The organism is Solwaraspora sp. WMMD937 (genome assembly GCF_029581175.1).
GTDB lineage: Bacteria > Actinomycetota > Actinomycetes > Mycobacteriales > Micromonosporaceae > Micromonospora_E.
In genome coordinates this window covers 4,776,975-5,007,660 of sequence record NZ_CP120738.1, presented here as the reverse complement: position 1 = coordinate 5,007,660, position 230,686 = coordinate 4,776,975, and the positions used below count along the sequence as shown (strand labels likewise).

General features: G+C 70.7%; 171 protein-coding genes, 1 tRNA gene, 3 pseudogenes and 2 CRISPR repeat arrays (2 of these 177 only partly in view). Of the genes and pseudogenes, 101 read left to right on the top strand and 74 right to left on the bottom strand.

Annotated features, from left to right (window positions below; translation table 11 throughout):
- A protein-coding gene (locus O7621_RS22175) for an AMP-binding protein (protein WP_282231040.1) crosses the window boundary here: on the top strand, positions 1–892 show its 3' portion. It extends 680 nt beyond the left edge of the window; 892 of the gene's 1,572 nt are visible here — the last part of the coding sequence; its start codon lies off the left edge, out of view; it ends in the stop codon at positions 890–892.
- Between the two features lie 3 nt (positions 893–895).
- Here O7621_RS22175 and O7621_RS22170 read toward each other — a convergent pair whose 3' ends face one another.
- The gene (locus O7621_RS22170; RefSeq protein ID WP_282231039.1) at positions 896–1,885 is read right to left on the bottom strand and encodes an MBL fold metallo-hydrolase; all 990 of its coding nucleotides are present in this window, start codon (positions 1,883–1,885) and stop codon (positions 896–898) included.
- Positions 1,886–1,954: 69 nt separating this feature from the next.
- On the opposite strand from O7621_RS22170, the gene O7621_RS22165 reads away from it, so the two are divergent.
- From O7621_RS22165 to O7621_RS22110, 12 genes are all read left to right on the top strand, one after another.
- Entirely contained in the window at positions 1,955–3,505 is a 1,551-nt protein-coding gene (locus tag O7621_RS22165; RefSeq protein ID WP_282231038.1) for an AMP-binding protein, read from the top strand.
- A 39-nt stretch (positions 3,506–3,544) separates the two neighbouring features.
- Entirely contained in the window at positions 3,545–4,696 is a 1,152-nt protein-coding gene (locus tag O7621_RS22160; protein WP_282231037.1) for an acyl-CoA dehydrogenase family protein, read from the top strand.
- 13 nt (positions 4,697–4,709) lie between these two features.
- Positions 4,710–5,771, top strand: a complete 1,062-nt coding sequence (locus O7621_RS22155; protein WP_282231036.1) for an acyl-CoA dehydrogenase family protein — start codon at positions 4,710–4,712, stop codon at positions 5,769–5,771.
- Between the two features lie 80 nt (positions 5,772–5,851).
- Positions 5,852–6,979 (top strand): LLM class flavin-dependent oxidoreductase, encoded by a 1,128-nt coding sequence (locus O7621_RS22150; protein ID WP_282231035.1) that lies wholly within the window; start codon positions 5,852–5,854, stop codon positions 6,977–6,979.
- Positions 6,976–8,007, top strand: a complete 1,032-nt coding sequence (locus O7621_RS22145; protein ID WP_282231034.1) for an LLM class flavin-dependent oxidoreductase — start codon at positions 6,976–6,978, stop codon at positions 8,005–8,007. Before O7621_RS22150 ends, O7621_RS22145 begins: the two co-directional genes overlap by 4 nt.
- Positions 8,004–9,623: an AMP-binding protein gene (locus tag O7621_RS22140; RefSeq protein ID WP_282231033.1), complete on the top strand. Its 1,620-nt coding sequence runs from the start codon at positions 8,004–8,006 to the stop codon at positions 9,621–9,623. Before O7621_RS22145 ends, O7621_RS22140 begins: the two co-directional genes overlap by 4 nt.
- Positions 9,620–10,612: an LLM class flavin-dependent oxidoreductase gene (locus O7621_RS22135; protein WP_282231032.1), complete on the top strand. Its 993-nt coding sequence runs from the start codon at positions 9,620–9,622 to the stop codon at positions 10,610–10,612. The genes O7621_RS22140 and O7621_RS22135 overlap by 4 nt, the downstream gene beginning before the upstream one ends.
- A 15-nt stretch (positions 10,613–10,627) precedes the next feature.
- Positions 10,628–11,599: an enoyl-CoA hydratase/isomerase family protein gene (locus tag O7621_RS22130; RefSeq protein ID WP_282231031.1), complete on the top strand. Its 972-nt coding sequence runs from the start codon at positions 10,628–10,630 to the stop codon at positions 11,597–11,599.
- A gap of 8 nt (positions 11,600–11,607) precedes the next feature.
- Positions 11,608–12,591: an LLM class flavin-dependent oxidoreductase gene (locus O7621_RS22125; RefSeq protein ID WP_282231030.1), complete on the top strand. Its 984-nt coding sequence runs from the start codon at positions 11,608–11,610 to the stop codon at positions 12,589–12,591.
- Entirely contained in the window at positions 12,588–12,923 is a 336-nt protein-coding gene (locus O7621_RS22120; RefSeq protein ID WP_282231029.1) for a VOC family protein, read from the top strand. The genes O7621_RS22125 and O7621_RS22120 overlap by 4 nt, the downstream gene beginning before the upstream one ends.
- A 36-nt stretch (positions 12,924–12,959) precedes the next feature.
- The gene (locus O7621_RS22115; RefSeq protein WP_282231028.1) at positions 12,960–13,895 is read left to right on the top strand and encodes a PaaX family transcriptional regulator C-terminal domain-containing protein; all 936 of its coding nucleotides are present in this window, start codon (positions 12,960–12,962) and stop codon (positions 13,893–13,895) included.
- A 105-nt stretch (positions 13,896–14,000) separates the two neighbouring features.
- Complete coding sequence (locus tag O7621_RS22110) at positions 14,001–15,218, top strand: cellulose binding domain-containing protein (RefSeq protein WP_282231027.1); 1,218 nt, start codon at positions 14,001–14,003, stop codon at positions 15,216–15,218.
- A gap of 70 nt (positions 15,219–15,288) precedes the next feature.
- Here the strand turns inward: O7621_RS22110 and O7621_RS22105 are convergent, their stop codons facing one another.
- From O7621_RS22105 to O7621_RS22085, 5 genes are all read right to left on the bottom strand, one after another.
- On the bottom strand, positions 15,289–16,074 hold the full coding sequence (locus O7621_RS22105; protein WP_282231026.1) for a fused MFS/spermidine synthase: 786 nt from the start codon (positions 16,072–16,074) through the stop codon (positions 15,289–15,291).
- A gap of 20 nt (positions 16,075–16,094) precedes the next feature.
- Positions 16,095–17,513: an RICIN domain-containing protein gene (locus O7621_RS22100; RefSeq protein WP_282234685.1), complete on the bottom strand. Its 1,419-nt coding sequence runs from the start codon at positions 17,511–17,513 to the stop codon at positions 16,095–16,097.
- Positions 17,514–17,885: 372 nt separating this feature from the next.
- On the bottom strand, positions 17,886–19,373 hold the full coding sequence (locus tag O7621_RS22095; protein ID WP_282231025.1) for a condensation domain-containing protein: 1,488 nt from the start codon (positions 19,371–19,373) through the stop codon (positions 17,886–17,888).
- Positions 19,370–28,513 (bottom strand): MupA/Atu3671 family FMN-dependent luciferase-like monooxygenase, encoded by a 9,144-nt coding sequence (locus tag O7621_RS22090; RefSeq protein WP_282231024.1) that lies wholly within the window; start codon positions 28,511–28,513, stop codon positions 19,370–19,372. The genes O7621_RS22095 and O7621_RS22090 overlap by 4 nt, the downstream gene beginning before the upstream one ends.
- Positions 28,510–29,811, bottom strand: coding sequence for an MFS transporter (locus O7621_RS22085; protein ID WP_282231023.1), 1,302 nt, complete (start codon positions 29,809–29,811; stop codon positions 28,510–28,512). The genes O7621_RS22090 and O7621_RS22085 overlap by 4 nt, the downstream gene beginning before the upstream one ends.
- A 395-nt stretch (positions 29,812–30,206) precedes the next feature.
- Between O7621_RS22085 and glyA the strand changes: the two genes are divergently transcribed.
- The 5 genes from glyA (at position 30,207) to O7621_RS22060 (ending at position 35,232) form a co-directional block, all read left to right on the top strand.
- Positions 30,207–31,469 carry a serine hydroxymethyltransferase gene (glyA, locus tag O7621_RS22080; RefSeq protein WP_282231022.1) on the top strand — a complete coding sequence of 421 codons (1,263 nt, stop codon included), beginning with the start codon at positions 30,207–30,209 and terminating at the stop codon, positions 31,467–31,469.
- A gap of 269 nt (positions 31,470–31,738) precedes the next feature.
- Complete coding sequence (locus O7621_RS22075; RefSeq protein ID WP_282231021.1) at positions 31,739–32,179, top strand: acyl carrier protein; 441 nt, start codon at positions 31,739–31,741, stop codon at positions 32,177–32,179.
- Between the two features lie 13 nt (positions 32,180–32,192).
- A complete protein-coding gene (locus O7621_RS22070; protein ID WP_282231020.1) occupies positions 32,193–33,098 on the top strand; it encodes a phytanoyl-CoA dioxygenase family protein in 906 nt (301 codons plus the stop codon).
- A gap of 49 nt (positions 33,099–33,147) precedes the next feature.
- Positions 33,148–34,032: an amidohydrolase family protein gene (locus O7621_RS22065; protein ID WP_282231019.1), complete on the top strand. Its 885-nt coding sequence runs from the start codon at positions 33,148–33,150 to the stop codon at positions 34,030–34,032.
- A 54-nt stretch (positions 34,033–34,086) separates the two neighbouring features.
- On the top strand, positions 34,087–35,232 hold the full coding sequence (locus tag O7621_RS22060) for an acyl-CoA dehydrogenase family protein (RefSeq protein ID WP_282231018.1): 1,146 nt from the start codon (positions 34,087–34,089) through the stop codon (positions 35,230–35,232).
- Positions 35,233–35,237: 5 nt separating this feature from the next.
- Here the strand turns inward: O7621_RS22060 and O7621_RS22055 are convergent, their stop codons facing one another.
- Positions 35,238–36,152 (bottom strand): hypothetical protein, encoded by a 915-nt coding sequence (locus O7621_RS22055; RefSeq protein WP_282231017.1) that lies wholly within the window; start codon positions 36,150–36,152, stop codon positions 35,238–35,240.
- 196 nt (positions 36,153–36,348) lie between these two features.
- Between O7621_RS22055 and O7621_RS22050 the strand changes: the two genes are divergently transcribed.
- Positions 36,349–37,365 (top strand): pyridoxal-phosphate dependent enzyme, encoded by a 1,017-nt coding sequence (locus O7621_RS22050; protein WP_282231016.1) that lies wholly within the window; start codon positions 36,349–36,351, stop codon positions 37,363–37,365.
- An 83-nt stretch (positions 37,366–37,448) separates the two neighbouring features.
- Here O7621_RS22050 and O7621_RS22045 read toward each other — a convergent pair whose 3' ends face one another.
- A complete protein-coding gene (locus tag O7621_RS22045) occupies positions 37,449–38,741 on the bottom strand; it encodes a benzoate/H(+) symporter BenE family transporter (protein WP_282231015.1) in 1,293 nt (430 codons plus the stop codon).
- Positions 38,742–39,148: 407 nt separating this feature from the next.
- On the opposite strand from O7621_RS22045, the gene O7621_RS22040 reads away from it, so the two are divergent.
- The 12 genes from O7621_RS22040 (at position 39,149) to O7621_RS21985 (ending at position 65,781) form a co-directional block, all read left to right on the top strand.
- Positions 39,149–40,843 carry a carbamoyltransferase N-terminal domain-containing protein gene (locus O7621_RS22040; protein ID WP_282231014.1) on the top strand — a complete coding sequence of 565 codons (1,695 nt, stop codon included), beginning with the start codon at positions 39,149–39,151 and terminating at the stop codon, positions 40,841–40,843.
- Positions 40,844–40,869: 26 nt separating this feature from the next.
- Positions 40,870–42,714 carry a non-ribosomal peptide synthetase gene (locus O7621_RS22035; protein ID WP_282231013.1) on the top strand — a complete coding sequence of 615 codons (1,845 nt, stop codon included), beginning with the start codon at positions 40,870–40,872 and terminating at the stop codon, positions 42,712–42,714.
- Between the two features lie 23 nt (positions 42,715–42,737).
- The gene (locus tag O7621_RS22030) at positions 42,738–43,667 is read left to right on the top strand and encodes a chlorinating enzyme (protein WP_282231012.1); all 930 of its coding nucleotides are present in this window, start codon (positions 42,738–42,740) and stop codon (positions 43,665–43,667) included.
- Between the two features lie 2 nt (positions 43,668–43,669).
- Entirely contained in the window at positions 43,670–44,860 is a 1,191-nt protein-coding gene (locus tag O7621_RS22025; RefSeq protein ID WP_282231011.1) for an alpha/beta hydrolase, read from the top strand.
- A complete protein-coding gene (locus O7621_RS22020; protein WP_282231010.1) occupies positions 44,857–46,257 on the top strand; it encodes an FkbM family methyltransferase in 1,401 nt (466 codons plus the stop codon). The genes O7621_RS22025 and O7621_RS22020 overlap by 4 nt, the downstream gene beginning before the upstream one ends.
- Complete coding sequence (locus O7621_RS22015; protein WP_282231009.1) at positions 46,254–47,897, top strand: AMP-binding protein; 1,644 nt, start codon at positions 46,254–46,256, stop codon at positions 47,895–47,897. Before O7621_RS22020 ends, O7621_RS22015 begins: the two co-directional genes overlap by 4 nt.
- Positions 47,890–54,390: a condensation domain-containing protein gene (locus O7621_RS22010; protein ID WP_282231008.1), complete on the top strand. Its 6,501-nt coding sequence runs from the start codon at positions 47,890–47,892 to the stop codon at positions 54,388–54,390. Before O7621_RS22015 ends, O7621_RS22010 begins: the two co-directional genes overlap by 8 nt.
- Positions 54,391–54,399: 9 nt before the next feature.
- Complete coding sequence (locus tag O7621_RS22005) at positions 54,400–61,371, top strand: non-ribosomal peptide synthetase (RefSeq protein ID WP_282231007.1); 6,972 nt, start codon at positions 54,400–54,402, stop codon at positions 61,369–61,371.
- 54 nt (positions 61,372–61,425) lie between these two features.
- Positions 61,426–62,541 carry a thioesterase domain-containing protein gene (locus O7621_RS22000; protein WP_282231006.1) on the top strand — a complete coding sequence of 372 codons (1,116 nt, stop codon included), beginning with the start codon at positions 61,426–61,428 and terminating at the stop codon, positions 62,539–62,541.
- Positions 62,542–62,701: 160 nt separating this feature from the next.
- Entirely contained in the window at positions 62,702–63,412 is a 711-nt protein-coding gene (locus O7621_RS21995) for a ThuA domain-containing protein (RefSeq protein WP_282231005.1), read from the top strand.
- Positions 63,382–64,503 carry a Gfo/Idh/MocA family oxidoreductase gene (locus O7621_RS21990; RefSeq protein WP_282231004.1) on the top strand — a complete coding sequence of 374 codons (1,122 nt, stop codon included), beginning with the start codon at positions 63,382–63,384 and terminating at the stop codon, positions 64,501–64,503. The genes O7621_RS21995 and O7621_RS21990 overlap by 31 nt, the downstream gene beginning before the upstream one ends.
- 45 nt (positions 64,504–64,548) lie before the next feature.
- The gene (locus O7621_RS21985) at positions 64,549–65,781 is read left to right on the top strand and encodes a cation:proton antiporter (protein ID WP_282231003.1); all 1,233 of its coding nucleotides are present in this window, start codon (positions 64,549–64,551) and stop codon (positions 65,779–65,781) included.
- A 23-nt stretch (positions 65,782–65,804) separates the two neighbouring features.
- On the opposite strand, the gene O7621_RS21980 is transcribed toward O7621_RS21985, so the two are convergent.
- From O7621_RS21980 to O7621_RS21970, 3 genes are all read right to left on the bottom strand, one after another.
- Positions 65,805–66,611, bottom strand: a complete 807-nt coding sequence (locus O7621_RS21980) for an alpha/beta hydrolase (protein WP_282234684.1) — start codon at positions 66,609–66,611, stop codon at positions 65,805–65,807.
- A 97-nt stretch (positions 66,612–66,708) separates the two neighbouring features.
- Positions 66,709–67,278, bottom strand: coding sequence for a DJ-1/PfpI family protein (locus tag O7621_RS21975; protein WP_282231002.1), 570 nt, complete (start codon positions 67,276–67,278; stop codon positions 66,709–66,711).
- A 90-nt stretch (positions 67,279–67,368) separates the two neighbouring features.
- Positions 67,369–68,112, bottom strand: a complete 744-nt coding sequence (locus tag O7621_RS21970; RefSeq protein WP_282231001.1) for a GntR family transcriptional regulator — start codon at positions 68,110–68,112, stop codon at positions 67,369–67,371.
- 444 nt (positions 68,113–68,556) lie between these two features.
- On the opposite strand from O7621_RS21970, the gene O7621_RS21965 reads away from it, so the two are divergent.
- The 15 genes and pseudogenes from O7621_RS21965 to O7621_RS21890 all read left to right on the top strand — a co-directional run bounded on the left by O7621_RS21965 (position 68,557) and on the right by O7621_RS21890 (position 84,424).
- Complete coding sequence (locus O7621_RS21965; protein ID WP_282231000.1) at positions 68,557–69,930, top strand: extracellular solute-binding protein; 1,374 nt, start codon at positions 68,557–68,559, stop codon at positions 69,928–69,930.
- On the top strand, positions 69,927–70,877 hold the full coding sequence (locus O7621_RS21960) for a sugar ABC transporter permease (protein ID WP_282230999.1): 951 nt from the start codon (positions 69,927–69,929) through the stop codon (positions 70,875–70,877). The genes O7621_RS21965 and O7621_RS21960 overlap by 4 nt, the downstream gene beginning before the upstream one ends.
- On the top strand, positions 70,877–71,788 hold the full coding sequence (locus O7621_RS21955) for a carbohydrate ABC transporter permease (RefSeq protein ID WP_282230998.1): 912 nt from the start codon (positions 70,877–70,879) through the stop codon (positions 71,786–71,788). The genes O7621_RS21960 and O7621_RS21955 overlap by 1 nt, the downstream gene beginning before the upstream one ends.
- Positions 71,788–72,855 (top strand): ATP-binding cassette domain-containing protein, encoded by a 1,068-nt coding sequence (locus O7621_RS21950; protein ID WP_282230997.1) that lies wholly within the window; start codon positions 71,788–71,790, stop codon positions 72,853–72,855. The genes O7621_RS21955 and O7621_RS21950 overlap by 1 nt, the downstream gene beginning before the upstream one ends.
- Positions 72,855–73,931: an ABC transporter ATP-binding protein gene (locus O7621_RS21945; protein WP_282230996.1), complete on the top strand. Its 1,077-nt coding sequence runs from the start codon at positions 72,855–72,857 to the stop codon at positions 73,929–73,931. The genes O7621_RS21950 and O7621_RS21945 overlap by 1 nt, the downstream gene beginning before the upstream one ends.
- Before the next feature lie 65 nt (positions 73,932–73,996).
- Positions 73,997–75,457 carry an NAD-dependent succinate-semialdehyde dehydrogenase gene (locus O7621_RS21940; protein WP_282234683.1) on the top strand — a complete coding sequence of 487 codons (1,461 nt, stop codon included), beginning with the start codon at positions 73,997–73,999 and terminating at the stop codon, positions 75,455–75,457.
- 159 nt (positions 75,458–75,616) lie between these two features.
- Positions 75,617–76,822 (top strand): iron-containing alcohol dehydrogenase, encoded by a 1,206-nt coding sequence (locus O7621_RS21935; RefSeq protein ID WP_282230995.1) that lies wholly within the window; start codon positions 75,617–75,619, stop codon positions 76,820–76,822.
- Positions 76,823–77,480: 658 nt separating this feature from the next.
- On the top strand, positions 77,481–78,215 hold the full coding sequence (locus tag O7621_RS21930) for a DUF981 family protein (RefSeq protein ID WP_282230994.1): 735 nt from the start codon (positions 77,481–77,483) through the stop codon (positions 78,213–78,215).
- A gap of 542 nt (positions 78,216–78,757) precedes the next feature.
- Positions 78,758–79,393 carry an ABC transporter substrate-binding protein gene (locus O7621_RS21925; protein WP_282230993.1) on the top strand — a complete coding sequence of 212 codons (636 nt, stop codon included), beginning with the start codon at positions 78,758–78,760 and terminating at the stop codon, positions 79,391–79,393.
- Positions 79,374–80,213, top strand: coding sequence for an ABC transporter substrate-binding protein (locus O7621_RS21920; protein ID WP_348775326.1), 840 nt, complete (start codon positions 79,374–79,376; stop codon positions 80,211–80,213). Before O7621_RS21925 ends, O7621_RS21920 begins: the two co-directional genes overlap by 20 nt.
- Positions 80,214–80,645: 432 nt before the next feature.
- On the top strand, positions 80,646–81,188 hold the full coding sequence (locus O7621_RS21915) for a thioesterase domain-containing protein (RefSeq protein ID WP_282230992.1): 543 nt from the start codon (positions 80,646–80,648) through the stop codon (positions 81,186–81,188).
- 54 nt (positions 81,189–81,242) lie between these two features.
- Positions 81,243–81,974, top strand: coding sequence for a class I SAM-dependent methyltransferase (locus tag O7621_RS21910; protein ID WP_282230991.1), 732 nt, complete (start codon positions 81,243–81,245; stop codon positions 81,972–81,974).
- A gap of 209 nt (positions 81,975–82,183) precedes the next feature.
- Positions 82,184–83,413, top strand: a pseudogene (locus O7621_RS29245) (MFS transporter); the annotation flags it as partial.
- A gap of 77 nt (positions 83,414–83,490) precedes the next feature.
- Positions 83,491–83,904 carry a Fur family transcriptional regulator gene (locus tag O7621_RS21895; protein ID WP_282230990.1) on the top strand — a complete coding sequence of 138 codons (414 nt, stop codon included), beginning with the start codon at positions 83,491–83,493 and terminating at the stop codon, positions 83,902–83,904.
- Positions 83,897–84,424 (top strand): flavin reductase family protein, encoded by a 528-nt coding sequence (locus O7621_RS21890; RefSeq protein WP_282230989.1) that lies wholly within the window; start codon positions 83,897–83,899, stop codon positions 84,422–84,424. The genes O7621_RS21895 and O7621_RS21890 overlap by 8 nt, the downstream gene beginning before the upstream one ends.
- A gap of 327 nt (positions 84,425–84,751) precedes the next feature.
- On the opposite strand, the gene O7621_RS21885 is transcribed toward O7621_RS21890, so the two are convergent.
- Positions 84,752–84,835, bottom strand: a tRNA-Leu gene (locus O7621_RS21885).
- A 416-nt stretch (positions 84,836–85,251) separates the two neighbouring features.
- Positions 85,252–86,244, bottom strand: coding sequence for a helix-turn-helix domain-containing protein (locus O7621_RS21880; RefSeq protein ID WP_282230988.1), 993 nt, complete (start codon positions 86,242–86,244; stop codon positions 85,252–85,254).
- Between the two features lie 353 nt (positions 86,245–86,597).
- Here O7621_RS21880 and O7621_RS21875 point away from each other — a divergent pair, with 353 nt between their 5' ends.
- From O7621_RS21875 to O7621_RS21845, 7 genes and pseudogenes are all read left to right on the top strand, one after another.
- The gene (locus O7621_RS21875; RefSeq protein ID WP_282234680.1) at positions 86,598–88,973 is read left to right on the top strand and encodes a phosphoketolase family protein; all 2,376 of its coding nucleotides are present in this window, start codon (positions 86,598–86,600) and stop codon (positions 88,971–88,973) included.
- Between the two features lie 28 nt (positions 88,974–89,001).
- The gene (locus O7621_RS21870; protein WP_282230987.1) at positions 89,002–89,316 is read left to right on the top strand and encodes an antibiotic biosynthesis monooxygenase; all 315 of its coding nucleotides are present in this window, start codon (positions 89,002–89,004) and stop codon (positions 89,314–89,316) included.
- 19 nt (positions 89,317–89,335) lie between these two features.
- Positions 89,336–90,430 carry a potassium channel family protein gene (locus O7621_RS21865; protein WP_282230986.1) on the top strand — a complete coding sequence of 365 codons (1,095 nt, stop codon included), beginning with the start codon at positions 89,336–89,338 and terminating at the stop codon, positions 90,428–90,430.
- Between the two features lie 32 nt (positions 90,431–90,462).
- Positions 90,463–91,617, top strand: a complete 1,155-nt coding sequence (locus tag O7621_RS21860; protein ID WP_282230985.1) for a mechanosensitive ion channel family protein — start codon at positions 90,463–90,465, stop codon at positions 91,615–91,617.
- 13 nt (positions 91,618–91,630) lie between these two features.
- Positions 91,631–92,144, top strand: a pseudogene (locus tag O7621_RS21855) (formylglycine-generating enzyme family protein); the annotation flags it as partial.
- A gap of 755 nt (positions 92,145–92,899) precedes the next feature.
- Positions 92,900–93,175 carry a hypothetical protein gene (locus O7621_RS21850; protein WP_282230984.1) on the top strand — a complete coding sequence of 92 codons (276 nt, stop codon included), beginning with the start codon at positions 92,900–92,902 and terminating at the stop codon, positions 93,173–93,175.
- A 179-nt stretch (positions 93,176–93,354) separates the two neighbouring features.
- Positions 93,355–95,355, top strand: a complete 2,001-nt coding sequence (locus tag O7621_RS21845) for an NB-ARC domain-containing protein (protein WP_282230983.1) — start codon at positions 93,355–93,357, stop codon at positions 95,353–95,355.
- Here O7621_RS21845 and O7621_RS21840 read toward each other — a convergent pair.
- Both O7621_RS21840 and O7621_RS21835 read right to left on the bottom strand, forming a co-directional pair.
- Positions 95,317–95,712 carry a hypothetical protein gene (locus O7621_RS21840; protein ID WP_282230982.1) on the bottom strand — a complete coding sequence of 132 codons (396 nt, stop codon included), beginning with the start codon at positions 95,710–95,712 and terminating at the stop codon, positions 95,317–95,319. The genes O7621_RS21845 and O7621_RS21840 overlap by 39 nt on opposite strands.
- Entirely contained in the window at positions 95,709–96,923 is a 1,215-nt protein-coding gene (locus tag O7621_RS21835; protein WP_282230981.1) for a hypothetical protein, read from the bottom strand. The genes O7621_RS21840 and O7621_RS21835 overlap by 4 nt, the downstream gene beginning before the upstream one ends.
- Positions 96,924–97,130: 207 nt before the next feature.
- On the opposite strand from O7621_RS21835, the gene O7621_RS21830 reads away from it, so the two are divergent.
- The 3 genes from O7621_RS21830 to O7621_RS21820 all read left to right on the top strand — a co-directional run bounded on the left by O7621_RS21830 (position 97,131) and on the right by O7621_RS21820 (position 101,453).
- Entirely contained in the window at positions 97,131–100,046 is a 2,916-nt protein-coding gene (locus O7621_RS21830) for a BTAD domain-containing putative transcriptional regulator (protein ID WP_282230980.1), read from the top strand.
- 175 nt (positions 100,047–100,221) lie between these two features.
- Positions 100,222–100,839 (top strand): hypothetical protein, encoded by a 618-nt coding sequence (locus O7621_RS21825; protein WP_282230979.1) that lies wholly within the window; start codon positions 100,222–100,224, stop codon positions 100,837–100,839.
- A complete protein-coding gene (locus O7621_RS21820; protein ID WP_282230978.1) occupies positions 100,824–101,453 on the top strand; it encodes a copper resistance CopC family protein in 630 nt (209 codons plus the stop codon). The genes O7621_RS21825 and O7621_RS21820 overlap by 16 nt, the downstream gene beginning before the upstream one ends.
- A 58-nt stretch (positions 101,454–101,511) precedes the next feature.
- Here the strand turns inward: O7621_RS21820 and O7621_RS29240 are convergent, their stop codons facing one another.
- The 3 genes from O7621_RS29240 to O7621_RS21805 all read right to left on the bottom strand — a co-directional run bounded on the left by O7621_RS29240 (position 101,512) and on the right by O7621_RS21805 (position 106,156).
- Entirely contained in the window at positions 101,512–102,552 is a 1,041-nt protein-coding gene (locus tag O7621_RS29240) for a hypothetical protein (RefSeq protein ID WP_348775255.1), read from the bottom strand.
- Positions 102,539–102,928: a hypothetical protein gene (locus O7621_RS21810; protein WP_282230977.1), complete on the bottom strand. Its 390-nt coding sequence runs from the start codon at positions 102,926–102,928 to the stop codon at positions 102,539–102,541. The genes O7621_RS29240 and O7621_RS21810 overlap by 14 nt, the downstream gene beginning before the upstream one ends.
- 231 nt (positions 102,929–103,159) lie before the next feature.
- A complete protein-coding gene (locus O7621_RS21805) occupies positions 103,160–106,156 on the bottom strand; it encodes a hypothetical protein (protein ID WP_282230976.1) in 2,997 nt (998 codons plus the stop codon).
- A 427-nt stretch (positions 106,157–106,583) separates the two neighbouring features.
- Between O7621_RS21805 and O7621_RS21800 the strand changes: the two genes are divergently transcribed.
- A complete protein-coding gene (locus O7621_RS21800) occupies positions 106,584–107,735 on the top strand; it encodes an AbfB domain-containing protein (RefSeq protein WP_282230975.1) in 1,152 nt (383 codons plus the stop codon).
- Here the strand turns inward: O7621_RS21800 and O7621_RS21795 are convergent.
- Together O7621_RS21795 and O7621_RS21790 are read right to left on the bottom strand one after the other, a co-directional pair.
- Positions 107,713–108,666, bottom strand: a complete 954-nt coding sequence (locus O7621_RS21795) for a hypothetical protein (protein WP_282230974.1) — start codon at positions 108,664–108,666, stop codon at positions 107,713–107,715. The two genes, O7621_RS21800 and O7621_RS21795, sit on opposite strands and share 23 nt — an antisense overlap.
- Before the next feature lie 11 nt (positions 108,667–108,677).
- Positions 108,678–108,899, bottom strand: a complete 222-nt coding sequence (locus tag O7621_RS21790) for a hypothetical protein (protein ID WP_282230973.1) — start codon at positions 108,897–108,899, stop codon at positions 108,678–108,680.
- A 289-nt stretch (positions 108,900–109,188) separates the two neighbouring features.
- On the opposite strand from O7621_RS21790, the gene O7621_RS21785 reads away from it, so the two are divergent.
- Positions 109,189–110,103, top strand: a complete 915-nt coding sequence (locus tag O7621_RS21785; protein WP_282230972.1) for a helix-turn-helix transcriptional regulator — start codon at positions 109,189–109,191, stop codon at positions 110,101–110,103.
- Entirely contained in the window at positions 110,100–110,288 is a 189-nt protein-coding gene (locus O7621_RS21780) for a DUF397 domain-containing protein (protein ID WP_282230971.1), read from the top strand. Before O7621_RS21785 ends, O7621_RS21780 begins: the two co-directional genes overlap by 4 nt.
- 131 nt (positions 110,289–110,419) lie before the next feature.
- Positions 110,420–114,408: a CRISPR direct-repeat array (repeat unit 28 nt; unit sequence CTGCTCCCCGCGCACGCGGGGATGGTCC).
- Between the two features lie 105 nt (positions 114,409–114,513).
- On the opposite strand, the gene cas3 is transcribed toward O7621_RS21780, so the two are convergent.
- A complete protein-coding gene (cas3, locus tag O7621_RS21775; protein WP_282230970.1) occupies positions 114,514–117,387 on the bottom strand; it encodes a CRISPR-associated helicase Cas3' in 2,874 nt (957 codons plus the stop codon).
- Between the two features lie 305 nt (positions 117,388–117,692).
- Here cas3 and casA point away from each other — a divergent pair, with 305 nt between their 5' ends.
- From casA to fxsT, 10 genes are all read left to right on the top strand, one after another.
- Positions 117,693–119,342, top strand: a complete 1,650-nt coding sequence (gene casA, locus O7621_RS21770) for a type I-E CRISPR-associated protein Cse1/CasA (protein WP_282230969.1) — start codon at positions 117,693–117,695, stop codon at positions 119,340–119,342.
- The gene (gene casB, locus O7621_RS21765) at positions 119,339–120,004 is read left to right on the top strand and encodes a type I-E CRISPR-associated protein Cse2/CasB (protein WP_282230968.1); all 666 of its coding nucleotides are present in this window, start codon (positions 119,339–119,341) and stop codon (positions 120,002–120,004) included. The genes casA and casB overlap by 4 nt, the downstream gene beginning before the upstream one ends.
- Complete coding sequence (gene cas7e, locus O7621_RS21760) at positions 120,001–121,146, top strand: type I-E CRISPR-associated protein Cas7/Cse4/CasC (RefSeq protein ID WP_282230967.1); 1,146 nt, start codon at positions 120,001–120,003, stop codon at positions 121,144–121,146. Before casB ends, cas7e begins: the two co-directional genes overlap by 4 nt.
- The gene (cas5e, locus tag O7621_RS21755) at positions 121,143–121,844 is read left to right on the top strand and encodes a type I-E CRISPR-associated protein Cas5/CasD (protein ID WP_282230966.1); all 702 of its coding nucleotides are present in this window, start codon (positions 121,143–121,145) and stop codon (positions 121,842–121,844) included. Before cas7e ends, cas5e begins: the two co-directional genes overlap by 4 nt.
- A 1-nt stretch (position 121,845) precedes the next feature.
- A complete protein-coding gene (gene cas6e / locus O7621_RS21750; RefSeq protein WP_282230965.1) occupies positions 121,846–122,526 on the top strand; it encodes a type I-E CRISPR-associated protein Cas6/Cse3/CasE in 681 nt (226 codons plus the stop codon).
- Positions 122,523–123,485, top strand: coding sequence for a type I-E CRISPR-associated endonuclease Cas1e (cas1e, locus tag O7621_RS21745; protein ID WP_282230964.1), 963 nt, complete (start codon positions 122,523–122,525; stop codon positions 123,483–123,485). The genes cas6e and cas1e overlap by 4 nt, the downstream gene beginning before the upstream one ends.
- On the top strand, positions 123,485–123,874 hold the full coding sequence (gene cas2e, locus O7621_RS21740) for a type I-E CRISPR-associated endoribonuclease Cas2e (RefSeq protein WP_282230963.1): 390 nt from the start codon (positions 123,485–123,487) through the stop codon (positions 123,872–123,874). The genes cas1e and cas2e overlap by 1 nt, the downstream gene beginning before the upstream one ends.
- 49 nt (positions 123,875–123,923) lie before the next feature.
- Positions 123,924–125,838: a CRISPR direct-repeat array (repeat unit 24 nt; unit sequence CTGCTCCCCGCGCACGCGGGGATG).
- A gap of 500 nt (positions 125,839–126,338) precedes the next feature.
- On the top strand, positions 126,339–126,776 hold the full coding sequence (locus O7621_RS21735) for a hypothetical protein (RefSeq protein ID WP_281555115.1): 438 nt from the start codon (positions 126,339–126,341) through the stop codon (positions 126,774–126,776).
- Positions 126,777–126,818: 42 nt separating this feature from the next.
- Positions 126,819–128,417: a hypothetical protein gene (locus O7621_RS21730; RefSeq protein WP_282230962.1), complete on the top strand. Its 1,599-nt coding sequence runs from the start codon at positions 126,819–126,821 to the stop codon at positions 128,415–128,417.
- A 55-nt stretch (positions 128,418–128,472) separates the two neighbouring features.
- A complete protein-coding gene (gene fxsT, locus O7621_RS21725; protein WP_282230961.1) occupies positions 128,473–132,402 on the top strand; it encodes an FxSxx-COOH system tetratricopeptide repeat protein in 3,930 nt (1,309 codons plus the stop codon).
- 47 nt (positions 132,403–132,449) lie between these two features.
- Here fxsT and O7621_RS21720 read toward each other — a convergent pair whose 3' ends face one another.
- The 4 genes from O7621_RS21720 to O7621_RS21705 all read right to left on the bottom strand — a co-directional run bounded on the left by O7621_RS21720 (position 132,450) and on the right by O7621_RS21705 (position 136,909).
- Complete coding sequence (locus O7621_RS21720) at positions 132,450–134,351, bottom strand: HEXXH motif domain-containing protein (RefSeq protein WP_282230960.1); 1,902 nt, start codon at positions 134,349–134,351, stop codon at positions 132,450–132,452.
- The gene (locus O7621_RS21715; protein ID WP_282230959.1) at positions 134,348–134,608 is read right to left on the bottom strand and encodes a hypothetical protein; all 261 of its coding nucleotides are present in this window, start codon (positions 134,606–134,608) and stop codon (positions 134,348–134,350) included. The genes O7621_RS21720 and O7621_RS21715 overlap by 4 nt, the downstream gene beginning before the upstream one ends.
- Positions 134,609–134,681: 73 nt before the next feature.
- The gene (locus O7621_RS21710; RefSeq protein WP_282230958.1) at positions 134,682–135,803 is read right to left on the bottom strand and encodes a hypothetical protein; all 1,122 of its coding nucleotides are present in this window, start codon (positions 135,801–135,803) and stop codon (positions 134,682–134,684) included.
- Positions 135,800–136,909 carry a PaaX family transcriptional regulator C-terminal domain-containing protein gene (locus O7621_RS21705; RefSeq protein WP_282230957.1) on the bottom strand — a complete coding sequence of 370 codons (1,110 nt, stop codon included), beginning with the start codon at positions 136,907–136,909 and terminating at the stop codon, positions 135,800–135,802. The genes O7621_RS21710 and O7621_RS21705 overlap by 4 nt, the downstream gene beginning before the upstream one ends.
- Before the next feature lie 249 nt (positions 136,910–137,158).
- Here O7621_RS21705 and O7621_RS21700 point away from each other — a divergent pair, with 249 nt between their 5' ends.
- Positions 137,159–138,568, top strand: coding sequence for a PHB depolymerase family esterase (locus tag O7621_RS21700; protein WP_282230956.1), 1,410 nt, complete (start codon positions 137,159–137,161; stop codon positions 138,566–138,568).
- A 320-nt stretch (positions 138,569–138,888) separates the two neighbouring features.
- Here the strand turns inward: O7621_RS21700 and O7621_RS21695 are convergent, their stop codons facing one another.
- Positions 138,889–140,196, bottom strand: coding sequence for a cytochrome P450 (locus O7621_RS21695; RefSeq protein WP_282230955.1), 1,308 nt, complete (start codon positions 140,194–140,196; stop codon positions 138,889–138,891).
- Between the two features lie 290 nt (positions 140,197–140,486).
- Here O7621_RS21695 and O7621_RS21690 point away from each other — a divergent pair, with 290 nt between their 5' ends.
- Positions 140,487–141,062, top strand: a complete 576-nt coding sequence (locus O7621_RS21690) for a hypothetical protein (RefSeq protein WP_282230954.1) — start codon at positions 140,487–140,489, stop codon at positions 141,060–141,062.
- A gap of 77 nt (positions 141,063–141,139) precedes the next feature.
- On the opposite strand, the gene O7621_RS21685 is transcribed toward O7621_RS21690, so the two are convergent.
- The 7 genes from O7621_RS21685 to O7621_RS21655 all read right to left on the bottom strand — a co-directional run bounded on the left by O7621_RS21685 (position 141,140) and on the right by O7621_RS21655 (position 150,579).
- Entirely contained in the window at positions 141,140–142,834 is a 1,695-nt protein-coding gene (locus O7621_RS21685) for a S8 family serine peptidase (RefSeq protein WP_282230953.1), read from the bottom strand.
- A gap of 129 nt (positions 142,835–142,963) precedes the next feature.
- Positions 142,964–143,758, bottom strand: a complete 795-nt coding sequence (locus tag O7621_RS21680; RefSeq protein ID WP_282230952.1) for a siderophore-interacting protein — start codon at positions 143,756–143,758, stop codon at positions 142,964–142,966.
- 231 nt (positions 143,759–143,989) lie between these two features.
- Positions 143,990–145,678: an amidase gene (locus O7621_RS21675; protein ID WP_282230951.1), complete on the bottom strand. Its 1,689-nt coding sequence runs from the start codon at positions 145,676–145,678 to the stop codon at positions 143,990–143,992.
- 14 nt (positions 145,679–145,692) lie between these two features.
- Positions 145,693–145,998, bottom strand: a complete 306-nt coding sequence (locus tag O7621_RS21670) for a hypothetical protein (protein WP_282230950.1) — start codon at positions 145,996–145,998, stop codon at positions 145,693–145,695.
- A 112-nt stretch (positions 145,999–146,110) separates the two neighbouring features.
- Positions 146,111–147,283 (bottom strand): hypothetical protein, encoded by a 1,173-nt coding sequence (locus O7621_RS21665; protein ID WP_282230949.1) that lies wholly within the window; start codon positions 147,281–147,283, stop codon positions 146,111–146,113.
- On the bottom strand, positions 147,276–147,833 hold the full coding sequence (locus O7621_RS21660; RefSeq protein ID WP_281555096.1) for a SigE family RNA polymerase sigma factor: 558 nt from the start codon (positions 147,831–147,833) through the stop codon (positions 147,276–147,278). The genes O7621_RS21665 and O7621_RS21660 overlap by 8 nt, the downstream gene beginning before the upstream one ends.
- 55 nt (positions 147,834–147,888) lie before the next feature.
- Complete coding sequence (locus tag O7621_RS21655; RefSeq protein ID WP_282234679.1) at positions 147,889–150,579, bottom strand: hypothetical protein; 2,691 nt, start codon at positions 150,577–150,579, stop codon at positions 147,889–147,891.
- A 280-nt stretch (positions 150,580–150,859) separates the two neighbouring features.
- On the opposite strand from O7621_RS21655, the gene O7621_RS21650 reads away from it, so the two are divergent.
- From O7621_RS21650 to O7621_RS21640, 3 genes are read left to right on the top strand one after another with little or no spacing between them, the layout of a single operon-like run.
- On the top strand, positions 150,860–151,963 hold the full coding sequence (locus tag O7621_RS21650; protein ID WP_282230948.1) for an LCP family protein: 1,104 nt from the start codon (positions 150,860–150,862) through the stop codon (positions 151,961–151,963).
- Between the two features lie 56 nt (positions 151,964–152,019).
- A complete protein-coding gene (locus tag O7621_RS21645) occupies positions 152,020–153,462 on the top strand; it encodes a sugar transferase (protein ID WP_282230947.1) in 1,443 nt (480 codons plus the stop codon).
- Between the two features lie 45 nt (positions 153,463–153,507).
- Complete coding sequence (locus O7621_RS21640; protein WP_282230946.1) at positions 153,508–154,599, top strand: glycosyltransferase; 1,092 nt, start codon at positions 153,508–153,510, stop codon at positions 154,597–154,599.
- A 19-nt stretch (positions 154,600–154,618) separates the two neighbouring features.
- On the opposite strand, the gene O7621_RS21635 is transcribed toward O7621_RS21640, so the two are convergent.
- The 5 genes from O7621_RS21635 to O7621_RS21615 form a co-directional block, all read right to left on the bottom strand.
- A complete protein-coding gene (locus tag O7621_RS21635) occupies positions 154,619–155,710 on the bottom strand; it encodes a hypothetical protein (protein ID WP_282230945.1) in 1,092 nt (363 codons plus the stop codon).
- Positions 155,711–155,825: 115 nt separating this feature from the next.
- Positions 155,826–156,521 carry a hypothetical protein gene (locus tag O7621_RS21630; protein WP_282230944.1) on the bottom strand — a complete coding sequence of 232 codons (696 nt, stop codon included), beginning with the start codon at positions 156,519–156,521 and terminating at the stop codon, positions 155,826–155,828.
- Positions 156,511–157,614 carry an adenosine deaminase gene (locus O7621_RS21625; RefSeq protein WP_282230943.1) on the bottom strand — a complete coding sequence of 368 codons (1,104 nt, stop codon included), beginning with the start codon at positions 157,612–157,614 and terminating at the stop codon, positions 156,511–156,513. Before O7621_RS21625 ends, O7621_RS21630 begins: the two co-directional genes overlap by 11 nt.
- A 40-nt stretch (positions 157,615–157,654) precedes the next feature.
- Positions 157,655–160,402 (bottom strand): molybdopterin cofactor-binding domain-containing protein, encoded by a 2,748-nt coding sequence (locus O7621_RS21620; protein ID WP_282230942.1) that lies wholly within the window; start codon positions 160,400–160,402, stop codon positions 157,655–157,657.
- A complete protein-coding gene (locus tag O7621_RS21615) occupies positions 160,399–161,235 on the bottom strand; it encodes an FAD binding domain-containing protein (protein WP_282230941.1) in 837 nt (278 codons plus the stop codon). The genes O7621_RS21620 and O7621_RS21615 overlap by 4 nt, the downstream gene beginning before the upstream one ends.
- Before the next feature lie 147 nt (positions 161,236–161,382).
- Between O7621_RS21615 and O7621_RS21610 the strand changes: the two genes are divergently transcribed.
- Both O7621_RS21610 and O7621_RS21605 read left to right on the top strand, forming a co-directional pair.
- Entirely contained in the window at positions 161,383–162,081 is a 699-nt protein-coding gene (locus O7621_RS21610; protein ID WP_348775254.1) for a nucleotidyltransferase family protein, read from the top strand.
- Positions 162,078–163,319: an XdhC/CoxI family protein gene (locus tag O7621_RS21605; protein WP_282230940.1), complete on the top strand. Its 1,242-nt coding sequence runs from the start codon at positions 162,078–162,080 to the stop codon at positions 163,317–163,319. Before O7621_RS21610 ends, O7621_RS21605 begins: the two co-directional genes overlap by 4 nt.
- Here the strand turns inward: O7621_RS21605 and O7621_RS21600 are convergent.
- A pseudogene (locus O7621_RS21600) lies at positions 163,266–164,732 on the bottom strand (PucR family transcriptional regulator ligand-binding domain-containing protein); the annotation flags it as partial. The gene O7621_RS21605 and the pseudogene O7621_RS21600 overlap by 54 nt on opposite strands.
- Positions 164,733–164,887: 155 nt before the next feature.
- Here O7621_RS21600 and uraD point away from each other — a divergent pair.
- Genes uraD through alc form a run of 7 tightly spaced genes read left to right on the top strand, consistent with a single transcriptional unit; the run spans position 164,888 to position 173,314 of the window.
- A complete protein-coding gene (uraD, locus tag O7621_RS21595) occupies positions 164,888–165,769 on the top strand; it encodes a 2-oxo-4-hydroxy-4-carboxy-5-ureidoimidazoline decarboxylase (protein ID WP_282230939.1) in 882 nt (293 codons plus the stop codon).
- A 4-nt stretch (positions 165,770–165,773) separates the two neighbouring features.
- On the top strand, positions 165,774–166,634 hold the full coding sequence (gene pucL, locus O7621_RS21590) for a factor-independent urate hydroxylase (RefSeq protein WP_282230938.1): 861 nt from the start codon (positions 165,774–165,776) through the stop codon (positions 166,632–166,634).
- Positions 166,628–168,031 carry an 8-oxoguanine deaminase gene (locus tag O7621_RS21585; RefSeq protein WP_282230937.1) on the top strand — a complete coding sequence of 468 codons (1,404 nt, stop codon included), beginning with the start codon at positions 166,628–166,630 and terminating at the stop codon, positions 168,029–168,031. The genes pucL and O7621_RS21585 overlap by 7 nt, the downstream gene beginning before the upstream one ends.
- Positions 168,031–169,614 carry a malate synthase A gene (gene aceB / locus O7621_RS21580; protein ID WP_282230936.1) on the top strand — a complete coding sequence of 528 codons (1,584 nt, stop codon included), beginning with the start codon at positions 168,031–168,033 and terminating at the stop codon, positions 169,612–169,614. The genes O7621_RS21585 and aceB overlap by 1 nt, the downstream gene beginning before the upstream one ends.
- Positions 169,614–170,924, top strand: coding sequence for an aldolase/citrate lyase family protein (locus O7621_RS21575; RefSeq protein WP_282230935.1), 1,311 nt, complete (start codon positions 169,614–169,616; stop codon positions 170,922–170,924). The genes aceB and O7621_RS21575 overlap by 1 nt, the downstream gene beginning before the upstream one ends.
- On the top strand, positions 170,914–172,239 hold the full coding sequence (allB, locus tag O7621_RS21570) for an allantoinase AllB (RefSeq protein ID WP_282230934.1): 1,326 nt from the start codon (positions 170,914–170,916) through the stop codon (positions 172,237–172,239). Before O7621_RS21575 ends, allB begins: the two co-directional genes overlap by 11 nt.
- Positions 172,229–173,314, top strand: a complete 1,086-nt coding sequence (alc, locus tag O7621_RS21565) for an allantoicase (protein ID WP_282230933.1) — start codon at positions 172,229–172,231, stop codon at positions 173,312–173,314. The genes allB and alc overlap by 11 nt, the downstream gene beginning before the upstream one ends.
- A 71-nt stretch (positions 173,315–173,385) precedes the next feature.
- On the opposite strand, the gene O7621_RS21560 is transcribed toward alc, so the two are convergent.
- From O7621_RS21560 to O7621_RS21550, 3 genes are all read right to left on the bottom strand, one after another.
- Positions 173,386–173,973 (bottom strand): hypothetical protein, encoded by a 588-nt coding sequence (locus O7621_RS21560; RefSeq protein WP_282234678.1) that lies wholly within the window; start codon positions 173,971–173,973, stop codon positions 173,386–173,388.
- A gap of 333 nt (positions 173,974–174,306) precedes the next feature.
- Positions 174,307–175,299: a glycosyltransferase family 2 protein gene (locus tag O7621_RS21555; RefSeq protein ID WP_348775325.1), complete on the bottom strand. Its 993-nt coding sequence runs from the start codon at positions 175,297–175,299 to the stop codon at positions 174,307–174,309.
- A gap of 55 nt (positions 175,300–175,354) precedes the next feature.
- On the bottom strand, positions 175,355–177,106 hold the full coding sequence (locus O7621_RS21550) for a hypothetical protein (RefSeq protein ID WP_282230931.1): 1,752 nt from the start codon (positions 177,104–177,106) through the stop codon (positions 175,355–175,357).
- Between the two features lie 388 nt (positions 177,107–177,494).
- On the opposite strand from O7621_RS21550, the gene O7621_RS21545 reads away from it, so the two are divergent.
- Positions 177,495–180,863: a S8 family serine peptidase gene (locus tag O7621_RS21545; protein ID WP_282230930.1), complete on the top strand. Its 3,369-nt coding sequence runs from the start codon at positions 177,495–177,497 to the stop codon at positions 180,861–180,863.
- Between the two features lie 109 nt (positions 180,864–180,972).
- Here the strand turns inward: O7621_RS21545 and O7621_RS21540 are convergent, their stop codons facing one another.
- On the bottom strand, positions 180,973–182,421 hold the full coding sequence (locus tag O7621_RS21540) for a PepSY domain-containing protein (RefSeq protein WP_282230929.1): 1,449 nt from the start codon (positions 182,419–182,421) through the stop codon (positions 180,973–180,975).
- A gap of 63 nt (positions 182,422–182,484) precedes the next feature.
- Between O7621_RS21540 and O7621_RS21535 the strand changes: the two genes are divergently transcribed.
- Positions 182,485–183,084 (top strand): DUF5134 domain-containing protein, encoded by a 600-nt coding sequence (locus O7621_RS21535; RefSeq protein ID WP_282230928.1) that lies wholly within the window; start codon positions 182,485–182,487, stop codon positions 183,082–183,084.
- A gap of 112 nt (positions 183,085–183,196) precedes the next feature.
- Here O7621_RS21535 and O7621_RS21530 read toward each other — a convergent pair whose 3' ends face one another.
- Together O7621_RS21530 and O7621_RS21525 are read right to left on the bottom strand one after the other, a co-directional pair.
- Positions 183,197–183,376: a DUF397 domain-containing protein gene (locus O7621_RS21530; RefSeq protein WP_282230927.1), complete on the bottom strand. Its 180-nt coding sequence runs from the start codon at positions 183,374–183,376 to the stop codon at positions 183,197–183,199.
- Positions 183,373–184,158 carry a helix-turn-helix transcriptional regulator gene (locus tag O7621_RS21525; RefSeq protein WP_282230926.1) on the bottom strand — a complete coding sequence of 262 codons (786 nt, stop codon included), beginning with the start codon at positions 184,156–184,158 and terminating at the stop codon, positions 183,373–183,375. Before O7621_RS21525 ends, O7621_RS21530 begins: the two co-directional genes overlap by 4 nt.
- Positions 184,159–184,514: 356 nt before the next feature.
- On the opposite strand from O7621_RS21525, the gene O7621_RS21520 reads away from it, so the two are divergent.
- The 4 genes from O7621_RS21520 to O7621_RS21505 all read left to right on the top strand — a co-directional run bounded on the left by O7621_RS21520 (position 184,515) and on the right by O7621_RS21505 (position 186,265).
- A complete protein-coding gene (locus O7621_RS21520) occupies positions 184,515–184,862 on the top strand; it encodes a hypothetical protein (protein WP_282230925.1) in 348 nt (115 codons plus the stop codon).
- On the top strand, positions 184,855–185,124 hold the full coding sequence (locus O7621_RS21515) for a hypothetical protein (RefSeq protein ID WP_282230924.1): 270 nt from the start codon (positions 184,855–184,857) through the stop codon (positions 185,122–185,124). Before O7621_RS21520 ends, O7621_RS21515 begins: the two co-directional genes overlap by 8 nt.
- A gap of 217 nt (positions 185,125–185,341) precedes the next feature.
- Positions 185,342–185,527 carry a hypothetical protein gene (locus O7621_RS21510; protein ID WP_282230923.1) on the top strand — a complete coding sequence of 62 codons (186 nt, stop codon included), beginning with the start codon at positions 185,342–185,344 and terminating at the stop codon, positions 185,525–185,527.
- Between the two features lie 159 nt (positions 185,528–185,686).
- Positions 185,687–186,265, top strand: a complete 579-nt coding sequence (locus O7621_RS21505) for a hypothetical protein (protein WP_282230922.1) — start codon at positions 185,687–185,689, stop codon at positions 186,263–186,265.
- Between the two features lie 84 nt (positions 186,266–186,349).
- Here O7621_RS21505 and O7621_RS21500 read toward each other — a convergent pair whose 3' ends face one another.
- From O7621_RS21500 to O7621_RS21490, 3 genes are all read right to left on the bottom strand, one after another.
- On the bottom strand, positions 186,350–186,604 hold the full coding sequence (locus O7621_RS21500; RefSeq protein WP_282230921.1) for a hypothetical protein: 255 nt from the start codon (positions 186,602–186,604) through the stop codon (positions 186,350–186,352).
- Between the two features lie 29 nt (positions 186,605–186,633).
- A complete protein-coding gene (locus O7621_RS21495) occupies positions 186,634–187,173 on the bottom strand; it encodes a hypothetical protein (RefSeq protein ID WP_282230920.1) in 540 nt (179 codons plus the stop codon).
- A gap of 64 nt (positions 187,174–187,237) precedes the next feature.
- Positions 187,238–188,617 (bottom strand): helix-turn-helix transcriptional regulator, encoded by a 1,380-nt coding sequence (locus tag O7621_RS21490; RefSeq protein ID WP_282230919.1) that lies wholly within the window; start codon positions 188,615–188,617, stop codon positions 187,238–187,240.
- Between the two features lie 239 nt (positions 188,618–188,856).
- Here O7621_RS21490 and O7621_RS21485 point away from each other — a divergent pair, with 239 nt between their 5' ends.
- Both O7621_RS21485 and O7621_RS21480 read left to right on the top strand, forming a co-directional pair.
- Positions 188,857–188,997: a hypothetical protein gene (locus tag O7621_RS21485; RefSeq protein ID WP_282230918.1), complete on the top strand. Its 141-nt coding sequence runs from the start codon at positions 188,857–188,859 to the stop codon at positions 188,995–188,997.
- Positions 188,998–189,419: 422 nt separating this feature from the next.
- Positions 189,420–189,932: a hypothetical protein gene (locus tag O7621_RS21480; protein ID WP_282230917.1), complete on the top strand. Its 513-nt coding sequence runs from the start codon at positions 189,420–189,422 to the stop codon at positions 189,930–189,932.
- Between the two features lie 17 nt (positions 189,933–189,949).
- Here the strand turns inward: O7621_RS21480 and O7621_RS21475 are convergent, their stop codons facing one another.
- Complete coding sequence (locus O7621_RS21475; RefSeq protein WP_282230916.1) at positions 189,950–191,377, bottom strand: Nramp family divalent metal transporter; 1,428 nt, start codon at positions 191,375–191,377, stop codon at positions 189,950–189,952.
- 264 nt (positions 191,378–191,641) lie between these two features.
- Here O7621_RS21475 and O7621_RS21470 point away from each other — a divergent pair, with 264 nt between their 5' ends.
- Positions 191,642–192,607 (top strand): hypothetical protein, encoded by a 966-nt coding sequence (locus tag O7621_RS21470; protein ID WP_282230915.1) that lies wholly within the window; start codon positions 191,642–191,644, stop codon positions 192,605–192,607.
- Here the strand turns inward: O7621_RS21470 and O7621_RS21465 are convergent.
- The 4 genes from O7621_RS21465 to O7621_RS21450 are packed head-to-tail and all read right to left on the bottom strand — an operon-like array spanning position 192,574 to position 196,703.
- A complete protein-coding gene (locus tag O7621_RS21465; protein WP_282230914.1) occupies positions 192,574–193,863 on the bottom strand; it encodes an adenylosuccinate synthetase in 1,290 nt (429 codons plus the stop codon). The genes O7621_RS21470 and O7621_RS21465 overlap by 34 nt on opposite strands.
- A gap of 17 nt (positions 193,864–193,880) precedes the next feature.
- A complete protein-coding gene (locus tag O7621_RS21460) occupies positions 193,881–194,849 on the bottom strand; it encodes a hypothetical protein (RefSeq protein WP_281555044.1) in 969 nt (322 codons plus the stop codon).
- 28 nt (positions 194,850–194,877) lie between these two features.
- Positions 194,878–195,888 (bottom strand): serine/threonine protein kinase, encoded by a 1,011-nt coding sequence (locus O7621_RS21455; protein ID WP_282230913.1) that lies wholly within the window; start codon positions 195,886–195,888, stop codon positions 194,878–194,880.
- Positions 195,885–196,703 carry an NUDIX domain-containing protein gene (locus tag O7621_RS21450; protein WP_281555042.1) on the bottom strand — a complete coding sequence of 273 codons (819 nt, stop codon included), beginning with the start codon at positions 196,701–196,703 and terminating at the stop codon, positions 195,885–195,887. The genes O7621_RS21455 and O7621_RS21450 overlap by 4 nt, the downstream gene beginning before the upstream one ends.
- Positions 196,704–196,920: 217 nt before the next feature.
- Between O7621_RS21450 and O7621_RS21445 the strand changes: the two genes are divergently transcribed.
- The 5 genes from O7621_RS21445 to O7621_RS21425 all read left to right on the top strand — a co-directional run bounded on the left by O7621_RS21445 (position 196,921) and on the right by O7621_RS21425 (position 205,173).
- The gene (locus tag O7621_RS21445; protein ID WP_282230912.1) at positions 196,921–198,663 is read left to right on the top strand and encodes an ABC transporter ATP-binding protein; all 1,743 of its coding nucleotides are present in this window, start codon (positions 196,921–196,923) and stop codon (positions 198,661–198,663) included.
- On the top strand, positions 198,660–200,459 hold the full coding sequence (locus O7621_RS21440; protein WP_282230911.1) for an ABC transporter ATP-binding protein: 1,800 nt from the start codon (positions 198,660–198,662) through the stop codon (positions 200,457–200,459). Before O7621_RS21445 ends, O7621_RS21440 begins: the two co-directional genes overlap by 4 nt.
- Positions 200,460–200,565: 106 nt before the next feature.
- Entirely contained in the window at positions 200,566–201,930 is a 1,365-nt protein-coding gene (locus O7621_RS21435) for a cellulase family glycosylhydrolase (protein ID WP_282234677.1), read from the top strand.
- Between the two features lie 291 nt (positions 201,931–202,221).
- Positions 202,222–204,183 (top strand): AMP-binding protein, encoded by a 1,962-nt coding sequence (locus tag O7621_RS21430; RefSeq protein WP_282230910.1) that lies wholly within the window; start codon positions 202,222–202,224, stop codon positions 204,181–204,183.
- Between the two features lie 108 nt (positions 204,184–204,291).
- Entirely contained in the window at positions 204,292–205,173 is an 882-nt protein-coding gene (locus O7621_RS21425) for a metallophosphoesterase (protein ID WP_282230909.1), read from the top strand.
- Between the two features lie 37 nt (positions 205,174–205,210).
- Here the strand turns inward: O7621_RS21425 and meaB are convergent, their stop codons facing one another.
- The 10 genes from meaB to O7621_RS21375 form a co-directional block, all read right to left on the bottom strand.
- Entirely contained in the window at positions 205,211–206,245 is a 1,035-nt protein-coding gene (meaB, locus tag O7621_RS21420; protein ID WP_282230908.1) for a methylmalonyl Co-A mutase-associated GTPase MeaB, read from the bottom strand.
- The gene (gene scpA / locus O7621_RS21415) at positions 206,242–208,446 is read right to left on the bottom strand and encodes a methylmalonyl-CoA mutase (RefSeq protein ID WP_282230907.1); all 2,205 of its coding nucleotides are present in this window, start codon (positions 208,444–208,446) and stop codon (positions 206,242–206,244) included. Before scpA ends, meaB begins: the two co-directional genes overlap by 4 nt.
- A complete protein-coding gene (locus O7621_RS21410) occupies positions 208,443–210,335 on the bottom strand; it encodes a methylmalonyl-CoA mutase subunit beta (protein WP_282230906.1) in 1,893 nt (630 codons plus the stop codon). Before O7621_RS21410 ends, scpA begins: the two co-directional genes overlap by 4 nt.
- A gap of 97 nt (positions 210,336–210,432) precedes the next feature.
- Positions 210,433–211,338 carry an oxygenase MpaB family protein gene (locus O7621_RS21405; protein WP_282230905.1) on the bottom strand — a complete coding sequence of 302 codons (906 nt, stop codon included), beginning with the start codon at positions 211,336–211,338 and terminating at the stop codon, positions 210,433–210,435.
- Between the two features lie 11 nt (positions 211,339–211,349).
- Positions 211,350–212,582, bottom strand: coding sequence for an MAB_1171c family putative transporter (locus O7621_RS21400; protein WP_282230904.1), 1,233 nt, complete (start codon positions 212,580–212,582; stop codon positions 211,350–211,352).
- A gap of 6 nt (positions 212,583–212,588) precedes the next feature.
- Entirely contained in the window at positions 212,589–213,143 is a 555-nt protein-coding gene (locus tag O7621_RS21395; RefSeq protein ID WP_282230903.1) for a hypothetical protein, read from the bottom strand.
- 47 nt (positions 213,144–213,190) lie between these two features.
- The gene (locus O7621_RS21390; RefSeq protein WP_278169319.1) at positions 213,191–213,658 is read right to left on the bottom strand and encodes an XRE family transcriptional regulator; all 468 of its coding nucleotides are present in this window, start codon (positions 213,656–213,658) and stop codon (positions 213,191–213,193) included.
- A 499-nt stretch (positions 213,659–214,157) separates the two neighbouring features.
- The gene (locus tag O7621_RS21385) at positions 214,158–214,370 is read right to left on the bottom strand and encodes a hypothetical protein (protein ID WP_282230902.1); all 213 of its coding nucleotides are present in this window, start codon (positions 214,368–214,370) and stop codon (positions 214,158–214,160) included.
- A 336-nt stretch (positions 214,371–214,706) separates the two neighbouring features.
- Positions 214,707–216,350, bottom strand: a complete 1,644-nt coding sequence (locus O7621_RS21380) for a SulP family inorganic anion transporter (RefSeq protein ID WP_282230901.1) — start codon at positions 216,348–216,350, stop codon at positions 214,707–214,709.
- Complete coding sequence (locus O7621_RS21375; protein ID WP_282230900.1) at positions 216,347–216,700, bottom strand: metalloregulator ArsR/SmtB family transcription factor; 354 nt, start codon at positions 216,698–216,700, stop codon at positions 216,347–216,349. Before O7621_RS21375 ends, O7621_RS21380 begins: the two co-directional genes overlap by 4 nt.
- A gap of 221 nt (positions 216,701–216,921) precedes the next feature.
- Here O7621_RS21375 and O7621_RS21370 point away from each other — a divergent pair, with 221 nt between their 5' ends.
- Positions 216,922–217,476, top strand: a complete 555-nt coding sequence (locus O7621_RS21370) for a snapalysin family zinc-dependent metalloprotease (protein WP_282230899.1) — start codon at positions 216,922–216,924, stop codon at positions 217,474–217,476.
- A 55-nt stretch (positions 217,477–217,531) separates the two neighbouring features.
- Here O7621_RS21370 and O7621_RS21365 read toward each other — a convergent pair whose 3' ends face one another.
- From O7621_RS21365 to O7621_RS21320, 10 genes are all read right to left on the bottom strand, one after another.
- Positions 217,532–219,355 carry a metallophosphoesterase gene (locus O7621_RS21365; protein ID WP_282230898.1) on the bottom strand — a complete coding sequence of 608 codons (1,824 nt, stop codon included), beginning with the start codon at positions 219,353–219,355 and terminating at the stop codon, positions 217,532–217,534.
- 138 nt (positions 219,356–219,493) lie between these two features.
- Positions 219,494–220,216, bottom strand: a complete 723-nt coding sequence (locus O7621_RS21360; protein ID WP_282230897.1) for an SDR family oxidoreductase — start codon at positions 220,214–220,216, stop codon at positions 219,494–219,496.
- Between the two features lie 48 nt (positions 220,217–220,264).
- Positions 220,265–221,914: a phosphoenolpyruvate--protein phosphotransferase gene (gene ptsP, locus O7621_RS21355; RefSeq protein ID WP_282230896.1), complete on the bottom strand. Its 1,650-nt coding sequence runs from the start codon at positions 221,912–221,914 to the stop codon at positions 220,265–220,267.
- Positions 221,907–222,218 (bottom strand): HPr family phosphocarrier protein, encoded by a 312-nt coding sequence (locus O7621_RS21350; RefSeq protein WP_123601684.1) that lies wholly within the window; start codon positions 222,216–222,218, stop codon positions 221,907–221,909. The genes ptsP and O7621_RS21350 overlap by 8 nt, the downstream gene beginning before the upstream one ends.
- A gap of 50 nt (positions 222,219–222,268) precedes the next feature.
- Positions 222,269–223,309, bottom strand: coding sequence for a zinc-dependent dehydrogenase (locus O7621_RS21345; RefSeq protein WP_282230895.1), 1,041 nt, complete (start codon positions 223,307–223,309; stop codon positions 222,269–222,271).
- Positions 223,306–223,773: a PTS sugar transporter subunit IIA gene (locus tag O7621_RS21340; RefSeq protein ID WP_282230894.1), complete on the bottom strand. Its 468-nt coding sequence runs from the start codon at positions 223,771–223,773 to the stop codon at positions 223,306–223,308. Before O7621_RS21340 ends, O7621_RS21345 begins: the two co-directional genes overlap by 4 nt.
- Complete coding sequence (locus O7621_RS21335) at positions 223,766–224,074, bottom strand: PTS lactose transporter subunit IIB (RefSeq protein WP_282230893.1); 309 nt, start codon at positions 224,072–224,074, stop codon at positions 223,766–223,768. Before O7621_RS21335 ends, O7621_RS21340 begins: the two co-directional genes overlap by 8 nt.
- 2 nt (positions 224,075–224,076) lie before the next feature.
- A complete protein-coding gene (locus O7621_RS21330; RefSeq protein ID WP_282230892.1) occupies positions 224,077–225,249 on the bottom strand; it encodes a PTS mannitol transporter subunit IICB in 1,173 nt (390 codons plus the stop codon).
- A gap of 68 nt (positions 225,250–225,317) precedes the next feature.
- On the bottom strand, positions 225,318–226,262 hold the full coding sequence (gene pfkB, locus O7621_RS21325) for a 1-phosphofructokinase (protein WP_282230891.1): 945 nt from the start codon (positions 226,260–226,262) through the stop codon (positions 225,318–225,320).
- Entirely contained in the window at positions 226,259–227,020 is a 762-nt protein-coding gene (locus tag O7621_RS21320) for a DeoR/GlpR family DNA-binding transcription regulator (RefSeq protein ID WP_282230890.1), read from the bottom strand. The genes pfkB and O7621_RS21320 overlap by 4 nt, the downstream gene beginning before the upstream one ends.
- Before the next feature lie 749 nt (positions 227,021–227,769).
- On the opposite strand from O7621_RS21320, the gene O7621_RS21315 reads away from it, so the two are divergent.
- Together O7621_RS21315 and O7621_RS21310 are read left to right on the top strand one after the other, a co-directional pair.
- The gene (locus O7621_RS21315; protein WP_282230889.1) at positions 227,770–228,540 is read left to right on the top strand and encodes a sugar transferase; all 771 of its coding nucleotides are present in this window, start codon (positions 227,770–227,772) and stop codon (positions 228,538–228,540) included.
- Entirely contained in the window at positions 228,537–229,445 is a 909-nt protein-coding gene (locus tag O7621_RS21310; RefSeq protein ID WP_282230888.1) for an NAD(P)-dependent oxidoreductase, read from the top strand. Before O7621_RS21315 ends, O7621_RS21310 begins: the two co-directional genes overlap by 4 nt.
- On the opposite strand, the gene O7621_RS21305 is transcribed toward O7621_RS21310, so the two are convergent.
- A complete protein-coding gene (locus O7621_RS21305) occupies positions 229,412–230,176 on the bottom strand; it encodes an alpha/beta fold hydrolase (protein WP_282234676.1) in 765 nt (254 codons plus the stop codon). The two genes, O7621_RS21310 and O7621_RS21305, sit on opposite strands and share 34 nt — an antisense overlap.
- Before the next feature lie 234 nt (positions 230,177–230,410).
- On the opposite strand from O7621_RS21305, the gene O7621_RS21300 reads away from it, so the two are divergent.
- Positions 230,411–230,686: the beginning of a glycogen debranching N-terminal domain-containing protein gene (locus tag O7621_RS21300; protein WP_282230887.1), read on the top strand. 2,208 nt of this gene lie beyond the right edge of the window; 276 of the gene's 2,484 nt are visible here — the first part of the coding sequence; it begins with the start codon at positions 230,411–230,413; the stop codon falls past the right edge of the window.

The following is a 230,686-nucleotide window of genomic DNA, read 5'->3' as shown; positions in this document are numbered from 1 at the left end:
CGGCATCTGGCATGTCGGCGGCACGATGGTGCTGCAACGGCGGTTCGAGCCGGCGGCGGTGCTGCGGGCGATCGAGACCGAGCGGATCACCGGCATGGTGATGGCGGCGACCATGCTGGACATGGTCCGCCGTGCGGCTGATGTCTCCGTCGCCGATCTGACCTCGGTGCGGTGGGTTATCTATTCGCAGGTCACGTCGGCGTTGTTCGCCGTGGCGCGGGAGCTCTTTCCGGACGCCCGGCTGATCGAGGGTTACGGTCTCACCGAGACGTGCAGCGCCCTGACGTACCTGGACGAGGCGCACATGCGGTCCAAGCAGGGGTCGGTCGGCCTGCCCGTGCCGTGGGTCCAGGTACGGGTGGTCGACGCGGACGGCAACGACGTGCTGGTCGGCGACGATGGCGAGGTGATTGCGCGCGGCCCGAAGGTGAGCCCTGGCTATCTCGACGATCCGCAGGCGACCAGGGCGGCGTGGCGCGACGGGTGGTTCCACACCGGCGACGTCGGCCGGTTCGACGCCGACGGCTACCTGTACATCCGCGACCGACTCAAGGACATGATCCGCAGCGGTGGGGAGAACATGTCCAGCGCCGAGATCGAGGACGTACTGGCCGACCACCCGCTGGTGCTGGCCGCGTCGGTGGTGGCGGCGCCGCATCCGGTGTGGCTGGAGGTCCCGGTGGCGTTCGTGATCGGCCGACCCGGCCTGGAACCCGAGTCGCTGATCGCGCACGCCCGGCAGCGCCTCGGTGGTTTCAAGGTCCCGAAGGAGATCTACGTCGTGGACGAGTTTCCGACGAATCCGTCCGGCAAGGTGCTGAAGCGGAGCCTGCGGGAGCTGCGGTCGTCGGCGCGGCCGGACTGGACGTACGACCGGTCGCGACGCGACTGACGACTACCGGTGGACGCCCGCGGTGTGCCGCAGCAGGGCCTGGGCATGGACGAGGGAGAACCGTTGGGTGCCCCGGCCGAGTTCGTCCCAGGGCTTACGCCACCGCATCCGCCGGGCGACGTCCCAGGCGGTGGTTTGCCCGTCGGTCCCGGCCAGTGCGCTGACGGTGGCGACCTCGGCACGGTGGAAGGCAGCCAGCTCGTCGGCGCGGGCCGCGACGTCGCGGTACGGGAACTGGTGGGCCGGGCAGGCGAGCGTCGCGCCGAGGTCGCGGATGCGCTGCAGCGTCCGGAACAGGTCCGCCGCCGGGTCGTCGTCGGCGCGGCTGACGATCGCGAGCTGGGTGGGGCCCTCGGGCATCATCGTGTCGCCGGTGAAGACCGAGCCGCGGGTGTCGAAGTAGACGGTGTGCCCGTAGGTGTGCCCCGGGGCTGGCACGGCGCGGATGGTTACGTCGCCGAACCGGAACTCGGTCTCGTCGGCCACAGCCAGGTCGATCCGCAGGTCCTCGTGGTGCGCGGTGACCGCGACCGCGTCGGCGTACATCGCCTCGACGACGTCGGGCGGGGCGCCGGTCGCCGTGAGGGCGGTGCGCAGTTGGGTGAGGAATCCGCCCCTGCGCCGGTGCATGGTGGCGAAGTCGTCGGCCTGTCCCATGATCAGCCGGGCACCGGATCGCGCCCGGATCCGGGCGGCGAAGCCGATGTGGTCCGGGTGGTTGTGGGTGAGCAGGACGGTGGAGATCGTCTCGATCCGGTGGCCGATCGCGGCGACCGATTCGGTGAACGACTGCCAGCAGCTCGGGTGGTCGTAGCCGGCGTCGATCAGAACGGCACCGTCACCGGTGTCGACCAGGAAGACGGTGACGTAGCGCAGTGCGCTGCCGCGCAGCGGGATCGGGATCGCCCAGACGCCGTCGGTGACCTCGGTCGGAGCCGGTATCTGCCGGGCGTGATAGCTGGCGGCATGCGTGTCGTTCACGGGTCTGGACATCGTCAGACGCCTCCCTTACTGTGGAAACAACAACATACCGGATGGTCGGAATTTAACTCAAGGAGTCCGATGAGCGACGAGCGGACCGGCTTCCGGCTCTGGGCAGCCGCCGAGCCGGACCTGTGCGCGATCGTGACTGCCGACGATCGGCAGATCTCCTACGGCGAGCTGTACGCCGAGGTGAACCGGATCTCGCACGGCCTGCGCACCCGCGCGGGCCTGCGTGCCGGTGACACGGTCGCGGCGGTGATGACCAACAGTGCCGGCATGATCGCGCTCTACCTGGCCGCGATGCAGTCAGGGCTCTACCTGGTGACGCTCAACTACCACCTGACCGAGCCGGAGATCGCCTACATCCTCGCCGACAGCGGCGCCAAGGTGGTCGTCTGTTCCGGGCGGGTGGAGTCGGTCGTCGCAGCAGCGGCCGCCGTCGGCGTGCCCGGGATCCAGATGTATGTCGACGGAGTCCCCACTACCGATCGCGTTCGTCCGTTGTCACAGCTCACCGACGGTATGTCGACGGTCAGCCCGGAGCAGACCCCGGCCGGGTCGCTGATGATGTACACCTCGGGCACCACCGGCCGCCCGAAGGGGGTGAAACGGCCCCTGGCCGGAGTCGACGCCGACACCGGTGCGTCGACCTACCGGTGGTTGTTCCAGGAGTTCGGGATGGAACGTCCCGCGTTCGGGTCCTGGCTCGTCTCGGCCCCGCTGTACCACTCGGCGAACATCACCCCCGCGATGGGCGCCCTGCACGCCGGCGGCACGATGGTGCTGATGGACGGCTGGACGCCGGAGGGTTTCCTGCGTCGGGTCCACGACCGGCGGGTCACCGGGACCAGCATGGTGCCGACCCACTTCTACCGGCTGCTGCAACTGCCCCAGGGCGTCCGCGACAGCTACGACATCTCCTCGCTGCGCTACGTCCTGCACGGTGCCGCGCCGTGCCCGCGCGAGGTCAAGCAGCGCATCCTCGACTGGTTCGGCCCGGTAGTCTACGAGTACTACGGTTCGACCGAGGTCGGCACCACCATCGCCCGCCCGCACGAGTGGCTCGCCCACCCGGGCACGGTCGGTCGCCCGGCCTCCATCTCGACGCTGCGGATCCTCGACGAGCTCGGCAACGAGGTGCCGGTCGGGCAGACCGGCATCGTCTACATGCGTCAGGGCTCCGACCGGGTCGAGTACCACAACGACCCCGGCAAGACTGACGGCGCCCGCCGCGACGGGCTGATGACCGTCTGGGACGTCGGCCACGTCGACGCCGACGGCTTCCTCTACATCACCGGCCGAGCGGCCGAACTGATCCTGGTCGGCGGGGTCAACGTCTACCCGGCCGAGATCGAGGCCGCGTTGCTCGGCCACGACTGGATCGCCGACGCCGGGGTCGTCGGCGTACCCGATCCAGAGTTCGGCGAGGTGCCGCAGGCCCACATCGTGCTGACCGAGAGCGCGCCCGACGCCGAGACGGCGCTCGCGCAGATCCGCACCTACCTCGCCGAACGGCTGGCCAAGCCGAAACGTCCGCATTCGTACGTCGTCCGCGCGGCGTTGCCTCGCGACCCCAACGGCAAGCTCTACAAGGCGCGGCTCACCCGTGCCCCGGAGGTGTCGGCGTGACCACGACGTGTGAGGTGTCCGACGACAGGGGAGCCCGGCGTGGACTTCGATGACAGCGACAGCGACCTCGCGTTCCGGCGCGAGGCCGGCAGTTGGCTCGACCAGGCGCTGCGCGACGTGCCCGATCAGGAGGAGCTGTCCCAGAGCGAGCGTGAGCACTGGTCACGGGTCTGGCAGGAACGACTCTGCGCCGGCAACTGGGCCGGGTTGTCCTGGCCGGTCGAGCACGGCGGTCGGGGAATGGACTCGTTGGCGCAGGCGATCTTCAACGAGGAGGCGGCGGTCCGGGGCGCGCCGTACCCGCTCAACGGTGTCGGCATGATGCTGGCCGGTCCGACGATCATCGCGCACGGCGGCGACGAGCAGCAGGCCCGGTACCTGCCGGGCATCCTGCGCGGCGAGGAGTACTGGTGCCAGGGCTTCAGCGAGCCCGGCTCCGGCTCCGACCTGGCGAGTCTGCGTACCGCCGCGACCCGGGTCGACGGCGGCTGGCTGATCAACGGCACCAAGATCTGGACCTCCAACGCGCACAACGCCTCCCGGTGTCTGCTACTGGCGCGAACCGACCCCGAGGAGCCCCGGCACCGGGGCATCACCTACTTCCTGGCCCCGATGGACCGGTTCACCGTCCGACCACTGGTGATGATCAACGGGGACACCGAGTTCAACGAGATGTTCCTCGACGACGTGTTCGTCCCCGATTCCGACGTGCTCGGCGGGGTCGGCAACGGCTGGAAGGTCGCGCTCACCACGCTCGCCTTCGAACGCGGCAGCATGGCGCTGAACCTGTGGGTGTGGGCCCGACAGGCGGTGGACCGGGTCGTCGATCTGGCGATAGCGCGGGGACTGGCTGACGACAGCGCCGTCGTCGACACGATCGGTGCGCTGCAGTGCGACGCCGAGGCGGTCCGGATCGGGTCGATGCGGATGCTGGCGGAGAGCCGCGCCGGTGGCGTCCCCGGCCCGGAGACGTCGGCGCTGAAGAGTCTGTGGGCCGGCGTGGTGCAGAACGCGAACCGGCTCGCGGTGCAGCTCGACGACGCCGGCGGAGTGCTTCTCGACGGTGCCGGCGCCGCCGCCCGAATGCACCGCTACCTGCGTGCCCGCGCCCACACGATCGAGGGCGGCACGGAGGAAGTCCAGAAGTCGATTCTCGCGGAGCGGGTGCTGAACCTGCCCCGTTCACGTTGAGCGGAGTGGCCGCGTGCACGCGACATTCACCCAGGAACAGCAGGAGATCGGCGGGACCGTCGCGGCCCTCGCCAAGGCGCAGGCCGGCGCGGCGCGGGCCGCGCTGTCAGCCGGTTGGCGGCCCTGCGCCGCCGACGGGCCGCTGCTGCGCGACTTCGGCCTGCTCGGCGTGCCGGAGTCGGCCGGCGGTGTCGGGTCGGCTCTGATCGACCTGCTCGTCGCCGTCGAGGTGCTCGGTGAGCAGCTGGTCCCGACTCGGTTCGCGGCCCACGCGGGCGCCGTACAGCTGCTCTGCGGCGACGACCGACGGTCGGTGCCGCTGCCCGACGAGATTCTCGACGGCCGGCGAGTGCTCACCCCGGCGGTCGACGTGCCGTCCATGGCCGGTTGGCCGGACCGGTCGGTGCCGGATCCGCTGGTGCGGACCCTGGTGCCGTACGCCGCTCAGGCGGACGGGTTCGTCGTCGCCGGTCCCGACGAGGTCTGGATCGCCGACGCTGCCGCACTCGCCGAGCGGGCCGGGGTCACCGAGCGGCGGTCGTTCGACCCGTCGGTGCCGCTGTCGGACGTGTCGCTGTCCACACCGCAGCGGGTCGACCCGGTCGGCACCGGGTTGTGGCGGGCGACGCTGGTGGTCGCCGCCGAGTTGTGCGGCGTCGCGCAGGGCGCGATCGAGTTGGCCGCCGAGCAGGCCCGTACCCGGGTGCAGTTCGGCAGGGTGATCGGGTCGTTCCAGGGGGTCGCGTTCCAGTTGGCCGAGGCCGCCACCGCGCGCAAGGCGGCGTGGGACCTGACGCTCTACGCCGCCTGGGCGGTCGACAACCGCCGCCCGGACGCCGGGATCCAGGTGCACGCGGCGAAGGCGGCGGCGGGCAAGGCCGCGGTCTTCGCCGCTGAGCGGGGGATCCAGGTGCACGGCGGGATGGGCATCACCATGGAAGCGGATCCGCATCTGTTCCTACGTCGGGCGTTGGTGCTCGACGCCCGGCTCGGCCGTGGCCGGTGGCACCGGCACCGGGCCGGCGCGCTACGGATCGAGGCGCGCCTGGCAGGTCCGGGACACCCTACGGACTAAGGCGCTGACCTGCGCAGACCTTGCAGTGCCAGTAACGCAGCGGTAACATACCGGCTGGTCGGAATAAACGAGGAGTGGTCGTGAAGTTCGGAATCATGAACCTGTTCCCGGTGGCCGACGGGGCATCGGACCATCAGGTGCTACGAGAGACTCTCGACGAGATCCAGCTGGCCGACGAACTCGGCTTCGACTCGATCTGGCTGGCCGAGCACCACTTCTCGAAGTACGGCATCCTCGGCAGCCCGGTCAACTTCGGCATGGCCGTCGCCGAGCGGACCAGGCGGATCACGATCGGCACCGCCGTGCTGGTGCTTCCACTGCATCACCCGCTGCGGCTGGCCGAGGACATCGCCGCGCTCGACGTGCTCAGCGGTGGCCGGGTGACCATCGGGGTCGGCCGCGGCTACCAGCCGGCCGAGTTCGCCGGCTTCGGGATCGCTCTGGCCGAGTCGAAGCAGCGCTACCAGGAGACCCTGGACGTGCTGCGGTTGGCGCTGACCCAGGAGAAGTTCTCCTACCACGGCGAGATCTACCACTTCGACGACGTCACGACCTACCCCCGGCCGTTCACCCCCGGTGGTCCGCCGATCCTGCAGGGCACGGTCTCCCCGGACAGCTTCCGGGAGCGCGGCGCGGTCGGCGAGCCGATCATCACCTCACCGAACTTCACGCCGTTGGGCATCATGCAGAAGAACTTCAGCCTCTACCGGCAGAGCATGCAGGCCAACGGATTCGACATCGCCACCTACGAACTGCCCTTCATGCAACAGGTGTGGTGCGGCGACGGCGAGGACGGCCTGCGCGAGGCCGCCCGGGCCGCGATGAACTACTACAAGTCCGTCGGGAAGGTGATCCCGGGTTCGGAGGAGGCGATCGAGCAGGAGCGGTCTTACTACGCGGCGGTCGCCAAGAACATCGAACTGCTGACCCTGGAGCAGACCCTGACCCACGGCGGCAACTTCGGCTCGGCGCAGCGCGTCATCGAAACCATCGAGATGCTGCGTGAGCAGCTCGGCATCAACCACTACATCGGTTGGCTACGGATCCCGTCGCTCGACCGGCGGAGCGCGCTGAAGTCAATGGAGGAGTTCGCTACCAAGGTGATCCCGCACTTCCGCGCGGCGGACCAGGCGGGCGGCCGGAACGACGGCCACGACCGGGCCGATGACGTCTTGACGACCTCCGCCAGCCAGGCGGTCATCGGATGAGGGTCAGCTGTTTCCTCAGTGCCCAGTTCGATCCGTCGACCAGCGCCTCCGACGGTATCGACCAGGTACTGGACCAGGCCGCCGCCGCCGAGGCGGCCGGCTTCCACGCCGTCTACCTCGGCCACCACTTCCTCGCCAAGTCGGCGTTCGTCCAACCGGTGCCGCTGGCCGGCTACCTCGCCCGGGCGACCACCCGGGTACGCATCGGCTTCGGGGTGCTGCTCGCACCGCTGCTGAACCCGGTCGCGCTCGCCGAGGACCTCGCCTCCCTCGACGTGCTCTGCCGGGGACGGTTGACCGTGGGCATCGGCGCCGGCTACCGCAAGCGGGAGACCGCCGCGTTCGGCGTGGAGTGGACCGACCGGCTGCGCCGACTACGCGAGTACGTCCCGATCCTGCGGTCACTGTGGAACGGCGAGAAGATCGACATCGCCGGCAGCTGGGGCGAGGTCCCCGGCGCGTCGCTGGCGCTGCGGCCGGTGCAGCCCGGCGGCCCTCCGCTGTGGATCGGCGCGTTCGCCGAGCCGGCGGTCCGCCGCGCCGCTCGACTGGACGCGCCGTGGCTCATCGGCCCCAAGGGCACCGACGCGGAGCTCGCCCGACTGCTCGGCGTTTACCGTGGCGAACTCGCTGACCGCGGTTTTTCCCTCGACCGTGAGTATCCGATGAGCCGGGAGGCGTTCATCGGCGACAGCTACCCCGCCGCGGTCAAGGCGGTCCGACCGCACCTGCAGCGTCAGTACGCCGGATACCGGTCCTGGGACGATGCCCAGTCCCTGGACATCGACCGGTACCTGGCGCAGGACTGCCTGGTCGGTTCGGCGGACGAAATCGTCGACAAGCTGCGGCGCTGGGAGACCGAACTCGGCATCACCGAGGTCTCGCTGCGGCACCAGTTCGTCGGCGCCAGCCAGGCCGAGGCGATGGAGCAACTCGCCCGCTTCGGCGCGGAGGTCGTCCCCCGACTCGCCGGGTCACGCCCCGCGTCGCCGTCCTCGTCGCCATCCGCGCCGGAGGTCGCCCGATGAGTGCCGACCACGTGAGCACGCCGTCCGACGCCGACAATCTGGCCCGGGTGCTGGAACGCCGCCGCGCCGACCGCGGCGATGTCGTCGGCCTGTACGGCGAGGACGGCCGGTCGTGGACGTTCGACGAAATCGACCTGCTCGCCGGTGGGGTGGCGGTCGCCCTGCGGGACGAAGGCGTGGGCGCCGGCGACCGGGTCGCCTGCTACCTGACCAACGGCCCGGACATCGTCTTCTTCCTCTTCGGCTGCTGGAAGATCGGCGCGGTCCCGGTCACCGTCAGCAGTCTGTACAACGCGGCCGAACTCGCCGAGTCGATGGCCAAGACCAGCCCCCGGCTGCTGCTCGTCGACGGGCGCAGCCCGGATGTGGTCGCCGAACTGGTCGGCACCGACGCTGGCGTCCCGATCCGCCGCGTCGCGTTGGCGCCCGACGCGACCGGTGGTGGCGGGGAACCGGACATCGAACCGTTGTCGTGGCGTCGGCCGGTCCGGCTGCCGGCGGTCGACGTCGACCCGCAGGCCGAGGCCTGCGTGCTGTTCACCGGCGGGACGACCGGCCGGCCGAAGGCGGTCAGCGTCACCCACGGCGGGACCCGTGACTCGCTGATCCGGCTGGCCCGCGTCGCCACCGGCACCGACGCCGAAGGCACCGCCACGGCGGCGGCCAAACCGAACCTCATCGCCCTGCCGCTGTTCCACAGCGGCGGTCAGCACTCGCTGCTGTTCGCGTTCTTCGTCGGGCGTCCGGCGGTGGTCTGGGAGAGGTTCGGCGTCGACCGGCTCGCCGACCTGATGGACTGGTTCCGGTTCGACAATTTCTTCTTCCTGCCCACCATGGTCTACGACATCGTGCACGCCGAACGGGACCTGCCATTCGACGGGGTCAAGTCCGTCCTGGTGGCCGGTCAGGCCATCTCGTGGTCGCTACGCCGCGCCTTCGAGGAGCGGTACCGGGTGCCGATCCTGGTCAACTACGGATCGACCGAGGCCGGGCACATCGCCGGCTGGACCGGCCGGGACATGAAGGCCGGCCGCTGGAAGCCCGGCTCCGCTGGGCGGGTCTACCCGGGGGTGGAGTTGGAGATCCGGGACGAGACCGGTGCCGCACTGCCGGGCGGCCGGCAGGGCGAGGTGGTGGTCCGCTCCAAGCTGACCAGGGGCTACGTCGACGACGACGCCGCCTCCCGCGAGCTGGTCCGGGACGGGTGGGTGCACACCGGTGACATCGGCTACGTCGACGACGACGGGGTGCTGTTCCTGGTCGGCCGGAAACGGGACATGATCAAATGCGGTGGTTTCCAGGTCTGGCCCGAGGAGATCGAGGACGAGCTGCGCAAGCATCCGCTGGTCAGCGACGTGCGCGTGCTCGGGCGGCCGGACGACCGGCTCGGCGAGATTCCGGTCGCGCTCGTGGTGCGCAGGCCGGACGACGCGGTGACCGACGGCGAACTCTCCCAGCGCCTCGTCGCGTACGCCCGGGACCGGCTCGCCCACTTCAAGACGCCCCGACGGATCGAGTTCGTCGCCGCGCTGGAACGCAGCGCCACCGGCAAGATCAGCCGAGCCACGCCGGCCACGACGCCGGCAGGTGCGACGCAGGCAGGTGCGTCCGGATGAAGTTCGGCATCATGGCCTCGCACCAGTATCCGCACGGCGACGACCTCGGCGCGCACCTGGCCGACCTGTTCGGCACCGTCGAACTCGCCGCTGAACTGGGCTACGACTCGGTCTGGACAATCAACCACTTCCAGTCGAACCTGGCCACCCCGCAACCGATCTCCATGCTGGCCAGCCTCATTCCGCGCTCCGGCGACATGCTGCTGGGCACCGGCATTCTGCTGCTGCCGATGTTCCACCCCGTACACATCGCGGAGGAGTTCGCGACCCTCGACCACCTCTCCGGCGGACGGGTGGTCCTCGGCGTCGGTGCCGGCTACCGGGACAATGAGCTCGCCGCCTTCGGGATCGACCCGCAGAGCCGGTTCCGGCGCTTCGACGAGAGCATCCGGCTGATCCGCGCGCTGTGGACCGGACGACCGGTCACCCAAGACGGCGAGTTCTACCCGCAGACCGACGCGACCATCGGCGTCGCGCCGCTGACCCCGGGCGGTCCACCGATCTGGATCGGCGCCGGCGGCCGGAAGGCGGTCCGCCGGGCCGCCCGTCTCGGCGACGCCTGGTACGCGCCGGGCAACTCACCGAGCCGGCGGTTCCTGCCCGAGCATCGGGCCGTCTACGAGGAGGCGCTGGCCGAGTACGGCCGGGACCCGACGACGGTGCAGCGCCCGGTCGGGGTCGAGCTGTACTGCGCGCCGAGCACCGAGCAGGCCGTCGCCGAGGCGCTGCCGCACGCCCGGCGGGAGTACGCCACCTACGCCGAGTACCCGGCGCTGCGCTGGCAGCGGGACCGCTTCGACGAACTGGTCCGAAACACGCTGCTGCTGGGCTCGCCGGAACTGCTCATCGAACGGATCTCCGTGCTGCGGGAGCTGGGGTTCGACCACGTCATCTTCCGCCCCGGGTGGCTCCGCATGCCGACCGGGAAACTGCGCGCCTCGCTGCGGCTGTTCGCCGCCGAGGTGTTCCCCGCCTTCCGTACCAGCTGACCTAAGGAACCCGCCGTGAAGAAGACCGAAGCCGAACTTCTGGAACACCAGTGGGACGTCGAGAACATGGAGGTCGACCCCGAGGTCCTGGCGAAGTACGTCCGGTACGACGTCGACGAGCAGCGGTCGGTCGCCACCATCACCTTCGACCGTCCCGAGCGGCTCAACGCCATTCCGGTGGCCGCCTTCGAACGCGTCGGTGACCTGGTCCGCCAGGCCGAGACCGACGACCGGGTCAAGGTCATTGTCTTCAAGGGCGAAGGCGAACACTTCGGCACCGGCGCGGACGCCGCCGAACTCGGCCACTACATCGGCTACCGGACCGGCACCGACAAGGCGGCGCGGCGGCGGCCGGCGCAGCGGCAACGCATCCTGCCCGACCGAAACGTGCTGAGTTCCGGCTTCACCCGCCCGATCATCGAGTCGCTCAAGGCGACCATCTGCCAGGTGCAGGGGTACTGCTACGGCGGCCACTTCCAGATCGCGCTGTCGGCCGACATCGTCATCGCCAGCACTGACGCCCGGTTCACCCATCCGGCGTTCCGTTACCTCGGTCCCGCCCCACAGGACATGTACCACTGGATCGAGAAGGTCGGCCTGACCACGATGAAGGACGTCATGCTGACCATGCGGGCCATCGGTGCCGAGGAGGGCGAACGCAAGGGCCTGGTCACCAAGGTCGTCGAGCGTGACGAGCTGCAGCGGTGGGTCGACGACTACGCCGACGCGATCGCGGTCATGCCGCTCGACTCACTGATGATGGGCAAGTCGATGATGCAACTGGTGATGGAGGCCCGGGGCAAGGGCCTCGGTGCGATGACCGGCTGGGTCGGGCACGGCTGGGCGACCAACGTGAGCTTCGACGAAGGGGACTGGAACTTCCTCAAGGAACGCCGGCAGAAGGGCGTCGGCCAGGCGCTGGCCGACCGGGACCGGCTGGTCGCACCGTACTTCCGGCTCAGCGACACCCGGTCGCGTGAGAAGTAGGCGCAACCGTGAAGTTCGGCATTCTCCTGGATCACCAGTACGACCTCGGCGACGACCTGCACCGGCGGATCGGTGAGACGGTCGAGTACGTCCAGCACATCCGCGACCTGGGCTACGACTCGGTGTTCGGCATCCACCACTACCTGTCGTCGCTGGCCACACCCCAGCCGATGCCGCTGCTGAGCCGGCTCGTCGAGCACTCCGGCAGCATGCAGATCGGCACCGGCATCCTCATCCTGCCCCTCGGACATCCGGTGCACTGGGCAGAGGAGATCGCCACCATCGACCAGATGTCCGGTGGTCGGTTCGTCCTGGGCATCGGCTCCGGCTACCGCGACGCCGAGTTCGCCTCGTTCGGCATCGACCGGCGTACCCGGGTGTCGCGGATGAACGAGGCGCTGGCGGTGATGCAGCGGTTGTGGACCGGTGAGCCCGTCCACCACGAGGGGCGGCACTTCACCCTCGACGGGGTGCGGTGCAGCGTACTACCGCGGCAACGGCCGCACCCGCCGATCTGGGTCGGTGCCAACGGCCCGACCGGCATCGCCCGGATCGCCCGTCAGGGACTGCCGTGGCTCGCCCCGTCCAACGTGCGGCGCAACTGGGCGATCGGAAACCTGACCGAGTACCGGGAACAGCGCCGGGCGGCTGGGTTCGACGACGAGGACGCAGTGTTCCCGATCCACCGGGACCTGTGCGTCGCGGACTCCGCCGACGCCGCGCACGCGATCGCCGGCGACGCGGTCCGGCGGTCCTACGGCGAGTACGTCCAGTACGGCATGGACTACTTCGAGTCCCAGTGGGAGGCGATCAAGGAGAAGGCGCTCTTTTTCGGCTCTCCCGACGACATCGCCGCGAAGATCTCCGACTTCGCCGCCGCCGGTTTCAACCACTTCGTCTTCCGTGCCCAGTGGCTCGGGTTGCCGATCGAGCGGTCCGTCGAGATTGTCGAACGGTTCGCCCACGAGGTGATGCCGAGGTTCCGGCGATGAGGATCGGCCACCTGATCGTTCCGGCCGGAAGCCTGGCCGCCCAGGTCGACTTCTACACCCGGCTCGGACTGACGGTGCGGTTCCGCGACGGTGACCGGTATGTCGCGCTCACCGACGGGACGGTGACCATCGGCCTGGCCGACGGATCGCAGCAGCCCGTCGCCGGCCGCACCCTGCTCAGCGTCGAAGTCGACGACCTCGACAGCTGCCTCGCCGAGCTGGTTGCGGGCGGTGCGTCGGTCGGGGATCCCGTGCCGGGCCCGCATGAGCGGCGGTCGGTGGTCGTCGACCCGGGCGGCGTCCCGGTCGTCGTCTACGAACGACGGGCCTGACCGGCGAGGCGGCGCCGGCGGGTGCAATCTGGTGGGGTGAACGCCGAGGAACCCGCCGACGACCTTCGAATTCCCCGCGCACAGGTCGGCTCCAGCCCACAGCATCTGCTGGCGACCCTGCTCGGTGAGTATCTCGACTCATCGGACGCCGATCTGCCGTCGGCGGCGGTCATTGCCATCCTGGCCGAGTTCGGGGTCAGCGAGTCCAGCGCCCGTGCAGCGTTGTCCCGGCTGGTCAAGCGGGGACTCATCGCGACCCGGGGGACCGGGCGGCCACCGGTCTACCACCTCACGCCCGCCGCGATCGCCCGGCACCGTTCGCGGATGCGGCACTTCCTGAACTTCGGCGCCGATCCGCCCCAGTGGTCCGGCGAGTGGCTGATGGTGTCCTTCTCGATTCCGAGCCCCGGGCAGGCGCCGCGGCACGCGGTACGCAGAGCGTTGAGCGCGTTGCGTTTCGTGGGCCTGTACGACAGCGTCTGGATCCGGCCGGGATCGGACGCCGAGCCGGTGAAGCGGGCACTGGACGAGGTGCTGCGCGAGGTGACCGGCGCCCGGTGGTCCGTCATGCATGTCCGGTTCGACGAGGAGGCGGGGCCGCACGGTCCGGCCGGCGCGTACGACCTGGCCGGGCTGGCCGCCGCGTACTCGAGCTTCATCGCGCGGTTCGCGCCGTTGCGCACCTCCGTGCGCAACGGGCAGGTCGACGCGGTCAGCGCCCTGGTGGCCCGGACCTCCGCCATGGACTCCTGGCGGAGGTTCCCCGACACCGACCCGGATCTGCCCGCGCATCTGCTGCCGGATCCCTGGCCCCGGCAGCAGGCCAGGGAGATCTTCCTGGACATCCACGCGGCGCTCGGTTCGCTCGCGCAGGCCCGGCTCGTCGAGGTCGTGACGCCGTACTGGCCGGATGCCGCCTCGTGGATCACACACTTCCAGGCGTCGAGGGACTCCGACCGGGCAATCTATTGACACATTTCGTTGCAAGGGTGATAGTAACTGCACAGCTTGCATCGGAATGCTGTGGGACGCGGCCGGGCGGTCCACGCGCCTGTCGCGACACCCGCAGGAGGGGCAATGCGAAGTAGACCCAAGATCGCCGCCGTCCTGGCGACCGTCATCGTCCCGGTCGCCGCCGTGACCGTCGCGCTCGGCGCGACACCGGCCGGTGCCGCGGTCGGCGGCTCGGGCCCCTATCCCGCCGACCACGAAACCGCGGCCAGCCTGGCCAACCACACCATCTTCCGACCCCAGAACCTTCCGGCCGAGCGCCTTCCGATCCTCGTCTGGGGCAACGGCGGCTGCTCGGCCAACGGCCTCTCGCAAGGCAACTTCCTTCGCGAGATCGCCTCCCACGGCTTCCTCGCCATCGCCAACGGCGCCCCGAACGGGTCCGGCTCCACCACCTCCCAGATGCTCACCCAGTCCATCGACTGGGCCGTCGCGGAGAACTCCCGGCCGGGCAGCAAGTACTACGGCAAGCTCGACACGACAAAGGTCGCCGTCGCGGGCTTCTCCTGTGGCGGACTGGAGGCCTACGCCGTCTCCAACGACCAGCGCGTCACCACCACCGGCATCTTCAGCAGCGGTCTGCTGAACGACGCCGACGACTACCAGCTCAGGAGACTGACCAAGCCGATCGCCTACTTCATCGGCGGGCCCAGCGACATCGCGTACCCGAACGCCATCGACGACTGGGGCAAGCTGCCGGCCGGATTGCCCGCCTTCATGGGCAACCTCAACGTCGGGCACGGCGGCACCTACGACCAGCCAAACGGCGGCGAGTTCGGTCGGGTAGCGGTGCTCTACCTCAAGTGGCGGCTCAAGGGCGACACCACCGCCGGCGCCAACTTCGTCGGCGCGAACTGCGGCCTGTGCCGCAGCCAGTGGAGCGTCCAGCAGAAGAACCTGACGCTCGACGGCGACCCGCCACCCACCACTGCGCCGCCGACCGTGACCCCCACCACTGGGCCGCCGACGGTGCCGCCGCCCACCGGCACCCCCGCCTGCACCGCCGTTTACGCGGTGCAGGACCAGTGGAACAGTGGCTTCGTCGCGACCGTCACCGTGACCGCCGCAAGCACCCCGATCACCGGCTGGCGGGTCACTCTCAACCTGCCGGGCGGAGCGTCGGTCAGTTCGATGTGGAACGGCGTCGCCAGTGGCGCCAGCGGCACCGTTACCGTCACCAACCAGAGCTACAACGGCCGGCTGGCCGCCGGCCAGAGTACCAGTTTCGGATTCCAGGGCAGTGGAAACGGCAGCGGCGCCACCGTCAGCTGCGCCGGAGCCTGACTCCACCACCGTGGCCGGATCAACCGGCTCGGCGGGCCGGCACTCAGGTGCCGGCCCACCGAGCCGGAGTTCACCGTTGCGGTTCGTCGGCGCGGGGCCGGGCTCCGGCGACGAACCTGTCCAGCGCCGGTCCGTGCAGCACACCGCCGGGTACCGGGTCGCGCAGCGCCCGTACCACCAGGCGCGCCACCGGCAGGCGGTCCGGCGCCGGTGCCGCAGCGAGTACCACGTTGCCGTACCGTCGGCCGCGCAGCATCCGCCGGTCGGCGACGGCACAGACGTCGGCGAAGACCGCCCGCAGGGTGGCCACCTGCATCCGGGTGCCGGCCAGCGGTGGCAGGTCGGTGACGTTGACCAGGTAGATGCCGTCAGGTCGCAGTACCCGGGCGACCTCGGCGGCGAACCCGACGGTGGCGACATGCGGCGGCATCCGGGCCGCCTGGTAGATGTCGGCGAGCACCAGATCGTACGCGTCGGCGGGCGCGGCGGTGACCGCCTCCCGCGCGTCGGCGACCACGACCTCGACGCCGGCCGGCCGGGGCGGCAGCTCCCGCGCCACCAGCGCGACCACTTCGGGATCCCGCTCGACGACGGTCTGCGCCGAGCCGGGCCGGGTGGCGGCGACGTAGCGGGGCAGCGTCAGCGCGCCGCCGCCGAGGTGCAGCACGTCCAGCGGAGCACCGGCCGGCGCGGCGAGATCGGCCCCGGCGGCCATCCGGCGCACGTACTCGAAGCGCAGGTACGCGGGATCGGCGACATCCACGTACGACTGCTCGACCCCGTCGGCGAGCAGCATGCGCCCGGTCGACCTGGCCGCGTCGACGGCCAGGTCTAGCCGGGCGCCGGGTGCCTGCATGACCAGCAGACTAGCGATCCTCAGACGGGCGTACGCGACCACTGCTGGTTGGTGCCGGTGTGGCACGACCACTGTGTGAGGACGACGCCGTCGGCGGTCGACGCAGCCGGCACGTCCACACATTTCCCGCTGTGCCGCGCCCGCAGCTGGAAGTAGCTGCCGTTGGTGACCATCTGGAACTGCTGGTTGGCGCCGGTGCCGCAGGTGTACTGGATGAGCTCGGCCCCGTCGGCGGTCGACGCGCTCACCACGTCGAGGCACTTTCCGCTGTGCCGGCTGATCAGGCGCCAGTAGCCGCTGCCGGCGTCCTGGAACTGCCACTGCTGCCACGCGTTGCCGTTGTACGCGTACTGGCCGACCCGGGCACCGTTGTCGGTGTTCGGCTGCTGGACGTCCATGGCCTTGCCGCTGTGCCGCGCAGTGACCCGGTAGAACGTCCCCGTCGGCGGCGTCGAGGGGTCGTCGCTGACGGCGTCGCCCCAGCCGTAGCGGATCCGGTCGGCGCCGGACGGGTTGCGGACGGTCAGGTTCAGGCTGGTGCCGCTGCCGCTGAGCGCGAACATCGAGTACCAGTCGTACCCGATGTTGCCGGCCTTGCCGCCGAGGGCCGGCCAGTAGGTGCCGCCCATCTGGTTGTCGCGCATGACCTGAGCCATGGCGCGGATGTGGCGGACGAAGTTGTCGGTGCTGTTCGGGTCGGCGTAGTTGCGACCGTCGTTCATGGGCGCGCCGAACTCGGTGGCGACCGCCCGGGAGGCACAGTTGCCGAGGCGGGTCTGAATGTGGCTGCGGAAGGCGTCGTAGGACATCTCACCGTAGAAGAAGGCGTAGTGGTGGAAGGAGAACAGCGTCGAGTTGAAGCGGCTGTCGTTGCAGATGTCCCGCAGGTCCTGGCTGTATCCGGTGCCGCCGATCAGCACCCGACCGGGCACCGCCGAGTAGTGGTAGCTGAGCCAGTTGGCCGCGACGTCGCGCCACTGCGCCGAGCTGTAGCCGTGCGGCTCGTTCATCGGCTCGAAGTAGATGTTGGGGTTCGACCCGTAGGTGTTGGTGACCGTCGACCACATCGTGTTCCACGCGGCGAGGTTCGTGATCCGGCCGCCGGAGGCGGCACCGTCCTCCCAGTAGGCGAGGATGACCTTGAACCCGCGTTCGGCGGCGGCGTCGATGGCCCCTCGGTAGGCTTCCCACCACGCCGTCCCGACCGTGTGGGTGTTGATCGGCAGCCGGACGGTGTTGACGCCCATGGCGGCAGCCATGTCGTCGTAGACGGCGTTGGCCTTGGCCCGCACCGTCGCGTTGCTGTCGGATGGGTTGAGTCCGTGCACGACGAGCGGACCGGTGCTGAAGTTGTCACCCAGCACGGCCCAGTTCATGCCGCGGAACTGGCTGGTGGCGGCGGTGGCTGGCGACGACGCGACGACTGCGGTGCCGACCATCGCCGTCACCGCGGCCACCACGGTGATCGACAATCGACGCGACGACCGGGTTCTGGACGATGACTCTGACAAGATCTGGCCTCCCTGGGTACGGACATCGGGCCGGACGGCTACCGCCGGCACCGCTGTCTCTCCGGTCAGTCTGACTATGTCTGCGTCAACAGCATGCGCGGCGGTCAGGCGCGTCGGCCGGCAGGGAGCCACGTGTGCGGTACGTTACGTTCGTATTTCGGACAAGTGTTAGCGAGCGCATCTGGAGTGTCAAGGAATCGAACACGATCGTTCAATCCGGGCCCGTCGGTGCGGCCCTCGTCGGACGGCACCCGGCGGCTTGGTGAACGACACCGGCGGCTTGGTCAACCACGCCGGCGGTCAGAGGTCGGCAAGTAGGCGGTTCGGGCCGGCACCCGCCGAGGCGAGCAGGTCGACATACCTCGTCATCCAGCGGCGGACCGTGTCGTCGTCGAGCCGGTCCACCGGGTACTCCAGATAGCCGTCGATCCCGTCCGGGCCGGGCATCAGGACGATCAGCAGCGCCGCCCGCCCGACCCCGGTCGGCACCTCGTGCACCCGTACCGCCAGCTCCGGCAGCTCGATCCGGGTGTCGAACGTACTCTGGAAGGCGAAGCTCACCGTCATCCCAGACGACGCAGCGCCCTTGTCCGGCGCGGGTAGCTGCTGGTAGATCCAGGCCGTGGGTAGCAGATTGTCGATGCCGGCGAACAGGCCGTCGGCGGCCTGGCCGACCAGGTGGGCGAACGTCGCGGCGGCGGCGGTGCGGATCCGTACCGGCAAGGCCGTCGCCAGCACGGTGACGGTGTCCTCGTACGCCCGGGGTGACCGGTTGGCGTACGGCATCGACAGGGTCACGTCGGGCTGCCCGCTGAGCCGGGCGAGCAACAGTGCCAACGCCGCAGCGGCGACCGCGGTCACCGTGGCACCCAGCTCCCGGGCGAGCACCTCGACGGCGAGCCGAACCTGTCCCGGGATCTCGAACCGGCAGGTGGCGGCCTGCCCACTCGGCTGCTGCGGTGCGGGGCGGTCGAACGGCAGATCCAGCGCCAGCGGCCCGTCGCCCAGGTGCTCCGCCCAGTAGGCGAGCCGTCGGCGGCGGATCGGCTCATCCCACTGGCCCTGCTGCCAGCGTGCGTAGTCGGTGCACTGGGCGGCGGGCGGGCCGAAGTCCGGCGTACCTGAATCGCGGGCGGTGCGGTACCCGTCCGCCAACTCGCGCAGCAGTACGGTGACCGCCCGGCCGTCGCAGGCGACGTGATGCAGGACCAGCACCAGCCAGGACTCGTCGGGCGCCAGCCGGATCAGCGTGTACCGCACCGGTGCCTCGCCCGCCAGGGTGAACACCGGCGCCACCATCTCCCGGCTGAGGGCCTCGGCCCGCCGCCGCGCCGCCTCCGGCGCCAGCGCGGCCAGCTCGACGACGGGCAGCGGGACCGGCCGGTGGGCGAGGATCCGCTGGGTCCAGGCGCCACCGTCGCGGATCAGCCGGGCACGCAGCGCATGGTGCCGGGCGACCAGACCGTCGAGCGCGGCGTCGAGCGCGGCGACGTCGAGGTCGCCGACCAGTTCCAGCCGCAGCCCGACGTTCCAGCTGGCGGGGTGCGTGCTGCGCCCGGCGACCTCCACCACCCGCTCCTGCTGGGCCGACAGCGGCGCCCGGGTGATCTCGCGCTCGTGCGCCGGTGCGGCCAGCCAGCGCAACAGTTCACCCTTGTACGACCGCAGCGCGGTGACCAGTTGCGGACCCATCGCGGCGGCTGGGGCGTCGTAGTGCAGGGTGTCGCCGGTGCCGGTGAGCCGTACATCGTGCCCGGCGATGTACTCCAGCAGCTCGTCGAAGGTCACAGCGTGCCCCGCACCCGGCGGGTGGGCCTGTCGTCGGCGGCCGCGGCGGGTCCGCGAAGCCGGCCGACCATTGCCGCGATGGTCGGGGCGCGGAAGAACTCCAACGCCGGATAGTCCGCTCCGGTGGCCTCGCGTACCCGGTTGAGCAGGCGCATCGCGTTGATCGAATGGCCGCCGAGGGCGAAGAAGGACGCGCCGTGGTCGATGCGCTCCGGATCCAGATCGAGTTCGGCGGCCCACAGCGCCCGCACCGTCCCGGCCAGCGCGTCACCGGTTGGGTCGTCGTTCCGGGCCGCAGCTGGGGCCACCGCCTGCGGTGTCGTCGGCGGGGCCGCCGACGGCGCCAGCGGCGGCGCGGGCTCACCGGTACGGATGGTCGGCTCCGGCAGCCCGGCCCGGTCGACCTTGTTGTTGCCGGTCTGCGGCAGCGCCGGCAGCACCGCCCACACCCGGGGGATCAGCACGTCGGGCAGTTCGCGGGCCATCGCGGCGACGACCCGGTCGGCCAGTCCGTCGGGTGCCACGCCCGGCGCGGGTACCGCGTACCCGGCGAGGTACGCCTCGTCGCGCCGGTCCCGGCGGGCCACCACGATGCCGTCGGCGACCAGATCCAGCCCGCGCAGCACCGCAGACGCCTCGCCTGGCTCGACCCGGTTTCCCCGGATCTTGACCTGGTCGTCGGTACGGCCGAGGAACACCAGTACCCCGTCGGCGGTCCACCGCACCAGGTCCCCGGTGCGGTAGCGGCGGGAACCGGCACCGCCGGTCGGGTCGTCGACGAACCGCTGCGCGGTCAGCTCGGGCCGGTTCAGGTAGCCGCGACCCACTCCGGCGCCGCCGATGAACAGTTCCCCGACGGCGCCGACCGGAGCCAGGTTGCCCCACTCGTCGCGGATCTCGACGCGGATGTTGTCCAGCGGCCGGCCGATCGGAATCGGACCGTCGGACCCGGCCGGCGGCGGTGTCACCACCTCGGACGTGGCGATGACCGTCGTCTCGGTCGGTCCGTACACGTTGCGTACGATGTACGGAACTCCGGGCTGTGGCCGTACCCGCAGTTGCTGGCCGCCGACGGTGAGGTGGCGCAGTCGGGGCTGGGCCGAGACAGGCAGCGACAGCAACCCTTCCCCGATCGGCGTGGGCAGCATCGCGACGCTCACCCCGGCGGTACGCATCCAGCGCGCCAGCGCCATCGAGTCCAGCCGTACGGCATCGTCGGCGATCGTCAGGCTCGCACCGACCTGCAGCGGCGGCCAGATCTCCAGCACCGAGGCGTCGAAGCTCTGCCCACACACCACGGCACCCCGGTCATCGGCGGTCAGCTCCAGCTCGTCGCGGTACCACTGGCACAGGTTCAGCACGCTGCGGTGGGTGATGGTCACACCCTTCGGCCGGCCGGTGGAACCGGAGGTGTACATGACGTAGCACGCCGCATCCGGACCGTTCGCCGCGCGGCCGGGGCCGCTGTCCCTGATGGGCGTACGGCCGGGGTCGCCGGACCCGCCGACGGGATCGGCGTCGTCGGTTTCGTCGACGTGCAGCAGGCGGACCCCGTCGGGCAGGTCCAGCGCGGTGTCACCCCCGGTGGCCAGCACCACCCGGGCCGCGCTGTCCGAGACCATGAAACGCACCTGCCGGCCGCCGAGGGACGGATCCAACGGCAGGTACGCGGCTCCGGCGCGTAGCACCGCCAGGGTGGCGACGACGAACTCCGGCGACCGGGGCAGCCACAGCGCCACGATGTCGCCTGCGGCGATCCCTTGCCGAACCAGCCGCTGCGCCAGAGCGGTGGCCTGCTCGTCGAGTTGCCGGTAGGTCAGCACCGTGCCGCCGCCGATCACCGCGACCGCCTGCGGCGTGCGTTGCGCCCACTGCCGCACCGCGTCGGGCACGCGACCGGGCGGCAGGTCGCGCTGGCGTCCGACGCCCCAACGGGCCAGCGTGTCCCGGTCGGTGTCGAGGACGCCGACCAGCTTCGAGATCGGCGTATCGGGCTGGTCGACGGCGGCGGCCAGGGTCGCGACGAGATACGACAGCAGCCGCTCGGCGCTGTCCGTCACGAATAGGTCGGTGCCGTACTCCAGCCGGCAGTCGATCCCGTCGGCGTGGTTGGTCACGTACAGGGCCAGGTCGGTCACCGCCCGATCGATCCGGTGTGCCAGCGCGCGGGCGGTGACCCGGGGCAGGTCGAGCGGGAGCGGGTCGCCGCCGTTGTCGAACTCCACGATGGTCTGGAAGACCGGGGTCCGACTGGTGTCCCGGTCCGGGCTCACCGCGCCGACGACGGCGTCGAACGGCACGTCGGCATGGTCGTACGCGTCCAGGGCGGTGTCGCGGACCTGCTTGAGGAGGTTGGCGAAGGTCGGGTCGCCGGACAGGTCCAGCCGCAGGGCGACCGTGTTGAGGAAGAACCCCACCACTGCCTCGGCGCCGGTGGGCCGGACCGACACCGGTGTGCCGACGACCAGCTGGTCGCCGCGGGTGAACCGGCGTAGCGTGGCCGCGTACCCGGCGAGCACGGTCATGAACAGCGTGGCCCGGTGCGCGCTACTGAGCCGGCTCAGCAGCCCGGACAGCTCCGGGTCGAGCCTGCGCCGGACCGACGCGCCGGTGCCACCGCGGACCGTCGGGCGTGGTCGGTCGGTCGGCAGGTCCAGCACCGGCAGCTCACCGGCCAGTCGCTGCCGCCAGTAGGCCAGACCGGCCGGCTCGCCGGGCGAACCGCTGGCGGCGTCCGCCTCCCGCCGGGCCAGGTCGAGGCAGTCCACCGACAGCTCCGGCAGGTCGGCGGGCCGGCTGTCGAGTGCGGCCCGGTACAACGCGGAGAGATCCTCGGCCAGCACCCGCACCGACGCGGCGTCGACCACGATGTGGTGCAGGGACAACATCAGCACATGCCGCTCGGGCGACCAGCGCAGCAGCCGGGTCACCAGCAGCGGACCCTGCGCGAGGTCGAACACGCGCCGGCTCTCCTCGGCCAGCAGCCGCCGTACGGTGTCGTCCTCGTCACGCCCGGCGTGCTCCTCAACGATGAAATCCACTGTGCCCTTGCCGAGGATGACCTGGACCGGTTCGCCGTCGCGCTCCCGGAACACCGTCCGCAGCGCCCCATGCCGGGCCACCAGCTGGTGCAGCGCGGTCCGCAGCGCCGACACGTCCAGTGGACCGTCGAGCCGTACGGTGACCGCCTCGTTGTAGGTGCCCTGGCCCGGATGCAGTCGTTCGAGGAACCACATCCGCGCCTGCCCGCGCGACGTCGGTCCGGACCGGTCCGGACCGACGTCGCGGGCGGCCTCCGGGTGACCGGTCGCCGCCTGCCTGCCCGCCGACGTGTCGATCGGTGGCGTGTCGATCGGTGGCGTGTCGGCCGGCCCCTGGTAGCTGGCCCGTAGCCGGTCCAGCAGCGGCAACCCGGCCCGCACCTGGTCGGGGGATGCGCCGAAGTCGACCAGCGCGGCCACCTCGTCGACGCCGGCGGCGGTGAGCGCGTCGATCAGCCGGGCGCCGTCGTCCGGCGACCCGATCAGCGCCCGTGCCTCGCAGTACCGGTCGTAGGCGCGCTGGAACACGTAGTCCAGGTCGTCGGCGTCGGCGGTGTCGAGGTCCACCTGGAATCCGAGACTGTTGGTCATTTGTCCGAACAGCGACAGCGAGGAGTGCAGGTACGCCTTCAGCGGCGCGAACGCCTCGGCCCGCGCCCGGGCCGAGTCCGCACCGAGGTAGGTGTGCACGAGCACGACCACCCGTCCGCCGTGCGGGTCGAGCCCGTGCTCGGCGCGGGTCTTACGGTAGCGCCGGATGTTGTCGGCCAACTGCTCCACCGACTGGCTCATCAGGTTGGTGACGATGCCGAGGTCGTGCTCGGCGGCGCGCTGGTACGACTCCGGATTGCCCACCACGGCGACGAACATCGGCGGCATCGCCTGCACCGGGCGGGGCAGGGTGCGGATCTCGACCGGTTCGCCGGTGCCGCTGCGCCGTTCGACGGCCTCGCCACGCCACAGCCGGCGTACCTGGTCGAGGTGGCGGTACATCACGTCGCGGTGGGTGCCGAAGTGCTCCGGGGCGAGGACGAAGTCGCCCGCGTGCCATCCGGGTGCACAGCCGATGCCGACCCGGCCGCCGGACAGCCGGTCGACCATGGACCAGTCCTCAGTGACCCGGATCGGGTCGTGCAGCGGCAGGACCACCGATCCGGCGTGCAACCGGATCCGGCTCGTCTCGCGGGTCAGCGCGGCGGCCAGCACCACCGGGTTGGGAAACACCCCGCCGAAGGAGTGAAAGTGGCGCTCCGGGATCCACAGCGCGTGGAATCCGTGCCGGTCGGCGAAGCGGGCCGTGTCGACGATCAGCTCGTACGGGTCGGCAGCCCCCGAGCCGGCCGGATAGTCGCCGAAGAAGTACACGCTGAAGTCCGGTGCCGGACGAACCGGTGCGTCTGCCGGTGTAGGGCCGCCCGCTGCGGCGGCACTCGTCGTCGGTGCGGTCCGTACCGTCGGTTCGACCCAGGCGGTGCCGTTCGGTTTCGCCGTGGGCACGGCGGTGCCGGCCGGACGGGGGAGCAGCCCGCCGCCGCGCATCTCGCGTAGCGAGGCGCGCACCGCGTCGATCACCAGCTCGACGTCGTCATCGGTGTGCGCGGTGGAGAGGAAGAAGTTGCGCCACTCCCAGACGTACACCCCCTTGAGTAGCAGGTGGTGGTAGAGAAGCTCGAGGTCGGCGCGGTGCTCGAAGCGGAACTGCGAGCCGACGTGATTGAGCCGCAGCGGGTACTCCTCCTCGGTGAAGAAGTCGTTCAGTGTGCCGACGAGCCGGTCGGTCCGAGCGTTGAGCTCCTGCTGCAGCCGTGGGCTGTGCTCGGTCAGCCGGGTCAACACTGCGCGCGCGGCGGCCATGGACACCGGATGCTGGATGTAGGTGCCGCCGAAGAAGGTCGTCTCCCGCTGCGGGCGGCTGTCGTCGCCGTAGCGCCAGAAACCGCCGTCGACGCCGTCCATGATGTCGGCGCGTCCGGCGATCGCCCCGATCGGGAAGCCACCGCCGAGCAGCTTGCCGTACGTGGCGAGGTCCGGGGTCACGTTGAACAGGCCCTGGGCGCCGCGCGGATGGGGCCGGAACCCGGTGAGCATCTCGTCGAACATCAGCACGATGCCGTACCGCCGGGTGATGTCGCGGAGCCTGCGCAGGAACTCCGCCGGCTGCAGCGACGGGTGGCGGCTCTGCACCGGCTCGACCACGACGGCGGCCAACTGTTCACCGAGCTCTTCGATCACCTGCAGGCTTCCCGGTACGCCGTAGTCGAGTACGACCAGGTCCGCGACGGCGCTGGCCGGGATGCCGGTGCTGACCGGGACGGTGGTCCGGTCCGCTCCGGTCCCGACCGAGCGGCCGAGCACGTTGTCGGCATGTCCGTGGTACGACCCGTGGAACATGACGATCTTGTCGCGTCCGGTGGCAGCCCGGGCGAGCCGGATCGCCGCCGCGTTCGCCTCGGTGCCCGAGTTGGCGAACGCCACCCGGGACATCCCGGTCAGCTCGCTCAACAGCACGGCGGCCTCACCCGTGTCGACGCTGCGCGGTCCGAGCTGGACGCCTCGGTACAGATGCCGCCGGACCGCGTCGGCGACGAAGTCCGGCTCGTGGCCGAACAGCAGCACCCCGAAGCCCATGGTGATGTCGACGTACCGGTTGCCGTCGACATCCTCCAGCCATGCGCCCTTGGCGCGCTGGCCGGCGATCGGGTACAGCATCTCCTTCGTGGCACTACGGAAGCCGACGACCGCCCGGCTGTCGGCCAGCACGCCACGGTGGCGCTGGGTGATTTCCTTCGACCGCCGAGTCTTCGCCACGAACCGTCGCCGCAGGTCGTCCAGGTGAGCTCGGCCGCGATCGGTAGCGACCGCGCCGGCCTGACCGCTGTCGGGTGCCACGACCACCCTGGGTCCGTGCGCGTCAACGCCCGGTGCTGCCGGTGCCGCAGTCGGCGCCGGCGGTTCGGCCGGTGCCGGTGTGGCTGGTGCCGGCGGCGCTGGCGGTGCCGGGGTCCGACGGGACAGGATCAGCTGGGACAGTTTGCTCGGGGTGTCCGCCTCCTCGAACAGTTCGCGCATGGCGAGTCGGACACCGAACTCGCCTTCGAACTCCCGCAGCGCGTTGATCATGGCGAGCGAGTCGGCACCCATCTCGACGAACGGGCGGTCGACGGCGATGTCGTCTGGGTCGCAGCCGAGGTGCCGGGCGCTGATCTCGCGTACCCGCTCGACCACCGGCGCGAGGTCCGGCGCGGCTGATCCGGCGGCGACCGCGGAGCCAGCCTCGCGGACAGTGTCAACGTCGACCATCGACCCTCCAGGTTCGGTTCGTGCCAGCGGCGGTCCGGTCCAGTGGACTCGGCGCTGGAACGGATAGGCGGACAGCGGCACCCGGCGTGCGTGCCCAGGGCCGAGCAGGGCGGCCCAGTCCAGGTCGACCCCGTGTACGTGCAGCTGGGCGAAGCTGTCGATGAGCTGATCGAGTTCCGTGCCCCGGCGCTGTGCGGCGAGCACCGGCCAGCCAGGCAGCGCCGAGCGCAGCAACCCAGCCAGGCTCGGTTGCGGTCCGAGCTCCAGCACCGGCACGCCGGCCGACTCCGCGGCGGCCGACGTCTCGGCTGTCTCGGCGGCGATCGCGGCCGTGACCAGGTCGAACCGGACCGGCATCCGGGTCTGCCGCACCAGGTACGCCGGGTCGGGGCGGTGACCCACCGGCAGCACGGTGCCGTCCACGCTGCTGACCAGCGGCGTGTCCAACGGTACCCAGCCGACCGCCTCGAATGCCTCGCCCAGCCGAGGGAGGATCGGGTCGAGCAGCGCCGAGTGGAAGGCGTGGTCAACGGTGAGCCGGTGCCAGCGCAACCCGAGACGGTCCAGCACACCGCAGGCGGCGTCGAGTGCCTCGACCGGCCCGGCGACGACATGCTGCTCGGCCGCGTTGACCGCGGCGAGGTCGAGCCGCCCGTCGGTGGCGAGCAACTCGTCGACCGCGGCCCGGGTGGCGAACACCGCGACCATCCCGCCGGGCGCGGTGTGCTCCCGCATCAGCCGCCCACGCATCCCGGTGAGCCGCAGACCGTCCTCGATCGACAGCGTGCCGGCTGCGGCCAGGGCAGCGTACTCGCCGATGCTGTGTCCGGCGACGAGTCGTGGCGCCACCCCGAGCGAGCGCCACAGCCGGGTCAGCGCGGCCTGGAACGCGAACAGCGCCGGCTGCGCCACATCGGCCGGCCAGATCCGGTCGGCACCAGCGTCGGTGGTGAGCAGCGGGGTCAGCACCGACGGCCCGCCGGCGCGGCGCTGGTACGCCTCGCAGGCGTCGAGCACCGCCCGCACCTGCGGGTACCGCCGGTACAGCGGCCCGGCCATACCCGGGTACGAGGTGCCCTGCCCGCCGTACAGCACCACCGGCGTCACCCCGCCGAGCCCGCCGGAGGCGACGCCGGCACCTGGGGCCGATCCGGTCGCCACCCGCGCCGGGCGTTGCCGCCCCGGCGCGGCGAGGTAGTCGTCCAGGGCGTCCGCGATCGCTGTCGTCGTCGCGCCGGTCCCGACGAGTCGGTACGGCAGGTGCGGCCGGCCGAGCGCGGCGGTGGTGGCCAGGTCGGCCGGGTCGAGCCCGGGGTCGGCCCGCAGGTGGTCGCGCATCCGGCGGGCGAGCGTACGCAGACTTTCCGGGTGGTACGCCGAGAGCGGCACCGGCACCGGTCCCGTCGGTACCGCCGGCACCGGGCTAGCGGGAGACGTCGTCGCCGGCAGCCCCGGTCGTGCTACCGGCGGTGCCTCCAGGATCAGGTGGACGTTGGTGCCACCGACCGCGAGCGCGGTCACCCCCGCCCGGCGCGGCCCGGGCAGATCGGGCCAGGCGTGCGCCTCGGTGGGGATGACGAACGGGCTGGCCGCCAGGTCCAACGCCGGATTGGGTCGCTCGAACCCGACCAACGGCGGGATCGTCGCGTGCCGCAGCACCAGCACCGTCTTGATCAGGCTGGCCATACCGGCGCAGGCGTCCAGGTGTCCGATGGCCGGCTTGGCCGAGCCGATCGCGCAGTAGCCGGTCCGGTCGGTGCGCCGACGGTAGGCCGAGGTCATGGCGTCGAACTCGATCGGGTCGCCCTTGTACGTACCGGTGCCGTGGGTCTCCAGGTAGGCGATCGTCTCGGGGGAGACCCCGGCCACGTCGAGCGCCCGCAGGATGGCGTCGCGCTGACCGACGGCGCTGGGCGCGGCGTAGCTGGTCTTCGCGGCCCCGTCGTTGTTGACTCCGCTGCCCAGGATCACCGCGTGGATGGTGTCCCCGTCGGCGACCGCCCGGTCGTACCGCTTGAGCAGCACCGCCGCGACCCCGTTGCCGCCGACGGTGCCGTCGGACGACGCGTCGAACGCTCGGCACCGGCCGGAGCGGGACAGGATGGTGCCCCTGACATGGCGGTAACCCAGGATCTGCGGGATGTGCACCGCCGACGCGCCGGCCAGGGCCAGGTCGGCGTCGCCGGCTAGCAACGCCTGTCCGGCCAGGTGCACCGCCACCAGGGCCGTCGAGCAGCCGCTCTGTACGGTGACCGCCGGACCGGTCAGGCCGAGCCGGAACGCGACCCGGGTGGCGACGAAGTCGTTGAAGTTGCCCAGCGCCACCTGGAAGGCCGGACCGAAGTCACCGTTCCAGCGGGCGTCGGCCAGGTTGTTACGCAGGTACGTGTTCAGGGGATACAGGTGGTACCCGACACCGGCGAAGACGCCCACCCTGGTGTCGGGTCGCGCTCCCGCGTACCCGCCGTTCTCCAGTGCGTGGTAAGCGGTCTGCAGGAACAGCCGGTGCTGCGGATCGACAGTGCGCGCCTCCTGCGGGCTCATCCCAAAGAACTCGGCGTCGAACGAGTCGATGTCGTCGAGCACGCCGCTGACGGCGACGAAATCCGGTGACTCGCGCAGCTGCGCCGGTACCCCGGCCTTGGCCAACTCGGTGGGGCTGAACCTGCGTACGCTGGTCACGCCGTCACGGATGTTGCGCCAGTACGCCTGCGGCGTGTCCGCTCCGGGTAGCCGCAACGCCATGCCGATGATGGCGATCCGCCGGTCGTCGGTGCCACCGCGCGTCGGGGTACTCATGTCGTCGTCCGTCGACGCGCCCACAGCGTGGCCAGGAAAGCCACTGCCAGCAGCACCGCCAGCCCGTGGAACAGAGTGACCACGGTCAACGGAGTGAACTGTTCCAGCAGAAAGGAGCAGGCCACCATGCCGACGCCGAAGCCGAGGTTCTCCGCGGTCGCCGAGAATCCGAAGACGTAGCCGCGTTGATCATCCGGAGTGGCCTGCAGCCGGGTGGTGTAGGCGATCTCGGTGAAACCGTCGGCGACGCCGGCGACGGTGGCGACCAGGACGGCCAGCGGCAGCGGCGGCGCGGTGAAGGTGAGGATGAAGGCCACCGACATGAGCGCCGCGCCAGCGGCGAACGCGCGCTCGTTGATTGTCCGGCCGGTGTGTCTGGCCCAGCGGGCGACGGCGCGCTGCGCGATGATGTTGCCGATCGCCCAGGTGGCCCAGAACTGGGACATGAACGCGGCCGGATGCTGCGGGTCCAGCATGGTGGACAGCACCGGCAGGCCGACGTTGTGCGAGGCCGAGCCGAACGCGTCGGCAGCGCGCAGACTGATCAGTGCGAGCAGGACCGGGGTCAGCCGCAGGTAGCGCAGGGCCGTCAACTGCGCGGTGAGGACTCCGGACGGCCGTCGCGCCTCGTCCGGCCCTGAGTCCGGCCCGGTGTCCGTTGCTGCGCCCGGCCCGGAGCCTGCTGCGGCTGCCGGCTGTCGGCTGCGGGTGGTGATCGGTAGCCGGGCCAGGACCGCAGCTGAGAAAAGGAACGCTCCGGCGTCGATGAGGAACGCACCGGTGTAGCCGACCGTGGAGATGAGAACTCCGGCCGAGGCGAACCCGGCGACCATCGCCAACGACCGGCCGGTGGCGAGCAGCGCGTTCGCCCGGACCCGCTGGTCCTGCCCGACGATCTCGGGGATGCTGCTGCGCAGCGCGACGCTGGTGAGGGTGGCGCCGGCGCCGGTGACGACCGCGACGGCGTACAGCAGGCCGGCCTGGGCCGTCGTCGGTGCGAGAACCAGCACGACCAGGGCGACCGCCTGACTGATGTCGGAGGTCACCATGATCCGCTTGCGGTCGAGCCGGGACACCAGGCTCCCGGCGCCGAATCCGGTGAGGACACTCGTGGCCAGCCGTAGCGCCAGGAACAACCCGGTGTGCGTGGCACTGCCGGTCAGCGAGTACGCGAACAGGCTGAGCGCGATCATGTCCAGATAGGTGCCGTATGCCGAGACCGCGTTGCCGACCACCAGGAACCGGAAGTGCCGCATCCCGCTGCTGGTGTGGCCCGGGTCCTGATCCGTGACGGTCACGAGCGGCCGGCGGGTACGTCAGGTGCCGTCGACCTCGGGCGTGGGGGGTGTCCGGCAGAGCAGGATGGGTGCGGCAAGCTGTGCCCCCAGGGACGGTGGTCGCCATTGGCTCGTCGTTACGTGATGACTACCGCCCGTCAGAGTATGCGAGGCAGTCGATCTGATCAAGATCCATGCGGTGAGGTGGAGCGGGCGGCGCCATCCATGACGCTACGAGCTGGCGGCGGCTCGCCGTGCCCCGATGTCGTGACTGCAGTGTGCCTCGTCCCGATCAGTGCCGAGGTGCGGTACGGTCTGGCTTGAGAATGTTGTTGTGTCCGGGGACTGCGTTCTTGGCGTGACCGTCACGTACGCGTATTCTCCCGGGCTCCGAGGAAGAGTCTAGAGAGCGAGCGATGCGAGACCTACTGCAGGAGTACGATCCGGAGGTCTTTGACGCGATCCTCGGCGAGGAGCGTCGGCAACAGAGCGAGTTGGAGCTCATCCCCTCCGAGAACTACACCTATCCGGAAGTGCTCGCCGCACTGGGGACGGTGTTCACTAACAAGTACTCGGAGGGATACCCCGGCAATCGCTACTACGGCGGTCAGACCTACACCGATGTCATCGAGCGTCTGGCCTGCGCGCGTGCTCGAGAGCTCTTCGGGGCCGACCACGCCAATGTGCAGGCGCTCTCCGGTGCGGCGATGAATCAGGTCGTGTACTACGCGCTCCTGGAACCGGGGGACTCTATCCTCGCAATGGATCTCACCCACGGCGGCCATCTGACGCACGGCTCGCCCGTTTCACATATGGCCAGGGTTTTCCAATTCCACCGCTACAGGGCCGGCGCGGACGGTCGCATCGATTTCGACGAGGTCCGGCGCATCGCGGAGCAAGTCCGCCCGAAGATGATACTGTGCGGACACTCGTCGTACCCGCGCGAGCTCGACTATTCTGGATTTAGGCGGGTTGCGGACGCGGTCGGTGCCCTGACCATGGCCGACGTGTCCCACGTCGGCGGGTTGATCGCGGGTGGGCAGTTGGCCAACCCGCTGGAGCACGGTTTCGACGTGGTTACGACGACCACACACAAGAGTCTGCGTGGTCCACGCGGCGGCCTGATTCTCAGTAAGGGCGAGTTCGCGAAGAAAATCGACAAAAGCGTATTCCCGGGCCTGCAGGGTGGGCCGCACATGCACACGATCGCGGCCATCGCCGTCGCCCTCAAGAAGGCGGCCGAGCCGGAGTTCCGCGAGTACGCTGCGCGTACTCTGTCGAACGCACAGGTGCTGGCTGGTCGGCTGCTCGAGCACGGCGCCCAGCTCGTCTCAGGCGGGACAGACAATCACCTCATGGTGGTCAATACGGTCGGATCGTACGGTATCGAGGGCCGCGACGCGCAGAAGCTGCTGGAGGAGGTCGGGCTCGCCACCAACAAGCAGCTCATTCCCGACGACAGCCTGTCAGCGCAGCGGACCAGCGGGGTGCGGCTCGGGACCCCCGCGCCGACGACCCGCGGCATGGGAGCCGGGGAGATGACCGCGGTCGCGGACCTGTTCGTCCGTGCGCTGCAGAACAAGGGCGACAGCGATGGGGCGGAGGCTATCCGCAGTGAGGTCCGGGCGCTGTGCGCCCGGTTCCCCGCGCCGGGCCCGCTGCTGCCCACGTCGGCCTGAATCCATGAGTGGTACCGCTCGCGGTCGCAGCGGGCGGGCTAGCCATCACAGTGCAACCCGGGAGAAACTCTCCCGGGTTCCACTGTCTTCGGCGGGCTTTCGGGACGTGCTCCGCGACGCCGGGCCGCTCTCCGGGGTGCCGCCGAACGATCCGCGGCCGCAAGCCGATCAGCTCGCGGGCTGGTGAAAGTGGGCGGCGTAGGGCTGCTTTCGCCGATCACCACGTCGACCTGACGGCCCAGCTCGTCGATCCGACCACATCGCTGATCATGTCTGTCGAACATCCATGGGCAGCCTTGAACCTATCGGGGTGCAAGAGTACGATAAGCGTCGATGGCGATAGCTGGGGCGACGAAGTCGGCACCCCCGCCTCGGGTGATTGCCTCTCGGTGCCGATCGTCCACGTTACTCTCGCTGCGAACGCCCAGTGGAAGGTGCCGATGTCGACTCAAATCGTCCTGTACGACGAAGTGTGCCGGATCCTGGTTGCGATGCTCGGCGAGGAGGGCGCGGTCCGCCGAGCCGACCTGTCCCGGTCCACGTCACTCCAGTCGTTGGGCATGGATTCGATGAAATACATCAACCTGCTCCTCAGCTTGGAGGACATCATCGGTAAGGAACTCGACGAGGTTGCCGAGTACATCGACCTCTCTGAGATCACCACGGTTGGCGATCTCGTCACGCTAGTGGAGCGGCTGCGAGGCCTCTGACGGGAGTCGGGTCATGAGCGACAGCGAGACCGAAACGCAGGCACTGATCCCGTCCGAAGAGGACATCGACTTCTATCGGCGCAACGGCTACTACATCTCCAAGAGGATTCTGAGCGACGAGCAGATAGCCGAGGCGGTGGACGGCAGTGAGCGGATCTACCGCTGCGACTACGACGAGCGCTTTCCGTGGAGCGACAATCCGCGGGTGGACCCCAACTTCGGCGTACCCTTCCTGGATCGAAGCCTCAGCCGCGCGGACGGCTACGCCTCTTTCCATAGCCTGGGACTCCGTGCGCTGGCCCGGCTTCCGATCATCTCGGCGATCGCGGCCGCCCTGATCGGGGCCACCGAGATCAGGTACTGGAAGGACCAACTCATCTACAAGCCACCCGCGCGTGCGTCCGAGGAAGGTGAGGGCGTCACCGGGTTCCACCAGGACAAGCGTTACTGGCCCACCTGCAAGTCGGACCGGATGATCACCGCGTGGATCCCGCTGCATGACTGCTCGACGGAGAACGGCTGCCTGGTAGTGATCAAGGGCAGTCACCGGTGGCGGAACAACCACGCGCTGGTCACCTTCGGCGAGAAGAACATGGACTTTATCAAGTCGGAGCTGATAAACACCGAGGGGAACGAACTCGTCGAGGTGCCGCTCGAACTCGAGCGGGGCCAGGTAAGCTTCCACGACTGCTACACGATCCACGGCAGCTACGCCAATGTATCCGATTCGCCGCGGCGGGCCCTGTCGGTCCACCTGCAGGACGGCGAAAACCGTTACCGCGACCTGAGCTTTCTGAGTAAGGAAAAGCCGGTCTTCCAGCATTCCCACGACCTGATCTGCCGGAAATCAGCGAACGGCCTACCGGACTACAGTGACCCGGTCATCTTTCCGACACTGCACCATACGGCGACGCAGTGACCAGGTGGTGGGTGAACCGGACGCGCGCCGTCGACGGAACGAACCAGTGATGATTGACATCCACGTCCATCTGGCCGACGCCCGCTGCATTTCGCCCGGATTCATCGCGGGCATCGCCGGCTCGATGATCGAGGACGGCCGGGTCGGTCGGAGCGGCGTCGAGCGGGCCCTACGCCTCTACCTGCTGGACCGGCACGGCAACCGCCTCCTGTCGCAGATGAACGCTCACGGGATCGCCAAGTCCGTGATGCTGATCGCCGATTTCGGCCCGGCGCTCGGTGAGCCCGAGTTGACCATTGAGGAGATCCACCAGCACCATGCCGAGGTGGCCGAGGCGTCCGACGGCCGGCTGACGTTCTTCGCGGGCTTCGACCCTTCGCGTGGTGCGTCGGCGCTCAGTACCGTCGAACGTTGGACTGCCCTGCCTGGTTGCGAAGGGGTCAAGCTGTACCCGCCGTGTGGCTTCGAGCTGGATGATGAGCGGATGGTGCCGCTCTGGCGCCACTGCAGCGACAACGGTGTGCCCGTACTGACCCACTCAGGGCCGTCGTTGCCGACGCTTGGCCGGGCCCAACGGTACCCACACAGCGTCGAGGAAGTCGTCCGGCGGTTTCCTGACCTGCGTATCGCGTTGGCGCACGGCATGGTCTGGGACCCGGAAGGGACCGTCAAGCTGCTGCGGAAGTTTCCCGGGAACCTTTACGCGGACATCTCGTCGTTCCACCAGATCCCGGACGGCGACCTGGAGCTGATGCTGATGCTCTGCGCCGAGGTGCCAGACCAGATCCTGTTCGGGTCGGACGCACCGCTGTTCGACTTCTCCGGAGACCTGACAGCGCAGATTGGAAAAATGCGTGGATTCCTGACCGACTCGCAGGCCGGCAAGCTGTTCGAGCTGAACGCCCGCACGTTCCTGTACGGGGCCAACGCCTGATGGCCGTCATCCGTGCTGGCAAGGCAGTACCCGCCAGAGCCCTAGGACGACGTTGTGAGCGCTAGCTCGATCTATTTTTCCCCCGATGCGGACGCATTCCGGGCGTGGACGCGGCGGTTTCTGCAGGAGCACGTAGCTCCCCGGCTGAACGATTGGGAGTCGCAGCGCCGGATTCCGCGCGACATCTGGAAGCTGTTCGGGGAGCACGGGCTACTAGGACTGCACTATCCGGTCGTGTACGGGGGTCGCGACCTGCCGTTCTTCCACTCGGTCGCCTACCTTGAGGAGCTAGGTAGGCTGGGTAATGGTGGCTTCCGCGGGGCGATGTCCGTTCACAGCTACATGGCGACGACCTACCTGCACCTGGCGGGCGACCACCGTCAGAAGTCGGAGTACCTGAAGCCGGCCGTACAGGGCGACATGATCGCCGCACTGGCGATCACGGAGCCCCAGGCCGGATCCGATGTGGCGGGCATCCGGTGCGCAGCACGGGCTACGGGTGACCGGTACACCATCCGGGGCAGCAAGGCCTTCGTGACCAACGGGTTGACCGCGGATTTCATGGTTACGGCGGTCAGGACGGGCGACGGAGACGGATCCCGCAGTATCTCCCTGTTCGTGGTCGACGCCCGAGCACCAGGGGTGACGAGGACTCCGGTGGAGAAGCTGGGGTGGCACTGCTCCGACACCGCGAGCGTGGAGTTCGACGATGTCGTGGTCGGAGAAGACCAGCTTCTCGGTCGGCGGAACTCGGGATTCCTGTGGATCATGAAAGCGTTCCAGCTCGAGCGGATCGCGGCCGCACTCCTGGCGCTTGGGGAGATCGACTACACGCTGGAACTGGTTAGACGGTACGCGGACGAGCGGCAGGTCTTCGGCACCACGATCCTGGGTCTGCAAGTGGTGCGGCACCGGCTGGCCGAGTTGATGAGTCACACAGCGGCGGCGCGCCAGCTCGCCTATCACGCGGCCTGGCTGTACAGCCAGGGACAGCAGGCGATGTCCCAGTGCGCGATGGCCAAACTGCGGGCCACCGAGCTCGCCGTCGAGGTGGCGGGGCAGTGCCTTCAGCTCTTCGGTGGACACGGCTACCTCGCGGAGGCGCCGATCTCCCGGGTCTTCCGGGACACCCGGCTCGTCACGATCGCGGGTGGGAGTAGCGAGATCATGCGGGAGATAATCGCCGAGTCCGAGCTGTGAGCTCGTCAGCATTTCTGTACGACGAAACAACCCCACCGGAAGTACCCCACGGTCAGGCAGGCGAACGTAGTGGCCGGCGCCACGTTGGTTGATGCGGCGTAGTCGCTGAGATTGATCAGCACGTCGCACGAGAAAACGTGCCCCAGGCGCCGTAGATTGTCCAGGTAGAACGCCTGGCGGCCGGCTCCGAGCTCGCGCATCAGGTTGCGCTGGATCAGCATGTTGTAGTTTCCGCAGAAGACCTTCTCGATCTGGTCTCTCGGAAGCTCCGGCGGGATGGCCCGCCAGAGCCTACCGAGGTTCTTGACCGAGTTGTCCACGAACTCGAGCACACCGAACGTCCTGGTGAGATGGGACAGGTCGCTGCTGGTCGCCAGGTGCCTGAGTTCGTAGGTGCCCCCGGTCTGCGACAGGATGAACGACAAGGCTCCGTCGCTCAGAATCGACTCCGCCGAGTCCATGAACCGGTCGCGGTCGCGCGCGCACTTGTCGCCCACGATGACCAGGACCTCCGAGTAGTCGTTTGCCCGCAGTAGACTGGACCCCAGTTCCAGGGCCGCCGACAGGTTGGAACACTTCGCGAGACTCACTCCGTACAACTTGGCGTCGACGAGACCGTAGTCACCGAGAATCTGCGCCACCTCGGGATAGTCCAGTCCTACCGCATGGATCGAGTTGACCGTCGTGGCGAGCAGTACGGCACCGATATCGGCAGGGTCGACGCCGCCGGTCCGCAGGGTGTCTCCGACCGAACGGTGGCAGAGGTCGGGCAGGCTGAGCGGACTTTTCCGGAAGTAGTGCAGGCCGAGCTTGGTGAAGACCTCGATCTGCTCGGGGTCGCCTTCTTCGATGTCGGCGAGAGGGACGGCGTCTCCCACCGTGTAGGCGATACCCCGGAGGTAGAGCGGCTGACCGGTCATGCTCAGCTCCCTCAGCGTCGGACGAAGGAAGGCCGAAGTGCCATGCTCGGACAGTACCCGCCCATCGATGACCGAAACTATCGAGATGCTTGGACCTTCGGTTCCGTCGGCCGGCCCGTCCTACCTCGTCGCGGGGTCAGCTCCTGGCGGCAGGCAGGGCTAGGGATGCCCGGGTGTCGGATCTAGACTCTCCACCATGCAGAGACTGCGCCTCGACATGGCCCGAATCCAGGCGGCCAGCCGGGCGATCGACCCCGTGTTCCTCGGCACCCCACACTACCGCTGCGAGGCGCTGGGGTCGGAACTCGGGTGCATGGTCAGTCTCAAGGTCGAGTCGGTGAACCCGGTCCGCAGTTTCAAGGGCCGGGGTACCGAGCTCATCGCCAACGGCCTTGCCGACAGCGGCGAGCGCGCAGTGGTGTGCGCCAGTGCGGGAAACCTCGGTCAGGCGCTGGCCTGGTCCGGCCGTAGCCGTGGGCTCGACGTCACCGTCGTGGCGTCCCGCTACGCGCCCGTGGTCAAGCTCGATCGCATCCGTGCCCTGGGAGCCCGTCTGGAGCTGGTCGACGGTGACTACGACACCGCCTGTGCGCGGGCGGCGGCGATCGCCCGGTCCCGGGGTATCCGGCAGATTGAAGACGGTGTGGACGTCGAGACCTGTGACGGTGCGGCGACCATCGGCATCGAACTGGCCTCCGACCCACAGCCCCTCGACACCGTCGTGGTCGCCCTCGGCACCGGAGCCCTTGCCAGCGGCGTCGGCTTCGCGGTGAAGGCCATGACACCCGAGGTGGAGGTGATCTGTGTCCAGCCGCGGGGAGCACCAGCGATGACGCGCTCATGGCACGCACGGTGCGTCGTCACCACCAACTCGGTCGACACCATCGCCGACGGTGTCGCGGGCCGCATCCCCAACCCGGACGCCCTGCAGGACCTGCTCGTGGTCGTCGATGACGCCGTCCTCGTCCGGGAGGCGTCGATCGTCGCCGGTATGCGGCTGCTCCTGAATCATGCGGGCCTCGTCGTCGAACCGTCGGCCGCGCTCGGTATCGCGGCGATCCTTGAGGACCGCGACCGTTTCGCGGGCAGGCGGGTGGCCACCATCGTCTGCGGCGGCAACGTCGACATGGACGCCTACCATCGCTGGATCGGCACGGTGTCCGGCGACGCTGACCCGGTGCCGGCCGGCGAGCACGGCACGCACCGGGGATAGCGGCCGGCGGCCGCTATCCGGAGAAACCGCCGGGCGGTCATCCCGTTGCGGCTGCACGGACCGACGAGGTGCCCGGGGTTCCGTCAGATGCGATTGTCTGCGCCTGCCCGGCGCCGGTGCTGCGCAGCCTCTGCGAGCGGCGGCCGGACGCCCGGCAGACGGTCCTGCGGCGCCGTGTCACCGTCGAGCCGGTTCTCCCGCCGCAGGCTGCGGGTCACCAGTGCGGTGAGGACACCGGCGAGCAGACCCCAGAACGCCGACCCGATTCCCAGCAGCGTCACCCCGGACGCGGTCGCCAGGAAGGTGATCACGGCAGACTCCCGCCACTGCTCGTCGGCGAGCGCCGAGGTGAGGGAGGTGATGACGGTGGCGAGCAGCCCGAGACCCGCGATCCCGGCGATGAGGGACACCGGTAGGGCAGTGAGTAGGGAGCCGACCGTGCCGCCGAACACGCCGAGGCACAGGTAGAACACTCCGGCCCAGACGGCGGCCAGGTAGCGGCGGTCGGGGTCCTGGTGCGCCGAGCTACCGGTGCAGATCGCCGCGGTGATGGCCGCGAGGTTGAGTCCGAAGCAGCCGAACGGTGCCAGCACCAGGTTGGCCGCACCCGTCCAGCCGACCAGCGGTGAGACCGGCAGTTGATACCCGTCGTTGCGTAGCACCGCCACTCCCGCAAGGTTCTGCGAGGCCATGGTGACCACGAAGAGCGGTAGCCCGGCACCGATGACGACCTGCCAGGAGAATTCGGGAACGGTGAAGACCGGAGTGGACAGTGCCAGGTCCACGTCACGCAGCCGGACCGACCCGGTGAGCGTGGCAGCGACGACGCCAGTGGTCAGTGCCGCCAGTACGGCGTACCGGAGCAGCCACCTGCGGAACAGCAGATAGACCGTGAACATCGGGAACACCACGGCGAAACTGTGGTGCATCTCGCTGAACAGCCCGATACCGAACTGGACGAGAATTCCGGCAAGGAGGCCCGCCGCGAGCGCGACCGGGACACGGTTCATGACACGGGCGAACCACCCGGTGATCCCACTGAGCGTGATCAATGCCGCCGAGACCAGAAAGGCGCCGATCGCCTGACCCATGCTCGCCCCGAGCAGTCCAGTGGCGAGTACGGCCGCCCCCGGGGTGGACCACGCGGTGACGACGGGTGCCCGGTAGCGTAGGGACAGCCCGATGGACGTCACTCCCATGCCGACACCCAGCGCGAGCATCCACGAGGCCAGTTCATCGCTGGACGCGCCAGCGGCCTGCGCGGCGGTGAACACGATCGCCGCGGAACTCGCGGTACCGACGAGTACCGCGACGAGACCGGCGGTGACGGCCGACGGTGGTGCCGCTTGTCGCGTCAGAAAAGCCAGCGACTTCATGATTGCGTGACTGTACCCGAACGAGGTGACGTCGATTCTGGCAGGCGGCCAGGGAACGCGGTGCCGCCGTTGCGGACGGGGCCGGTGCCGGGTGGCGCGGCCGATGCCACCTCCGGGCTGTCGCGGTGCCACGGTTGGGCGTCGGGTCCGCTGGGCCGATGCCTGCCGGATTCGGTGCCCCGTGCGGCGGCCTTCTCGATCATCATTATCTGCCAAAACATCCGGGTCGACACCCCGTCCGCCAGCCTGTTTCAAGCTGCCCTCTTGCGGGCCAGCCAGCCATGACAAAAGATCATTAGCCACAGTGGAACTTTTTTTGGGGTATCGAGATCCGCTGCGGCCGCCGAGGAGTTCCGCCTTACTCTCTTGAACCCGAGGAATCTTGCCGGTAATATCGGTCACCGACGATGGAGCATGGGACAACGAAGCGGGGCGCCATGCGTAACCAAAGGGTCGTTTCTGTCGGAATCAAGCTGAGCCACGACGGCGGTGTTGCCCTCTTCGAAGACAACCGCCTGGTCCAGTGTCACGAGATGGAGAAGATAGGCAACAACCCGCGTTACTCGGAATTCCGGCTAACGAGGAGTGAGCTGTTCGGCCTGCTCAACGATATCGGCTACGACTGGTCTGAGGTGGACTCCCTCGTCATCGATGGTTGGCATACTACTCCCTTCGAGGTGATCCTGGGCGACGAAAAGGTTCCGTTCGAGGTGGCGGACTACGGTCACCTCTACGGCATCCGCGCGAACCCGTTGGCGAGTAAAGGTGCTTTCAGCACCTACTTTGGGCGGGAGTACACGAGTTACCAGCACATTGCGGGGCACATTTTCTCATCTTACTGCAGTAGTCCGATGGCTCGGCGGGGCGAGTCGTCGTACGTGCTCTCGTGGGACGGCATGTCGTTTCCGCAGCTGTTCCACTATGACCGGGGTGGCAGACTCGAATGCCTGGGCTACCTGTTTCCCATGAGCGGGTTCATCTACACCTATTTCGCGGTGAATTTTGCGCCGTACCAGGACTATCGGCCGAATGACCTGTCGCTGGCTGGCAAGTACATGGCCTACATCGCGAAAGGGAAGAGGGCCCAGTCGCTCGGCGAGAGCTTCCATACGATCTTCGAGAAGCTGGTGGCGAGGACCGGGCCGGTCACGACCCACGAACAGATGCTGGAGTTCGAGCGGGCGCTACTGCTCAAGCTGGTCTTCCGGGCCAAAGCCAGTGGGCTCAGCGATGAGGACATCCTCACCACCTTCCACTGCTTCCTCGAGGAGGTGCTGGTCCGCACGCTGGCAGCACGGTTGGACGAACTGGACCGGCGGGGACCCCGGAATCTGTGCTACGCCGGTGGGTGTGCGCTGAACATCAAGTGGAACAGCGCGATCAGGCGCTCGTGCAACCTGGCGGAGCTCTGGATTCCACCGTTCCCCAACGACGCGGGCAGCGCCATCGGCACCGTCTGCAGCGAGCTTGTTGCCAAGCATGGCTACGAGTCGGTCGATTGGGACGTCTACAGCGGGCCAGCTATCCGTGATACCGCATGGGACGCCGCCGACTGGTTGTCGCGCGACTGCTCACTCAAGGAGCTGGCGGGTCTCATCCACGAGTCGCAGCAGCCGGTCATCGTGCTCAACGGCCGGGCCGAGCTCGGGCCGCGGGCATTGGGAAACCGCAGCATCATGGCGGCGCCGACCTCGCCGGAGATGAAGACCACTCTCAACCGGATCAAGCGGCGCGAGTCGTACCGGCCGGTCGCGCCGATCTGCGTGGAGGAGGACGCGGCTCGGTTCTTCGACCCGGGTACGCCCGATCCGTACATGCTCTACGACCACCGGGTGCGTCCGGAAGCGGCAGGGCGGTTGGCTGCAGTCTGCCACCTGGACGGGACGGCCCGCCTGCAGACGGTCAACCAGCGGCAGAACCCGGAGATACACGCGCTGCTCAACCACTACGCGGAGTACAGCGGACTACCGATCCTCTGTAACACCAGCGCGAACGACCTCGGCTCCGGGTTCTTCCCGGATGTCCGCAGCGTCGCCGAGTGGGGTCATGTCGACCACATCTGGAGCAACGGGAGGCTGTACACCCGGACGACGGGTGCGTAGTGACGCTCGGGCGGGAAGAGGAACGGATGTCAGGCACAGCGCACGCCACTTCCGGATTCCGGGGTGGACTTCATGAGATCTTCCGTCAGCAGGCGGCGGAGGCGCCGTCGCGGATCGCGGTCGCTTCTGCCGGGGAAACCCTGACGTATCAGGAGCTCGACAGGCTGTCCGATCGGCTCGCTTTCGGGCTGACCACCCGTGGTGTGCAGCCCGGAGAGGTGGTCGGCCTGTGTCTGCCCCGGGGAATCGACATGGTCGTCGCCATGCTCGGCGTACTCAAGGCGGGGGCGGCCTACCTGCCCGTCGACCCGGACTACCCGGCACCCCGGATCGACTACATCATCGAGCACAGCCGGGCGCAGTTCGTCGTCGTCGCTGCCGAGCTGGTCGGCCTGTTCGACCGGCCTGGTGTCAACCTCGTGGCCTACGAGCGCGGCGCGTTGCCGGACGGCGTCGCACCGGACTGGGCACCGGTGGTGGTGTCCCCGGAGGCACCCGCATACGTCATCTACACCTCCGGCACGACCGGCAAACCGCACGGTGTCGTCGTCCAGCACGGGAACGTCGACCGGCTGTTCAGCGGCACGCAGAGCTGGTTCGGGTTCTCCAAGGACGACGTGTGGACGGTGTTCCACTCAATCGCGTTCGACTTCTCCGTATGGGAGCTCTGGGGCGCGCTGCTGCACGGCGGCAAGGCGGTCGTCGTGCCGTACGTGACGACCCGTACGTCTGAGCGCTTCTACCAGCTGGTCGTTGACCAAGGGGTCACGGTTCTCAGTCAGACGCCGACGGCGTTCCGCGCCTTCGACGCGGTTGACGCCCGCCACCACGCGGACCTCTCGCTGCGCCACGTCGTCCTGGGCGGTGAACCGGTCGACCGCGATGTCGCGGCGGCGTGGCTGGCGCGGCGCGGTGAGTCAGCCCCGCAGCTGGTGAACATGTACGGGATCACGGAGACGACCGTGCACGTGACGTACCGACCACTGTCACTCGAACTACTCGACGGGTCGGAGCACTCGCCGATCGGTGTGCCGATTCCAGATCTGGCCATCCAGCTGCTGGATGACGCCGGGCAGCCGGTCGCGCACGGCGCGGTCGGGGAGATTCACGTGCGCGGGCCGGGCGTCGCCCTGGGGTACCTGCACGAAGCGGAGCTGACCGCCGCGCGATTCACCGGATCGGGCGCGGACCGGGTCTACCGCACGGGCGACCTCGGTGTCACCTATGACGGCGTCGAGTACTTCTTCGTCGGGCGCGCGGACACCCAGATCAAGTTGCACGGGTACCGGATCGATCCCCGGGAGATCGAGGCCGTCGCGGACGCGTTCCCCGGTCTGTCAAACTCGGTGGTGTCGAAGGTGCCGGGCTCCGGTGACGACGCGCATCTCATGCTGTTCGCCCTGTACGATCCCGAGACCGGGCCGGCGCAGCGTGCGGCTGTCGCCGATCTGGTGCTGGCGAATATCCGTGCGACGCTTCCCGCATACATGTGCCCGGCCCGGTGTGTCCTGCTCGACGAGTATCCGAGGAATCACAACGGCAAGATAGACCACGACTCGCTGCAGGCGACGTACCACGCGCCGGACCCGTCACCGCAACTAGAGGCGGTCGTGGGTTACGCAGAAAAGGTCAAGGCTATCTGGGAGCAGGTGCTAGGAAAGCCCGTCGCCGTGTCGGACGAGGACTTCTTCGAGGCCGGCGGCACGTCGCTCGACCTCATCCGCATCATGCAGGAGACCAAGAAGCAGCTCGCGGTGGAGGTTGACCTGGGTGCCTTCGCCGACGGTCTGTCGCTGGACGTCTACGTCGACCATGTCGGCGAACAGTTCGCGTCGAGGAAGCGGGCGACCGCCGAACGCGGGCCTAGCTAGCCCCAGATCCGGGAGTGGATGTCATGAGCAAGTTCAGCCTCACGCCCACCGAGCTCGCAGACTTCCAGCGCAACGGCTACGCCGGGCCGTTCACGCTCTATGAACCTGACGAGATGGCTGACCGCTGGCGGAAGGAGCGGCTGAAGCTGCTCGACCGGACAAACGCCGTCTACCAGGACACCGAGGCAATCTCGCAGGGGACCAACATCTCCAATTACGACCGCCATCTCGACAACAGCTTCCTTGCCGAACACATCGCCCGGCCCGAGATCGTCCACCGGGTGGCGAGCATTCTTGGCAAGGACGTCATCTGCTGGCGGTCCGAGTTCTTCCCGAAGTACCCGGGCGACGAGGGCACCGACTGGCACCAGGCGGACACGTTCGCGAACGCCGGGGGAGAGCCGCAGATCGTCTGGGAGGAGGACCGGGAGTACGGCGGCACGATCACCGTCTGGACGGCCTTCACCGAGGCGAGTATCGAGACCGCCTGCCTACAGTTCATCCCGGGTACCCACCGGCAGATGTTCTACGACGAGACCCTGGGGATGCACTACGACCCTGAGGCGAACCGCAACAAGACCAAGAACGGCGTGGCCCGGGGATTCTTCGGCTACGACTACCGCCAACTGCAGATCGACCCGGACTGGTCCCCGGACGAGAGCAAGGCGGTTTCGATGCAGATGAAGGCGGGGCAGTTCATCGTCTTCTGGTCGACGCTGATGCACGCCTCCCACGGTCACGCGGGCCGGACGCAGGAGATGCGCCTTGGCTTCGCCAGCCGCTACGTCCCTGCGTCGGTCCGCGTCTATCCGGGTCTGACCGAGATCCACGAGTACGGCGGGCGCATCTCGCTGGACGACTTCGGGTGCGTGCTGGTGTCGGGTGAGGACAGGTACGGGCGGAACCGGCTGCGAACCCACACGACGACCGGCGTCCCGTTCGGCAAGAGCTGACCGTGACCGGGTTCGAGGAGTGGGCGGCGGCCGCTGTCGAGGTGTTCGGCGAGGTCAAGCCACTGGCAGACCGGCTGCCGCAGGACCACTTCGAGGTGGCCGTGGCGGATCACGAGCGTCTCGGCACCGCCGCCGGACGGCTACTCGACAGCGTTGCCCGCGAGGTCGGTCTGCGCCAGACGGTCCACGTGCGCGCCGCGCCGCCGCCGGCGGGCAGCTCGTTCGGGTTGGCGGTGGAGCGCCGGATCAGCACCCTGCTGAGCGACGCCGGACCGCTCGACGACTGGGTCCGCGACGCCGGGGAGGCGCCGATCGTACGCGCCGCCGCCAATGCCCGTAACCGGGCGCCCCGGCTGGTGCGGGTCGAAACCCGCGACGGACTGACGCTCGACGCGTTCACGTCGGGCGACCGGGCGCGTCCCGCGGTGGTGCTGGTCCCACCCTGCGGCATGCCGGTCGAGCTGTCGCTGCGGTGGCTGCGCGCACTCGGCGAGGAGCACTTCGTCGTGACCTGGCAGACCCGCGGTCTGTTCTCCGCGCACGGTCCCGAGGCCGGTATGGCGAGCGGCGTGGCTGACCAGGCCGACGACCTGCTGGCGGTCATGGACGCGCTCGACCTGCCGGCCTGTCACGTGATGGGGCTCTGCGGCGGCGCGGTGATCGTGGTCGAGGCCGCCCACCGACATCCCGGTCGCCTCGGATCGATCAGCCTGTGGCACGGGGACTACGACTTCGGGGCCGGCTCGACGAAGACCGATCACCAGCGGGACGTCCAGGCGTTGATGGAGATGGGCGCGGACACCCTGGCGAAGGCGGCCGCCTACCAGAAACTCATGCACCGCCCTGCCGCCCTGGCGAAGATCCCCGAGCGGCTCGCGCCGCTGGTGCTCTACCCCTACGCCTCGCCGGTGCTGTTCCACCACTACTGCAGGTTGAACCTTGCGATCATGTCTTTCGACATCACTGATCTGCTCGGCCGGATCCCACACCCGACGCTGGTGGTGACGAGTCGGACCGACACGACCGCGCACCCGGAAGGTTCGCATCGCGTGGCGGGTGAGCTCGCCCGCGCCCGGCTGGTCGAGGAGCCCAGCGGCGACCACCTCTCCGTCTTCGACACCTCGTCCCGACTCGTCCAACTGGCCGCCGACTTCGTCGCGGCCCAGTACCTGAGCACACCTGGACGGCGATGACCGACATAGCTGCACTCGAAGTCGAGACGATCGATCACGACCTGGGCGGGCTCGTCGAGGAAGGCGTTCTCGTCCGGCACCGCACGGGTGACCGGCGGGTCGCTGCGGTCTTCGTCGTGCCGGGCGAGGCCGCACCAGTGGTCCGGCGAGCGACGCTCCTCTGCGAGGAGACAGGCGTTGACGGCGAGCTCGCCCTGTACGAGCCCGACGACGACCTGATGATCTTCCACCGCAACCGGCGGGAGGCCGACTTCATCTTCCGTGAGGTGTTCCGGGACAACGAGTACCTGCGCAACGGGGTGACACTGCCCGACCATCCGACCGTAATCGACGTCGGGGCGAACATCGGTGGGGCCTCCGTCTTGTTCGGACTTGTCGGCCAGGGGGCCCGGATCTTCGCGGTCGAGCCCGTACCTCAGCTGTGTCGGGCCGTCGAGCTGAATGCCAGGCTGCACGACATCGATGTCGTCATCGTCGTCGGCGCGGTCGGCGACGCGCGCGGTCAGACGGTGATCACGTACTACCCGAAGAACACAGCGATGTCCGGGCTCCTCGCGGACCAGACGGACCGCGAGGTTCTCAAGACCTATCTCGCGGGCCACGACGGTGCCTCCGCCGCCGGACTCGACGCGATGGTCGCCGAGCTGCTCGTCGGCGAGCCGGTCGAGTGCGGCGTGCAGACACTGGGACAGGCGCTCGAGGGCCATTCCGTCGACCGTATCGATCTGCTGAAGATCGACGTCGAGAAAGCGGAGTGGCAGGTCCTGCACGGTATCGACGATGGGCTGTGGCAACGGATCGATCAGGTGGTCATGGAGGTCCACGACATCGACGGACGGGTCGCGGCCTGCGTCAGGTTGTTGGAGGACAAGGGCTTCAGCGTGCTGATCGACCGCAACCCGGATCTGCTGAGCACCGACATGTACGGCCTCTACGCCCGTCGGGGACCGGTGGCGCCGGACCCCGCCGCTCCGAACTGGCGGCGGCCGCTGTCGACGCGTCGGGCGTTGGCCTCGGCCATCCGTGAGCGCATCCCGCAACTCGCCGACATCGCCGTCGAACGGTTCCGGTTCGTGGCGGCCCTGCCGAGGGACACCCGCGGCGAGATCGACACGGCTGCGCTCGGCGCCATGATCGCATCGGAGGGCGCCGCAGAGCCGGGCGTGATGTCCGCGATCGAGGAAAGGCTTGCCGCCATTTGGTGCCGGCTGCTGAAGGTCGAGTCCGTCCGGACCTCGGACGACTTCTTCGACCTCGGCGGCACCTCACTGAAGTCGGTACGGATGGTACTTGAGGTGGACGAGACCTTCGGCGAGAACGTGCTACCGCCGGACCAGCTCTTCGCGGGTAGCCGCTTCGACGAGGTGGCGGCGGTCATCCGCAGGAACCTGGGATGAAGCGGCAGCTCTTCGCGGCTCTGGAAAGGCTCGCGGACAACCACCACAACCAGGTGGTCTACCGCGACGGCGGCAGGGTCAGCAGGACGTGGGCCGAGCTGGCACAGGACATCGACCGGGCGGTCGGCCGGCTGGCGTCGCTCCGGCCGCACGGGCGCGGGCGCGAGTTCCAGGTGGGGTTGGTCGGGCCGACGTCGTACCAGTGGATGGTGCTCGATCTGGCCTGCATCAAGGCGGGCTTCCGGTCGGTCGCGGTGCCGGAGTTCCTCACCGCCCGGGAGATCGGTGCCCTGCTGCGGGAGGCCGAGGCCGACGTCGTGCTCGCCGACCGGGCGGTGGCGGACCGGCTCACCGAGGTCGACGCACCGGTGTGGTTCTTCGGTACCGGCGGTGCCACCCCGATGGGAAGCGGCTTCGAGGAGCTCGCCGGCGTCGAGTGGACCTGCACCGCCGACCGGATGCTGGACCACTACTCGATCGGCTACTCGTCGGGGACGTCGGGCAAGGCCAAACGCATCGATTTGATGTTCCCGGCAGAAGAGCCGTCGAACGGCTGGAGACACGCCCTCGACCTGGCGCTGCAGTACTACCGGTACCGGACCAGCTTCTGGAGCCGCAAAGGGAACAAGCTGTTTGTCTTCATGCCCTTCTCCCACCTGCAGCAGCGGGCCTTCGTACGGTTGGCGCTGATGCGTCGGATCGACATCGTGCTCTCCGATCCTCGGCGCTGCGTGCAGGACCTGATCGTCGAGAAGCCGAACATCATGGTGAGCGTCCCCATGATATACGAGGCCCTGGCGGCGCGGATCGAACAGAAACTGCGGCAGATGAGTAAGCGGCAGCGGGCCGTCTTCGACGTCTACCTCCGCCTTCGGATCAACCGGCTGCCCAACCGCAGCTGGGTGAAACGAGTGTTCGGCCGCTACCTGTTCGGCAAGGTGCGCAAGATCTACGGCGGCCGGGCCGACTACTTCGTGACGGGCAGTGCCCCGATCGACCGGCGGACGCTTATGACGTTCTACCGCGTGGGTGTGCGGATCTACGAGGGGTACGGGCAGAGTGAGCTGCCCAGGATCATCTCCATGAGTTCCGAGAAGGACTTCCGCATCGGCAGCGTCGGCCGGCCGCGCGTTCCCGTCAAGATCGCCGCGGACGGCGAGATCCGGGTCAAGATCGACCGGAGCGAGCTTGCCGACCCCTCGGTCGTCACCTTCGACCAGGAGGGGTACATCTGCACGGGCGACATCGGCTACCTCGACGCGGACGGCTTCCTGTTCCTGCGCGGACGCAAGGACGACGTCATCGTCCTCGACAACGGCAAAAAGGTGTTCCCCGCCAGCGTCGAGACCGTCTTCCACGAGCTGAAGGTGGACGAGTCCATCTGCGTCACCTCCTTCGACGGCAAGCGGATCGCCGCCGTCGCGTACTGGCCCGTCGAGCGGGGCGGATCGGCAGCGCTGAGGAGCTACCTCGCCGAGGTCAACCCGAGGCTGGCCGAACACGAGAGAGTGACGCTCTTCGCGCACAGCACGGTGCCGTTCACCGTGGAAAACGGCATGTTGACGGGCACCGGAAAACTGCGGCGTCAGCAGATCAGAGCGGTGTTCGGCGATGCGGAGCTGGAGCGGGTCGGTGACTGAGGGCGGCTCGCCGCACAGCGAGCACAACTTCGCGGCCGTGCTGCGGCATCGGGCAGCCGGGTCCCCGGCGGAACCGGCGTACACGTTCCTGCGGCAGGGCCTCGACGAGGCGCACACCGTCAACTACCAGCAACTGTACGACGCCGTGTGCTCCCTGGCGGTCCACCTTGATGGGCTCCCACGGCCGGCACGGGCACTGCTGGTCTACCCCCACGGGCCGGAGTTCATCCGCGCGTTCTGGGCGTGTCTCGTCGCCGGGATCGTGCCCGTTCCGTGCTACCCGCCGAGGAACAGCCGCTCGGCGGACCGCCTCCTCGTCATCGCCCGGGATGCGCAGGCCTCCGTCGTCCTGACCGACCGGGCGGCACTCGGCCGAGCCGGCGACAGGTTCACGGAGACCGCGCCCTGCCTCGTCACCGATGAGATCACGGTCGACGAGATCACGGCCGGCGGGACAGCGGGCGGCTGGACGGGTGCCGTCGAACCCGTGGCCGTGCGCCCGGCAGACCCGGCGTTCCTGCAGTACACGTCCGGGTCGACCGGCGCGCCCAAGGGCGTCGTCGTCTCGCACCGGAACCTGTACCGCAACCAGGAGCTCATCCGGGCGGCGTTCGGCCAGGACAGCGAATCGACGGTCGTGTCCTGGCTGCCCTTCTACCACGACATGGGGCTCATCGGGAACGTCCTGCACGCGGTGTACGTCGGCGCGCACGCGGTGTTCCTCTCGCCGCTCGAGTTCCTGCGCAGGCCTGTGACGTGGCTGGAGGCGATCAGCCGCTACCGCGCGACGGGAAGTGGCGGACCCAACTTCGGCTACCAGCACTGCGCCGACCGGATCAGCGACGATGACGTCGCGGGGCTCGACCTGAGCCGCTGGCGGGTGGCCTACTGCGGGGCCGAGCTGGTCCGGGCGCAGACGCTGTCGTCGTTCGCGGACCGGTTCGCGGCGACCGGATTCCGGTCCGATGCCTTCCGGCCCTGCTACGGCATGGCCGAGGCCACGTTGCTGGTGGCTGCTGCGAAAGGACTCACCACGCGCACGCCGGAGCCGTCCGGGGGCGAGGCGGACGACAGCGGGCCCGCGTCGCCCGGCGACCCGGTCGTGTCGTGCGGCGTCCCCAGTGGTTTCCGCTGCCTCGTCGTCGACGGCAACGGTGCCGAGTGCCCCGACGGCCGAGTGGGCGAGGTGTGGCTGAGCGGGTCGAGCGTCGCGGGCGGCTACTGGAACAACCCCGGGGCGTCCGAGGCGCTGCATGCCTTCACCCGCTCGGGTGAGGGCCCGTTCTACCGCACGGGCGACCTTGGCTTCCTGCGCGACGGCGAGCTGCATGTGACGGGCCGGATCAAGGAACTGATCATCATCCGCGGCCGCAACCACTACCCGTACGACCTCGAATGGGCGATTGCCGAGGGCGCACCGGGTGTCATCCGGGACGGCTGTGTGGTGTTCTCCGTAGACCGGGAGCACGGCGAAGATCTGGTTGTCCAGTGCGAGTACGACCGTACGGGCGGACTTGCCCACGCCGAAGTCATCCGGTCGGTCCGGACCGTGCTGTTGGAGGAGTTCGGCATCCCGGCGTCGGAGGTGTTCCTCTTCACCCCTCGCCACCTGCCTCGTACCAGCAGCGGCAAGCTCCAACGGGCGCTGTGCAGGTCGACCTACCTCGCGGGGCAGACCGGCGGCATCGCCCATTGGAAGGCGGAGTCCAGCGGGCCGATCGGCGCAACCGGCGAGGGACGGACCCCGGCTGCGGCGGCCTCCGACACGGAGCGGCAGATCATGCGGGCGGTCGAACATCTCAAGGGACCGGTCCGGATGGGGCGGGACGACACGTTCTTCAGCGTCGGCTTCGATTCCCTCGGTATGGCCGAGCTCGCCGCCGCGCTGTCCGATGAGGTGGGCCAGCTGATCGGCGTCGAGCTGCTGTTCGACCATCCGACGATCGCCGGGCTCGCCGCGCGGCTGGACGCCCTGTCGCACACCGATCCGCCGCCCGTTGCGCCCGAGGCGCTCACCGGCGGCGGTCTCCTACCGGCCAGCTCGATCCAGGAGTCGATCTGGATCGACCACCAGTCGCGAGCACCGGACAGCCGCTACAACATCGCGATCCGGATCGACTTCGCATCGCAGATCCCACGGGAGCGCATCGAGAAGTCGCTCGCGCTCGAGCTGGGCCGCGCGGATCTGCTGCACTGCCAGTTCGTCTGGCGGGACGGAAACCTGGGCCTGCTCCCGCGCGACGACGAGGAGCACCGACCGGACGTACTCGACGTTTCCGGATCAAGCACCGAGCAGGCGGTGGCCGAGTTGGACGCGTGCGTCGAGGCACTCGTCCGCAAGCCCTTCGACCTCGACGAGCGCCCGTTGTTTCGCGCCACACTCGCGCGGCTGCCGAACGGCACCCACACGCTGATCTTCGTCGCCCACCACATCATTTGCGACGGGTTCTCGCTCAACGCCTTCGCCCAGCGATTGTCGTCGGCGTGCGCCGGCGGGGACGGCACGGGGCGCACCGACGAGGAACGGGACACCTCGTACCGTACGTACGTGCGTCGGCAGCGGGACCTGCTGGCGCGCGGCGGCGGAGACGCTGGGGCGTACTGGCGCGGGCAGCTCACGGGCCTCGTACCGGTGCGGCTGCCCCGGGACCGCTGGTCCCCAGGCGACGGCGCACGGGGCCGCATCGCCACCGAGTGGCTGCACCTGACCGACGAGCAGTCCCGGTCCCTGGCCCGGCTGGCCCGGCGGTGTGGCACGACGCCGTTCGCGGTGGCGCTGGCCGGGTTCGCGACGGTCATCGGCAGAGTCACGCGACGCTCGGACATCGCGGTCGGTGTTCCGCTTCTCGATCGCGACATTCCCGCCATGAAGGACACGTTCGGGCCCTGTGTCAACCCGGTCACGCTGCGCCTGCAGCTCGCCGGCGACCAGTCCGGCGTGCAGCGGGTCGCGGCGGTCGGTAGCAGGCTGTCGGAGGCGCTCGGACTGCGGGCGCTGCCGGTGCGTGCGGTGGCGGGCGATCTCACCAGCGGTCGCAGCGACGGGAGGGTCCCGGTCACCTCGGTATACTTCAACGGCCTCACCTTCGGGCCGGGTGAGCAGATCGTCAAGGGGTTCCTCGGCGACCGGGGCCAGACCGCACGGCTTGACCTCGACGTTTACGCGATCCTTGACAGCGGCGGCGGGTCGCTGCGGTGGGACTACGACTCGGCGCTGTTCGATCCGGAGACGGTACGCCTGTGGATGGCCGGCTTCGAGAATTGTCTCTGCCGTCTCGACCGGGATCCGGACCGGCCACTCGACGCGCAACCGCTCCTGGTACCGCCCCGCCTCGGGCGGCCGCCCCAGGTCGGGTCCGCAGACGTCCCGCAACCGCTGGCCGCCATGGTGAGGCAGACCATGGAGCGGATCCCGCAGCGGGTGGCGGTGGTGACCCCGAGCGGCGCGACGACGTACGGGCAGTTACTCGGATGGAGCCGCCGGGTCAGCGGCTACCTCCGGCGTACCCCGGTGGAAGGTCCGGTCGGGCTGTACTTCCGTCACGGGGACACCCCGCTGGCGATTTCCGCAATGGTCGGCGCGTTGGATGCCGGGTGCCGCTACGTAATTCTGGAGCCCAGGGACCCGGCGTCGCGGCTGCGGCGGATCGTCTCGGACGCCGGGGTCCGGGTGGTGCTGGCCAACGGCGCCGTCGCCTGGGCAGAAGCGGACGACATCGACGAGCCCGGCCGCGTACGCCCGAAGGTGGTGCGGATCGACCAGATCGGTCCGGGTGAGGCCGGCGACGGGCCGGACGAACCCCGGGCCGGGTATCTGCTCTACACCTCCGGTACCTCCGGCACCCCCAAAGGTGTGATCCAGGAGGCGGACAACGTCCGGTACTTCGTCGAACAGTACCGGCGACGGCTGTCGATCACCGAGCAGGACTCGCTCAGCCTGGTGTCGTCGCTCGGCTTCGACGCGGCGGTGCTGGATGTCTACACCGCGATGGTCACCGGTGCCCAGTTGCAGGTTCTCGCCTTGCACGACAACGACGCGCACCGCGACCTCTGGCAATGGGTGGTCGACCAGTCGGTCACCGTCCTGCACGCGACCCCTTCCCTGTACCGCAAGCTCATGGCCATCCGACGTGGCTCGGACAGCGGCCGCCTGCGCGCCGTGGTACTGGGTGGCGAGCCGGTGCTGCCCGCCGACGGGATTCGGCACTTCGAGCTGTTCCCTGACGTCGAGCTCTACAACCTCTACGGCCAGGCGGAAAGTACCCTCAACTCGCTTCGGCGCTTCGTGCACGGGAACGTCACGCGTACCGTCACGCTGGGCGTTCCCTGCGACGGCACGTCACTGGCCCTGCGCGTCGCGCACGGGGGCAGTCCGGAGGTGTACGAGGTGGGCGAGATCGTGGTCGGCTCGCCGCACGTCGCGAAGGGCTACGTCGGCCTGCCGAGCCTGTCCGCAGACAGGTTCCGCGAGACCGGTTACCACACCGGTGACTCGGGCAGGTTCCTGCCCAGCGGGGAGATCGAACTGGTCGGCCGCGTGGACCGCCAGCTCAAGGTGAACGGCTACCGGGTGGAGCCCGCCGAGATCGAGACAGTACTGATGGGACACCCCGCGGTCGCTCGGGCGCTGGTGCTCAAGCAGCAGCGGGGCGACGGCGGAGAGTCCCTCGCGGCATACGTCGAGGTCCCAGACGAGCGGCGGCGTGCCGCCCTCGACCCCGAGGAACTGCGCGGCCTGCTGGTCCGGAACCTGCCTGGCTACCTGGTCCCGTCCACCACCATGGTGCTGGCCGCCTTCCCGCTCACGCCCAACAACAAGGTCGACCGGGGCGGACTGCCGCAACCGGGCGAGCCCGCACCGTCCGGCCCGGCGGCCGCGCGGCCGATGGACGCGCGGGAACGCATTGTGGCCGACTGCATGGCGGGGGTCCTGGGTGTCGCGCCCACTGGCCCAACGTCGTCGTTCTTCGCGCTGGGCGGGAACTCCATCAGCGTCATCGAGCTACTGCACCGGCTGGAACGGACCACCGGACTGGTACTCACCTTCAAGGACGTCTTCGAGGATTCGACCGTCGCCGCCATTGCCGCGCGGCTGGCGGCGGCCCCGGCACCGGCGTGGCCCGCGCTGTCGCGGAGCCCGTCACGCGCCGAGTACCCCCTGACGTCGAGTCAGATGAGAATCTGGGTGCAGAGCCAGCGCACGTCCTACAACGTCCTGGCTTCGATCCATGTGGTCGGTGGCCTGCGACCCGACCGGCTCGAGCGCGCCGTCGACGCCGTGGTGGCCCGGCACGAGATCCTGCGTACCCGGTTCGTCGTGCGAGGCGACGAGGTCGTGCAGCGCGTCGACCCCGCGATCGCGACCGAGGTCCGGATCGAGCACCTCGACTCCTCCGCCGACCAGGAGCAGGTGCTGGCCGAGCTGGAGAGGCGGGAGCTGCACCGCGGTTTCGACCTGGCCGGCGGCCCGCTGTTCCAGGTGACGTACGTGACCGGCACGAGTCCGCAGGACGTGCTGATGCTCTCCATGCACCACATCGTCTGCGATGCGGTCTCCATCGCCATCTTCACCGAGGAGGTGCTCAGGGCGTACACGACGCGGCGCGAATCGTTGCCCAAACCCGCGATCCAGTACGGCGACTACGCCCTCTGGTTGCGGGACCTCGGCGACCGCGGCCTTCTCGACCCGGGCCGGGCGTACTGGACGGACAAGTTGAAGGACGGCGTACCCGTGCTCAGCCTGCGGACGGACCGGCGCCGCAGGCCGGTGAAGTCGTTCACCGGGTCGGTTTTCCACGGCGCTGTCGACGAGGCGCTGACCGGCCACGCGCGGGAGTTGTGCCGTACCGAGGCCGTCACACTGTTCACCCTTCTGCACTCCGTCCTGGTGCTGACCCTCTACAACCGGACCGGGCAGACCGACCTCTGCCTCGGCACGTTGACCACCGGGCGGGAGTTCTCCCGGCACCTGCGGCCACAGATCGGTTTCCTCGCCAACACTCTGGCCCTCAGGACGACCTTTTCGCCCGACACGAGCTTTCGTGAGCTGCTGGCGATCGCCAGACGGGAGTTCCTGGAGTCCCACACGCACCAGCTGTACCCGCTGGAGCAGCTCGCGGACGTGGTCCCACGCCAGGAGCCGGGACACGGATTCCTGTTCGACGTCCTCCTGGTGCTACACGACTGGGGCGATCTGGAGGAGCGGGTGCTCCGGGAGACCGGCGTGGAGATCGCGCTGCGCGACCGCGTCGAATGCGTCGCCAAGTTCGACCTCACCTTCAACCTGGTGTCCCGTCACGGGCGCGTCGAGGCGATGGTCGAGTACGACCCCGAGTTGTACGACGAGGGCTCCGTCGCCCTGCTCTGGCGGCGGTTCGTGGCGCTGCTGTCGGAGGTCGTCGGCACTCCCGAGCGCCCACTGCACGAGTACCGCGGGCAGGTCGAGGAAGAACAACGGGTCGCCGCCGGCCGTGAGATCGAGTTCGACTTCTAGGAGGCGACGATGACCGGGAAGACCCTGGACCCCAGGATCGCCCTTGACTACTGGGTGCGCAAGGTCAGCGGCTGCGAATGGTCGGACCTGCCCGTGGCGTTGACAGCCTCGGACCCGGCCGGCGCCGCTGACAGCAGTAGACACTGGTCGGTCACGGTCTGCGAGGAGGATCTGCGATTCCTGAAGAAGGCCAGCCGGGGTGACCCGGAGGCCGAGCTGGTCATCTACGTCACCCTGTACCGAATCCTGCTGTCCTTCTACTTCGGACAGGAGGCCGGTGTGGTGGCGGTGGGCGGGCACCCACGCGGCACCGAGGCGTTGCTGTTCTACACCGCGTCGCTCGACCCGGACGGGACGCTGCGCGACGCGATCGGCGCCATCCGCGACGAAACGCAGGACGGCGCCGCGTACCGCGACTACCGCTGGAACGAACTGCGTGACTGGATGACCGCCCAGGAACAGACTGCCCACCTCGTCCGCTTCGGGCTGGTGTGCGGGGCGGATCCGGTCGCGAACCCGTTGCTGGGCGGTGGGACGGCCATCTGCCTGACGGTGCCGGTCGCGGCGGACGACCGGGAGGTCCGGCTCTCCTGCGGCCCGGGATGCGACGAGCAACTCGCCGTCCAGTTCCTCCGGCACTACGTCGAACTCGTGCGCAAGCTGCGTGACCACCTTGACCTGTCGCTGTCGCGGATCCCCGTCCTCACCCCCGCCGAGCTGGAACAGCTCACCGCGGCGCTACACGGCCCGGCACCAGATCCGGACCTGCCCGCGAGCCTGCTCGTGGACTTCAAACGTCAGGCGGCCGCCACGCCTGCCGCCGTAGCGGTGGTGGACGGCGCCGGCGCACTCACCTACCGCCATCTCGACGAGAACGCCAACCAGCTCGCGCACTACTTGCGGGACGTGGGTGGCGTCCGGCGCGGGGACTTTGTCGGGATCGCGCTGCGCGACAGCCGGGACCTGGTCGTGGCGGTCCTGGCGGTGCTCAAGACCGGCGCGGCATACGTGCCGATCGACCTGCGTTACCCGGCGGACCGCAAAGCGCTGCTGGTCAGGGAGAGCCGCGCCGCCGCCGTGATCGTGCGGGAGCCCGATGATCTCGCCACGCCCGTCGCGAACGTGGTGGCGCTGACGCCGGCCGCAGACCGGATCGCCGAACACCCGAAGACGGACCCCCCGGTGACCATCCGCGCGGACGACAGCGTGTACGTGATCTTCACCTCCGGGTCGACCGGGACGCCGAAGGGGGTCGCGGTCGAGCACGGGGCCTTCCGTAACCTGCTGGCCTGGTACACCCGGCAGGTGTGCGGGCCGGGACAGCCGAGCTTCCTGCTCATCGCCCCCGTCAGCTTCGACCTGGCCCAGAAGAACCTGTTCGCGCCCCTGCTGTGCGGAGGACAGCTACACCTGCTGGGTGCGGCGCTCGACGACTACTCGGCCATGGCCGAGTACATCGACGCGCACGGGATCGAGGTCGTGAACTGCGCGCCGAGCGCCTTCTATCCGCTGCTGGAGTTCGGTGCCGAGCACCGGTTCCACGCGCTACGGTCGCTGCGCCACGTCGTGCTCGGCGGTGAACCGATCGACACGTCGAAGCTGAGCACCTGGTCGGAGTCGCCCAACTTCCGGGCCGCGGTGATGAACTCGTACGGACCCACCGAGTTCACCGACGTCGTCACGTTCCACCGGCTCGCCGCCGACGAGCTGCGGCCGGGGGGCCGGACGGTCCCTATCGGCCGCCCGATCGACGGCATCCAGCTGTTCGCCCTGACCCCGCAGCGTCGGTTGTGCGCCCCCCACCTGGTCGGTGAACTCCACCTCGGGGGTGCCGGACTCTCCAAGGGCTACCTGAACGACCCGCAGGAGCAGGCACGGCGCTTCGTCCACGTCAAACTGGACGAGATCGGTTTCGACGGCGTCCTCTACCGGACCGGGGACCTGGTCCGCTGGGACGGCGACGGAAGGCTCGAGTACCTCGGTCGGGCCGACGATCAAGTGAAGATCAACGGATTCCGGATCGAGCCCGGGGAGGTGGAGCGGGCGATCCGCGGGCTGGACGGGGTCGACGACGTGGTCGTCTGCGCCAGAAAGGTCCGGGGCGAGAACGTTCTGGTGGCCTACTTCATCGCGGACACGCCGCTGGACCCGCGGGCACTGAAGGAGCAGGCCGCGCAGAGTCTGCCCCCCTTCGCCGTACCGACCTACTTCACCCAGCGAACGTCCTTTCCCCTGACCCCGAGCGGGAAGCTCGACAGGCGAGCGTTGCCCACACCCGATGCCGAGGTGGCGCGGGAGGTTTTCCTTCCGCCGGTCACCGCGGCACAGGAGCGGCTCGCCCGGCTCTGGGCGGGTCTGCTGGACGTCGGGCGGGTGGGACGACATGACGACTTCTTCGCGCTGGGCGGGCACAGCCTGACCGCTATCCGCCTGCTGTCGCACGTCTCGAAGGACTTCGGTGTCGAGCTCGCGCTCAACACCGTGTTCGAGCACCCGCGGCTCGACGATCTGGCCGGCGTCATCAGCGCGGCCGACCCGGGCCGATTCGCCGGGATCCCCCGACTCGCGCCCGCCGCCGACTACGAGTTGTCCAACGCGCAGCGGCGGCTCTGGCTCGCATCCCAGTTCGAGTCCGCCTCCCAGGCGTACAACCTCCATTCGGTCTACGACATCCAGGGTGAGGTCGAGCCCGGGCGGCTGGAGAACGCGCTCCGGCAGGTCATCGAGAAGCACGAGAGCCTGCGTACGGTGTTCCGGACGGGCCCGGACGGTGACGTGCGGCAGGCGGTCCTGCCCGTGTCGGCGGTGGACTTCAACCTCGAGCACGTCCCGCCGGTCCAGGATCTAGCGGACTCGCTGGCCGAGTTCGTGGGGCGGCCCTTCGACCTCAGCCGGGGCCCGCTGCTGCGGGCCGCACTCGCGGCGACCGGGGGAGGGAGCCACACCTTCGCCTTCGCCATCCACCACAGCGTCTGCGATGCCTGGTCGCTGGGCGTGTTCGTCAGCGACCTGCTCAAGTTCTACGACCCCGCCCTTGCCGGACCGCCGGTCGCCCGGCTCGACATCCAGTACAAGGACTACGCGGCGTGGCAGCGGAGCCGCCTGGAGTCCGGGGACCACGACGTCCACCGCCGCTTCTGGTCCGACCATCTGGCGGGCCTGGAGACGGTCCCTGCGGTGAACCTTCCGGGCTGCCGGGCGCGGCCGAGCGTCAAGACCCACTGCGGCGCCGTCGTCGGGCACACCTTCTCCGCGTCGTTCGTCTCTCGCCTGGAGGAGCTGGGAGCGAAGCTAGGATGCACCCTGTTCATGGTGCTGGTGGCCGGGGTCAAGGCGACGCTGTTCCGACAGACCGGTCAGCCGGACATCACGCTCGGGACCCCGGTCGCCGGCCGGGACCACGTCGACGTCGAACAGCAGATCGGGTTCTACGTCAACACGCTCCCGCTGCGCACGACGCTGTCGGCGGACGAGACGTTCGACGCGCTGCTGGCCAGGGTCAAGGCGGGCGTCACCGCGGCGTTGGAACACCGGGCCCATCCGTTCGACTCCGTGGTCGACGATCTCGGGCTACGCCGGGATCCGGGTCGAAGCCCGGTGTTCGATCTGATGGTCGTCCTGCAGAACGCGACCGAGAACCAGGCGCTGAACCACATCGAGGGACCGGGTTTCCGCCTCACCAGAAGGTCGGCTCCCCAGCGGTTCAGCAAGTTCGACGCGACATTCAACTTCGTCGAACGCGGGCGGAGGGCTGGACTCGCCCTCGAGGTCGAGTACAACACCGACCTGTACGCCGAGGATGCCATCCGCCGGTTCGTCGGCGCACTCGAGACCCTCCTCGCGGCGGCAAGCGACGACGCGGCTCGCCCGGTAGGCCGGTTGCCGTGTGTCCCGCCGGCCGAGCGCGGCACGGTGCTGGACTTCGGCCGGGGCAGGGTCGATCCGGCCTACACGCCGTTCCTGACCATGCTCGCCGCCCGGTGCGCGGACTCGGCGGACGCCACAGCGCTCCTCGTCGACGACGAGGAGCTGTCCTATGCGGAGTTGAATGCCCGGTCTGACCAGTTCGCTGGCTTCCTCGTGCAGGAGCTGGGTGTGCGCCCGGGTGACTACGTCGGCATCCTCCTCGAGCGCGACGACTGGCTCGTCGCGTGCCTGATCGGCGTCCTCAAAGCGGGTGCCGCCTTCGTGCCGCTCGACCCCGCGTACCCCGCCCGCCGAATCGAGTTCATCCTCGACGACTGCGACTGCAGGGTCCTCGTCGATCCGCCGATCCTGGGCCGGTTCCGCGCGGGCCTGGGCTCCTGGCCAACCGTTCCGGCGGCGCCGTCGCCCCCTGACGCGGTCGCCTACCTCATCTACACGTCCGGATCCACCGGCGACCCGAAGGGCGTGCAGATCACCCACGACAATCTCGCCGCCTTCCTGCAGTGGAGCCGGCGCGAGTTCGCGGACACCGACGTCGGGGTGGTCATCGCAGCCACCTCGATCTGTTTCGACCTGTCGATCTTCGAGCTCCTCTTCCCGCTGTCGACGGGGAAGACCGTCCGGCTCATCGAGTCGCCGGCACACATCGGCGAGTGGCTCGGTGCGCACCGGCGCATCCTCGTCAACACGGTGCCCTCGGTGATCGTCGAACTGTGCCGTTCAGGCCACGACTTCTCGAACGTCACGGCGGTCAACGTCGCGGGCGAGCCCGCCCCGCCCGCGCTTCGCAATCTGCTGGATCACCGCAGGATCGAGGTCAGGAACCTGTACGGCCCCTCGGAGGACACGACCTACAGCACGGTCTACCGGTTCGACGACAGCACGCCGGCCGTTCCCATCGGCCGGCCGGTCGACAACACCCGGGTCTACGTCATGGACGCCGCCCAGCAGCCCGTCGGGATCGACGTGACCGGGGAGATTTACCTGTCGGGCCGAGGGCTCTGCCGGGGCTACCTCAACCGCCCCCGCCTCAACGCGGAGGTGTTCACCGACCACCCCGACTTTCCCGGCGAGCGGCTGTACCGGACCGGGGATCACGCCAGGTGGGCACCGGACGGCAACCTGATCTACCTGGGTCGGCGTGACGCGCAGGTGAAGGTTCGCGGGCGACGTATCGAGCTGGGTGAGATCGAAATCGCGATGCAGCGGATTCCCGGCGTGCGGCACGTTGCCGCGCTGATCAGGCAAGTCGGGGGCACCGCCGAGCTGGAGGCGTACTACGTTGCCGACGGGCCGGCGGACGCACCGTCGCCGGAACCGGACACGGTCCGGCGCGAGCTCGCCGCCGCGCTGCCCGGCTATCTGGTCCCGGCTGCAATCGTCCGCCTGGGGCAGCTCCCGACGACCCCGAACGGCAAGGCGGACCGGCGGGCGCTGCTCGCGCGTCAGGCCCCCGACCGAACGGTCGGGAGCCTCGCCGCCGCGCCGGAGAACGAGATCGAACGGCGGGTCCTGGCGGTCTGGCGGTCGGTCGTCGACGCGACCGACGCGGGCGTCGACGACTCCTACTTCGACCTGGGCGGCGACAGCCTCCGAGCCATGACCATCGTCGCCCGGCTCAACGACGAGTTCGGCGTCGGACTGCGGATCAGTGACCTCTACCACCACCCGACCGTACGGAGGCTGGCGGTGCGGATCCGCCACCTGTCGACGGACGATCCGGGCGTTGGATCGCGCACTCAGCCGGACCCCGTCCCGGACGGCTCCCACGCCACCGAGTACCCCATCACCACCTCCCAGTCCGGCATCTACTACCTGCAGCGGCTCGATCCCCGCAGTACGGCCTACAACATCCCGCTCTCCTTCGCCGTACGCGGCCCGCTCGACGCGGCCCGCCTCCAACAGGCCGTCGACGAACTCGTCCTGCGGCACGACGCGTTCCGGACCCGGTTCGCGATCCGTCATCAAAGGGTGGTCGGCCTGGTCGAACCGGCCGTCGCGGTCCCGATCGTCCGCCAGCAGATTGCGCCCGGTGAGGAGGCCGATGTACTCCGCGGCTTCGTGCAGCCGTTCGACCTGACCAGAGCGCCGCTGATGCGCGTCAAACTCGCGAGCCTCTCGGACGTCGAGCACCATGTCGTCATCGACGTCCATCACGTGGTCTTCGATGGCGCCTCCGTCCCCTTGCTGCTGGGAGAACTGATCCGCCGGTACCTCGGTGCCGCGCCGGGCGAAGCGCCCGGATTGCGCTACGCCGATTACGCTCAGCTCGCTGACCAGCAGAGCGCGGAAGAACGGGCGCGGCAGCGGGCCTACTGGCTCGACAAGCTCGGTGGTGGGCCGACCACACCCGCCCTGCCGTACGACTTCCCGAGGGGGAAAGTGCAGCGGTTCAGCGGCGACTACGTCGAACTGTGGATCGGGGCTGAGCGGCGGCGGGAACTGGACTCGCTGGCCAGAGCGGCGGGGACCACCAGGTTCTCGGCGCTGTTCTCGCTGTTTGCCGGTGCCCTCGCGCACATCTGCCGACAAGACACCGTCACGATCGGCATCCCCGTGGAGTGCCGGCGTGATCCGCGAATCCGGTCCACCATCGGGATGTTCGTCAACACGCTGGCCGTCCGAGTGAACGTCGACCGTACGAGTCCGGTTCCGGAGCTGCTGGCGGCACATGGCATCGATCTGTTCGCGGCGCTGGACCACCAGGAATACCCGTTCGAGACCCTGGTCCGCGACCTCGGAATTCAGGACGATGGCGGACACAACCCACTGTTCGAGGTCATGTTCGCGTACTACCCTTACCTGCCCGTCGAGGACCTGGTCCCAGGGGAGCAACTCGCCGTCGAGCACTACCGCGTCGACCGCCCCCGGGTCAGCAAGTTCCCGCTGACGTTCCTTGTCGACGAGACGCGGGACGGCCTGCGCGTGAGCCTCAACTACGACAACTCACTGTTCAAACGTGAGACGGCGGAAGCGATGGGTCACGTCGTCCAGGCCGTCTTCGACCTGGTGGCGACCCCGTCGAGACCGTTGTCGACGCTTCCACCCTGCTGAGTGCCGCTTCCACGACCGACCGAAAAGGGCACCGAGATGCACACCAAAGACGATGTGAGGGCCACGATCAGACAGCTCTGGTTGCAGGTGCTCGGGCGCGACGAGCTGCAGGGGGACGTCGACTTCTTCGCGGCGGGTGGTAGCTCGCTCAAGTCGCTCATCCTGCTGACCGAGCTGAACGAGGCCTTCGCGACCGAGTTCGAGATCGCCGAACTGGTCGACTGCCGGACCATCGACCGGCAGTCCGACGCGGTCTGGAACCGGATCGCGCGAGGGGCGGCTGAGGTCCGCGAGGAACAGACCGTGATCGTGCCGTTGTCCAGGGCCGGCGACGGGAGCGGACAGGACGCTCTCCTGGTCGCGGTGCACGATGTCAGCGGCGATGTCTACGGCTACACGAGCCTGGCCGGGGAGCTCTCCGGCCAGGCGGACCTGTACGGGGTCAAGTTGGCTCACGAGCAGTTCGACGCCCCTCGGGCACTCACGATCGCCGGATTGGCGGGCGACCATGTTGCGGCGATCGAGTCGACGTTCGACGAGTCCCGGCGGCTGGTGATCCTCGGGTGGAGCCTGGGCGGGCTCGTCGCGTTCGAGATGGCGAAACTACTCGACCAGCGGGGACGTCCGGTCGAGCGGGTGGTCCTGGTGGATTCGCCGTACGAGCTGTACCTGCCTGCTGCCAATGGCGCCGGGCACGAGGACTTCCTTCCCGGGCCCGAGCGGGCGCTGCTAGACGAGTTCGGCTGGCTCGCCGACGACAGGCCGCTCTTCCCCGACGGGGCAACCGTGGAGGTCATGTGGCGGTCGGTCCGGGCGCGCCTCGACACCCCGGCCAGGGAACGACTGGCGGCCGCGCTCAGCCGCCGCTTCCCGTTGATGGCCCGGGTGATCCCGCACCTGGCCAGTCTGAACCCGGCGGAGTTCGTCGGCTACCTCAACCGGTTCCGCTCGGTCCTGCAGGCGGGGCGGGCCTATCGACCCACCGGGACGACGGCCGCCCCCGTCGACCTCCTGACTGCGACCCGGTCACGCAACTTCGACCCGCGCTGGTCCATCCACACTTCTGGCACATTCCGGCGGCGATCGCTGGACGGCGACCACTTCTCGATTCTTGACCGACGATCCGCCCGGGACACGGCCCAGGCGGTTCTCGCCCTCGACTCCCGGTAGCAGGGCCTGGCTCAGGCCCGCCTTGGAGGTGCGGCAGGGACCCGTCGGGCGAGTGCTGAGAGATGGTAGCTCGGGTACGGTTGTCGATGGCCGGCAGCTGTGGGCGTCGGCTGGGCAGCAGCAGTGGCGCTTGGGGCGGCTGACCGGGGAGGGAGCGGGTGTGGTGCAGCGGAGAGCCCTTGTGGTCCGAGGCGGCTGGGAGGGGCACTGGCCGGTCGAGGCGACGGAGTTGTTCATCCCGTTCCTCGAACGCAGCGGATACGTGGTGCGGGTGGAAGGGTCGATGGAGATCTACGCCGACGCCGCCGAACTGGCCGGTACCGACCTCATCGTGCAGTGCGTGACGATGTCGCAGATTACCGGGGAACAGGTGGCGGGTCTGGCCGCGGCTATCGCGGCCGGGACAGGGTTCACCGGCTGGCACGGCGGCATCGTCGACTCGTTTCGCGCCTGCTCGGACTACCTGCACCTGGTGGGCGGCCAGTTCGCCACCCATCCGGGCATCCAACCGTGCGAACGTAGTGGCGCGGAGAAGGACAACTTCCTGCCCCACTCGGTCACCATCACCGACCTCGGTCGGGAACATCCGATCACTGCGGGGATCGAGGACTTCGACCTGGTGACCGAGCAGTACTGGGTGCTGCACGACGACCTGAACGATGTGCTGGCCACCACTACCCACCCGACGCAGGTGTGGCACCCGTGGCACCGGCCGGTCACCTCGCCGGCGATCTGGACCCGAACCTGGGGCGCCGGGCGGATCGTCGTGACGACTCCGGGACATAGCCTCGATGTGCTGGAGCATCAGTGCGTCCGTACCGTCATCGAGAGGGGGATGGTGTGGGCGACCCGCACGGCATCGGCGTCGTAGGTCTCGGAGTCATCTCCCGCGCCTACCTGAACACGCTCGCCAACCACCCCACGGTGCGGGTCGTCGCGCTGGCCGACCTGGACGCGGCCCGAGCCGTCGCTGCCGCCGCCGCGATTCCCGGTGCCGAGGCGGTGAGCGTCGAGCGACTGCTCCATCACCCCGACGTGGCGACGGTACTCAACCTCACGATCCCGGCGGCGCACGCCGAGATCTCCGGCGCGGCGATCGACGCCGGCCGGAACGTCTACGTCGAGAAGCCGCTCACCGTCAGGTTCCCGCAGGGCCGGTCGATCATCGACCGGGCGGCGTCGGCCGGCGTCCGCGTCGGTTGCGCGCCGGACACCGTCCTGGGCACCGGTACGCAGACCGCCCGCGCGGCGATCGACAGTGGCCTGATCGGGCGTCCGCTCGCCGCGTCCGCCGTCATGGTCACCCCAGGGCACGAGCGCTGGCACCCCAATCCCGACTTCTACTACGCCCCGGGCGGCGGCCCACTGCTGGACATGGGGCCGTACTACATCTCGGCGCTGGTCCACCTGCTCGGGCCGGTCCGTGCCGTGATCGGGGCGGCCAGCCGGCTGCGCGACGTCCGGGTCATCGGCTCGGGACCCCGCCTCGGTCAGCGGATCCCGGTCGAGGTGCCGACCCACGTGACCGGTGCGCTGGAACACGCGGGCGGTGCCCTGACCACCCTCACGACCAGTTTCGACGGGGTCGCGACGACGGCCGCCGCACCGATCGAGGTGCACGGGGAGAACGGCACCCTCGCCGTACCCGATCCGAACACCTTCGACGGCGAGGTCCGCCACCTGGCGCTCGACGGCCCCGGGTGGCGGACCGTCGAACCGCGGGCCGGCTACGTCGCCGCCGCCCGAGGGATCGGCCTGATCGACCTGATCCGGTCCGACGTGATGTGTCCACCACGGGCCAGCGGTGAGGTGGCGCTGCATGTACTCGAGATCATGACCGCCCTGCTCCGATCAGCCGCTGAGGGCCGACGGGTCGAGCTGACGACGGTGGTCGAACGCCCCACACCCGTCCCGTTCACCCCGGCCGAGGAGTGGCGGTCAGCCCTCGCACCCGGGCGCTGAACAGACGAGGTCGACCGCAGTGGATACTCCGACAGGGAGGCGCGGTTGGACGCGCTCATAGCTGGCACGCTGGCCCTCGTGCTGGCCGGCGTGCTGGTTACCGCGGCGGCGGGGCGCTGGCTGGCGGGGAGGCTCAAGCAGCCGGAGATCGTCCTTGAGATCACCTGCTGCCTGTTGCTGGGCGCAGTGCTGGTGTCACAGGTGGGCTGGGGCGCGCCGGAGTCCGCAGGGCGGGAGGTACTCGAGTTTCTGGGGCACTTCGGTCTCGCCCTGTTCCTGGTGAGCGCCGCCCATGGCATTCGGCAGGGTGGCGGACGGCTCTCTGGCCGAGCCGTGGCCTGGTTGTCAGTGGGGTCCACCCTGCCGGCCATGCTGTCCGGTGTACTGCTCGCGACCTGGGTGTTGACGGTCGGCGGCCCCGACCTCCGAGGGGAGGCGTCGCCCACCGCGTTGACACTCATGCTGGCTGTCTCGCTGGCGGTCACGGCGGTCCCGGTGCTCGCCGGCATCCTGCGGGACCGGCGGATGGAGAACACCGAGATCGGCCGGCTCGCGATGACCTCAGCCGTGGCCATCGACGCGGTAACCTGGGTGTTGCTGGCCGTCGCTATCGGTCTCGCCACCGGACGGGACGGTGCCGTCAAAGCGGTCGCCGTACTCCTCTGCGGTATTCCAGCGGTGCTGGCGGTCCGGTGGATCGCCCGGACCAAGGCACTCGATACGCTTGCGGACCGCTACCCGCACGTGGCCATGATCTTGGTCGCTGTCATCGCTTACGCCGCTTCGCAGACCACCAGAGGGCTCGGTCTCACCGAGATCTTCGGGGCTGTCCTGGTGGGCTTCGCCCTTCCCGGCGACGGGCCCTGGGCGCGGGTGAGCCGCCAACTGGGCCGGCTCGGTCGCCTGCTACTTCCGGTCATGTTCACCCTTACCGGAACGGCGCTGGCGGCCGGCGTGCCGAACGTCGTCTCCTGGGAGGCGATCGTCATCGCGACCGTCCTTGCGATCATCTCGAAGCTGGCGGGCAGTTATGCGGGTGCCCGCCTGGGTGCGCAGTCGCGGCTGGCGAGTCTCAAGCTCGCGGCCCTGATGAACACGCGCGGCCTCACGGAGATCGCCGTGCTCCAGGCCGGTTACAGCGCGGGCATCCTCGCTCCCGGCCTGTTCCTGGCGTTGATCGTCATGGCGTTGATCACCACCGGTCTCAGCGGCCCTCTGCTGTGGGCCGTCGACCGCTATGCCGGTGCCCGTGCGGCGAGACTGGAGCCGGCCTCGTAGATATCGGGCGGTGGATCACCTCCCTAGCCTACTGCGCCATCCGCGCTCTCCCGCTGGACGCCGCCAACCCGGCCGGCTACGTCCCGGACCGTATGTCGTTCATCCCGGAGGAAGGATGACAGTAGTTGCCGGAACTCGAGCGGGTGCTCGATCGCCGGCACGTGCCCGCATCGGCCGAGCACGTGCAGACGGACATCGGCCAGGTGTTCGAGCAGGGGCAGGGCTGCCGTCGCGAGCGGGGTTACTCGGTCCTCGGCACCGTGGACGAGCAGCACCGGCGCGCGGACCTCTGCCAGCGTCTGCGCCGAGAGGGCGAGCTCGTCGGCCCACCGCGCCCTAGGCGGAGGGAACAACGACGCGAATGCGGCCGCACCCGCCCGCATCACAGCTGCGCGGGCAGCGACGGCCGACTCGGTCACGAGCGCCTGGTCGAGGACGAGGCGACTCAGCATGTCTCGTGCTCCGAGCGGGCTGGCGGGGGCGGCCCAGATGGCGTCGAGGTCGGCGGAGAGCGGTGCCCCAGGGGCGCCCATCGTCGAAACCGCCACGACACCGGTGACTCGCTGGGGGCGCGCCGCCGCCAATGCCAGCGCCACGGCACCTCCCATGGAGTGACCTACCACGGCATAGGACTCGATACCGAGAGCGTCCATCAGTCCTGCGGCCTGCTCCGTCCACAGCCGGAGCCCACCTCGGGAGCCCGCCGGCACGGGTGTACCGCCGAACCCCGCCTGGTCAGGAGCCACAAAGTGCCAGGATGTGCCCAGCGCCTGCGCCGTCGTCGCCCAGGCTCCGGACCCGGTCGTGCCGGGTCCGGAGCCGTGCAGCATCAGCACCGCAGGCCCGGTGCCGATCTCCAGGACGCGGACGGGGGAGCCGTCGACTGTGACGGTCCGAGATGCCGTCACCGGTGCCGGCCAGGTGTGCTCATGCCGATGCGGGCTTGACGGACTTCGAGAAGAGCTCCATCATCGCCCTGCCGAATTGCGGCATGTCGGGCCATCCGCGGCAGGAGACGAGGTTGCCGTCCACGACGTCGGGAGCGTCGACGACCGTAGCGCCCGCGTTCTCCATGTCCCCGGTGATGGGCGGGAAGCACGCCGTCCTTCGCCCCTTGAGCAGCCCGTACACCGCTGGCACCTGCGCGCCGTGGCACACCAGCGCGATCGGTAGGTCACGCGCGAAGAAGTGCTCGGTGATGCGCCTGACGTCGGCGTCGACCCGGATCCACTCGGGGGCACGTCCCCCGGGGATGATGAGGGCGTCATAGCGTTCGACGTCGACCTCGGCCCAGGGCACGTCGACCGGCAGCTTCCGGCCGTTCTTCTCCACGTAGGCGTCGGAGCTGGGGTCGAACTCGTGGATGACCAGCTGTATGTCACGCATCGTCCGTGACGAGACGTCGACGTCCCAGCCGCCCTCCTGTACGCGGTAGTAGGGATACATGGTGTCGAGCTCCTCGGCGGCGTCGCCGGTCAGGAGCAGCGCTCTGGGCACCTGCTTCTCCTCGCATCGTGGGGCTGCATGAGGCAGATCAAATCCGATCCGATCCGATCTGAGCTAGCATTCCTCGGCCCAGCCCGCCCGTCAAGCCTTCACCGCCATCCCGTCCGCGGCCTTGGCCTCGTCGAACAGTCGTCTGAACCGCTCGCCGGACAGCAGGATGTGCCGACGCATGGCGTAGGCGGCCGCGTCGGGGTCACGCGCGGCGATCGCGGCCAGAACTTCTTCGTGCTCGGCCATGGCCAGGTGAGTGACCTGGGTGTCGTGGAGCAGCCGGAACAGGTGCACGTGAGTGTGCAGGCGAGCGAGCGCTTCGCGGATGACCTGGTTCCCCGCGCTCAGGGCGACGAGATCGTGAAAAGCGGCGTCGCGTAGCCCGAAGGCGCCGTAGGCCATGCGCCCGTTGCCCCCCTCCAACTCTGCCATCTCCTCCAGCATCCGTTGCAGGCCGGCGACCTGCTCCGAGCTCGCGCGTTCAGCGGCTCTGCGCGCCGCTGCCGGCTCGAGGAGCAGTCGGATCTCGAGCATGTCCTCGAATCGGCGCCGGGTGATTTGAGGTGGAATGCGGTAGCCGGCATGTGGTACCCGCACGACCAGGCCCTCGGCCTCCATGCGGTTCAGCGCGTCTCGGATCGGCGTCTGCGAGACCCCCAGCTCTCGCGCCAGGACGTCGATCGTGACGCGGGAGCCAGGCTCGATCCGTAGTGACATCAGCTGTCCGAGCAGCGTGTCGTACACCTCGTCGGCAAGCCGGCCGCGAGATCGTTCCGGCGGCACTCCGCCCGTCATGGCCCCGCGGCCCCGCGCGGTCATCGCTCCGTCGTCCATCGTGACGTGAGGTCCCTTCTTGCGTCTGCGCGAACCTGTTGACATCGGTCGCGACGCTCCTGCATGCTGACGCCGTCCCCCAAATCGTATAGGAACGGTGACGGAGGCTGGCTTCCTGCATCATCGCCGAACCGCCTGCCAGCGCCCTACTCCGATCACCTGAGCTTCCATGAGCATGCTCGGCGCCCTGCTCGGTTCGCCACCGGGCCGCACCAGGACCGAAGGGCTTCTCGGCTGCATGACCCCGGTACGTCGCGGCGTACTCGTGGCGCCGGTCTGCGGGTCGTCCCCCGCGACAGCACGGCAACACGCCTGAACAACGCAGCGACTGCTCGGCGAAAGCATGCGGCAGGGCTCCAGAAGTCCCCTCTTAGAAAGCAGGCAAATAAGATGCGATATAAGAAGCAAACCGGACGACTCGCCTTTACCGGGCGGAAGGCTCGGATGGCGACGGCAGCCGTGCTGGTCGCCACGATGGTGGCGGCCTGCGGCGGCCAGGACGACGGCGGGCAGGGGAGCGCCCCGAAGGCGCCGGCGACCATCCCGACGCTCACCGAGGACCCGCTGACCCTCAGCTTCATCTGGTTCGACTGGCCGCCCGCTCAGGCGCTGGAAGACTTCGCGAACGAGGAGTACGCGAACGAGCGGCCGAACGTGACCATCAAGGTCAACACCGTGCCGAACGCGAACTGGCACGACGCGATGTTCACCCAGTTCGCCGCGCGCAAGACCGACTTCGACATCGCGATCCTGGACTCGCAACACATCGGCGAGGCCGTGACGAACGGCAACATCCTCGACATCACCGACTTCGTCAACGAGAACATCGACGTCGAGGCATACGACCCGTACCTCCTGGCGGCCTACGGCCAGTTCCCCCAGGCGGAGACCGGCCAGCGCGACGAAAACGCCAGCCTGTACGGCCTTCCGCTGCTCGGCGACACCTGGACGATGATCTACCGCAAGGATCTGATCGGCGAGGAGCCGCCGGAGACCTGGGACGAGATGATCTCGGTCGCCGAGAAGTGCCAGGCGGACAACCCTGGCGTCAGCGGGCTGGCTTTCCACCAGGCCAACGGCTCCGACGCCGCAGCCGTAATGTACAACACGGTCAACGGTGTCTACGGCGGAAACCTCTGGAACGCCAAGGAGCGCCAGATCGAGGGCGTCCTCAACGACGAGGCGGGGCACGAGGCGATGGACGTCCTCGTCAACAAGATGAAGCCGTTGACCGCCAAGGGCTCCGGCAACTGGTTCATCGACGAGGTGAACGCGGCGGTCGCTCAGGGCAAGGCATGCATCGCGTTCAACTGGATCGCCGCGAGCGGCGGCCTGCTTGACCCGGAGCAGTCGACGCTCGGCACCTCGCGCGAGGAGATTCTCGACAAGCTGGGTTTTGCCGCCCTGCCAGCGCAGAAGACGAACCTGGTGCCTCTCGGCGGCATGGGGATGCACGTGTCGGCCTACGCCTCCGAGGCGAATCAGGCGGAGGCCCTGAACTTCATGAAGTGGTTCGAGCAGGCTGAGATTCAGAAGAAGTGGGCCTCGGCCGGTGGCGTGCCATCGCGCACGGACGCCCTGGAGTCGCCCGAGTTCCTCGATGCCCAGCCGTTCAACCAGGTGTACACCGACTCGGTGTCACGGATGCGGGACATGTGGAACGTGCCCGAGTACGCGCGCCTCGTTGACATCGAGAACACAAACGTGAACGCGGCTCTCAACGGTGTGAAGACGCCGAAGGAGGCGCTCGACGACATCGCCAGGGAACAGCAGAGCGTGCTCGACTCCAGCGGCCGCGAGGGTGGCGGCGGACTGTGAGTGACTCCGCCCCTCTGACGACCGACCGCCCGGTGCAGGTGGCATCCGCGACGCCACCTGCACCGGGGTGGTCCCGCCGATTGAGTGACCGCGGGCTCGCCGTGGCCTTCATCGCTCCCGCCTTGCTGCTGCTGCTCGCAATGTCGGTATTTCCGTTGCTGTGGGCGTTGTACCTGTCGTTCACCGACTACTCGGCCACTCGCGGGGGGCCAGCCCACTTCATCTGGTTCGGAAACTACACCGCCGTCCTGACTTCGTCGCAGGTCCACCAGAGGGCCTTGACAACGTTGATCTACGTCGTCGGTGCGGTCACCCTGCAGACCGTGCTCGGTTTCGCCATCGCGTACCTGATCTCACGGCGCACGCACGGGCGAGGAGTGCTGACAACTCTGTTCCTGGTTCCGATGATGCTGTCGCCGGTCGTGGTCGGGCTGTTCTGGCGATTCATGCTCGACACGCAGTTCGGCGTGATCAACAGCATGCTCGGCTCGCTCGGTCTGGGGCAGGTGGAGTGGCTGACCCAGCAGCGAACCGCACTGTTCTCCCTGATCCTGGTCGACACCTGGCAATGGACGCCGTTCATCATGCTCATCGCACTTGCCGGCCTTACCGCGGTCCCCAAGTACCTGTACGAGGCCGCCTCGATCGACCGGGCGTCCGAGTGGTTCCGGTTTCGCCACATCACTCTTCCGCTGGTATGGCCGCTGCTCCTCATCGCCGTTATGTTCCGGGCCATCGAGGCCTTCCGGCTGTTCGACCTCGTCTACATCCTCACCAGCGGAGGTCCGGGTGTCTCCACCGAGACGCTGTCGTTCCACGTCTACAAGGTCGCGTTCCTGGGCTTCAACACCGGAACCGCATCGGCGTACGGGATCCTCATGGTCCTCGTCGTCATCGTCCTCTCGCAGTTCTACCTGCGCTACCTGAACAAGCTCAAGGAGGACTGATGGCCGTCGCCATCGACGAGGCCGTGTCCACAGGTCCTGCCCGGGACAACCCGCCCCCAGCGCGCCGCCTTCGTGGCCGAGGTCGTTCAGTGCTGGAGGTCGCGCTGCTGGCCGTGCTGGCCGTCGTGATGCTCTTTCCGGTGCTGTGGATGATCGAGACGTCCATCAAGGAAAATCGGGACGTCTACGCGATCCCAGCCAAGTTTCTTGGTTTCACGGTCACCATGGACCACTTCAAGGACGTGTTCGTCGGCTCAGCCGGCGGTCGCTCATCCTTGTCCGTCGCGTTCCTCAACTCCATCATCGTCGCCGGGGTCTCCACAGTGTTGGCCACCGTCCTGGGAGTTCCGGCAGCCTGGGCCTACTCACGCTTCGCTGTGAAGGCCAAGAAGGACCAACTGTTCTTCATCCTGTCCACCCGCTTCATGCCGCCCGTGGTGGTCGTTGTCCCGATTTTCCTGATGTACCGTCAGGTCGGACTCATCGACACCAAGCTCGGGCTGATCCTCATCTACGCCGCGTTCAACCTCCCGTTCACCGTCTGGATGATGAAGGGGTTCGTCGACGAGGTGCCTGCGGAGTACGAGGATGCCGCCATGCTCGACGGCTACACCAGGTTGCAAGCGTTCTGGCGATTCACCCTTCCCCTGCTCGTGCCCGGCATCGCCGCGACAGCGGTCTTCGCGCTCATTTTCTCCTGGAACGAGTTCGTGTTTGCCATCTTCCTTACCTCCAGCGACGGCGTGCGGACGGCCCCGCCCGCCATCGCGGGCCTCATCGGGGGCACCACCGTGGACTGGGGTCTGGTGGCTGCTGCCTCCGTGGTGTTCGCCCTGCCGGTGCTCGTCTTCGCCTACCTGGTGCGTAAGCACCTAGTCGCCGGTGTGACGCTCGGGGCGGTGCGACGCTGATGGCGGGCATCGAGGTGACTGCGCTGCACAAGCGCTACCCGGACGGGACGGTCGCGGTCGAGCACGTGGATCTGTCCATCGGCGACGGCGAACTGTTCGTGATGCTCGGTCCTTCGGGCTGCGGCAAGACGACCACGTTGCGGGCCGTAGCCGGTCTGGAGAGGCAGACGACGGGCGACATCCGCATCAGCGACACCCTGGTCAACGACCTGCCGCCCGCCGAGCGCGACATCGCCATGGTGTTCCAGTTCTACGCTCTCTACCCGCATCTGAGAACCCGCGACAACCTGGCGTTCCCCCTGCGGGCCGAGGGCCTACCCAAGCCGGAGGTACGCGAACGGGTCGACGAAGCCGCCCGGCTGATGCGGCTCGGTCCACTCCTGAACCGACGGCCGCGCCAGCTGTCCGGTGGGGAGCAGCAGCGTGTCGCGCTTGCCCGCGCCCTGGTCCGACGGCCACGTGCGTTCCTCATGGACGAACCTCTCACCAACCTGGACGCGGAGCTGAGGGCGGACATGCGTACCGAGATCAAGCACCTGCAGGGGGAGCTGGGGGCGACGATGGTCTACGTCACCCACGACCAGGTCGAGGCAATGTCGCTCGGTCATCGAATCGCCATCCTGAACAAGGGCCGCGTCGAGCAGATCGGCACGCCGCTGGAAGTCTACGACCGTCCGGCGAGCCTCTTCTGCGCCGCGTTCATCGGCTCCCCGCCGATGAACCTGATCGAGGTGGAACTGGTCGACGGGAAGCTGCGCAGTCAGGGCGGACTGGTTCTCCCGCCACCGCCAGGCCTGCGGCGCGACCGTCGCGTGGTCGCAGGCGTCCGGCCGGAAGCACTGGAAGTCACCGGACCAGGGGCGGACCGTTCGGTCCCGGCCCGCGTGGTCTCGGCGGAGTGGCTGGGCGACGAGATCATCTACGTGGTCGACCACGGCGGCCAGCGTGACCTACGGGTTCGGATGCCACCGACTGTCCGTTTCGCCGCTGACGTCCCGGTCGGGTTGCGGCACATCGGCGGAACCCCGGCGGTCTACGACGTGAGCACGGAAGAGCTGGTGGCCTGATGGGAACCGTGGCAGTGGACGGGCTGTGCAAGTCCTTCGGCAAAGTCCAAGCCCTGGACGGGGTGACGCTGGACGTGCCGGACGGCTCGTTCTTCGTCGTGCTCGGACCCTCCGGGGCAGGCAAGACGACGACCCTGCGAGCGATCGCCGGCCTTGAGAAGCTCGACGCCGGATCGGTTCATCTGGACGGGAGGGACGCGACCGGCGACACCCCGGCAGCACGCGACCTGGCGATGGTGTTCCAGAGCTACGCCCTCTACCCGCGACACACGGCGTACGAGAACATCGCTTCGCCGCTGCGGGCACGCCGCTGTTCTTCGAGCGAGATCGCCGCTGCCGTCGAACAGATGTCGAGCCTGCTGCACATCGAACGGCTGCTGCAGCGTCGGCCCGCTCAGTTGTCGGGCGGTGAGATGCAGCGCGTCGCCCTGGCCCGGGCGCTGGTCCGGCACCCGCGCGCGTTTCTCATGGACGAGCCGCTGACGAACCTCGACCTCAAGCTCCGCGTCGAGATGCGCACCGAGCTCACCCGCATCCACCGCAGCCTCGGCGCAACCTTCGTCTACGTGACCAACGACCAGGTCGAGGCCTTGTCCATGGCCGACCATGTCGCGGTCCTCAAGGAGGGGAAGGTGCAACAGGTCGGAACGCCGACCGAGGTGTACGAGCGGCCAGCCAACCAGTGGGTCGCGGGATTCGTCGGGAGCCCGCCGATCAGCCTGCTCGCCTGCCGCGCCGAGGGAGACCGTCTGGTGGGTGCGGACGGCTGGACACTGCCGAGGCCCCGCTGGACCACGGCTGAGGACGGTCGTGCGCTGCTGCTGGGCCTGCGCGCCGAGGACCTGTCCGTCGAACGGCGTGGGGACGCGTCGTTGCCGGGGGAGCTCTACGGGCTTGAGCCGCTCGGTGACCGCACGGTGGTCGACGTTCGAGTGGGGACGGAAATTCTCAAGGTCAAGGCACGGCCCACCGTCACCGGCACGCCGGGCGAACGGCTGCTTGTCACGGTCGACCTGGACCGTGCGCACCTGTTCGACGCGGGCACCGGGCTGTCACTGTCCGAGGCGGGGCGGTAGCCGTGTCGGACGCGATCGCCGAGGTCCCGCTGGAGATCAGCAAGAAGATCGCAGGAGGCGACGCAATGAGCGACCCGATGAACGCCCTGGCCCCCGAGTACCGGCGGCTCCGGATCGGCGACGCCTGGCGCGACGCCGCAAGCGGTGCCACCTTCTCCGTCGAGGACCCGGCCACCGGCAGGACCATCGCCGAGGTGGCGGACGCCGACGTCGTCGACGGGCTCGCCGCTCTGGACGCGGCGAGCAAGGCGATGGCGCAGTGGGCGGCGACCCCGCCGCGGAAACGGTCAGAGTTGTTGACCGCGACGTACCGGGCACTGACCGAGCGATCCGAGGAGGTCGCCCGGCTGATAACGCTCGAGATGGGCAAGCCGCTCGCCGAGGCTCGGGCCGAGGTGGTCTACGGCGCCGAGTTCTTCCGCTGGTTCGCCGAGGAGGCGGTGCGCGTCGAGGGGCGTTACAGCACCGCTCCCGCAGGTGGATATCGCATCCTCACCGTGCCGAAGCCGGTCGGACCGTGCGTCTTCGTGACGCCCTGGAACTTTCCGTTGGCCATGGGTGCCCGCAAAATCGCTCCCGCGCTGGCAGCGGGCTGCACGACGATCACCAAGCCGGCAGCTCAGACACCACTCACCATGCTGTTCCTGGCCCGCATCATGGAGGAGGTCGGCGTACCCCCGGGCGTCGTCAACGTGGTGACAACCAAGCGTGCCGGCGAAGTGGTCTCCGCACTGCTAGCCGACCGTCGGACCCGCAAGCTTTCGTTCACCGGGTCGACCGAGGTCGGGCGCGTGCTGCTCCGGCAGGCGGCGGACAACGTGCTGCGCACCTCCATGGAACTGGGTGGCAACGCGGCCTTGATCGTGTGTGCCGACGCGGATCTGGACGTCGCGCTCGACGGTGCCATGGTGGCCAAGATGCGCAACATCGGGGAGTCCTGCATCGCGGCCAACCGGATCTACGTCGAGGAGCCGGTGCGCGAGGAATTCACGGCGCGCTTCGCCGAGCGGATGGGCGCGCTTTCGGTGGGCCATGGTCTCGACGACGGCGTGGACGTCGGGGCATTGATCGACGAGGCCTCGGTCGCCAAGATCGACGAGCTGGTCGCCGACGCGGTCGATCGCGGTGCCCGCGTCTTGGTGGGCGGCGAGCGTCCGGATGGGCCGGGCCACTTCTACCCGCCTACGGTCCTTGTCGACGTGCCCGAAGACGCGCGGATCCTGGAGACGGAGATCTTCGGCCCGGTGGCGCCGATCATCCCGTTCACGTCCGATGACGAGGTGATGGCGAAGTCCAACGACACCGAGCACGGCCTCGTCGGATACGTCTTCACCCGTGACCTGCAGCGGGCGCTGCGGTTCACCGAAGGGCTGGAGACGGGGATGTTGGGCATCAACCGTGGGCTGATCTCGGACCCGTCAGCTCCCTTCGGAGGCGTGAAGCAGTCCGGGATCGGCAGGGAGGGGTCGCACGAGGGCATCCTTGAATACCTCGATCTCACCTACGCGGCGATCGACCTACCGTGACCGACCTGCTGCTCCGGGTGCCCGGGCCCGATCGAGCTCGGGCGCCCGGCGCGCGCCTGCGCCACCGGGCGGCCAACCTTGCCGACGCCGTTCCGGTCTCGCAGATGACCTGGACGTCCCGCCCAGCTAGTCGCCGCCGACGTTCGGAGAGACACTGACATGCTTGAGACCGTCCGCGGACCACGCCAGCTGATAGTGGGCGAAGGGGTCGCGCAGAACATCCCACGAGTGGTGGCCGAGAGCGGTTCGCGAGTCCTCGTCGTGACCGACCAGGTTCTACTGGGACAGCCGGGCGTGGCCGAGATCGTCGCCGCTGTGCGGGAGAAGGTCGAGGTCGTCGAGGTGTTCGCCGACGCCACTTCGGACGTGCCGCTCGCCGATGTCGCCCTGGCCGTCTCGGCCGCCGCAGAGGTGGATGCCGACGTGATCCTCGCCATCGGTGGCGGCACGGTGATCGACCTCGCCAAGATCGTCGGCGTGATCCGGCGCCACGGTGGGACGCCGCGCGACTTCTACGGCGAGTCGAAGGTGCCGGGGCCGACGATTCCTCTCGTCGCGGTCCCGACGACGTCCGGCACCGGCTCCGAGCTCACACCCGTCTCGGTGTTGACCGACCCGGACCGCGAGCTGAAGGTGGGGGTTTCCAGCGTCCACATCGTGCCCGACTTCGCCATCGTCGACCCCGAACTCACCTACACCTGCCCCGTGACCGTCACCGCCCACTCGGGCATCGACGCGTTCTGCCACGCGGTGGAGAGCTACACCGCGCGACCCCGGGCCCACGGACCGCGCGACCCGGTGGAGCAGGTGTTCCTCGGCCGCAACCCGGTCACCGACCACTACGCGCTCCTGGCTGCGGAGCGGATCGCCCGTAGCTTGCGTCGCGCGGTCCGGGACGGAGGCGACAAGGACGCGCGCGCGGACATGTCCTACGGGTCCGTGCTAGCCGGGCTCGCGTTCTCCCACGCAGGCAACGCGGCCCCGCACGCCCTCCAGTACCCCATCGGCGCAGCTACCCACACGCCGCACGGCCTGGGCGTCGGACTGCTACTGCCCTACGCGCTGGCGGCGGCCAGGGATGCCATCGGAGACCGGCTGGCCATCCTCGCCGGCGTTTGCGGGCTCGACGTGACCGACGCCTCGGAGGCCGAGGCCGCAGATGCGTTCCTCACCTGGCTCAACGGGCTCCTTGCCGACATCGGCATCCCACCCACCTTGGCGGACATCGGCGTGGCCCGTGCCGACCTGCCCCGCTTCGCGGAAATGGCCAGTGGCGTCACCCGTCTGATCCAGAACCATCCGGGCCCGACCGACGCCGCGAGCCTGACCGCCATTCTCGAAGCGGCCTGGACCGGGGACCGGTAAGGCGCGGAAGCGGCGGCTGGCATCAGTTGGACCAACTGTGGCCGGCCGGGTACCAGGGCTGCCGGGGGACTGGCTCTGGCCGACGGCGACGGCGACGGCCGTCGCGGTGGCGGCCAGAACGCCTTGGCCCTTGCGCGGGGGGTCGGCGGTCGGCCGGTAGACGATCCGCAGCGAGGTAGAGGGTCCAATGTCCTCGGTGTCGCCTGTCCCGACGTCGAGTCGCCGGCAGGTCATCTGGCGTTCCAGCGAACATCACTGTGGATGATCAAGACGGCTCGGTCAAAGCCCTGGCGTAAGCAGGGTGATACTACGTAAAGTGGCTATGTGGTTACAGCCCGGCTGACCATTGGTTGGATGCGACGCGAACCGGCGACCACTGTGGTCACGGATGAGTCGCCACGCGGATCCGCTCCAGCCGGTGCCACCTGGGGCGAGATTCCCGAACTCGACGAGCGACTCCCGAACCGCGACACGCCGACGGCCGGCGACGGTCGCCAGGGCAGCACGGAAGCGCTCGCCGTCGCGGTCGCGCAAGACCGGGCGGGTCCGACCGCGCAGTGCCGCTGCCCAGGCAGCGGCGGCCGCGGTCATGGTGACGGGCGGATGCCGACGAGGCACCGATCCCAGGCAAGGGTCGACACCACATGAGGGAGGGCACGTGATTCTCTACAACACGTCCATGGGAGTGGCCGCCGGGCTGGCATTGATCCTGGTGTCGCTGCTGCTTCAGCGGGCTGCCGCAGCCGCCCTGCCGGCTTTCGACAACACGGATCCCGATCCGGCGCAGGACCGGCCGGTGGCGGTGGCACCAGCCGGCGGCACCTTCGACCCGCGGCTGTGGGCGGTGGTACTCGGCGCGCTCGGCCTGGTCCTCGCGCCGCTGGGCGCGCTGATGGCGACCACCTGGCCGTTGACCGTCAACCCGCCACTCAACTTCATCTTCGGCGAGCCGTGCCTGATCCTGGGCGTCTTGCTGCTCGCCGCAGCGGTATACCTCTGGCACCTGCGAGGCGACCTTGCCGGTCTGCAACAGGTGGACCTCACCCCCGTCGCCGTGGTCGTCATCGGACTCGGCGGCGTCCTGATCGCCTGTGCCGCCGCGATCGCACGGTTCGAGATCGTCGGCGGCGCGCCGGCCGCCGAACCCATCACCGGGCTGCTCAACAACTATCCACTTGTGGAGAACACCTTCTTCGTGCTGCTCTACCTGGCGGCCGGCCTCGGTGCCATCCTGGCGCCGCTGAGCCGCCTGCGTCCGGGCTGGCTGCTCACCGCCGCGCGGTGGCTGTGGTTCGGCAGCGGACTGGTCTTCGCCCTGTTCAGCATCTTGAACTACTACACCCATGCCGGCCTGGACATCAACCTCCGTCTCGGTACGGAGTACCGGATCTGATCAGCCTGCGCCCGGCCTGACCACAGAACGTATCCGCCGCGACCCGTGAGACGCCGGCACCGGCCCGGCGTCTCACTACGAGCAGACGGCAGCCAACAGCCGCTGCGTTCACCGCGCCGGTGGCGGGGCCGATCTGCCGGGACGCCTGCTGTCAGGCCGGGCGGGTAGGGGCCCCGTCGCGGACGACTGCTATCACATAAAATGGCTACCCTTTCCGACTGGTCGCCCAAGTGAGTTGCGGCCGGCCGGATGGCTGACCTCGTCATGGACCCCGATCGGTGCGTTGGCGCCGGGCGCTGTGTCCGGTTGGCGCCGGAGCTTTCGATCAGGATCCGGGGACCGGTGTCGTGGTGGGGCGGGCCGGGGCGGCTGATCCGCTGGGCAGTGACGCGCTGCGGGAAGCGGTCGGGCTCTGTCCCTCGGGTGCGCTTCGGTGGGGCGGGCCACCACCTAGTTGACAATGGCTTCCATCCCAACCCTGCTGTCTGGGTGCGGGTGATCCGCGCACTCCTGTGCTCGACCTTCCCGAGGAGCATCCCTTGGTGCGTACTATTGATCGGCGAACGCTGCTGCGGGCCGGCGCGGTGTCCCTGACCGCCGCCGCGGGCGTGCCCATCCTTGCCGGCTGCTCGACCGACGACGCGGCCACCACGGGGCCCGTCGCCGGCACGCCGACACCCCGACCCGGAGGAACCCTCAGGGCCGCGTTCGTCGGCGGTGGAGCCGCCGGGACGCTCAACTTCTTGATGGGACCGACCGGTCTGGACTACGTCCGGGCCCGCTGCATGCACGGCGCGCTCGGCGTGCTCGATCCGGCGGCCGAGCACGGCGTCCGGTACGGCGTCCTGGAGCGCATCGACGTCAGCGACGATCTGCGCACGTACACCGTGAAGGTCCGACCCGGCGTCACATTCACCGACGGTTCCACCCTGACCGCCCACGACGTGCTCTACTCGCTCAACGCCCCGGTCACCCTCGGGTCGCTGCCGTTCCTCAAGCCGCCGTCGCAGAACTTCGACCTGGCCGCCGCGACCGTCGACGACGACCTGACCCTCGTCCTGCCGACGCTGCGCCCGATCGCCGACGGCCGGCTCGTGCTCTGTCAGAGCAGCCTGGTCTTCAAGGACGGCACCACCGAGTCACCCCGGACATGCCGAGCTGCGGGCCCTTCACCCTGACCGACTTCGAGCCCGGTCAGGGCGCCGCCTTCACCCGGCACGACGACTACTACGGACTGGCCCTCGGCGGGGGCCGTACCTGGACGGGCTCGAACTGCGGACCATCCCGGACGCCGCCGCCCGGGTCAACGCGCTGACCGGTGGACAGGTCGACTTCGTCAGCGACATCGGGCCGGTTGCCGCCCGGACGGTGGAGGAGGACGAACAGTTCGCAGTGGCCGTCTCCAACCTGCCGTACGCGACGTCGCTGTCCTTCGGGATCAATCTGTCCTTCGCCCCGTTCGCCGGCGTCCGGGTCCGGCAGGCGGTCAAGTACGCGATCGACCGCGAAGCGATCGTGCGTAACGTCTGCTTCGGTCGTGCCTTCGTCGGCAACGACCTGCCCTCCCTCGGCTTCACCGACCACGCCGAGGAGATTGAACAGCGGCCGTACGACCCCGACCGGGCGAAGGCGCTGCTCGCCGAGGCCGGTGTCGGCGCCGTCACGGTCGCGGTCACCACCGCGCCCGAGGTGGCGGGCATGGCCGAGACCGCGACGGTCGTCGTCGAGAACCTCAAGGCGGTCGGCATCGACGCCACCCTCGACCAGCGGCCAACTGGGCAGCTCTTCTCTGACTTCGCGGCCTACGTGCAGTTGCCGTTAGCCGCCAGCTACAGCCCGCCGGTGCCGCCGCTGTCCAGCTACGCCGCGACCCGTACCGCCGGCTCGCCGTCCACCTTCGGCTTCGACCGCCCCGACATCGACGAGCTCGTCAGCCAGGCCGTGGGGCCACGGACGCCGAACAGCGTCGGACGGCGGCGGTGCAGGCCCAGCGGCTGATCTGGGCGGCGGGCAACCAGGTGATCATACCTGGCGTGAGTCTGCTCCGGGTCGCCGCGCTTGTCGTCCGGCGTACCGCCGGCGCGGTGCTGGTGCTCGCCGTGCTGTCGGTGTTGATCTTCGCCGTCACGGAGGTGCTACCGGGCGACGCGGTCGGCGTCGTCGCCGGTGCCGACGCGACAACGACCGATCGGGAAGAGCTCCGCCGGGAGCTCGGCCTCGACGTGGATCCGGTGCAGCGGTACATCGACTGGGCGACCGCCGCCCTGCGCGGCGACCTGGGCACCGGGTACGTCGGCCGCCGCGAGGTGACCGAGGTGCTGGTTGACCGGCTGCCGAACAGCCTGCTACTGACCACCCTGGCGATGGCGCTCGCGGTGCCGCTCGCCGTCGCGGTCGGCCTGGTGGCGGGCATGCGCGCCGAGCCCGATGATGCCGGCGGCCGTCGAGGAGCTGCTGCGTATCCTGTCCGTCGCAGACTCGATCCCGCTGCGCGTCGCCGCCGCCGACATCAACCTCGACGGGACGCGCATCCAGGCGGGCGACGGCATCATCGCCCTGCTCGCCGCCGCCGACCACGACGGCGAGGTGCACCGACGCGACGACGACGGACTCTGCGCCGAGCTGAACCGGCTCGGCGGCACCCACGACGAGGTGCTGGCCGATCCGGAGCTGCGCCGGGCGGTGCTGGGCTACGTCCGTAACGACTACCGTCTCATCGAGACGTACCGGCCGGCGCCGGCGGCGCCGCTGGACTGCCCGGTCATGGTGCTGCGGGGCGACGCCGATCCGGAGCTCGACGACGGGCAGGCGTACAGCTGGGGCCAGCTGACCAGTGGCCGGTTCGACGTGCGTACCTTCCCCGGCGACCACTTCTACCTGGTGCCGCAGCGGCGCGCCGTCATCTCCGCCATCCTGAGCAAACTCGATCCGGTGCTGACCCGCACCCCGGTGGCCTGGCCCAGCATGCCGTGACCGCTACCCGGGTTCCGACCGTCCATGCCAACCCGTCCGATCGGAGGAGAGCCGGTGCGTGACTACTACTCGCCGGTGGCCGAGTTCTACGAGATGGTCGCCGCCCGACAGGCGACCAGCAGCGGACCGGCCCTGGCCGCCGCGCTCGCCGGTGTCGACCCGTCGGCCGGGCCGGTCGTCGAGATCGGTGCCGGTACCGGTCGGGTCACCGAGATCATCGCCGCGGCGCTGCCGAGCGCGCGGATTGTGGCGATCGAGCCGTCCACCGCGATGCGGGGGGTGCTGACCAGCCGGGTCGCGGCCGACGACGGGCTGCGGCAACGGGTCACCGTGGTCGACGCCGCCGCACCGGACCTGCCGCTGCCGGCGACCATCTGCGCCGCCGTGGTGTTCGGCGTCGCCGGCCACCTCGACGAAGCAGCGCGGGTCCGGCTGTGGCGGCTGCTGCGGCGCCGACTCGCCCCCGGCGGCGTGGTGGTGGTCGAGCTGATGGGCGTACGGCAGCCGCGGGAGATCCCGGCGGCGCTGTCGATCCGCGATTCGATCGGCCGGCACGACTACGAATGGTGGGTCGCCGGTGGCCCGGCCGGCGGTGACCTGATGCGGTTCACCACCACCTGGCGGGTGTACCGCTCCGGACAGTTGGTGCGTGAGGTGACCGACAGCTACGACTGGCACACCATCGACGGCGACCAGCTCGCCCGCGAGTCCGGCATGGTCAGCCGGCCCGCCGCCGCCGTCACCGGCGCCGGAGCCCCGGAGGTGGTCGTCCTTGCCGCCGCATGATTCGACTGCGGCCGCCCGCCGCACCCTGGTCACGGTCAGCGTCGCTGCGGCTATCACCACGATGGACATCACCATCGTGAACGTCGCGTTGGCGGCGATCGCCGCCGACCTGTCGGCCACCCTTCCGCAGCTGCAGTGGACAGTCAACGCGTACCCGTTGCTGTTCGCGGCCTTGCTGCTCGTCGGCGGATCGGTGTCGGACCGGCTCGGTCGGCGGCGTGGTGCTGTTCACCATCGGTTCGCTGCTGTGCGGCGTCGCGCCCGATCCGCAGGTGTTGATCGCCGGCCGGGCGGTGCAGGGCATCGGTGGCGCGCTCATCTTCGCGCCCGCGTTGCCGTTGCTGGCAGCCGCCTATCCGGGCGAGCGGCGCAACGCCGCGATGGGCGTGTTCAGCGCGACCGCCGCCGTCTCCGCGGCGATCGCGCCGCTGGTGGGCGGTGCGCTGGTGTCGAGCCTCGGCTGGCGGTCCATCTTCCTGGTGAACCTGCTGCCCGGCGCGTTCGTGCTGTTCGGCGCGCTGCGCTGGCTGCCGGCCGCCGGTCGGCAGCCGGGCCGTCGGCTCGACCTCGCCGGTGCGGTCCTGGGGGTGCTGCTGCTCGGCGCGGTCAACCTGGCAGTCATCTCCGGCGCCGACGACGGATGGACGCGACCGGTCACGCTGGTCGCCGCCGGTGTCGCGGTGGTCACCCTGGTCCTGTTCGTCGCCACCGAGCATCGGATCGCGGACCCGATGCTGCAGCTGGCACTGTTCCGGATCCGGGCCTTCACCGGCGTCAGCATGCTGAGCTTCCTCACCCGTGCCGTGGGTTTCGGGACGATGCCGTACCTGGTGCTGTGGTTGCAGGGCATGCTCGGCTACTCGCCCCTGCAGGCCGGGCTGCAACTGTCGGCCCTGTCGGTGGCGATCGTCGGTGGCAGTCTTGTGGTGGCACGGCTGCAACACCGGTACGGCAACCGTACGGTCGTGGTCACCGGGTTCGTCGCCATCTGCGTGGGCTACCTGCTCGTCGCCCGGGTCGGTGCCGACTCGACCTGGCTGGAAGCGCTGCCGGGTCTGGTGCTGATCGGGGCCGGCATGGGGCTGCTGTTCGCGCCGTTGATGGGCATCTCGGTGTCGGTGGTCCCGCCACAGCAGGCGGGGATGGCCAGCGGTACGGCGAACGCGTTCTTCCCCCTTGGCACAGCCGTCGGTGCCGCGGTCTTCGGCGCGGTGCTCCCGGGTCGCGTTCGTCGACGGCCTGACCACGGTCGCCTGGGTGGCCGCCGGGGCGGCGGCCGTCGGGGGCGCGGTGGCGTTGATGACGGTCCCGTCCCGACGCGACAAGACAGACAGCTCCGTCGAGCGGGTGCCGACCAGGGCCGATGTTCGGCGACCGGCCGGCGGCGACTGATCGCGGAAGTGGGGCGATGTGGGCACCGGTCGCCCTGCCACCGGTGACCCGCACCCACATCGCCACCGACCCTCCTCGCCACCATTATGATAATGAGAACCGTTATGAACAAGGGGGTGGCGTCGTGAAGCAGCCGCCTGCGGAGGCGGGCCGGTCCACCCGCCAGCGCCACGAGATCCTCACCCTGCTGGACGCGACCGCCGAGTTTCGCAGCGCCCAGCAGCTCTACGCCGAGCTGCGTGCTCAGGGCTCGACCGTCGGTTTGACGACCGTCTACCGGACCCTGCAGGTGTTCGCGAACGCCGGCCAGGTGGACGTGATGCACGGCGCCGGTGGTGAGCAGCTGTACCGCCGGTGCAGCCAGACCGAGCATCATCATCTGGTCTGCCGGCTCTGCGCCCGTACCGTCGAGGTAGCCGGACCGCCGACCCAGGAATGGATCGGCCAGGTCGCCGACGAACACGGCTTCACCGATGTCAACTACATGCTCGAGCTGTTCGGGGTCTGCGCCGACTGCGTCCGGCACGGCGATGGCTGAACGGTCGAGGTCGGCGGTGACGGCTGGCCGGTTCCGCGAGGTGATGCGCGCCTATCCGACCGGCGTCGTGGGGGTGACCGCAGCCACCGACCGAGGCCCCCGCGCCTTGCTGGTCGGCTCCTTCTTCTCCGTCTCGCTGCGTCCGGCGCTGGTCGGGTTCTGCATGGGTGAGCAGTCCACCACCTGGCCGGACGTCCGTGGGGCGGCCCGGTTCGGGATCGGCATTCTCGCGGCCGACCAGCAGGACCTCGGCAGAACGCTCGCCGCCCCCGGCCCGCAACGCCTGGCCGGAGTGCCGTGGCGGCCGTCCAGCGCCGGTGTCCCGGTCCTCCCAGGCGTGCTCGCGCACCTGGAGTGCGTACCGGCCGCCGAGCACCCGGCCGGCGACCACACGATCGTTGTCGCGGAGGTCCGTTCCGTCAGAAGTCTTCGCGACCACCAACCGCTGATCTTCTGCCATCGCACCTTCGGCACCGTCACCGACGCCCGCAGCGGCGACCGACAGGTACGGTCCGGCTGATCGCCAGTCCCCGGCGGCGTAGCTGAACGCCGGATTATCGGCCGAGTGCGACGTGCACAGGTTGCGCCCCTGGCCCGCCACGGACTACCTGAGGTTCAAGCGTAGAAGTCACCATCGAGGCTGAGCTACGCCAGCTCGCCGGCCATGACCCTCGCCGAGATCAACACCGTGGTCGAGGCGCTCTCCGGCATCGCTGACGTCCTACGCACCGCCGACCCCGTCGACAAGGCCCAGGTCTACCAGCAGCTCGGACTCAAGCTCACGTACAAAACAGGCCCCCGCATCATCGAAGCGGAGGCCAACCCTGATGGATCAGGTACCAGTTTGTGTCCGAGGGGGGACTTGAACCCCCACGCCCTATACGGGCACTAGCACCTCAAGCTAGCGCGTCTGCCATTCCGCCACCCGGACCTACCCGGACCACTCTACCGCCCCCATTCGGTAGGTCGACAGCCGGACGTCGACACCGTGGGGTCGGCGGCTGAGGGCCGCACGGGGCAAGACTGTACACGAACGGAGTGGATCATGCACAACCGTGCCGACGGGCGTTGCCGGCAGGCACGGCGGCTAACCGGACAGGAGCATCTGGATGGTGCCGGCCACTGCGGTCACCGCGTCGAGCGGGGCGTCCGCGAGCCGGCAGATCGCCACACCGAGCAGCAGCCAGGCTCCTCGGCGGCGCAACACGACCCGGACGGTGACATGGAACTCGACCGGCGGCAGGGGCCGGGCCGCCTGGCTTGCTCCGACGCTGCCATCGCCGCCGGCGTCCGCGCGGTGACCTGGTCCGCGTCGGCCTTGGCCTCCGACCGACCGTCGTCCGGTCGTCATGACCGATTCCGATGTCCGGCCGACCGGTCCCGGATCGACTGACGTACCTCGGTGGCCGACATGCCGAACAGGTGCCTGAAGTCTCGGGCGAACTGGTCCGGACGGGAGTAGCCGTGCGCGGAAACGATCTCGTTGATGGCAGTCGACGACAGTTCCGGGTCGCGCAGGCTGCGGTGGCATTCCGTCAGCCGCAGTTTCTTGACGAGTTGCATCGGTGTCGTCCCGGTGTCTTCGAAGATCCTGTACAGGTAGCGGGGTGAGATGCTGGCGGCTCTGGCGATTGCGTCCGCGTCCAGATGCGGGTCGGCGAGTTTCCGACGGATCACTGCGGTGACGTGGGCGCGGTGCAGCATCCGGCGCGCGTCCGGGCTGATCCCGGGACGTTGACCGAGTCGTTGCCGGATGATGCCGCCCACGCATTCACCGAGAGCGTCGGCGAGCTGGGGGTCCGCCGACGGATCCCCGGCCTCGGCGATTCCGACCAGGAACGCCGCGACGAGCCCGCGTCCCGGCATCCGTCTCGGTAGGATCGAGCCGACGAGTGGGCGTACCGCCGCCTCGGGCGCTGGCACGAGAGTCCGGGGGAAGGTCACCATTGCCAACCTCATGGGGGTACGCCCGGGCACGTGCCGGGCATCCCAGGGGCGTGACGTGTCATAGAGCGCGATGTCCCGTGGGCGTAGCCGTCCCTGGTTACCGTTCTGCTCGACCCGGAGCTCGCCGCTGACGAGGACGCAGACCCGGTAGGACTCCGGATCACAGGCCCGGATCAGCCGTTGCGTCCGGAGGGCCACGCCTTCGGTGTCGGACAGCCAGCTCGTCGCCTCGACCTCATATTGGCCGATCTGGGCGATCCGCATCGCGGCGGTCAGGGACAGCGACGAACGGCCACGGATCTCCACCGGCGCGACCTCGGCAGTCGCTTCGGTTCGGTAGTACTCGTAGCGGTCCAGGGGATGGACCGAACCGGTGTCGTAGAGGGTACGCACTCCAAATCACTTCCTACTCGAAAACTCTGCTGACAAGAGAAGTGTCGGGCACCGTGGACCGAGTGGAGTTGGCTGTGGATGCACGAATCAAACTGTCGTACGTCGATATGCTGGCCGCCTTGCCGGTCAACCGTGTCGGCGTCAACGGCCGGCCAGGGGCAGGTCAGAGCATGTCAAGGGCCGTTGTGCCCCTGCCTGACAGGCACTGGAGCCGGGAAAAACCGCAGCGGCCCCCCTACGATCGGTCGTGGACGTACCCCCTGATGAGGAGGAATCCGCTCGTGACTGCCGTGACCGATCAGCGCACCGCGACCTGGGCCGGCCGCGCCGGCGCGGACGACGGGCTGCTGCGGGTGCTCGCCGCGCCCGACGACGCCGAACTGGCGCAGCTCGACGCCTGGTGGCGGGCCGCCAACTACCTGACCGTCGGGCAGATCTACCTGCGGGGCAACCCGCTGCTGCGCGAGCCACTCGCCCCGGAGCACATCAAGCCGCGGCTGCTCGGCCACTGGGGGACCAGCCCCGGCCTTTCGTTGATCTACGCCCACGTGTCCCGGTTGATCCGGCACACCGGCCAGCAGGCGATCTACCTCACCGGCCCCGGCCACGGCGGCCCGGCGCTGGTGGCCGCCGGCTACCTGGAGGGCACATACACCGAGATCTACCCGGACGTCACCCGCGACGAGGCCGGCATGCTGCGGCTGTTTCGACAGTTTTCCAGCCCCGGCGGCATCCCCAGCCACGTCTCGGTCACCACCCCCGGCTCCATCCATGAGGGCGGCGAGCTGGGCTATGTCCTGGTGCACGCCTTCGGCGCGGTGATGGACAACCCGGACCTGCTGGCCATCGCCGTGGTCGGTGACGGCGAGGCGGAGACCGGTCCGCTGGAGGGCTCCTGGAAGGGTGTCTCGTTCATCAACCCCGCCCACGATGGCGCCGTATTGCCGATCCTGCATCTCAACGGCGCGAAAATCGCCGGGCCGACGGTGCTGGGGCGCAAGGACCGCGGCGAGGTCCGTTCGCTGCTGGAAGGCCACGGGTACGAGGTCATCGAGGTCGAAGGCGACGACCTGCCCGGCATGCACGTGCGGTTCGCCGCCGCCCTCGCCGACGCCTGGGGCAGGATCCGCCGGATCCAGGACGCCGCCCGCTGCGGCGACTGGGACGGCTCCCGCCCCCGTTGGCCGCTGATCATCCTACGGTCGCCGAAGGGCTGGACCGGCCCGGAGCAGGTCGACGGTGTCACCGTCACCGGCACCTGGCGGTCGCACCAGGTGCCGCTGTCCGGCGTCCGGGACAACGCCGACCATCTGGCGATCCTGGAAACCTGGCTGCGCTCGTACCGCCCGGAGGAGCTGTTCGGCGCCGATGGCGCACCGACCGCGACGGTGACCGGCGTCAACCCCGACGGCGACCTGCGGATGAGCGCCAGCCCGCACGCCAACGGCGGCCTGCTGACCCGCGACCTGGACATGCCCGACTTCCGCGAGTACGCGGTCGACGTGTCGCAGCCGGCGCGGCTGCGCGCCGAGTCGACCCGCAAGCTCGGCGAGCTGATGCGTGACATCTACACCCGCAACCCGGACCGGTTCCGGCTGTTCTGCCCGGACGAGACGAACAGCAACCGGCTCGGCGCCGTCTTCGAGGTCTCCGACCGCGGCTTCATGGAGCAGGTGTACCCGTCGGACACCGCGATCAGCCGGCACGGACGGGTGATGGAAGTGCTGTCCGAACACAACTGCCACGGCTGGCTGGAGGGCTACAACCTGACCGGCCGCCACGGCATGTTCGCCACCTACGAGGCGTTCGCCATGGTCAGCGCGTCGCAGACGGTGCAGCACGGCAAGTGGCTGCAGGAGGCGGCGCACCTGCCCTGGCGGGCCAAGGTGCCCAGCCTGAACATCCTGTTGACCTCGACCGCCTGGCGCAACGACCACAACGGCTTCTCCCACCAGGGGCCCGGGCTGATCCAGGTGGTGCTCAACCAGCGGGGCACTGTGTCGCGGGTCTACCTGCCGCCGGACGCCAACTGCCTGCTGTCGGTCGCCGACCACTGCCTGCGGTCCAGGTCGTACGTGAACCTGATCGTCATCGACAAGCAGCCGCAGCTGCAGTGGCTGACCATGGACGAGGCGGTCGAGCACTGCGCCAAGGGTGCGGACATCTGGGAGTGGGCCGGCACCGACGACGGCAGCTCGGAGCCGGACATCGTGCTGGCCTGCGCCGGTGACGTGGTCACCATGGAGACGGTCGCCGCCGCGCAGATCCTGCGGGAGCGGCTGCCCGGCATGAAGGTCCGGGTGGTCAACGTGGTCAACCTGATGCGGCTGCCCCGGCCCAAGGACCACCCGCACGGCATGAGCGAGACGATGTTCACCGAGCTGTTCACCGACTCGGTCGACGTGGTGTTCGCCTTCCACGGCTACCCGGGGGCCATCCACCAGCTGGTGCACGGCCGGCCGGACGCCGACCGGTTCCGGGTGCGGGGCTTCATCGAGGAGGGCACCACCACCACGCCGTTCGACATGACGGTCCGCAACCGGGCGTCGCGCTACCACCTGGTGATGGACGCGATCAACAACGCCCGGCGGCTGCCGCGCGGCGCCGCCGACCTCAAGGTCTGGTGCGAGCAGCAACTGGCCAAGCACGAGGCGTACGTGGTGGAGCACCTGGAGGACATGCCCGAGGTGCGGGACTGGTCGCTGGGCGACTGGGCCAACCAGGGCTGAGCGCGGGTACCCCGACTAGGCTGTCCACATGGCAGTGGTGAAGATCAACGCGATCGAGGTCCCCGACGGCGCCGGCGACGAGCTGGAGCGGCGGTTCGCCGCTCGCCAGGGGGCGGTGGAGAACGCGCCCGGGTTCCTGGCGTTCGAGCTGCTGCGCCCGGTCGCGGGGGAGGGCCGCTACTTCGTCTACACCCGCTGGGAGAGTGAGGAGGCCTACCAGGCGTGGGCGGCCGGCCCGGCCCGGCAGGCCCACGCCGCCGGGGACGGCGAACGGCCCCGCCCGCCGGTGGCGACCGGCGCCAGCCTGCTCGAGTTCGAGGTGGTGCAGTCGACCAGCCGGTAAACGGGGTATACCTGCGCCCATGATGTGGCTGTGGGCGGTACCGGGTGGCGTGTTGATCGCCGTGGTGGTGGTCGACGTCTGGTTGACGATCCTGCACCCGGACGCGGAGGGCCCGCTCGCCGGCGCGGTCCGGCGGTCGGTGTGGCGACTGTCGTCGTTCGCCGCCAACCGGCGTCGCCGACCCGAGCGTACGTTGCTGGTCTGGGCCGGGCCGGTGCTGGTGACCGGCACCTTCCTGGCCTGGATCGTGCCGCTGGTGGTCGGCGTCGCGTTGGTGGTGTGGCCGCACCTGGACGGCTACCACCGGGTCGCCGGCTACGGCCCGACCGGTTTCGACGACGCTCTGTACTTTTCCGCCGGCACCCTCACGGTGCTCGGCTACGGCGACCTCACCCCGGACACCTCGGCGCAGAAGCTGCTCGCGGTGTGCGTCGCGGCGCTCGGCTTCGCGTTGTTCGCCGCGCTGGCGACGTACCTGATCGAACTGATCACCGGGTTGACGGTGCGGAACCGGTTCGCGCTCGCCGTGCACGACCAGGTCCGCGGCAGCGACGGCGTCGGGCTGATCGTGCGCAGCCTGACCGCCGAAGGGGTCGACGCCGCCCGGCAGCGCTGCGCGGACTGGGCGGCCGACCTGCGCGCGATCGACGACACCGTCCGGCGGTACCCGCTGGTGGCGCTCACCTACCGGCCGCGGCGGCCGGACTACGACCTCGAACCGGCTCTGGAACATGTCGTCGAGGCGACCGTCGCCGCGCTGCTCACCGCCCGCTGCGCCACCTGGCGTGGTCTCGGACCACGGGCCGAAGAGCTGGCGTACGCGTTGCTGCGCGCCCAGGACACGATCGCCCGCCGCTACCTGAACGACACGGTCCTGGACGTCGACGACGACGCCGACCACGAGGACGCCGACCAGATGCTGCGGCGGCTGCAGTCGCGGCTAACCGCCGCGCTGGGTGACCGGTACGACCAGAAGACGAGCCGGGACGGGCTGGTCGGGGTGGTGTTGGCCCGGTCTGTACCGTTCCTGGCCGGTCTGCGGGGCTGGTCCGCCCCGTTGGTGACGCTGCGCGACGTCGACCGGTCCTCGGCCGGCACCGGTCAATGTGATTAGCTGGCCGCTGCCGACAAACCGATGGGAAGGAGATGTCGGACGTGTCCGACGCCCTGGTCAGCGCCGCGATCGTGATCGGGTCGGCGGCTGCGGCGGCCCTCGCCGTCACCGTCGTCTACCGCATCCTCCGCTTCGCGGGCCGCCGTTCCATGCTGCTCACCGACATCTCCCGGCGCGCCTTCTGGCCGACGGCGATCATCGCCGCGCTGCTCGCCGCCCGCTTCACCATCCCGATCGCCACCACCAACGGCTGGCACGAGCCGGTGCAGCACGCGATCCTGCTGGCCACCATCGCCACCGGCGGCTGGCTGGTCGCCACCCTGCTCGGCCTGGCCGCCGACACCGCGCTGCGCCGATTCCCGATCGACGTCAACGACAACCTCGCCGCCCGCCGCGCGCACACCCAGATCACCGTGATCCGCCGGGTCGCGTTCGCCGTCGTCGGCGTGCTCACCGTCGGCGCGATGCTGATCACCTTCCCGGGGGCCCGCGCCGCCGGGGCGAGCGTGCTGGCCTCCGCCGGTCTGGTCGGTGTGGTCGCCGCGCTCGCCGCGCAGAGCACCCTCGGCAACATCTTCGCCGGCCTGCAGCTCGCCTTCGGTGACGCGCTGCGCCTCGACGACGTGGTCGTCGTCGAGGGCGAGTGGGGCCGCATCGAGGAGATGACTCTCGGCTACGTGGTGGTGAAGATCTGGGACGAGCGTCGGCTGATCCTGCCGTCGAACTACTTCACCACCACGCCGTTCCAGAACTGGACCCGGACCGCGTCGTCGGTGCTCGGCACCGCCGAGATCGACGTCGACTGGAGTCTGCCGGTCGAGTCGATGCGTCAGGAACTGCGTCGCATCGTCGAGTCGGAGGCGGCCGCGCCGCTGTGGGACGGTCGGGTCTGCGGGCTGCAGGTGACCGGGGCCACCGACGGCAACATCCGGACCCGCGCGCTCGTGTCAGCGGCGAACTCGTCGGCCCTCTGGGACCTAAGATGCCTGGTCAGAGAGCAGTTGGTCGCCTGGGTGCAGGAGCAGCACCCGCAGTCGCGGCCCCGGGTGCGCGCCGAGGTCGGCGGCCACGACGGGGGTGCGTCGCACCCGTCGGCTCCACTGCAGCGAGTCAATCTGTCCGACCCGGCGGCGGTCGAGACCACCCCCGGCGTCGGCGACCAGAACTCGTCCGCCGACCACCGGTAGGGCCGGCGTCTTCATGGATGCGCACCTGGAGAGTTCGATGGTCGCTGTCGCGCCGGGACAGGTGACCTTGTCGGACCGGCGGACGTAGCCGCCGGTGGTCGGTGAATCTCGAGCCGTTTCAGATCGGGGCTCTACCCGTCACGCAAGCCGAGTACGCCGTGGTTGTTGGCGGGCGTCCGAGCGCGGCCTGCGGGGACCGGCTGCCGACCGAAGCTGAATGGGAGCACGCGTGCCGCGCCGGCTCCACCAGCCCACGCTACGGGCCGCTGGATGAGATTGCCTGGTACCGCGACAACGTTGCGAGCGGGTCCACGATGTGGGCACCGGCAGCCGACGACTGGGGCCTGTACGACATGTCCGGTAACGTGTGGGAGTGGTGCTGGGACATCTACGATGCCGAAATCTACGGCATCTACCGGATGCTGCGCGGTGGCGGTTGATTCGATGAGTATTGGAGCTGCCGGGCATCCGTACGCTGTCGCAGCCATCCGACGTACACGGTCGGTGATGTGAGGTTCCACATTGCCGCTCCGGTGCCGTCTCCCCTCACCCAAGGCGGGGCTGGGTCGGATGAGCGTTCGCGGGCCGAGACGTTGAGCTTCTCCGCGCGTGGTGCGTAGGTTATTGGCGGGCGGCGATCACAGACCACCGCCCTCGCATTGTTGGGGCTCCTGTCAGATGCTGTTGTGCTGCCTCGTCAGGATCGCTGATAGCCGGGACAAGTTGTCGCCGGCGGGTCGATCAGACGTAGGTCAGCCACAGCAGGAGCACGGGCCCATAAGCAAGCGCGTTGTGCACTGTTGTGCCTCTCTGTTCGATTGCTGACGACGCCAAGGTCATCTGCTCCATACGTGAGACTACCCCACGTCTGACATACCCCCCAAAGGGGGATTTGGGTAACGAAACAACTACAAGCGGTGTTTTCGCCGTACAGGTAGCCACAAGAGGCACCAAAACTCGATATTCGACGGCTCAATCATTGCCAACAGGGCAGGGGTGCTACGGAGCGTGACGGTCTGTCTGGTTGCGTCACTCACGCCGGGACCCGCCGTGACGGCTTCCTTACATTTGAGTCGATCGCTAGCATGGGAAGCCGGGAGTAATCGCCGGCGGCCGGCGTGAATCAGTGAGGATCGCGCGCATTCACGTCGATCGGTGATCGATTGTGGGAGTGGCGCGCATGCCTGATCCGTTGGTGCTGGCTATTGCAACTGCGGCAGCCGGCAAAGGCGTCGAAACGTTGATATCCGACGGCAGATCGGCTGTTGGTGCCCTGTTCCGGATGATCCGTGACCGGCTGGGCCGGTCCGGGGCGCCGACATCCGAGCTGGACCAGGTGGTCGCCCACCCCGCCGATGTCGACCGTCGCGACGAGCTGGTCAGGGTGCTGAGCAGCGAGATCGCTGGCGACCCGGAGTTCGCCGACGAGCTGCGTCGGCGGTGGCAGCTAGCCCGGGCCGAGATCGACGCGTCGGTCGGCGGGGTGCGCAACGAGTTCAACGGATCTGCCGCGACGGTCATCCAGGCGCGGGACATCACCGGAGGCATCGCCATATAGGGGTGCGCCTCAGCCGGTTAGTCCGTCAATGTGGGAAGGATCTTCCATACAATGGAACGAGCAATTGGTCCCGGGGCGCGGTGAGCGACCCGAACAGCATGACTGGGGTAGTTTCCGGGGCGGTCGTTCAAGCGGGTGCGGTGCACGGTGGCATAACCATCCACAGTCAGTCGTCGCCCGTGACGGCTCCTCGGCAGCTGCCACCGCCTGCTGTGCACTTCACCGCCCGTACGGCTGAACTCGCCGAGCTGCACCGCGTCGCCGCCACCGGCCTGGTCGGTCCCGTCGTGCTGTGCGGCCCCGGCGGTGTGGGAAAAACTACATTGGCCGTCCGATGGGCCGATGACCTGCGAGAGCGCTTTCCCGACGGCCAGCTCTACGCCGCGCTGCAGGGGTTCAGCGGTGAGGAGCCACTCGATCCGTCCACAGTGCTCGGCGCGTTCCTGCGCGCCCTGGGCACCCCGGCCGCGCAGGTGCCGGTAGGCCTGGCCGAGCAGGCCGCCGCGTACCGTACCCTCGTCGCCGGACGACGGCTGATGGTTCTGCTGGACGACGCCTTCTCCGCGGCGCAGGTCCGGCCGCTGCTCGCCGGCCCACCGGCCACCACGATCGTGACGAGCCGGCGGCGGCTGGTCAGCCTGGTCGGCGACGGCGGCCGCCTGATCGACGTGGCACCGTTGGCCGCCGCCGAGTCCGTCGAGCTGCTCACCCGCACGATCGGCGCCGACCGGGTCGACCGCGAGCCGCAGTACGCGGCGGAACTGGCCGGCATCTGCGGCGGGCTGCCGATCGCCCTGTGCGTCGCCGCCGGCCGGCTGACGCTACGTCCGCACATGTCGATGCGGTCGATGGTGGCCGCGCTCACCGACGAGGGTGACCGGCTCGCCACCCTCACCGCCGCCGAACCCGGCCCGTCATCGATCTTCGACACCACGTACCGCAGCCTGACTCCGTCGGCGGCCGTGCTCTACCGGCGACTGTCGCTGCATCCCGGCCCGGACTTCGGCGTCGAGGCGGTCACGGCGGTGCCGGTCGACCTCGCCGACCCGGCCGGCGGCCGGCCCGGCGACGGCCCGCTCGTCGAGTTGCTGGAGGCCAACCTGTTGCAGGAGACGGCCGAGGACCGGTTCCGCTTCCACGACCTGCTCCGGCTGGACGCGCAGCAGCGGTGCGCCGCTGAGGACACCGAGCGGCAACGGCACGCGACCGTACGCCGGATCGCCGAGTTCTACCTGTCCGCCGCGCACCGGGCAGACCTGACCGTCACCCCGTACCGGCGCCGGATCGACTACGCCTACCTCGACGACCGGGCGGTCCGGGTGCCGCGCTTCGCCGACCGGGCCGCCGCGCTCAGCTGGCTGGACCGCGAGCTGGTCAACCTGGTCCACGCCGGCCGGGCGGCCCTCGACCACGGGTACGCCGAGCTGGCCTGGCGACTGTGCGACGTGCTCTGGCCGGTCTTCCTCTACCACAAGCATTACCGGCACCGGCTGGAGGCGGACACCCGGGGCGTCGAAGCCGCCCGGATCTGGGGCAACCGGTGGGCGGAGGCCGACATGCTCAAGCGGCTGAGCCGGGTGAGCACCAAGTTCGGCCGACTCGACGAGGCCGAACGGCACATCCAGCTGGCGATCGGGCGGTACCAGGAGATCGGCGACGAGCGTGGGGCGTTGGACGCCGAGGAGGCGCTGGCCTGGCTGCACCGCGACCGCGACCGGCCCGACCTGGCCGAGCAGACCCTGGTAGGGGTGCTGGCCGGCTACCGGCGGCTCGCCGACGCCCGTACAGTCGGCCTGGCCTGCCTGCATCTGGGCTCCCTGCGGGTGCTGCTGGGCCGGGCCGACGAGGCGTTGCCGTTGCTGACCGAAGCGGAGGCGGTCTTCGACAGGCTGGCCACGGTCGACCCGTACAACCAGGCACGGGCGTGGATCGCCCTGGCCGCCGCACTTGTCGGCACCGGCGACCTGGAGCGGGCGGAGCAGCTGGCGACCCGGGGGCACGACCGGATGAGCGGCCTCGGCTCCGACCACGAGCGGGCCGAGGCACTCGACGTGCTGGGTCAGGTGGCGCACCGACGTGGCAACGACGACATCGCGCGGCTGCACTGGTCGGCCGCCGCCGATATCTTCGCCGGCCTCGGTCTAGCCGACCGGGCCCGGTCGGTCCGCCGTGCACCGTGACCACCGGTGGTAGAGCCGGTGGGCCACCGCGACGAGCCGCTGCGGCGCCGGTCCGGCGCGCCGGGCGCGTCCGGTCGCCGAGCGGTAGGTGCGGACCGTGACGTCGCCCAGGCATCGGATCGCGACGGCGACCCGGCCACGGCCGACCTCTGCGGCGACCGCCAGCACCGCACCGGGGTAGCGGGCGAGCAGCGTCGCGCACCGGCAGCTGGCGCAGCCACCCGTCCAGTCGATCAGGATGTCGGCGAGCGCCGGATGGTACGGCGCGGCTGCAGGCGTGTCGTCGGTCGGCACGTGCAGCACGCTGATGACGGGTTCCTCGTCGGGCGTCGCGTGGGCGACGTCGGCCCGGGTCACCGGGGACTCCGGTGGATGGCTGGCACCGGCACCGGTGCCGCCGACCGGTGGCGGCCCGGTTCCGGCAGCCCGAGCAGTTCGTACAGGCGGCGGCGCAGCAGGGTGACGGCGGCCATCGGGCGACCGGTCAGCGCCGCCGCCACCGCGCCGTGGTCGATCGCCGGTGTCTGGGCCAGCTGCGCGGGCAGCGGCCGGTCCAGGTCGAGCCGTCCGGCGGAGGTGGCCACCAGATGCTGCGGCGAACCGGGTACGGCAACGCCGCTGGGGCCCGGTCCGAGCAGGACCCGCCGGCCGAGGGCTCCGGCGTACGCGGTCACCGAGCCGTGGTCGCCGATGACATGGTCGGCGGCGACGACGAGGGACCGCCAGTCCTCGGCGGGGTCCAGCAGGATCAGCCCGTCCTGCTCGCAGTCGCGCAGCCAGGCGCGGACCTGCCGGACGCCGTGCGCACCCCAGACGGCCGGGTGCAGCAGGGCCGCGACCCGGTACCGGTCGGCCGGCAACTGGTGCATGACGGTCGAGATGAGATCGGGGATCCGGCCGAACAGTCCGGCGCGGCCCCAGGTGGACCCGATCACGACAAGTTGCTGGCGGTCGCCGACCCCGATCGCCTGGCGGTACCGTCGGCGCAGTGGCAGGCTGGCGACGAGCCGGTCGTAGCAGGGGTCGCCGATGACGAGCGCGGTGGGCAGCACCTCCGGGCACTGCCGGCGCAGTACGGCGAGTTCGTGTTCGTGGCACACGGCGACGGCGGCCGCGATCGGGCGTCCGTCGCGGGCCAGGCGTTGCGCGTCGAGGCCGTACACCGGGGCGCCGGGGGCGGGCAGGCCGTCAGGTACGGGCGAGGGTGCGGTCTTGCCGTGCCCGGCGCCATGGGCCATCACCACCAGCGGGGCGTGGATCTGCCGTAGTCCGCCGTACGAGGCGGCGAGCGCGAGGTCGAACCGGTGATTCACCGCCTGGTGCCAGGGCAGTACCAGCGCGCCGGTGCGCCGAAGATACCCGGTGACGCCCCGGTTGAACACGTCCGGTGCCACTGTGAAGACGATCTGCAGACGCGGATCATCCTCAATGTGCTCGATCACGTCGAGCAGACGCTGGGTGCTGACCAGGGTGTGCGCGACGCCGAGAACCGTACGGCAGTTGGCGCGCGTTACCCAGCGATCTGCGTCGATGCCGATCGGTGCGTCGGTCCATTCCGTGATGGTCAACTGGACTCCCTCCGTGGCTGCACGGGCCTATGGGAGTAGCATCGACGCTTCTGTTGTCAGTTGACTTGCCGGTAGCCTTGCATGGTACTTGCGTAGTGCTCGCAGCAGTATGTCGGATTTTGGACTGTGCGTAGTGGACCTTTAGTTAATCTGGCGCAAGGTCGAAAATGATGATGACCGCAACTGCTCGGCAACGGAAGGCTTGCGGTGTTTGTCATACTCGGCCCGACGTCCCTGCAGGTCAACGGCGACGACATTCACCTCGGTCCGGCCCGCCAACGGGCGCTGCTCGCCGTACTGCTCTATCACGCCGGTGAATCGGTGCCGAAGGGCGCGATTCTGGAGCATCTGTGGCCGGGGCAGGCCTCGCGGCGCCGTGGAGGTCTGCATGAGCTGGTCAGCCGGGTCCGGGCGGTGCTGCGCGCGGCCGGTCAGCGCGACGCGCTGGTGCGTTCCGGCACCGGTTACCGGCTCGATGTGTCCACCGACCTGGTCGACTACCACCGCTTCTGTGACCTCGTCGGCAAGGCCCGTCAACTGCTTCCCGACGACCCGCCGGCGGCGGTCGCGGTAGCCGAGGAGGCGCTGCGGTTGTGGCGCGACGAACCGCTCGCCGAGCTCCGTTCCGCGGAGGCCGAGCTGATGCGTGACCGGATGCAGGAACGGCATATCGAGGTCCACCGCATCCGGGCCGATGCGTTGATCGGTGCCGGCCGGCCCGGCCGGGCCGTCGACGACCTGGCAAGGATCATCCAGCGTCACCCGTACGACGTGGAACTTGCACACCGAATGGTGCTCGCGCTCGCCGCAGCCGGTCGGGCCGACGACGCGATGCGATTCGCAAGATCATTCATCGGCACCTACGAGAGCGAAGTCGGGATGCCCCCGTACATCGATCTCATCGCTTCCGTCAAACGAGAGCAGGAAATCGCCGCAAGACGCGTCAACGGCGCACTCGACACGAAGTTCGGGCTCACCCCACCGGCTAGCCCGACGACCGGCCCACCGCCCCGGCAGATCCACCCGAGAGCCGCCCGGCTCGTCGGCCGCGCCTCGGCGCTCGCCAGCCTGGACGAGATCGTGTCGAGCACGATGGTCCCGACGATCCTGCTCACCGGCATGCCCGGCGTCGGCAAGACCACCCTCGCCGCACACTGGGCGCATCTGCACGCCGAGCAGTTCCCCGACGGACAGCTCTACCTCGACGCGCAGGGCCACGGCCCCGGCCCCGGCGTCACACCGGTCGACGCGCTCGGGCGCTTCCTCACCGCGCTCGGCCTGGCGCCCGCACTCATCCCCGCCGACACCGCACTACGCCGCGACCGCTACAACCAACTGCTGCAGGGCAGGAAAGTCCTCATCATCCTCGACAACGTCCGCGACGACGACCAGGTCGCCCCACTGCTCACCAACTCCACGACCTGCCTGACCATCGTGATCAGTCGCAACCGGCTCCGCGGCCTACGGGTCCTCGGCGGCACCCGGCACCTGCACCTCGAACCGCTCACCCCGGACGAGAGCGTCGACCTGCTCACCCACCACGTCCACCACACCCCACACCACGACCAGCCAGACAGCCTGCGCGCCCTCGCCAACCTCTCCGGCGGCCTCCCGCTGGCGCTGAGCATCGTCGGCGCGTACGTCAGCGACCGGCCCGGTATCGACCTGACCAACCTGGCCCGTGACCTCGCGGCCGAGTTGCTCGACCACGACGGCGACGACGGCCGCGCGACCACCCTGCGCACCGTCTTCGGCTGGTCCTACCAGGCACTCGAACCGACCGCCGCCCGACTGTTCCGCCTGCTCGGCCTGTTCCCCGGAGCCAAGTTCAGCGAAGGCGCCGCCGCCGCACTGCTCGCCGCCCCCGCCCGCGACGCTCTCAACGCGCTGATCCGGGCCAGCCTGATCCGGACCGAGGCGCCCAGCCACCACAGCCTGCACGACCTGCTTCGCCGTTACACGGTCGACCTCGCCGCCACCACCCTCACCCCGGACGAACGCCGCGCCGCCCTGCACCGGCTCTTCGACTGGTACCTGCACACCGCCGCCGCCACCGCCGCGATCCTGGCCCCGGGCGAAAACCCCGTCCCCGACATGGCGCCACCCCGGATCCCGCCGCAGACCTTCGACACCGGCCCGGCCGCTCTAGCATGGATAGACGCCGAACGCGCCAACCTCACCACGGTTGTCCACGCCGCCGCAGCGTCCGGTTTCCACCGGTACGCCTGGCAGATCGCCGGCAACGTACACCGCACCCTGAGCCGGTCCGGCCGCCAGGACGACGTCCTCGATCTGCTGCGCACGGCCGTCGACGCCGCAGTCGCCGACCGGCACGACCTCGGCCACGTCGGCACCACCAACAACCTGGCCGCGACCTACTTCGCGACGCACGACTACCGGCGGGCCGCCGCCGGTTTCGCCGAGGCGCTGCGGATCGCCAGGGACAAGGGCCTCACCGAAGTCGAAGGCGCCACCCTGCACAACCTCGGCGCCGCCCACCTCAACGCTGGCGACGCGGCCCGCGCCATCACCCTGCTGCGGCAGTCGCTGGACATCACCGAACAGGCCCGCTTCCTGGCCGGGCAGGCCGCCACCCTGCTCCGACTGGGCAACGCCCACCAGGCACTGCACCAGTACGACGCGGCGGTGACCTGCTACACCGACGCCCTGCGCCGCGCAGAACAGGGCCGGGACCAGCGCGGCCGGGGCCGGATCCAGGTACGGCTCGCCGAACTGCACCTCACGCTGGACGATCCGGCGCTGGCGCTCACCCACTGCGCTGCGGCGCTCGCCATCCACCAGCAGACCCGCGACGACACCGCCCACTGCGACGCCCTGCTGACCGCCGCCGACGCGCACCGCCGGCTCGACCGCCACCACGACGCCCAGCGGACCGCCACCCGGGCGCTGCAGCTCAGCGACACCATCGGCGACCTGCACCGGCGGGCGCGGGCGCTCGCCGTACTCGCCGACAGTCTCGCCGCCACCGGCGACCGGGCGGGCGCCCGCGCCCGGTGCGAGGAGGCGCTCACCATCACCGCCGACCTGACCGACCCGCAGGCCCGCACCGTCCATCAACGGCTGCACGCCACCGCCGCCGCACTGACCCGGCCCCCGCGTTGACCCGACCCCGCGCCCCCGCCGATCCGGGTGTCCCGCCACGGGATCTCGCGGGAACTTCCGCGCCAGCATGTCCGACCCAATTATCGGAAGACCTCGAACGGCAAGACATGTGCCGGCGGCCGGGTGGACCCCGCGGCCGGCCTACCCTCGCACCCGAACAGGGAGAACACGACACGTGAACATCAACGGATCGGACCGCTGGCGTACCGCTGTCGCGGTGGTCGGCTTCGCGGCGGTCGGCGTCCTCGCCGGCTGCGGCGACGACTCGTCCGGCACCACCGACGCCGCCGACGCGACCCCGGAGCCGTCGGCGTCGGCCTCCGCGATGTCCGACAACATGGACTCCGACGGCATGGACGGCATGGACGGGATGATGAACGACCCGTCCGCCACCCCGGCCGACCAGATCGACGGCGCGGTGGAGGCCACGTTCGCCCTGCTCGACACCCGGCCACCGGGCACCGACGACGCTGCCGGGACCGCCTGGCTGGCGCAGACCGACGACGGTACGACAGTCACCGTCACCATGACCGGGCTGGAACCCGGCGCACAGTACATGGGCCACCTGCACGCCCAGGAGTGCGCCGCCGACAACGGCGGACCGCACTTCAAGTTCGACGAGAGCGGCCCGGAGACCCCGCCCAACGAGGTCCACCTCGGCTTCACCGCCGCCGCCGACGGCACCGGCACCGCGACCGTCACCAACGAGCAGCAGGTCGGCGACGCCGCCAAGTCGGTGGTCATCCACCCGATGGAGACCATGGACAACCGCCTGGCATGCGCCGACTTCTGAGCCACGCCACGGCCCTGGCCTGCGCGGGGGTGGCGGCGGTCACGTTCGCCGCTCCCGCGCAGGCACACACCGAGCTGGTCTCCGCCGCCCCCGGGCCGGGCGACGAGGTCGCCCCCGGTGTGGCGACCATCGCGTTGACGTTCGGCCCGCTGTCCGGCACCGGCGAACGGCGGATCACCGTCACCGGCCCCGACGACACCGCTGTCGCGGTGGGGGAGGCGGTCGTGGTCAACGCGAAGACCCTGTGCGCCGCCGTCGACCCGCTGACCACCGGCGTACACGCGCTCGACTACCAGGCGACGTCGGCCGACGGGCACGCGATCAGCGGCAAGTTCTACTTCGAGGTCGTCGCCGGCGGCACCGACAGCGCCGACCCGGCCGACTGCGCCCGAGCGGTGCTGCCGGCACCGGGCGCCGCCGCCGAGCCGGCCGACTCCGTCGACAGCGCCGACCCCGACGGCGGTACGGCCGACACGGCCACCGCCGGGTCGGACGACCGGGGCGGCGGGCCGCTGCTGGCCGGGGTCGCCGCCGCCGCCGGCGGGGGACTGCTCGTGCTGCTGCTCGTCGGCTGGCTGCTGCGCCGACGGGCCCGGCAACGCCCCGCCAGCTGACCGGCGACACCACCGGCTGACAGACAGCCCGGCCGGCTCGACGTCGAGCCGGCCGGGCTCAACCCGCCCGGTCGCGCAGCAGCGCCACCGCCTCGTCGGCGCGACCCTGCCGGGCCAGCAGGGTCACCAACAGACCCACCCCGTGCCAGTCGTCGGCGCCCACCCCGGCCTGCAGCAACGCGATCGCCTCGTTGACGTCGCCCCGCCCGGCAAGCACCGTCGCCAGCTCGGTCCGAGCCGACGGCTCGCCCTTGTCCGCCGCCAGCCGCCAGAAGTGCTCCGCCTCGGCCTGCTCACCCTGGGCGTACAGCAGGGTCGCCAGCCGCGACGCCGCATGCCAGTCGCCGCTGGCCGCCAGGGTCCGCAGCTGGTCCAAATGCCCCCGGTCGGCGAGCAGATCGACCAGAATGTGCCCGGCCGGCGACTCACCGGCCGCCGCCAGGTCCCGCAGGTATCCGGTCGGGTCGGGCAACGCCTCCATGCCCGGTGACTCCGGTCCGGCCGCCCGGCTGCCACCGAACTCCCGCTGCAGCTGGTCGTCGAGGTCGTCGGCGAGGCGGAGCATCGCCCGGATCGCCAGCAGCAGCTGGGTGGGCTGGAAGTCGACACCGAAGACCGGGATCGACGCCCACACCGTGTCGCCGGTGCAGTAGATCCGGCCGACCGGCATCGTCACGGTCAGCTCGGTCAACCGCCGCAGCAGCGCCTCGGACGGCTGCACCCCGGTCAGCAGCGGCGAGATGACCTCCACCAGCGGTGGGTCCTCCTGCGCGCGTACCAGGATCATCGCCGAACCGGCGCGGATGCCGATGTCGCCGTCGGAGTCCAGCTGCAACTGGTCCACGGTGGTCCTCAGCAGCTCCGCGACGACCAGCTTGACCTGGCCGGTCAGCTTGTCCCCGGCGGACACCGCGCCGGCCGCAGCCCCGGTGACGGCACCGTCGGCGGGCCGGTCGACCGGCTGCCCGACCACCGGCCGGGCGGCGAGCGCCGCCGCCAGCCGGGTCCGCGCCGGCAGCGGCACCGACGTCGTCGTCTCGGCCGGACGGGCGGCCAGCGCCGCGACCAGCCGGGACAGGAAACCGTCACGGGCATTCATCGCCAGGCTCCCGTACAGGTGAATCCAGGTCGGCGGCGGGGCGGTGCGTGATCGACGGCGGCGGCGTGCCCCGGTCCACCACCCGGACCTGGTCGAACATCCGCGCGATGAACAGCGGCGCGGCGACGCCGAAGACGAACGTCGCGAACGCGGTGGTGGCCACCCCACCGGCCGCCGCTGCGGCGGCCAGCCCGGTGCCCGCGACGGCCCGCAACGTGACGGCGAAGATGATGATGGGCTGGTCCGCCCGGGTACGCCACGGCCACTGCCAACGCCCCTTCGACTCGGTGGTCGGGCGCATCATGGCGTAGAGATTGAGCGCTTCGGCGACCACGCTGCCGACCAGTCCCCACGTCGCTGCGATCCACAGAGGCACGTCCCCACTCTACTGATCGTGGTCGCCCGTTCACGTGCGGGGACCGACCTGATCGACCTCGCTACCGTGAGTCGACCGGTCACTCTCGCAACGGTAACCGAGCCGGGCAACGAACCCGGCGAACATCGATCCGGCCGCCGATGTACGTGCGGTGCTGCCGGCACCGGACGCCGCGGCGGCCGAGCCAGTTGGCCCGGCCGCCCCGTTACCGCTGTCTGCGCACGGCGTCGGTCAGTCGTCGGCGTCGCTGGTGCTCTTCGGACCCTGGTTCAGCAGTCCGCCGAGAGCGCTGACGCTGTCGGCGACCTGACCGGCGGGCACGGCCTTCGAGATGGCTTCGACGGCGATCTGCGCCATCTTCTGCATGTGCTCGGTTGCCGTCTTCATCGCGTCGCTGGCGCGTTGGGCGGCGGCCTGGTCGTTGCCGCCCGCCAACTCCAGGCCCTTGCTGAGAAGTTGGCTGATCTCGGACATCCCGCTCATGTCGCGGAACAGGTTGGCGGATGAAATGGTCCGCAGCGTCGCGTCCATTCCGGTGGGGGCGGGCAACGCCGGCACCACCTGGAGCTTGGCCTCGCTCGGGGCCAGGGCCGCCACCTTCACGTCGACGTCCCGCGCCCGACCGCCGGTGGCGACGGGGGCGATGTCGGTGGGCAGGATCGGGATCGGCGAGTCCTTCCAGTTCCAGAACCGGGTGAGGTCGATCTTCTCGGCGGAGTTGGACCGGCCCAGGACCGCCTCGGCGAAGACGCCGTTGGTGGCGATGCCGACGACACTCGTCACCTCGGGGCCGAGACTGCTGGGGTGTGGCCGGTTGGCCGCCCGGCGGGCGCTGACCCAGTCCAGGCGCTCCTCCTCGGTGGCGAAGTTCCACCGGAAACCGAGGTAGTTGCCGGTCACCGCGACCGGTTTCGGATCGAGCCGCACCCCGAGCGGCACCGTGTCGGCCTTGCCTCCCGGCGGGGTGTACGTGTAGTTGGCCAGGATGCGGCTGAGCGTCAACTCGTCGGCGTTGGCCCAGACCGCCTGGCTGTAGTGCCGGCGGTTGTCGTTGAGGTGGTCGAGGACGTCCTGCGACACCATTCCGCCGCGTACGTGGAACCCGAGCGCCGTGAGGTAGGTGCGGGTGGCGCCGGCCGCCTCCGACGGCTGGGTGACCAGCGTCGACCCGTGCAGGCCGCACAGGATGGCACCGCCGGTGTCCTCGGTGTAGTCCGCCGGGGTGGTCGAGCCGACCGCCGATCCGAAGTCGACCACGCCGGACTGCATGGTCAGCCGCATCCCGGTGAGGCAGCCGCTGCCGCCCGCGCTGTCGGTCCAGTAGCTCACCGACAGCAGCTTGTCGCCGGCGGCGAAGGTGTGGGTCTTGTCGGCGCTTCCGGAGCCACGCGTGTCGCCGCAGCGGAAGGTCTGGCCGGGCGTGCTGAGTGAGACGGCCTGAATGCCGGCGCTGTCCCACCAGACGTCGATCCTGGTGGCCGAGCCCGCCTCGGCTTTGGGCTGGTCGTCGACGGTGTACCGGATGCCGCGGTGGGCGTGCAGCAGACCGGCGGGCAACCGGTCGACCGGGGCACCGTTGGCCGTCTGCGGCGTCGTCCAGGTCGACGTGCCGGGCTTGACGACGAGCAGCGTGTTGTCCTCCGTGACGCCCCAGATAGCACCGTCCGGTGCCGCGACCATCCGGGCCAACCTGCTGGTGGCGGGTGTGCGCTTCTGCCAGCCCTGACTGCCGGGTTCGTCGGTGAGTTCCTCCGTCCTGCCGTCCGGAAATCGGCCCCAGAGTTTGTTTGCGCCGAGCACCACGATGTCCTTCATCCCACTGACCCTGAACTGGTCGGTCAGGGTGCCAGGCCCAGAAAGGCGGTAGGTCGTGTCGTCGGTGCCCAGCATGTACGCGCTGTCGTCCGGCCCGCAGGCGATGTGGTGCGCGGAGGAAGTTGGCTGGTGAACCTTCCAGGTCGTTCCGTCGAACACCACGGAGTAGTCGTTCTCCACCTGTATCGCCCAGACCACGCTCCTGCCCGGCGCGATTGCCTTCAACCGGCCACTGGCCAGCCCGTTGGTCGGCATTGCGTCCCACTTCTTGGTGCCCGGGTTGTACCGGACCGGTGCGCTGTCGGACTTGCGTACGCCGTAGACGCCCATGCTCGACTCGGCTATGTCGATCAACTCCACGCCCTGGGTGGCCGGGGTGGTCGGTGCCTTGGCGGCCGGGCAGCCGTCGAGTTTGCGGACCGCGGCGCTGAACGGGTTCGCGCCGCGGATCTTCTTGGCCCATTCCTCGGGTGCCGCTGCGGCCAGCGCGTCCGAGTACCGCTTCAGGATGCTCTGCGTGAAGTGCAGCTCCTTGAGGGGGATGAACAGACACCGTTCCAGCTTGGTCGGCTTGGTGGTCACCTGGTAGATCTGGACGACTTCGTAGTACTGCACCGACATCGCGTGCATGTGGTTGTAGTTGGTGACCACCCGGGTGAGGACCTGCTCCTTCTCCGACTGTGAGGTCTCCCGTACCACGGTCATGTTCCGGCTGCGTGCTGCGGTCGCCAGCTGCTGGGTCCGCGCGTCGATCCGCTGGGCGGCCTCGGCGGCGACCTCCCGCTGCCCGGTCGAGCGGGCCACCGACGTGGCGACCCCCTTGTTCGTCGAGTGGCTCAGCGAGGCACCGATGCCGGCGCCGAAGAACGCGATGCCCGCGTTGATTCCCGCGCTCGTCGACGAGCTGGACTGGGACATGCTGGACGATCCGTGCTGTTCCTCCATGGCGATGCTGCTGGCCAGCTCGCTGATCGACCGGTTCTGGTCAGTCGCGCTGGTCAGTACGTCGCTTTCGGTCGTTTTCTCCGCGCCGGTCCCGACTGTGCGGCGCTCCCAGTCGATGACCGCGACCTTCGTGCTCTCGCCCGGTGCCAGCGCGAGGCTGTGCAGGAGCCGGCCGAGCGTCACGCCCTTCACGGACCACGACTGCTCGGTGGTGACGATCATGCCTTGTGCCGGGCGATCGTAGAGCGGGAGATTCTCCTCCCCGAGGTCGATCGCGCCGGCCAACTCCGGGTACTGTTTCGCGCCCGGAATGTCGGTCAGTACGACGGTCTGGTACTGCACGATCTCCACCGGATGGTCGCCGCTGGCGGGCAACAGGTCCTTCGGGGTCGGCCCATCGAGTGTGGTCGGTGAAACCGTGGAGGTGGTGCTGGTCGGGGTCGCCGCTCCGTTGGTGCCGGGACTCATCGAGTTCCTCTCCATGTGGGGTTGGTGACAGTGGACTCACCAGATCTCGATGGTTCAGGCACCCCGAAAAGCTGTCAAGCAAACAATTGTGAGAAATGGTTTTCTGGCAAATCCGTGACAGTGTGGATGTCGTATTCCTTGAAAAACTGCACCGTCGGGGTCAATGCCTACATTCAGTCATATCGAGTGAGGTTTCCGGGAGGGTCTGAGCGGCCGTCGACGGCGGGAAGCTCGACCGGTCGCGACCGTGTGTCATAAGCCGACTACCAAGAGTGGCAACTGTGGTGGTTGGGGTCTGGTGCCTTGTCGAAGTGACACAACTCGGTGGCTCCGGGTACTGGCGCACCATGCGGGCGAAATGAGAATGTATGCGCCGCGATGCAGTGACAGAGCCAGGACGGGCTGTGAGCCGGAGGTGGGATGACCGATGTCCGACGAGGACACCCAGCAGGATCCGCCGCGCGTCGGGCGCTGGCTCGCGTCGCCCGAGGGCCAGCCGACGTCCGGCGGCGAGCTGCCCCGCCGGGCCGGCTCCGCCCCGCGTTGGCCACGGCCACCGGCGGACAGTCCACTCACTCTGGCCACCGCCCGGCTCGGCCAGGTCAGCTGGTCGGCGTCCTCGACGATCGACGGCGAAGTCACCGACTGCACATCGGCCGCCGGCACAGGCCCTGCCGCCGACCGCCCGGCCCCGGGCGGCAGGGCATCGGGCGGCAGGGCGCCCGGCACCCACGCCCTACCCGCCGCACCGGTCAGCCACGCCGACCGCTCGACGGGACCGCCGCGCCGTACCGCCATCGGCGCCGTTGCGGTTCTCACCGCCGCTGTCATCGCCGCGACCGTGGCCACCAACCGGGGTGCCCAGCAGGAGCCGATCCGGGGCGAGTTCGTCGCCGGAGCCCCGAGCGCCAGTACGTCCGCCGCACCGCCGACCGAGGAGCCGAGCGGCGGGCCGACCGGCGGGCCGACCAGTGAGCCGAGTGAAGAGCCGACCGACCGGGCTGAGCAGGTTCGCCCGGTCGGCGACGGCGCACACACCACCACGCCCGACACCGACGCACCCGGCGGCGGGCCGACCCCTGCCGCACCGGCACCGCCGCCGGCCACCAACCCGCAGCCGGACCCGAAACCGACCGCACCCGCGTACCTCACCCTGACCGTCGGCGGCACGTACGGGCTGGAGCCGGTCAACCTGCCCGGCCGGCGGGTGCGGCACCGCGACTTCGAGGGCCGCGTCGACGTCGTCGACCAGCGCAGCAGGGCCGACGCCGCGTTCGTGGTCCGTCGCGGCCTGGCCAAGTCGAGCTGCATCTCCCTGGAGGCGGTCAACTTCCCCGGCTACTACCTGCGCCACCAGAACTTCCGCTTCTACCTGCACCGGATCGACGGCAGCGCCCTGTTCCGGGCCGACGCCACGTTCTGCCCGGTCGCCGGACTGACCGGGCAGCACACCTCACTGCGCTCCTACAACTACCCGGACCGCTACCTGCACCACGACGGCAGAGACCTGAAACTCGCCGAGATCGGCAGAGGCGCCAACGCGTCCTACGCCACCTTCATCGTCCGTACCCCGTTGTAGGCGGGGTCGGCCGGGTGCCGGGGTCACGGCGCATCGACCACAGCGGCGGCCCGCCGGGGGAGAGGTGCCGAGGGCCGGGCGTGCGCCAACCGCGCGCAGCCAGCAGGTCACGGGCGTACTCCTCGTCGGTGACGGTGTGCCCGACCAGCCCGGCGGCGTCCAACGTGCGCTGATGGTGGTCGAGCAGCGCCGCGCCGATACGGCGGCGGCGCAGCCACGGCGCCGCCGCCAGGTATACCAGCTCGTGGCCGACCACCGGCTCCGGCGCGGACCCGTCGCCCGGCCCGGCAGACCCCACCGGCGACCGCGCCGACAGGCCGGCCGACGGCCCGACCGGCAGCCGCAGCGCCGCCGCCCGGTGCTCGTCACGCACCGCCCGCAGGTGCGCGACCCGCCGCCGGTAGATGCCGGCCGCGCCGAGCACCTCCCGCTCGTGGTCGGTCACCGTCGTCAACCGCATCGGGTACGGCTGCCAGATGGCCACCCCTTCCCGGTTGCCGGCAACGTGGACGACGCCGTGCCTCAGCCCGTGCGTCAACTCGACGTCGAACAGCCGCAGGAACGTGGTGTACCGGTTGGACACGTCGGTGATCAGCCAGCCGGCCACCGGGTTGGTCACGAACGCCTCGGCGAGCAGCGCCGACAGCTCGGCGATGTCGGTGACGTCGGCGTCCCGGACGGTCATCTCGGATTCCATCGTGGTCTCTCCAGTGGGTTCGGAACGGGTGGCGGCCCGCGCCCAGCCGAGGAACCGGGCGTACGCCGCCGCCGGGGTCAGCCCCGGCAGGTCGAGGGCGGCCGCCGCGGACCGCTCGGCCACGTACATACACAGACCGATCCGGTCGTACGCGGCGACAAGTTGCGCCTTCGCCGGCAGACACGGCCACGGTGCCCGGCACACCCGGCACCGCCACGACGGCCGTGCCGCCACGTGCTCGACGGTCACCGGCCGGCGGCCCGGGGCGCCGACCGCACCCGGGGCGACCAGCGCCGCCCGGTCGTCGGCCGGATGTCGAAGGTGACGAACTGCCGGGAGCCGCAGTCGGGGCAGCGCAGCGTCTGCCCGCAGGCCGGGCACCAGCGCCGCCGCAGCCGGCACAGCAGCAGACCCGGCGGAATGCCGAGCACAAAGCCGGCGGCAATGAACGCGAGGGCGGTGGACATTCCATTTCCTCCCGAGCGAAGATCAATTAATCGTGCGGGCAGGAGTGCATGCGCCGGGCCCGCCGCAGCCGGTCACGGGGGTTTCCCGACTGCGGCGGGTGACTATGGACAGCACCGGCATCAGTTATCTAAGTTGGACCGCATGCATAAGACAAGGCGCGATGCGCCCTCATCGTCGTGGGCAACCCCTGGTCGAGGTCAATCATTTCCGTGCCGAGCGCCTTCACGATTATGAAGGCGCTCGTCAGTTGATTGTCCGCCACGTTGGTGACTACACTCACCACAGAGGATGAAGGAGGCGAGCGATTTGTCCGGCTCCATCGGCACAACCCTGCTCCGCCGACACATCGGCCGCTGGCTCACCGTGTTGCGGGAGGCCGCCGGCATCAGCCAGGACGCCGCAGCTCAGGCACTGCAACGCGGCTCCTCCACCATCTGGCGCATCGAGGCCGGTGACTCGCGGATCCGCTTCCGCGACGTCGACGTCGACGCCATGTGCACCCTCTACCGGGTCTCCCCGGAGACCCGCCACCGCCTGCTCACCATGACCAGGGAGACCCGCGAAGCCCCGAGGCGTGCCTGGTGGCACGACTACACCGAATCGGCCCTACCCGCCTGGTTCGGCCTCTACGTCTCCCTCGAAGACAGCGCCGCCATGATCCGTCAGTACGAGTCCGAGTTGGTACCCGGTCTGTTGCAGACACGGGAGTACGCCGAGGCGGTGAACCGAGTCCTGACCGGCTATGTGACAGAGGAAGACATCGAGCGGCGAGTGACGGTCCGGATGGAGCGGCAAAGTCTGCTCAGGGCACCGCGTCCACCACACCTGCGAGCGATCCTCAACGAAGCAGTACTGCGTCGGGAGGTCGGTGGCCGTCAGGTCATGGCGGATCAGCTGAGGCATCTGCTCGATGCCATCCGGCAGTTCTCGGTGTCCATCCGTATCCTGCCGTACTCGGCGGGTGTTCACGGAGCCATGACCGCGACCTTCACGCTACTCAACTTCCCGAATGCCCCGCTCAGCCCCGATCCCGTTGAGCCGCCACTCGCATACGTGGACACCCTCACTGGGGCGCTCTACCTCAACAAAGCTGATGAGCTTCGGGCCTACGAGATGGTCTGGAACCACCTCGACAGCGGTGCGCTCGATGAGGAATCCTCGACGCAGATGATCAGCGATGCATTGGAGGCATTAGAGCAGTGACCAGACTGACCGGCGCCCGTTGGCGCAAGAGCACCCGCAGTGGCGCTGGCGGCAACTGTGTCGAAGTAGCGACGAACCTGCCCGACGTCATCGCCGTACGAGACAGCAAGGACACGACCGGCCCGGTCCTGACCTTCGCCCCCGCCCAGTGGGCCACCTTCACCGCCCACCTGCCTACCCGATAGGTCGCCGGCTGGCGGATGCAGGCAGGTACCCTGCCTGCATCCGCCCCGCAACACCTCGTTGGACCTGGAGTAGCTCCGAATGAAAGTGAACGAAAACCGGCCGGTAACCTTGTAAACGCCCAGGTCAGGAACTGCTCCCCGCGCACGCGGGGATGGTCCACAGCAGGGGCATCTGTCGACGGAGTACGGGGCTCCCCGCGCACGCGGGGATGGTCCCCAGCTGCGTGGCGGTGTCGACGTCGGCCAGCTCTGCTCCCCGCGCACGCGGGGATGGTCCTGCAATGGAACAACCGACTACATCGAGGGGTTCCTGCTCCCCGCGCACGCGGGGATGGTCCCGTGGTGGTCGACGTGCCGCCGGGCCCGGTGGACTGCTCCCCGCGCACGCGGGGATGGTCCCCGCGCGGTGGCTCATGATGCGCCTGTACGGGCCTGCTCCCCGCGCACGCGGGGATGGTCCCTGGGCCGGCGGGTGTCATTGCTCTCGACGGTCCTGCTCCCCGCGCACGCGGGGATGGTCCGCTGGTGCAGCGGTACAGCCCGAGCATCCTCATCTGCTCCCCGCGCACGCGGGGATGGTCCCCGTAGGGGAAGCCCGTCGAGAACAGGCCCGTACTGCTCCCCGCGCACGCGGGGATGGTCCCTGCGCCCCGATCGCCTCCGACAAAAGCTGATCCCTGCTCCCCGCGCACGCGGGGATGGTCCCGTCATCGATACCATCGTTTTCAACGACACAAACTGCTCCCCGCGCACGCGGGGATGGTCCCCGCAGTAGCGACGGGGACTGATCGGCCCGAACCTGCTCCCCGCGCACGCGGGGATGGTCCCGCGGACCAGGCCACGCGGACAACCCTTTGCCTCTGCTCCCCGCGCACGCGGGGATGGTCCCTGCTTGCTTACGGTCTGCTTGCTGATACCTCCCTGCTCCCCGCGCACGCGGGGATGGTCCCCGCTGTACCCGACTGCCCCAGCTGAAACGGAGCTGCTCCCCGCGCACGCGGGGATGGTCCCCGGCCCGACATCGGATCAGGACTGATCATCGACTGCTCCCCGCGCACGCGGGGATGGTCCCCCGGTGACCTGATCTTCTTCAACTGGATTGGTCTGCTCCCCGCGCACGCGGGGATGGTCCCTCCTCGTCCTCGCCGTCGCACGCCTCGCCCCCCTGCTCCCCGCGCACGCGGGGATGGTCCCGGGCTCAACCGCATCGAGCCGGAGTTGCTGCACTGCTCCCCGCGCACGCGGGGATGGTCCCAGCGCCGCCAGTCCGGCCGCCACCCCGGTGGCCTGCTCCCCGCGCACGCGGGGATGGTCCCTGGTTATGGCGTCTGCCGCCGCTGATCGGGGACTGCTCCCCGCGCACGCGGGGATGGTCCCGTCCACGTCGTCAGCCGGCCGACCTAGACACCCTGCTCCCCGCGCACGCGGGGATGGTCCCGGCTACGCCTTCGAGGGTGACTTCGTCAGCTTCTGCTCCCCGCGCACGCGGGGATGGTCCCGACCGGCCCCGGTGCCGCACCCACCCCGGCCACTGCTCCCCGCGCACGCGGGGATGGTCCGTGGACGTCGAGGCCATCGCGGATGCTCTCGACCTGCTCCCCGCGCACGCGGGGATGGTCCCCGGGTGACCGGCACCGGCATGGCCACCCACTGCTGCTCCCCGCGCACGCGGGGATGGTCCCGACGGCGGGTCACACCGGGCCGGCGATGTGGCCTGCTCCCCGCGCACGCGGGGATGGTCCCTGTCGCGCACCCGACAGACGTTTTCGCAGGTGCTGCTCCCCGCGCACGCGGGGATGGTCCCAGGGGGCGAGGCTTCGGCTTCGGTGACCGGGCCTGCTCCCCGCGCACGCGGGGATGGTCCTACGCGTCGGGCCGGCTGGTCGCCGGTACGGTCCTGCTCCCCGCGCACGCGGGGATGGTCCCTTCGAACTGTTCGGGGTGGAGGCGGGGAACAACTGCTACCCGCGCACGCGGGGATGGTCCCACCAGCGGCCCGGGCGGTACACACCGCCCGGGCTGCTCCCCGCGCACGCGGGGATGGTCCTCCGCCGTGCGACGTCCGGTAGGTGCCGGGAGACTGCTCCCCGCGCACGCGGGGATGGTCCGCAATGCGAGAAACCCCGGGAATGTGGGCAGGGTCTGCTCCCCGCGCACGCGGGGATGGTCCCTGGGGCAGCGAACAGGACCGGCGGCAAGCGGTCTGCTCCCCGCGCACGCGGGGATGGTCCCGACACGGCCACGTTCGCGACGTGGTGACGGTGACTGCTCCCCGCGCACGCGGGGATGGTCCCGCGTCGACCAGCGCCGCGATCCGATCCACCAGCTGCTCCCCGCACACGCGGGGATGGTCCCGGAAGACGGGAGCTGTACATCGCCACCCGGCACTGCTCCCCGCGCACGCGGGGATGGTCCCGGGGGCGGTACTCGCGCGGTGGTGGTCCGGTCCTGCTCCCCGCGCACGCGGGGATGGTCCGTGCCGGCCGTAGATGTTGATGATCTCGCCGCCCTGCTCCCCGCGCACGCGGGGATGGTCCCGCGGCGAAGTGCTGGCAGGCGCGGGTCGTCGTCTGCTCCCCGCGCACGCGGGGATGGTCCCGCCAAGCGATTCGCGCAGGACCACCCGGACCTCTGCTCCCCGCGCACGCGGGGATGGTCCCGGGCACCCGCACCACGACCGAGCGCGGTCTCGCTGCTCCCCGCGCACGCGGGGATGGTCCCCGCGCCCAGGTGGAGGCCGACGTCAAGCGGCTGCTGCTCCCCGCGCACGCGGGGATGGTCCCGGCTGACCCTGCTCCCCACCCAGGTCGGGATGCTGCTCCCCGCGCACGCGGGGATGGTCCCACGCGCAGCCGACGCAACAACACACCGGCCGCCTGCTCCCCGCGCACGCGGGGATGGTCCCTGCCCGACCTCACCGAGGCCACCGGCCGACGACTGCTCCCCGCGCACGCGGGGATGGTCCCTGTATCTCAACTTGGTCAAGGGCTGCTTGAACCTGCTCCCCGCGCACGCGGGGATGGTCCCTGGTCCAGGGCCGGGTTGGCCCACTTCCAGTTCTGCTCCCCGCGCACGCGGGGATGGTCCCCGGGCGGCCGGCTGGCCGGTGCACTCCGCCACCTGCTCCCCGCGCACGCGGGGATGGTCCTCTTCCCAGCTCACAGGCCATGTCCGAGGAAAACTGCTCCCCGCGCACGCGGGGATGGTCCCGGCTGAGAGCATGAGGGGGCGCACAGTCCCTTCTGCTCCCCGCGCACGCGGGGATGGTCCTGGGACGAAAACGCATGAGGCGGTCCACAACAGCTGCTCCCCGCGAACGCGGGGATGGTCCCGGTCGCGGTCAACACCCCGTCGACCCACACGCCTGCTCCCCGCGCACGCGGGGATGGTCCCACCACCCCGCCGCCGGCCGCTCCGGTGCCCTGCTCCCCGCGCACGCGGGGATGGTCCCCGGAAGGGAATCCGGCGGGGAAATTCGCTCGGCTGCTCCCCGCGCACGCGGGGATGGTCCCGAGGTGCTGGTCGTTGTCTCCGACGTGTCGACTGCTCCCCGCGCACGCGGGGATGGTCCGTGCTCCACGCAGGGCCTCCAGGTCGCGGGCCGCTGCTCCCCGCGCACGCGGGGATGGTCCCTGACCCGGTACCGCCGGACCGTCGACAACCTCCTGCTCCCCGCGCACGCGGGGATGGTCCCTTGGGGCGCGGAGCGCGCCAGCCAACCCCAGGCTGCTTCCCGCGCACGCGGGGATGGTCCCTATCAAGACGCACCCCCGCCCAATCGGCAACCCTGCTCGCCGCGCACGCGGGGATGGTCCCTTGGTGACGGTCACCCATTTACCTTTAGGTCTCTGCTCCCCGCGCACGCGGGGATGGTCCCCGGGCCGGCACCGGCAGGCCCGGCCAGTCGTCCTGCTCCCCGCGTACGCGGGGACGGTCCCTCGCATCCGGCGTCCGCATCGAGGTTGACGATCTGCTCCCCGCGTAGGCGGGGATGGTCCCGGGTGGCCGATGGGCGGCTGGTACCTGCCCTCACTGCTCCCCGCGCACGCGGGGATTGTCCCGGAACCGTCGCTCAGGACGAGATCACCGACTTTTGCGCCCCCCGCACGGGGATGGTCCCAAGAACCTGTATGGGGGCGAGGGCGGGATCGTGCTCCCCGCGTACGCGGGGATTGGATTTGAGGTTTCCTGGACGCTGGCGGGCTGGTCACATGGCTGACGCCTGTCAGGTGTGTGAGGTGTCCAGTTTGGTGACGGTGAGTCCGTCGGTGTTGTCGTAGTGCAGGTCGAAGCCGGCGATCTGGGTGTGGCCGGTGGCGTCGACGTCGAGCACGAGTTCGCCGGCCAGCCAGTGCGACGAGTCCCACGCCGGGAAGCAGTTGCGGGCCTCCAGTTCGTCGATCACCTCGTCGAGTCTGCTGGTCATCAGCTGCGGCAGGGCGAGCGTGCACCGGGCCACCGACCGGGCCAGCCGGTTGTCCGGTGCCATCTCCGTCGGCACCTCCCGACCGGGGTCGTCCGGCACCCAGTCCGGGATGTGCAGCCGGCCGTCGCGGCGTACCAGGAGAATCACCTCCAGGCTCTCGGCGGAGTCGGCGCGGACGTGACCACGCCCGCGCGCGTCGTCGCCACCCGCGTCGGCGTCGCCGATGTGCGCCACCAGCCAGCCGAGCAGGGCGGCCGGCTGCGCCGAGACCGGGTTCAGCCGGTACGCGTCCGCCCGTACACAATGCTCCTGCTGCTTTTTCGTCGCCGTCTCGTCGGCTTCGCGCATCGCCGGATGCCAGCCGGTCGGGCCGACCAGCGGCACGTCGTACGCGGTCTGCACCAACGTCGGGATGTCCCCGGGCAGCTCGACCGGGACGTCGCCGTCCACATGCGGCCAGAGGACGCCGGCAGCCCGCCACAACCCGGCCCGGCCGTACACGATCCGTGAACCCTGCACCGGTTCGGGTGGGTCCGTCGACCAGTCCGCGCCGGTGATCAGGCAGCGCGGCGTCGCCAGATGAGCCGGCCGGCTGCGGTGGTGCCGGTGCAGCCGGCCCATCCGCTGCAACAGCAGATCAACCGGGGCCAGATCGGTGAACAGCAAATCGAAATCGACGTCCAGCGACACCTCCGCCACCTGGCTGGCGACCACGACATACCGCTCCGGGCGGTCCGCGACCCGGCTCGGCGGCCCGAACATGTCCAGCAGCCGCCGGTCGTTCGCGGCCCGGTCCGGTGCCAGGAAACGGGAGTGCGCCACGAACACCGGGATGTCCGTGCCGAACCGTCGTCGCAGCACGGCGGCGGTCTCCTGGACCCGTCGGACCGTGTTGCGGACCACCAGGGCGCAGCCGCCCCGGCCGATCTCGTCCGCGAGTAGGTCGGCGAGGCGCTGCGGGTCGTCGTCGAGGCGGCTTACCCGCACCTGCACCGCACGGCCGGACGAAGCCGTCGTCGTCACCGCCGGCTGCCGGTCCGTCGCGCCGGAGCAGGTGATCACCGGGTAGCCGATGTCCCCGGCCAGGTCGGCGTACGGGTCGGCGTCCGCGCCCGGGTCCGCGTCGGGTGCCGGCGTGCGTCGCCGCCGCGGGCGCTGCGTCGGCTGACCGAACCGGCCGTCGTCGTACGCCTTCATCATCTCCCGGCGACGCCGCGCCGGCAGCGTCGCCGACAGCACGATCACCGGTACGCGGTACGCGGCCAGCCACTCCAACGCCCGGTCCAGGTACTGGCTCATGTGCACGTCGTAGGCGTGCGCCTCGTCGACAACGACGATCTTGCCGGCGAGCCCGAGGTGACGCAGCACCACGTACCGGGCCTTCAACGCCATGAACAGCAGCTGATCGACGGTGCCGACGACGAAGTCGGACAGCAGGATCTTCTTGCGCGACGCCAGCCACCGGTGCACGGCGAGCTGCACCCCGTCCTCGTCGACGCCGATCGAACTGGGACGCCGGTCCATGCGCAGCGTGTCGTACTCGTTGTTGAAGCTCGACTTGCCGTGCGCCAGCGCCACCCCGTAGGCGCCACGGTCGGCGTCGCGGTCCGGCAGCCGCTCCATCCAGGACAGCCCCCGGGACAGCATGGCGTCGCTGGTGGCCCGGGTCGGTAGCGCGACGAAACAGCCGGACAGCCCGAACCGGGCGGCGAGGATCTCGACGGCGGCGAGCGCGGCCTCCGTCTTGCCGTCACCCATCGGCGCTTCGACGATCATCAGGCCGGGTTCGGTTATCTGCCGTGCCTGGTCGATCACCGCCCGCTGCACCGGGTACGCGGTCGCGCCGGACGGCAGCCCGAACCGGGTGGCGATGATCGCGTCGGGGGAGAGGTCGAGGTCGACGGCCCGCCACGGCGACGGCAGGTCCAGGTCGTCCCAGGCCTGCTCGACCCGGTGCGCGTCGGCCGCGTACGTCACCGGGAACAGCTCCTGGTTGCTGGCGATCCAGTCGGCGACCACGACGACGCCGGTCAGCAGCGCCTGCACCGGCTGGGGGAGTCGGACGTCGCGCCAGGCGGGCAGCCGGTCCCTCACGCCGCACCGGTCGGTCATCCAGTCCAGCAGCTCCCGCTGCACCGACGGCCACGGCCCGGTGCCGAGCAGGTAGTCGAGGCTGCGGGCCGCGTGCAGCTCCTTGTCCGTCGGCGGTACGCCGTGATGGCCACCGACGACCACGGCGAACGTGGCCGCCGCTCGCGGCACCCAGTCGTGCCCGTCGATCAGCCAGTCCTCCAGCAGGATCTGGCCGGCCAGGGCGTGCGGCGCGATACGCCGGTCCGCCTTGACGCGGTTGTCGACTGTCAGCCCGCGAGCGTGCATCCGGCTCATCAGATCGTCGCGCTGCACAGCGAACGCCGGTGTCGCCTTGCCGATGTCGTGCACCCCCGCCAGCCAGGTGACCAGGAGCCGCCCATCGGAGTCACCGCCGGGCAGCGCCGAGCTGATCCGCTGCCGTACGGCAGCGTTGAGCCAGTGTCGCCACAGCCGTTCCGCGACGGCCGCCGCATCGGCGAGATGCTGCCACAGCGGTAGCCAGCCGGGGCCGTCCTCGCTCGTCTTGCCCCACGCCGACGACGCCGCGTCACTCAACTCAACCGTCTGTTGCGTAGCCACGGCTGTTGATCCAAGGTGCCAACCTGGCCAGTCGCCATAGCGTGATCGACCGGACAGTGTGGCCGAACGGTCGAGGAGCTGTCGGCAAGGCGACTGCATTTTTGCCATCTGTGGTCTTGTTTCGCGTCACCTGGCTCCTCGCCCCCACCAGGGCCCAAGAGACAATTCGCTGCTCAGGGCCAGGATTGTTGGTGAATCGCGACGGCGCCTCGTATTTCGATGATCAAGTTCCGAATGTCGGTGGCCCGCAGTAGGGTCCCGATCCATGTCAGAGCGTCCTGTCTGGCCACGATGGGAAATGCACAATGTCATTTGATCTTGTTGATCGGCCCTGGCTGCTCGTGCAGCGGCTCGACGGGCAGGTGGAGGAGGTATCGCTCGCCGACGCCTTCCGCCGGGCTGGCACGCTGCGCCGGATCACCGGTGACGTGCCGACCCAGGAGTTCGCCGTCCTGCGCCTGCTGCTCGCCGTCCTGCACGACACCGTCGGCGGCCCCGGCGAGGACGACTGGGAGCAGCTGTGGGCTGCCCCCGACCTGCCGGTCGACGACATCGTCGACTACCTCGACGAACGCCGGGAGCGGTTCGACCTGCTGCACCCGACCACGCCCTTCTACCAGGTCGCCGACCTGCGGACCAGCAAAGGCGAAGTGTTCGGGCTCGAACGACTCATCGCCGACGTGCCCAGCGGCGCGCCGCTGTTCACCGCCCGGTCCGGCCCCGCACTGCGCCGGATCACCCCGGCCGAAGCCGCCCGCTGGCTGGTGCACGCCCAGGCGTACGACGTCTCCGGGATCAAATCCGGCGCGGTCGGCGACAGCCGGGTCAAAGGCGGCAAGGTCTACCCGCTCGGCACCGGCTACGCCGGCTCCCTCGGCGGCGTCTTCGTCGAAGGCGACAACCTGCGCGAGACGCTGCTGCTCAACCTGGTGCCACACGACGTGCCGTACCTGCGCCGCGACGACACCGACGCGCCGATCTGGGACCTCGACCCACCCGGCCCCGCCGAGCAGGACGACCTGACACCGTCAGGAGTGCTGCGCCTATACACCTGGCAGTCGCGGCGGATCCGGCTGCACGGCGACGAGCACGGCATCACCGGCGTGGTGCTCGCCTACGGAGACCCGCTCAGCCCCCGCGACCTGCACCAACGAGAACCACTCACCGCCTGGCGGCGCAGCCCCACCCAGGAGAAGGCACTCAAGACCACCCCGGTGTACCTGCCGAAGACCCACGCGCCCGGCAGGGCGCTGTGGCGCGGCCTCGAAGCGATGCTGCCCGGCATCGCGGGGCGCGGCGGCAGCGGCGAACCACCGGCCAACCTCGACCCCGGCGTCCTCGAATGGATCGGGTACGCCGCCAACCGTCGGCTGCTGCGCCGACCCGTCATCCGGCTCCGCGCCGTCGGCGCCGTCTACGGCACCCAACAGTCTGTCCTGGACGAGATCATCGACGACGCGGTCACCATGCCGGTACGGGCCATCACCGACCCGCAGACCGCCATCGAGGTCCAACGCGCCGCCGACGACGCCGACCAGGGCGTACGCGCCCTCGTCAACCTCGGCCGCAACCTGCTGCGCGCCGCCGGCGTCCGCGACGAGAGACGCGTCGATGGTGCCCGCGACGAGACGACCGCCGAGGCGTACGCCGCCCTCGACCAGCAGTTCCGCGACTGGCTGCGCGGGCTCGCCGACGGAGTCGACCTCGCCGACGCCCGCGCCGCCTGGCACCGCACAGCCGCGCAGACGCTGCGCGGACTCGGTGACCGGATGGTCGCCGAAGCCGGACCGGTCGCCTGGGCCGGCCGGGAAATCGACAAGACCCTGATCACCAGCGCCCAGGCCGACGCCTGGTTCCGCAACCAACTGTCGAAGGCGTTGCCCCTGGCCGGCCCGCTCCGGCCGGCGCAGCCAGACACCACCGACCGTCCGCAGGAGGAAGTGGCCCTGACATGAGCCAGACCAACACCCCGGCCAGGGCGGCGATCCGTCGGCGACGTCCGTTCGGCGACGACGTCGCCAAGGACGTCGCCAAGCTCCAGAGCGCCTTCATCAACGACGCGCCCGCCGCCATCGCCACCCTCGCCCGGCTGCGGGCCGCCGCCGGCACCCTCGCCGGCTCACGCCTGGACATCCTCGGCGTCACCGCCGTGCCGACAGAGTTCCTGCCCCGGCGGCTCGCCGACGACCCGGAACCGGTCGAACACGCCCGACACGCCGCGCTCACCCTGTACGCCGTACACCAGCAGTCGGCGCACGACCGTGGGATGCACCGCGACGGGTACGGCTTCGGCCAGGCCATCGCGCTGCTCGCTGCACAGAGCCCCAGCAAGGATGCCGTGCGGCGGCGGTTCGTCGCGATGGGCACCGCCGCCACCTTCACCGAGGCGCTGCACCACTGCCGGGGCCTGGTCCGGCTGCTGCGCGACAAACGCATCGCCCTCGACTACGGGCTGCTCGCCGACGACCTGCGCGAATTCCAGGCACCCAGCGGCCCGGACAAGATCCGCTCGCTGTGGGGCCGCGAATACCACCGCACCACTGACACCACCACCACCACCGGCACTGACGCCGACGCCGACACCACCGACAGCGACTCCCCGAAGGACCAGCCATGAGCCGAACCGTGATCGACATCCACATCCTGCAGACCGTTCCGCCGAGCAACCTCAACCGGGACGACACCGGCTCACCGAAAACCGCCGTCTACGGCGGCCAGCGCCGGGCCCGAGTCTCCAGCCAGGCGTGGAAACGAGCCACCCGGACCGCGTTCGACGCGCTGCTCGACCGTGCCGACCTGGGGGAGCGGACCAAACGGCTCGGCGAATCCCTCGGCGAACTGATCGCCGGGCAGGCACCGGGCCTCGCCGACGCGAAGATCGACCTCGCCAACAAGGCACTGACCGCGCTCGGGCTCGCCAAACCGGCCAAGGCCACCAAAGCTGCCAAGAACAAGGCCGACGACGGCGTCACCGCAGCAGAGTCCGAGTATCTGGTCTTCCTCAGCCACCACCAGCTCGACGCTATCGCCGCACACGCCATCGCCGCGCACCGCGCCGGCAAGGACCCCGACGGCAAAGAGCTGAAGAAGCTCGCCAACCAGCGGCACTCCGTCGACATCGCACTGTTCGGCCGGATGCTCGCCGACCTGTCCGACATCAACGTCGACGCCGCAGTCCAGGTCGCCCACGCGATCAGCGTGCACGCCGTCAACAACGAATTCGACTACTACACCGCCGTCGACGACCGCAAGGACGACGCGAAGGAACAAGGTGCCGGCATGATCGGCACCGTCGAATTCAACTCGTCGACCCTCTACCGCTACGCCACCCTCGACGTCGACCGGCTCAACGACAACCTCGGCGACCAGGAAGCCGCCCAACGCGCCGTCCACGCCTTCGTCACCGCGTTCGCCAAGAGCATGCCGACCGGCAAACAGAACACCTTCGCCAACCGCACCCTGCCCGACGCCGTCATCGTCCGGCTGCGCGACACCCAACCGATCAACTTCGTCGGCGCGTACGAAGAGGTCGTCACCTACGACTCGCCGACCGGCCGGGTCCGGGAAGCCGCCGAGCGCCTCGCCTCCTACGCCACCTCCGTCGAAACCACCTACGGCGAGCAGCCCGTCGCCGCCTGGGTCAGCCGGGTCGGCGACCACACCGCTGCGCTCGACGCCCTCGGCGACGCGTTGCCCTTCGCCGACCTCGTCACCGCAGTCGCCGACGAGGCCGCCGCGCGACTCGGGAAGGAAGAATGAACACCCTGCTGCTGCGGCTCGCCGGACCGCTGCAAGCCTGGGGTGCCAGCAGCCGGTTCGTCTACCGAGGCACCGAAACCGCCCCGACGAAAAGCGGCGTCATCGGCATGCTCGCCGCCGCCAAGGGCATCCGACGCACCGAGCCGCTGACCGAACTGCTCGGCCTCAGCTTCGCCGTACGCGTCGACCAGCCCGGCACCGTGCTGCGCGACTTCCAGACGGCCCGACGCCTCGACGGCTCCGCGCTGCCCCTGTCCTACCGGCACTACCTCAGCGACGCCGTCTTCGTCGCCGCCGTCGGCGGCGACGAAGACCTGCTCACCGGCCTGCACGATGCGCTGCGCCGACCACAGTTCCCGCTCTACCTCGGCCGCCGGTCCTGCCCGCCGATGCTGCCCGTCAGCCTCGGCGTGCACACCGGCACCCCGGTCGAGGTGCTGCGCCGACACCGCTGGGAAGCGTCCACCTGGCACCGGCGTACCAGACGGTCAGCGACCGTGAGCCTGGAGATGCTGCGCGACGCCGATGACACCGACCCGTTCACCGAGACGATCCGCGACCAGCCGGTCAGCTTCGACCCCACCCACCGGCAACACGGGTGGCGGCTCGTCGTGCGGGAACACGTCGAACTGCCCCACCCCGACACACAGGTGGCCACCATCCCCAGCCACGACCCCATGCAAGTCCTCGGAGGCTGACGTGTATCTCACCCGGTTCCGATTCAACAAGGCACGTCGGGACAGCCGACGGCTCCTCGGCTCGCCGCAGGTCATGCACGCCGCCGTCATGTCCGGCTTCGCCGACGACGCCGACCACACCCGCGACGGCCGGCGCACCCTGTGGCGGCTCGACACCACCGGCAACCAGCCGGTGCTCTACATCGTCAGCCCTGGCCGGCCCGACCTGACCCACCTCGTCGAACAGGCCGGCTGGCCGACCATCGGCGAACGGTGGCAGACCCGACCGTACGGCGGCTTCCTCGACCAGCTCGCCACTGGACAACAGTGGGCGTTCCGGCTCACCGCCAACCCGGTCCGCGACGGCCGACCCAAGGACCCCACCGCCGACACCAAACGGTACGGCCACGTCACCGTCGAACAGCAGACCCAGTGGCTGGTCAAACGCGCCGAACCCAACGGGTTCGAGATCCTGCGCGGCACCGACGACGACCTGAACCTGATCCTGCACAACCAGACCACCCAGAGCTTCGGGCGACGCGGGGGAGACCGCCCGGTCGTCATCCGGACCGTCACCTACGACGGCGTCCTCGCCGTCCGCGACCCGCAGGCGCTGCGTCGCGTGCTCACCGCCGGCATCGGGCACGCCAAGGCGTACGGCTGCGGGTTGATGACCCTGGCCCCCGCCGACGCCGCACGATGAAGATCCCCGGCGTACGGCCCCCGGAACTGCCCGACCTGGTCCGCGCCCAGGACCGAATCAGCTTCATTTACCAGGAACGCTGCGTCATCCACCGGGACAGCAACGCCATCACCGCGACCGACGCCAAAGGGACCGTGCACATCGCGGCCGCGAGCCTCGGAGTGCTGCTGCTCGGCCCCGGCACCACCGTCACCCACCAGGCGATGATGCTGCTCGCAGACAACGGAGCCACCGTCGTCTGGGTCGGTGAGCAGGGCGTGCGCTACTACGCCCACGGCCGATCGCTGGCCCGGTCCAGCCGGCTGCTCGTCGCCCAGGCCGCCGCCGTGTCCCACCGGGACCGGCGGCTCGCCGTCGCCCGCGCCATGTATGACATGCGCTTCCCGGACGAGGACACCGACAAGCTGACCATGCAGCAGTTGCGGGGCAGGGAAGGGGCACGGGTCAGACGCATCTACCGGGAGCACGCCCGGCGTACCAAGGTGACCTGGACTCACCGGGACTACGACCCGGAGAACTTCGCCGGATCCGACCCGATCAACCAGGCGCTGTCTGCCGCGCACGTCTGCCTGTACGGGGTCGTCCACGCCGTCGTCGTCGCCCTCGGCGCGGCACCCGGCCTCGGCTTTATCCACACCGGCCACGAACGGTCCTTCGTCTACGACATCGCCGACCTGTACAAGGCGGAAGTGAGCATCCCGGTCGCGTTCGACGTAGTGGCGGGCGGATCGGTTGACGTACCGGCGGACACCCGCCGCGCCGTCCGCGACAAGCTGTTCGAGTTGCACTTGCTCGACCGGTGCGCCGACGACATCCGCAGGCTGCTCCTGCCACCGTCCGCCAGCGACGAGCCGGACGGGCACGCCTTCAGTGAGGACGTCGTCAACCTCTGGGACGAGTCCGGTGTCGAGATGCCCAGCGGCATCAACTACGCAGACGAGTACGAGGTCGACTTCTGATGGTCGTCATCGTCCTCACCGCCTGCCCGGCGGGCCTACGCGGTCACCTGACACAGTGGCTGCTGGAGATCTCGGCCGGCGTGTACGTCGGTCACGTCACAGCTCGGGTACGCGACCGGCTCTGGGGCAGAGTCGTCGAACTCGCCGGCCCCGGCCGTGCCCTGATGGTCTACCAGGTACGCGGCGAGCAGCGGCTGTCGTTCAAGGTGCACGACCACCACTGGCACCCGGTCGACTTCGACGGCATCATGTTGATGCGCCGGCCGGCCGATCCCGCCGCCGTTGCCGCCGCACCGCAAACGGGGTGGAGCAAAGCGTCCAAGCGGCGCAGATTCGCCCGACGCGCCTCCACCCCCACCCGGCCCACCGATAGGCAGGAGTCGAACTAAAGTGAATGAAAACCGGGGCCTGTACCTCTAAACGCCCAGGTCAAGAAGTCTGCTCCCCGCGCACGCGGGGATGATCCCGACCGCGTCGACCAAGAGGTCACCGAGCGACGCTGCTCCCCGCGCACGCGGGGATGATCCTCTACACGCTGTGGTCTCGACTCTTGGGCGATTCTGCTCCCCGCGCACGCGGGGATGATCCTGGCTCCTAGGGGTCGCGTCTGCCGGGCTGAGTCTGCTCCCCGCGCACGCGGGGATGATCCCGGAAGCCGCTGCTTTGCAATTCCTGAAAGAGACTGCTCCCCGCGCACGCGGGGATGATCCCCGGACGGTGCGGTACCGGCTGGTCAACGACGGCTGCTCCCCGCGCACGCGGGGATGATCCCCAGATCCGGCCGGCCGCGCGGCAGGCGTCGCACTGCTCCCCGCGCACGCGGGGATGATCCCATCTCGCGTTTGGCTCTGCGCCAGGGCCGACCCTGCTCCCCGCGCACGCGGGGATGATCCCCAGTTGGACGACTTCGCCGACGATGCCATCGACTGCTCCCCGCGCACGCGGGGATGATCCCGCTGCCGACGTCGTCCCGTCGAACGGACTGACCTGCTCCCCGCGCACGCGGGGATGATCCCCAGCTGGAGTTCGCGGCGTCCGGCGCCGACAACTGCTCCCCGCGCACGCGGGGATGATCCCGCCGCGATGCCGCCCGGCGTCAGCGTGTCGCTCTGCTCCCCGCGCACGCGGGGATGATCCGTGGCAGAGCATGATGACGGCCTGCCCGTGGCGCTGCTCCCCGCGCACGCGGGGATGATCCCGACGTCTCCCGCCGCCTGCGCCCCGCCGCCGGCTGCTCCCCGCGCACGCGGGGATGATCCTTCGGGCGCACAGTGCATGTGTCCGGGAGAATACTGCTCCCCGCGCACGCGGGGATGATCCCTCCCGGACCATCTCCGCCCACGTCCACGCACCCTGCTCCCCGCGCACGCGGGGATGATCCCCGGGAGCGGCCCACCGCTGGCCTGGTCGAAGACTGCTCCCCGCGTACGCGGGGATGATCCCGATTCCCGGCAGGCGAGGATTCGCGACCTGTTCTGCTCCCCGCGCACGCGGGGATGATCCCTGTCCAACAGGACGCGCCCGAATACCCGGCGACTGCTCCCCGCGCACGCGGGGATGATCCCACCCTGCCCTAGTTCCGGACTTGGCACCGCCACTGCTCCCCGCGCACGCGGGGATGATCCCCGCCCCTACGGTCACACCATGATGAGCGTGAGCTGCTCCCCGCGCACGCGGGGATGATCCCCGAGGCTGCGGCGAGATCATCGCCGCCGCCACTGCTCCCCGCGCACGCGGGGATGATCCCTCCCGCAAGCTCGCCAAGCAGATCCGCCGACGCTGCTCCCCGCGCACGCGGGGATGATCCCCGCGCCTCGATCTGCCGCACGACGTCCTCGACCTGCTCCCCGCGCACGCGGGGATGATCCCTGGCTGGCAAGGTAGAACTGGCGTTCGTCGACCTGCTCCCCGCGCACGCGGGGATGATCCCAGGCCGCGCTGGAACCGAAGGAACGACAGCGTCTGCTCCCCGCGCACGCGGGGATGATCCCCGACGGTCCGCCGGAGGCGGGCCAGGCACCGACTGCTCCCCGCGCACGCGGGGATGATCCCGGTCACCCGATTCAGCAGGCGCCTCCGGCGGTCTGCTCCCCGCGCACGCGGGGATGGTCCCAGCAGCGCCCGCAACGGCCACACCCTCGACGGCTGCTTCCCGCGCACGCGGGGATGGTCCCGGCATCTACTCCCGGTTCGGGTCGTTGGCCTCCTGCTTCCCGCGCACGCGGGGATGATCCCTACATCCGGCGGTGACCCGGTGGCGTCCAGCACTGCTCCCCGCGCACGCGGGGATGGTCCCACTCCGCCCCCGGCCGCGCCAGCACCGGGAGCCTGCTCCCCCGCGCACGCGGGGGTGGTCCCGGGGCAGCGTTGCTGCTGACCTGGACGGCGCGGGGATGGCGGCGGCGGGTCGTCGTCGGGCTGCTTCCCGCGCACATGGGATGGCCTTCGCGCGTACCAAGGTAGGGCTCTGTTGGAAGCGCGCTGCTCCCCGCACATGGGGTGGCCCAGAGGACGGCTGGGACCGGTTGAGGACAATTCAGGGGGACCCCTGGCCGATCAGGTACGTGAGGCGTGCGGTGAGTTGAGAATCTAGCGTTTGCTTCGTTTGGTGGCCACGAGTAGAGCGGCGACGACTGCGGCGGTGCCGCCGACGCACAGCAGGCCGGCGATCAGCAGTACGGCGAAATGCCAAGGCTTCAACGCGTGCATGGCAAGTCACCGTACCGGGTCGGGACGACTGTGGATGTACCGCGCCGAAGCCGAGCGGTGTGCCGACCCATGGCGTTCCGTTCTATAAAGCCCACTCGGCTGGGCGGGACGTCCGAGGTCGCGTGGTCCACATACCATCGACGTATGCTCTCCGAGGAATCCGTCGTTACCGTGCCCGCGGATGCCGGTCCGGGGCCGGTGGCCGGCACCGACGTGGTCCTTCTGCCGCAGGGGTTCGACCACGGCACACCGGTCTACCCGGCGCACACGACCCAGTTGGTCGACCAGTTGACCGCGCAGGGGGTCACCGCGCGTACCTGGCATCCGGCGGCGGAGTTCGAGATCGTGTCCACCCGGGGCCCGGTTGCCGACACGTTGCTGCAGATCGCGGTCGGCATCGCGTCGTCGGCCGGCTGGTACGCGATCCAGTCGCTGCTGCGCAGCCGCTCCGGCCCGCTGCGGGTGATCGCCGTGTTCGAGCAGGACGGTCAGCGGCGGCGGGCGGAACTGGCCGGTGACGCGGACGACGTGGTCCGTGCGCTGGAGACATTGGACCCGTTCGGGCCGGGACGGCTCGATTGATCCGGGGCGGGTCGGCCCGGTGCAGGCGGAACGGCCGGCCCGATGTTGGACCCGAGTGACGTCGAGCGGCGTGTGCCGTCCCCGCAGGGGGCGGAGCGTCGCCGGATCATCGCCGAGGTAGCCGGTCTGCTCGAGGAGTCGGACGTGGTCCGGGATCCGAGCAGCCGCCAGGTGCTGCTGCGGCTGGTCGAGGAGGCGTTCGGCGGGCCGCTGCGGCTGCGTGACCTGGCGGTGTTACGGCCGCAGTTGGTGGACCTGGTGACGGCCTGCATCGACCGTACCGGCGGGCTGCGGCTGCTCGCCGAGTGTCTCGACCTACTGGAGCCGGCCGGCGCGCGGACCCTGACGCTGCTCCAGCTGTCCGACGAGTGGCAGGTGTTCGAGCAGTTCGCCGATCACGATCTGGGTTGGCTGCGGGGTGACCTGTCCGAGTTGCGGGTGACGGCGCGGTGGCGTCGGTTCGTGGTCGAGTGCCGGCAGGAGCCGCCGCCGGAGCACTGCACCTCGCTGTGGCATCTGTTCGCCTATCTGGCGGTGGCGCCGTCGAGTGCCGGTGTGGCGGGCGACGGGACGGGGTTTGGCGGGGTGCCGCACTGGTTGCGGCTGCTCGGTCGGCTCGACGACAGTGTGCCGGCCGAGGCGCGGCAGCGGCTGCGCCAGCTGATTCGGGCCCTGGCCGATGAGTGGGACGTGCCGGAGGACGCCCTCGTCGGGGTGGGTGGGACCCGCTTCGGCCGGTCGCCCGTCGCGGCGGTCGCCACCGCCGCCCCCGCCGCCGCCGCTGCCGTGGCGGACGGTGCCGTCGGCCCCGCGACGGCTTACCTGGTCATCCAGTTCGAGAAGTACGGCGGTGACGACGACACGTTCATCATGTCCCACTGGTATCAGTGGGCGTCGCCAACCTGGGCACCCGTGCGGGGTGAGCATCGCCGAGTGCGCTACGGCGACCTGGAGGCTGCGGTCGACGAGGTGCTGTCGGAGACGGAGCGGCGCTGGGCGCACCAGGCGGGGCCGGTGACGATCGAGATCGTCCTGCCGTGGCAGTTGCTCAACGAGCCGGTCGACACCTGGCGCAAGGAACTTCGGTCGCCGGTGCCGAGCCCGTTGGTGGTGGAGTATCCACTGGTGATCCGCTCGTTGGAGCGGCTGCGTTCCCCCGAGTGGCATCGGCGGTGGCGGGTGCGCTGGCGTGGCGTTGCTGCGGACGGCGGGTCTTCTCGGATATTCTGCGCCGCGCCTGATCAGGTCGACGCCCAACTGGAGGCGTTGCTGACGGGTGACGAGGCGGCGGTCGTTCTGGTGTTGAGCGATTCTCCGTTGCCGGACAGCGCGGCCGAGCGGCAACTGCTTGTCGGCGTACGGTCCGGTGTCCCAGCCATCGTCTGGCACCGCGATCCGGTGTTGGCCGTTGAGCTGTGCCGGGTGCTGCGATCGATGGTCGAGTCGGCGAATGGGTTCGCCGGGGGGATGGCGCAGCTGCCCATGCATGTCGCAAAGTTGAGGAAGTCGGCCTGGGGTGAGGATCCGTCTGCTTCGGGCCGGCACGTCGGGCACGGCTTTGTGATCTTGTGGGACGATCCGCTGCGGCAGCCCGGACAGCCTGGCTCAGCCGGCGACGACTTGGGAGAGGCCCGCGAATGAGCGGAGACGGTCACCGGGGGACGGTCGGCGGCACCATCCGCCCCGGTGGTGCTCCATGATGGATTCGTTGTCGTCGCGTGGGTCGGCCTTTGCGGTCCGTCCGACCCTGCCCGAGCCGGCCCGGCAGTTGGAGATCGCCGGTCGTCGTGAGGTCCTCGTCGTCATCGACGACGATCCGGTGATGGAGTTCTGGTCCGACGAGTTCGCCGACTTCCTGGCGATGCTGCGCGAGCAGGAGTGCTTCGCCTCGGTGTCGGTCCGGTCCGTGGTGGTCGCCGACGGCGCGGTGCGCTGGCGTGACGCCCCGCACGCCCCGCTGACCGTGCCGTCGGGTGACGGCGGGCCGCCGGTGGTCTTCCTGGTGACGCACGGCCGGTCGCCGGCCTGGACCACCGGGCTGATCTTCCCGGTGCTGGTCGGCTGGGCGGCGTTGGCGGCGTTGGCCGTGGTCAACGTGCTGCCGCAGCAGCACTGGTACGACCGGGGAATGGACACCGCCGACGTGCTGTGGACCCCGGCCAGCGCCCGGCTACCGACCGCCGAGCGTCCATGGCGGACCAGCGTGCCGGACCCGTGGTCGGCGGCGGAGCCCGGCGGGCCGGAGCGGACCGCGGTGCCGGTGATCGAGCGCGGCGGCGACTGGCTGTCGCGGTGGGCTCGGCTGCTGGCCGGGGCGACAGCCGGCACAGTGCGGATGCCGGCGCTGCTGGTGAGTTTGTCGGATCGGGTTGCGGGATCGGGGCGGGTACCGCGTTGGTCGCGGTCGACGCTGCGGGCGAGCGAGCTGGTCGCCCGGTTCCGGGCCAAGGCGTCGCCCCGGGCGTTCGCGTTGGCGACCCGGCTCGCCGCCGCTCCGCTGACCTCGCGGATCATCCGGGCGGTGCAGCGGACCGCCGGGCGGCTCGACCCGGCGCATCTCACCGAGGTGCTGACCAGTGACCTGATGCGGCCGGTCCGACACGGCGGTGGCACGTCCGGCGATGACACCCGGCTGCGGTACGAGTTCCGTCACGGGGTTCGTGACCAGTTGCTGGCGTCGAGCTACCGGGACCGTATCATCGAGGTGCAGTACACGGTGGAGAGTGAGCTTGGCCGGGACATCGAGGCGGTGCGGAACCTGACCCGTCGGGTCCGCAGCCCCCGCCAGGCCACGTACCCCCGGGTGACCCCGGCGTCCGAGCCGTTTCTGCGGGTCGAGCTGGCGGTGCACGTGGCCTTGGGCGGCCCGAACCTGGTCGCCGCCGAACGGCTCGGTTGGGCGTTGGGTTCGCCGGTCCGGGCCCGCAGATCCCGCAATCCGGCGACAAATTCGCAAGCGAGTCATACAGGTATGGAGCCGACGATGTCTGACATAATGGCGTCGCCGGGAGCGTCCTTCCCGTTCGGCGCCCGGCAGCAGACGCCCCACCCCGGACCCGACCCAGAAGGGAGTGCGGTGTCTCCGACCGGCAGTGTCGTCCCGCCGACCACCGCTGTCCTGCGCACCCAGCGACGCGACCAGCAGCCGGCCGTCGTCGGCAACCTGCCGCCGCGCAACGCCAACTTCACCGGCCGGCGGGCGCTGCTCGACACGCTGCACCAGCGGCTGCGCGCCGGCACCACCGCGGTGCTGCCCGAGGCGGTGCACGGTGCCGGCGGCGTCGGCAAGTCCCAACTGGTCGTCGAGTACGTCTACCAGCACCAGCAGGACTTCGACCTGATCTGGTGGATCTCCGCCGAGCGTCCGGCGCAGATCCAGTCCGCACTCGCCGAGCTCGCCAGCCGGCTCGACCTGCAGGTGCCGGCGACAGCGAACACCGCCGTGCCGGCGGTGCTCGACGCGCTGCGCATCGGACGCCCGTACGCCAACTGGCTGCTGGTGTTCGACAACGCCGAGGACCCCGACGACGTGGAACGGTTCTTTCCCCGGGGTGGGCCGGGCAGCATCGTGGTCACCTCGCGCGACCCCCGGTGGGGCCAGATCGCCAGCGGCCTGCCGGTCGACGTGTTCGACCGGCAGGAGAGCATCGAGCTGCTCCGCCGCCGTGGCCCGGACCTGCTGGTCAGCGACGCGGAGCGGCTCGCCGCCGCGCTGGGTGACCTGCCGCTGGCCATCGAGCAGGCAGCGGCCTGGCGCGCGGAGACGACGATGACCGCCGACGAGTACCTGCAGCTGCTGCACGACAGCCAACCCGACGTCGACGACGTGACCGAGGTGGAGCAGGACTACCCGCCGCTGGTCGCTGCCGCCTGGCACATCTCCCTCAACGGGCTGCGGGAGCGGGACCCGTCGGCGCTGCATCTGCTGCAGGTCTGCGCGTTCTTCGCGTCCGAGCCGATCGGTCGGTCGCTGCTGTCCAAGCCCCGGTTGCAGATCCACCCCGACCTGGATCCGCTGGTGCGCAGCCCGATCCGGCTCAAGCAGGCGATCCGGACCATCGGCCGGTTGTCGTTGGCCCGCATCGACCACCGGACCAACTCGTTGCAGATGCACCGGCTGGTCCAGCGGGTGCTGATCCACCAGATGAGCGAGCAGGACCGCAAGGACCTGCGGCACAGCGCCCACCTGCTGCTCGCCGGCAACGACCCGGACGAGCCGGACGACGCCGACCACTGGCCCCGCTACGCCGAGCTGTACCCGCACATCGTCGCGTCCGGCGCGGAGACCTGCCGTAACGAGCTGGTCCGGGACATGGTGCTCAACGAGGCGAAGTACCTGTGGCGTTGGGGCGACCACATCGGTGCCCGCGACCTCGCCCAGCGGGCGTACCGGTCGTGGATCGACCGGGGTGACGACACCGACCCGGACAGTCTGCGGATGGCGACCTGGCTCGGGTTCATGTACTTCGTCGTCGGCGACTACGCCGCCGCCGCGAAGTTGAACGCCCGGACGTTGCAGCTGTACCGGCAGACGGTCGGCGACACCGAGGAGGAGACGCTCGACGCGCTCGGTGCGGTCGCCGCCGACCATCGCGTCGCCGGTGACTTCGACGGGGCGTTGGAGCGGTCGATCACCGTCTACGAGCAGTCCAAGCGCAACTTCGGTGACGAGGAGCCGTTCACGCTGCGGGCCGCGCACAACCTCGCGGTCAGCATGCGGCTGTCCGGGCTGTTCGGTCGGGCGCTGCAGCTCGACGAGCAGACCTACGAACAGTTGGTGCACATCTACGGCACCGACCACCCGGTCAGCCTGAACACCCTCGGCGGTATCAACCTGGACCGGCGTGAGCTGGGTGACTACGTGACGGCACACGCCAGCCAGGAGAACCTGGTCGCCGACGCCCGCCGGGTGCTCAAGTACGACGACCATCCGGACCTGGTCCGGCAGAGTCACCAGCTGGCCGGCTTCCGGCGTAAGGCCGGCCAGCACCATGAGGCGCTGGACCTGTCCACCGATGCGCTGCGGCGGTTCCGCATCCGCTACGGCGACGACCACCCGGACAGTGTGCTGGCCAACCTGACCGTCTCGATCGACCTGCGGGTCACCGGCGACCTGCGGGCTGCGCGGCAGGCCGGTGAGGCCGCCGTGCAGGGTCTGCGGGCGCTCTACGGCGAGGACCACCCGCACACCGCGGGGGCGCAGGTCGACCTGGCGGTGACGTTGCGCCTGCTCGGTGAGCACGAGCAGGCCCGCGAGGTGGCCGATGAGGGCCTGCGCCGGCTCACTCAGCGGCTCGGGGGCAGCCACGCCCTGGTGTTCGCCGCCCGGGTCAACCTGGCCAGCGCCTTGTACGAACTTGGTGAGTACGAGGCGGCGCGGGCGCTCGACGCCGAGACGTTCGACAGCTGTACGGAGCAGCTCGGTCCGGGCCATCCGATCACGTTGGCCTGCGGGGTCAACCTCGCGATGGATCTGCGCGGGCTGGGCCAGGATTCCCAGGCGAGTCTGCTGTTCGACGACATCGTCGACCGGTTCCGGTCGACGTTCGGTGAGCTGCATCCGGCGACGGCGGCAGCGGCGGCCGGGGTGCGGGCCAACTGCGATATCGATCCGCTGCCGCTGTGACCTGCCCCGGCCGGGTTCGCTCCGGAGCTGCCAGGCCGGGCCCGGACTCAGCGGCGGGTCCGGTTCAGAAGCAGCCAGCCGGCCGGATCCGCCGGCCGGTGCGCGTCGGCGGGCAGTCCGGCACCGACCCAGGCCGCCAGCTCGACCGGATCGGGTACGTCGACCGGGGCGCCCCGGCGGGCGGCCTGCCGCAGCGTCTCCATCACCAGTTCCGGCCGGTGCAGCAGGGCCCGCGCCGCCGGATGCGTCGACCCGTCCGGCCAGGTCAGTCCCAGCCCGATCCAGCTGTGCGCCGCCGTTGTCCCGGCCGCCAGATCGGCTGCCAGCTGCCGCAGATAGCCGGCGCGGGCCTGGTCGGCGTCCCCGCCGACCAGTGCGACGTCGGCGGCGGTCGCGCCGGTGACCAGGCCGGTTACGGTGTCCGGGGCGGCGGTCAGTCGGTCGAAGCCGGCCGGGTCGGTCAGCCGGTGGCGGGTCAGCACCGCGCGGGCGTCGAACCAGGCCCGGTCGGGGCGGGTCAGCGTGGCCGGCCGGCCGTCCCGGGCGTCCGCCAGGCAGGCCGGCAACGGCCGTCGGCCGGCCCAGGCGGCGGCCAGCTCGGTCCGTGCGGCGGCGTCGAGCCGCAGGTTGTGCGCCCGCCACAGCGCCCGGTGGTCGACGGCCATCCGGTCGGCCAACCGTTGCGGGCCGGCCGGTACCTGCTCGGTCCCGAACGTGGCGACCGTGTCGTGCAGGATTTCGACGAACCGGGTGCCGTGCCCGGTCAGCCGGCCCGAGTCGAGCAGTGACCGCACCGCGTGCCGGGTCTGGCGACGCCAGAGCGCGAACTCGAAGTCGGCCAACGCGACCTGCCCGGCCGGGGCGTGCCGCCGGTGCACCCGCCAGAAGTCGGTGATCCCGGCGAACGCGTACACCCCCTGCAGCAGCCCGGCGACGGGGCGCGGGTCGTCGCGCCATGGTGCGTAGAACCGCCGGTCGGGATCGTCGTTCACCAGGGTCAGCAGATGGGCCAGCGCGCCCAGTTTGTGGTGCTGGATCTCGTGTACGAGCGTCATCGCCAGCTGGGTGGCGTCGTCCGGTTCGGACAGCAGGATGGTGCCGAAGGCTTCCGCGCCGGAGGCGGACAGTTGGCGGAACCGTTCCCGGGCCGGCAATGGCGCGACGGTCCGCAGGATCGCCGCGACCGTCCGGGCGCGCTGCGGCTGCTGCCGTACCAGCAGCTCCCAGGCCTGCTGGAGCTGGGCCTGCCAGCGGCGCACCTGGTCGGTGCTCAGCGGTGCCGGCGCTGCGGGTCCGCGCAGGTCCCGGTAGACGTCCCGATCGAGTAGTTCCACCCGCAGGTCGATCCCGCCAGCGGTGGCGACCAGCCGGACCGGCGGATGCCAGTGGGGGTCGCCGGGGCCGACCGGGTCGGTGTCGCCCGCGGTGACCGTGATCGTGCCGGCGGCTGCGACCACCTGTACCCGCTCGATCTGCGGGGGGAGTTCCACGGCGGCGACGGTGGGCAGCGCGAGGTGGCCGTGGCGGGCCGGGACCACCAGGTCGAAGCTGAGCCCGGCGCGGACCGCAGCGGCGGCGGCCAGCGAGTGCAGGTAGCCGACGTCGACCCAGAGCGGCGGGTCGCCGGACCCTGCCGAGGTGAGCCGGCGCAGGGTGTGCGCCACCCAGATGCCGACCTGCGGTTGGGCGACGACCTCCTCGGTGGCGTCCGGGTCGGCGCGGTCGGCACGGACCAGCAGTTGCCACGCGGTGTCGACACCGGGCAGCGGGCCGGCGGCGTCGGTGCGGCGCGCGACGGCGTCCACCAGTGCGCGCAGCGCGGTCAGCCGCCAGCTACGTTCGGAGCCGCGCAGGGCTGCTGCGGTCCGTTCGTCGCCGCCGGTGCTGGCCAGTTGCCGGAAGTCGTCGACGGCGATCGCGTGGGTGGGTGCCGCCGCCCGGCCCGTCAACCGATCCGGTCTTCCGCCCGGGGGTCAGCGGCGGTGGCCCGACTGGCGAACGATCCGCTGTAGCCGCTGATGCTGCCCTCGGCGTCGGCGATCCGCTGCCGTACCCGGACCATCGCGGCGGTCATGTCGGAGTCGTCGACGCCGCGCAGCGTCGCCACGTCCACCGTCGACAGATCGAGCATCTCGGACTCGATACCGGCCGGGGTGCTGTCCATCAGCGGTAGCCCTTCACGAAAGGTGACGGTCGATGTCCTCATCATCGCTTATCCCCGCACGGCAACGGAAGCGCCGGGGCGCATGCGTCACAGCGCCGGCGTCGACCGGCGGTAGCTACCCGGCGAGCCGCTGGACCGTCTCGGCGAGGTGGTCGACGGCAGCGTCGTCGCTGGTGAAGAAGCGTACGGCGGCGACGAGTTCGGACAGTCCGGTGGCGTGGTGCAGGCAGCCTCGGACGATGCTGACGGCGTCGATCCGGGTCGCCGGGTTGCGCCGGATCGAGGCGTACACCGACGGGGGCAGCAGAGACAGAATTTCCTCGCGGTCGTTCGGCCGGCGGAACTCCGCGATATCCAACAGCGCGTCCACCACCGCGCCGATCGCCGCCGTCGACGGCCGCACCGGCCTCTCGACGGGCTTGCGCGACCCGCCCGGGTCCGCCGCCAGCAGCAGACCTTCGTCGCCGGACGCGTCGCGGTACCACAGGTAGGTGGGGGTCTGCCCGGTCAGACCGTCGGCCCGTAGCGTGGTGAACCGGGCCCGCAGCCGCTCCGCGAGCCGTTGCGGGTCGGCCAGCGCCGTGAGGCCGTCGGCGTCCATCAACCGCAGCAGCTCCCGGCTGAACAGTCCGGTCCGCTGCCGGTCCAGGTTGGCGGCGGGCTGACCGACGGCGGCGGCGAACAGCACGTCCTGGCTGCGTCCGGCGACCGGGTCGCCGCTCGGGAAGGTCTCGTGCCCGTCGATCCGGCGCGGCCGGGCCGGGCCGTGCGTCTGGCAGACATCGACCAGCCACAGCTGCCGGTTCAGCACCGCGACGAGGTCCGAGGCGTACGTCGCCAGCAGCGAGTCCAGGTCGAGGTTGACGGCGTCGGCGTCGGTGGCGTCGGCGTAGTACAGCCGGCGTCGCCGACGCGGGTCGACGAAGCCGTGGCCGCCCCAGTAGACGTACAGTTCCCGCGCGGAGCTGGCAGGCAGCTCGCGCAGCAGCAGTTGGCGGACGGTGGCGCGGTCGGCGGGTCGCCGCCGTACCCCAGCCGGCAGGTCGTCGGCCGGGGGTGCCGGGTCGGTGAGCAGGTCCACGTTTCCGGTGGGTACGCCGTGGGCGACGAAGAACCGTGCGATCCGCACGGCGTCGTCGACCGGTCCGGTCAGGGTCCAGTCGTCGCCGGTTTGGTAGGCGCCGACGCCGACGGCGACCACGCGGACGTCGGGGCGCTGCGGCCCGGTCGTGGTCACCGTCGTCCGACGGTACGGGTCGCCGACCCGGCTTGCGTCGTCTGGTCACCGGCTCCGGCTCCGGCTCCGAGGCCCAGGCCGAGGTCCGTTCCTAGGCCTGGGGCAGGGCTGAAACCGGGGCCCGGGTTGTAGCCGGGGCCGGGGCCGGCTGGCTGGACTCCCGCCAACAGATCGCCGGTGGTGTGGGCCCGCACGTCGTCGGGGGCCGCGTCACCGGCGAAGCGGGTGACGACGGCCCGGACGTGTCGTTCGGCGACGTCGGCGAGCCCGTCGTAGACGGCGGCGAAGACCTCCCGGGCGGGATCCCGTAGCCAGTTGGCCGGCAGCAGCTCGACCGGCAGCTGCGGATCGAGGGTGGGGAACCGCCGGAAGGTGTCCATCACCTCGGTACGGGCCCGTACCGCCGCCGGTCCGCCGACCTGACCGGAGCGCACCTGGGGCAGCAGCGCCTGCCACCGGTCGACGAAGTCGCCGTACTGTCCGGCGATGGCCTCGACGTCCCAGGCGTCGAGCGGGTCGCGACCGGTAGTGGCGCCCAGGTCGGCCTGCCGGCCGCGGAAGACCGAGATGGTCCCGGGAGTGAGCTGGGCGAGATGGCGCATCGCGGGCCCGGGCAGCGTGCGGGGGGAGATCCACAACCCGTCGTACAGCGGTGCGAACCCCAGCCACCGGAGCTGGCCGCGCAGCGCCCGCCGTTGCGCGCTGTGCTCCTGCGGCAAGGTGAACGCGACCAGGGTCCACTGGCCGTCCCACGGCCGGGCCGTCGCGGTGGCGGTGAGGATCCAGTGTCCGCCGATCGCCAGGCTGGCGGCGGCGGCGTGGGCGAGCCGGTACGAGCTGTGCCGACCGCGTCGACTGCCTTCGAGTACCCCTCGGCGGGCGAGCCGGCTGATGGCGGTCCGGGCACCTGCGGGGGTGACGCCGGATTCGGCGAGCAGCGCGACGATGGCGGCCGACGGCAGCCAGGCGCGGGTCCGCAGAGTGTAGTCGGCCAGCAGGGTCACCGCGAGGCCCTGCGGCGAGTTGCCGGTCTGCCGTCGGGGCAGCCGCACCGGCCGGCCCGCCTCCTCCGGATAGATCTCCTCGATGCTGAACAGGCTCGTCACGGGCACTCCGGCGTGGCTCGGGGGCAGCGGTACCGACTGTAGACGGCGTGATCTCCGGTTGGCGCAGGTGATCTGGGTTCCTGGCAACGACCCGAAATTGCGATCGAGCTGTATCGATTGACACTTGTCTGTCCGGCGGGAACACTAAGTGCCACACGTTGCCGTGCGAAGGCCGGGCGGGGCAGGGCCGGACGTCCTGCCGGCCGGCACACGACAGGGGACAGCACACGACAGGAAGGAGTCAGGTGCATGAGGGTCAGACGAAAACTGCTGCTCGGCATGGCGATGTCGCTGGTCGCCGCCGGCCTGGTCGTCCCGGCGCTCCGGCCGGCGTACGCGGCGTCGTTGGTCCAGGTGACCAACTTCGGTAACAACCCGGGCGGGATGCAGATGCACGTCTACGTGCCGGACAGCCGTCCGGCGAACCCGGCGATCGTCGTGGCGATGCACGGCTGCGGCGGATCAGGGCCCGGCTTCTACTCCGGCAGTGAGTTCGCCTCACTGTCCGACCGGTACGGCTTCATCGTGATCTACCCGACCGCCACCCAGCAGGCCGGCTTCGGCAACTGCTTCGACGTCTGGTCCGAGGCGGCGAAGCGGCGGGGCGGCGGCAGCGACCCGGTGTCGATCATGTCGATGGTCCAGTACGCCCAGCAGCAGTACGGTGGCGACCCCAACCGGGTGTACGCCACCGGCAGTTCGTCCGGCGGCATGATGACCAATCACATGCTGGCCGTCTACCCGGACGTGTTCAAGGCCGGGTCGGCCTTCATGGGAGTTCCGTACAACTGCTTCGCCAACGCGGCGGACTATCCGCCGTGGAGCAGCCAGTGCACCGGTGGCAACATGAACCGAACACCGCAGCAGTGGGGTGACGCCGTCCGTCAGGCGTACCCGGGTTACTCCGGCCCACGGCCACGGGCGCAGCTGTGGCACGGCACCGCCGACACCCTGGTGCCGTACTCGTTGCTGCAGGAGGCGGTCGACCAGTGGACCAACGTGTTCGGGCTCAGCCAGACCCCGACCCGTACCGACACCCCACGGTCCGGCTGGAACCGCCGCCAGTTCGCTGACAGCTCCGGCACCGTCCAGGTCGAGGCGTACAGCATCCAGGGCGCCGGCCACAGCCTGCCGAGCGGCGGCATGGCCGCCGTTGCCATCGAGTTCTTCGGATTGACCTCGACCCCACCGCCGACGACCGCACCGCCACCGACCACCGCACCGCCACCGACCACCGCACCGCCACCGACCACCGCACCGCCACCGACCACCGCACCGCCACCCACGACCGCACCGCCACCGACGACGGCTCCACCGCCGACGACGGCTCCACCACCCGCCGGTGCCTGCCGGGTCGCGGCCACCATCAACGCCTGGAACAACGGGCTGACCGGGAACTTCCGGATCACCAACACCGGTTCCAGCGCCGTCAACGGCTGGTCGCTGGTCTTCACCCTGCCCGGTGGGCAGACCATCACCGGGGGCTGGAACGCCAGCTACTCACCGAGTTCGGGGCAGGTGACGGCCCGCAACATGTCCTACAACGCCAGTATCCCGGTCAACGGCTCGGTGGACATCGGCTTCCAGGCCACCCATACCGGCAACGCCGGGGCGCCGAGCTCGTTCACCCTCAACGGTGCCGCCTGCACGGTCAGCTGACCAGCGGTTCCAACGCCGGTCCGGACAGGCTGGAACACCGGTCCGGACCGGCGGACAGGGAGAGTCCCCGGGGCACCACCGTTCGGTGGTGCCCCGGGGACTCTGTCCCGCAGTAGTCGTCGACGTCGACCTCGACGTCCGGCGGGTTCGGTCTACTCGTAGTGGTAGGGCCAGTAGATGTACCGGCCGCTGACCCGCTTCCTGCCGGCCAGTCGGGCGGCCAGGTGGCGCAGTGTCCGCATGGCTACCTCCTCGCTCGATCGAGGTGAGTGATTCTCATGACCATTGCACACCGGTTGCCTTTACGCAACGGAATGTGATCACGACTTTCCGTCGACAAAACGGGCCAGCAGGCCGGCCGGTGCGAGCCGGCCGGCGAACCGCAGCCGGATGGCGGCGGCGTTCGACGACTCCACCGAACCGCGCTGGGCCAGCCGGGAGACGGTGAGGGTGAGCTGGCGCATGGTCAACGCCGTACCGATGCAGACCCGGGGCCCGGCGCCGAAGGGCAGGAACGCCGCCCCCGGTGCCGGCCGACCGGCGGCCCACCGGCCGGGGTCGAACTCGTCGGGCCGCTGCCACCACCGTGGATCCCGGTGGATGAGGTAGGCGCCGATCAGCACCTCGTCGCCGGGTCGCAGCGTCCACGGACCCAACCCGGTGGTCGTACGGGCGGTCCGCGTCATCAGCCACGCCGGCGGATACAGCCGCAGCGCCTCGTTGACCACGGCCTCGGCCAGCGGTAGCCGGGCCGCCGGCGGCGGGTCGCCGGACCCGGCCGGCCCGCCCGCCTCCGCCCGCAGCGCGGCGACAAGCTCCGGTCGGCCGGCGAGTTCCCAGACCAGCGAGGTCAGCGCGGCGGCCGGCACGCCGTGTCCGCCGAGCAGGACCGGGCGCAGCGTCGACACGACCGCCCGGTCCGGCATGGCCGGCCGGGCGGCCAGCAGCACGTCCAGCAGATCCGGTGTGGACGTGCCGGCCTTGCTGGACGTGCCGGCCCGACGGCGTCGCACCACCGACAGCAGGGCGTCGGTGAACGCGCGGTGCGCGCGGAAGAACCGACGGTTGCGGCGCACCGGCAGCCAGGCCGCGAACCCGTACTTCGCGGTCTCGAACGGCGCGGTGGCGGCGACGCCCTCGGCGAGCAGCTCCGGAAACCCTGTGGCGTCCACGCCAAAGCAATAATCGGCGATCGTCGCGGCGGCGTACCGTCGCATCATCGCCAGCACGTCGGTCTCCCGGCCGGCGGCCGCGTCGAGGGCCGCGTCGAAGATCTCGACGGTACGCCCGTCGAAGGCGGCGCTCGCCTGTCGGTCGAGACCGGCCCACGCGGCCCGACGCGCCGGCATCCAGGCCTCGGCCCGCTCGGCGGCCCGGTCGAGGTCGGGCCGGGCGTCGAACGGGGCCAGTTCGGGCAGGAACGCGTTGCCCGGCCGGGTGAGCACGTCGTTGGTCAGCTCCGGGTCGATCACGAACACGGTGCGGTCGTCGAAGGTGAAGACATCGCCGTACTCGCGGTGATTGCGCTGGATGAAGCCGATCCGGTCGGCCTCGTAGGCCGGGGTGTTGCCGGTGAGCCAGTGCCCGCGCGGCCCCGGTGGTCGGTCGCCCTGCTGCAGTGGTGCCATCTGCGGCTCCTAACCGAGTGCAGGACCCCGCTGCCGAGGTCCTGCCTTTGCTCCCGGTGTCCGACGGGCTCTACGCCTGGTGGTAGTACCACCAGTCGTACCGGCCGCTGATCCGCCTCTTGCCCACCAGTCGGGCTGCCATGTGCCGCAACGTCCGCATGTCCACCTCCTCGATCGGATTAGGTGAATGCTCTTCTTGATCGTGTCACCTGAGGACGCCGTACACAACGCCGTCCCGGCGGAACTGTCTGTCCGACAGGAATGTGGCAGAGTCTGACGAGGAGGGTCCGATGGATCTGGCGGTGTCACGCGACGTCGACCGGCGAATGGCGGCAGCCCGGGAATGGGACGACACCGTCGCCCAGGTCCGCAGACTGCCCGGCTTCGAGGACTTCCTGCTGCCGCCCCGGTTGTCCACCTTGCTGCCGGCGACCGGCAGCGGACCGGTCGCGGTGATCAACGTCAGCCGGTGGCGGTGCGACGCGCTGATCGTCGAACCCACCGGTGTACGGGTGGTCGAGCTGCCCCGGCTCACCGCACAGACCGTGGCCGAGCGGGCGGACGCCTACCTGACCAGCCTCGGCGTCGCCGAACGCGCCGCCCGGGAGTTCGACACCGTGCCGGCGCCGGCCGACGACGACACCCTTGCCGACGTGCTCGGATGGCTCTGGGACGACGTGGCCGGACCGGTGCTCGACGCGCTCGGCCTGGCCGACACACCACCGGCCGGCACGCCGTGGCCGCGGATGTGGTGGTGCCCGACCGGGCCGCTGGCGCTGCTGCCGCTGCGCGCCGCCGGCCGCTGCGGCAGGCCCATCCGGCGTTGGCCGACCGGTTGGCGGCGGCCGGCGCCGGCTTGGACGTGACCGGCTCGGGCTTGGCCGTGGCCGGCGGCCGGGGTGGGCGGTGATCATCCCACCCCGGCCGTCCGGACCGGACGTCCTCAGTGGTGGTGCAGCGGCCGGGTGACTGCGGCGAAGGCGTCGACGATGCCGTGGCCGTAGAAGCCGTTGAAGCCGGCACCGCCGTCGCAGTAGGCGTCCCATTCGGGGGACCGGCCCTCGTTGGCGTAGGAGACCAGGCGCGGCTCGGGGCAGGCCGTGTCGGCCGCGGTCCGGTACAGGTGCCGTTCCACCTTGTCCGGGTCCAGGGTCAACCCGCCCCGGCGGCCGTCGCGCTTGCCGTACCGGCTGACGATCAGCGCGGCCACCCCGGAGACGTGCGGTGACGCCATCGAGGTGCCCTGCAGGTAGGTGTAGTAGCCGCACACCCCGGCCGACGTGCATTCCTTGAACACGTACGACTCGGCGTCCGGCACGATGTTGCCGTCGGCGTCGACCACACCCTCCTCCTGCAGCACGTGCAGCGGGTACGACGACAGGATGGTGTTGTCGTAGGTCCGGTGGGTCGGCGTGCCGTAGCCGTCGCGGAACCAGCCGCCGGGCGCGGCGACCGAGATTTCCTCGGTGCCGTAGTTGGAGTAGTCCGCCTTGGCCTTTGACGGGCCGAGCGCCGACACACCGATCACGTGCGCGCCTTCGACCGGCAGGTCCCAGCAGGTGTCGTTGTCGATGGTGCGCAGCCGGGGGGTGCCGCCGTAGTTGGGGCTGGACGAGTCCGGGCGGGGGTCGCCCAGGTCCTCGTGGTTGTTGCCGAGCGAGCCGACCAGGGTGACGCCCCGCTTGTGCGCGTACCGCAGTGCCCGGTTGACCGCCTCGATGGTGGCCCGCTGCGACGCCTGCTCCTCGGCGGAGTCGGCCGGGTTGTCCAGGCAGTTGTACAGCCACGGGTCGATGTAGAACGACATGTTGACCACGTCGATGCCGGCGTCACCGGCGTAGACCAGGGCGTTGACCACCGAGTCGAGGAAGAAGTAGCCGGAGTCCTGGCCGCCCTTGAGCGCCACCAGCGTCACGTTGGGGGCGACGCCGGACAGGCCGAAGCGGTTCGCGGCGGCGCCGATGGTCCCGGCGACGTGGGTGCCGTGGCCGCTGTCGTCCCGGTCAACCGGGTCCAGGCAGGACTCCACCTCACACGGGCCGTCGATGTCGGGGATGTCGGGGGCGAAGTTGCGCGACAGCGAGTAGCTGAAGTTGGGCTTGAGGTCCGGGTGCTGCCCGTCGACGCCGGTGTCCAGGATGCCGACGGTGACCCGCCGGTCGCCCGGCTCGACCCGGCGTGACTTGTCCGCCCGCATCATCGGCAGGCCCCACAGCTTGTCGTCCAGCGGGTCCATCCGGGTGCCGCGCCGCCCGGCCGCCCCGGCGGATGCCGCGCCGGCGATGCGGTGCTCCTGCTCCACCGCGTCGAAGCGCTGGCGTGGCGCGTACCCGATGGCCCGCCTCTCCGCGGCGCCGAGCAGCGCGGGAGCGGCGGCGACCTTGGCGGCGAACTCGGCGTCGTCGGTGACGACCTGGTACATGCCCACGTCGGCGGTGCTGCCGGTGACGGTGCCGCCGGCGGCCTCGATGGCCGCTGTCGCCTCGGCGGTGCCGGTGCCGGCCTCGGCGACCACCGTGTACTCGGTGACGTCGCCCGAGGCGCCGGGGGCGGCGCCGGCCGGTCCGGCCGGTACGGTGCCCAGCAGGGCCAGGGTCGTCGCGGTAGCGACGGCACCGGCGGTGAAGCGTCTGCTCACCACATCATCCCTTCTTAGAATGTGCACGGACAAACCGTGATCGGCGCCACCGGGGGGCGGTGGCGCTGGGGGTAATCTACCGCCGCCTCCGGTGCCGGAGGGTCCACTGCGGTCTGCGATTCGCCGGGTTCAGTGCGTCTTGCCGAGTCGCCAGTAGCCGGTGAAGCTGATCCGGCGCTTCGGGACACCGATTTCCACCAGGTGACGGCGGGCCCCGGCGGGCAGGGCCTGTTCGCCGGCGAGGTAGGCGGACACCGTGGTCGGACTGTCGGTCGTCCAGGCCTGCACCGCGGCGAGCGCGAGGCTGCCCGGCCGGGCCTCGGCCGGGCGGGGCAACCAACGGACCTCGAACCCGGCGGGCGCGTCGACCGGCTGGGTGTCAGCGGGGTCGGGGATCTCGACCATGGCCAGACCGGTGGCGTCGCGTGGTAGATCCCGCAGGATGCCGACGATCGCCGGCAGCGCGGTCTCGTCGCCGGCCAGCAGGTGGAACGTGGTGTCGGGGGCGAATTCGTAGCCGCGGCCCTGGTCGAGCAGAGCGACGGTGTCACCGGCCCTGGTGCGTTGCACCCACCGGCTGGCGACTCCTTCGTCGCCGTGTACGACGAAGTCGATGTCGAGTTCGCGGGCCTGCGGCCGGAACGCGCGGACCGTGTAGTTGCGCAGGTGTGGGCGGGTCGCCGACGGGATCCGCAGGTACTTCAGGTAGCCGATGGTGTCGGCCCGGTTGGGCAGGTCGAAGGTGGTCTCACCGTGTTCCTGCGGCAGGAAGAGTCGGAACCAGTGGTCGAAGCCGTGGTGGGGCAGGCGCTGCAACTGGTCGCCGCCGAGGGTGACCCGGATGAAGTTCGGGCTGATCCGTTCGGTGCCGACGACGTTCACCACACACAGCGTGGTGTGCTTCTTGGCGTCCTTGAAGCTCATCGCTCTCCATAAGGTCGCGCGGGAGCGCGCCCGGCCGAGCGACAGCGGCCGGTGCGGCTGGCGTGGCCACGGACTCCCGGAGTGGTCAGGTTTGCCTTACCTTAGTTGGTGGTGCTGGCGTCCGGAAGGCCGACCCGCAGCGAGTGTCGGGGCACCGTGTTCCGCCGGGTGGCGAACTGCGGGCCGCCCACCCACCGGGTGGACGGCCCGCACCACGCCGAAGCGCGTCGGTCACTGGGTGAGCTCGGCGACCTCCTCGGCGGTCAACCGGCCCCGCGACGGCGTCGCCGCCGTGGACCGGGCGGCGCTGGCCGCCCCGGCCGGTGCCGGGTCGGCCGCCGGTGGGTCGGCCGGTCGCCGCCAGTGCCAGTCGGTGACCGCCTGGTACGCGGCGGCCACCGACAGCAGACGGTCCTCGGCGTACGGCTGCCCGCCGAGGATGGTGCCGATCGGCACCCCGCCACCGGAGAAGCCGATCGGGAACGCGATCTCCGGCAGCCCGACGATGTCGAACGGCACCGGGCTGGTCTGCACCACCACGTCGCAGCTGCTGAAGATCTGGTCCAGGATCCGGTCCAGCAGCAGCAGCTTGGCGCGCTGGCCGGTGACCCAGCCGTTGGCGCCCAGCAGCGCACCCTGCAGCCAACTGGTCACCGACACCCCGAAGCCACGCAGGTCGGTGCGCAGGTACGGCATGAACGGCTCGCTGCGCTCCGGCAGCCGTACGTTGTTGAACGCGCCTCCGGTAAGCAGGCTCCACTCGTCGGGCAACGGCACCTCGACCAGCTCGCACTCCGGGATGGCGGCCATCTCGGCGAGGAACGCGCGGCGGGCGGCCGCCGTCTCCGAGCTGCCGTCGGCGTAGCCGGGCAGCACCCCGATCCGGGTCTTCCACCGCATCCGGAGGTTGTCGCCGTCGTAGCGGGGCGTCGCCGCGTTGATCAGGTTCGGCACCGGCGGCAGGCCCTGGCTGCGCGGGTCGGCCGGGTCCGGCCCGGCCATCGCCATCAGCATGATCGCCGCGTCCTTGGCATCGCGGGCGAGCGGGCCGGGGTGGTCGCGGGTGTAGGTGAGCGGGACGATCCCGGCCAGCGACACCCGGCCCATCGTCGGTTTGATGCCGGTGAGGTTCTGGGCGTTGGACGGCGAGGTGATCGAGCCACCGGTCTGGGTGCCGATCCCCGAGCTGGCCAGCCGGCCGGCGACGGCGGTCGCGGTGCCGGTCGACGATCCGCCCGGGTTGGTCGACGGGTTCGTCGGCGTCCAGGCGTTGACGGTGGTGACCTGACCATTGGGCAGGGTCGCCCGGGTGGTGGCCAGCGGACCCATCTGGGTCTTGCCGAGCACGATGCCGCCCTGCACGACCAGCTTGGCGACCGAGGTGGCGTCGTACGGTGGGACGAAGTCCTGGAACAGGTACGAGTTCGCGGTGGTGGGCACGCCCTCGGTGAAGTAGTTGTCCTTGATGGCCAGCGGGATGCCGTGCAGCGGCCCCCGGTGCGGTCGGTTGGCCCACTGCCGGGCGGCCTTGACCGCCGCCTCCGCGAGCACCACGTTGAACGCCTGGTACGTCGACTCGTACGCGGTGATCCGGTCCAGATATGCCTGCACCAGCTCGACCGGCACGATCTTGTTGTGCCGGATCATCCAGGCGGCTTCCGAGATGGTCCATTCGGTCGGGTCGGACATGGCCGACTCGCGCGGTTTGTTGTACGCGGCCCCCCGGTCCAGCTCCGGGTTGAATTTCACGGCCGGGGCGCTGGTGCCGCTCGGCGCGGCCGAGGCGAGCCCGGCCAGGCCGGGCAGCGCCACGGTGCCGACGGTGGCGGTGGCGGCCAGCGCGGCGGTGCGGGCCAGGAACGCGCGGCGGTCGAGGAGCCGGTCGAGCGGCAGTTGTACGTCTGTGGATGAGTCTGTCATGGCGTCCTCTGTTGTCATCGGGGCTTGTGCCATTCGGTGCTGATCGACGGGTAGAGGACCGGTGCGGGCTGCTGGGACAGCGCCATGGCGGTCGCCGGGTCGGCGGCGTCCGGGGTCGGCATCTGGTACGCGGCGAGGGTCGGCACCGTACTGCGCATGAAGGACCGCAGCGAGGCGAGCACCGAGTCGCGGCCGGGAGAGCCGGTGACCGGGTCGGCGGTGGTGCCGGCCGGCAGCTGGTCGAGGTCGATGCCGAGCGAGGCGAGTTGGGCGACGATGAACGTGTTCAACTCGTCGTCGGTCGGAGGGGTGGGGGCCATGGAACCTCCTGGCGGTGAAGCGGTGGCCACAATCTCCGGCCGGTTGATGTCGGCACCGTGACGCAGCTGTCACGTGATCATGAATCCGTGCAGCTCAGGCCAGGTTGGCAGGTCATTGGGTCGGCAGTGGGACGGATTGCCAGCCGATTCCGTCGACGGTGACCGAGCCGGGCGCGCCGGGCTGCCCGGCGCAGACCCACAGCCGCCCCGGCAGGGCACCGAGCTCGCCGTACGGGCCGGCGGTGCCGGCCGTGAAGGTCGTGCCGTCGTCGTCGCTGGTCCACGTCGGCGCCGTGTGCCGGCCGATGCCGCCCACCAGCAGCCGGCCGTCGTCGCCGACGGTGAGCGCGCTCTGGCCCAGCCGGGGCAGCGGGGCGGCCAGGTCCTGCCAGCTGCGTGCACCGTCGGTGGTACGCCACAGCACCGGCCGGGCGGCCGACGAGCCGGTCCCGCCCGCGTCGATCGGGTCGAACAGGACGAACGCCTGCCGGGCGTCGCGGGCCGCGAGGCCGGCGACCAGGGCGCCGGCCGGTCCGGCGGTGGTCCGCCAGCTGGCGCCCCGGTCGGTGCTGACCGCGATCACGGTGCCCGGCCCGGTTCCGGCCTGCCCGGCGGTCCAGATCGCCCCGTCCGCGGCCACGTACACCCGCCCGCCGACCGTGGGCGGGTCGGCCAGCCGGTACACCGTGCCGTCGACCGGGTCGACCGCGACCGGCGGGCGCAGGTCGGCGCAGGGGGTCAGACAGTCGACCGGCTGCGCTCCGGGTGGGAACGCGGTGACGGTGCGGGTCGTCGCGGTGGCGTCCCGCCAGGTCCGGCCGGCGTCGGTGGACACGTGATCGGTGACGCCGACGCCGACCAGGAAGACGTCCGGGGTGAGGCTGAACGCCACCGCCCGGGAAACCGGGTGGCCGGCCGCGTCGTGCAGGCAGTCCGCCGTGGTGTCCGGTCCGTTCAGCGGCAGCCACGTCGATCCGGCGTCGTCACTGCGGGTGAACCGGAACCGGCAGTCGTCGCCGGGGCCGTCGACACCCACCACGGTCCGGTCGTCCCACACGGTGATCCGCAGCGGGCCGGACGGCACAGGGCTGTCGGACCGGTGGCGGCCCACCGTGGCGGCCAGGCCCGGCGCGACCAGCGCCACCAGCAGCAGGCCGAGCGCGGCGGCGACGATCATGGTCCGCCGTCGGCGTCGGGCCCGCGCCCGGAGCCGGTCCAGCGCCGGCTGGATCACCGCTTCGCTGATTCGCTCCCGGTCGAAGGTGGTCAGCCGCAGGTCAGGCATGGCTGCTCCGGGTGTGACTGGTCGACGTGTCGACGAGCAGGCCGGCGAGGGCCGTCCGGCCCCGGGATAGTCGGGACTTGACGGTGCCTTCAGTCACGCCGAGCGCGTCGGCGACCTCGGCGACCGGCAGGTCGGCCAGGTAGTGCAGGGCGATCGCGTGTCGTTGCCCGGCCGGCAGTTGGCGTAGCGCCCGCATCAGCGCGACGTGCTCGGCCGAGCTGTCGGCGATCAGCCGTTCGGTGTCGACCGGGGCGGCCAGCCGGGGCAGCAGCCGGGCGAGAACGGCCCGGCGGCGGTGCCGGCTGCGGGCGACGTTGACCGCCACCCGGCGTAGCCACGCCTCCGGGTTGTCCAACTCCGCGAAGCGGTGCGGAGCGAGCAGGGCGCGGACGAACGCCTCCTGCACTGTCTCCTGTGCCTCGCCCAGGTCGCCGGTGACGGCGTACAGCTGCACGACGAGCCGCCGGTAGCTGCCGGCGTACACCTGGCCGATGACGTCGTCAGGGCGCGCCGGGCCGCCGCCGTCGGCGTCCGGCGGGGATTCTCCCATGCAGTGCCCGACTCCCCGGCGGTCCGGAAGGTTCCATCGGTCGCCCGGTGGGCGGTCAGCCGGTGTCGCCGCTCGAGGTCGCCGGTGCCGGATGGCAGCCGGGCGGGTCCTCCGGCTGCGCCCGGCCGCAGTAGAAGACCTCCTGCGGTTCCCGGTCGACCTGCGGCACGCTGGCCACGTACATCAGCGACAGTCGCTTCTCCACCGGCTCGCCGGTGTCGGCCGAGAACCGGGTCGGCCCGGTCACCCCCGGGTACGCCGCCGCGGCATTCTGGCGCAGTACCTCGGTGAAGACCGCGACCGGGCTGACCGCCCGCGCGTCCCACGGCCGGGAGCCGACGTTCAGCCGGGCCGCGAGCTGCTCCACCGCCGCGATCAGCATCATCGTCGCGTCGTAGGCCAGCGCCACCCGTTCGCCGACCGGCGGACCGGAGCCGTCCACGCACCGCCGCTCGCCGAGCAGGTCGTCGCGGCGGATCAGGTCGAGGAACCGGCGGCGTGACTCGTCGGCGACCGCGTCGGCCACCAGCCTGGTGCACATCGCCAACGCGGCCTTCGACACGTACGTCACCGGCAGGTTGCCCGGTGCGTTCGCCCGCAGCTGGTGATTGGCCAGGTACCGGTTGACCGAGTCGTCGGCCACCAGGTGCAGCGGGGGATCGTTCCGGCAGCCCCGCAGCGCCTCCAGGAACTCGTCGAACTCCGAGTACCGGCCGGCGAAGAAGAGCAAACCGGGGTAGCCGCATTCGTGTCCGAGCGAGTCGCCCACCCGGAACGGCCGCGCGGTGGCCTGCTCACCGAGCCGGTCGGTCAGGCCGGTGACCAGCGTGTTGACGTACAGGTCGTCGGCGAGTGGGCTGTTGTCGCCGGTGGTGTAGTAGATGCGTGCCTCGGACAGGTCGAGCACCCGGGTGGCGTACGCCGACACCAGCTCGGCCTGGTCGGCGTTGGGCGGGACCATCTGCAGGTACAGCCGCGAGTTGCGGTGCAGCCCGTCGGCGGACAGCGTCGGAGCGACCGCCGGCAGCCCCACCTCGTTGAGTCGCCGCAGCGCCCGTGCCGTGGTGGTGCGGCTCTCCACCAGGCCGACCACGCCGACCACCGTCGGATCCCGGCGGGCCAGCCCGGCCAGCAGTTCCACCGTCCGCTCCGCGTGTCGCATCTGCTTGCCACCGTTGGCCACCACGATGCGCAGCAGCGCCTGGCCGTCGGTGCTCGCCGACGCCTTCATCCGGGCGTACTGGGCAACCGCCATCCCTTCCAGCTCTTCGCGTTCGGAGACGTAGGAGACCTCCCGGGGACCGGTCCGCTGGCCGGTCATGATGCCCAGATAGACCAGCGTCATCAGCGGGCGTCGGCGCTGGCTGCTCCGCCAGACCTGCATGACCTCCTCGTTCTGCCGGAAGATGCGGTCCTGTACCCCGCGCAGCGCCTCCTGGCCCGGGTCGTGGTTGAACACGTATGCCAGATTGTCGCTGTAGCCGATGCACTCCCCGTCGATCAGTCGCAGCGAGATCTCGCCCTGCCCCGGGTGCGGCAGACAACCGGGACCCCACCGCCCGCCGGCCCAGAACAGCCCACCGGCGAGCAGGGCCAGGACCACGGCGGCGGCGACGGTACGCCGGGCCCACCACGGTGGCGCCGGCGGTGCCAGATCGGTGGCGGTCGGGTGTCCGTACCGGTCGTCGGGGTCGGCGGTCGCCGCCAGCGGCAGCATCCATGCGTCGGCGCGGCGCAGCCGCCGCTGCTCCGGCAGGGCCTCGCGCCATTCGTCGAGTCCGATGTCCACCTCGGTCAGCCGGATCGGGGTCGCGGCACCGGGTACCGGGGTGTAGCCCTCGGCCGCGGTGGCCAGGACGAGCAGGGGGTCCCACCGGCCGGTCTCGTTGCGGACATCGTTGACCAGCCGCAGCAGGGCGTGCCCGGCGTTGTCCGGGGCGACGTCGCGCAGCAGCAGCACCGGGTAGGCGGTGCGCTGCCAGCCGTTCGGTGACCAGACGCGGCGCAGATGTCCGGCGCGCAGGTCCTCCAGGAAGGCGTGCACCAGCAGCTTGCGCACCTGCTCGGGCTGTTCCCCGGTACGCAGGTCGGTGGTGAGTCGCTCGGCGAAGCCGATGAAGGTGCCGCTCTGTCGTGGCGCGAGGTACTGCTGGCGCATGAACCAGCGGTACCGGCCGCCGACCACCGGAAGCCGCCCGGACAAAGCGGCCCGGAAGACCACGTCCGGGACCGCCCGCAGGACCAGCCAGAGCAGCAGGCGGTACGCGGTGGCGAACATGGTCTCGGCGTCCGAGGCGCCGCTGAGGTTCTCGGTGGCGGGCCGGCGGCGCCAGTCGCGCAGCATCTGGGTGAGCCGGGCCCGGCGTTCGGAGACCTCGACGTCGGCCAGCTGCTGGTCCATCAGCCAACGGGCCAGCGGATAGTGGCGGAAGGTGAACGGCTCACCGCCGAACGCGTCGAGCGCGAGCTGGTGGTGCATCGCGTCGAGCAGCGGGCGGATCCCGGCTGCGTCTGGGAACTCGGCGGCGTCGACGTCGACATGCGGCACTCGGCGGCGGGCCGGCCGGCGCAGCCGGCGCAGCACCCCGGCGTGCACCTCGGACCCGGCGGCGCCAACGGCCACGACGACCGGCAGATCGTGCTCGCCGCGCCGGGGCCGGCGCAGCAGCCGGCCGACGAGGGTCAGCAACTCGGCCACGCCCCGGGAGACGAGCCGGTCACGTGCCCGGTCAGCACCGGCCTCCATGGTCACTCGGCACTCCGATCCTGCAGGTGAGCGGACGGTCCATCCAGTGTCGGTCAAGCAGGCCACCCGCTGAATTCACGGTTTGGACGATTGGGGCAGAATGCCCGGCGGTTTGACGGGAACCCGTCAGGTCCGCCGCCAGGGTAGGACGATGAATCGCTGTCATGAGCGGTACTGGCAGGAAGGTGAATGCGGATAAGACCGGCGTGGATGATTAAGTGGATCTTCGACTGTCCCGGGCGGACATCATCCGGAAACCTCTGTCAGTACTATCACTGACATGTCACGTCGAGAACGGCTCGCGGACCCTACGGCCGCCCAGGAGTTGGGCGGAACTGCGGACGGGGTGCAGCCGGGGGCGCAGGATCCCGAGTCGGTCATGGACTCCGCCGCGCCGCCGCGTCGCCGTCGCCGCGGGCTGCGGATCGTTCTGACGGTGCTCGTGGTCCTGACGCTGCTCGGTGGCGGTGGACTGCTCGCCGGTGGGTTCTACCTGCGGTCGATCGAGTCCGGGATCGAGCGGGTGGAGGCGTTCGTGGACGTGCCGGAGGAGCTCCGGCCGGAAAAGGTGACCACCGCCACGAACATTCTCATCCTCGGCAGCGATACCCGGGACCCGCAGAGCACGTCGGGCTCCCGCAGTGACACGATCATCCTGGCGCACATCGCGGCCGACCGGCAGAGCGCCCAGCTGATCTCCATTCCCCGGGACACCTGGGTCTTCGTGCCGGAGAACCAGGAAGGAACATACGGCGGACGGGAAGCGAAGATCAACGCCGCGTACGCGTGGGGTGGTATCCCGCTGATGGTGCAGACCGTCGAGGAGTTCACCGGAGTCCGGGTGGACAACGTCGCCCTGGTGGACTTCGCCGGATTCCGGGAGATCGTCGACGCGCTCGGCGGGGTCGAGATCGACGTCGAGGAGGCGTTCACCTCCAACCACTCCCTCAACCCCGACAACCGACGCTCGTTCGCCGCCGGCCCCCAGACGATGGACGGCGCGGCGGCCCTCGACTACGCCCGCGAGCGGTACGCCTTCGCCGATGGCGACTTCGCCCGGATCCGCCACCAGCAGCAGGTCATCAAGGCCATCCTGGAGAAGGCGGCCTCCGGTGGGGTGCTGTCCAGCCCGGCCACGCTGAACTCGTTCGTCCGGGCCACCGCCGACGCGGTGGCGGTCGACGAGACGTTGTCCCTGATCGACTTCGGCATGGATCTGCGACACCTGCGCGGCGACGACCTCACCTTTGTCACCAGCCCGACCGAAGGCACCGGGCGGGTCGGTGACGAGAGCGTGGTGTTCGCCGACACCGAGGCGGCCGATTCCTTCTACGACGCGGTCCGTCGCGACGCGGTCGACGAGATTCTCGCTGCGGCGCAGTGACCTACGGCACCGACCACCAGCCCCGCTCCACCGAACCGGGAAGGCATGGCCAAGTCGTGGAAGCGCCGTCGCTGCCGCTGGTGCCCCGGCCACGGCCGGACGTGGGGCCGGATCCGTCGGCTGGCGCCACCGCGGTCCTGCCGTACGCCGGTTCGCGGGCATCGAGCCGCACTCGGCCGCTACGGGCCTGGATGATCGCCGCGCCGGTGGACCTCGCCGCGTTGCTCGCTCCGCTGCTGATCTCCGACCGTTACTGGCGGGGCACCCTGTTCATGGCGGCGTTGACCATCGCCGTCTTCGCGTTCAGCGGGCTCTACCGGGCCAGACGCCATGTCAGCTTCCTCGACGAACTGCCGACCCTGTGCGGACGCCTGCTCACCGCGTCCGGCACCGTCGCGATAATAGCCGGGTTGCGCCACGACTCGGTGGAGTACGTGGCCGACCTGATGCGGGGGATCGCCGTGTCGGCCGTACTGCTGATCATCGGACGCTCGGTCACCCGGGCGGTGGTGGTCTTCGCCCGCCGTCGTCGCTGGGTCGAACACAACGCCCTGATCCTGGGCAGCGGTCCGGTCGCGGCCGAGCTGGCCCGGCTGATGCGCCGCTACCCCAGCTACGGCCTGCGGTTCGCCGGCTGCGTGGACTCGGTCACCCGGCAGACCGACGGCGCGTCGTTGCCGCTGGTCGGGACCTTCGACGACCTCGGCCGGCTGATCGACATGGTCGAGTCCGAGGTGCTCATCATCGCCGATCCGGACTGCCCCGAGGCCGGGCTGATGGATCTGCTGCGCCGACCCGAGTGCGCCAGCCAGGACCTCTGGGCGGTGGCCAGACTATGGGGCTCGGGATCGTACGGGCGGCAACCCGACCACATCGGCGCGATCCCGCTCGTCCACGTGCGGCACATCGCCCTGTCCGGTCCGCGTTGGATGGTCAAACGGGCATCCGACGTGGCACTCGCCTCGGTGGCGCTGGTCCTGCTCAGCCCGGTGCTCGCCCTGTGCGCAGTGGCGACCTTCATCGACGGCGGCCGGGGGATCCTCTTCCGGCAGGAGCGCATCGGCCAGCACGGCCGGACCTTCAACGTGATCAAGTTCCGGTCGCTGCGCCCCGAGACCGACCAGGAGGCCCGGACCACCTGGTCGATCGCCGACGACCGCCGGGTCAGCCTGATCGGACGGTTCATGCGACGTACGTCGCTCGACGAGCTGCCACAGCTGTGGAACATCCTGCGCGGCGACATGACCGTGGTCGGTCCCCGGCCGGAACGTCCGCACTTCGTGGCGAAGTTCTCCGCCGAGCTGCCCGGCTACGCGATGCGCCACCGGGTCCCGGTGGGACTCACCGGGCTGGCCCAGGTCAGCGGCCTGCGGGGAGACACACCGATCTCCGACCGTGCCCGGTTCGACAACTTCTACATCGAGCACTGGTCGCTGTGGCTGGACATCAAGGTGGTGCTGCGTACCGTCGCCGAGGTGCTCCGTGGCCGCGGGCGCTGATCCAGCCGACCGGCGCACCGACGCCCACGAGGGGAGCTCGCAAAGTTGACGACACCACTTGCCGGCCGTCCGGTCGCACTCGTCCATGAATGGTTCGGCGACACCGGCGGGTCAGAGCAGGTGTTCCGGCGGATCGCCGACCTCGTCCCGCACGCCCAACGGTTCGTGCTGTGGTCCGACCCCGGGGTGACCGACCAGGGCCTGCGCGAGTCCTGGCTGGCCCGGACACCGCTGCGCCGCAGCAAGACCCTCGCCCTGCCGCTGATGCCGCTGGTGTGGCGGACCCTCAGCCGGGAGCACTTCGACGTGGTCCTGTCGTCCAGCCACGCCTTCGCGCACACCGTACGGCTCGGTGCGCCGGGGCGGACCCGGCATCTGAGCTACGTCCACTCGCCGGCCCGCTACGTGTGGAGTCCCGACTACGACGGCCGCGGCTCCGGCCGGCTGCTCGCCCTGCCCCGGCGGGCCCTGCAGACGGTGGACGTGCGGCTCAGCCGGCACGTGGCCAGCTACGCCGCGAACTCCCGTGAGGTGCGGGACAGGATCCGGCGGTTCTGGCACCGCGACGCGGTGGTCATCCATCCGCCGGTCGACGTCGACTACTTCGCCACCGCCCAGCCGGACGACCCCGTCGCGCAACGCGACTACCTGCTCGGGGTGGGGCGCTGGATCCCGTACAAGAACTTCGATCTGATCATCTCGATCGCCGCGGCCGCCCGGATGCCGGTGGTCATCGCCGGCTCCGGGCCCCAGGAGGCCAGTCTGCGTCGGCACGCCGACCGGGTCGGCGCCGAGGCGACCTTCGAGGTACGTCCGGACCGGGCCCGGCTGCGGGAGCTCTACCGGGGGGCCCGGGCGCTGCTCTTCCCGGCGCACGAGGACTTCGGCATCATCCCGGTCGAGGCGCAGGCCTGCGGTACGCCGGTCCTCGGGCTGCGTCGTGGCGGGCTGCTGGAGACCGTTGTCGACGGTGTGACCGGACACCTCGTCGACTCGACCCGGGCCGACGACTACGTTCCGCTGCTGCGTCGGCTCGACCAGTTCGACGCCGCCGGTATCCAGGCACACGCCAAGTCGTTCGCCGCGGCCGAGTTCGCCGCGAAACTCGCCGACTGGATCGAAGCCGAGTGTCGGTGACGGCACCGCCGCCAGCCGACTACAGCAGCAGCGAACTGCGGAGATAGTTCGCGATCATGCGCAACGGGCTGGCCCCGTCGGCCGGGCCGGTCAGCCGCAGCACCAACTGCCGGTCGATCGACCCGTCCTGCCCGCCGCGCCAGTAGGCGACCATCACCAGACCGTGCCGCCGCTCACCGTCGACCTGCAGCGTGCTGATCTCGGCGTACGCGGTCGCGATGCCTGCCTGCAGCCACCGCTGACTCCACGCCTCCTCGGCCTGGCGCATCCTCGCCTGCCGGTCCGGGGTGCACCGCTGTGGACAGGGCCGGACCACGACCTCGCCACCGACCTGCTGTTGCTCACCGAACGTGCCGCTGCACCGCAGACGGCGGGTCTGTGGGTCCCGGTCGTCCGGGACGGCAGAGCAGTTCCAGCTCCACGGCACCTTGAGGACCAGACCCACGTCGGCCAGGTCGGTGTAGGTGCGGACCGTGTCCTCCGGGGTGAACCGGGGCCAGTCGGCCCGCCAGGAGCTCTCCACCGGTGGCTCCAACCCGGGCTGGTTCGGGGTGGCCAGCGGCGGGATGCCATCCTGCGGAGGGCCGCCCGGCGGGGTGTCGCTCGGCGGGGTGTCGACCGCCCGGCCCGGCGACGCGCTCGCTGCGGACCGTGATGGGTTCTCGGCGGACCGGTCCGGCCACCAGATGACGGTGGCACCGGCAAGCAGGACCGCCACGACCGCCGCCCCGGCCAGCAGCGGGCCCGGAACGCGTCGGCGCGGTGGTTCGGCCGGGGCGAACCGGGGCACCGGAGGGTACGCCGGTCGATAGTCCTGGCCGAGGGCAAGGAAAATCCGCTCCGCCCCCGCACCGGGCCCGGCAGGGCAGGCGACCCAGGGGACCCGTGCGGTGAAGTTCGCGTATCGGAAGGCCGGCGCTCCCGCCGCCGGGTCGGCCAGCGCCTCGGCGGCCGCAGAAAACGCCTCCCGCCACCGTTCGTCGGCGGCCACATCGGCGTCGAGGATCGCCACGGTGATCCGCTCGCCGTGGGGTTCCACAGCCGACCAGACGCTGCCCGCCGGACACGATCCCAGCATCTCGACGAGCCGGTACGGATCTACCGGTTGCATTCGGCCTCCCGCCCCTGTCCTGCTGGGGATCATAGCGACCGAGGGTGGTCACATCGCTGCTCTTGGTTAGCGACACGGCTCGGGAGCCTGCGGATCTGTCCGCACGGCCGACCGGTCAGGCCGCAGTGTCGCGCACCCATGCCTCGGCGTGCGGCCCGGCGCCGACGATCCGGAGCAACTGGACCGACTGGGCCGGATCATCCACCGTGACGAAGTAGGAGTTGCCCCGCCGCACATGCTGGTGCACGGCCAGGCCGAGCGCGTCACCCGCCTGGGTCAGCGCGGTCAACGCAGCCGGGTCCGGCACCCGGACCCGGACCTGGCTGCGGCGGCGGGAGCCGTTGGCGACCAGCAGCGCCGCCCGCCACATCGTCCGGGCGGCCGGCGTACGCAGGCCCGGCCGGGCGTGTGGCCCGACCTGCTCGGTGGCCGTCTGCCACAGCCGCGCGAGCCAGCCGAGCACCTCGTCGGCCCGACCGCTGGGGACGAGTACGTCGAACCGGTCCCGGTCGTCGCGGCCGCTCATCCGGGCGGTGGTGGCGATTCGTACCCCGGGGAACTCGTCGTCGACCACGGTGGCGACCCGGTGGGCGAGCGCCGGGTAAGCGGTGCTGACCAGACTGACCAGCCCGGAGCGCCGCTGCCAGGGCACCGGCCGCAGCAGATGGGTCACGGTGGCGGTCTCCACTCTGGGCAGCCGGTCGGCCGGAACCGCTGCGGCGACCGCGTCGAGCAGCCGTCGGTGCGGGATGGCGCCCCACCGGGCGGCGGTCGCACCGCCGCACCGGCGGGGCTGGGCCTCAACCGACACGGCCGGCCTCCTCGTCCTCGACGAGGGACCGGTACGCGGGTTTGATGACGTCGTCGATGACCGCCAGCCGCTCGTCGAACGGGATGAACGCACTCTTCATCGCGTTCACCGTCAACCACCGCAACTCCGACCACCCCCACCCGAACGCCTCCACCAACAACCACATCTCCCGCGACATCGACGTCCCACTCATCAACCGGTTGTCCGTGTTCACCGTCACCCGGAACCGCAGATCACGCAACAACCCCACCGGATGCTCACCAATCGAACCCACCGCACCCGTCTGCACATTCGACGACGGACACAACTCCAACGGAATCCGCTTGTCCCGCACATACGACGCCAACCGCCCCAACCGCACCCCACCCCCACCCACCTCGATGTCATCCACAATCCGCACCCCATGCCCCAACCGATCCGCACCACACCACTGAATCGCCTGCCAGATCGACGGCAACCCGAACGCCTCACCCGCATGAATCGTGAAATGAAAATTCTCCCGCTGCAAAAACTCGAACGCGTCCAGATGCCGCGTCGGCGGAAAACCCGCCTCCGCACCCGCGATGTCGAACCCCACCACCCCCACATCCCGGTACCGCACCGCCAACTCCGCGATCTCCTGCGACCGCGCCGCATGCCGCATCGCCGTCAACAACGTCCCCACCCGGATCACCCGACCCGCCTCCGCCGCCTCCGCACACCCCGCCGCGAACCCCGCCAACACCGCCTCCACCACCTGACCCAACCCCAACCCCCGCGACAGATGCTGCTCCGGCGCGAACCGCACCTCCGCGTACACCACCCCGTCCGCCGCCAGATCCACCGCACACTCCGCCGCCACCCGGAACAACCCCGCCTCCGTCTGCATCACCGCCACCGTGTGCGCAAACGTCTCCAGATACCGCTCCAACGACCCCGAATCCGCCGCCGACACGAACCACCGACCCAACTCCGACGGATCCGTCACCGGCAACACATGACCCACCTCGTCCGCCAACTCCACCACCGTCGCCGGCCGCAACCCACCATCCAGATGGTCATGCAGCAGCACCTTCGGCGCCCGAACAATCTCCGCCAACGAAACAGCCACCATGCGAATCTATTCTTCCTTCAGTCGTTACTCGCCGATGTCGTTACTCGCCGTCGGCCCGGTCGTGCTGCAGCCGGTCCCACACCCGGTCGGAGGTGAACGGCAGATCGGTGAAGCGGACTCCGGTCGCGTCCCGCAGCGCGTTCGCCAGCGCGGCGGCCACCGGGTTGAACGGGCTCTCACTCATCGACTTCGCGCCCGCCGGCCCGAGCGGATCGCTGGTGCGGGCGAACAGCACCTCGGTGAGCGGCACGTCGGCATAGGTCGGCAGGTGGTAGCTGCGGAAATCGTCGGTGGTCACCCGACCCTGGTCGTCGATGTCCACATGTTCGGTGAGGGCGGCACCGAGAGCCTGCGCCACCCCACCTTCCACCTGCCCCCGGCACTGCATCGGGTTGAGCACCGTGCCGGCGTCCGCGCTGTGCACGCTGCGCAGGATTCGGATCTCCCCGCTGTCCGGGTCGACCGCTACCCGGAACCAGTGCGCGTCGAAGGCCACCGAGCGGTGCGCTCCGTCGGCGTGCCCCTCGGCGGTGAGCGGCCGGCCGGCCGTCGACGCGGCCCGGGCCAAATCGACCAGATCGACCAGCCGGCCGGCGCACCGCACCGTCGTCGCGTCCACCCGGCACTCCCACGGGTCGACGCCGGTCGCCCGCGCGGCGGCGTCGACCAGCACGTCCCGCAGTGCGACCGCGGCGCGCTGGGCGGCGGTGCCGGCCACCACGGTGCCGGTCGAGGCGAACGCCCCCGTGTCGTGACCGACCAGCGCGGTGTCCGACTGCCGGATCCGTATCCGGTCCACGGTGGTGGCCAGCGCGTCGGCGACCAACTGCCGGTGCACGGTGGTCGACCCGTTGCCGAACTCGGCCATCCCGATGTCCAACTGGTAGCCGCCGTCGGCGTCGAGGGTGACGCGGGCCCGGCCGTGGTGACCGCCCGGTGGTCCGGTGGCGATCATCGCCACCGCCATGCCGTCGCCGACCAGCCAGCCGGCGGCAACGTCCTCCTGCCGGGTCTCGGTCCGGGCCCGCGCAATCAGCTCCAGGCACTGGTCCAGGCCGTAGCTGTGCACCCGTACGGTGTCGTCGTGCCCGACCGGGGTGACCAGCGGATCCTGCGGGCCGATCACGTTGCGGGCCCGGAACGCGACCGGATCGAACCCGAGCCGGCGGGCCAGCTCGTCCACGGCGGACTCCACCGCGAACGACACCTGACCCAGCCCGTAGCCGCGGAACGCGCCGGCCGGAACCGTGTTGGTGTAGACCGACCAACCGTCGACCTGCTTGTTCGCACACCGGTAGAGGGCCACCGACTCGCTGCAGCCGTGTGCCAGCACCGCCGGGCCGTGGTTGCCGTACGCGCCGGTGTCCGCGACGACATGCAGCCGGATCGCGGTCAGCGTCCCGTCGCGGCGCCCCGCCACCGTCACCCGGGTCCGGAACGGATGCCGGGTGGTCGCCGCGGTGAACTGTTCGGCCCTGGTGAACTCCAGTTTCACCGGTCGTCCGGTGCGCAGTGCGGCCAGCGCCGTCACGTCCTCGACGAGCATCTCCTGCTTGCCGCCGAATCCGCCGCCGACCCGGCCGGCGACCACCCGGACCTTCTCGACCGGCAGGCCGAACAGCCGGGCCAGCGCCCGGCGGGTCAGGTACGGCGTCTGGGTGCTGGACCGTACGGTCAGTCCGCCGTCCGGCTCCGGCCAGGCGATCGCTCCGTGCGTCTCCAGGTGGGCGTGCTGCACCCGTTGGGTACGAAACGTCGCGGTGAAGACCTCGTCGGCGTCGGCCAGCGCCCGGTCGACGTCGCCGATCTCACCGTGCACCTCACCGGCCACGTTGTCCACTGGCCGGGCGATGCCGCTGACCGCCGGATCCAGGTCGTGCAGGACGGGCGCGCCCGGGAGCATCGCCGCCGCCGGGTCGAACACCGCCGGCAGCGGCTGGTAGCTGACCCGGACCAGGTTGGCGGCCGTCTCGGCGGCCGCCTCGGTCTCGGCGACCACCGCCGCCACCCGCTGCCCGACGAAGCGGACCACGTCGTCAAGGAGCCGGGTGTCAGCCGGGTCCTCGCGCGGGTTCTCGTGCTGGGCGGTGGAGTACCGCAGGTCGGGGCAGTCGTGGTGGGTGAGTACCGCCAGGACCCCGGGTACCCGCACCGCGTCGTCGGTGTCGACGTCGACGATCCGGGCGTGCGGCACCGTCGAGCGGACCAACTTCAGGTGGGCCAGCCCGGGAACATCGACGTCGAAGGTGAACCGGGCGGTGCCGGTGACGATCTGCCGGGCTGCCGGGGCGGCCACGTTGCCGCCGACCGCCGGGCAGCCAGGGCCGCCGCCGGGGGTGCCGTCGGCGGTGCCGGTCACGTGCCGTACCCCGTCGAGCGCGTCGCGGACCGCCCGGTAGCCGGTGCACCGGCACAGGTTGCCCTTCAGCGCGCGCGGCAGGTCGGCGCGCTGGGTCTCGTCGAGCGCGGCCACCGTCATCACCAGCCCGGCGGTGCAGAACCCGCACTGGAATCCCTGCGCGTCGAGAAACCGCTGCTGCACCGGGTGCAGCGTGTCGCCGTCGGCCAGTCCTTCGACCGTGGTCACCGACCGGCCCTCGGCCCGTACCGCCGGGTAGACACAGCTGTGTACCGGGACTCCGTCGACGTGTACGGTGCACGCCCCGCAGTCCCCGGCGTCGCAGCCCTTCTTCACGCCGTACCAGCCCTGGTCCCGTAGGAACGTGCGCAGGCACTGGCCGGCGGCCGGTTCCCCGACGGCGGCGGTGCCGTTCACCACGACGTTCACCGGCCGTCCTCGCCGTCGGTGCCGGCCGCGGCCAGTTCGGCCCGGACCTGGTCGGCCATCCGCAGCGTGCGGTGCCGCCGCCAGCGCGGCAGGCCGTGCACGTCGTCGACCCAGCCGGCGGCGGCGCATTCGGCGTCGACCCGGTCCAGCAGTTCGGACCCGGTCGGTGCGGCCGGCAGCGACAGCACCACCGGGCGGCGGGTGGCTGCGGTCACCGACATCGTCCACCCGCCGGTGTCCTGGTCGACCGAGCCGATGACCAGCGCCGCCGACCGGCCGTGCCGGAACAGCGACGCCCGGCGCATCGCGTACCGGGCCCGGGCGGCGGCTGCCGGCAGCCGGACGCTGCGCAGGTACTCGCCGGTGTCGAGCAGTGTTGCACCGACGTCGCGGATGAATCCGTCGGCGGGCACCCGGCGCTGCCCGCCGGTCAGGTCGGTGAGCAGGTACTCGGCCCGGGCCGCCACCGCCAGCGACGTCATCGGACCGGCCGGCAGCGCCGCACAGATGTTGCCGCCGACGGTTGCCACGTTCCAGATCTTGCGGGAGGCGAGGAACGCGTCGCAGCAGCCGGCGACCAGCGCCGTCACCCGGTTCCAGCCGGGCGGCGGGGCGAACCGGGCGAGCTCGGCGACGGTGCAGGTAGCGGCGATCTCCAGCCCGTCGTAATCGATCCGGATCGACGGCCAGCGCAGCCGGGTCAGGTCACGCAGCCGGCGCACCCCGGGCTGAGGTTGCGAGAACAGGTAGCTGCCGCCGGCGAGCCAGCGGTCACCGGGGCGCCAGGCGTCGGCGTCGGCGTCGATCACGTCGGAGACGGTATGCAGATCCACGGTCCGCATCGTCCGTCGCCGCCGGCGGCCCGGACAATGACGGCGAAACACAATCCCGACCCGCCGATCAGCCGGGTGGTTGGACGAAGCTACAAGGCGTACCCGGGTGCCTTGACCGGGTGATCAGCCGCTGCCCATCGTTGACGGGTGCTTGCCGGAATCGTCCTCGCCGCCGGCGCCGGCCACCGCTACGGTCGGCCCAAGGCGCTGGTCCGTCTCAACGGGACCCTGTTGGTGTCCCGGGCCGTCGAGACGCTGCGCTCGGCCGGCTGCCGGCCGGTGATCGTGGTGCTCGGCGCGGCGGCCGACGCGGTGTGCACCAGTGCCGACCTGGCCGGTGCCGTGCCGGCGGTCAACCCGGACTGGGCCACCGGGATGGGCTCGTCGTTGCGGGTCGGCCTGGCGGCGGTGGGCACCAGCCCGGCGGACGCCGCGGCCGTCCTGCTGGTCGACATGCCGGGGATCGGTCCAGCGGCGGTCCGCCGGGTGGCGGCCGGCGCCGATCGGCGGACGCTGGCTGCGGCCAGCTACGTCGACGGGCGGCCGGGGCATCCCGTGGTGCTTGGTCGGGCACACTGGACGGCGGTGGCGGCGTCGGCGACCGGTGACACCGGCGCCCGCGACTATCTGCGGGCCCACCCCGACCAGCTGCGTCTGGTGCCCTGCGGCGACGTGGCCGACCCGACCGACCTGGACCGGCCCGGTGACCTGGCCCGGTTCCCGGAGCCCGACCGGTTCGCCGGCCTGGCCCGGTTCCCGGAGCCCGACCGGTTCGCCGGCCTCGACCGGCTCATCGAGGGCGGCGGGTCCGGCGGTGCATCGGCCCGGACGGTGGCGACCGGATGATCGGGCCGGTCCTCGACGAGGCGATGCGCTGGTGGTACGCCGGTGAGCAGGTGGCCGTCGCGACGGTGACCGCCACCGCCGGTAGCGCACCCCGGCCACCGGGCACCAGCATGCTCGTGGCCCCGGACGGTACGGTCACCGGAAGCGTCTCGGCCGGCTGCGTCGAGGCCGCCATCTACCAGCTGTGCCGTACCGTGCTGGAGACCGGCGAGGGGCGGCTGGCGCGCTTCGGCGACACCGGCGACGAGCTCTTCGACCCCGGTCTCACCTGCGGCGGCACCATCGAGGTGTACGTGCAGCGGGTGGACCGCGACAGCGTGCCGCAGCTGGAGCGGCTGCATGCGGCGACCCGGGCCGCCCGCCCGGTCGCGGTCGTCATCTGCCTCACCGGGCCGCCAGCCAGCCAGGGTCGTTGGCTGCTCGTCGACGCCGAAGGTCGGTGGGGTTCGCTCGGCGGGCCGACGCTGGATGCGGCGGCGGTCCGGGTCGCCCGCCCGGCGCTGGACACCGGGCGCACCACGCTCGCCCAGCCCGCCGCCGGCACCACCCTGCTGGTCCTCGGCATCCTGCCGCCGCCCCGGATGATCATCTGCGGGGCGACCGAGTTCACCGCCGCGCTGGCCCGGCAGGGCCGGTTCCTCGGCTACCGGGTGACGGTCTGCGACGCCCGGGCGGTCTTCACCACCCGGCAGCGGTTCCCGGACGCCGACGACGTGGTCGTCGACTGGCCGCACCGTTATCTGAGCGTCGAGGCCGCCGCCGGTCGGGTCGACCCGCGTACGGTGCTCTGCGTACTCACCCACGATCCGAAGTTCGACGTACCGCTGCTGCGGACCGCGCTCGACCTGCCGCTGGCCTACCTCGGGGCGATGGGGTCCCGGCGCAGCGCCGCCGACCGGGCGGCCCGGCTGCGTGCCGTCGGGGTGCCGCCGGCCGCGCTGACCCGGCTGTCCGCGCCGATCGGGCTGGATTTGGGGGCGGTGACCCCGGAGGAGACCGCGGTCAGCATCGCCGCCGAGATCGTCGCGACCCGCAGCGGCCGCGACGGCGGACGGCTGACCGGCGGCCGGGGCTCGATCCATCCGACGGAGTACGGGCCTGCGGCGCACGGGTCAGCTGGCGGTGAGCCGCAACGCCAGGAAGAAGTCCACCCGGTCCTCGAACCGGCCGAGGTCCCGGCCGGTCAACTGCTCTATCCGACCGATCCGGTACCGCAACGTGTTGACGTGCACATGTAGCCGTTGCGCGCAGCGGCTCCACGATCCGTCGCAGTCGAGAAAAGCCGACAGCGTACGCAGCAGGTCGGCATGGTGCGCCCGGTCGTACTCCTCGACCGGCCCGAGCAGCCGGCCGCGGAACCCTTGCCGGGTGCCGGCCGGTACCCCGGCCAGCAGCAGCGAATGCGACGCGAGGTCACCGGCGGCCACCACACTGACCGGGCCGGTCGCGGTGCCGGTGGCGGATCGATGCGCGTGCAGCGCCTCCTCGACCGCCCCGCCCAGCCCGGCGGCACCCACGCCGGCGGCGGAGACACCCATGATGAGCCGGCCGCCGCGCAGCCCTGGCGCCATCCGGTCGGCGGCGGCGACCAGCGCCGAACCTATGGTGCCGGCGCCCTGCGGAGCCAGCGCCAGCACGGCGAGCGCCCCCGAGGGCAGGTCGGGTTCGAGGACGGCGACTGCCCGGTCGGGTGCCAGCCGGCTGAGGAACTCGTCGACCACGGCGACGGTCAGCGTCGCCGGTGCGCGCATCCCGTCCAGCGTGGCGGCGACCGCGACGAACGTGGCGTCCGGGTCGAGCCGGGCGGCCAGCAGCGCGGCCCGCAACCCGGCGAGGTCCCCCGGCGCCCGTAGCGCCGTGCGCAGCTGACCGGCCAACCGTGCCTCCACCCGGGCGGCCTCGTCCAGGTGCGCCCGTTCCAGCGCCACCACGCTGGTCAGTTCGTCGACCGTGCCGGGCAGCGTGTCGAGCGCGCCACGGCAGGCCACCAACCAGGCAGCCAGCCGGTGCTCGGCCCGGCCGGGCACCCCGAACACGGAGAACCGCGCGCCGTCGACCGTCACCGTCGCGGGCAGCCGCTGCGCGGTCAGGAAGGCGCGGCTCAGCGCGTCGGCGACCGGATCGGCCAGCTCGGCCGTTCCGGCCACCACCCGCCCGCTGGTGGTCAACGTCCAGCAGTCGGTGTCGATCGCCGCTGCGACGGTCGGCAGCAGATCGGTCAGCCGGGCGCCGGCGGCCATCGCGGCGACCAGTCCGCGCTGCCGGCCCAGCACCGCCGCCAGCGAGCTGGCCCGCTGCGCCCACAGGGTCGGGTGAACGTCGTCGATGATGTCGCGGAACGACACGTCGGCGGGCACCTCGAACAGCGGTAGCCGGTGCCGGCGGCAGGCGGCGACCAGATCGCGGGGCACGCTGCCGTGCAGCGCCTCACCCGCGCCCAGCGCGGTCACCCCGGCGGCGGCCAGCGCCGCGACGAAGACCTCGGAATCGGCCGGCCCCCGGTGCCACATAAGGCCGGTGAGCACCAGGTCTGCGGTGGCCACGTAGCGGCCCGGGTCGGGCAGGTCGATGACGTTGACCCGGCCGACGGTGCGGTCCCGACCGTCGTCGCCGGTCAGCGGCACCAGCTTCAGATGGGCCTTGTCGAGCACGTCGGCCAGCAGCACAGGGGTCGCCTCCGGTCACGGTGATTGGATGAACCTCCAAAACCGTACGGTGACGATGTTTCGTCTTTGGTCCCTGCGCCGCTACCGGCCGGCTCGCCGCAACTGCTTGACTGCTGCTGCCCAGCGAAAGGGGGACCGGATTGGACCGCGGACTCGACGTGTTCAACACGTTGCCCGCCGATGATGTGCGGGAACTGCTGCTGAGTTGCTGCGCCGCGCCCGGCTGGGCCGCCGCGGTGGCGGCCGGCCGGCCGTACGCCGACCGGGCGGCGTTGACCGCCGCCGGGCGGGCACGGATCGGGGCGTTGCCCTGGCCGGAGGTGGTCGGCGCGGTCGCCGCCCACCCGCGGATCGGGCGGCCGCCCACCGGCACCGGCCGGGACGCCGAGTGGTCCCGTCGCGAGCAGGCGGCGGCGACGGCCGCTTCCGGCACGGCCGCTTCCGCCGCCGGCACCGTCGCTTCCGGCCCCGGCGTCGCGACCGAACTGGCTGAGGTCAACGACGCCTACGAGCAGCGGTTCGGGTACCGCTTCCTGATCTTCGCCAACGGCCGTAGCGCCGCCGAACTGGTGGCCGCCGCCCGGCAGCGGCTGCACCACGACCCGGACACCGAGCAGGGCGTGGTCCGCACCGAGCTCGGCGACATCGCCGCGCTGCGCCTGGGCCGGCTGGTCGACGACATGGCCGCGCCGGCGCCGCTGTCCAGTCACGTGCTGGACACCACCACCGGCACCCCGGCGGCCGGCATCGCCGTACGGCTCGACGCCGCCGACCCGGAGGGCGGCTGGCGCACCGTCGCCACCGGACACACCGACGCCGACGGCCGGCTGCGTGACTGGGTGCCGGGCGCCGGCTGGGCCGCCGGGACGTACCGGCTGGTGTTCGACGTGGCCGACCGACTCGGGGCGGACGCCTTCTACACCGAGATCCCGGTGGTGTTCACCGTTCGCGACGCCGCCCGCCACCACCACGTACCGCTGCTGCTGAGCCCGTACGGCTACACCACCTACCGAGGGAGCTGACCGGATGGGAATCGTTCTGGGGCCGAACCGGTACGGCAAGGCACAGACCCGGGTGGTCCGGGTGGACCGCGACGGCGACCGGCACACCCTGCGCGACCTCAACGTCTCCGTCGCGCTCGCCGGTGACCTCGCCGCCACCCACCTCACCGGCGACAACAGCCAGGTGCTGCCGACCGACACGCAGAAGAACACGGTGTACGCGTTCGCCCGTCGCCACGGCATCGCCAGCGCCGAGGAGTTCGGCCTGCTGCTGGCCCGGCACTTCGTGGACAGCCAGCCCGGCATCACCCGGGCCCGGGTCGACATCGAACAGTACGACTGGCGACGGCTCGGGCCGCACTCGTTCGAACGCGACGGCGGCTCCACCCGTACCGCCACGGTCCGCTACGACGGCGACCGGGCGGAGGTGATCGCCGGCCTGTCCGACCTGGTCCTGCTCAACTCCACCGACTCGGAATTCCGGGGCTACGTCGTCGACCCGTACACCACCCTGCCGGAGACCGACGACCGGATCCTCGCCACCGCCGTCGACGCCCGGTGGCGCTACGCCGGCACCGCGCCGCCCGGCGGCTTCGACGCCGCCCACGCAGCGGTACGCCAGGCGCTGGTCGACGCGTTCGTCGGCACCTACAGCCGGTCCCTGCAGCAGACGCTGTACGCGATGGGTGAGCGGGTGCTGACCGACCGGCCCGACGTGGTGGAAGTGCGGCTGGCCCTGCCGAACAAGCACCACCTGCTGGTCGACCTGAGCCCGTTCGACCTGGACAACCCGAACAGCGTCTTCGTCGCCGCCGACCGGCCGTACGGGCTGATCGAGGGCACCGTCACCCGCGACGACGCGCCGCCGGAGCTGGGGCAGTGGTGATCGTCGTCACCGGCGCCGCCGTCGCCACGGTCGACGTCGCCGGCACCGAGCACCGCGACGGGCATCTCGTCGTCGGCGCCGACGGTCGGATCGCCGCCGTCGGCCCCGGCGACGTGCCCACCGGCCTGCTCGACACGCTCACCGGCGGGGATCCGCGCCGGGTACGCCGGATCGACGCCACCGGCTGCCTGGCCACCCCCGGCCTGGTCAACACCCACCACCACCTCTACCAGTGGGCCACCCGGGGCCTGGCCCAGCAGCAGAACCTGTTCGGCTGGCTGACCACCCTCTACCCGGTCTGGTCGCGGCTGGACGCCGACACGGTGCACGCCGCCGCCGCGGCCAACCTCGGCTGGCTGGCACTGTCCGGCTGCACCACCAGCACCGACCACCACTACGTCTTCCCCCGCGACGGCGGTGACCTGTTCGCCGCCGAGATCGACGCCGCGCGCCGGATCGGGCTGCGGTTCCATCCCTGCCGGGGTTCGATGGACCTCGGCCGCTCGGCCGGTGGACTGCCCCCGGACTCCACCGTGGAGGACACCGACGCCGCGCTGGCCGCCACCGAGGCGGCGATCGACCGCTGGCACGACCCGGCACCGGACTCGATGCTGCGGGTCGCCGTCGCCCCCTGCTCGCCGTTCTCGGTCACCCCCCGGCTGATGCGCGAGTCGGCCGAACTGGCCCGCCGCCGGGGGGTCCGGCTGCACACCCACCTCGCCGAGACCGTCGAGGAGGAGGAGTACTGCCGGACCACGCACGGCTGCACCCCGGTGCAGTACGCCGAACAGCTCGGCTGGCTCGGCGACGACGTGTGGCTGGCGCACGGCGTCCACCTCGACGACGCGGCGGTGGCCCGGCTCGGCGCCACCGGCACCGGCGTCGCGCACTGTCCCAGCTCCAACGCGCGGCTCGGGGCCGGCACCGCCCGGGTGACCGATCTGCTCGCCGCCGGCGTGCCGGTCGGCCTGGGCGTCGACGGCGCCGCCAGCCAGGAGGTCGGCCACCTCGGCGCGGAGCTGCGCCAGTCGCTGTACGCCGCCCGGCTGCGCGGCGGACCGGCGGCGCTGACCGCCCGCGACGCCCTCGCGTTGGGCACCATCGGCGGCGCACGCTGCCTGGGCCGGGCGGCCGAGACCGGCTCGCTGGAGGTGGGCAAGCTCGCCGACATCGCGCTGTGGCGGGTCGACGGGCTGGGCCATGCCGGCATCGACGACCCGGTCGCCGCGCTGGTGCTCGGCCCACCCGCCCCGGTGGAGCTGCTGCTGGTCGGTGGCCGGCCGGTCGTCGAACGCGGCGAGCTGCGTACCGCCGACGCCGCCGACCTGGCCCGCGAGGCCGCCCGTACGCACCGGACCCTGATGACCCCGGTCCCATCGAACAGGAGTGACCTCTGATGCCCCGCAGCCAGGTCGACCCGCTGCCACCTACCGGCGACGTGCTGACCGGTGACGCGGTGGCCTTCCTCACCGGACTGCACCGCCGGTTCGCCGGCCGGCGGACCGAGCTGCTCGCCTCCCGTGGTCGCCGCCGGGCCGACATCGCCCGCACCGGCCGGTTGGACTTCCGGGCCGACACCGCGCAGGTGCGGGCCGGTAGCTGGACGGTGCCGCCGCCCCCGCCCGACCTGGCCGACCGGCGGGTGGAGATCACCGGTCCCACCGACCGGAAGATGACCGTCAACGCGTTGAACTCCGGTGCCCGGGTCTGGCTGGCCGACTTGGAGGACGCGAACACCCCGCACTGGGCGAACGTGATCGACGGGCAACGCAACCTCGCCGACGCCGTCCGGCGCACCATCGAGCTGCGGACCGAGACGAAGACCTACCGGCTCGGCCCCGGGCCGTACCCGACGATCGTGGTCCGGCCCCGTGGCTGGCACCTCGACGAGCGGCACCTCGTCTTCGACGGTGCGCCGGCCGTCGGCGCGCTGGTCGACGCCGGCCTGTACCTGTTCCACAACGCCGCAGAGCTGCTGCGCCGGGGCAGCGGCCCCTACCTCTACCTGGCCAAGACGGAGAGCCACGAGGAGGCCGCGCTGTGGCATGACGTGTTCGTCCATGTCGAGCAGACGCTCGGCCTGCCGGCCGGGAGCATCCGGGCCACCGTGCTGATCGAGACGATCACCGCGGCGTTCGAGATGGACGAGATCCTGTGGGCACTCGGCCCGTACGCCGCCGGGCTCAACGCCGGTCGGTGGGACTACCTCTTCAGCATCATCAAGAACTTCCGCGACGCCGGCGAGCGGTTCGTGCTGCCGGACCGGGCGGCGGTCACGATGACCGCGCCGTTCATGCGCGCCTACACCGAACTGCTGGTCGCCACCTGCCACCGGCGCGGCGCGATGGCGATCGGCGGCATGTCGGCCTTCATCCCCAACCGGCGGGACGCCGACGTCACCGCCCGCGCCGTCGACCAGGTCCGGGCCGACAAACGTCGGGAGGCCGCCGACGGCTTCGACGGGTCCTGGGTCGCCCACCCCGACCTGGTGCCGGCCTGCCGCGAGGTGTTCGACGAGGTCCTCGGCGACCGGCCCAACCAGCTCGACCGGCAACGCCCGGACGTGTCGGTCACCGCCGCGCAACTGCTGGACGTCGCCGCCACCGGCGGTGCCGTGACCGAGGCCGGGCTGCGCGCGAACGTCGCCGTCGCGGTGCGCTACCTGGAGGCCTGGCTGCGCGGCAACGGCGCGGTGGCGATCGACAACCTGATGGAGGACGCGGCCACCGCCGAAATCTCCCGGTCGCAGATCTGGCAGTGGATCCGCAACGGGGTACGGCTGCCCGACGGCACCCTGGTGACCGCCGATCTGGTCCGGGCCATCGGCGACGCCGAACTCGCCGCGATCCGCGCCGCGCTGACCGAACCGGACTGGGCGGCGAGTCGGTTTCCGCAGGCCCGGGCGTTGTTCGAGGAGGTCGCCCTTGGTCCCGACTACGTCGACTTCCTGACCCTGCCGGCGTACCGGTTGATCGACTGATGGCCCGGCTCGATCCGGCGGTGTACGCCGCGTTGGACGACCGGCTCGCCGACGTCGACGCCGCGCTGCGGGCCCGCTATCCGGGCGAGGCGTCGGGGCGCCAGCCGGTGCACACCGTGTACGTGCCCGCCGACCGGGTCACCGCCGACCTGGTGCCGACCTGGGGCGCGGCGGCGTTGGCCGCGCTGGACGCCCATCCGCCGGCACCGTACCCGGTCGAGCTGGACCGACGGGTACGCGCCAAACTGGCCCGCGAGCCGGTCGAGGACCTGCGCATCGACGTCGAGGACGGGTACGGCGTACGCGACGACGCCATCGAGGACGCAGACCTGCGGGCCGCGGCACGTGCGTTGACCGAGGCACGGGCCGCCGGCGTGGGCCCACCGCGCGTCGGGGTGCGGATCAAGTGTCTGGAGGCGGCCACCCGGCGGCGGGCGGTCCGCAGCCTCGACCTTTTCCTGGACGCCTGCGCTGGGCCGCCCGACGGCTTCGTGGTCACCCTGCCGAAGGTGAGCCACCCGGCCCAGGTCGCCGCGATGGTCGACGTCTGCGGCCGGCTGGAGCAGGCGTACGGGCTGGTGGACGGGGCGCTGCGGTTCGAGATCCAGATTGAGACTCCGGCGGCGATTCTCGCTCCCGACGGCACCGCGACCGTCGCCCGGCTGATCGGTGAGTCAGCCGGACGGTGTGCCGGACTCCACTTCGGCACCTACGACTACGGAACCGCCTGCGGCATCGCCGCCGATTACCTGAGTATGGACCATCCAAGTTCCGACCACGCGAAAGCCGTCATGCAGGTGGCCGCCGCCGGCACCGGTGTACCGCTCAGCGACGGCTCCACCAACATCCTGCCGGTCGGCGACACCGAGACGGTGCGCTCCGCCTGGCAGCGCCACGCCGGCCTGGTCCGCAGATCCCTGGAACGCGGCTTCTACCAGGGCTGGGACCTGCACCCGCACCAGTTGCCGACCCGGTTCGCGGCGACCTACGCCTTCTACCGTGCCGGCCGGGAGCAAACCGTCCGGCGGCTCGACGCCTACCTCGCCCGCCGGTCCGGCGGAATTCTCGACGAGCCGGCGACCGCCCGGGCGCTGGCCCGGTTCCTGCTGCGCGGGCTGGACTGCGGCGCTGTCGACCCGGCCGACGCCGGCTTCGACCGCACCGTACTGACCACCCTGGCCGGTCCGGGCGCCACCGAGGTCGCCCCGACCGCCGACCGCGATGCCGGGCCGACCGCCGCTGGAGATGCCGGGCCGACCGCCCACCTGCCGACCGCGTCCGGTGAGGAGCCCACCGACCATGCCCGTTGATCTGGTACTGCGGTCTCGCCGCACGGTGCTGCCCGACGGTGAGCGTCCGGCCGCAATCGCCGTCGGCGACGGTCGGATCGTCGCCGTCGCCGACTACCGGGAACACGTGCCGGCGACGGTCGACAGCGACCTCGGCAACGTCGCGCTGCTGCCCGGACTCGTCGACACCCACGTGCACGTCAACGAACCCGGCCGTACCGAGTGGGAAGGGTTCGCCACCGCCACCCTGGCCGCCGCCTCCGGCGGCGTCACCACCATCGTCGACATGCCGTTGAACAGCCTTCCGCCGACCGTCGACCCGGCCGCGCTGGCCGTCAAACGGCGGGCCGCCGCCGGGCAGTGCCATGTCGACGTCGGCTTCTGGGGCGGCGCGGTCCCCGGCAACCAGCAGGTGATGCCCGACCTGTACGCCGCCGGGGTCTTCGGGTTCAAGGCGTTCCTCGCCGACTCCGGGGTGCCGGAGTTCCCCCCACTGGACACCGGTCAGCTCGCCGCCGCGTTGGCGGCCGTGCCCGCCCTGTTCGTGGTGCACGCCGAGCAACCCGACCAGCTCATGGCCGCCGCCTCCTCGACCCGCTACCGGGACTTCCTCGCCAGCCGGCCGGCGGCGGCCGAGATCGAGGCGGTCACCGCCGCCATCGACGTCGCCCGTCGGGTCGGTGCCCGGCTGCACATCCTGCACCTGTCCGCTGCCGGCGCGGTGCCGGTGCTGGCCGCTGCCCGGCGGGCCGGGGTGCCGGTCAGCGCCGAGACCTGCCCGCACTACCTGACTCTGGCCGCCGAGGAGATCCCGGACGGGGCCACCGAGTTCAAGTGCTGTCCGCCGATCCGGCAGCGCGACAACCAGGACGCGCTGTGGGCAGCCCTGGCCGACGGCACCATCTCGTGCGTGGTCTCCGACCATTCCCCCTGCCCGCCCGCGCTGAAGGCACCCGACACCGGGGATTTTGCCGCCGCCTGGGGCGGTATCGCCTCGGTGCAGATGGGGCTGCCGGCAATCTGGACCGAAGCCCGTCGGCGCGGGTTCGCTCTCGGTGACGTGGTCCGGTGGATGTGCCAGGGGCCGGCCGACCTGGTGGGGCTGCCCACCAAGGGCCGGCTCGTCGTCGGCGCCGACGCCGACCTGGTCGCCTTCGACCCGGCGCCGAGCTACCACGTCGACCCCGCCCGGCTGCGGCAACGGCATCCCATCACCCCGTACGCCGGACGACGCCTGACCGGCATCGTCCGGGCCACCTGGCTGCGCGGCGCACCGGTCACCCCGGATGCGCCGCGCGGCCGCCTTCTGTCGCGAGAGGGGACCGTTGACCGGTAGTCACGTATCCACGCCACCGCCCGGTCCGCCGGACGGGCCTGACCCGACCCGACTGCCCGACCTGGCGTCCCGCGCCCTCGGCGGGGGAGTGGTCGCCGCCAACGACGAGTTCTTCGCCGCCGCCGACAACCTGGTCGACCCGCGCCCGCCGGTCTTCGCCGCCGGCACCTTCGGGGCGAAGGGCCAGGTGTACGACGGTTGGGAAACCCGCCGCCGTCGCCAACCCGGCGCGGACCACGCCGTCGTCCGGCTCGGTGCCCCGGGGGTGGTCCGGGCCGTGCTGATCGACACCGCGCACTTCACCGGCAACTACCCGCCGTACGCGGCGGTGGACGGTTGCTCACTCGACGGCTATCCCGGCCCGCAGGAACTCGCCACGGCGCGGTGGACCCCGCTGGTGCCCCGCACCGCGCTGGCCGGGGACAGCCAGCTGGTCGTCCCGGTCGACGTGCCGGCACGGCAGACCCACGTACGGTTGACGATCTTTCCCGACGGCGGGGTCGCCCGGCTGCGGGTGTACGGCGAGCCGGTGCCCGACCCGGATCTGCTGACCGAGGTGCTCGACCTTGCCGCGGTCGAGCACGGTGGCCGGGTCGAGGCGTGCAGCGACCGGTTCTACGGATCCCCGCAGCAGCTGCTGCTACCCGGGCCGGCCCGCACGATGGGCGAGGGCTGGGAGACCGCCCGCCGCCGCGACGACGGCAACGACTGGGTCCAGGTCCGGCTCTGTGCCGTCGGCGTCGTCGAGTTCGTCGAGCTGGACACCAGCCACTTCAAGGGCAACGCCCCGGCGGCGGCCCGGCTGCTCGGCACCGACCTCACCGGCACCGATCCGGCCCTCGACGGCGGCTCCGGCGTTGACTCCACCGACTGGCCGGAGCTGCTGCCGTTGACCCCGTTGCAACCGGACACCCGGCACCGTTTCCGGCTGGACCGGCCCCGCCCGGTCAGCCACGTCCGGCTGGACATCCATCCCGACGGCGGGATGGCCCGGCTGCGCCTGTTCGGCCGGCTCACCACCGTCGGCGCCGCCGACCTAGCCGCCCGGTACCGGACGGCGGCTGCGACCGGCTGACCTGGCCGGGACATACGTCGAAGGGCCGGACCCCGCACCCGGGGTCCGGCCCTTCGACGCTGTGTCTGCGGTCAGCTGTTCCAGTGCTGGGCGACCAGTTCGGCGGCCTGGGTCTCCCACTGGGCGTAGTGGAACGGGAACGCCGACACCTGGACGGTCTGGGCGGCCTCGGTCAGCGGCATGTCCTGCCAGCCGTCGACCTGCTTCAGGGCGTCGAGGAACGCGGTGGTGGAGTACTCGACGTCGGTGATCTGCTCGACGGTGCCCCAGCCCGACGACGGGCGCTGCTGGAACAGGCCCTGCGAGTCGTGGTCGTTGCGGTCGCCGAGGTGGCCGAGGTTCTCCAGCTTGGACTCCTGCAGGGCGGTGGCGATGGCGACCACGGCGGCCCGCTCGTCCATGCCGGCCTTCTTCGTGGCGGCGATGATGCCCTTGACGTTGTCGGTCTGCTCGCCGGACAGGCTGATGCGGGACTGTTCGCCCTGCACGCCGTGCGGGGTCAACTTGCCGGTGTCGACGCGGTCGCTGCTGGCGGCGGCCACGGGTGCGGCCAGGGCGGTGGGGGCGTGGTCGGCGGCCAGGGCGGGGGCGGCGACCGCGCCGCCGGCCAGGGTGAGCCCGGCGATGCCGAGGGCGGTGGTGCGCAGGCTGGTACGCAGGGTGCGGGTGATGATCGTGGTCATGGGGGTCCACCTTCCGTTTGCCGAGGGGGCACACCCGTCACGGGCGGGCGGGTGCGCGGTAAACGGTCATCCGGGTGGTACGGGATCTCAGACGTGCGATGTCGGCTCGCGGCGGCTCCGGCACGCCCCGGGGTGGGGCGCGGGTGCGCTGCTGCGCGCCGTGACCATGTACAACCACGCCGGCCCGCCGACGATTCCCGACCGGGTCCACCGACCCGATCCACTGGCCGGGCCGGAGCCTGACTGCCGATTGGCGGCTGCGGGCCGGAGTGCGTGGCGCGACCATGCACAACGAGCCCGCCCGCCGGATCATTCCGCGTCGGCCGCCGGGCCGGGGATGGTCGTCTCCCGCCGAGGTGTCGGCACCTGCGGCGTACCACCGGCCCCGTCGGACTCCATCACCAGGTAACGGGGTCGGCGCTTCGTCTCGTAGTAGATCCGACCGATGTACTCGCCGATCACGCCGAGGATCATCATCTGGATACCGCCGAGACCGATGACGCTGACGATGATCGTGGTGTAGCCGGGGGCGTCGATCCCCCGGATCAGCGCGGCCGCGACCACCCAGGCCGCATACGCCACGGCGATGAACGTGAGCCCCATACCGGCGTAGATCGCCGACCGCAGCGGCCGGTCGTTGAACGACAGCAGCCCGTCGAACGCGTAGTTCAACAGGGACCGGAAACTCCAGCGGCTGCCACCACCGGCGCGGGCCTCGTTCGGGTACGCGAACACCACGGTGTTGAACCCGATCCACGAGTAGAGGCCCTTGGAGAACCTGTTGTACTCGGGCATGGCCCGCAACGCGTCGACCGCCCGGCGGGACAGCAGCCGGAAGTCGCCCGCACCGTCGAGCAGTTGCACGTCCACCCAGCGGTTCATCAGCCGGTAGAACGTCCGCGACGCGACGGTACGGACGAACCGGTCACCCCGTCGGTCGCGGCACGCGATGACCTGGTCGTACCCCTGCCGGTACAGGGCGACCATATCGGGCAGCAGGCGCGGAGGGTGTTGCAGGTCGGCGTCCATCACGATGACGGCGTCCCCGCTGGCCCGGTCCAACCCGGCGAGCATCGCCGACTCCTTGCCGAAGTTGCGGCTCAGCGCGAGATACCGGACGGCCGGGTCGGCCGCCGCCAGCCGGCGCAACTCGGCCAAGGTGCCGTCGGTGCTGCCGTCGTCGACGTAGACGTACTCGACCTCGACGTCGTCGAGCGCGGTCACCGCGGTGGTCACCGCCGTGTGCAGCCGGGTCAGCGAGGCGTCCTCGTTGAAGCAGGGCACCACGACCGACAGCCGCAGCGGCCGACCGCCCGGCGCGGGTGGTTCGGCCTGTGGGCCGGCCGGCCCGGGACGCTCAGTCGAGCCGGTAGACGAGGACACCGTCGATCTCCTCACGGGCGATGCCCAGCCCGTCGACCGGACGTTGGGCGACACCGTCCCACGGCGTCCCGACCAGCCGGTCCGGCATCACCAGCACCGTACGCACCCCCAGGTCGCGCAGGTATCCGACGCTCGCCGGGTCGGGAAAGAACGCGGTGACCGCCCGGGTCTGCTCCTGGCTCGCCGGGACGAAACCGGCCAGGCCGTTGGCAACCTGCGGGAAGTCTCCCTCGGTGGTCCACAGCATTACGTTCAACTCGAACGCGCCGGCGTCGCTGGGCAGCACCAGTACCGGCCCGGTGAGCTGGTCCCAGGCAGCCGGTGGGGTGGGCACCTGCGGGTGAGCGGTCCGGTTCATCCCCTCGACCACCACCAGCGCCAGGGGGATCGCCAGGGCGGCACCGGCGGCCCGCCGGGACCACTGCGGCCATCCGGTGGTGGACCGGCGCAGCGCGGCGGCTGCGGCCGTGAGGGTTCCGGCGGCCAGCACTGCGAGGAGCAGGCTGGTCCAGATCATCATCCGTCCCGGGGTACGCAGCGCGTCCCAGCCCGGCAGGTGCTTGGACAGCGTCAGGTAGCCGGGGTCGCCGTCGCCGCCGAGCGTGGCGCCGAGGGCGAGCAGCGCTGTGCCGATGACTCCGGCGGCGAGCGCCACCCGGTGCCGGATCCGCAACGACGAGACGATCAGGCCGGCGGCGGCCAGGGCGATCAGCGTCACCCCGGGCAGCAGCGTCATCTCCGGCGGCCAGAAAATCTGCTCCCGGGTGCCGGCGTGCCGTTCTCCCCACAGCCAGGACTCGGCGGGTGCGGTGATCAGGCCGACCACCGGCGGGGAGAACATCTCGGTCCAAGCCAGGCTCCGCTCCGCCTGCGGGTTGAGCTCGACGACGCGGAAGTAGGCCGCCGCGATCGCGAGGGTGACCGCGCCGAAGATCACCCCGCCGACGGCGTCGGCGACGAGTAGCCGCCGGCCGAACGGTGGGCGGCGGCGGTGTCGCCACCAGGAGATCCCGTAGCCGCCGGCGGCGACGATCCCGGCGGCGAGCAGGAAGTAGACCAGTGGCAGTCCGATGCCGAAGCCGAGGCTGATCTGCCAGGCGGCCACCAGCCAGCCGGCGAGGGCCCAGCCCGGTCTGCGCCGTTCGGGGCGGTAGCCGTGCCGCAACGACCAGCCGTGGCCACGGGCGAGCATCGCCAGACACAGTGCGATCCCACCAGTGGAGAGGATGTTCATGTGCCCGGAGTGGGCCAGCCGCCAGGGGGCGAAGGCCCACGCGACCCCGGCCACCGCCGCGCCGATCCGGCCCGCGCCGAGCTGTCGGATCAGGGCGTACGCGCCGATGAACGCCAACGCGTACAGCAGCACGTACAGGATGTTGTAGCGGATCAGCGCGGCTTCGAAGCCGGAGCCGATCATCCCGGCCGGTGCGTAGCCGAGGAGTGTGTCGCTGTACGCGTAGGTGTAACGCTCGGGGAAGAACGTGTTGGAGTGCCAGAGCCCGGTCGGGTCGGTCGACAGCGCGTGCCCGCCCCAGGCCACCTGCCAGGCCTGCAGGGTGGGGTCGGCGATGTCGCCGGGGATGGTGCTGGCGGGATGTCGCAGGGTGGGCCAGGTCAGCACCACCGCGAGGAGCAGTCCGCCGAGCACGGCCAAGGTCCATTCGTGCCGCAGGAACCGCCACAGCGGGGGCCGGGGGGCGGACGGGCGGTCTTGAGCGGTCTCCACGAGAATCGATGATCTCAAATCAGGACGTGGGCTGTCGAACCCGCCCGTCACTTGTCGGGCCGGATCTGGTCCGCCGATCATCGTCGCTTCCGGTGACCCCGCGCAAGCCCGGCCGGACCTGCGAGAACCAGGGTTCGCTGTCGCTGACGTCAGCCTCAGCGGCTGTGGTGGGGTCCGTGCCGGAGCGCAGGTCGTGCCGGAACGCAGATCGCACCGGAACTGGTCGCCGGGCAGACCGGGTGACCGCGGATCCGTTGCACAATGAGCCGATTGCCCGGGATTGACCCAGAAAGCCATCTTCAGGCCTGTTGTCCTGAGGGTCGGGTGTGTAACGCTGACGTTTCGCATCTGCCCGACGTCCTGACAGACGTCCAATGGGGAGGTATTGGTGACACGTTCGAGAAGACTCGTGGCGGCCGGACTGGCCGCCGTACTCGTGATCGGGCCGGGGCAACCTGGCCGGGCCACGCCGACGGACGGAGACGGCGCCAGTCGGACCTCTGCCGGACAGGCGCCGGCCGGTCAGCGCGCCACGGTCACCCTGCTCACCGGCGACCAGGTCACCGTCACCGGTTCCGGCGCCGCTGCACTGCGCCCGGGCGAGGGCCGCGAGGGCATGCAGTTCCGCACCTACCGGATCGACGGGGAGCTGCACGTCGTCCCACGCGACGCCGCCGAGCTGGTTCAACGCGGCACGCTGGACCGCCGACTGTTCAACGTCACCAAGTTGATCGAGTGGGGCTACCACGACGCCGCGCGGGACACCCTGCCGCTGATCGTCACCACCGCGCGGGGCGACGTCGCCGCCCGTGGCGCCGCCGTGCTCGCCGTTGACGGCCTCGACGCGCAGCGCGACCTGCCGGCGATCGACGGCGCGGCGGTGACCGCCGACAAGTCCACCATCGCCGATCTGTGGACCACGGTGTCCGCCGGCCTGCCCGCCCGTACCGCCGGCCCCGGCGTCGAACGGATCTGGCTGGACGGCAAACGGCGGATGCTGCTGGACCGCAGCGTCGCGCAGATCGGTGCGCCTGCCGCTCACCGGGCCGGTTTCACCGGTGCCGGCGTCACCGTCGGTGTCATGGACAGCGGCGTCGACACCGGACACCCCGACCTGGCGGACGTGGTGGTCGAGACGCGCAACTTCACCGACGCGCCGGAGGACGGTGACACCGTCGGCCACGGCACCCATGTCGCTTCGATCATCGCCGGCAGCGGCGCCGCGTCCGGCGGCAGGTACCGGGGCGTCGCCCCGGACGCGAAGATCATCTCCGCGAAGGTCTGTCCGGCGGCCTGGTGCGACGACTCGGCGATGATCGACGCGATGCACTGGTTCGCCGTGGACAAACAGGTCCCGGTGGTCAACATCAGCATCGGCGGCGGCGACGGACCCGAGATCGACCCCCTCGAGGAGGCGGTCAACACCCTCACCGAGCAGACCGGCACCCTGTTCGTCATCTCCGCCGGCAACGCCGGCGCCGACCGTACCGTCGGGTCACCCGGCAGCGCCGACGCGGCACTGACCGTCGGCGCGGTCGACCGCGACGGCTCGCTGGCCGACTTCTCCAGCCGTGGCCCGCGGGTCGGCGACGACGCTGTCAAACCCGACATCACCGCACCCGGCGTCGACATCGTCGCCGCCCGCGCCGAGGGCACCACCCTCGACGTCCCGATCGACGAGCACTATGTTTCCGCGCCGGGCACCTCGATGTCGGCGCCGCACATCACCGGTGCCGTCGCGCTGCTCGCCCAACAACAGCACCAGTGGACCGCGCAGCAGTTCAAGTCCACCCTGATGGGGTCCGCCGCGCCACACCCCGGCACCGGCGCGTACCAGCAGGGCGCCGGCCTGGTCGACGTCGCCCGCGCCGTCACCCAGACGGTGACCGCCACGCCGGCCAGCATCTCCTACGGCCGCGCCCTCTGGCCGCACCAGGACGACGAGCCGGTCAGCCGGACCGTGACCTACCGCAACACCGGCACCGAGCCGGTCACCCTCGACCTGGCCTGGGAGATCACCGGACCGGCGGGCGCGTCAGTGCCGGCCGGCATGTTCGCCACCAGCGCCGCGCGGGTCGAGGTGCCCGCCGGCGGTACGGCCAGCGTCGACGCCACCGCCGACACCAGCGTCGACGCGGTCGACGGCTACTACAGCGGACACCTGGTCGCCACCGCCGGGCAGACCCGGGTCGTCACCCCCGTCGGGGTGCACCGCGAGGTCGAGAGCTACGACGTGACCGTGTCGCACATCGACGTCGACGGCGGACCAGCCCAGTCGTACTGGACCGCACTGGTCGGTCTGGACAATTCGCACTTCGACTTTCCGTACCACGAGGACGGCACCGTGGTGACCCGACTACCCAAGGGCGAGTACGGTCTGTTCGCCACGATCGATGAATTCGACGAGGAGGGCGAGCCGACCAGCAGTGCCGTTCTCGCCCAGCCGCGCCTCACCGTCGCTGCGGAGGCCACTGTCACCCTGGACGCCCGGCAGGCCGCACCGGTGCGGGCCACCGTGCCGCAACCGGCCGCGCGGGCCGCGATCGTCGACGTGACCGTCGGCTTCGACACCGTCAGCGGTCCGGCGGGCGTCGGTGCCGCGTACCCCGGATTCGACGGGGTGTCGTCGAAGCAGCTCGGCGGCGACGACCCGGCGCCTGCGTTCGGCTCATCCATCTCCCACCAGTGGTTCAAGCCGGACCCCGACGGCGGGTACGCGAACAGCCCGTTCGCCTACGCGCTGAGTGAGGTCTTCGACGGCCGGCTGCCCACCGGGTACCAGCGCGACTACGCCGCGGGTGACCTGGCCCGGGTCCGGCAGGACTTCCGGGGCATCCCGACCGGTGACGTCTCCGACCGGCTGCTCGTCGCCGAGTTCGACGACCCGAAGTTGGGCGCGCTCACCGAGCTGACCGAGGTGCGCGTTCCAGGCGAACGGATCGAGTGGTACAGCACCGACCGGGTGGCCTGGTTCTCCGACCTGTACTTCTCCAACTACTCGGTGGAGGACGACTGGCTGGAACCGGTGTCGTTCCTGTACGCACCGGCCCGCGCCTACCCCGCCGGCGCCCGGCGCACCGACATCTGGAACCTGCCGCCGTTCGGCCCGGCGATGCCGGCGACGTCGTCGCCGACCGGCTGGGCCAGCCGACTCGGCGACGAGATCCTGGTGGAGGTGCCGCTGTTCGGTGACGCCGCCGGGCACGCCGGCGGTTCGGTCGCACTGACTGAGCGCACCGCGCTCTACCATGCGGGCGAGCTGGTCGAGGAGTGGGAGACCGGTGGCTTCGGCTATTTCGTCGTGCCACCCGGCCAGGCCGACTACCGGCTGGAGACGTCGGCAACCCGTGACGCCGGTGACCTGGCCACCGAGGTGAGCCTGGCCTGGACCTTCAAGTCGGGTCGGGTCAACGGCGATCAGTGGCGGCGGCTGCCGGTCATGGTGGCCCGGCCGGCGCCGCCGGTCGACGAGGCCGGCGCCGCCCCGGCCGGCGACCAGGTCGACATTCCGGTGACGGTGCGCCGGCAGACCGGGGTACCGGTCAACCTGGACGCGTTGTCGGTCGAGGTCTCCTACGACGACGGCACCACCTGGCTGCCGGCTCCGGTGCGTGCCGACGGCCGCAGCTGGGTGGCCACGGTCCAGCATCCGGACAGCGACGGCTACGTGTCGCTGCGGTTCGGCGCCGAGGACCGCAAGGGCAACACGCTCACCCAGACGGTGATCCACGCCTACCGGCTGGCCTCCGCCGACTAGCGTTCCTCGCCCCGAAGGCCCCGGTGGCCGTGACCCGAGTACGGGTGGCGGCCACCGGGGCCGCACCAGCTGGGGCGCCGGATCGATCTGAGGGGGGTGCCGGTTCGGCTCAGACCGTGCCGAAGAAGGACTTCAGCGCGGGCACCCGGCGGATGAGGAACTGGTCCAGCGCCAGGACGACCAGCAGGGAAAGGCCGAACAGGGGCAGGAAGACGCCGAGTACGACCATGGAGGCGAGCAGTACCCAGTTGCCCCAGACGGGGAGTTTCGCCCGCGGTGCGGCGAGGCCGGAGGCCGTTGCCCGACGGGTCCACCACATCATCGGTCCGGTGACGCACATGAAGATCACGGCGAGGCAGAACAACGTGGACATGATCGTGTTGAAGGTGCCGAGGCGGCGCCCTTCGTGCAGGGCGATGCCCTGCGAGACGACCTTCGCCATCGCGCTGTAGTCGTCGTAGCCGTACTGGCCGACCACGTCGCCGCTGTACTGGTCGACGTGGATCGTCGTCTCCTGGGTCACGTCGGATTCGGCGGGGTTGCCGACGTCGTACCACTGGCTGCTCATCACGCTGAACACCCCGGTCTCGCCCTCCGGGTACAGGATGAGGTACGGCTCGGGGGCACCCAGCGCCCGGGCGGCGTCGATCGCGCGGTCGATCGAGATCGGGGTGCCGCTGCCGGTGCTGCTGCCCTGCGGGGCGTTGCCGGAGGCCCACCCGGCGGGTGCTGACTGACCGTCGGCGTCCTCGATCTGCTGTCTGATGGTCGACTCGGCACCTGGGTCCGCGCCCCACAGCCCGGAGCCGGAGTCGACGGCGATCTGCTGGGCCTGAGCACCCCACACACCGGTCCAGGGCAGCCCGGAGACGACCAGCAGCAGGATGCCGAGGCCGACGGGGAGCCCGACGAGGGCGTGGTAGCTGCGCAGCCGGGCACCGCGCTTGCCCTTGGCTTCGGCGCCACTGCGCGCACGGCGGCCGAGGAAGAAGATGATGAACCCGGTGATCGTCAGCACGATGGCCCAGGACGCACCGAGTTCGACGATGCGGTCGCCGAACCCGCCGTCGCCGATGAGCAGGTCGCCGTGGATGCGCTCGGCCCAGGTGGAGATGAGTTGGTCCTGGCTGAGCTCGCCGGTGACGGTGGCGGTGTAGGGGTCGACGTAGATGTTGGTGCTGCCACCGTCCTCCAGACCGGCGACGAACAGGGTCGCCCGGTCGCCGGTGCCGTCCTGCACGGACAGGATGGGACGGTCCGGGAACTCCGCGCGGACGGCCGCTTCCTGGGCGGACAGCTCGGCCTGTTGCGCGCCGTCGGCCACCGGCACCTGCAGTACCCCGGGGTGGGCCAGGGAGTCCACCTCTGCCCGGAACATGTACGTCATGCCACTGACGGCCAGGCAGAAGAGTACGGGTATGACGAGGACCGACCCGTAGAAGTGCCAGCGCCAGAACGCGGCGAACCAGTTCGTCTTCCGCGGCCGGGCCGGGGACGAGGGTGCGTCCTCGGGCGGCGTCTCCCCGGGAGGCGGTGTCTCGGCTTCCATGGTGGTCATCGCGGTGGCCCTTCCTGATCAGCACGTTGTTCGTCGGCGCGGCCTGTGGTACTAGCTAGAGTCGTGCTGGAGACGCCGTGGGTTCCCGTCCTGACGATCGTTTTCCTGCTGACAGGGCTCGTCTGTGTCGGTGACCTGGTCATCCGTCGTCGTGGCGTGCCACCCGACCAGGCGTTCTCCGACGCGGAGCTGATCGACATCAATCACTGCGTGATGAGTGTCGCGATGATTCTGATGGCCTGGCTGATGGTGGACGGCCCGGTCGCCTGGGCGCAGGTCGCGATCTTCGGCATCCTGGTGCTCGCGTTGCTGCCCGGGTACGGGCGGGCGCGTGGCACGTCGGAGCGCGTCGACGTGCTGGGCCACGTCACGCAGAACCTGGCGATGATCTGGATGCTCGCGGCGATGCCGACCCTGATGTCGGAGTTGGGGGTCGGCGGCGGCTCCGGGCACGCGCATGGCGTAGCCGCCGCCGGTGCGGAACCGACCCCCACCCCGGCGTGGGCGGACATGACGAACGTCGTCTTCGTGGCCCTGAGCACGGCCGGGGCGCTGTGGTGGCTCTACCGCGCCGCGACGACGTCCGGCCATCGGCTGCATCTGCTCAGCTACGGCGTCATGAGCGCAGGCATGGCGACGATGCTGCTGCTGATGAACGTGTGAGACCCGCTGGCGGGTACGGATCAGCCCTCGGTCCGGTCCTCATCGCGGACCGGACCGGACCGAGGCTGCGGTGCGTGGCAGCCGGGCCGGTCAGCTTCCGGCTGGCCGGTGATCAGCGGGTGACGGTGATGTTGGCGATGAACGACCGCCAGGCAGCCGGGGCGAAGTCGAGGGTGCCGCCATCGCGGTCCTTGGTGTCCCGGACGAACACCCGACCAGGAATATTCTCGGCCACCTCGACACAGCCGCTCGTGTCGCTGTGCGTGCTCTTGTGCCAGCGTGCGCCGGTCATGTCCACTTCTCCGCCATCCTCACGATCACGTCGCGGCTTTGATTCCCCGGCAGAGCGTACTCCCGCACGGCCTCCCAGGTCCGTTCGAGGTCGGCGGTGTCCTCAGAGCCCTCCACGACGCGACCCTTGAGGTGGCCTTCAAGGTAGCCGACTGATCTGCCCTCGACTGTCGCGAGCGTGAACGGGCCATCCATCCCGAGGTAGGCACCCGCGCTGGTCGGAACGATGTGCACCCGGATGCTGGGCAACTCGCTTGCGGCGACGATCGCGAGTAGCTGTTCCCGCATGACCTCCGGCCCGCCGATCTCCCGATGAAGCATCCACTCGTCCATCACCGCAACGAGCTGGCAGGGGTCGGGTTTGCGGCGCAGAATCTCCTGCCGGGTGAGTCGCGTGCCGAGCGCGGCTTCCAAGTCTTCCTCCCTTGCGCCGTAGGCGGTGATGATGGTTCTCGCGTACGCCTCGGTTTGCAGTAGGCCAGGGACTGCGAGTGGTTGGAAGACACGGAGCAAGCTGGCCTGCTGCTCGTGTTCGATGAACGGCCGTAACCACACGGGGGCGTGTTCGCCGATGACGAACTCGCGGTAGAACTTCATGAAGGCGGTGCCGAACACCTTGTCGACCATGCCCAGGTAGTTGGGCAGGGCGGGGCGTTCGCCGCGCTCGATCGAGCCGACGTGCTTTGCCGAGAAGTGGACGCGCTCACCCCAGGACTCCTGGGTGAGGCCCATCGACTCGCGCACCCGCCGTAGCTCCGATATCAGATACTCGCTGCCGCTCACAAGCCCCTCGCATCCCTCGGATTCCCTCGTGCCCACGCGCCGGAGGCATCGCCGAAAGGCGTCCCCGTTGCGTGAAGTCGCCAACCATCTTCCTTGACGAATGCAGAGGCGTCCAGCATGGATCTTGGTCCTGTGGATAACTGCCAGATCAGGCTGAGGAATTGATCTTCGGGCTTCTATCAGATCAACTCTCACCGTTGCAAGGCTTTCGCATCCCTCAGCTCCCCTCGTGGTGGTCGAGCTTCGCGTCATGGGACTCCCGGCGTGCACGGGGTCACCGGTCGGGTTCCGCCAACTGCGAATCGGAGTCCAGGGTGGGATGTCGCAACTGATTCGGCTATCCAAGGAGGATTCTGGTGGTGCACAGGGATGACGGGATCGGCGGGACGCGCCGGCTGACCGCCGCCCGCGCGGTCGCCCCCGCCCCGGCCAGTGCGCTCGACGCCGCGCTCGACCCCGGCGACACGGTGGTGGCGCAGGCGGTGCACCGGGCGCGGCTGGACATCGCCGAGCATCTGCCGTCGGCGCGGCTCGGCGAATGCCGTACCTGTGACGTCGCCGCGCCGTGCCGGCCGTTGCTGCGGTCGCTGGTCATCCTCGACCGCTGGGACCCGGGCAAGGCCCGCCGGGTGCGGGCGGTGCTGCAGCTGTCCGGGCTGATGCCGGACGGCTACCCGCACGGGAAGGACGACGACGATGTCTGACCAGCCGCTGCGGGTCGGTGAGACGCTGCACCTGGGCAAAGCCGACTGGGTGTACGGCGACTGCTCGATGCGGGTGCGGGTCTCCGACATCCGGTACGGCCACGACAGCGACGAGTCGCCGGTGATCGGCGTCATCGCCACGATCGTCGGCGGTGGACGCGACGGCCGGATGGTGGCGATCGCGATCTACAAACAGGCGCTGAACCGGCCCGGGGTGCGGGAATCGGCGCGTGCCGTCAACGGCACCGACCCGTACCAGTGATGGAAGCCGGCTGCGGCCGGCGCGGCGCTGACACCGTCGCACCGGCCGCGTCTACCCGATCAGCCAGCGGATACCACTTACAGTGGTGTGACGATTTCTCGCTGATGCCGGATTGAAGGGCTGCTCGTGCAGATCGAACCGTGGTGGACGGCGGAAGACGTCGCCAACGTGGAAAAGGACCTGGCTGCCCGCCGCCGAAGGGCTGGCCGCACCGAGCGTGGATCCACTCGACGCTGATCTTGACGAGCTGGCGCGCGCCGCATGGGCACTCGCCGGCTGGTACATCCGGATGACCGTGCCGAAGCCGGTCGAGACCGACGGCAAGTTGTGGTTTCTGAACCAGCGGCGGGTGCGGGGCCGGTCGCTGCTGCGGGTGACCCTCGGCCGGCTGGAGACACTGTGACTCTACGAGGACGGCGACGGGATCAACTTCCACCTGGACAAGGCTGCCCTCGATGCGGCCTTCGACGCCGGTGTCATCGACGAGGACGCCTGGGCCACCCGGGTCGCCGAATATGAGGACGACCCGTTCGACACCCTGCGGGGCGAGAAGATCGGCTGCGTGTACGACACCGTCGACGACGCGCTGTGGGCGCTGCGGCAGCCGCCGGTCGTCGCCGCAGCGCGGCTGGTCAACGTCAAGTGCCTGGCCGTTGGCGGGTTTTCGTTCCAGCGGCTGCACCGGCCGGAGCGGCTGGCCCGGGCCTGGTCCGCCGCGCAGGCGCGCGTCGACTCCCCGCCTCTGCGGATGGAGCCGGTTGCGGGTGCGGCGTTCGATCGTCCGTACCGGTCTCCGGTGGTGGACCCGGCGACGCTGACCGACATCCGGGCCTTCGACAAGCAGGCGTACGTGGTGGGCACCGGGCTGGCCGGGGTGCCGGTGGACCTGGCCTGGCAGGACGCTGACGGCCGGCAGTACATCGCGGAAGTCAAGAGCCTCGTCGGTGCCAGCCCGGAGGAACAGTTGCGGCTCGGTCTCGGCCAGGTGCTCGAGTACCGCCACCGGCTGGCCCTGCTCGGCCGGGCGGTCACTCCGGTCCTGCTCACGTCGGCTCCGGTCGACGCGGCGTGGCGCGACATCTGCCGGGACAACGGGGTGACGCTGCTCGTCGACAACGATCCGCTGCCGCGCGGTTGTTGATCCACTGCGCTTCACCAACTTGACACGCCGATGGACAGTTTGCTGAGGCGCATTGGATCACGCGTCGGGAAAGGGAACGGCGCCCTACTCCCCGAGGAAGTCGTCCAACTTGAAGGATTGGCTGCTCGCCAATCTGGCGACCAGATTCTCTGGCTCCGGCGACGTGGTGTGCCTCTCGTGGTGGATGCGGCGCAGGTCGTCCGCCACGATCCAGTCGCTGGTGTAGAGAGAGGCCGAATGGATCACCGCTCCAGCGCTGCTGACCCTGAGTAGTCTTGCCTGGCCGTAGTGGGCGTAGTCGAGTCGCCAGGACGGATCGTTGTCGAGTAGCTTGACCACAACCTTCAGCGGAGCACGGGTGAATGCGATCAGGCCCCTGTCAGTGGCAGCCAGGAACGTTCCGTGTAGCAGTCGATGTGATACTGAGCATCGAGAACGACCTCGGGGGACGACCAGAACAGCCGTTCGTCATCGCTGATCAGTCCCATCTGACGTCCGTGCGTCGTCTCCTCCCGTGACCTGCTCGCCCGCACCGCCTCGTTGATCTGATCGGCGAGAGCGATCCCGGCAGGGTTCCACCCGCCAAAGCTGATGATGATCCGCTTGCTCCGCTGCCCGTCGTGGTCCCTGACCCGAAACGCAATTTCGCCGCGATCCCTACCGAGAACCTGACAGTGACCGATCTTCTCGATCGGGATGACCGTCGGCATCATGGACTCTACGGTTGTCCGATGCAGCCTGCTGAATGAAAACAGCCTCAGCCTCTCGCTGGTCAGGCAGGCCACCACCTTCGACCCGCTGTCGCCCGGTGGATCCCACAAGCCGGCCGCTATGCCATAGAAGGTCTCCTCGTTCGCGTCGATGCTGAGGTCGACAGCGCGGTCGAAGTCTGGGTCACCAACACGCATCCGTCCATCGTGCCGTCGTGCCGGCAGCGCGCCATCGGCGGATCGGTCGGCCTGCCGCGTCGGATCAGGCGTCGACGCCGACGCGGGCGGCGAAGGTGCGCAGGTCCGGAAGAGACCGGTGGCGGTCGCTCGCCAGCAGGTCGACGGTCAACCGCTGAGCCCACGGCCGGTAGCGGACCTCCTGCGGCGCGGTCTGCTCGGCGGCGAGCAACGCCCGGTACGCCTCGGCGTTCGCGCCTCGGCCGTGCAACGCCAGCGCGGTGTCCTGCCAGTAGCGGGCCCGACGCTCCACGGTGCCCAACTGCTGCGGGGTGATGGTGCGGGCGCATTCGACCGCCGAGCCGAAGTCACCCAGCGCTCGGCAGATTCCGATCCGGTACAACGCGACGTCGACGCTGCCGAAGGCGGGCTTCAGATCCGCTCGCCGGGCGGCCTCGTCCGCCTCGGCGAGCAGATCCAGTGCGGTGTCCCGCCGGTCGCCGAGTGCGGCCGTGTAGGCGGCGGTGGCGAGCAGCCGCCCGTACGCGGTGACGTCATCGCGTTGCCGCAGCCCGGTGGCGGTGTCGAGCGTCGCCGCGCCGGTGAGCACGACCTTCTGGGCGGTGTCGCGGTGTAGGGTCCGGCGGAGCACGATCGCGGTGATCCGGGCATGTTCGGCCTGCAGCAGCGGGTCCCCGCAGGCTCGCGCCGTCTGACCAGCCCGGTCCATGATCGACCAGGACATGCCGTCCTCGTGCAGCTTGATCAGCACCTGTGCGGTGAGGTGGTACGCCCGGGTCGCCAGGGCGGTGGCCGCACATCGTCGGTCATCGGCGGCGTTCGCGGTGACCGTCGCCGCGCCGGTGACCAGCTGCGGTAGGCGGGTGGCGAGTCGCGCGTACCGACACGCCTGAAGGTCCGCCGACGCGGCGGCCAGCGTGGCGCGCAGCTCGACCGGGCCGACAGGTGGGGTGGTGCTCGGCTCCGCGCCGAGGAGCAGGCCCGACAGTCCGGCCGTCAGCTGCGGCGGGCGGGCAGTGGCGTGGCCGGCAGAGCCTGGGCCCGTGGGGATGGCCGCACCGGCGAGCCCCGCCAGACCGCTGAGTACCGCGCGCCGTCGGATCACGTCCTCTCCCGTCTGCGGCCAGGATCGGCTACCGGGAAGCCTAACGATCGAAGTGGACCCGTGGTGGCTGGCCGATGTGCCAGAGTTGGTCAAGCCGAACAGCTCCGGTGGAATGTCGAACACGTCGGCGAGCCGTCGTAGGGCGGACACGTCGGTCAGGCGCTGGCGGCCGCGTTCTATCCGCGACAGGCTCGCCGCGGAGTAGCCGCAGCGTCGTCCGGCCTCCGCGAGGGTCAGCCGGGCGGCCGTGCGGGCCAGCCGGATCAGGTTGCCGTAGTCGCCGGCTGCCGCCGCCCGACGCGTCTCGGGAAGGCCAGCCCACCGGCGGTCGCCGCTCATCGCAGTCTCCCACCCATGGTCACGCTCGGTATTGCCTCCACTGTGCAACGGACGTGCCAGCGCGTGCAAAGCGCTTGCGTATCCGGTAACGGGGCGTGTCGGCGCTACCTGGTCGCTGCTGTCCTGGAAGGGCGGCGGTGATGGCGCCGGACGGTGGGTGAGGAGCGAAGACAATGGATCAATCGGATCGAGGTCGACCTGGCCTTCGCCGGGTCGCTGTCGTCAATCGGACACTTGGCGTGGGCCTGTTCGGCGTCATGGCGATTGTCGTCATCATGCTCGTGGCGGGTGGTTCCGGGCGATCGGCTGCGGTGAGTGCGATCGGCGGGATCGTCGCCGCGCTGGCCGGCCTCGCCGCCGCGTACCTCCGTCAAGGATGAGCTGGGCGTCATGGATTCATAGCTGATGGTGATTGCTGGGCCGCCCCGGTGGGCGGAAGCGGTCCGCGTGGTCGATGCGCATTCCGTTGCTCTCGGTGCGGAAAGCGATCATGTTCCGGCAGCAGCCGGTGGGATGGCCTTGCGGAGCTGGGGGTGACCATGAGCCCGAGATCGGGGCCCATCTCCGGAGCGAGGACGACACGAACGGCGCATGACCGAAGTCTGAGCGTAGTGGGGATGTAGCGAGCGGAGCCGCCCCTGGCAGGTCGATGAGGTTGACAGGTGTCCATGACGGCAGCCGCCCCGGCCAGTGCCGAGACCGCCAGGATCGATACGTGGGTGCGCGACCGCAACACTGGTGCCCGGGTGGCTGGCGTATGCGTGTTCGCGACCCCGGTCAGGGTGTTCAGCATTCCAGCGCAGTGCCGGCCGAACAGCGGCCGTACCGGCCGGGTGTCCATCGATGTAGCAGGGCCGGCTCCTACCACCTCTTCGCGTTGCCGGCTCCGGGCAGCCCGTACGGCGCGCAGTGGGTTGGACCGGACGGCGGCACCCGGGTCCAGTCCGGGGCCCGCCGCGGTGTGGTCGGTGTCGCCGGTCGTGCCCAAGCCGACCTCGTCCCGGCGGTCGTCGGCACCCCGGACCCGGCGACCTACCGGCTGCGGCACGGCGGCGAGTTGACCGTTCACATCCTTGACGAGCCGACGAGCGCCGGCCGGCAATTGGTCCTGTACAACTCCGGATCCGGCGAGCATGTCGGGTCGGTGGCGATCGGCGACGACGCCACCTGGGGATTTTTCCGGGTCAGCGGCGGGCAGCACGTCAAGATCCGGTGCCGCTGTACGGGTGGCGACCGCTGGTACGGCGGTTCGGACTTCGCCACGGCCGCCTCGGTGCGGGTCCGTCACCGGGACTGGTCGAACCTGATCCTGTGAGTCGGTGCCGGACCGGGTCAACCGATCCGGACTCCGACCAGACTCAGCAGGTAGACGACGGCGAAGGCGCCGAAGAACACCCCGGCGGTGCCGAGCGCCACCTGGCTGGTCCACGACGGCCGTACCGGTGCGGGGAGCCGGCGGTTGACGTACAAGGTGAGGCCGACCACGACGGGGGTGTGCGCGGCGGCGATGATACCGCCGACCGACAGGATCTCGACCGGGTTGCGGACCAGCAGGAACAGCACCAGCGGGGCGAGAGTCATGGCGACCGCGACATAGGTCAGGTAGACCGCCCGTGGGTGGCGGCTCAGGCGGGCCAGCCTGCCGGTCTGTTCGCCGTCATCAGCCGGTTCGTCGTCGGATCGGCCGGCGGTGATCAGTCTGGTGGCGTCGGCGTACGTGCGCGCCCAACCGTCCTGGTTGGCGAAGATGGTGCCCCAGAGAGCAACCACCACACAGGTCAGCAGCAGCACCTCACCGAAGGTGCCCCACAGGTCGCCGAGCAGCGCGGTCAGGTCGCGGGCGACGTCGACCCCGTCGGGTACCCGCCCCTGCGGGGCGAGCAGTTCGGCGCCCAGCACCAGGAAGGAGACGATGACCAGTCCACCGCCGGCGACGCCGAGCGCGGCGGTCCGGCTCATCGTCCGGGTCCAGCCGCGTACCCGCTCGATCCGCTCGTCGCCGCCGACCTGCCCGTTCGAAGGCACATCGTCGCGGGCCCCGGCATCAGTCTGATCCGTCGACGAGGACGGGCCCGTCGGTCCGCCGAAGCCACGCGCCGCCACCCAGTAGGAAAACCACATGATGCCGACGGCACCGGCCAGGATGAATCCGACCCAGGGCAGCACGAAGTACAGGTCGAGGTCGTCCGGCACGCCCGGCACCAGGCCCGTCGCGATGTCGCCGCTGACCGTGCTGGCCGCCGCGGTGATGGCTGCGCCGACCAGGACCAGGGCCATCACGGCGGTGATCCGTTCCACGCCCTGGTAGCGGCCGGCCAGCACCAGTGCCCCGGAGCCGAGGATGACGGCGCTGGCGTAGACCGCCTGTCCGCCGGGCAGCGCCACCATGAGCGCGCTGCCGACCAGGGCGGCGATACCGGCGATGGTGACCACCCCGGCGACGATCTGCGGCACGAAGATCACCCAGATCGCCCAGTTGGCCAACCCAGGTACGTCGCGGAAGCCGTCGAGCAGGGTGCGGCCGGTGGCAACGCTGTACCGGCCGGCCTCCCGGATCATGATCCACATGAAGACGGTCACGATCAGCGCCAGCCACAGCAGTTCGTAGCCGTACCGCGCGCCGATCCGGGGGGTGAACAGCACCGAGCCGGAACCCACCGACGACACCATCCACAGCAGGCCGGGCCCGTACCACCGGAGCTGGCCCCGGCCGGCCGGGACGGGGGTGGGCTGTTGACGCAGACGGAAGGTGGTCGGCACGGTGAGTTTCCCTGGGTCGTGTTCGAGCGGAGGGTCGGACCTCTCCGGACCTACCCACGTACCGGTCGGCGACACCTGGATGACGGACACTCGTCGACACGCCGGCTGTCCGGGCCCTCGACGTCCCCGACGATCATCCATGCGCGTGGTAGGTGTTTGACTACTCCACGTCCAGGAAGGATTGGCAGGTGGGCAGTGACGAGTAGTAGGCAGTGGTCTCCGGGTGCCCAGTCGGGCGTCCGCTCCGGCCACCCTCGGTGGCTGTTGTCGGCTGCGGTCGGTGTAGCGCTGGCAGTGGTGATGACCAGCGGCGCAGCAGCGGTGCCAGCCTCGGAGAGCGACGTTGGTGCCGCCATCACCACCCGGGTGTTCGACCGGGCCACCGGCGAGCCGGTCAAGGGCGTGTGTGTGCTGGCTCTGCCGGTGCTCACGTTCCGCCTGCCCAACGCCTGCTCGACGCGCAGCGGCGGCGGCGGACGGGTGACCGTCGAGGTGCCGGAACCCGGGCAGTACAACCTGTTCGCGCTGCCCAAACCGGACAGCCCGTACGGTGCCCAGTGGGTCGGCCCGGACGGCGGCACCGGCCGGCAGCAGGATGCCCGGCGAGTCACCCTCGCCACCGGTGAGGCCAAGCGGGTGAATCAGATCCTGCTGGATCCCCGCGCCACGATCAGCGGTGCGGTCAATCACTGGACCGGGGAGAACGCCGGGCTGGTCTCCATCGCCGCACCCGACCTGGACCTGCACCAGGAGATGTGGTCCGTGCCGGTCGCCGCCGACGGCGCCTTCGACATCGACTGGGTCGGTCCGTACGAGTGGCCGGTGCTGTTCCGGTTGGACCGCGAACCAGCACAGTGGAGCGGAAAGGTCGGCAACCGGCTGCGGGCCGAGGCCGTGCCGGCGGTGGTCGGCGGCCCGGCCGAGCCGTACCAGTTCTGGCCCACGAGTCAGACGCGGGGTTTCGTGCGGGTGGTGGTCCGCGACGAAGGGCCGGGTCTGCCGGGTCGGGTGGTCTTCTACAACGCGGTCACCAGGGACGTGATGGGCTTCGACGACTTCGGCCAAGGCAGGTGGAATTGGGTGGTGCAGGAGTACATCACCGGCGGTCAGCAGATCAAGATCGAATGTCAGTGCCCCGAAGGGACCCGCTGGTACGGCGGCACCGATTTCGACAGCGCCACCCCGTTGGCCGTGACCTACTTCGGCTCCGTCTCGGTCGACCTGCGGTAACCCGACAGCGTGGCCTTGTCGTCGGCGGTCGGGCCGTGCGAGGTGAGCCGCACCGGTACGCCGAGTGCCGCCTCGACCGCCGCCACCCAGGAGTCCGGCTCGGGCTCCGGATCGGTGGCGTAGCTGGGCCGGCTGGCCAGCAGCCGCCGGGTCAGCGCCGCCTGCCGGTCCAGGTTGCCGGTCGGGCCGACCGGCAACCGGTCGGTCCAGTCGTACGCCTCGCACAGCCGTAGCCGGTGCGCGCCGACCAGGTCCAGATGGGTCAACGCGAGGGCGTCGACGCCGCCGGTGACGTCGAGGGCGTACCGGTGGGCGACGGTGTCGAAGTGGCCGAACCGGAACCGCCCCTGCCAGGCGTTGGTGCCGTTGTGCCGCTCCGGCGGGCGCAGCGCCGGGTCCTCGGTGACCAGCGGGCCCGGCCCGTGCCGGGGGGTGAGGGTTCGCAGCACCCCGAGCCGGGTCACCGTACCGGGCATGCCCGCCTCGGCCAGCAGCGCGTCGACGTTGCCGTACGTCGTGGTGCTCCACGTGGTGTACGGGTGAAAGCCGTGCCACTCGTCGAGCAGCACCCCCTGAGCGCCTTCGAAGACGACGGTTCCGGCGCGCAGTAGCCGGGTCGTCCATGACCGGTCGACGATCGACACCCGCCGCGCGAACGCGGTGAACGCGGTGACGGTGTCCGCCACCGGCGGGGCGTCCAGCGGCCCCAACTCGGCGGTGAGCCGGTCACGCAGCAGGGTCAACCGGTGTCGCAGCAGTCCTTCGTCGAGGCAGTCGCCGACCCGGGGCGCGGTGTCGGGGTGGGCGAGAGCGTACGACATGCTCTCGCCCACCCCCATCCCGCAGGAGCCGTGCCGGTCGGCCCCACGGGCGATCTCCCGGGCCTGGTTCGCGGCCCGGTGGTACGGGGTGGCCAGCAGCGCCTCCCGGTCGACGGTCACCCGGTCCAGTGCGTCGGGCAGCCCGACCCCGGCCAGGTGCGTCGCCTCGCCGGCCAACGCCAGCGGGTCGACGACCACGAACCGGGACAGGTGCGTCGGTACGCCGTGGAAGGTGCCGGCGCCGAACTGGGCGAAGGTGTGGGCCCGGCCGTCGGGCAGGACGACGTTGTGTGCGGCCTGCCCGCCCCCGTTGAACCGGATGACCGCGTCGACCGGCCGGCTCGCGCACAGCCAGTCGACGACGGTGCCCTTGCCGGCGTCGCCGTAGCCGAGGTCGACCACGGCGACGTGCCGGCCGGTCGGGTCCCCGGTCATGCTGCTGGCCACCGGGTTCACAGCCGGGTCACCCGGTCGGCGTGGCCCGAGGCGGCCGGCAGGGTGCCGCGTACCGCGGGGGTGCGGCTGCTGCCGATGCGGGCGAGCGCCCGCGACACGGTGGTGGCGGCGTCGCCGGCACCGACGTCGCGCAGGTCGGCCAGGGCGGTGTCGAGGTCGCAGGCCTCTTCGCCGAGTGCCACGGTGGTGGCGATGGTCTCGCAGACCGCGTCGAGGTCGTCGAGTTCGACGGCGTTCTGCCCGAGCAGGTCCCGCCAGAAGTCGAGGATGCGGCGGTTGCCGGCGTAGTGGCTGCCGGCCGGCATCAGGTAGTAGGTGTCCCACCGGCGACGGACCTCGTCGACGACGGCGCTTAGCGGGACGTCTTCGTTCAGGTCGTCCCCGATGAACTTCCGAACCTCGCGGGCCTTGACCTTGGGGTACGCCATCTCGTCGCCGATGACGAACAGGTAGCCGCGCTTGCCGCGCCGCTCGTGGCAGTCGATCGACGTGTGCCGGGCCATGAAGTACATGGCGAGCTCGTACGACTCCATCATCTGCCCGCCGCCACCGCCTTCGAGCACGATGTTGCCCAGGTGGTCGTCCATCCGGTTGTCCGACTCGAACTGGCCGATCTGCAGCGGCACCCGGTCGCAGGTCGCGTCGCCGATCGCACCGAACAGGATCTGCGGGTCGGTGACGTAGCCCTTGCGCAGCAGCAGGCCGAGCAGCTGCGGCAGCTTCTGCTGCAGCGTCCGGGGCACGCCGCCCATCGATCCGGTGACGTCGAACAGGACGGCGACGGCCAGCGACTGCGGGTGTTCGGCCGAGTCGCGGCTTTCCCGGGCGGTGACGCCGCGCGGGTCGAGGGTCGGGTGGACGGTGCGGGCGCCGCCGTCGCTGTAGGCGAACGCGCTGGCGCCGGTGGCCTTGCGGTAGGCGCTCGCGGCGCGGTACACGTCGGTCGACCAGGCTCCACTGCCCATGTCGGGCCTCCTTCGAAGCGGGTGATTCTTAACGGTGATTGCGGTCGGGGATGGTGAACGGCCGGAACCGGCGGCGGCCCCAGAGCCGTTCGAGCAGGTCGTCGAATTCGGCGAGCAGCCGCCACGCGTCGTCGGGCCGCTGCCGCAGCGATGCCAGTTGGCAGCCGTCGGTGAACCTGCGCATCGGCTCCGGTGCCTGACCGCCGGTCAGCCAGTCGAGGCAGCGGGCGGCCATCGCGAGGTCGGTGCCGGGCCCGGGACTGCGGCGCCGGCGGATCTCGTCGGGGTACCAGTCGGCGTACGCCGGGACCAGCGCCGGCACCGGCGTGGCGTCGATGCTGGCGTAGCACCAGTCGACCAGCACCACGCCGTGCTGGTCGGGCTCGATGAGGACGTGGTCGGGCAGCACCGCGCCGTGGACCAGCCCGGCGCGGTGGGCGAAGCCGAGCGCGACCAGCAGCCGCCGCCACATCCAGGCCGCGTCCCGGGCGTCGACCCCGTCCGGGTACGCCCGGCGTACCTCGGCGAGGCTGCGTAGCCCGGCGGCGGTGCCCAGCACGGTGACCTGCCGGACGGCGCCGGTGCCGGTGTCGCGGTGCCGGAACTCGTCCGCCACCCGGGGCACGTACGGCAGGTAGCGGGGGTCGCCCTGCTCGGCGAGCCGGGTCAGCGCGGTCGCCTCCCGGGCGATCAGATCGTTGTTGGCCGGATCCCGGGGCACCTTCACCAGTTGGTCGTCGCCGTGCCGGTACAGGTCGGCGAGGTCGCCGGTGTAGCGGGCGGTCCGGTCCACGACGTACCGGTGCCGGCCGGTGTCGATGGTGACGGTGTCCCGGCCGTCGGCGAGGTGCTCCCGCCACAGCTCGGTCAGCTGCATGAACGCGGCGGTGGCGCGCGGGTCGGGTGTGGCCGCCCCGGCGGTGTCCGGGTGCAGCAGCCGGGCCAGCTGGTGGTAGCGCCCGGTCGTCTGGTCGGTGCCGAACACCTCGGCCGGGTGGTGCGCGGTCAGGACGAGTTCGATCGCCTCGGTCACGGTCACCTGACCTCATCCTCCCGGGCGGGTCGCAGCAGCGCCGGGTGCAGCAGCCGGGCGTCGCCGGCCCGGTAGATGCGCGACCGGGGTCCGCCGCGTGGGCCGCCGCGTTCGGTGGTGGCGCCGACGCTTTCCAGGAAGCCGGGTACGGAGAGCACCTTGCGGTGGAAGTTGCCGGCGTGCAGTTCGACACCCCAGACGGTCTGGTAGACGCTGCGCAGCTCGCTGACGGTGAACTCGTCGCCGACGAACCGGGTGGCCAGTGGGGTGTACTCGAGCTTGGCGCGGGCCCGGTCCAGGCCGTCGACGACGATCCGGGCGTGGTCGAAGGCGAGTCGCCGGCTGGTGCCGGGCAGTTGCCGCACCGGCCGGTCCGGGTCGGCCCGTTCGGGTAGGCCGAGCGCGTCCACCGGCACCCAGGCCGCTGCGGCGGCGTCGCTGCCGGCCGCCGGGTCGGGCAGCTCGGGCGCGAAGGCGAGGTACGCCACGGAGACCACCCGCATCCGCGGGTCCCGCTCGGGTGCGCCGTAGCTGGCCAGCTGCTCCAGATGCACCCGGTCCATCGCGGCGGCCCGGCCGGGCCGGGTGTCCAGCCCGGTCTCCTCGGCCAGCTCCCGGGCGGCGGCGGTGGGCAGGTCCTCGTCGGGCTGGACGAAGCCGCCGGGTAGCGCCCAGGCCCCTTCGTGTGGCGGCGCGCCCCGCCGCACGAGCAGCACGTGCAGCTGTGCGTCGCGGATGGTCAGCGCCACCACGTCGACGGTCACGGCGACCGGCGGGAACGCCCGGGGGTCGTAGCTGGCGAGGAACTCGGCCTCCGACATCGCGGTCCTTCTCGTTACTAGAAAGTCTCTTATCAAGAACAACTCAATCTGAGAATAACCTATCTCATGGTGGACCGGATGTCACCCCAACGTGGCGACTGTCATGTCCGGTGCCGGTGATCGACGATGGAGCCCGGTCGCGGCTTAGGTTAGCCTCGGCTCACCGGTAGCCGGTCGGTGAGCCGGCCCGTCACCGACTTCCGGAGAGAGATCCGCCGTGCCCGTACCCCGTCCCGCCCCGCTGACCGCGGCCCGGCTGCTGCGGCGCACCCTGCGCCGGCACCGCGGCCGGCTCACCGCCGGCGTCGTACTGCTCAGCCTGCACCAGGCGGCCGAAGCGGCGGTACCGCTGGCCATCGGACTGATCGTCGAGCAGGCCGTCGCGACCGGCGACTGGACATCGCTCGCGGTCTCGGTGGCCGGACTGGCCGCTCTGTTCACCGTCCTTACCTTCGCCTGGCGGTTCGGTGCCCGGCTGACCGAGACCGCGATCCACCGGGAGACCCACCGGCTCCGGGTGGAGGTCGCCGGGCGCGCACTCGACCCACGCGGGCACCGCACCGGGCTTCGCTCCGGCGAGCTGCTCGCCATCGCCGCCGCCGACGCCGAACGGACCGCGTTGATCATCCGGGCCGCCACGGTCGCCGTCGCCGCCGTGGCGGCGCTGGCGGTCTCGTCCGTGGTCCTGCTCACCATCGACGTGCCGCTCGGCCTTGGTGTCCTGCTCGGCGTGCCGGCGCTGGTGCTGGCCCTGCAGGCGCTCGCCCCAGTGGTCACCCGGCGTACCGGCGCGCAGCAGGCCGCCGCCGGGGCGACCACCGCGCTCGCCACCGACCTGGTCAACGGGCTGGGTGCGCTGCGCGGATTCGGCGCGCAGCGCAACGCGGCCCGGCGCTACCGCGAGTCGAGCCGGCACACCCTCCAGGTGACCCTGCGGGCGACCACCATGGCCGGCGTCCACCAGGGAGTCACCGCCGGTGCCAGCGGGCTGCTCCTGGCCGGCGTCGCGGGCGCGGCCGGCGCGATGGCGGTCCGGGGCCGGATCGGCGTCGGTGAGTTCATCACCGTGGTCGGCCTGGCCCAGTTCATCGCCGAGCCGGTCCGTGTACTCGGCTTCTGTGGTCAGCTCGCCGCCGCCGCGCGGGCCTCGGCCGAACGGGTCGCCCGGGTGCTCGCCGCGCCGCCCGCCGTGCTGCCCGGTCAGCGTCCGGCGCCCCGGCCGCAGCCGGCGCGGCTGGCTCTGACCGCGGTCAGCTACCGCTCACTGCGCGACGTCGACCTGCGGCTGGCAGCGGGGGAGCTGCTCGCAGTGGTGGCGTACGAGCCGCGCGACGCCGAAGCGCTGCTCGACCTGCTGCGCGGTGCCGTCGCCGCCGACGACCATCGGGGAACGGTGGCGGTGGACGGCGTACCGGTCGCCGAGCTGACCCTCGACGGCCTGCGTGAACGGGTCCTGGTCGAACCGCACGACACGGCGCTGTTCGCCGGCACGCTGCGCGCTAACCTGCTGGTCCGGCCCGGCCAGGCCGTGGACCCGCTGCCGGCGGCGGTCGGTGCCGCCTGCGCGGACGACATCGTCGCGGCGCATCCCGCCGGGCTCGACCATCCGGTCACCGACCGGGGCGCCAGTCTCTCCGGCGGCCAGCGACAGCGGATCGGGCTGGCCCGGGCGCTGGCCGCCGACCCGCCGATCCTGGTGCTGCACGACCCGACGACGGCGGTCGACGCGACCACCGAGGAACGGCTGGCGGCCGGTCTGCGGGCGGCCCGCCACGGCCGTACGGTGAATCCGGCCGTCACGGCAGAGGCCCCGGCCACCCTGGTGGTGACCAGCAGCCCGGCGCTGCTCAGCCGGGCCGACCGGGTCTGCGTCCTGGCCGCCGGCCGGGTGGTGGGCACCGCACCGCACCACGACCTTGTCCGGACCGATCCGACCTACCGCGCGGCGGTGCTGCGATGACCGGCCCCGATCGCCACCGGCTGCCGACCGCCACCGGGGGGCGCACCTGGCTGGTGCTCGGTGGGCAGCTGCGCCGAGCCGGCGCGCTGAGTGGATCCGCGCTGGTGACCGTCCTGGCGGCCAGTGCCAGTGGGCTGGTCGCGCCCTGGGTGCTCGGCGTCATGGTCGACGACATCCGGGCCGGCACCGGCACCGGGCAGGTGGTCCGTTCGGTGGTGCTGATCGTGCTCGCGGCCACCGTCGGCGCCGTACTGACCGGTCTCGGCGCCGCGCTGGTCGCCCGGACCGGCGAGACCGTGCTGGCCCGGTTGCGCGAACGGGTGCTCGACCGGGCCCTGCACCTGCCCGGCCGGACGCTGGACCGTACCGGCACCGGCGACCTGCTGGCCCGGGTCGGTGACGACGTGTCGGTGGTGACCCGGGTCATCACCGATACCGCGCCGGTGCTGGTGTCCGCGCTGCTGACCGTCGGGCTCACCGTCGCCGGACTGTTCGCGCTGGACTGGCGGCTCGGCCTGGCCGGGTTGACCGCGGTGCCGATGTACCTGCTCGCGTTGCGCTGGTACCTGCCCCGCTCCGGGCCGAACTACGCGCGGGAACGGGTGGTCACCGGGGAACGGTCCGAGGCGATGATCGGCGCGTTGCGCGGCGCGGCGACGGTCCGCGCGTACCGGCTGGAGGCGGCACACCTCGCCGCGATCGAGCAGCGCTCGGCGGCGTCGCGCGACCTGTCGGTGTCCGTGCTGCGGATGTTCACCCGGTTCGGCTCCCGGCTCAACCGGGCCGAGTGCGTCGGGCTGACCTCGGTGCTGGTGGTCGGCTTCCTGTTGGTGCGGGCGGACCTGGTGACGGTCGGGGCTACCACGGCCGCTGCGCTGTACTTCCACCGGCTGTTCAATCCTCTCGGGGCGCTGGTCGCCGAGTTCGATCAGGTCCAGCAGGCCGGGGCCAGCCTGGCGCGCCTGGTGGGGGTGGCCGATCTGCCTCCGGCAGCGGCCGTGACCGGGCCGGTCGTGTCAGCCGACACCGGGCTCGAGATTGACGGCGTCAGCTACCGGTACGACGACGGCCCGTTGGTGCTGTGCGACGTGACGCTGCGGGTCGAGCCGGGGCAGCGGGTGGCGCTGGTCGGGGTCAGCGGCGCGGGCAAGAGCACCCTGGCCGGCGTGGTCGCCGGGCTGCTCCGGCCGACCGTGGGCACGGTCCGGCTCGGCGGGGTGCCGGTCGCCGGGCCGGATCGTGCCGGTCACCCGGGGCTCGCCGGTCGGATCGCGCTGGTCAGTCAGGACGTGCACGTGTTCGCCGGTCCGCTGACCGAGGATCTGCGGCTGGCCCGCGCCGACGCCACCACCGACGAGATCACCGATGCGCTGGCCACGGTGGGCGCGCTCGGTTGGGTCCGGGCATTGCCCGACGGCGTCGACAGCGTAGTCGGTGAGGGCGGTCACCAGCCGACCGCCGCTCAGGCGCAGCAGCTCGCTCTGGCCCGGTTGGTGCTGGCCGATCCGGACGTGGCGATCCTCGACGAGGCGACGGCGGAGGCGGGCAGCGCCGGCGCGCGGGACCTGGAACGGGCCGCGTTCGCCGCGACCGCCGGCCGGACGACTCTGATCGTCGCGCACCGGCTCACCCAGGCCCGACGGGCCGACCGGATCGTGGTGCTCGACGCCGGCCGGGTCGTGGCCTCGGGTACGCACGACGAGCTGATCGCCGCCGGCGGCGACTACCGGCGGCTGTGGGACAGCTGGACCGGTGGTCCTACCTCGACGGTTGACCTTATAGACAATCTTGTTTAACGTCGCACGTCGATATGTTGTCCCCGCTGACCTGAGGGAGGGCGTCGTGCGCCGTTGGAGTTTCGTCGTCGCGGCTGGAGGGCTCGCGGCGGCCGTCGTCGGGGCGGTGGCCCTACTCGCACCGTCGGCCAGCGCCGCCACTGCGGCCTTCGTGAAGGTCAACGACTGGGGCAGCGGCTACGAGGGCCGGTTCACCGTCACCAACGACACGGCCGGCACCATCACCTCCTGGCAGGTCGGCTTCGACCTGCCGACCGGCAGCCGGATCGGTTCGTCGTGGAACGCGCGGTCGGCCGCCGTCGGTAACCGGTACACGTTCGACAACGCCAGTTGGAACGGCACCATCGCGGCCGGCGGCAGCACCACGTTCGGCTTCATCGTCGTCGGCAGCGGAACACCCGGCAACTGTACGGTCAACGGGGCCGACTGCGCCGGCGGACCGGCCCCGACCACCCCGCCGCCGACCACCGTGGCCCCGACGACGGCTCCGCCGCCGACGACGGCTCCACCGACGACTCCGCCGCCGACCGGCACCACGCCGGTCGCGATCAACGGCCAGTTGCGGGTCTGCGGGGTCAACCTGTGCAACCAGCACGGCCACCCGATCCAGCTGCGCGGCATGAGCACGCACGGACTGCAGTGGTACGCCCACTGTCTTGACGATGCCTCGCTGGATACGCTCGCCACCGACTGGCGGGCCGACGTCCTGCGGATCTCGATGTACATCCAGGAGGACGGCTACGAGACCGATCCGCGCGGCTTCACCGACCGGGTGCACGGACTGATCGACGAGGCGGCCGCCCGCGGCATGTACGCCATTGTCGACTGGCACATGCTGACCCCGGGTGACCCCAACTACAATCTGGACAGGGCAAAGACCTTCTTCGCTGAGATCGCCCAGCGGCACGCCGGCAAGCCGAACGTGCTCTACGAGATCGCCAATGAGCCGAACGGGGTCGACTGGGCCGGTATCAAGAGCTACGCCGAGCAGGTCATCCCGGTGATCAGGGCGGCCGACCCGGACGGTGTCGTGCTGGTCGGTACCCGAGCCTGGTCGTCGCTGGGAGTGTCGGAAGGCGGCAGCGAGGCCGAGGTCATCGCCAATCCGGTGAACGCGACCAACATCATGTACACCTTCCACTTCTACGCCGGCTCGCATCACGACGCGTACCGCTCGGCGCTGTCGCGGGCGGCGGACCAGCTACCGATGTTCGTCACCGAATTCGGCATCCAGACCTACACCGGCGACGGGGCCAACGATCTGGTCAACGCCCAGTTGTGGATCGATCTGCTGGAATCGCGCAAAATCAGCTGGGTGAACTGGAACTATTCCGACGACTTCCGGTCCGGGGCGGTCTTCCGGACCGGGGTGTGCGGCAGTGGCTCCTACGCCGGTACCGCCCCGCTCAAGGAGGCAGGTGTCTGGATTCGGGAACGGATTCGCAGTGCGGACGACTTCCCGACCCACTGAAAGCCGGCATTAGCCACCGAGCGGGAGTATTCGCGTCAGCCGGTGGGGTGCCGTGACGGGCCGTACCGGAAGGTCGGCACGGCACCCCACCACCTTTCCGGCATGTGCCGCATAGGAGCTATGCGGCGTAGGGGAGCGGGCGTGCCGGTTGTCGGGAATCGTCGTCACGCAAAGTTAGATGTTTTCACTTCTGCCTATTTGACATAACCTCTCTGGGTGATGGTCCGATCGCGGTGAGTTCTGCGTTCGTGGTCGATCGGCGGCGCGCCGTCGCCAGGGGAGGACAGCGGAATGGCATCCGAACGTGTCCAGGCCAGCGACGGGACGGCGGCGTCCACCCGGGTGGCTCCGACCGTGGCGACCTACCGCACGTCCTGTGCCGGCGCCCGGACGTCGATCGACGAAGCCCAGGCGGTCGTCTTCGGAGCGCTCGCCGCGCTGGAGACCGCCGCCCGGTTGGACCGGCCGGTGCCGATCCGGTCGACCACGACGACGCTCGGCCTCGACCTGGTCGACCCCCCTGAGCAGCTGCGCCACCTGGCCGGCCCGGCGGTCCGCTCCTGGCTGTCCCGGCGACTGCGCCCGGTGGACCTGCTGCCGGAACGGCGGGACACCCTGCTGGTGCGGGCGACCACTGGGGTGGCGGCCCCGCCCGGCCCACCCACGGCCCGAATCGACTGGCGGGTCACCGTGAATCACCTGACCATCCACGCCAGCTGCCCCGGCGGGGACCCGTGGCGGCGCTGCCTGCCGGCGGTCGCCGAGCTGTACGCGGAGGTGCTGCGCGAACTGGTCGACGAACCCGGTCAGGCCAGCTGGCGTACCGCCGGCATCAGCGGTACCTCGCGTGACCTGTTGCTCGACCGGTACGCCGGTCGTCGGGTGGACCGCGGGCCGTTCCGTCCGCTGCACCTGCTGGTCGAGCAGGCGGTGGACCGGCATCCCCAGCGGGTCGCGGTCAGTGTCGCGGGAGGCGGCCTCACCTACCGCGAACTGGACGACGCCGCCAACGGACTGGCTGCGACCCTGGCCGAGGTCGGCGTCCGGCCCGGCGACCCGGTGCCGGTACTGCTCGCCGCCGGCCCGGCGCTGCCGGTGGTCAGTCTCGCGCTGCTCAAGATCGGGGCCGTCCATGCCAGCGTCGATCCGCGCTGGTCACCGGCCAGGCTACGGTCCGTGCTGGCGGAGGTACCCGGTGCGCCTGTGCTCGCCGCCGCCCCATCCGGGGACCCGGCGCTGTCCGGCGCCCGCGTGATCGACGTACGGCCGGGTCAGCTCCCCTCATCCCGCCGGCGCCCGGAACCGGCGGGGACGCCCGACGACCCGGCGCACGCTCTGGTCATCGCCGACGCGGACGGGGTACCGCGCTGCACCGTCAGCCGGCATGTCGCCTTGACGGACCGGGTGCACTTCATGACCCGCTTCTTCGCCGCGACCGGCGGTGAGGTCGTGCTGCCGGGCAGCCCCGGGCCCGCTCCGTCGGTCGGCAACCTCCTCTGGCCGTTGACCGCCGGCGGGCGGCTGGTGCTGCCGCCCCCCGCCGCTGGCCGGCCGGATTTGTCCACCTTGGTCGCCGTTGTCGCGGCCGAGCAGGTGACGATGATTGAGACTGAGCCGGACACGCTCGACGCGATGGTGGCGGCGATTGAGCGGGACGCTGTGGTCGCCGGGCGTCTTGCCAGCCTGCGGCATGTCGTGGTGCCGGGTCCGGGACTGCGGCCGGCAAGCGTCCGCCGGCTGCGACGCCTGCTACCGCAGGTCGAGGTCAGCGCCGGGTACGGCCCGGTCGGGACGGCCGCTGTCGCCTACCACCGGGTGGGTGAAACCGACGGTGACGCCATCCCCGTCGGTCAGCCGGTCGACAACTGCCACCTGCTCGTCGCCGACGATCGGTTGCGGCTGCTGCCGCCCGGTGCCACCGGCGCGATTCTGATCGGTGGGGCCGGCGTCGGCCCCGGCCGGCACGGCACGCCATGGCGCGCCGCTGCCGGGTACGTCGCCAACCCGTTCCCGGAGATCCCGGGTGAGCTGCTCTACCGCAGCGGGGACCTGGGCCGCTTCGACGAGGACGGCCGGCTGCACCTGGTCGGCCGGGGTGACCGCCGGACCGACGGCGACGAGACAGCCGAGCGATCCGGGGTGAACCGGGCCGCCGGGCCGGAGCCCGACGTCCGGCTGCGCGGCGAGAACCGGGAGGTGGCCGCGGCCAGCGCGGGTGCCGTCGGTCGTGGTGGCGGCCCCGGGCCGGGGTGACCTTCGCCGCCGTCGATCGGCGGGCGGGCTACCGCTCGGCGGCCGCGTACCGGATGATCGATACCGGCGGTGGACCGGACACGGAACGCGGACGGGAGGGCGGCCACGGTGACGGTACGGCAGACCGGCGGCGACGGGGAGGCCACAGGGACGGCACCGACGCTGTGGGCGATCAGCGACCTGCACATCGCGTACCCGGAGAACCGCCAGATCGTCGCCGACCTGGCGGCGCCGGCGCCGCAGGACTGGCTGATCGTCGCCGGCGACGTCGCCGAGACGATCGCCGACGTGCGGTGGGCACTGGCCACGCTGCGCGAGCGGTTCGCCGAGGTGATCTGGTCGCCGGGCAACCACGAACTGTGGACCACCGCGCACGACCCGGTACAGCTGCGCGGCGTGGAGCGCTACGCGCACCTGGTCGACCTCTGCCGGTCGCTCGACGTGCGGACCCCGGAGGACCCGTACCTGATCTGGTCCGGTGCCGGCGGACCGGCGGCGGTGGCACCGTTGTTCACCCTGTACGACTACAGCTTCCTGCCACCGGGCACCAGCACCAAGGCGGAAGGGCTCGCGTACGCACACCGCACCGGCATCGTCTGCACCGACGAGGCGATGCTGCACCCGGACCCGTTCCCGACCCGGGAGCAGTGGTGCTGGCAACGGCTGGCGGAGACCGAGGAGCGTCTCGCCGAGGTGGGACCGCAACTGCCTACCGTCCTGATCAACCACTACCCGCTGGTCCGGACGCCGATGGACGTGCTGCACTACCCGGAGTTCGCCATGTGGTGCGGCACCGACCGGACCGCCGACTGGCACCTGCGGTACCGGGCGGCGGTGATGGTCTACGGCCACCTGCACATCCCGCGCACCACCGTCTACGACGGCGTGCGCTTCGAGGAGGTGTCGGTTGGCTACCCCCGGGAGTGGCGTCGCCGCCTGGCGGTGCCCGGCCAGCTGCGCCGGATCCTGCCCGGCCCGCAGCCGGGCTGATCAGCCGCCGGTCAGCCCGGGGCTGCTCAGCGTCCGGTCAGCCTTGGCCGGTCGACCGGTCGGTGCCGCCGCCGGCCGGGCCGGTGAACGCCGCCAGCAGTTGCGCTGCGGCCTGCGCGGGGGTGATCTCCCCGGCTAGCACCCGCTTCTCGGTCTGCGGGGTCAGCGCGACCACCGCCGGATGCCCGCGCAGCTGGTCCAGCAACCCGTCGCGCACCATCGCCCAGACCCAGCGCAGCTGCTGCTGCCGGCGGTGCCGGTCCAGCTCACCGCTGGCCCGCCGCCGGTCCTGGTGGGCGGTCACCTGTTGCCACACCTCGGCCAGCCCGGTCCCGTCCCGGCCGCTGGCGGTGAGCACCGGGACGGCCCAGTCGTCGTGCCCGCCGCGCAGCATCCGTAACGCCCCGGCCAGCTCACGTGCGGCTGACCGGGCCTCCGCCGCGTGCGCGCCGTCGGCCTTGTTGACCACCACGACGTCGGCGAGCTCCAGCACACCCTTCTTGATGCCCTGCAGTTGGTCACCGGTGCGGGCCAGCGTCAGCAGCAGGAAGGTGTCGACCATCTCGGCAACGGTGGTCTCGGACTGTCCGACCCCGACGGTCTCCACCAGCACCACGTCGTAGCCGGCGGCCTCCACCACCACCATCGCTTCCCGGGTGGCGCGGGCCACCCCGCCGAGCGTGCCGGCGGTCGGCGACGGACGGACATACGCGGCCGGGTCGGCGGCCAGCCGAGCCATCCGGGTCTTGTCACCGAGGATGCTGCCGCCACTGCGGGCCGACGACGGGTCGACCGCCAGCACCGCGACCCGGTGCCCGTCGCCGGTCAGCCGGGACCCGAGCGCGTCGATGAAGGTGGACTTGCCGACCCCGGGTACGCCGGTCACCCCGACCCGCCGGGCCTGCCCGGCGTACGGGGCCAGCGCCACCAGCACCTGCTGGGCGTGTGCCCGGTGGTCCGGCCGGGTCGACTCGACCAGGGTGATCGCCCGGGCGAGCCACGCCGGTGCCGCCGCCCGCACTCCGGCGACGTAGTCGGCCACCGGTGCCGGTCTGCGTCGTCCGCCGGTCATCCGGCCTCGGCGGTGTCGTGCCCCAGCCGACGGGACAGCTCGGCGAGCAGGTCCACTGCGGCGTCGGCCAGCACCGTGCCGGGCGGGAAGATCGCCGCCGCACCGGCGGCGCGCAGCGCCTCGAAGTCCTGCGGCGGCACCACCCCGCCGACGATCACCATGATGTCGTCCCCGCCGAGGGCGGCCAGTTCGTCGCGTAGCGCCGGCACCAGGGTCAGGTGCCCGGCGGCGAGGGAGTTGACACCGACCAGGTGCACGTCGGCCTCGACGGCCTGTCGGGCGACCTCGGCCGGGGTCTGGAACAGCGGACCCACGTCGACGTCGAAGCCGAGGTCGGCGAAGGCGGTGGCGACCACCTTCTGCCCCCGGTCGTGCCCGTCCTGGCCCATCTTCGCGACCAGGATCCGGGGCCGGCGTCCCTCGGCGACGGCGAACGCGTCGGTTGCGGCCCGGGCACGGTCGATCCCGGCCACCGCGCCCGCCTCCTGTCGGTACACCCCGCTGATGGTACGGATCTGCGCGGCGTGCCGGCCGTACACCTGCTCCAGCGCGGTGGAGATCTCCCCGACGGTGGCACCGGCCCGCGCGGCGTCGACCGCCAACGCGAGCAGGTTGCCGGACAGCCCGTCACCGCCGGCGTCGGGTCCGGCGTCGGCGGCGCGGGACAGCGCCGCCAGCGCCGCGTCGCACGCCGACCCGTCCCGCTCGGCGCGCAGCCTCCGCAGCTTGTCCAGCTGCGCGGCCCGTACCGCCGTGTTGTCGACCTTGAGCACCTCGATCGGCTCGTCGGCGTCCGGCCGGAACCGGTTGACGCCGATCACCGGCTGGCGGCCGGAGTCGATCCGGGCCTGGGTGCGGGCGGCGGCCTCCTCGATCCGCAGCTTGGGCAACCCTTCGTCGATCGCCCGTGCCATCCCACCGGCGGCCTCCACCTCCTGGATGTGCTGCCAGGCCCGCCCGGCGAGATCGTGGGTGAGCCGTTCCAGGTAGTAGCTGCCACCCCACGGGTCGATCACCCGGTTGGTGCCGGACTCCTGAGCCAGCAGCAACTGGGTGTTGCGGGCGATCCGGGCGGAGAAGTCGGTCGGCAGCGCCAGGGCCTCGTCCAGGGCGTTGGTGTGCAGCGACTGGGTGTGCCCCTGGGTGGCCGCCATCGCCTCCACACAGGTGCGGACCACGTTGGTGAACACGTCCTGCGCGGTCAGCGACCAGCCGGAGGTCTGGCAGTGGGTGCGCAGACTCAACGACTTCGGATTGGTGGCGCCGGCGTCGCGGACCAGCCGGGCCCACAGCAGCCGGGCGGCCCGCAACTTGGCGACCTCCATGAAGAAGTTCATCCCGATCGCCCAGAAGAACGACAGCCGGGGCGCGAAGGTGTCCACCGCCAGCCCGGCGGTCTGCCCGGCCCGCAGGTATTCGACGCCGTCGGCGAGGGTGTACGCCAGCTCCAGGTCGGCGGTCGCCCCGGCCTCCTGGATGTGGTAGCCGGAGATGGAGATCGAGTTGAACCGGGGCATCCGTGCCGAGGTGTAGGCGAAGATGTCGGAGATGATCCGCATCGACGGCCCCGGCGGGTAGATGTAGGTGTTGCGGACCATGAACTCCTTGAGGATGTCGTTCTGAATGGTCCCGGTGAGCTTCTCCGGCGGTACGCCCTGCTCCTCGGCGGCGACGATGTACAGCGCCAGGACCGGCAGCACCGCACCGTTCATGGTCATCGACACGCTCATCCGGTCCAGGGGGATGCCGTCGAACAGCTGCCGCATGTCGTAGATGGAGTCCACCGCGACCCCGGCCATCCCCACGTCCCCGGCAACTCGAGGGTGGTCGGAGTCGTACCCCCGGTGGGTGGCCAGGTCGAAGGCGATGGACAGGCCCTTCTGCCCGGCGGCCAGGTTGCGCCGGTAGAAGGCGTTGGACTCCTCGGCGGTGGAGAACCCGGCGTACTGGCGGATCGTCCACGGCTGGGTGGTGTACATCGTCGGGTACGGTCCGCGCAGGTACGGCGGGACGCCGGGCACCGTGTCGAGGAAGGTCAGGTCGGCGGTGTCCGCTGCGGTGTACAGTGGCGCGACCTCGATCCCCTCCGGCGTGTGCCAGGTCGGACCGGGCGGCGGCGCCCCTGACGCCGCGGCCGGCCCGCCGACGCCGCCCCGACCGTCCAGCGGCAGCAGTGTGGCCTGCGAGAAGTCCGGGATCATCGGGGGACCTCCAGGTCGTCGAACGTGGCGTCGAGGACGGCCGTCGCGTCGCAGCCGGCGTACAGGTAGCCGTCGACGTTGTCGTAGCCGGCGGGCCGGCCGGCCAGCCAGACCCGCCGGGCCCCGGCGGCGGTCAGCGCGGCGGCCAGCGACCCGGCGGCCGCCGGGTAGCTGGCGTCGGTGCCGCAGATGCAGGCCACGGTGGACGGGTCGGTGGCGAAGGCGGCGGCGATCGCCGCCGGGTCGTCGGCCGGGTCGCCGCCCCGGGTGGTGGCGATCCCACCGGCGGCGAAGAGGTTGCCGGCGAACCCGGCGCGGGCGCTGTGTGCCGCGAGTGGCCCCAGGGTGGCCAGGAAGACGCTCGGCCGGGCGCCGGTGGCCGCAAGGTACGCGTCGGCCCGGTCCCGCCGGGCCTCGAACCCCGCGGCATGGAACCGTCGTGGCAGGCCGCCGCCGGGCGGTACGGGCACCGGGGTACGGGCGGGCAGCCGCTCGTCCAGATCGGGGAACTCGCTGACCCCGGTGACCGGGTCCCGTCGGTGCGCCAGATTGTCGGCCCGGCGCTGCCAGGTCGCGTCGATCCGGTCGGCGATCAACCCGGCGGACAGCGCGGCCGCGGCACCGCCGGCCTGCTCGATCTCGGTGAACCAGTCCCAGGCGGTCGCCGCCAGGTCCGAAGTGAACTGTTCGACGTACCAGGACCCACCGGCCGGGTCCAGCACCCGGCCGAGGTGCGTCTCGGCGAGCAGCACCGACTGGGTGTTGCGGGCGATCCGCCGGGCGAAGCCGTCCGGCAGCCCCAGCCGGGCGTCGAACGGCGCCACGGTGACCGCGTCCGCCCCGCCGACCCCGGCCGCGAAGCAGGCCACTGTGGTGCGCAGCATGTTCACCCACGGGTCCCGGGCGGTCATCATCGCTGCGGAGGTCACCGCGTGCTGCCGCTGCCGACCCGCCTCGGGTACGCCGCATAGCTGCCCGACGCGGGCCCAGGCCTGCCGCGCGGCGCGCAGCTTGGCGATGGTGGCGAACTGGTCGGTGGTGGCGGCGAAGCGGAACTCCAGCTGCCCGAAGGCGGCCGGCAGGTCAAGCCCGGCGTCGGTGAGCGCCCGGAGGTAGGCCAGCCCGGTGGCCAGGGCGCAGCCGATCTCCTGGGCGTCGCTGCCACCGGCGTCGTGGTATGCGGTCACGTCCACAGTGACCGCGCGCAGGCCCGGTGACCGCTCGGCGTACCCGGCTAGGACGCCGAGCTGCGCGAGGTCACCGGGCTGGCCGGTGCGGGCCTGCCAGCCGAGCGGGTCGGCGCCCAGGCAGCCGGCCAGAGCGCCGCGTTCGACGCCCCGGTCGTCGGCGAGCGTGAGCAGCGCCTTGGCCGCGGCGACGCTGTCCGCGCCAGCGTCGAGCACCACCGGAGCCAGCTCGAGGTGGACCCCGTCGAGTACCTCCGGCAGCTCGCTCGGGTGCAGGCCACCGGCGGCCAGGTCGATCCAGACCGAGGTGCAACCGTTGGCGAGGTCGGTCAGCACCGCCTCACGGACCGCCTTCGGATCCGGGTCGACGTACCGCTGCCGGACGTCCCAACCGGCCACCGTCTCGGCCGGGTCGGTGCCGCCCGCGCCGCCGCCGTCGCGCCGGGCCTGGGCACCGCGCACGTACGGTGCGGTTCCGGGCACCCCGATGTCCGGTGGGGCCGCCGGCCGGGTGTGCAGCGGGGCGAGGCGGATGCCGTCGTAGGTGGTGGTGGCCAGCAGTTCGTCCACGGATTCGGCCGGGGTGTCCGGGCCGGCGGCGCCCGACTTGCGCAGGACGCCGAGCGCGAGCCGTCGCCAGTCGTCCGGCGTCGCCGGTGGGAATCCAGCGGCCGGGTCGAGGCTCTCGGATGGCACCGTCATGCACGGGATGTTAAGGGCGCGTCGCACTGATGGTCGGACCCGTACCCGGACTGTGACCACATCCACCGAAGGTGATCGACTTAGCGTGTCTGCTCGACTACGACGATTCCTGGGTGTGGTGGCCGGGTTGCGTCGTGACCGGGCCGAGCCGGGATATGTCGTATCCGTCCGGATACGTGGGTGTGTGGATTCCGTCGGCGAACAGCGGGGTCTGCCGCGGTCGGCCGGCCCAGCGCAGCAGCGCGGCGCGTAGCCGCAGCCCGACGTGCAGGCCCGCGCGCACCGCCGGGCTCGGCGTGGCCACCCCGGTCGCGGCCCGCAGCCGTTCGTCGTACATTGCGGCGACCAGCGCGTCACCGACCGGCGCGAGCGGTCGCGGAATCTTGCCGCGCAGCAGCGCCCGGGTGGCCCGCTCGATCGAGGCGGCGTCGTCGTTGTAGCGCAGATGCGTCCGGTCGTGGTCGTCGAACCAGGTGGCGAACTCGCGGAAGGAGCCCGGAATGTTCCGGATGCCCATCCTCCGGCCTAGCTCCTGGTAGTAGTGGTAGGCGGCGGTCCGCTCATGGCAGCAGGGCCGCCGCCAGCCGTACCGCTCCAGCCACCGGATCGGGACGATCATCAGACAGCCGAGGACGTAGCGGTAGTCGTCGTCGGCGATGTCGTACTGGCGGTGGATCTGATTGGTCCGCCGGATCGCGTCGCGACCGCGCGGGGCGTCGAGACCGTGCAGCATCATCTCGTACATCAGCAATCCGGTGTCGTCGATCCGCTTGCGCGTGTGGCGCAGCAGCTCACCGGTGCGCACGTGCACGGCGGCGACCCGGGGCAGCGAGAAGGAGCGGTTGAACGCCAGGTTCAGGCCGAGTTTGCTGTCCCACGGGAACTCGTATCGCACCATCGTCTGATAGATCTCGAGGTAGTCGCGTTGCGGGTCGAGGGTGCGGATCCGCCGCAGGTTGGCGTATCGGTTACGTCGGAGGTTGGCGTAGCGGTGCGGCTGCACGAAGGCCCCGTTCAGGATCGGTGTGGCGGTGGTGGCGCGGGCCGTGGCTCGGGCGACGACGCGGCGGCGGCCAGCACCTGCTCGACCACCGGGGAGCGGCTGAACCACTCGGCCACCCGACTCAACCAGGCGACCTCGCCAGGATAGCCGTTCGGCGGATCGTGCGGCTCGGAGAAGTCCGGCTCCCGCACCGGCCCGCCGGTTGCGGCCTGCCGCGCTCCGGCGGCGATCATCGCCGCCTCGACCAGCGCCGCACGATCGGGGCCGGCCAGGCCGGCGGCTGCGGCCAGCCGGTCGGCCGTCGGCGCGATCCGACAGTCGATGTACGGGCGCAACGCCAGCCGGCCGTCCCGGATCTCGGTGATCCGGCGGTGCAGCGCGTAGTCGATGTCGCGCAGCGCCACCCGACGGTGGTGGGCCCGGTCGTCGAGAACCAGGTGCGGTTGCGCCCTGCTGACCGCCCGCCACAGTGGCGCCAACCGGTGCCACGACCGGTGCCGCCGCAACCAGGCCCGCCCGGTGTCCACGGTGGGACCCCAGGTCGGCAGGGTGAGACCGATCAGCATGCTGAGCGCGCCGACGGTCACCAGGACCGCCGCGATCTGCGGCTCGCCGGCCGGTTCCCGGCCGACCCGGTAGGCGACCAGGTAACCGGCCTTGGTGGCGCAGTACAGCAGTGCGGCGGCCGCGCCGAACGCGGTGATCCGCAGTCCACGGCGGAGCCACCGACGCGGCGTGACCAGGGAGAAGCGCCAGCAGAGCCGGGCCAGGTCGGCGGCGTAGCAGACGAAGACGATCAGGTAGACGACCAGGTAGCCGGCGACCGCCGGGTGAGCGGCGTCCTCGACCACCAACCGGACCGGTGCGGCACCGGCCAACGTGGTCGCCCATAGTACGGTGAGCAGCCCGAACGCGGTCATCGAGGCGATCACCCGACGCCGGACCCGGCGGGCCGCGACCGCCGGCGGCAGGGCCAGGAACAGCAGCAGGATCTCGGAGTTGGCCGCGACCCCCATCACCCCGGCGTGCGCCAGCAGCTTGGCCAGGTTCGGCAGCCCGGTGATCCGGTCCACCGCCTCGGCGACCGGCCGGACGGCGACGGTCACTCCGGCGGCGAACGAACAGAAGGCGTACACCATCGCCCGCAGCACCCGGTTGTCGCGGTCCCGCCGCAGGTCACCCAGTTTGTAGCCGAAGGCGAGCCAGCCGGCGGCGGCGCAGACGGCGTACAGCGGAGTGTCCATCGGCGCTCACCGGGGCGGTGGTTCGAGCCCGTGCCGTAGCCGGGCCTCCAACGCCGCGTCGGTGACCGGCCCGGCATCGTCGCGGGCGGGTGCCGATCCGAGGTCGGTGTCGCGGGCGGCGGCCTCCAGCAGGATGGTCGCCATCATCTCGGCTTCCTGCTCCTCGCCCCGGCTGTACACCCCGGTGCGGGCGAGTACCCGGTGCACCAGGGTGGGGCGCAGCGCCGGCATCAGCAGCTGGCTGGCCTGCTGGTCGTCGAGGGCGAGGGCGCGGTGGCCGAGCAGGATGTGGCCGATCTCGTGGGCGATGATGTGGTCCCGGTGCACCCGGCTGGTGCGTTCCTCGTAGGCGACGACGTGACCCGCGTCGGTGAAGAAGGTCAGCCCGAACGGCGCACCGGCGGGCATCGGCACGCCGACCAGGGTGATCCGCTGGCCGAGCACCGCACCGACCCGCTGGCACAGTTGTGGCGCGTCGAACGGCCGGGGCATCCGCAGGCCCTGTTCCTCGAGCTGACGCAGCCGGTCGCGGCAGGTCCGGCGCAGCGGGGATGACTTCATGTCCGTGCTTCCCTCAGCTTGGTCCGTCCGTCGCCACTGCATGACGATCACAGGTTCTGCCGTCCGTCGGCGCCGTGGCCGCCCTCGGCGTGACGGTTCTCCAGCGCCTGGACCACCCGGTCGAGGATGTCGCCGACCGCGTCGAGTTGCGCCTCGGGCAGCGCGCTCAGCCGGGTCGCCACCGCGCGTACCTTGAGGTTCCGCATCGCCTGCAGTGCATGCAGGTCCCGCTCGATCTCGCCGGAGCGGCGCCGGTCGAAGAAGTACGCCGGGTCCACGTCGAAGAAGTCAGCGAGCGCCTCCAGATGCTCCTTGGTTGGGTTGGTCCGCCGCCCGGTGCGCAGCTGCCAGATGTACACGTCGGAGATGGAGCCGCCCCGGTCCCGGATGGCGTCGGCCACCTCCCGTGAGGTGTACGGGTCGCGGCGGGCCGGCCGGACCGTCTCGAAGAGCAGGTTGAGCTTGTCGGCCAGGCTGGATCCCGATCCGCCAGGGGGGGTGGTGCCGCCCGTCACGGCTACCTCCGTGGATGTGCAGCTGAGATCTGGGGAACTACAGCTAAGATCTGGTTGGGAACCGCAGCTAAGATTAGCCACGTTGGTGTTGTCGGTTAATATCGGTTGACGACCATACGCCGAGTCAGTATACGATCACGACTTGAGGTTGACCAACCCGTTGGAGTGGCCGACCTCGATGCCGCTGGTGCGGTGAGGGGCGCGGAACGGGGGCGCCCCTCACCCCACCAGCCAGCGGCCGTCCCGGACGGCTGTCACATCGCCCGGGCCACCGCGATCCTGGTGCTGCCCCGCTGGCCGGCTTCGTGACATGAACCACCGGCCGCGGTCGCGGGCCGATGTGGAACGTGCAACTGTCGGCGGCGTCGTTGACCGCGATCCCGGTGCTCATCGTGTTCGCCATCGCCCAGCGGCAGTTCATCGAGGGCCTGGCGCACACCGGCCTCAAGGGTCAGTCTCCAGGATCGACGGACAGTCGCCCATCAGATCTCGAGCCCGGTCACGGTTCTGGTGGAGTGGTCACCTCCGTCGATTCCGGGTGACCCGCACGACCATCTCGTTCGGGCGCCGTGGACAGTATCCGGCGGACGATATCGCCGGCCAGGGTGATCGACGCTGTACCAGCCATGGCGGCGAGCGCCGTCTGATCCAACAGCACGGCACCGATGGAGAACCCGACCAAAAGCAGTTCGATTCCCAGCAGCAGTGCCACTACGGGTGAGCCTATGGGGTGCTGCACGCGAGGGCCGTCAGGCTGCTGGCTTCTCACCAGTACGCCTCAAGACGGTCAGCGAGGTCTGCCCAAAGTATCGGCCGCTGATCGCGGCTCGTCACGTGTCGTGAACGTGAGATCGACATAGGGGAATCATGCATGCGTGGGCGAGGAGATGCAACTGCACCTGCACGTGCCACTGCACGTGCACCACGCTTTTTGCGAGGTTGTGTACGGGTCTGAATTATCACCGGCCGGTCTCCGTATGGAAGCCGCCTGATCACGCAGCGGACGCCCGGCGCCCACCTGCGCGGCCAGCTCGACTGTGATGCGGAGCTATCGGTCCGCCCCGATGATCTGCCGGGCGGCGGCGATCGCCTCCGCAGTGTCGGGGAAGACCCGGTTGAGTCCGTTCAGCCGGGGGAGTAGCCCGAACGCAATGAGCGCCTTGCGGTGTCCGTCCCGGATCCCGGACAGATAGACAGTGATGCCCCGTCGCTCCAGCCGCTGCACCACGTCGCGCAGCACCAAGGCGCCGGAGGCATCGATGGTGGACACGCGGGACATCCGTAGGATCACCACCCGTACCTCGGCGACGTCGGAAAGCTCCAGCAGGAACCGGTGGGCGGCGGCGAAGAACAACGGCCCGTCCAGCCGGTACGCCACGATGTGCTCGACCAGCAGCGCCTGCTCCTCGGCGTGGTGGTCGCCGGTGTCCAGCGGCATTCGATCCAGCCGTACCGCCTGGGCGATCCTGCGCAGCGCCAGCCCGCCGGCCACGACCAGGCCCACCAGCACGGCGGTGACCAGGTCCAGCAGTACGGTGGTCGCTGCGGTGAGCGCCATTACCAGCCCGTCGGAACGCGAGGCTCGGGCCAGTGCGGCCAGCGTGCTCACCTCGACCATCCGGATGGCGGTGGCGATCAGCACCCCGGCCAGCGCGGCCAACGGGATCTGGCTGACCAGCGGAGCCGCCACGAACATGAGCAGCGCGAGGATCAGCGCGTGCGACAGCGCGGCCAGTCGGGAAGCGGCGCCTGCTCGGACGTTGGCCGCCGTTCGGGCGATAGCCGCGGTGGCCGGGACCCCGCCGAACAGCGGCGTAACCAGGTTGGCCACGCCCTGGCCAAACAGTTCCCGGTCGGGATCGTGTCGCTGCCCGACCGACATGCCGTCCGCCACCGTGGCCGAGAGCAGGCTCTCCAGGGCGGCCAGGGCGGCGACCGCGATCGCTGCGGTCGCCAGCGCCGGCACCGCCGCCAGGTCGAGGAAGGCCAGCGACGGTGCCGGCAGGCTGGCCGGCAGTACGCCGATGGTCTGCACCGGCAACCCGGACAACGCCGCCGTCACGGTCGCCGCAGCGACAGCGAGCAGTGCGAACGGCGCGGTTGGCCGCCACCGTGCTCCGGCCAGCATCGCAGCGGCGACGGCGGCGGCGATCAGCAGCGACGGCCACTGCGGCTGTCGGACGAACGCCGCCACCGCCTGCCCGGCCAGCGCAAGCACCCGCTCGTCCTGGACGTGCACGCCGAGCGCCGTCGGGATCTGCTGCAGCAGGATCACCCCGGCGATGCCGGCGGTGAAGCCCTCGATCACCGGGGCCGGCATGTACCGGGCGACCTGACCCGCCCGGACCAGCGCCAGCAGGATCAGGATCAGCCCGGCCAGCATCCCGACGGTGAGTACCCCGCCAGGCCCGAACTGCGCCACGATCGGCACCAGTACCACCGTCATCGCCCCGGTGGGCCCGGAGACCTGCAGGTTCGACCCACCGAAGACCGCCGCGAGGGCGCCGGCGACGACGGCGGTGACCAGCCCGGCGGCGGCTCCCAGCCCGGAGGCGACACCGAAGCCGAGGGCGAGCGGCAGGGCCACGACCGCCACGGTGAGCCCGGCGAGCAGGTCCCGGCCCGGCTGACGGCGGACCGCCCGCCAGTCGGTCACCTGTGGCAACAGGCGGCGTACGGCGGTGGCGCTCACCGGCGGCCCGAGGCGGCGTCGGGGGACGCCTCCCGCAGCTCGGCCAGCAACTCGGTCTGGTCGATCAGCATCTCGGTGAGGATCCGCCGGGCCGCCCGCATCAGGTCCGCGACGTCCGGCCCGGCCAGTGCGTAGGTGACCGCGGCGCCGTCCCGGCTGGAGACCACGATCCCGGCCCGGCGCAGCACCGCGAGCTGTTGGGACAGGTTGGACGCCTCGACGTCGATCTCGGCGAGCAGTTCGCGGACCTGGCGGGGGCGCTCGCCGAGCAGTTCGAGCACCCGGATCCGCACCGGGTGCCCGAGCATCCGGAAGAACTCGGCCTTCTTCTGGTAGAGCGGCACTGGCATGTGTGCAATTGAAGACTTCTTCAAGTCACCATTCGACGCCGGGGGTCCGTGCTGTGCGAGTCGTCACGTCGGGTCCGCCCTGCTGGGTGCGCCGCGAGGCTCAACCGGTGGGACGCGCTATGAGCGAAATGGGATAGGTGTGTGTCGATTGAGTCGGTCTACGGTGAGCGATGCCAGTCGATGCCAGCCGGTATCGCGGCCCGTTTCCAAGGAGCCATGCCATGGCAAGACAACGCACCGTCCGGGCGATCCTCGCGACGGTCACCGTCATCCTGTCGCTGATCGGTGTCCAGGTCGTGGCCACCGCGCCGGCCTCGGCCGCAGTGACCACGATCTACTACGACGCGAGCCGCGCCGGCCAGTTCGCGACCAACTTCGCCCAGGCCGCGCAGATCTGGAACAACAGCGTGGACAACGTCCGGCTGCAGCCGGGCAGCCCGGCGTCGGTCGTCATCTACGTCGACAGCGGCTGGCCCCGGGCGTACGTCACCCGGCTGGGCGCCGGCCGCATCTACATGGGTACCCAGGCAGTGGACCAGGGCTACGACCGGACCCGGATCGCCACCCACGAGTGGGGACACATTCTCGGGCTGCCGGACCGGCGCACCGGGCTCTGCTCCGACCTGATGTCCGGCAGCAGCGCCCCGGTGTCCTGCCGCAACGCCTATCCGAGTGCCGCCGAGGCGGCCCGGGTCGACCAGTTGTTCGCCCGCGCCGCAGCGACAATCACCGACGCCTCCGTCGCCGGTCGGTCCTACGTGTGGGCCGGCAACTGAACCGGACGGCCTGCGGTCCCGCCGTCGGATGCACCGACGGCGGGACCGCCGCCGATCAGGCGCCGAGCGGGAACCGGTCCAGCACGACCGGCGCGACGTCCGGGGTACGCATGTCGTAGCGGTAGCTGGTCACCTCGCCGGTGCCGGTGTCCAGGACGCTGAACACCGAGTAGTCGTTGCTCTGCACGAACGGCAACGGCGTACCGGCCGGGTCGGTCAGCGGCGCGACCGTCGGCACCTGCGGCTCCAGCCCGCCCGGGTTGCCCTGGGCCAGGTAGTTGTCCGGGTTCCACGGCGCCGGCGGGACCGGCCGGGACCGGCCCGACAGCGGGTGGAACGCACCGTACGAGTTGCCCACGTTGGAGGTCTCCAGGTAGTGGGTACCGGAGGGGGCGGTGAACCGGTTCCACAGGTGTGAGTGGCCGTTGAGCACCAGGTTCACCCCGGCGGACTCCAGCAGCGGGGCGACGTCACGGGTCAGCACGTTGTCCGCCCGTGGGTAGTCGTACCGGACCAGGGTGTTGCCGTCGGCGTCGGTCTGCTCGGTGCGCACCGGGTCGGTGAACGGCGGGTTGACGTTGTCGCCCAGCCCGTGTGGGCCCTCGTGCAGCATCACCACCGTGTACTTCGCGTCCCGGAACTGCCGGCTGGCCACCTCACGCTGCAACCACCGGTACTGCCGGCTGCCCACGCCGATTTCCTCGAAGATGTGCGAACCCCAGCCCTGGGCGAGCAGGTCGTCGGTGCTCGCCGGTGCCTCGGTGTACCGGGTCCGCTGCCAGTTCGCCGGGTCGGCGGCGATACCGGTGCCTCGCCAGATCCGGGTGGCGTACAGCGAGATCAACCGGACGTCGCCGACGGTCGTCGCGTACCAGCGCTCCCCGCCCGGCCCGCTGGTCGGCAGGGAGAAAATCTCCTCGTAGGTCTCGGTGTTGAACGAGTTCTCCAGGATCCAGCGTTCCTTGATCTTGCGGTTGTTCCGGGGGTTCACCTGCCGGGCGACCTTGCGGTACGCCGCCTCGGCCACCTCACGCGGCACCGGTGCGTTGAACGACTCGTTCAGCGTCGGCAGCCCACTGCGGCCCTGCACCTCGTGGTTTCCGATCGCCGGGAAGATCGGCGCGTGCTGCAGGATCTCACCGCCGGTCCAGGTGACCCCGTTGACCGTCCGTGACGCCCGCCCCTGCAGCGCCGGGAAGAACGCACCGCCGCGCTGGTCGTCGAACCACTCCGAGGCCCGGTCCGGGACGTTCACCAGGTCCCCGGCGAGGAACACCGCGTCGATCCGGCCGACGGTCTCGACCGCCTTCTGCAGGTTCGCCGGGGTGTTCGGCATCGACTGGTGGTCGCTGGTCAGCAGGATCTGCTGCGCCTGGCCGGGGGCGGCGGCCGGCGCCAGGGTGTAGGTGTCGGAAGCAACCATCGCACCACGGTCGATCGACACCACCCGGTACGGCGTCCGGCTGCCGACGCCGAGCCCGCGTACGGTCGCCTCGTGCCGCCAGATGTGCCGCCGGGTGATCTGCGTCGGCGGGTCCGGGATCTGCGAGGCGGTGTCCTCCGCCACCCGGGACAACTCGCCGGTCCGGGCTCGGAACACCCGTACGCCCCGGATCTTGCCGCCGGTGGCCGCGGCCCGCAGCTCGGCCCGGTTGAGCTCGCCAGCCCGGTGACCGACCACCACGACGTGGTGCCGACCGGCGAACTCGGTCAACCAGACGACCCGGACGGAGTTCTTCGCTGGGGACTGCAGGAACGGTTCGGTGAGCAGGACCGGGGCGGCGCTGGCGCCGGCGCTCGCCCCGGACGGCGCCGCCGCGCCCATCAGTAGGGTCAGGACCGCGACGATCGCGGTGAACTGCCAGATCGGTCTGGACACGATGCCTCCACGCTGCGGGGATTCGACGAGCCGGAGCATCGCCGGCACAGGTGAACAGCACCGTCGAGGGACGCTGACCAGCGGATGAACGCCGGTCCCAGTCGGGTCAGCGGTGTACCAGCCCGCCACCGACCTCGATCACCTGGCCGGTGACCGCACCGGAGTCGGGGCTGGCGAGGAAGCGGACGGTGGAGACGATGTCGTCGGGGTCGAGTCGGCGCTGCACCGCCTGCCGGTGCAGGATCGCGGCGTCGACTGCGGCCTCGTCGACCGGGGCGTCGCCGGCGAGTTCCCGTTCGCCCTCAGTACGGATCGCGCCCGGCGAGATCGCGTTGACCGTCGTGCCGTCGTGCCGTCGGGCCCGAACGCGCGGGCCAGCGAACGGGTGAGACCGACCAGCGCCGCCTTGCTCGACACGTACGACGGCCCGGACGGGCCACCGAGCCGGACCGTGGCCGAGGTGACGTTGATGATCCGGCCGCCGCCACGGTCCCGCATCCCCGCCGCCAAGGCCTGGCTGAGCAGCATCGGGGCGGTGACGTTGACCGCGAACGTCGCCTCCCATTCGGCCAGCGGCAACTCGTCGATCCAGACGTTGGACGCCCGCGCCGCGTTGTTGACCAGTACGTCGACCGGCCCGGCCGCCTCGGCCAGAGCCAGCACCTCGGTGGCGACCGACAGGTCCGCCTCGACGATCCGGGTGTGCGCGCCGGCCGCGCGGCAGCGAGCGGCGACGGCCTCTGCCTCGTCGGCGGCGGCCAGGTGGTGCAGCACCAGGGTTGTCCCGGGCGCGGCGAGACCGGTCGCGAGGGCCGCGCCGATGCCGCGTCGCGCTCCGGTGACCACGATCGTCCGGCTCATGGATTGATCCTGCGGCCGGCCCGCAGCCGCGTCAACGTCGACCGGCGGTCAGCCGGCGGCCGGGCCGGCTGAGACCGCCGCGCGGGCGGCCGCCGCGTCCGGCGCGGCCAGCGCGGCCTGGGCCAGCCGCTGACAGTCCTCCAAGGTGTGCGCGGCGAGCGCGGCCCGCACCGCCGGCACCGACCGGGCCGACATCGACAGGCTGGACACCCCGAGCCCGGTCAGCACTACGGCCAGGGCCGGGTCAGCGGCCGCCTCACCGCAGACCCCGACCGGTTTGCCGGCGGCAGCGCCGGCCCGCGCACAGCCGGCGATCAGCTCCAGCAGGACCGGCTGCCACGGGTCGAGCAGGTCGGCCAGGTCGCCGCAGAGCCGGTCGGCGGCGAAGGCGTACTGGCTCAGGTCGTTGGTCCCGATGCTGAGGAAGTCGACGTGCCGCAGCAGCGCCTCGGCCCGCAGCGCGGCCGCCGGCACCTCCACCATCACGCCCACCGTGGGTAGCCCGACGGCGCGGGCCAGCTCGGCGAACTCGGCCGCCTCCGCCGGTGTGGTCACCATCGGTGCCATCACCCACACCTCGGTGCCGGTGGCCCCAGCGGCCTGTGCGATCGCGTCGAGCTGGGTGCGCAGCACCTCGGGGCGGCGCCGGGCGGTCCGCAGCCCGCGTACGCCGAGCGCCGGGTTCGGCTCTTCGCCGGCGTGCAGGAACGGCAATGGTTTGTCCGCGCCGGCGTCCAGGGTCCGCAGCACCACCTTGCGGTCACCGGCGGCGGTGAACACCTTCGCGTACGCGGTGACCTGCTCGTCGTGACCGGGCGGCTCGGCGCGGTCCAGGTAGAGCAGCTCGGTGCGGAACAGGCCGACGCCTTCCACATCGTCGACGAGGTCGGCGGCGGAGCCGACGTTGGCCAGCAGGGTCACCGGACGTCCGTCGGCGGTGCGTCCCGGGCCGCTGGTCGCCGCCAGTTTCGCCCGGCGGTGCTGTTCCCGCTGGCGGGTCTCGGCGACGGTGTCGTCGTCGACTCCGGCGGTGACGTCGCCGGTGGTGCCGTCCACGGTGACCAGGGTGCCGTCCGGCACGTCGAGAACGCCCGGGCACCGTACGACCGCCGGCAGCCCGAGCGCCCGGGCCACGATGGTGGTGTGGCTGGTCGGCCCGCCGGCTGCGGTGACCAGGGCGAGCACCCGGGCCGGGTCGAGCCCGGCGGTGTCGGCCGGGGCCAGGTCCCGGGCGCTGAGGATGAACGGCACGCCCGGGTCGGGCACGCCGGGCATCGGTTCGCCCAGGCAGACCGCGACCGCACGGTCGCGCAGGTCGTCCAGGTCGGCTACCCGTTCGGCGAGGTAGCCGCCGGCGGCCGCGAACGCCGCCCGGTGCTCGGCGAGCGCGGCGTCGATGGCGTGCGGCGCGTCGGCACCGGCGGCCACGCGGGCCCGTGCCGCCTCGTGCAGCACCGGGTCCTCAGCCATCATCACCTGCGCCCGCAGGATCTCCGCCGCCGTCGGGTCGGTCGCGGTGCCGGCCCGCCGGCCCAGCTCGGTGGCGACCGCCACCAGGGCGGCGACCGCCCGGTCCGCCTCGGCGGCCGGGTCGTCGACCGGCACCGGCACGGGCAGCCGGGGTGCCTCGGCCACTCGGTGCACCGGGCCGGCGGCCAGCCCGGTGCTGACGCCGAGCCCGGTGTGCAGCTCAGCCACGACCGGCCGCCGTGGCACCGGCGCCGTCACCGCCGGGCTCGGCGTCGAGGTCGCGGGCGAGCAACGCGGCAAGCTCGTCGAGCGCGGCGTCGGCACCGTCACCGTCGGCCTCCAGGGTTACCTCGGTGCCCTGCTTCGCGCCGAGGGAGAGCACCGAGAGCATGCTGCGGGCCGGCACCGCCGGCCGACCGGCGGTGCTGATCATCACCGGCACCGGTGCGGTTGCGGCGGCGGCGACGAACAACGCGGCGGGCCGGGCGTGCAAACCGCTGGCGGAGCCGACGGTGACGGTACGGGTAGGCATGTCTGCCTCCTTTGTCCCTGGTGGGGGTCAGGGCTCGATGGATTCCTGGGTCAGGGTTCGATGGTGACTTTGATGGCTTCGCCTCGGGCGACCACGTCGAACGCGTCGAGGGCCCGGTCCAACGGCAGCCGGTGGGTGATCAGGTCGGCGACCGGGACCGCACCGCTGGCGATCAGGGTGAGCGCCTCGGCGTTGTGTGACGGGCTGGAGCCGTTGGCGCCGACGATGGTCAGCTCCCGGTAGTGCACCAGGTTGGAGTCGCAGGCGATGACCGGCTTGTCCTTGGGCAGACCACCGAAGAAGCTGATCCGGCCCTGTCGGGCGGTCATCTGCAACGCCTGTTCCTGGGCGACACCGGCGGCGGTCGCGGTGATCACCACGTCGGCGCCGCGTCCGTCGGTCAACTTCTTGATCTCGTCGATCACGTCGGTTTCGGCACCGCAGACGGTGGCGTCGGGATGCACCAGCGCGGCGGCCAGGTCGAGTCGCTCCCGGTTGACGTCGACCAGGAAGACCCGGGCGGCGCCGCGCGAGCGGGCCAGCCGTACGTGCAGGCAGCCAATCGGGCCGGAGCCCATGATGACGACGTCGTCGCCCGGGCCGACCCGGGCCAGGTTCTGCCCGTTGAGTACGCAGGCGAGCGGCTCGGCCACCGACGCCTCGGCGTAGCTGACCCCGTCCGGGATGCGGTTGAGCCCGTCGACGGCGAGCACCTTGGCCGGGACCACCATGTGCTCGGCGAACCCACCGTCGTAGTGGTAGCCCATCGACTCCTGGTTGGGGCAGACCGTCATCCGGCCGCGCCGGCACTCGCCGCAGGTGCCGCACGGGATGGCTGCGATCACCTGGACCCGGTCGCCGGCCTGCCACCCGGCGACCTCGGCGCCGACCTCGACGACCTCGCCGGCAATCTCGTGGCCCATCACCCGGGGCGGGGCGATGTGGTGGTGACCGTAGTTGCGGATCTTGACGTCGGTGCCGCAGGTCGAACAGGCCCGGACGCGGATCAACACGTCGCCGGGGCCGGGCTGCGGCTGCGGTGCCTCTTCGATCCGGACGTCGCCGGGGGAGTGGAACCGGACGACCTTCATGTGGAGCTCTCCTCTCCTACCGGCGCGAGCAGCCGGAGCACGTCATCGATCTCGGTGGCCTCACGCAGCTCACGGGCCTGTTCCGGGTCGAGCAGGATCTGGGCGAGGGCGGCGAGCAGCTCCACGTGGCCGTCGCCGCGCGCAGCGATCGCCACGCAGACGGTGACCGGGGATCCGGCCCAGTCCACCCCGTCGGGGAAGCGCAGCACGGCGAGCGCGTCGCGGCGTACCGCCTCCTTGCCGGCCAGGGTGCCGTGCGGGATCGCCACACCTTCCCCGACATAGGTGGAGATGGACTCCTCGCGCTGCAGCATCGCGGCGACGTACTCCTCGGTGACCGCACCGAGCTCGACCAGCACCTCGCCGCAGCGGCGCACGGCGGCGACCCGGTCGTCGGCCTGTTCGGTCAGCCGGACGGCCCGGCGCTCGAGCAGAGCGCCGGGGTCCGATTGCGGTTCAGCCATCGAGTTGGCCGCCCTGCTGCACCACGGCCACCAGCCGGGCGACGGCCGGGTCGCCGAGGAAGATCTGCACCGGGACGACCACCTTACCGGGCGCGCTGACGCGGGCCCGGTCGGCGAGCCCCTGGTGGCAGACGACGACGTCGGCGTCGGCCGGGATGGAGTTGACCGGGGTGTGCTCGACGGTCACCTGCTGCTTCTTGAGCTGCTTGCGCAGCTGGCTGGCGAGCATGACGCTGCTGCCCATGCCGGCGTCGCAGGCGACGACGACCTTGCGGATGCTCTGGGCGTCGATGGTGGCCATCGTCATGCCTCCGTGGCGGTCGGCCGGTGGGTACCGGCGGTCGGGGTGGCGTGGTAGGCGTGCGCGGCGGCGGGCGTGTCCGGGGTGGCGGCCTGCGGGCCGGTGTTCTCCTCGACCGGTTCCTTGCCCTCGCCGCGGCCGAAGCCGAGCAGCACCGAGGCGACCGCGAAGGAGACCGCCGCCGAGACAATCACGCCGAGCAGGACTGGGAACCAGCCGCCCCGGGGAGTGACGATCAGGTAGGCGAAGATGCTTCCCGGCGAGGGCGGACCGACCAGACCGGCGCCGGTGACCATGAAGGTCCAGACCCCGGCGGCACCTCCGGCGATCATGGCGAGGATCAGCCGCGGCTTCATCAGCACGTACGGGAAGTAGATCTCGTGGATGCCGCCGAGGAAGTGGATGATGATCGCCGCCGGGGTGCTGGCGCGCAGCAGCCGGGGCCCGAACAGCAGGAAGGCGACCAGCAGACCGAGGCCCGGCCCGGGGTTCGACTCGATCATGAACAGGATGGACTTGCCGTCCTCGGTGGCCTCGGCGACGCCCAGCGGACCGAACACGCCGTGGTTGATCGCGTTGTTGAGGAACAGCACCTTGGCCGGCTCGACCAGGATGGACACGAACGGCAGCAGGCTGTGGCCGACCATCCAGTCGACAACGGATCCGATACCGTCGGTGACCGCCTGCACCACCGGTCCGATGACCCAGGTTCCGACCAGCGCCATGCCACCGCCGATGATGCCGGCGGAGAAGTTGTTGATCAGCATCTCGAAGCCGGCCGGGATCTTGTCCTCGACCAGGCCGTCGAACAGCTTCAGCAGGTACGCGGTCAGCGGGCCGATGATCATCGCACCGAGGAACATCGGCACATCGGCACCGACGATGATGCCGACCGTGGCGACCGCGCCGACCACCGCGCCGCGCTGACCGTGCACGAGTCGGCCGCCGGTGTAGCCGATCAGGATCGGCAGCAGCATCGTGATCATCGGCCCGACCAGTTCGGCCATGGTCGCGTTGGGGATCCATCCGGTGGGGATGAACAGCGCGGTGATCAGACCCCAGGCGATGAACGCGCCGATGTTGGGCATCACCATCCCGGCGAGGTATCCGCCGAGTCTCTGGATCGTGGCCTTTACCCCGGTGCCCTGCACCTGGGGTGTGTAGTCGGTGGCCATGCTCTGCTGCTCCTTCTATGTGCGGGGGTAGGGAGTGAGCGATCGGTCTGGGGTATCGAGGCGACGGGTCATCCTTGGGTGACGAGTTGTTGCAGGTCATCCGGCCGGGGGTGCAGTCGTACGGTGTGCCGGCGCAGGTCGGCCGGCCCGGGCATCCGGCTGCCCGGCAGGCTGACCGCCGCCGCCCCCCAGGCCAGCCCTTCGGCGAGGGCGTCCGGCCCGCTGGCACCGGCGGCGAGGAAGCCGGCGAGCAGCGCGTCACCGGCGCCGACCGTGCTGCGCGGCTGGTCGACGGGGGAGTCGCCGGTGCGTACCCCGTCGGCGTCGACCAGCACGGCACCCTGCGCCCCGAGGCTGGCCAGCACGGCGCCGGCACCCCAGGCGCGGACCTGTCGGGCGGCGTCGACCACGTCGCTGAGGCCGTCCAGCGGCCGCCCGACGGCCTCGGCCAGCTCCTCCCGGTTGGGTTTGACCAAATCGGCTCCGGCCTCGGCGGCGGCCCGCAGCGGCGGGCCGCTGGTGTCGACGGCGAGCCGGAGCCCGGCGTCGAGCAACTGCCGGCACAGCGCGGTGAACCCGTTCACCGGCAGCCCTGGTGGCAAACTGCCGCAGACCACCACCCAGTCGGCCTGGTGCGCGGTGTCCAGCAGCCGGGCGGTGATCGCGTCGAATTCGTCCCGGCTGAGGGTCGGCCCGGGCTCGTTGACCTTGGTGACGGTGCCGTCCGGCTCGGCGAGGGTGATGTTGGACCGGGTCCGCCCGACGATCGGCACGGCGACCACCTCGACCCCCTCGGTGGCCAGCAGCCGGACGAGTTGGCCGCCCTCGTCGCCGCCGCAGGGCAGCACGGCGACCGACGGTACGCCGTTGGCCAGCAGTGCCCGGGACACGTTGACGCCCTTGCCGCCGGGGTCCAGGCGGGCACCGGTGGCCCGGATGACCTCGCCGCGGACCAGATCGTCGATCTCGACGGCGCGGTCCAGACTGGGGTTGAGGGTGAGGGTGAGGATCATGCCCGTACCACCCGCGGCCCGGCCGCCTCCACCTCGGCGACGAGGTCCGCGTTGAGGCTGTTGTCGGTGATCAGTGTGTCGATGTCGGCGAGCCGGCCGAACCGGGCCAGGTAGTCGTTGCCGATCTTGGTGTGGTCGGCCAGTACGACCGATCGGCGGGCGGCGCCGATCATGGCCCGCTTGACTGCCGCCTCGGCCGGGTCCGGTGTGGTCAGGCCACGCTCGACGGAACAGCCGTTGGTGCCGATGAAGGCCACGTCGACGTACACGTCGGCGAGTGGACGCAGCGCCCAGTCGTCGACGGTGGCCATCGTGCGACCGCGTACCCGGCCGCCCAGCAGCAGGACGTTGAGGTTGCTGCGGGCACCGAGGACGGTGGCCAGCGCCGGGGAGTTGATCACGACGGTGAGTTCCCGGTCGGCCGGCAGGATCGCGGCCAGCCGGGCGGTGGTGGTGCCGGCGTCCAGGATGATCGCGCCCTCGTGGGGCAGCTCGGCCAGCGCGGCCTTGGCGATCCGTTCCTTCTCGGTGGTCAGCACCGCGTCCCGGGCTGCGAGCGCGGGCTCGAAGCCGATCCGTTCGACCGGGATCGCACCGCCGTGCACCCGACGCAGCACGCCGGCCCGCTCGAGGGTGGTGAGATCGCGCCGGATCGTCTCGGCGGTCACGTTGAGTGACTCGGCAAGCGCGGTCACGTCGACCCGTCCGTCGGCCCGGGCCAGCCGGACGATCTCCTGCTGCCGTTCCTCGGCGTACATGTGGTTTCACCGCCGTTTCGTTTTGCTTCAGGTTTGTTTACGCCCGACCTTGTGGGATGTCAAGGGGGGCGTAGAATGTATTTGGATCTTGGCCGCTCGGCTGACCCGCGGAACCGGCGGTGCCGCTCCTTGGCCGGTAGGTCGGCTGCAACCAAGAGTCCGCTCATCCACCGGCCGTCCGCCGGTCGCCCGCCCGAAGATGGCTGTCTGCCTGGCTGCGTCGGCCGTAGTGATGGGGTAGGTCTGACCGGCGCCGGCCGGCCGGCCGGTCGGTGTGCAGCTGCGCGACCGCTGGCCGCTGTCCGGTCCTGGCGGCTGCGGCCGCGTTCATCAGGTGCGGCAACTGCCGGCACAAGGCTCGGCCCGCCGGGTCCAACGCCGCGGAGCGCACCGGCCCGTCGAGGCCGGGGAAGCGAGCGCCCGGGGCAGCGCCACGAACAGCGCGTGGGCCGGTGCCGGGTAGTCGACGTCGAACGCCTCCGAGCTGAGGACGACAACCAGCCGGTCCGGGCCGATCGGGTCGGTGCCGCCCCGATGCGTGATGCTGCCGGCGGCAGGAGTGCAGGGCGGCGACCGCGGCGGAGATGAGCTGACCTGCGGATCAGCGTACCGATCCGGGTCCCGTCGTCACTCGAGCCGACCGCAACGACTCAACCAATGTTCCGATTTACGGCGAACAACACGCTTAGTCGTATTCATTCTGTTACAAAGCTTTTGTCAGTTGAGTAGCTACTTCTGGAGGCCCGTCCATGACCTCGCCAGCGGCCTGCCTCGCAGCCGAACCGACGAAGCCGACCAGTCGTCCCCGCCGCTATGACCGGGTCAAGCGGGTGTTCGACGTCGTGGGCGCGGCGACCGCCCTGGTCGTCGGCGCGCCGCTGTTGGCGGGGGTCGCCCTACTCGTCCTCGCTACGCTGGGCCGGCCGGTGTTCTTCCGGCAGGTGCGACCCGGCCGGGACGGCGAACTCTTCGAGATGGTCAAGTTCCGCACCATGCTCAAGGTGGATCCGGCCCGCGGTCTGGTCACCGACGCCGACCGGCTCACGCCGGTCGGCCGCTGGCTGCGCGCCAGCAGCCTCGACGAACTGCCCGAGTTGTGGAACGTACTGCGCGGTGAGATGAGCCTGGTCGGCCCGCGTCCCCACCTGGTGAAGTACCTGGAGATCTACACGCCCTGGCAGGCCCGCCGGCATGAGGTGCGACCCGGTATCACCGGCCTGGCCCAGGTCCGCGGCCGCAACGAGCTGGCCTGGGAGGACAAGTTCGCCTACGACATCGAGTACGTGGACAATCGCAGTCTCCGGCTCGACCTGCGGATCCTGGTCGAGACCGTCCGGGTGGTGCTGCGCCGGGAAGGGATCGCCGCGCCGGGGGCGGTCACCTGGCACGAGTTCACCGGGACCCCGACGCCGCCGGCCGCCGTGCCGGCCGCCGGCCCGGTCCCGGCCGCAGCGCCCGACGGTTCGGCAGCAACCTCCCGTCGACCCCGAGGTGACCTGGCCGGCCGGTGCCGCAGTTGAGCCGGACCAGGATCCTGCTCTTCGGCTCCACCGGACTGCTGGGCCGGCAGATCCACGCTGCGCTCATGGCGGACGCGGTGGTGACCGCACCGACCCGGGCCGACTGCGATCTCGCCACGACGGGCGTGGCCGAACTCGCCAGGCTGCTCGCGGCCGTCCGGCCACACGTCGTGGTCAACTGTGCCGGCCGCACCGTTGGTGACAACGCCGAGCTGATCCGGATCCACCTACTGGCTGTGGCCGCGCTCGCCGAGGCGATGGCCGACGTCGTGCCCGGCACCCGGCTGGTGCGGATCGGCTCCGCCGCCGAGTACGGCGTCGTGCCCAGCGGCCGCCCGGTGGGCGAGGACGATCCGGCCAGGCCGGTGAGTCCGTACGGCTTCAGCCACCTGGCCGCCACCCAGTTCGGCGAACTGGTCAGCACCGACGGACGGGTCGAGGTCGTCACGTTACGGGTGTTCAACCCGGTCGGGCCGGGCCTGCCGGCGGACAGTGCTCTGGGGCGGGCGGCCGCTCTGCTGCGCTGCGGCGGGCGGTCACCGCTGGCGGTGCGGCTGCTGGACACGGTGCGCGATTTCGTCGACCTGCGCGACATCGCCGCCGCGGTCCGCGCCGCCGCGCTCGCCACCCGCCTGCCGCACCGGCTGTTCAACGTGGGCAGCGGGCGGCCGGTCGGGGTCCGGGACGCGGTCACCTGTCTGGCCCGGGCCGCTGGTCACAGCGGCGAACTCGGTACGGGGGAGTTTTCCCCGACGGTGAACCGGTCCGCCGCCGTCCCCTGGATGTGCGCAGACATCAGCCGCGCCCGGCAGGTGCTCGGCTGGTCACCCAGCTACGATCTGGCGGACTCGGTGAAGGCCCTGCTTGCGGATCACCACGACGGCGGCCCCCACAGTCGCAGATAGCGGCTGACCATCGCGTTGGTCTGCCGCGGCACCTCGAACTGGAAGAAGTGGCCCGAGCCAACCACCTGGCCGGTCACGGCCTCGGGCACGAGCTCCCGCAGCCGTCCGTAGTCGGCGAATGGTGCCGGGCCACCGATGTAGAGCAGCCGGCGTCCCCACGCGGTCAGCGCGGCGTCGCCACCGGCCTCGACGAAGTCGGCGAGACCGTCGAGGGTGGCGGCGGCGACGGTGTCACTCGGCCGCAGCATCTGGTCGATCGTCCAGTCGACCAGCCGGGGGTCCGACTCGGGAATGAAGAACGACCGGATGATGTCGATCCGGGCCTGGCGCGGATCCTCGCTGCGGATGGACTCCGCCAGCGCGGCTACCTGCTCCGTGGTACCGGGCGGCACGGCCACCGACGCGTCCAGCAGCAGCAGCGCCGCGACCCGGTCGCTCGCCTGCGCGGCCGCGGCCAACGACCAGACCCCGCCCATGCTGTGTCCGATCAGCACTACGTCGTTCATCTCGAGTTCGACCATCAGGTCCCGCAGGTCGGCACCGAGTTCGGCAACGCTGAAGCCGCGGTCTCCGGCGGGGCTTGCACCATGTCCCCGCATGTCCACCGAGATGATCCGCCGCCGCCAGCTGGCCAGATGGGCGGCGAGTGGCTTCATGAACCGGTGGTTACAGCACCACCCGTGTACGAGCAGGACATCCTGTCGGCCGCGGCCGGTCTGCCAGTAGCGCATTCCGGCGGCTGTGCGGTCGTGACTCACGTCGTTGGCCTCCTTCGCTTCGGCGCATGGTGCGCCCTCGATACGGCCTGTAATCATTGTGCCTCAGATGGTAACTTTCGGCATCCGTGGTCTACGGTCCGTCTCCTGCCGGTCACGGATCACCCGCACCGGGTGATCCCCTGCGGGTGGTGGACGGGTCATGCTGGCACCAGGTGAACCGACGGAGGACGACTGAGGGGAGCGGCGATGACCGACGTGATCGGTCAGTTCTTCGACGGTCTCCAGGCGCGCGACGACGGTCGACTGCCACCGCCGGTCAGCGGCACGATCCGGTTCAACCTCACCGTCCCGGACGGCGGTATCCGTAGCTGGTCAGTTAGGTATCACGACGGGCATGCCGTGCTCGAGCGTGACCCGGAGCAGGTCGACTGCACCATCGACACCTCGGAGGAGACATTTCAGGCACTGATTGAGGGCCGGGAGAACAGCATCTCGTTGCTGCTGCGCAACGGCGTGTCGGTC

Excerpts from the sequence above, each read along its gene's own strand:
- O7621_RS22170 (WP_282231039.1), bottom strand. The coding sequence starts at position 1,885 with ATGTCCAGACCCGTGAACGACACGCATGCCGCCAGCTATCACGCCCGG.
- O7621_RS22165 (WP_282231038.1), top strand. The coding sequence starts at position 1,955 with ATGAGCGACGAGCGGACCGGCTTCCGGCTCTGGGCAGCCGCCGAGCCG.
- O7621_RS22145 (WP_282231034.1), top strand. The coding sequence starts at position 6,976 with ATGAGGGTCAGCTGTTTCCTCAGTGCCCAGTTCGATCCGTCGACCAGC.
- O7621_RS22140 (WP_282231033.1), top strand. The coding sequence starts at position 8,004 with ATGAGTGCCGACCACGTGAGCACGCCGTCCGACGCCGACAATCTGGCC.
- O7621_RS22135 (WP_282231032.1), top strand. The coding sequence starts at position 9,620 with ATGAAGTTCGGCATCATGGCCTCGCACCAGTATCCGCACGGCGACGAC.
- O7621_RS22120 (WP_282231029.1), top strand. The coding sequence starts at position 12,588 with ATGAGGATCGGCCACCTGATCGTTCCGGCCGGAAGCCTGGCCGCCCAG.
- O7621_RS22110 (WP_282231027.1), top strand. The coding sequence starts at position 14,001 with ATGCGAAGTAGACCCAAGATCGCCGCCGTCCTGGCGACCGTCATCGTC.
- O7621_RS22105 (WP_282231026.1), bottom strand. The coding sequence starts at position 16,074 with ATGCAGGCACCCGGCGCCCGGCTAGACCTGGCCGTCGACGCGGCCAGG.
- O7621_RS22100 (WP_282234685.1), bottom strand. The coding sequence starts at position 17,513 with ATGGTCGGCACCGCAGTCGTCGCGTCGTCGCCAGCCACCGCCGCCACC.
- O7621_RS22090 (WP_282231024.1), bottom strand. The coding sequence starts at position 28,513 with ATGAGTACCCCGACGCGCGGTGGCACCGACGACCGGCGGATCGCCATC.
- glyA (WP_282231022.1), top strand. The coding sequence starts at position 30,207 with ATGCGAGACCTACTGCAGGAGTACGATCCGGAGGTCTTTGACGCGATC.
- O7621_RS22075 (WP_282231021.1), top strand. The coding sequence starts at position 31,739 with ATGTCTGTCGAACATCCATGGGCAGCCTTGAACCTATCGGGGTGCAAG.
- O7621_RS22070 (WP_282231020.1), top strand. The coding sequence starts at position 32,193 with ATGAGCGACAGCGAGACCGAAACGCAGGCACTGATCCCGTCCGAAGAG.
- O7621_RS22065 (WP_282231019.1), top strand. The coding sequence starts at position 33,148 with ATGATTGACATCCACGTCCATCTGGCCGACGCCCGCTGCATTTCGCCC.
- O7621_RS22055 (WP_282231017.1), bottom strand. The coding sequence starts at position 36,152 with ATGACCGGTCAGCCGCTCTACCTCCGGGGTATCGCCTACACGGTGGGA.
- O7621_RS22050 (WP_282231016.1), top strand. The coding sequence starts at position 36,349 with ATGCAGAGACTGCGCCTCGACATGGCCCGAATCCAGGCGGCCAGCCGG.
- O7621_RS22045 (WP_282231015.1), bottom strand. The coding sequence starts at position 38,741 with ATGAAGTCGCTGGCTTTTCTGACGCGACAAGCGGCACCACCGTCGGCC.
- O7621_RS22040 (WP_282231014.1), top strand. The coding sequence starts at position 39,149 with ATGGAGCATGGGACAACGAAGCGGGGCGCCATGCGTAACCAAAGGGTC.
- O7621_RS22035 (WP_282231013.1), top strand. The coding sequence starts at position 40,870 with ATGTCAGGCACAGCGCACGCCACTTCCGGATTCCGGGGTGGACTTCAT.
- O7621_RS22030 (WP_282231012.1), top strand. The coding sequence starts at position 42,738 with ATGAGCAAGTTCAGCCTCACGCCCACCGAGCTCGCAGACTTCCAGCGC.
- O7621_RS22020 (WP_282231010.1), top strand. The coding sequence starts at position 44,857 with ATGACCGACATAGCTGCACTCGAAGTCGAGACGATCGATCACGACCTG.
- O7621_RS22015 (WP_282231009.1), top strand. The coding sequence starts at position 46,254 with ATGAAGCGGCAGCTCTTCGCGGCTCTGGAAAGGCTCGCGGACAACCAC.
- O7621_RS22005 (WP_282231007.1), top strand. The coding sequence starts at position 54,400 with ATGACCGGGAAGACCCTGGACCCCAGGATCGCCCTTGACTACTGGGTG.
- O7621_RS21980 (WP_282234684.1), bottom strand. The coding sequence starts at position 66,611 with ATGCTGCACGGCTCCGGACCCGGCACGACCGGGTCCGGAGCCTGGGCG.
- O7621_RS21970 (WP_282231001.1), bottom strand. The coding sequence starts at position 68,112 with ATGGACGACGGAGCGATGACCGCGCGGGGCCGCGGGGCCATGACGGGC.
- O7621_RS21965 (WP_282231000.1), top strand. The coding sequence starts at position 68,557 with ATGGCGACGGCAGCCGTGCTGGTCGCCACGATGGTGGCGGCCTGCGGC.
- O7621_RS21955 (WP_282230998.1), top strand. The coding sequence starts at position 70,877 with ATGGCCGTCGCCATCGACGAGGCCGTGTCCACAGGTCCTGCCCGGGAC.
- O7621_RS21950 (WP_282230997.1), top strand. The coding sequence starts at position 71,788 with ATGGCGGGCATCGAGGTGACTGCGCTGCACAAGCGCTACCCGGACGGG.
- O7621_RS21945 (WP_282230996.1), top strand. The coding sequence starts at position 72,855 with ATGGGAACCGTGGCAGTGGACGGGCTGTGCAAGTCCTTCGGCAAAGTC.
- O7621_RS21940 (WP_282234683.1), top strand. The coding sequence starts at position 73,997 with ATGAGCGACCCGATGAACGCCCTGGCCCCCGAGTACCGGCGGCTCCGG.
- O7621_RS21935 (WP_282230995.1), top strand. The coding sequence starts at position 75,617 with ATGCTTGAGACCGTCCGCGGACCACGCCAGCTGATAGTGGGCGAAGGG.
- O7621_RS21915 (WP_282230992.1), top strand. The coding sequence starts at position 80,646 with ATGCCGGCGGCCGTCGAGGAGCTGCTGCGTATCCTGTCCGTCGCAGAC.
- O7621_RS21890 (WP_282230989.1), top strand. The coding sequence starts at position 83,897 with ATGGCTGAACGGTCGAGGTCGGCGGTGACGGCTGGCCGGTTCCGCGAG.
- O7621_RS21870 (WP_282230987.1), top strand. The coding sequence starts at position 89,002 with ATGGCAGTGGTGAAGATCAACGCGATCGAGGTCCCCGACGGCGCCGGC.
- O7621_RS21865 (WP_282230986.1), top strand. The coding sequence starts at position 89,336 with ATGATGTGGCTGTGGGCGGTACCGGGTGGCGTGTTGATCGCCGTGGTG.
- O7621_RS21860 (WP_282230985.1), top strand. The coding sequence starts at position 90,463 with ATGTCGGACGTGTCCGACGCCCTGGTCAGCGCCGCGATCGTGATCGGG.
- O7621_RS21850 (WP_282230984.1), top strand. The coding sequence starts at position 92,900 with ATGATCCGTGACCGGCTGGGCCGGTCCGGGGCGCCGACATCCGAGCTG.
- O7621_RS21820 (WP_282230978.1), top strand. The coding sequence starts at position 100,824 with ATGCGCCGACTTCTGAGCCACGCCACGGCCCTGGCCTGCGCGGGGGTG.
- O7621_RS29240 (WP_348775255.1), bottom strand. The coding sequence starts at position 102,552 with ATGAATGCCCGTGACGGTTTCCTGTCCCGGCTGGTCGCGGCGCTGGCC.
- O7621_RS21805 (WP_282230976.1), bottom strand. The coding sequence starts at position 106,156 with ATGAGTCCCGGCACCAACGGAGCGGCGACCCCGACCAGCACCACCTCC.
- O7621_RS21800 (WP_282230975.1), top strand. The coding sequence starts at position 106,584 with ATGTCCGACGAGGACACCCAGCAGGATCCGCCGCGCGTCGGGCGCTGG.
- O7621_RS21790 (WP_282230973.1), bottom strand. The coding sequence starts at position 108,899 with ATGTCCACCGCCCTCGCGTTCATTGCCGCCGGCTTTGTGCTCGGCATT.
- O7621_RS21785 (WP_282230972.1), top strand. The coding sequence starts at position 109,189 with ATGAAGGAGGCGAGCGATTTGTCCGGCTCCATCGGCACAACCCTGCTC.
- casA (WP_282230969.1), top strand. The coding sequence starts at position 117,693 with ATGTCATTTGATCTTGTTGATCGGCCCTGGCTGCTCGTGCAGCGGCTC.
- casB (WP_282230968.1), top strand. The coding sequence starts at position 119,339 with ATGAGCCAGACCAACACCCCGGCCAGGGCGGCGATCCGTCGGCGACGT.
- cas7e (WP_282230967.1), top strand. The coding sequence starts at position 120,001 with ATGAGCCGAACCGTGATCGACATCCACATCCTGCAGACCGTTCCGCCG.
- cas5e (WP_282230966.1), top strand. The coding sequence starts at position 121,143 with ATGAACACCCTGCTGCTGCGGCTCGCCGGACCGCTGCAAGCCTGGGGT.
- cas1e (WP_282230964.1), top strand. The coding sequence starts at position 122,523 with ATGAAGATCCCCGGCGTACGGCCCCCGGAACTGCCCGACCTGGTCCGC.
- cas2e (WP_282230963.1), top strand. The coding sequence starts at position 123,485 with ATGGTCGTCATCGTCCTCACCGCCTGCCCGGCGGGCCTACGCGGTCAC.
- O7621_RS21735 (WP_281555115.1), top strand. The coding sequence starts at position 126,339 with ATGCTCTCCGAGGAATCCGTCGTTACCGTGCCCGCGGATGCCGGTCCG.
- O7621_RS21730 (WP_282230962.1), top strand. The coding sequence starts at position 126,819 with ATGTTGGACCCGAGTGACGTCGAGCGGCGTGTGCCGTCCCCGCAGGGG.
- fxsT (WP_282230961.1), top strand. The coding sequence starts at position 128,473 with ATGATGGATTCGTTGTCGTCGCGTGGGTCGGCCTTTGCGGTCCGTCCG.
- O7621_RS21715 (WP_282230959.1), bottom strand. The coding sequence starts at position 134,608 with ATGAGGACATCGACCGTCACCTTTCGTGAAGGGCTACCGCTGATGGAC.
- O7621_RS21700 (WP_282230956.1), top strand. The coding sequence starts at position 137,159 with ATGAGGGTCAGACGAAAACTGCTGCTCGGCATGGCGATGTCGCTGGTC.
- O7621_RS21695 (WP_282230955.1), bottom strand. The coding sequence starts at position 140,196 with ATGGCACCACTGCAGCAGGGCGACCGACCACCGGGGCCGCGCGGGCAC.
- O7621_RS21690 (WP_282230954.1), top strand. The coding sequence starts at position 140,487 with ATGGATCTGGCGGTGTCACGCGACGTCGACCGGCGAATGGCGGCAGCC.
- O7621_RS21680 (WP_282230952.1), bottom strand. The coding sequence starts at position 143,758 with ATGAGCTTCAAGGACGCCAAGAAGCACACCACGCTGTGTGTGGTGAAC.
- O7621_RS21675 (WP_282230951.1), bottom strand. The coding sequence starts at position 145,678 with ATGACAGACTCATCCACAGACGTACAACTGCCGCTCGACCGGCTCCTC.
- O7621_RS21670 (WP_282230950.1), bottom strand. The coding sequence starts at position 145,998 with ATGGCCCCCACCCCTCCGACCGACGACGAGTTGAACACGTTCATCGTC.
- O7621_RS21665 (WP_282230949.1), bottom strand. The coding sequence starts at position 147,283 with ATGCCTGACCTGCGGCTGACCACCTTCGACCGGGAGCGAATCAGCGAA.
- O7621_RS21660 (WP_281555096.1), bottom strand. The coding sequence starts at position 147,833 with ATGGGAGAATCCCCGCCGGACGCCGACGGCGGCGGCCCGGCGCGCCCT.
- O7621_RS21655 (WP_282234679.1), bottom strand. The coding sequence starts at position 150,579 with ATGGAGGCCGGTGCTGACCGGGCACGTGACCGGCTCGTCTCCCGGGGC.
- O7621_RS21650 (WP_282230948.1), top strand. The coding sequence starts at position 150,860 with ATGTCACGTCGAGAACGGCTCGCGGACCCTACGGCCGCCCAGGAGTTG.
- O7621_RS21635 (WP_282230945.1), bottom strand. The coding sequence starts at position 155,710 with ATGCAACCGGTAGATCCGTACCGGCTCGTCGAGATGCTGGGATCGTGT.
- O7621_RS21625 (WP_282230943.1), bottom strand. The coding sequence starts at position 157,614 with ATGGTGGCTGTTTCGTTGGCGGAGATTGTTCGGGCGCCGAAGGTGCTG.
- O7621_RS21605 (WP_282230940.1), top strand. The coding sequence starts at position 162,078 with ATGATCGGGCCGGTCCTCGACGAGGCGATGCGCTGGTGGTACGCCGGT.
- pucL (WP_282230938.1), top strand. The coding sequence starts at position 165,774 with ATGGGAATCGTTCTGGGGCCGAACCGGTACGGCAAGGCACAGACCCGG.
- aceB (WP_282230936.1), top strand. The coding sequence starts at position 168,031 with ATGCCCCGCAGCCAGGTCGACCCGCTGCCACCTACCGGCGACGTGCTG.
- O7621_RS21575 (WP_282230935.1), top strand. The coding sequence starts at position 169,614 with ATGGCCCGGCTCGATCCGGCGGTGTACGCCGCGTTGGACGACCGGCTC.
- allB (WP_282230934.1), top strand. The coding sequence starts at position 170,914 with ATGCCCGTTGATCTGGTACTGCGGTCTCGCCGCACGGTGCTGCCCGAC.
- O7621_RS21540 (WP_282230929.1), bottom strand. The coding sequence starts at position 182,421 with ATGACCACCATGGAAGCCGAGACACCGCCTCCCGGGGAGACGCCGCCC.
- O7621_RS21530 (WP_282230927.1), bottom strand. The coding sequence starts at position 183,376 with ATGACCGGCGCACGCTGGCACAAGAGCACGCACAGCGACACGAGCGGC.
- O7621_RS21515 (WP_282230924.1), top strand. The coding sequence starts at position 184,855 with ATGTCTGACCAGCCGCTGCGGGTCGGTGAGACGCTGCACCTGGGCAAA.
- O7621_RS21495 (WP_282230920.1), bottom strand. The coding sequence starts at position 187,173 with ATGCGTGTTGGTGACCCAGACTTCGACCGCGCTGTCGACCTCAGCATC.
- O7621_RS21490 (WP_282230919.1), bottom strand. The coding sequence starts at position 188,617 with ATGAGCGGCGACCGCCGGTGGGCTGGCCTTCCCGAGACGCGTCGGGCG.
- O7621_RS21465 (WP_282230914.1), bottom strand. The coding sequence starts at position 193,863 with ATGACCGGGGACCCGACCGGCCGGCACGTCGCCGTGGTCGACCTCGGC.
- O7621_RS21460 (WP_281555044.1), bottom strand. The coding sequence starts at position 194,849 with ATGGGCAGTGGAGCCTGGTCGACCGACGTGTACCGCGCCGCGAGCGCC.
- O7621_RS21450 (WP_281555042.1), bottom strand. The coding sequence starts at position 196,703 with ATGTCGGAGGCCGAGTTCCTCGCCAGCTACGACCCCCGGGCGTTCCCG.
- O7621_RS21440 (WP_282230911.1), top strand. The coding sequence starts at position 198,660 with ATGACCGGCCCCGATCGCCACCGGCTGCCGACCGCCACCGGGGGGCGC.
- O7621_RS21430 (WP_282230910.1), top strand. The coding sequence starts at position 202,222 with ATGGCATCCGAACGTGTCCAGGCCAGCGACGGGACGGCGGCGTCCACC.
- meaB (WP_282230908.1), bottom strand. The coding sequence starts at position 206,245 with ATGACCGGCGGACGACGCAGACCGGCACCGGTGGCCGACTACGTCGCC.
- scpA (WP_282230907.1), bottom strand. The coding sequence starts at position 208,446 with ATGATCCCGGACTTCTCGCAGGCCACACTGCTGCCGCTGGACGGTCGG.
- O7621_RS21410 (WP_282230906.1), bottom strand. The coding sequence starts at position 210,335 with ATGACGGTGCCATCCGAGAGCCTCGACCCGGCCGCTGGATTCCCACCG.
- O7621_RS21400 (WP_282230904.1), bottom strand. The coding sequence starts at position 212,582 with ATGGACACTCCGCTGTACGCCGTCTGCGCCGCCGCCGGCTGGCTCGCC.
- O7621_RS21395 (WP_282230903.1), bottom strand. The coding sequence starts at position 213,143 with ATGAAGTCATCCCCGCTGCGCCGGACCTGCCGCGACCGGCTGCGTCAG.
- O7621_RS21375 (WP_282230900.1), bottom strand. The coding sequence starts at position 216,700 with ATGCCAGTGCCGCTCTACCAGAAGAAGGCCGAGTTCTTCCGGATGCTC.
- O7621_RS21370 (WP_282230899.1), top strand. The coding sequence starts at position 216,922 with ATGGCAAGACAACGCACCGTCCGGGCGATCCTCGCGACGGTCACCGTC.
- O7621_RS21360 (WP_282230897.1), bottom strand. The coding sequence starts at position 220,216 with ATGAGCCGGACGATCGTGGTCACCGGAGCGCGACGCGGCATCGGCGCG.
- O7621_RS21350 (WP_123601684.1), bottom strand. The coding sequence starts at position 222,218 with ATGCCTACCCGTACCGTCACCGTCGGCTCCGCCAGCGGTTTGCACGCC.
- O7621_RS21345 (WP_282230895.1), bottom strand. The coding sequence starts at position 223,309 with ATGAAGGTCGTCCGGTTCCACTCCCCCGGCGACGTCCGGATCGAAGAG.
- O7621_RS21340 (WP_282230894.1), bottom strand. The coding sequence starts at position 223,773 with ATGGCTGAACCGCAATCGGACCCCGGCGCTCTGCTCGAGCGCCGGGCC.
- O7621_RS21335 (WP_282230893.1), bottom strand. The coding sequence starts at position 224,074 with ATGGCCACCATCGACGCCCAGAGCATCCGCAAGGTCGTCGTCGCCTGC.
- O7621_RS21330 (WP_282230892.1), bottom strand. The coding sequence starts at position 225,249 with ATGGCCACCGACTACACACCCCAGGTGCAGGGCACCGGGGTAAAGGCC.
- pfkB (WP_282230891.1), bottom strand. The coding sequence starts at position 226,262 with ATGATCCTCACCCTCACCCTCAACCCCAGTCTGGACCGCGCCGTCGAG.
- O7621_RS21320 (WP_282230890.1), bottom strand. The coding sequence starts at position 227,020 with ATGTACGCCGAGGAACGGCAGCAGGAGATCGTCCGGCTGGCCCGGGCC.
- O7621_RS21315 (WP_282230889.1), top strand. The coding sequence starts at position 227,770 with ATGACCTCGCCAGCGGCCTGCCTCGCAGCCGAACCGACGAAGCCGACC.
- O7621_RS21305 (WP_282234676.1), bottom strand. The coding sequence starts at position 230,176 with ATGCGCTACTGGCAGACCGGCCGCGGCCGACAGGATGTCCTGCTCGTA.